This window comes from Actinosynnema sp. ALI-1.44 (genome assembly GCF_001984155.1).
In the GTDB taxonomy this organism is placed as follows: Bacteria; Actinomycetota; Actinomycetes; order Mycobacteriales; family Pseudonocardiaceae; genus Kibdelosporangium.
Map to the genome: position 1 here is coordinate 230,687 of NZ_MTQO01000051.1, position 230,686 is coordinate 461,372.

At 68.7% G+C, this 230,686-nt stretch carries 203 protein-coding genes, 1 tRNA gene and 4 pseudogenes (2 of these 208 cut by a window edge); 133 read left to right on the forward strand and 75 right to left on the reverse strand.

The genetic code is table 11. From position 1 onward, the window contains the following. From ALI144C_RS36200 to ALI144C_RS36210, 3 genes are all read right to left on the reverse strand, one after another. On the reverse strand, window positions 1-338 hold the beginning of the coding sequence (locus ALI144C_RS36200; protein ID WP_076991731.1) for a hypothetical protein. Its footprint begins 343 nt before the window's first position; 338 of the gene's 681 nt are visible here — the first part of the coding sequence; it begins with the start codon at window positions 336-338; the stop codon falls past the left edge of the window. 154 nt (window positions 339-492) lie between these two features. Further along, complete coding sequence (locus ALI144C_RS36205) at window positions 493-675, reverse strand: hypothetical protein (protein ID WP_237774489.1); 183 nt, start codon at window positions 673-675, stop codon at window positions 493-495. Between the two features lie 22 nt (window positions 676-697). Beyond that, entirely contained in the window at window positions 698-1,906 is a 1,209-nt protein-coding gene (locus ALI144C_RS36210; protein WP_076991732.1) for an alpha/beta hydrolase, read from the reverse strand. Window positions 1,907-1,999: 93 nt separating this feature from the next. On the opposite strand from ALI144C_RS36210, the gene ALI144C_RS36215 reads away from it, so the two are divergent. The 6 genes and pseudogenes from ALI144C_RS36215 to ALI144C_RS59230 all read left to right on the forward strand — a co-directional run bounded on the left by ALI144C_RS36215 (window position 2,000) and on the right by ALI144C_RS59230 (window position 6,077). Then, window positions 2,000-2,581 carry a TetR/AcrR family transcriptional regulator gene (locus tag ALI144C_RS36215; protein ID WP_076991733.1) on the forward strand — a complete coding sequence of 194 codons (582 nt, stop codon included), beginning with the start codon at window positions 2,000-2,002 and terminating at the stop codon, window positions 2,579-2,581. Window positions 2,582-2,655: 74 nt separating this feature from the next. Next, window positions 2,656-2,982 carry a PadR family transcriptional regulator gene (locus tag ALI144C_RS36220; RefSeq protein ID WP_076991734.1) on the forward strand — a complete coding sequence of 109 codons (327 nt, stop codon included), beginning with the start codon at window positions 2,656-2,658 and terminating at the stop codon, window positions 2,980-2,982. Beyond that, the gene (locus tag ALI144C_RS36225; protein WP_076991735.1) at window positions 2,979-3,335 is read left to right on the forward strand and encodes a DUF1048 domain-containing protein; all 357 of its coding nucleotides are present in this window, start codon (window positions 2,979-2,981) and stop codon (window positions 3,333-3,335) included. The genes ALI144C_RS36220 and ALI144C_RS36225 overlap by 4 nt, the downstream gene beginning before the upstream one ends. 1 nt (window position 3,336) lies before the next feature. After that, window positions 3,337-3,663: a DUF1048 domain-containing protein gene (locus tag ALI144C_RS36230; protein ID WP_076991736.1), complete on the forward strand. Its 327-nt coding sequence runs from the start codon at window positions 3,337-3,339 to the stop codon at window positions 3,661-3,663. 78 nt (window positions 3,664-3,741) lie between these two features. Beyond that, a complete protein-coding gene (locus tag ALI144C_RS36235) occupies window positions 3,742-4,341 on the forward strand; it encodes a hypothetical protein (RefSeq protein ID WP_076991737.1) in 600 nt (199 codons plus the stop codon). Between the two features lie 384 nt (window positions 4,342-4,725). Next, window positions 4,726-6,077 (forward strand): annotated as a pseudogene (locus tag ALI144C_RS59230) (CheR family methyltransferase). Window positions 6,078-6,197: 120 nt separating this feature from the next. Here ALI144C_RS59230 and ALI144C_RS36250 read toward each other — a convergent pair. The 3 genes and pseudogenes from ALI144C_RS36250 to ALI144C_RS36260 all read right to left on the reverse strand — a co-directional run. Beyond that, window positions 6,198-6,435, reverse strand: a pseudogene (locus ALI144C_RS36250) (transposase); the annotation flags it as partial. A 257-nt stretch (window positions 6,436-6,692) separates the two neighbouring features. Beyond that, entirely contained in the window at window positions 6,693-7,823 is a 1,131-nt protein-coding gene (locus ALI144C_RS36255; protein ID WP_168211435.1) for an HNH endonuclease signature motif containing protein, read from the reverse strand. A 573-nt stretch (window positions 7,824-8,396) separates the two neighbouring features. After that, a complete protein-coding gene (locus tag ALI144C_RS36260; RefSeq protein ID WP_083753690.1) occupies window positions 8,397-9,182 on the reverse strand; it encodes a hypothetical protein in 786 nt (261 codons plus the stop codon). Between the two features lie 332 nt (window positions 9,183-9,514). Between ALI144C_RS36260 and ALI144C_RS56890 the strand changes: the two genes are divergently transcribed. From ALI144C_RS56890 to ALI144C_RS36275, 3 genes are all read left to right on the forward strand, one after another. Next, window positions 9,515-10,159, forward strand: coding sequence for a transposase (locus ALI144C_RS56890; RefSeq protein WP_269086718.1), 645 nt, complete (start codon window positions 9,515-9,517; stop codon window positions 10,157-10,159). Beyond that, window positions 10,153-10,881, forward strand: a complete 729-nt coding sequence (locus ALI144C_RS36270; RefSeq protein WP_083753691.1) for an STAS domain-containing protein — start codon at window positions 10,153-10,155, stop codon at window positions 10,879-10,881. Before ALI144C_RS56890 ends, ALI144C_RS36270 begins: the two co-directional genes overlap by 7 nt. Before the next feature lie 483 nt (window positions 10,882-11,364). Beyond that, window positions 11,365-12,831, forward strand: a complete 1,467-nt coding sequence (locus ALI144C_RS36275; RefSeq protein WP_168211436.1) for a diguanylate cyclase domain-containing protein — start codon at window positions 11,365-11,367, stop codon at window positions 12,829-12,831. Window positions 12,832-12,837: 6 nt separating this feature from the next. On the opposite strand, the gene ALI144C_RS57995 is transcribed toward ALI144C_RS36275, so the two are convergent. The 4 genes from ALI144C_RS57995 to ALI144C_RS36295 all read right to left on the reverse strand — a co-directional run bounded on the left by ALI144C_RS57995 (window position 12,838) and on the right by ALI144C_RS36295 (window position 16,924). Further along, on the reverse strand, window positions 12,838-13,026 hold the full coding sequence (locus ALI144C_RS57995; protein ID WP_237774491.1) for an ANTAR domain-containing protein: 189 nt from the start codon (window positions 13,024-13,026) through the stop codon (window positions 12,838-12,840). Then, complete coding sequence (locus ALI144C_RS58000) at window positions 13,013-13,300, reverse strand: hypothetical protein (RefSeq protein WP_076991742.1); 288 nt, start codon at window positions 13,298-13,300, stop codon at window positions 13,013-13,015. The genes ALI144C_RS57995 and ALI144C_RS58000 overlap by 14 nt, the downstream gene beginning before the upstream one ends. Before the next feature lie 96 nt (window positions 13,301-13,396). Next, window positions 13,397-15,679, reverse strand: a complete 2,283-nt coding sequence (locus tag ALI144C_RS36290; RefSeq protein WP_076991743.1) for a molybdopterin-dependent oxidoreductase — start codon at window positions 15,677-15,679, stop codon at window positions 13,397-13,399. 21 nt (window positions 15,680-15,700) lie between these two features. Beyond that, a complete protein-coding gene (locus ALI144C_RS36295; RefSeq protein WP_076992040.1) occupies window positions 15,701-16,924 on the reverse strand; it encodes an amidohydrolase family protein in 1,224 nt (407 codons plus the stop codon). 102 nt (window positions 16,925-17,026) lie between these two features. Here ALI144C_RS36295 and ALI144C_RS36300 point away from each other — a divergent pair, with 102 nt between their 5' ends. Then, window positions 17,027-17,467, forward strand: a complete 441-nt coding sequence (locus tag ALI144C_RS36300; protein WP_237774492.1) for a MarR family winged helix-turn-helix transcriptional regulator — start codon at window positions 17,027-17,029, stop codon at window positions 17,465-17,467. Between the two features lie 100 nt (window positions 17,468-17,567). On the opposite strand, the gene ALI144C_RS36305 is transcribed toward ALI144C_RS36300, so the two are convergent. Both ALI144C_RS36305 and ALI144C_RS36310 read right to left on the reverse strand, forming a co-directional pair. Beyond that, entirely contained in the window at window positions 17,568-18,578 is a 1,011-nt protein-coding gene (locus ALI144C_RS36305) for a proline racemase family protein (RefSeq protein ID WP_237774493.1), read from the reverse strand. 9 nt (window positions 18,579-18,587) lie between these two features. Then, window positions 18,588-19,799, reverse strand: coding sequence for an MFS transporter (locus ALI144C_RS36310; RefSeq protein WP_076991746.1), 1,212 nt, complete (start codon window positions 19,797-19,799; stop codon window positions 18,588-18,590). Window positions 19,800-19,899: 100 nt separating this feature from the next. On the opposite strand from ALI144C_RS36310, the gene ALI144C_RS36315 reads away from it, so the two are divergent. From ALI144C_RS36315 to ALI144C_RS36330, 4 genes are all read left to right on the forward strand, one after another. Next, a complete protein-coding gene (locus tag ALI144C_RS36315; protein ID WP_076991747.1) occupies window positions 19,900-20,817 on the forward strand; it encodes a LysR family transcriptional regulator in 918 nt (305 codons plus the stop codon). Window positions 20,818-21,586: 769 nt separating this feature from the next. Continuing rightward, a complete protein-coding gene (locus ALI144C_RS36320) occupies window positions 21,587-21,916 on the forward strand; it encodes an acyl carrier protein (protein ID WP_076991748.1) in 330 nt (109 codons plus the stop codon). Beyond that, window positions 21,913-23,460: a long-chain-fatty-acid--CoA ligase gene (locus ALI144C_RS36325; RefSeq protein ID WP_076991749.1), complete on the forward strand. Its 1,548-nt coding sequence runs from the start codon at window positions 21,913-21,915 to the stop codon at window positions 23,458-23,460. Before ALI144C_RS36320 ends, ALI144C_RS36325 begins: the two co-directional genes overlap by 4 nt. 99 nt (window positions 23,461-23,559) lie before the next feature. Further along, window positions 23,560-24,351 carry an AfsR/SARP family transcriptional regulator gene (locus ALI144C_RS36330; protein WP_168211437.1) on the forward strand — a complete coding sequence of 264 codons (792 nt, stop codon included), beginning with the start codon at window positions 23,560-23,562 and terminating at the stop codon, window positions 24,349-24,351. A 122-nt stretch (window positions 24,352-24,473) separates the two neighbouring features. On the opposite strand, the gene ALI144C_RS36335 is transcribed toward ALI144C_RS36330, so the two are convergent. Genes ALI144C_RS36335 through ALI144C_RS36350 form a run of 4 tightly spaced genes read right to left on the reverse strand, consistent with a single transcriptional unit; the run spans window position 24,474 to window position 29,654 of the window. Further along, window positions 24,474-25,292 carry a thioesterase II family protein gene (locus tag ALI144C_RS36335; RefSeq protein ID WP_083753695.1) on the reverse strand — a complete coding sequence of 273 codons (819 nt, stop codon included), beginning with the start codon at window positions 25,290-25,292 and terminating at the stop codon, window positions 24,474-24,476. A 3-nt stretch (window positions 25,293-25,295) separates the two neighbouring features. Then, window positions 25,296-28,358 carry a type I polyketide synthase gene (locus ALI144C_RS36340; RefSeq protein ID WP_076991750.1) on the reverse strand — a complete coding sequence of 1,021 codons (3,063 nt, stop codon included), beginning with the start codon at window positions 28,356-28,358 and terminating at the stop codon, window positions 25,296-25,298. Between the two features lie 40 nt (window positions 28,359-28,398). After that, window positions 28,399-28,608 carry a CDGSH iron-sulfur domain-containing protein gene (locus ALI144C_RS36345; RefSeq protein WP_076991751.1) on the reverse strand — a complete coding sequence of 70 codons (210 nt, stop codon included), beginning with the start codon at window positions 28,606-28,608 and terminating at the stop codon, window positions 28,399-28,401. 32 nt (window positions 28,609-28,640) lie between these two features. Next, entirely contained in the window at window positions 28,641-29,654 is a 1,014-nt protein-coding gene (locus tag ALI144C_RS36350) for an iron-containing redox enzyme family protein (protein ID WP_076991752.1), read from the reverse strand. 241 nt (window positions 29,655-29,895) lie between these two features. Here ALI144C_RS36350 and ALI144C_RS36355 point away from each other — a divergent pair, with 241 nt between their 5' ends. From ALI144C_RS36355 to ALI144C_RS36385, 7 genes are all read left to right on the forward strand, one after another. Beyond that, entirely contained in the window at window positions 29,896-30,108 is a 213-nt protein-coding gene (locus ALI144C_RS36355) for an MbtH family protein (RefSeq protein ID WP_076991753.1), read from the forward strand. Next, window positions 30,105-30,476 carry a phosphopantetheine-binding protein gene (locus ALI144C_RS36360; RefSeq protein WP_076991754.1) on the forward strand — a complete coding sequence of 124 codons (372 nt, stop codon included), beginning with the start codon at window positions 30,105-30,107 and terminating at the stop codon, window positions 30,474-30,476. The genes ALI144C_RS36355 and ALI144C_RS36360 overlap by 4 nt, the downstream gene beginning before the upstream one ends. Then, entirely contained in the window at window positions 30,473-33,625 is a 3,153-nt protein-coding gene (locus tag ALI144C_RS36365; protein WP_076991755.1) for a non-ribosomal peptide synthetase, read from the forward strand. Before ALI144C_RS36360 ends, ALI144C_RS36365 begins: the two co-directional genes overlap by 4 nt. A gap of 17 nt (window positions 33,626-33,642) precedes the next feature. Beyond that, complete coding sequence (locus ALI144C_RS36370; protein ID WP_076991756.1) at window positions 33,643-36,828, forward strand: non-ribosomal peptide synthetase; 3,186 nt, start codon at window positions 33,643-33,645, stop codon at window positions 36,826-36,828. Window positions 36,829-36,837: 9 nt separating this feature from the next. Further along, window positions 36,838-40,689, forward strand: a complete 3,852-nt coding sequence (locus ALI144C_RS36375) for a non-ribosomal peptide synthetase (protein ID WP_076991757.1) — start codon at window positions 36,838-36,840, stop codon at window positions 40,687-40,689. Then, window positions 40,689-41,960 (forward strand): MFS transporter, encoded by a 1,272-nt coding sequence (locus ALI144C_RS36380; protein ID WP_076991758.1) that lies wholly within the window; start codon window positions 40,689-40,691, stop codon window positions 41,958-41,960. Before ALI144C_RS36375 ends, ALI144C_RS36380 begins: the two co-directional genes overlap by 1 nt. Window positions 41,961-42,111: 151 nt before the next feature. Further along, window positions 42,112-43,953, forward strand: a complete 1,842-nt coding sequence (locus tag ALI144C_RS36385; protein WP_076991759.1) for a sialidase family protein — start codon at window positions 42,112-42,114, stop codon at window positions 43,951-43,953. Window positions 43,954-44,018: 65 nt separating this feature from the next. Here the strand turns inward: ALI144C_RS36385 and ALI144C_RS36390 are convergent, their stop codons facing one another. Both ALI144C_RS36390 and ALI144C_RS36395 read right to left on the reverse strand, forming a co-directional pair. Further along, complete coding sequence (locus ALI144C_RS36390; RefSeq protein WP_076991760.1) at window positions 44,019-44,435, reverse strand: acyl carrier protein; 417 nt, start codon at window positions 44,433-44,435, stop codon at window positions 44,019-44,021. A gap of 11 nt (window positions 44,436-44,446) precedes the next feature. Then, complete coding sequence (locus tag ALI144C_RS36395) at window positions 44,447-45,442, reverse strand: bifunctional lysylphosphatidylglycerol flippase/synthetase MprF (RefSeq protein WP_076991761.1); 996 nt, start codon at window positions 45,440-45,442, stop codon at window positions 44,447-44,449. Window positions 45,443-45,604: 162 nt separating this feature from the next. Between ALI144C_RS36395 and ALI144C_RS55885 the strand changes: the two genes are divergently transcribed. The 5 genes from ALI144C_RS55885 (at window position 45,605) to ALI144C_RS36415 (ending at window position 50,033) form a co-directional block, all read left to right on the forward strand. Beyond that, window positions 45,605-45,692, forward strand: a tRNA-OTHER gene (locus ALI144C_RS55885). 61 nt (window positions 45,693-45,753) lie between these two features. Beyond that, window positions 45,754-46,935 (forward strand): hypothetical protein, encoded by a 1,182-nt coding sequence (locus tag ALI144C_RS36400; protein ID WP_143231079.1) that lies wholly within the window; start codon window positions 45,754-45,756, stop codon window positions 46,933-46,935. A gap of 40 nt (window positions 46,936-46,975) precedes the next feature. Then, window positions 46,976-47,860 carry a prenyltransferase/squalene oxidase repeat-containing protein gene (locus ALI144C_RS36405; protein ID WP_076991763.1) on the forward strand — a complete coding sequence of 295 codons (885 nt, stop codon included), beginning with the start codon at window positions 46,976-46,978 and terminating at the stop codon, window positions 47,858-47,860. Beyond that, complete coding sequence (locus ALI144C_RS36410) at window positions 47,857-48,630, forward strand: tryptophan synthase subunit alpha (protein ID WP_076991764.1); 774 nt, start codon at window positions 47,857-47,859, stop codon at window positions 48,628-48,630. The genes ALI144C_RS36405 and ALI144C_RS36410 overlap by 4 nt, the downstream gene beginning before the upstream one ends. An 11-nt stretch (window positions 48,631-48,641) precedes the next feature. After that, complete coding sequence (locus ALI144C_RS36415) at window positions 48,642-50,033, forward strand: pyridoxal phosphate-dependent decarboxylase family protein (protein WP_076991765.1); 1,392 nt, start codon at window positions 48,642-48,644, stop codon at window positions 50,031-50,033. A gap of 73 nt (window positions 50,034-50,106) precedes the next feature. On the opposite strand, the gene ALI144C_RS36420 is transcribed toward ALI144C_RS36415, so the two are convergent. Beyond that, complete coding sequence (locus ALI144C_RS36420; RefSeq protein ID WP_076991766.1) at window positions 50,107-51,216, reverse strand: FkbM family methyltransferase; 1,110 nt, start codon at window positions 51,214-51,216, stop codon at window positions 50,107-50,109. Window positions 51,217-51,464: 248 nt separating this feature from the next. Here ALI144C_RS36420 and ALI144C_RS36425 point away from each other — a divergent pair, with 248 nt between their 5' ends. From ALI144C_RS36425 to ALI144C_RS36450, 6 genes are all read left to right on the forward strand, one after another. Next, the gene (locus tag ALI144C_RS36425; protein ID WP_076991767.1) at window positions 51,465-52,076 is read left to right on the forward strand and encodes a DNA-3-methyladenine glycosylase I; all 612 of its coding nucleotides are present in this window, start codon (window positions 51,465-51,467) and stop codon (window positions 52,074-52,076) included. A 125-nt stretch (window positions 52,077-52,201) separates the two neighbouring features. Next, window positions 52,202-53,338, forward strand: coding sequence for an acyl-CoA dehydrogenase family protein (locus tag ALI144C_RS36430; protein WP_076991768.1), 1,137 nt, complete (start codon window positions 52,202-52,204; stop codon window positions 53,336-53,338). Between the two features lie 34 nt (window positions 53,339-53,372). Then, window positions 53,373-53,870 carry a hypothetical protein gene (locus tag ALI144C_RS36435; protein WP_076991769.1) on the forward strand — a complete coding sequence of 166 codons (498 nt, stop codon included), beginning with the start codon at window positions 53,373-53,375 and terminating at the stop codon, window positions 53,868-53,870. Continuing rightward, on the forward strand, window positions 53,867-54,445 hold the full coding sequence (locus ALI144C_RS36440) for a flavin reductase family protein (protein WP_083753696.1): 579 nt from the start codon (window positions 53,867-53,869) through the stop codon (window positions 54,443-54,445). Before ALI144C_RS36435 ends, ALI144C_RS36440 begins: the two co-directional genes overlap by 4 nt. 20 nt (window positions 54,446-54,465) lie before the next feature. After that, window positions 54,466-55,452: a VlmB-like protein gene (locus ALI144C_RS36445; protein ID WP_076991770.1), complete on the forward strand. Its 987-nt coding sequence runs from the start codon at window positions 54,466-54,468 to the stop codon at window positions 55,450-55,452. 292 nt (window positions 55,453-55,744) lie between these two features. Beyond that, window positions 55,745-56,584, forward strand: a complete 840-nt coding sequence (locus ALI144C_RS36450; protein WP_076991771.1) for a class I SAM-dependent methyltransferase — start codon at window positions 55,745-55,747, stop codon at window positions 56,582-56,584. 64 nt (window positions 56,585-56,648) lie between these two features. On the opposite strand, the gene ALI144C_RS36455 is transcribed toward ALI144C_RS36450, so the two are convergent. Then, window positions 56,649-57,323, reverse strand: coding sequence for a TetR/AcrR family transcriptional regulator (locus ALI144C_RS36455; RefSeq protein ID WP_076992044.1), 675 nt, complete (start codon window positions 57,321-57,323; stop codon window positions 56,649-56,651). 99 nt (window positions 57,324-57,422) lie between these two features. On the opposite strand from ALI144C_RS36455, the gene ALI144C_RS36460 reads away from it, so the two are divergent. Both ALI144C_RS36460 and ALI144C_RS36465 read left to right on the forward strand, forming a co-directional pair. Beyond that, window positions 57,423-58,994: a DHA2 family efflux MFS transporter permease subunit gene (locus tag ALI144C_RS36460; RefSeq protein WP_237774494.1), complete on the forward strand. Its 1,572-nt coding sequence runs from the start codon at window positions 57,423-57,425 to the stop codon at window positions 58,992-58,994. Between the two features lie 144 nt (window positions 58,995-59,138). Beyond that, window positions 59,139-60,662, forward strand: coding sequence for an FAD-binding oxidoreductase (locus ALI144C_RS36465; protein WP_076991772.1), 1,524 nt, complete (start codon window positions 59,139-59,141; stop codon window positions 60,660-60,662). A 57-nt stretch (window positions 60,663-60,719) separates the two neighbouring features. Here the strand turns inward: ALI144C_RS36465 and ALI144C_RS36470 are convergent, their stop codons facing one another. From ALI144C_RS36470 to ALI144C_RS36485, 4 genes are all read right to left on the reverse strand, one after another. Further along, window positions 60,720-61,925, reverse strand: a complete 1,206-nt coding sequence (locus tag ALI144C_RS36470; RefSeq protein ID WP_143231081.1) for a BREX system ATP-binding domain-containing protein — start codon at window positions 61,923-61,925, stop codon at window positions 60,720-60,722. Window positions 61,926-61,952: 27 nt separating this feature from the next. Further along, window positions 61,953-62,951 carry a BREX system ATP-binding domain-containing protein gene (locus ALI144C_RS36475; protein WP_076991774.1) on the reverse strand — a complete coding sequence of 333 codons (999 nt, stop codon included), beginning with the start codon at window positions 62,949-62,951 and terminating at the stop codon, window positions 61,953-61,955. Between the two features lie 16 nt (window positions 62,952-62,967). Further along, window positions 62,968-63,771, reverse strand: coding sequence for a hypothetical protein (locus tag ALI144C_RS36480; protein WP_143231082.1), 804 nt, complete (start codon window positions 63,769-63,771; stop codon window positions 62,968-62,970). A gap of 160 nt (window positions 63,772-63,931) precedes the next feature. Beyond that, window positions 63,932-65,071, reverse strand: coding sequence for a cytochrome P450 (locus ALI144C_RS36485; protein ID WP_076991776.1), 1,140 nt, complete (start codon window positions 65,069-65,071; stop codon window positions 63,932-63,934). 119 nt (window positions 65,072-65,190) lie between these two features. Between ALI144C_RS36485 and ALI144C_RS36490 the strand changes: the two genes are divergently transcribed. Together ALI144C_RS36490 and ALI144C_RS36495 are read left to right on the forward strand one after the other, a co-directional pair. Continuing rightward, window positions 65,191-66,093, forward strand: a complete 903-nt coding sequence (locus ALI144C_RS36490) for an ROK family protein (RefSeq protein WP_076991777.1) — start codon at window positions 65,191-65,193, stop codon at window positions 66,091-66,093. A gap of 15 nt (window positions 66,094-66,108) precedes the next feature. Next, entirely contained in the window at window positions 66,109-67,596 is a 1,488-nt protein-coding gene (locus tag ALI144C_RS36495) for an aldehyde dehydrogenase family protein (protein WP_083753700.1), read from the forward strand. A 43-nt stretch (window positions 67,597-67,639) separates the two neighbouring features. On the opposite strand, the gene ALI144C_RS36500 is transcribed toward ALI144C_RS36495, so the two are convergent. Further along, the gene (locus ALI144C_RS36500; protein WP_076991779.1) at window positions 67,640-69,025 is read right to left on the reverse strand and encodes an alkaline phosphatase family protein; all 1,386 of its coding nucleotides are present in this window, start codon (window positions 69,023-69,025) and stop codon (window positions 67,640-67,642) included. Window positions 69,026-69,215: 190 nt separating this feature from the next. Here ALI144C_RS36500 and ALI144C_RS36505 point away from each other — a divergent pair, with 190 nt between their 5' ends. From ALI144C_RS36505 to ALI144C_RS36535, 7 genes are read left to right on the forward strand one after another with little or no spacing between them, the layout of a single operon-like run. Beyond that, entirely contained in the window at window positions 69,216-70,763 is a 1,548-nt protein-coding gene (locus ALI144C_RS36505; protein ID WP_076991780.1) for an alkaline phosphatase family protein, read from the forward strand. A 32-nt stretch (window positions 70,764-70,795) separates the two neighbouring features. After that, a complete protein-coding gene (locus ALI144C_RS36510) occupies window positions 70,796-71,056 on the forward strand; it encodes an acyl carrier protein (RefSeq protein WP_168211438.1) in 261 nt (86 codons plus the stop codon). A 9-nt stretch (window positions 71,057-71,065) separates the two neighbouring features. After that, complete coding sequence (locus ALI144C_RS36515; protein ID WP_076991781.1) at window positions 71,066-72,406, forward strand: alkaline phosphatase family protein; 1,341 nt, start codon at window positions 71,066-71,068, stop codon at window positions 72,404-72,406. Between the two features lie 12 nt (window positions 72,407-72,418). Beyond that, window positions 72,419-73,786 (forward strand): alkaline phosphatase family protein, encoded by a 1,368-nt coding sequence (locus ALI144C_RS36520; RefSeq protein WP_076991782.1) that lies wholly within the window; start codon window positions 72,419-72,421, stop codon window positions 73,784-73,786. Continuing rightward, entirely contained in the window at window positions 73,783-75,612 is a 1,830-nt protein-coding gene (locus ALI144C_RS36525; RefSeq protein ID WP_076991783.1) for a B12-binding domain-containing radical SAM protein, read from the forward strand. The genes ALI144C_RS36520 and ALI144C_RS36525 overlap by 4 nt, the downstream gene beginning before the upstream one ends. Continuing rightward, window positions 75,606-76,673, forward strand: a complete 1,068-nt coding sequence (locus ALI144C_RS36530) for a DUF4346 domain-containing protein (RefSeq protein ID WP_076991784.1) — start codon at window positions 75,606-75,608, stop codon at window positions 76,671-76,673. The genes ALI144C_RS36525 and ALI144C_RS36530 overlap by 7 nt, the downstream gene beginning before the upstream one ends. Beyond that, window positions 76,670-77,107, forward strand: coding sequence for a type II 3-dehydroquinate dehydratase (locus ALI144C_RS36535; RefSeq protein ID WP_076991785.1), 438 nt, complete (start codon window positions 76,670-76,672; stop codon window positions 77,105-77,107). The genes ALI144C_RS36530 and ALI144C_RS36535 overlap by 4 nt, the downstream gene beginning before the upstream one ends. Window positions 77,108-77,190: 83 nt before the next feature. On the opposite strand, the gene ALI144C_RS36540 is transcribed toward ALI144C_RS36535, so the two are convergent. The 3 genes from ALI144C_RS36540 to ALI144C_RS36550 are packed head-to-tail and all read right to left on the reverse strand — an operon-like array spanning window position 77,191 to window position 79,326. Then, window positions 77,191-77,628 carry a hypothetical protein gene (locus ALI144C_RS36540; RefSeq protein WP_076991786.1) on the reverse strand — a complete coding sequence of 146 codons (438 nt, stop codon included), beginning with the start codon at window positions 77,626-77,628 and terminating at the stop codon, window positions 77,191-77,193. Further along, the gene (locus tag ALI144C_RS36545) at window positions 77,625-78,428 is read right to left on the reverse strand and encodes a phytanoyl-CoA dioxygenase family protein (protein WP_083753702.1); all 804 of its coding nucleotides are present in this window, start codon (window positions 78,426-78,428) and stop codon (window positions 77,625-77,627) included. The genes ALI144C_RS36540 and ALI144C_RS36545 overlap by 4 nt, the downstream gene beginning before the upstream one ends. A 34-nt stretch (window positions 78,429-78,462) precedes the next feature. Further along, a complete protein-coding gene (locus tag ALI144C_RS36550; protein WP_076991788.1) occupies window positions 78,463-79,326 on the reverse strand; it encodes an LLM class flavin-dependent oxidoreductase in 864 nt (287 codons plus the stop codon). 164 nt (window positions 79,327-79,490) lie between these two features. Between ALI144C_RS36550 and ALI144C_RS36555 the strand changes: the two genes are divergently transcribed. From ALI144C_RS36555 to ALI144C_RS36565, 3 genes are read left to right on the forward strand one after another with little or no spacing between them, the layout of a single operon-like run. Beyond that, on the forward strand, window positions 79,491-80,633 hold the full coding sequence (locus tag ALI144C_RS36555) for an aminotransferase class I/II-fold pyridoxal phosphate-dependent enzyme (RefSeq protein WP_330359634.1): 1,143 nt from the start codon (window positions 79,491-79,493) through the stop codon (window positions 80,631-80,633). Further along, complete coding sequence (locus ALI144C_RS36560; RefSeq protein ID WP_076991790.1) at window positions 80,630-81,571, forward strand: glycosyltransferase family 2 protein; 942 nt, start codon at window positions 80,630-80,632, stop codon at window positions 81,569-81,571. The genes ALI144C_RS36555 and ALI144C_RS36560 overlap by 4 nt, the downstream gene beginning before the upstream one ends. Then, on the forward strand, window positions 81,568-82,278 hold the full coding sequence (locus tag ALI144C_RS36565; RefSeq protein WP_076991791.1) for a PIG-L deacetylase family protein: 711 nt from the start codon (window positions 81,568-81,570) through the stop codon (window positions 82,276-82,278). The genes ALI144C_RS36560 and ALI144C_RS36565 overlap by 4 nt, the downstream gene beginning before the upstream one ends. A gap of 205 nt (window positions 82,279-82,483) precedes the next feature. Here the strand turns inward: ALI144C_RS36565 and ALI144C_RS36570 are convergent, their stop codons facing one another. Continuing rightward, window positions 82,484-83,380 (reverse strand): LLM class flavin-dependent oxidoreductase, encoded by an 897-nt coding sequence (locus tag ALI144C_RS36570; protein ID WP_076991792.1) that lies wholly within the window; start codon window positions 83,378-83,380, stop codon window positions 82,484-82,486. Window positions 83,381-83,645: 265 nt separating this feature from the next. Between ALI144C_RS36570 and ALI144C_RS36575 the strand changes: the two genes are divergently transcribed. From ALI144C_RS36575 to ALI144C_RS36620, 11 genes are all read left to right on the forward strand, one after another. Further along, a complete protein-coding gene (locus ALI144C_RS36575; protein ID WP_076991793.1) occupies window positions 83,646-84,743 on the forward strand; it encodes a radical SAM protein in 1,098 nt (365 codons plus the stop codon). Then, the gene (locus ALI144C_RS36580) at window positions 84,724-86,988 is read left to right on the forward strand and encodes an AMP-binding protein (RefSeq protein ID WP_076991794.1); all 2,265 of its coding nucleotides are present in this window, start codon (window positions 84,724-84,726) and stop codon (window positions 86,986-86,988) included. Before ALI144C_RS36575 ends, ALI144C_RS36580 begins: the two co-directional genes overlap by 20 nt. A 3-nt stretch (window positions 86,989-86,991) precedes the next feature. After that, window positions 86,992-87,765 carry an SDR family NAD(P)-dependent oxidoreductase gene (locus ALI144C_RS36585; protein WP_076991795.1) on the forward strand — a complete coding sequence of 258 codons (774 nt, stop codon included), beginning with the start codon at window positions 86,992-86,994 and terminating at the stop codon, window positions 87,763-87,765. Window positions 87,766-87,767: 2 nt separating this feature from the next. After that, window positions 87,768-88,880 (forward strand): Gfo/Idh/MocA family protein, encoded by a 1,113-nt coding sequence (locus ALI144C_RS36590; protein WP_076991796.1) that lies wholly within the window; start codon window positions 87,768-87,770, stop codon window positions 88,878-88,880. Window positions 88,881-88,886: 6 nt separating this feature from the next. Then, window positions 88,887-89,873, forward strand: coding sequence for a hypothetical protein (locus tag ALI144C_RS36595; RefSeq protein WP_076991797.1), 987 nt, complete (start codon window positions 88,887-88,889; stop codon window positions 89,871-89,873). A gap of 16 nt (window positions 89,874-89,889) precedes the next feature. After that, window positions 89,890-90,954 (forward strand): LLM class flavin-dependent oxidoreductase, encoded by a 1,065-nt coding sequence (locus ALI144C_RS36600; RefSeq protein ID WP_076991798.1) that lies wholly within the window; start codon window positions 89,890-89,892, stop codon window positions 90,952-90,954. A 2-nt stretch (window positions 90,955-90,956) separates the two neighbouring features. Beyond that, a complete protein-coding gene (locus ALI144C_RS55890; protein ID WP_168211439.1) occupies window positions 90,957-91,106 on the forward strand; it encodes a hypothetical protein in 150 nt (49 codons plus the stop codon). Continuing rightward, window positions 91,103-92,041, forward strand: a complete 939-nt coding sequence (locus tag ALI144C_RS36605; protein ID WP_076991799.1) for a transglutaminase domain-containing protein — start codon at window positions 91,103-91,105, stop codon at window positions 92,039-92,041. The genes ALI144C_RS55890 and ALI144C_RS36605 overlap by 4 nt, the downstream gene beginning before the upstream one ends. Window positions 92,042-92,048: 7 nt before the next feature. Further along, entirely contained in the window at window positions 92,049-92,726 is a 678-nt protein-coding gene (locus ALI144C_RS36610; protein ID WP_269086719.1) for an HAD-IA family hydrolase, read from the forward strand. A 184-nt stretch (window positions 92,727-92,910) separates the two neighbouring features. Further along, complete coding sequence (locus ALI144C_RS36615; protein ID WP_076991800.1) at window positions 92,911-93,747, forward strand: SAM-dependent methyltransferase; 837 nt, start codon at window positions 92,911-92,913, stop codon at window positions 93,745-93,747. Between the two features lie 23 nt (window positions 93,748-93,770). Continuing rightward, window positions 93,771-94,151 carry an MmcQ/YjbR family DNA-binding protein gene (locus ALI144C_RS36620; protein ID WP_076991801.1) on the forward strand — a complete coding sequence of 127 codons (381 nt, stop codon included), beginning with the start codon at window positions 93,771-93,773 and terminating at the stop codon, window positions 94,149-94,151. Between the two features lie 106 nt (window positions 94,152-94,257). Here the strand turns inward: ALI144C_RS36620 and ALI144C_RS36625 are convergent, their stop codons facing one another. Together ALI144C_RS36625 and ALI144C_RS36630 are read right to left on the reverse strand one after the other, a co-directional pair. Beyond that, window positions 94,258-95,274, reverse strand: a complete 1,017-nt coding sequence (locus ALI144C_RS36625) for a glutathione S-transferase family protein (protein ID WP_076991802.1) — start codon at window positions 95,272-95,274, stop codon at window positions 94,258-94,260. Then, window positions 95,271-96,677 carry an FAD-binding oxidoreductase gene (locus ALI144C_RS36630; RefSeq protein WP_076991803.1) on the reverse strand — a complete coding sequence of 469 codons (1,407 nt, stop codon included), beginning with the start codon at window positions 96,675-96,677 and terminating at the stop codon, window positions 95,271-95,273. The genes ALI144C_RS36625 and ALI144C_RS36630 overlap by 4 nt, the downstream gene beginning before the upstream one ends. Before the next feature lie 122 nt (window positions 96,678-96,799). Here ALI144C_RS36630 and ALI144C_RS36635 point away from each other — a divergent pair, with 122 nt between their 5' ends. The 3 genes from ALI144C_RS36635 to ALI144C_RS36645 all read left to right on the forward strand — a co-directional run bounded on the left by ALI144C_RS36635 (window position 96,800) and on the right by ALI144C_RS36645 (window position 99,306). Beyond that, entirely contained in the window at window positions 96,800-97,543 is a 744-nt protein-coding gene (locus ALI144C_RS36635; protein WP_076991804.1) for a siderophore-interacting protein, read from the forward strand. A gap of 147 nt (window positions 97,544-97,690) precedes the next feature. Beyond that, the gene (locus ALI144C_RS36640; RefSeq protein WP_076991805.1) at window positions 97,691-97,909 is read left to right on the forward strand and encodes a hypothetical protein; all 219 of its coding nucleotides are present in this window, start codon (window positions 97,691-97,693) and stop codon (window positions 97,907-97,909) included. Then, the gene (locus tag ALI144C_RS36645) at window positions 97,906-99,306 is read left to right on the forward strand and encodes a hypothetical protein (RefSeq protein WP_076991806.1); all 1,401 of its coding nucleotides are present in this window, start codon (window positions 97,906-97,908) and stop codon (window positions 99,304-99,306) included. The genes ALI144C_RS36640 and ALI144C_RS36645 overlap by 4 nt, the downstream gene beginning before the upstream one ends. A gap of 67 nt (window positions 99,307-99,373) precedes the next feature. On the opposite strand, the gene ALI144C_RS36650 is transcribed toward ALI144C_RS36645, so the two are convergent. Then, window positions 99,374-100,402: a methyltransferase gene (locus ALI144C_RS36650; RefSeq protein WP_076991807.1), complete on the reverse strand. Its 1,029-nt coding sequence runs from the start codon at window positions 100,400-100,402 to the stop codon at window positions 99,374-99,376. A 240-nt stretch (window positions 100,403-100,642) separates the two neighbouring features. Here ALI144C_RS36650 and ALI144C_RS36655 point away from each other — a divergent pair, with 240 nt between their 5' ends. Further along, window positions 100,643-101,344, forward strand: coding sequence for an HAD family hydrolase (locus ALI144C_RS36655; RefSeq protein WP_076991808.1), 702 nt, complete (start codon window positions 100,643-100,645; stop codon window positions 101,342-101,344). Between the two features lie 27 nt (window positions 101,345-101,371). Here the strand turns inward: ALI144C_RS36655 and ALI144C_RS36660 are convergent, their stop codons facing one another. From ALI144C_RS36660 to ALI144C_RS36670, 3 genes are all read right to left on the reverse strand, one after another. Continuing rightward, on the reverse strand, window positions 101,372-102,211 hold the full coding sequence (locus tag ALI144C_RS36660; protein WP_076991809.1) for an AfsR/SARP family transcriptional regulator: 840 nt from the start codon (window positions 102,209-102,211) through the stop codon (window positions 101,372-101,374). Between the two features lie 40 nt (window positions 102,212-102,251). Then, window positions 102,252-103,790, reverse strand: a complete 1,539-nt coding sequence (locus ALI144C_RS36665) for an FAD-binding oxidoreductase (protein WP_202819139.1) — start codon at window positions 103,788-103,790, stop codon at window positions 102,252-102,254. A 175-nt stretch (window positions 103,791-103,965) separates the two neighbouring features. Further along, window positions 103,966-105,027 carry a helix-turn-helix domain-containing protein gene (locus ALI144C_RS36670; RefSeq protein ID WP_168211441.1) on the reverse strand — a complete coding sequence of 354 codons (1,062 nt, stop codon included), beginning with the start codon at window positions 105,025-105,027 and terminating at the stop codon, window positions 103,966-103,968. Between the two features lie 268 nt (window positions 105,028-105,295). Here ALI144C_RS36670 and ALI144C_RS36675 point away from each other — a divergent pair, with 268 nt between their 5' ends. Genes ALI144C_RS36675 through ALI144C_RS36685 form a run of 3 tightly spaced genes read left to right on the forward strand, consistent with a single transcriptional unit; the run spans window position 105,296 to window position 108,508 of the window. Further along, window positions 105,296-106,858, forward strand: coding sequence for an FAD/NAD(P)-binding protein (locus ALI144C_RS36675; protein WP_076991812.1), 1,563 nt, complete (start codon window positions 105,296-105,298; stop codon window positions 106,856-106,858). 14 nt (window positions 106,859-106,872) lie between these two features. Further along, entirely contained in the window at window positions 106,873-107,688 is an 816-nt protein-coding gene (locus ALI144C_RS36680; RefSeq protein ID WP_076991813.1) for a class II aldolase/adducin family protein, read from the forward strand. Between the two features lie 28 nt (window positions 107,689-107,716). After that, complete coding sequence (locus tag ALI144C_RS36685) at window positions 107,717-108,508, forward strand: AfsR/SARP family transcriptional regulator (protein WP_202819140.1); 792 nt, start codon at window positions 107,717-107,719, stop codon at window positions 108,506-108,508. Here the strand turns inward: ALI144C_RS36685 and cysC are convergent. From cysC to ALI144C_RS55895, 3 genes are read right to left on the reverse strand one after another with little or no spacing between them, the layout of a single operon-like run. Continuing rightward, a complete protein-coding gene (gene cysC, locus ALI144C_RS36690) occupies window positions 108,489-110,330 on the reverse strand; it encodes an adenylyl-sulfate kinase (protein WP_076991814.1) in 1,842 nt (613 codons plus the stop codon). The two genes, ALI144C_RS36685 and cysC, sit on opposite strands and share 20 nt — an antisense overlap. Beyond that, window positions 110,330-111,262, reverse strand: a complete 933-nt coding sequence (gene cysD, locus ALI144C_RS36695; protein WP_076991815.1) for a sulfate adenylyltransferase subunit CysD — start codon at window positions 111,260-111,262, stop codon at window positions 110,330-110,332. Before cysD ends, cysC begins: the two co-directional genes overlap by 1 nt. Further along, a complete protein-coding gene (locus tag ALI144C_RS55895) occupies window positions 111,259-112,332 on the reverse strand; it encodes a DUF6081 family protein (RefSeq protein WP_168211442.1) in 1,074 nt (357 codons plus the stop codon). Before ALI144C_RS55895 ends, cysD begins: the two co-directional genes overlap by 4 nt. A 286-nt stretch (window positions 112,333-112,618) precedes the next feature. Here ALI144C_RS55895 and ALI144C_RS55900 point away from each other — a divergent pair, with 286 nt between their 5' ends. From ALI144C_RS55900 to ALI144C_RS36725, 5 genes are read left to right on the forward strand one after another with little or no spacing between them, the layout of a single operon-like run. After that, complete coding sequence (locus ALI144C_RS55900; RefSeq protein WP_168211443.1) at window positions 112,619-113,626, forward strand: LLM class flavin-dependent oxidoreductase; 1,008 nt, start codon at window positions 112,619-112,621, stop codon at window positions 113,624-113,626. A gap of 15 nt (window positions 113,627-113,641) precedes the next feature. Further along, entirely contained in the window at window positions 113,642-115,255 is a 1,614-nt protein-coding gene (locus ALI144C_RS36710; protein ID WP_076991817.1) for a serine hydrolase domain-containing protein, read from the forward strand. Beyond that, on the forward strand, window positions 115,252-116,433 hold the full coding sequence (locus ALI144C_RS36715) for a cytochrome P450 family protein (RefSeq protein ID WP_237774495.1): 1,182 nt from the start codon (window positions 115,252-115,254) through the stop codon (window positions 116,431-116,433). The genes ALI144C_RS36710 and ALI144C_RS36715 overlap by 4 nt, the downstream gene beginning before the upstream one ends. Before the next feature lie 17 nt (window positions 116,434-116,450). Further along, entirely contained in the window at window positions 116,451-117,470 is a 1,020-nt protein-coding gene (locus ALI144C_RS36720) for an aldo/keto reductase (protein ID WP_076992051.1), read from the forward strand. Between the two features lie 12 nt (window positions 117,471-117,482). Next, the gene (locus ALI144C_RS36725; protein ID WP_076991818.1) at window positions 117,483-118,379 is read left to right on the forward strand and encodes a hypothetical protein; all 897 of its coding nucleotides are present in this window, start codon (window positions 117,483-117,485) and stop codon (window positions 118,377-118,379) included. Window positions 118,380-118,384: 5 nt separating this feature from the next. Here the strand turns inward: ALI144C_RS36725 and ALI144C_RS36730 are convergent, their stop codons facing one another. Continuing rightward, on the reverse strand, window positions 118,385-118,810 hold the full coding sequence (locus tag ALI144C_RS36730) for a PPOX class F420-dependent oxidoreductase (RefSeq protein WP_143231083.1): 426 nt from the start codon (window positions 118,808-118,810) through the stop codon (window positions 118,385-118,387). Window positions 118,811-118,902: 92 nt separating this feature from the next. Between ALI144C_RS36730 and ALI144C_RS56895 the strand changes: the two genes are divergently transcribed. Both ALI144C_RS56895 and ALI144C_RS59235 read left to right on the forward strand, forming a co-directional pair. Next, window positions 118,903-119,169 carry a hypothetical protein gene (locus ALI144C_RS56895; protein ID WP_202819141.1) on the forward strand — a complete coding sequence of 89 codons (267 nt, stop codon included), beginning with the start codon at window positions 118,903-118,905 and terminating at the stop codon, window positions 119,167-119,169. After that, the gene (locus ALI144C_RS59235) at window positions 119,166-119,699 is read left to right on the forward strand and encodes an RNA-guided endonuclease TnpB family protein (RefSeq protein ID WP_441297590.1); all 534 of its coding nucleotides are present in this window, start codon (window positions 119,166-119,168) and stop codon (window positions 119,697-119,699) included. The genes ALI144C_RS56895 and ALI144C_RS59235 overlap by 4 nt, the downstream gene beginning before the upstream one ends. 91 nt (window positions 119,700-119,790) lie before the next feature. Here ALI144C_RS59235 and ALI144C_RS36745 read toward each other — a convergent pair whose 3' ends face one another. Continuing rightward, entirely contained in the window at window positions 119,791-121,179 is a 1,389-nt protein-coding gene (locus ALI144C_RS36745; RefSeq protein WP_076991821.1) for a cytochrome P450, read from the reverse strand. Window positions 121,180-121,200: 21 nt separating this feature from the next. Beyond that, entirely contained in the window at window positions 121,201-122,034 is an 834-nt protein-coding gene (locus ALI144C_RS36750) for an SAM-dependent methyltransferase (protein WP_076991822.1), read from the reverse strand. 165 nt (window positions 122,035-122,199) lie between these two features. Between ALI144C_RS36750 and ALI144C_RS36755 the strand changes: the two genes are divergently transcribed. The 3 genes from ALI144C_RS36755 (at window position 122,200) to ALI144C_RS36765 (ending at window position 126,614) form a co-directional block, all read left to right on the forward strand. Beyond that, window positions 122,200-123,843 carry a carbamoyltransferase family protein gene (locus ALI144C_RS36755; RefSeq protein WP_076992052.1) on the forward strand — a complete coding sequence of 548 codons (1,644 nt, stop codon included), beginning with the start codon at window positions 122,200-122,202 and terminating at the stop codon, window positions 123,841-123,843. Between the two features lie 9 nt (window positions 123,844-123,852). Beyond that, window positions 123,853-125,466 carry an FAD-dependent monooxygenase gene (locus ALI144C_RS36760; protein ID WP_076991823.1) on the forward strand — a complete coding sequence of 538 codons (1,614 nt, stop codon included), beginning with the start codon at window positions 123,853-123,855 and terminating at the stop codon, window positions 125,464-125,466. Between the two features lie 167 nt (window positions 125,467-125,633). Further along, window positions 125,634-126,614 carry a hypothetical protein gene (locus tag ALI144C_RS36765; RefSeq protein WP_143231084.1) on the forward strand — a complete coding sequence of 327 codons (981 nt, stop codon included), beginning with the start codon at window positions 125,634-125,636 and terminating at the stop codon, window positions 126,612-126,614. Window positions 126,615-126,746: 132 nt separating this feature from the next. Here ALI144C_RS36765 and ALI144C_RS36770 read toward each other — a convergent pair whose 3' ends face one another. The 4 genes from ALI144C_RS36770 to ALI144C_RS36785 are packed head-to-tail and all read right to left on the reverse strand — an operon-like array spanning window position 126,747 to window position 131,969. Further along, window positions 126,747-128,351: an ABC transporter substrate-binding protein gene (locus ALI144C_RS36770; RefSeq protein WP_076991825.1), complete on the reverse strand. Its 1,605-nt coding sequence runs from the start codon at window positions 128,349-128,351 to the stop codon at window positions 126,747-126,749. Then, window positions 128,348-130,156 (reverse strand): ABC transporter ATP-binding protein, encoded by a 1,809-nt coding sequence (locus ALI144C_RS36775; protein WP_076991826.1) that lies wholly within the window; start codon window positions 130,154-130,156, stop codon window positions 128,348-128,350. The genes ALI144C_RS36770 and ALI144C_RS36775 overlap by 4 nt, the downstream gene beginning before the upstream one ends. Beyond that, a complete protein-coding gene (locus ALI144C_RS36780) occupies window positions 130,153-130,995 on the reverse strand; it encodes an ABC transporter permease (RefSeq protein WP_076991827.1) in 843 nt (280 codons plus the stop codon). Before ALI144C_RS36780 ends, ALI144C_RS36775 begins: the two co-directional genes overlap by 4 nt. Continuing rightward, window positions 130,992-131,969 (reverse strand): ABC transporter permease, encoded by a 978-nt coding sequence (locus ALI144C_RS36785; protein ID WP_076991828.1) that lies wholly within the window; start codon window positions 131,967-131,969, stop codon window positions 130,992-130,994. Before ALI144C_RS36785 ends, ALI144C_RS36780 begins: the two co-directional genes overlap by 4 nt. Window positions 131,970-132,056: 87 nt before the next feature. Between ALI144C_RS36785 and ALI144C_RS36790 the strand changes: the two genes are divergently transcribed. The 6 genes from ALI144C_RS36790 to ALI144C_RS36815 all read left to right on the forward strand — a co-directional run bounded on the left by ALI144C_RS36790 (window position 132,057) and on the right by ALI144C_RS36815 (window position 138,530). Beyond that, the gene (locus ALI144C_RS36790) at window positions 132,057-132,551 is read left to right on the forward strand and encodes a GNAT family N-acetyltransferase (RefSeq protein WP_076991829.1); all 495 of its coding nucleotides are present in this window, start codon (window positions 132,057-132,059) and stop codon (window positions 132,549-132,551) included. A gap of 97 nt (window positions 132,552-132,648) precedes the next feature. After that, window positions 132,649-132,960: a hypothetical protein gene (locus ALI144C_RS55905; protein ID WP_076991830.1), complete on the forward strand. Its 312-nt coding sequence runs from the start codon at window positions 132,649-132,651 to the stop codon at window positions 132,958-132,960. Window positions 132,961-132,964: 4 nt separating this feature from the next. Next, window positions 132,965-133,897 carry an LLM class flavin-dependent oxidoreductase gene (locus tag ALI144C_RS36800; RefSeq protein ID WP_083753711.1) on the forward strand — a complete coding sequence of 311 codons (933 nt, stop codon included), beginning with the start codon at window positions 132,965-132,967 and terminating at the stop codon, window positions 133,895-133,897. After that, window positions 133,894-136,014: a N,N-dimethylformamidase beta subunit family domain-containing protein gene (locus ALI144C_RS36805; protein WP_076991832.1), complete on the forward strand. Its 2,121-nt coding sequence runs from the start codon at window positions 133,894-133,896 to the stop codon at window positions 136,012-136,014. Before ALI144C_RS36800 ends, ALI144C_RS36805 begins: the two co-directional genes overlap by 4 nt. Before the next feature lie 34 nt (window positions 136,015-136,048). Then, the gene (locus tag ALI144C_RS36810; protein ID WP_076991833.1) at window positions 136,049-137,335 is read left to right on the forward strand and encodes an aminotransferase class III-fold pyridoxal phosphate-dependent enzyme; all 1,287 of its coding nucleotides are present in this window, start codon (window positions 136,049-136,051) and stop codon (window positions 137,333-137,335) included. Further along, a complete protein-coding gene (locus ALI144C_RS36815; RefSeq protein WP_076991834.1) occupies window positions 137,328-138,530 on the forward strand; it encodes a hypothetical protein in 1,203 nt (400 codons plus the stop codon). The genes ALI144C_RS36810 and ALI144C_RS36815 overlap by 8 nt, the downstream gene beginning before the upstream one ends. Before the next feature lie 64 nt (window positions 138,531-138,594). On the opposite strand, the gene ALI144C_RS36820 is transcribed toward ALI144C_RS36815, so the two are convergent. Together ALI144C_RS36820 and ALI144C_RS36825 are read right to left on the reverse strand one after the other, a co-directional pair. Next, entirely contained in the window at window positions 138,595-139,362 is a 768-nt protein-coding gene (locus tag ALI144C_RS36820) for a S1 family peptidase (protein WP_083753712.1), read from the reverse strand. A 200-nt stretch (window positions 139,363-139,562) separates the two neighbouring features. Continuing rightward, window positions 139,563-141,095 (reverse strand): FAD-dependent monooxygenase, encoded by a 1,533-nt coding sequence (locus ALI144C_RS36825; protein WP_076991835.1) that lies wholly within the window; start codon window positions 141,093-141,095, stop codon window positions 139,563-139,565. Window positions 141,096-141,205: 110 nt separating this feature from the next. Here ALI144C_RS36825 and ALI144C_RS36830 point away from each other — a divergent pair, with 110 nt between their 5' ends. Beyond that, window positions 141,206-144,439 (forward strand): BTAD domain-containing putative transcriptional regulator, encoded by a 3,234-nt coding sequence (locus ALI144C_RS36830; RefSeq protein ID WP_076991836.1) that lies wholly within the window; start codon window positions 141,206-141,208, stop codon window positions 144,437-144,439. Window positions 144,440-144,543: 104 nt separating this feature from the next. On the opposite strand, the gene ALI144C_RS36835 is transcribed toward ALI144C_RS36830, so the two are convergent. Beyond that, window positions 144,544-145,020 (reverse strand): nitroreductase/quinone reductase family protein, encoded by a 477-nt coding sequence (locus ALI144C_RS36835; protein WP_076991837.1) that lies wholly within the window; start codon window positions 145,018-145,020, stop codon window positions 144,544-144,546. Further along, complete coding sequence (locus ALI144C_RS36840; RefSeq protein ID WP_076991838.1) at window positions 145,017-145,796, reverse strand: glucose 1-dehydrogenase; 780 nt, start codon at window positions 145,794-145,796, stop codon at window positions 145,017-145,019. Before ALI144C_RS36840 ends, ALI144C_RS36835 begins: the two co-directional genes overlap by 4 nt. 142 nt (window positions 145,797-145,938) lie before the next feature. Between ALI144C_RS36840 and ALI144C_RS36845 the strand changes: the two genes are divergently transcribed. The 3 genes from ALI144C_RS36845 to ALI144C_RS36855 all read left to right on the forward strand — a co-directional run bounded on the left by ALI144C_RS36845 (window position 145,939) and on the right by ALI144C_RS36855 (window position 149,718). Continuing rightward, window positions 145,939-146,583 carry a TetR/AcrR family transcriptional regulator gene (locus tag ALI144C_RS36845; protein WP_076991839.1) on the forward strand — a complete coding sequence of 215 codons (645 nt, stop codon included), beginning with the start codon at window positions 145,939-145,941 and terminating at the stop codon, window positions 146,581-146,583. A 340-nt stretch (window positions 146,584-146,923) separates the two neighbouring features. Next, entirely contained in the window at window positions 146,924-148,111 is a 1,188-nt protein-coding gene (locus ALI144C_RS36850) for a DUF6801 domain-containing protein (RefSeq protein WP_076991840.1), read from the forward strand. A 128-nt stretch (window positions 148,112-148,239) separates the two neighbouring features. Further along, the gene (locus ALI144C_RS36855) at window positions 148,240-149,718 is read left to right on the forward strand and encodes an alpha/beta hydrolase (protein WP_083753713.1); all 1,479 of its coding nucleotides are present in this window, start codon (window positions 148,240-148,242) and stop codon (window positions 149,716-149,718) included. Window positions 149,719-149,807: 89 nt separating this feature from the next. Here ALI144C_RS36855 and ALI144C_RS36860 read toward each other — a convergent pair whose 3' ends face one another. After that, window positions 149,808-150,260: a VOC family protein gene (locus tag ALI144C_RS36860; protein ID WP_076991841.1), complete on the reverse strand. Its 453-nt coding sequence runs from the start codon at window positions 150,258-150,260 to the stop codon at window positions 149,808-149,810. Between the two features lie 113 nt (window positions 150,261-150,373). On the opposite strand from ALI144C_RS36860, the gene ALI144C_RS36865 reads away from it, so the two are divergent. The 3 genes from ALI144C_RS36865 (at window position 150,374) to ALI144C_RS36875 (ending at window position 152,737) form a co-directional block, all read left to right on the forward strand. Beyond that, a complete protein-coding gene (locus tag ALI144C_RS36865; RefSeq protein WP_076991842.1) occupies window positions 150,374-151,366 on the forward strand; it encodes a helix-turn-helix transcriptional regulator in 993 nt (330 codons plus the stop codon). A gap of 48 nt (window positions 151,367-151,414) precedes the next feature. Continuing rightward, the gene (locus ALI144C_RS36870) at window positions 151,415-151,669 is read left to right on the forward strand and encodes a hypothetical protein (protein WP_076991843.1); all 255 of its coding nucleotides are present in this window, start codon (window positions 151,415-151,417) and stop codon (window positions 151,667-151,669) included. Window positions 151,670-151,810: 141 nt separating this feature from the next. Next, window positions 151,811-152,737, forward strand: coding sequence for an NADP-dependent oxidoreductase (locus ALI144C_RS36875; RefSeq protein WP_076991844.1), 927 nt, complete (start codon window positions 151,811-151,813; stop codon window positions 152,735-152,737). Here ALI144C_RS36875 and ALI144C_RS36880 read toward each other — a convergent pair. Together ALI144C_RS36880 and ALI144C_RS36885 are read right to left on the reverse strand one after the other, a co-directional pair. Then, a complete protein-coding gene (locus tag ALI144C_RS36880; RefSeq protein ID WP_330359635.1) occupies window positions 152,718-153,146 on the reverse strand; it encodes a MerR family transcriptional regulator in 429 nt (142 codons plus the stop codon). The genes ALI144C_RS36875 and ALI144C_RS36880 overlap by 20 nt on opposite strands. Further along, window positions 153,106-154,008: a three-helix bundle dimerization domain-containing protein gene (locus tag ALI144C_RS36885; RefSeq protein ID WP_076991846.1), complete on the reverse strand. Its 903-nt coding sequence runs from the start codon at window positions 154,006-154,008 to the stop codon at window positions 153,106-153,108. The genes ALI144C_RS36880 and ALI144C_RS36885 overlap by 41 nt, the downstream gene beginning before the upstream one ends. A 234-nt stretch (window positions 154,009-154,242) precedes the next feature. Between ALI144C_RS36885 and ALI144C_RS36890 the strand changes: the two genes are divergently transcribed. Genes ALI144C_RS36890 through ALI144C_RS36905 form a run of 4 tightly spaced genes read left to right on the forward strand, consistent with a single transcriptional unit; the run spans window position 154,243 to window position 157,676 of the window. Continuing rightward, window positions 154,243-154,890 carry an ABC transporter permease gene (locus ALI144C_RS36890; protein WP_076991847.1) on the forward strand — a complete coding sequence of 216 codons (648 nt, stop codon included), beginning with the start codon at window positions 154,243-154,245 and terminating at the stop codon, window positions 154,888-154,890. Beyond that, window positions 154,883-155,860 carry an ABC transporter ATP-binding protein gene (locus ALI144C_RS36895; protein ID WP_076991848.1) on the forward strand — a complete coding sequence of 326 codons (978 nt, stop codon included), beginning with the start codon at window positions 154,883-154,885 and terminating at the stop codon, window positions 155,858-155,860. Before ALI144C_RS36890 ends, ALI144C_RS36895 begins: the two co-directional genes overlap by 8 nt. Then, window positions 155,857-156,666, forward strand: coding sequence for an ABC transporter permease (locus tag ALI144C_RS36900; RefSeq protein WP_076991849.1), 810 nt, complete (start codon window positions 155,857-155,859; stop codon window positions 156,664-156,666). The genes ALI144C_RS36895 and ALI144C_RS36900 overlap by 4 nt, the downstream gene beginning before the upstream one ends. A 35-nt stretch (window positions 156,667-156,701) precedes the next feature. Then, window positions 156,702-157,676, forward strand: a complete 975-nt coding sequence (locus ALI144C_RS36905) for a glycine betaine ABC transporter substrate-binding protein (protein ID WP_076991850.1) — start codon at window positions 156,702-156,704, stop codon at window positions 157,674-157,676. A gap of 17 nt (window positions 157,677-157,693) precedes the next feature. Here ALI144C_RS36905 and ALI144C_RS36910 read toward each other — a convergent pair whose 3' ends face one another. Next, window positions 157,694-158,185, reverse strand: a complete 492-nt coding sequence (locus tag ALI144C_RS36910; RefSeq protein WP_076991851.1) for a DinB family protein — start codon at window positions 158,183-158,185, stop codon at window positions 157,694-157,696. Between the two features lie 695 nt (window positions 158,186-158,880). Between ALI144C_RS36910 and ALI144C_RS36915 the strand changes: the two genes are divergently transcribed. Then, entirely contained in the window at window positions 158,881-160,503 is a 1,623-nt protein-coding gene (locus ALI144C_RS36915) for a CocE/NonD family hydrolase (protein ID WP_076992055.1), read from the forward strand. Between the two features lie 99 nt (window positions 160,504-160,602). Here the strand turns inward: ALI144C_RS36915 and ALI144C_RS36920 are convergent, their stop codons facing one another. Next, window positions 160,603-162,081 carry an MFS transporter gene (locus tag ALI144C_RS36920; protein WP_193441253.1) on the reverse strand — a complete coding sequence of 493 codons (1,479 nt, stop codon included), beginning with the start codon at window positions 162,079-162,081 and terminating at the stop codon, window positions 160,603-160,605. A gap of 154 nt (window positions 162,082-162,235) precedes the next feature. Here ALI144C_RS36920 and ALI144C_RS58760 point away from each other — a divergent pair. Together ALI144C_RS58760 and ALI144C_RS36925 are read left to right on the forward strand one after the other, a co-directional pair. Next, window positions 162,236-162,322 (forward strand): annotated as a pseudogene (locus ALI144C_RS58760) (hypothetical protein); the annotation flags it as partial. A 94-nt stretch (window positions 162,323-162,416) separates the two neighbouring features. Next, window positions 162,417-163,139: a cation diffusion facilitator family transporter gene (locus ALI144C_RS36925; RefSeq protein WP_330359636.1), complete on the forward strand. Its 723-nt coding sequence runs from the start codon at window positions 162,417-162,419 to the stop codon at window positions 163,137-163,139. On the opposite strand, the gene ALI144C_RS36930 is transcribed toward ALI144C_RS36925, so the two are convergent. Next, window positions 163,118-164,431 (reverse strand): sodium:proton exchanger, encoded by a 1,314-nt coding sequence (locus tag ALI144C_RS36930; protein WP_237774496.1) that lies wholly within the window; start codon window positions 164,429-164,431, stop codon window positions 163,118-163,120. The two genes, ALI144C_RS36925 and ALI144C_RS36930, sit on opposite strands and share 22 nt — an antisense overlap. Window positions 164,432-164,564: 133 nt before the next feature. Here ALI144C_RS36930 and ALI144C_RS36935 point away from each other — a divergent pair, with 133 nt between their 5' ends. Beyond that, the gene (locus ALI144C_RS36935) at window positions 164,565-165,893 is read left to right on the forward strand and encodes an NAD(P)/FAD-dependent oxidoreductase (protein WP_076992057.1); all 1,329 of its coding nucleotides are present in this window, start codon (window positions 164,565-164,567) and stop codon (window positions 165,891-165,893) included. Here the strand turns inward: ALI144C_RS36935 and ALI144C_RS36940 are convergent. Next, window positions 165,890-166,765, reverse strand: coding sequence for a MerR family transcriptional regulator (locus ALI144C_RS36940; protein ID WP_076991853.1), 876 nt, complete (start codon window positions 166,763-166,765; stop codon window positions 165,890-165,892). The genes ALI144C_RS36935 and ALI144C_RS36940 overlap by 4 nt on opposite strands. 185 nt (window positions 166,766-166,950) lie before the next feature. Between ALI144C_RS36940 and ALI144C_RS36945 the strand changes: the two genes are divergently transcribed. Beyond that, on the forward strand, window positions 166,951-168,171 hold the full coding sequence (locus ALI144C_RS36945) for an STAS domain-containing protein (RefSeq protein ID WP_076991854.1): 1,221 nt from the start codon (window positions 166,951-166,953) through the stop codon (window positions 168,169-168,171). A gap of 187 nt (window positions 168,172-168,358) precedes the next feature. Beyond that, window positions 168,359-168,964, forward strand: a complete 606-nt coding sequence (locus ALI144C_RS36950; RefSeq protein ID WP_076991855.1) for a flavodoxin family protein — start codon at window positions 168,359-168,361, stop codon at window positions 168,962-168,964. A 21-nt stretch (window positions 168,965-168,985) separates the two neighbouring features. Here the strand turns inward: ALI144C_RS36950 and ALI144C_RS36955 are convergent, their stop codons facing one another. The 5 genes from ALI144C_RS36955 to ALI144C_RS36975 form a co-directional block, all read right to left on the reverse strand. Beyond that, window positions 168,986-170,221 carry a cation:proton antiporter gene (locus ALI144C_RS36955; RefSeq protein ID WP_237774497.1) on the reverse strand — a complete coding sequence of 412 codons (1,236 nt, stop codon included), beginning with the start codon at window positions 170,219-170,221 and terminating at the stop codon, window positions 168,986-168,988. Between the two features lie 36 nt (window positions 170,222-170,257). After that, window positions 170,258-172,618 (reverse strand): molybdopterin oxidoreductase family protein, encoded by a 2,361-nt coding sequence (locus tag ALI144C_RS36960; RefSeq protein WP_202819143.1) that lies wholly within the window; start codon window positions 172,616-172,618, stop codon window positions 170,258-170,260. Window positions 172,619-172,752: 134 nt separating this feature from the next. After that, the gene (locus tag ALI144C_RS36965) at window positions 172,753-173,808 is read right to left on the reverse strand and encodes an NAD-dependent epimerase/dehydratase family protein (protein ID WP_076991857.1); all 1,056 of its coding nucleotides are present in this window, start codon (window positions 173,806-173,808) and stop codon (window positions 172,753-172,755) included. Between the two features lie 163 nt (window positions 173,809-173,971). Next, window positions 173,972-174,448, reverse strand: a complete 477-nt coding sequence (locus ALI144C_RS36970) for a DUF4383 domain-containing protein (protein ID WP_076991858.1) — start codon at window positions 174,446-174,448, stop codon at window positions 173,972-173,974. 104 nt (window positions 174,449-174,552) lie between these two features. Then, window positions 174,553-176,655, reverse strand: a complete 2,103-nt coding sequence (locus tag ALI144C_RS36975; RefSeq protein WP_076991859.1) for a catalase — start codon at window positions 176,653-176,655, stop codon at window positions 174,553-174,555. Window positions 176,656-177,015: 360 nt separating this feature from the next. Here ALI144C_RS36975 and ALI144C_RS36980 point away from each other — a divergent pair, with 360 nt between their 5' ends. From ALI144C_RS36980 to ALI144C_RS36990, 3 genes are read left to right on the forward strand one after another with little or no spacing between them, the layout of a single operon-like run. Beyond that, entirely contained in the window at window positions 177,016-177,915 is a 900-nt protein-coding gene (locus tag ALI144C_RS36980) for an SDR family oxidoreductase (protein WP_076991860.1), read from the forward strand. 28 nt (window positions 177,916-177,943) lie between these two features. Beyond that, window positions 177,944-178,417, forward strand: coding sequence for an MSMEG_6728 family protein (locus ALI144C_RS36985; RefSeq protein ID WP_076991861.1), 474 nt, complete (start codon window positions 177,944-177,946; stop codon window positions 178,415-178,417). A 36-nt stretch (window positions 178,418-178,453) separates the two neighbouring features. Further along, a complete protein-coding gene (locus ALI144C_RS36990; RefSeq protein WP_076991862.1) occupies window positions 178,454-179,521 on the forward strand; it encodes a carboxylate-amine ligase in 1,068 nt (355 codons plus the stop codon). Between the two features lie 63 nt (window positions 179,522-179,584). On the opposite strand, the gene ALI144C_RS36995 is transcribed toward ALI144C_RS36990, so the two are convergent. Both ALI144C_RS36995 and ALI144C_RS37000 read right to left on the reverse strand, forming a co-directional pair. Continuing rightward, complete coding sequence (locus ALI144C_RS36995; RefSeq protein ID WP_083753715.1) at window positions 179,585-179,710, reverse strand: ATP-binding cassette domain-containing protein; 126 nt, start codon at window positions 179,708-179,710, stop codon at window positions 179,585-179,587. 102 nt (window positions 179,711-179,812) lie between these two features. Next, a complete protein-coding gene (locus tag ALI144C_RS37000; RefSeq protein WP_076991863.1) occupies window positions 179,813-180,574 on the reverse strand; it encodes a lanthionine synthetase LanC family protein in 762 nt (253 codons plus the stop codon). 91 nt (window positions 180,575-180,665) lie between these two features. On the opposite strand from ALI144C_RS37000, the pseudogene ALI144C_RS37005 reads away from it, so the two are divergent. Continuing rightward, a pseudogene (locus ALI144C_RS37005) lies at window positions 180,666-180,749 on the forward strand (flavodoxin-dependent (E)-4-hydroxy-3-methylbut-2-enyl-diphosphate synthase); the annotation flags it as partial. On the opposite strand, the gene ALI144C_RS55910 reads toward ALI144C_RS37005, so the two are convergent. Both ALI144C_RS55910 and ALI144C_RS37010 read right to left on the reverse strand, forming a co-directional pair. Continuing rightward, window positions 180,713-181,048 carry a terpene synthase family protein gene (locus tag ALI144C_RS55910; protein WP_168211425.1) on the reverse strand — a complete coding sequence of 112 codons (336 nt, stop codon included), beginning with the start codon at window positions 181,046-181,048 and terminating at the stop codon, window positions 180,713-180,715. The pseudogene ALI144C_RS37005 and the gene ALI144C_RS55910 overlap by 37 nt on opposite strands. Next, a complete protein-coding gene (locus ALI144C_RS37010; protein ID WP_076991864.1) occupies window positions 181,045-181,383 on the reverse strand; it encodes a hypothetical protein in 339 nt (112 codons plus the stop codon). Before ALI144C_RS37010 ends, ALI144C_RS55910 begins: the two co-directional genes overlap by 4 nt. A 432-nt stretch (window positions 181,384-181,815) precedes the next feature. Here ALI144C_RS37010 and ALI144C_RS37015 point away from each other — a divergent pair, with 432 nt between their 5' ends. The 4 genes from ALI144C_RS37015 (at window position 181,816) to ALI144C_RS37030 (ending at window position 189,990) form a co-directional block, all read left to right on the forward strand. Beyond that, on the forward strand, window positions 181,816-182,310 hold the full coding sequence (locus ALI144C_RS37015) for an FAD-dependent oxidoreductase (protein WP_076991865.1): 495 nt from the start codon (window positions 181,816-181,818) through the stop codon (window positions 182,308-182,310). A 157-nt stretch (window positions 182,311-182,467) separates the two neighbouring features. Further along, a complete protein-coding gene (locus ALI144C_RS37020; RefSeq protein ID WP_083753716.1) occupies window positions 182,468-188,641 on the forward strand; it encodes a type I polyketide synthase in 6,174 nt (2,057 codons plus the stop codon). Between the two features lie 77 nt (window positions 188,642-188,718). Then, window positions 188,719-189,666, forward strand: coding sequence for a trypsin-like serine peptidase (locus tag ALI144C_RS37025; protein ID WP_076991866.1), 948 nt, complete (start codon window positions 188,719-188,721; stop codon window positions 189,664-189,666). An 81-nt stretch (window positions 189,667-189,747) separates the two neighbouring features. Beyond that, complete coding sequence (locus ALI144C_RS37030; protein ID WP_076991867.1) at window positions 189,748-189,990, forward strand: three-helix bundle dimerization domain-containing protein; 243 nt, start codon at window positions 189,748-189,750, stop codon at window positions 189,988-189,990. A 414-nt stretch (window positions 189,991-190,404) separates the two neighbouring features. On the opposite strand, the gene ALI144C_RS37040 is transcribed toward ALI144C_RS37030, so the two are convergent. Both ALI144C_RS37040 and cmtR read right to left on the reverse strand, forming a co-directional pair. Beyond that, window positions 190,405-191,091 (reverse strand): cation transporter, encoded by a 687-nt coding sequence (locus tag ALI144C_RS37040; RefSeq protein WP_076991868.1) that lies wholly within the window; start codon window positions 191,089-191,091, stop codon window positions 190,405-190,407. After that, complete coding sequence (gene cmtR, locus ALI144C_RS37045) at window positions 191,088-191,438, reverse strand: Cd(II)/Pb(II)-sensing metalloregulatory transcriptional regulator CmtR (protein WP_076991869.1); 351 nt, start codon at window positions 191,436-191,438, stop codon at window positions 191,088-191,090. The genes ALI144C_RS37040 and cmtR overlap by 4 nt, the downstream gene beginning before the upstream one ends. A gap of 115 nt (window positions 191,439-191,553) precedes the next feature. On the opposite strand from cmtR, the gene ALI144C_RS54885 reads away from it, so the two are divergent. Continuing rightward, the gene (locus ALI144C_RS54885) at window positions 191,554-192,060 is read left to right on the forward strand and encodes a DUF402 domain-containing protein (protein ID WP_076991870.1); all 507 of its coding nucleotides are present in this window, start codon (window positions 191,554-191,556) and stop codon (window positions 192,058-192,060) included. Between the two features lie 80 nt (window positions 192,061-192,140). On the opposite strand, the gene ALI144C_RS37055 is transcribed toward ALI144C_RS54885, so the two are convergent. The 4 genes from ALI144C_RS37055 to ALI144C_RS37075 all read right to left on the reverse strand — a co-directional run bounded on the left by ALI144C_RS37055 (window position 192,141) and on the right by ALI144C_RS37075 (window position 199,119). Continuing rightward, on the reverse strand, window positions 192,141-192,890 hold the full coding sequence (locus ALI144C_RS37055; RefSeq protein ID WP_076991871.1) for an SDR family NAD(P)-dependent oxidoreductase: 750 nt from the start codon (window positions 192,888-192,890) through the stop codon (window positions 192,141-192,143). A 101-nt stretch (window positions 192,891-192,991) separates the two neighbouring features. Further along, window positions 192,992-195,715 carry a helix-turn-helix transcriptional regulator gene (locus ALI144C_RS37060; protein WP_076991872.1) on the reverse strand — a complete coding sequence of 908 codons (2,724 nt, stop codon included), beginning with the start codon at window positions 195,713-195,715 and terminating at the stop codon, window positions 192,992-192,994. 351 nt (window positions 195,716-196,066) lie between these two features. Continuing rightward, window positions 196,067-198,250 (reverse strand): AfsR/SARP family transcriptional regulator, encoded by a 2,184-nt coding sequence (locus ALI144C_RS37065; protein ID WP_076991873.1) that lies wholly within the window; start codon window positions 198,248-198,250, stop codon window positions 196,067-196,069. Between the two features lie 200 nt (window positions 198,251-198,450). Continuing rightward, entirely contained in the window at window positions 198,451-199,119 is a 669-nt protein-coding gene (locus ALI144C_RS37075; protein WP_237774498.1) for a TetR/AcrR family transcriptional regulator, read from the reverse strand. 91 nt (window positions 199,120-199,210) lie between these two features. On the opposite strand from ALI144C_RS37075, the gene ALI144C_RS37080 reads away from it, so the two are divergent. The 10 genes from ALI144C_RS37080 to ALI144C_RS37110 all read left to right on the forward strand — a co-directional run bounded on the left by ALI144C_RS37080 (window position 199,211) and on the right by ALI144C_RS37110 (window position 205,753). Continuing rightward, window positions 199,211-199,684: an SRPBCC family protein gene (locus ALI144C_RS37080; protein ID WP_202819144.1), complete on the forward strand. Its 474-nt coding sequence runs from the start codon at window positions 199,211-199,213 to the stop codon at window positions 199,682-199,684. Between the two features lie 29 nt (window positions 199,685-199,713). Continuing rightward, window positions 199,714-200,391, forward strand: coding sequence for an FAD-dependent oxidoreductase (locus ALI144C_RS37085; RefSeq protein ID WP_076991877.1), 678 nt, complete (start codon window positions 199,714-199,716; stop codon window positions 200,389-200,391). A 99-nt stretch (window positions 200,392-200,490) separates the two neighbouring features. Further along, window positions 200,491-200,616, forward strand: a complete 126-nt coding sequence (locus ALI144C_RS58525) for a hypothetical protein (protein ID WP_269086720.1) — start codon at window positions 200,491-200,493, stop codon at window positions 200,614-200,616. 16 nt (window positions 200,617-200,632) lie between these two features. Next, window positions 200,633-200,857, forward strand: coding sequence for a hypothetical protein (locus ALI144C_RS37090; protein WP_076991878.1), 225 nt, complete (start codon window positions 200,633-200,635; stop codon window positions 200,855-200,857). Beyond that, window positions 200,854-201,021: a hypothetical protein gene (locus tag ALI144C_RS55915; RefSeq protein WP_168211444.1), complete on the forward strand. Its 168-nt coding sequence runs from the start codon at window positions 200,854-200,856 to the stop codon at window positions 201,019-201,021. The genes ALI144C_RS37090 and ALI144C_RS55915 overlap by 4 nt, the downstream gene beginning before the upstream one ends. A 769-nt stretch (window positions 201,022-201,790) precedes the next feature. Beyond that, window positions 201,791-202,999, forward strand: coding sequence for an MFS transporter (locus tag ALI144C_RS37095; protein ID WP_076991879.1), 1,209 nt, complete (start codon window positions 201,791-201,793; stop codon window positions 202,997-202,999). 92 nt (window positions 203,000-203,091) lie between these two features. Beyond that, window positions 203,092-203,361, forward strand: coding sequence for a hypothetical protein (locus ALI144C_RS59240; RefSeq protein ID WP_441297591.1), 270 nt, complete (start codon window positions 203,092-203,094; stop codon window positions 203,359-203,361). A gap of 306 nt (window positions 203,362-203,667) precedes the next feature. Then, window positions 203,668-204,429, forward strand: coding sequence for a LuxR C-terminal-related transcriptional regulator (locus tag ALI144C_RS37105; RefSeq protein WP_083753720.1), 762 nt, complete (start codon window positions 203,668-203,670; stop codon window positions 204,427-204,429). 696 nt (window positions 204,430-205,125) lie between these two features. After that, window positions 205,126-205,281, forward strand: coding sequence for a hypothetical protein (locus tag ALI144C_RS55920; protein WP_168211446.1), 156 nt, complete (start codon window positions 205,126-205,128; stop codon window positions 205,279-205,281). A gap of 118 nt (window positions 205,282-205,399) precedes the next feature. After that, on the forward strand, window positions 205,400-205,753 hold the full coding sequence (locus ALI144C_RS37110) for a hypothetical protein (RefSeq protein WP_143231087.1): 354 nt from the start codon (window positions 205,400-205,402) through the stop codon (window positions 205,751-205,753). Between the two features lie 435 nt (window positions 205,754-206,188). On the opposite strand, the gene ALI144C_RS54895 is transcribed toward ALI144C_RS37110, so the two are convergent. Beyond that, window positions 206,189-206,440, reverse strand: a complete 252-nt coding sequence (locus ALI144C_RS54895; RefSeq protein WP_143231088.1) for a hypothetical protein — start codon at window positions 206,438-206,440, stop codon at window positions 206,189-206,191. Between ALI144C_RS54895 and ALI144C_RS37115 the strand changes: the two genes are divergently transcribed. From ALI144C_RS37115 to ALI144C_RS37190, 16 genes are all read left to right on the forward strand, one after another. After that, window positions 206,426-207,682 (forward strand): ATP-grasp domain-containing protein, encoded by a 1,257-nt coding sequence (locus tag ALI144C_RS37115; protein WP_076991883.1) that lies wholly within the window; start codon window positions 206,426-206,428, stop codon window positions 207,680-207,682. The two genes, ALI144C_RS54895 and ALI144C_RS37115, sit on opposite strands and share 15 nt — an antisense overlap. A gap of 111 nt (window positions 207,683-207,793) precedes the next feature. Beyond that, window positions 207,794-209,452 (forward strand): DUF885 family protein, encoded by a 1,659-nt coding sequence (locus ALI144C_RS37120; protein WP_076991884.1) that lies wholly within the window; start codon window positions 207,794-207,796, stop codon window positions 209,450-209,452. A 313-nt stretch (window positions 209,453-209,765) separates the two neighbouring features. After that, window positions 209,766-210,524 carry a thioesterase domain-containing protein gene (locus ALI144C_RS37125; protein WP_269086721.1) on the forward strand — a complete coding sequence of 253 codons (759 nt, stop codon included), beginning with the start codon at window positions 209,766-209,768 and terminating at the stop codon, window positions 210,522-210,524. Beyond that, window positions 210,502-211,614 (forward strand): acyl-CoA dehydrogenase family protein, encoded by a 1,113-nt coding sequence (locus tag ALI144C_RS37130; protein WP_076991886.1) that lies wholly within the window; start codon window positions 210,502-210,504, stop codon window positions 211,612-211,614. Before ALI144C_RS37125 ends, ALI144C_RS37130 begins: the two co-directional genes overlap by 23 nt. Further along, window positions 211,611-212,450 carry an acyl-CoA dehydrogenase family protein gene (locus tag ALI144C_RS37135; protein ID WP_076991887.1) on the forward strand — a complete coding sequence of 280 codons (840 nt, stop codon included), beginning with the start codon at window positions 211,611-211,613 and terminating at the stop codon, window positions 212,448-212,450. Before ALI144C_RS37130 ends, ALI144C_RS37135 begins: the two co-directional genes overlap by 4 nt. Further along, window positions 212,447-214,243: a non-ribosomal peptide synthetase gene (locus ALI144C_RS37140; RefSeq protein WP_076991888.1), complete on the forward strand. Its 1,797-nt coding sequence runs from the start codon at window positions 212,447-212,449 to the stop codon at window positions 214,241-214,243. Before ALI144C_RS37135 ends, ALI144C_RS37140 begins: the two co-directional genes overlap by 4 nt. Before the next feature lie 100 nt (window positions 214,244-214,343). After that, window positions 214,344-215,855, forward strand: coding sequence for an NAD(P)/FAD-dependent oxidoreductase (locus tag ALI144C_RS37145; protein ID WP_076991889.1), 1,512 nt, complete (start codon window positions 214,344-214,346; stop codon window positions 215,853-215,855). Next, entirely contained in the window at window positions 215,852-216,136 is a 285-nt protein-coding gene (locus ALI144C_RS37150) for a phosphopantetheine-binding protein (protein WP_083753723.1), read from the forward strand. Before ALI144C_RS37145 ends, ALI144C_RS37150 begins: the two co-directional genes overlap by 4 nt. A gap of 76 nt (window positions 216,137-216,212) precedes the next feature. Continuing rightward, window positions 216,213-220,064, forward strand: coding sequence for a non-ribosomal peptide synthetase (locus tag ALI144C_RS37155; protein WP_076991890.1), 3,852 nt, complete (start codon window positions 216,213-216,215; stop codon window positions 220,062-220,064). Between the two features lie 34 nt (window positions 220,065-220,098). After that, on the forward strand, window positions 220,099-220,314 hold the full coding sequence (locus ALI144C_RS37160; RefSeq protein ID WP_076991891.1) for an MbtH family protein: 216 nt from the start codon (window positions 220,099-220,101) through the stop codon (window positions 220,312-220,314). 6 nt (window positions 220,315-220,320) lie between these two features. Continuing rightward, complete coding sequence (locus ALI144C_RS37165; protein ID WP_076991892.1) at window positions 220,321-221,856, forward strand: amino acid adenylation domain-containing protein; 1,536 nt, start codon at window positions 220,321-220,323, stop codon at window positions 221,854-221,856. 147 nt (window positions 221,857-222,003) lie between these two features. Next, window positions 222,004-222,705, forward strand: coding sequence for a guanitoxin biosynthesis heme-dependent pre-guanitoxin N-hydroxylase GntA (gntA, locus tag ALI144C_RS37170; RefSeq protein WP_076991893.1), 702 nt, complete (start codon window positions 222,004-222,006; stop codon window positions 222,703-222,705). Continuing rightward, entirely contained in the window at window positions 222,702-223,463 is a 762-nt protein-coding gene (locus tag ALI144C_RS37175) for an SDR family NAD(P)-dependent oxidoreductase (protein ID WP_076991894.1), read from the forward strand. The genes gntA and ALI144C_RS37175 overlap by 4 nt, the downstream gene beginning before the upstream one ends. Further along, window positions 223,460-224,494, forward strand: coding sequence for a hypothetical protein (locus ALI144C_RS37180; protein ID WP_076991895.1), 1,035 nt, complete (start codon window positions 223,460-223,462; stop codon window positions 224,492-224,494). Before ALI144C_RS37175 ends, ALI144C_RS37180 begins: the two co-directional genes overlap by 4 nt. 9 nt (window positions 224,495-224,503) lie before the next feature. Further along, the gene (locus tag ALI144C_RS37185) at window positions 224,504-225,304 is read left to right on the forward strand and encodes a GNAT family N-acetyltransferase (protein ID WP_143231090.1); all 801 of its coding nucleotides are present in this window, start codon (window positions 224,504-224,506) and stop codon (window positions 225,302-225,304) included. Then, window positions 225,301-226,116 carry an MOSC domain-containing protein gene (locus ALI144C_RS37190; protein ID WP_143231091.1) on the forward strand — a complete coding sequence of 272 codons (816 nt, stop codon included), beginning with the start codon at window positions 225,301-225,303 and terminating at the stop codon, window positions 226,114-226,116. The genes ALI144C_RS37185 and ALI144C_RS37190 overlap by 4 nt, the downstream gene beginning before the upstream one ends. A 200-nt stretch (window positions 226,117-226,316) precedes the next feature. Here the strand turns inward: ALI144C_RS37190 and ALI144C_RS37195 are convergent, their stop codons facing one another. The 3 genes from ALI144C_RS37195 to ALI144C_RS37205 all read right to left on the reverse strand — a co-directional run bounded on the left by ALI144C_RS37195 (window position 226,317) and on the right by ALI144C_RS37205 (window position 229,965). Further along, window positions 226,317-227,111: a MerR family transcriptional regulator gene (locus ALI144C_RS37195; protein WP_076991898.1), complete on the reverse strand. Its 795-nt coding sequence runs from the start codon at window positions 227,109-227,111 to the stop codon at window positions 226,317-226,319. A 77-nt stretch (window positions 227,112-227,188) separates the two neighbouring features. Next, the gene (locus ALI144C_RS37200) at window positions 227,189-228,295 is read right to left on the reverse strand and encodes a serine hydrolase domain-containing protein (protein WP_076991899.1); all 1,107 of its coding nucleotides are present in this window, start codon (window positions 228,293-228,295) and stop codon (window positions 227,189-227,191) included. Window positions 228,296-228,360: 65 nt separating this feature from the next. Continuing rightward, window positions 228,361-229,965 (reverse strand): amidohydrolase, encoded by a 1,605-nt coding sequence (locus ALI144C_RS37205; protein ID WP_076992061.1) that lies wholly within the window; start codon window positions 229,963-229,965, stop codon window positions 228,361-228,363. A 228-nt stretch (window positions 229,966-230,193) separates the two neighbouring features. On the opposite strand from ALI144C_RS37205, the gene ALI144C_RS37210 reads away from it, so the two are divergent. After that, window positions 230,194-230,686, forward strand: partial view of an amidohydrolase family protein gene (locus tag ALI144C_RS37210; RefSeq protein WP_076991900.1) — the beginning only. Its footprint extends 983 nt past the window's final position; only the first 493 of its 1,476 coding nucleotides appear in the window; it begins with the start codon at window positions 230,194-230,196; its stop codon lies off the right edge, out of view.

The window sequence follows — 230,686 nt, forward strand, 5'->3', positions numbered from 1 at the left end:
TCCCACCCCGCCCAACTCGGCCCGAACTGCTGCACGACGTCGTCCCACGGCGAACCAGCCGCCTGTTCCCTGATGACCGCGTACGCGGACGGCAGCTCCGGCAGATCCTGCACGAGGTCGTTGACGAGTTCGATCCTGCCGTGTTCGGCCGCGTACTCCAGGAACGCCTCGGCCGCCGCGCCGAAAGCACCGCCCGCGGTCGATCTGAGCTGATCGGAGAACGCGTCCCAGTCGTCGTCGGATGCCGAGTGGGCGTCGTTGACCAGATCGAACCATTCGCCCGCCTGGCCGGGATCGATGTCGACGACCGCGATGGCGTTGCGGGTTTCGGCATCCACGAAAGCCTCCCTTGTCGATGGTCGGTCTTCCGACCATAGGGCCCGATCTTGGTTGCGGGGGCAGGAGATCGTGCAATCCTTCGCGCACATCGCGGTCGTCGGTAGGGGACGGGGGTGCCGGGCGGGTGGCCCGGCGCTCCCTTCCGGTCAGGATCTACTGGGTGATGCCGGTCTGCTGGCGGATCCAGCTCAGGTGCTGGGCGACCCCGGTGTAGAGGGTCGTGGTGCCGCATTCAGCGCCGTTGTCACCCGGCCGGAACGTGTTGCCGACCAGCGTCCAGTTGCCGCGCGAACCGACGACCGGGCCGAAATGTCTGAACGCGACAGACCGGGACAAGCCGCGCACAGACCCTATGCGCTCAGCCGAGCACCTCGTCCAGCCAGTCGTAGATCCTGCACCCGGCGAGCACGATGACACCGGCCTGGCAGTGCTCGTCGGAGCCGTCGGCCGACGTGAACTCGACGAACCGCTTGGGGCAGTTGAGGTGTTCGTAGAGTTCCTCGGGCTGGCCGGTGAAGAACCCGTCGTGCTCGGCCGCGCAGACCAGAGTCGGGCACTCGATCTTCTCGGCCACGCCGCCCAACAGGTTGTAGTCGCAGAAGGTGGCCAGGAACTCGCGCGAGGTGGACGCGCCCATCACCCACTGGCCGTGGCTGGTCAGCCACCGCACGCTCGGGTGCTGCTCGACGGCGGCGGCCAGCGCGGCGTCCACCTCCGGCGCCGACTCCGCACGGAGCGCCGCCAAGGCCTGTTCGCGGTCGCCGAACTCGGTGATGAAGTTCCGTGCGCTGTCGTAGACCCCGTCGAAGGTGATCAGTGCCTTGATCCTCGGGTCGAACGCGGCCGCCCTCGGCGCGAGCATGCCGCTGAGGCTGATGCCGTACAGCGCGATCCGCTCGGAGTCCACTTCGGGCAGTGCGCGGGCGAAGTCGACGACCGGGGTGACGACCGCCTCCCAGTCCGGCCGGAACGTCAGGCCCTGCCGGTGGATCGCCTCGCCCTGACCCGGCCCGTCGAAGGTGAGCACGTTGTAGCCGCGTTCGAGGGCCGCGGCGCCGCCCATGAAGTAGGTTTCCTCGGCCGTGCCGTCGAAACCGTTGTTGATGATGACGGTCGGGCGGGCCACGCCGGAGTTGTCGGCCTGGTAGAAGTAGCCGGCGAGGGTGGTGTCCTGGTAGGGGATCCGCACCGGCTCGGCCGGCGTGTCGAACAGTTCGAGCGCGTGGTGCCAGCAGTCGACGGCCCGGTCGTACGCGGTGGTGATCCTGGGGTCGGCCGGGTTGCCGTGCAGGAAGAACTCGGCCGACCGGTAGTAGTTGGACGCCCGCAGCAGGCCTTTGCGAGCGCTGACCCGGTGACCGCCCGCCAGGCTGCGCTCGGCCTCGCCCGCGACCCGGTCGGCGGTGGTCAGCCAGGCGCGGTACCAGCTGTCGTAGTCGCCCGCGGTGATCGCGGCGGCCGTCTCGACGACCTCGCCGAAGTCGGCGCCACCGTAGGCGATGTGCGAGAAGGAACGCAGGGTCTCGAACCAGAACGTCTCGTCCTTCTCGAAGAACAGCCTCCGCATGCTCTCTCCCCTTTATCGCGACACTTGTTGCTTTAAGGGCACGCTACTGCGAGTCACGCTCTAATGCAACAGATGTCGCTGTAAGCTCACACTGTGATCGAACGACGACCAGGCGGACGCAACGCCCGGGTGCGCGAAGCGGCGCTGGCCGCGGCGGCGGACCTGGCTCGGGAGCGCGGGATCGGTGAGGTCACCCTCTCCGACATCGCCGAACGCTCCGGGGTGAACCGGGCCACGCTGTACCGGCGCTGGGGAACCCTGGACGCCCTGATGGCCGACATGACCATGAACTCGATCTCCACCGGGGCGCCGCTCGCCGACACCGGCTCGCTGCGGGGTGACCTGTACGCGTGGGCGGTCAAGGCGTCCCACGACATCCCGTCGGAGAACGGCGCGATGCTGCTGCGGTCGATGGTGATGACCTTGCCGGTGAGTGACGAGGTCCGAGCGCTGCGCGAGCACCACCTGGAGCACCGTCGTGGCGAGTTGGGCGCTGTGCTGGCGCGGGCGCGTGAGCGCGGTGAGCCCACACCCACTGTGGACGAACTGTACGAGATCGTGCTCGCCCCGTTGTACCTGCGCGTGTTGATGGATTTTCGGCCGCTCACCGAGGACTACGCGAAGTCCCTTGTGGACAGAGCGCTGGCGCTCGGGCGGGTGCGCCCGGCCTGCTGACATTCCGACTACTCGGTGGTACTGTATAGTGGTACTCGGTGCCACCGAGTACCGGAACGGCGAAGAGGACCGGGATGGACGACCTGACGGAGATGTTGAAGGGCACGCTGGAGGGCTGTGTGCTCCAGATCATCGGCAGCGAGGAGACCTACGGGTACGCCATCACGCGTCGGCTGAACGAACTCGGCTTCGTCGACGTCATCGAGGGAACGGTGTACACGATCCTGTTGCGACTGGAGAAGAACGGGCTCGTCCAGGTCACGAAACGACCGTCCGGGTTGGGTCCGCCGCGCAAGTTCTACACCCTCAACGACGCGGGGCGTGAACAACTCGCGACGTTCTGGGCGAAATGGGCGTACGTCTCATCTCGGATCGACAAGCTCAAGGAGGGCGGGGAATGAGCTTCTGGGAAACCATCACGGGGAGCGATCTCACCAGGGAGTGGAAGGCGTTCGAAGCCAGGGCCGCGGCGTTGCCCGCCGACTACCGGGCGGCGTGGGAGAAGGTGGCGTTCCACCTCCTGCCCTACGGGGACTTCACCGGCCGCAACCTGATGCCGATTCTCGACGGTGTCCTCGGGCTGCTCGAGGAAACGGCGGCCGAGGGGCAGAGCGTGCACGAGGTGCTGGGGGACGACATCGCCGGTTTCTGCGCGGCACTGGCTGGCGGCGAAGGAGCCAGGACCTTCCGCGACCGCTGGCGTGCGCAGCTGAACAGGAACGTCGCGCGGAAACTGGGCCAACTGGGAGGGTGACGTGGGTATCCAGGACATCATCGAAGGCAAGAGGCAGTGGCGTGCGCACATGGCCAGGGTCAAGGCGCTGCCACGGGACTACCAGATCGTCTACAAGGAGATGCAGAAGTACTTCTTCAAGGTCGGGCCGGTCGAACTGACCGAAGGGTCGCTGCTCTCGGGGATCGTCGACTTCTTCGAGGAGGGCGTGGCGGCGGGCAAGGGTGTCCTCGAGTTGACCGGCACCGACGTCGCGGCGTTCTGCGACGACCTGATCAAGGACTCGCGCACCTACGCGGACATCTATCAGGAATCTCTCAGCGGCAAGCCCGGCGCCGCCGGGAAGTAGCACTCGAAGTGGCCAACCGGCCATAGATGGCCGGTGCATGACCTGGTGTGCACCCGACCGCGACGCCAGGATCTGCTCATGTTCTGTCGCACCGTGCTGGTCCTCGGCACTGCGCTGGTCCTGTCGGCGTGCACTCAGGTGACGGAAGGCACTGCCACGGCCGACGGCCCCGACGAGTTGCCCGATCCCGCCTGCCCGGGCAAAACGGCCTCCAGCGTGCTGCATTCCTCCGAGCAGGCGTTGCGGGCGTTGTTGCCCACTGAGGCCCGGCAATCCGGCCTCGACCGCCCCGACATCTCGGTCAAGAGCCGGGAGCAGATGATCGATCTGGAACACGGCAACGAGGAAACCCGTGCCGTTTTCGCCAAGGCGGAGTTCGGGATGCAGGCCCAGGTCGTGTTCCGCGGTGATGACGCGACCGCGGGCCGCGCCGAGGATCCCTTCGAGACCTACACCGTCCAGTGGTTCGGATCGGCCACGGGCGCCTGCGACTTCCTCGTCCGTGAGCGGCGGTCGGCCAAACCGGGGGAGATCGGACCCGGTGTCCCCGAGATCCCCGGCTCGTACCGCTACGAGACCTACTACTACGCCAGCAAGGGCCGGTTCCTCGTCTGGGTCAACTCCCGCGGCACCGAGACCGCGGCCATGCTCACACTCCTGTACGACCGGCTGCCCTGACTCCCGCGCTCGTCGACTTGCGGAGCACTCCGGGATTTCCATGAGAGTGCGCGTTCATTCGGGCAGCGCGGGTACTTCCGGGAGATCGGGTTGTGACCGCGCGAGGAGATGAGGTGGTCGCTGTGTCGCCGCAGCACCGCGACATGGTCGTGGTAGGCGCTTCGGCGGGGGGTGTGGAGGCGCTGAAAGCGCTGGTCTCGAGCCTGCCACCGGCGGTCGCACGATCGAGGAGACGAACAAGGCCGCTGACGTACTGCGTGAACGGCTGACCGCCCTGCCGAACCCCCAGGTCGACACCGAGCAGTGAGCCATCGCGCGGTGATTCCCCGCATCCGTCACTGTGCGGAGCGGTGGTCGTCGGTAGACCGGTGACCAGGGAATAATCTGTGTCTCCGTGGATGTGTTCCGCCCGACGCCAACGGTCAGTTCGAAGCCGTGTTCGACTACGTGAAGGAAACTCGCGGTTTCGACTTCACCGGCTACAAGCGCAGGAGCCTGGCCCGCCGCGTGCTGCGGCGGATGTCGCAGGTCGGCAGGACTTCGGCGAGTACATCGACCTGCTGCAGGCGAACGCGGACGAATTCGGTGCGCTGTTCAACACCATCCTGATCAACGTCACCAGCTTCTTCCGCGATCGCGAGGCATGGGACTACCTGCGCGGTGAGGTCATGCCCGCGCTGCTGGCCGAGCGTGGCCCGGAGGACCAGATCCGGGTGTGGAGCGCGGGCTGCGCCTCCGGCCAGGAGGCCTACAGCCTGGCGATGATGCTCGCCGACGCACTCGGACCCGAGCTGTTCCGCCAGCGGGTCAAGATCTACGCCACGGACGTCGACGAGGAGGCGTTGACCGGCGCGGCAAGCCTCCTACGCCCAGAACGACCTGGCGAACCTCACCGACGAGCAGATCGAGCAGTACTTCGAGCTGCACGGCAGCAGGTACATCTTCCGCAAGGACCTGCGTCGCTCGGTCATCTTCGGGCGCAACGACCTGGTGCAGGACGCGCCGATCTCCCGCATCGACCTGCTGGTGTGCCGCAACACGCTGATCTTCGACCCGCTCGACCTCAAACGCCGCGTGTTCCGCAAGACCCCCGGAACGCCCATCGGCCTCGGGCACCTCGTGTCCCAGGCGTTCGTGCACGACCGCCACAACGACATCGGCGGCCTCGGTGAACTGCGGGAGCACGCGTTCTCCGCGAGCCCGGTCGCGCAGGTGGTGGTGACCGGCGACGACACCGTGGCACTGATCAACCAGCAGGCGGAGATGATTTTCGGCCTGTCCTCGCGGGACATCGGCCGCCCCCTGCTGTGTCCGCATCACCGAACGGCGCCTGCGCAGCGACCCGCCGACCGCCGACGACATCAACGACACCTTGCGCGACCGCAGCGCGGAGTTGGACGAGGTAAACGACTTCCTCGAGTCGATCCTGACGTCGGTCCGTGCTGGTGTGGAACCGCGGCGCGGAGGACCTGCGGGGCCTGCGTCGCGACGAGGCGGTGGGGGAGCACCTGCTCAACCTCGACATCGGCCTGCCGGTGGGCGAGCTGCGGTCCTCGGTCCGGTCGGCCATGGCCGACCCGGCTTTCGAGGAGGCCCTCATGTTGGACGCGGTGAACCGCAAGGGGCGAAAGACCGTCATCCGCGTGGTGGTGGGCGCTCTGCGTGGCCCGATCGAGGCAACCGGTGGCGCGATCCTCGTGATGGAATCGGCGGACATACCCGACCAGAGCTCCTAGAGTTCCTAACAGAAGGTTTTGACGTGCCGGTAGCAGATCACGCATGTGGACAGACCGAGGAACACCTCGTGGATGTCAGCGCAGCGTTCCCATCGGATGCGCAGGCGCCGCATGCCGTGATACTGGCGGGATTGCCCCGACCAGCGGGAGGAGTTGTGTGACGTCATTGACGTTGCCACCGGTCAGGCTGACCGTCAGCGGGATGCCGCCGCCTTCGGTGATCACGTGGTGCTTGGAGCCTGTCCGGGCGCGATCGACTGGACTCGGCCCGCTTTGGGCCACGGCGCGCCGCCCGCGACCAGTCCAGCCTCCCGGCCTCGTTCCACTCCGCCAGCCGCCGCCAGCAGGACCCGAACCCGAACAACGATCATGAGCCTTCAGGCACCACAAGTGATCAACTTGTTAGGAACTCCATACCACCACACAACGGGCTGGTACGTAACCAACACAGTGCACCCAGCGCCGGAAACCGAACCCCTGGCTGGAAACCGCGCTCCAACGCAACCAACAGCGCAAAGCAATCAGACATTATCCGTTAAAACCAGCCCCGGCGACAAGCAGGCCATAAGTAGGCAGACCGTAACTCAACCGTGGCCACCGCTGGAAAGCAGGCATCTAAAACGGCGGAACGTCATACCCAACGGGCGTGGTAAGCACAGTCCTTCGCCCGGGAGTGGTGAACGCCAGCACCCCGGGCATCACCTGATCCATCCGCCAGGTAGTGCGCTGCCGCATCAAATTGTGGCGCTTGCACAACATCGCGACGTTCCCCACCCCGGTCACGCCACCCTCGGCGTAGGGGACTGAATGATCCACTTCGCACCGCTGTGCCACCACCGCGCACCCAGGCTGCCGACACACCCGGTCGCGCGCCTGGACGAACCGCGTCAACCCGGGTGAGGCGAACCGTCGCCGAGACACTTCCAGTACCTGCCCGGTGGGGTCGGTGATCATCCGTCGCCAGGTGGCGTTCTGGGCCAGTTCTCGCGCGTACTCGGCGGTGATGGGCCCGATCCCGCTGATTTCTCCGGGTTGCTGGTTCAATCCCATCAACGTGGTCATCGGCACTACCACGTTCACACTCACCGACGGCCGGTCGACCTGTTTGCCGCTGATCAGGTCCATGAACACATCAGCCCGCGCCGTCGCGAGGTTCCGGCCTGCGCCTGTGGCGTGTCCGGCGAGCAGGTTGATGTGCTGGTACGCCAACTCGGCCTCGTGTGGCTGCAGGTGGACGGTGAGACTTGAGGTCCCGTCGGCCCGGTGCCATCGGGTGACATCCCGCTGCGTCTTCACCGCCAACCGGCGCTGTTCGGCGCACTGTGGGTCCGCGCGGATGACTTCCCGCCGCAGGACGTGTTTGAACCGGGTCAGGTTCTCTTGCTTCCCGCCCGCCAACACCCGTTTCTCCACGTGTGCGGCCTGGTCGTCGTCCAATTCGGCGGTGTACTCGCGCACGGCTTTGGCTCGCATGACGTCGATCTCGCCGGTGGTCAGCGCCGACACCGTCCCCGGCAGACGGGTCACCAACTCCTGGGCCTCGTGCAAATGTTTGGCGGTGGTGTTCGGGCTGACCGCCAGTTCCAACGCGATCTCTTCCGCCGCGCCGTCTCCGATCGTGATTCCGCTGCGCCGCGGTGGGGTCAGTTCCGCGAACCGGGCATACGCCTGCACGATTTCGCCGTCGATCTGGTTACGACGCCGGTGACGATCCACCACATAGTCAAGAACCTCATCCCGTGTCATCTCGGTGAGCGGGATGTGTGGTGGTTGACCTACCGGACGGAATGGAACAGCGAGCTGTTCGAGCATAAGTCCAGTCTATCGGAAACAGTGCTATTTGACCAGCGTGGGCCACGGTTGAGTTACGGTCTGCCTACTTGTGGCCTGCTTGTCGCCGGGGCTGAGTTTAACGGATAATGTCTGATCGCGTCAGCGTCGTTGGTTGCGTTGGAGTGCGGTTTCCAGCCGGGGGTTCGGTTTCCGGCGCTGGGTGCATTGTGTTGGTTACGTACCAGCCCGTTGTGTGTTGATTCAGAGTCCCTGACAGAAGATTGTGACGGCGTTCCCATCGGATGTGCGATCGCGCGCTGCGCAACCCATCTGATCACGCCGGGCCCTGGAGTCATGGGCACGGTCGGCGTAAAGCGCGTCGGGACGGCGGTAAGGGCGCCCCCGCATGCGAACTGTCGAACACCGTCGGCGACCAGTCCAGCCTCCCGCGTTCAGCCCAGCCACAAGCGTCTCGTGCAACCGCTGCCACACCCCGGCCGCCCGGCCGGGGTTACGCGACCAAAGTGATCAACTTGTCAGGAACTCTTAGGGCGCGTCGTGGCGCCTGTCCGTAGGCGGCGAACACCGCACGACCGCCCAGACGACCTTGCCGCCGTCAAGGTCCGGCGTGCACCCCCAGGTGTACGCGATCCCCGCGACGATGCGCAGCCCGTTGCCCATCCAATCGCCTCCGAGACGTTCGCGCACAGCGGCCTTGCGCGGGCTGCCGTCTCGTACGGCGACGGTCAGCATGCGGTCGCGCAACTCCAGTCGGAGCCGGCAACCGGTGCCCGCATGGTCTGTGACGTTGTCGACTAGTTCGTTGGCCACGGCCATGGCCTCCATCCGGTAGTCGGACAGGTGCCATTCCCGGCAGACCTGGTCGGTGAACGCACGGGCGACCCGGGAGTCCGTGGCACCGGCGTCGAGTTCGAGAACGGCACGCCGGCGCGGTGGTGGACTGCCGACCGCGGCCAGTGCCGCGGCCACTGTCGGGTAGCGCGGGGTGTAGCGGACGATGGCTCCCGCCAACAGCGGCTGCTGGTGCGGGCGACCGCCTGCGAGCAGGATCGGCACCCCTGGCCACTCGCTGACCCGCATCCACACCGATGAGAAGACGGTCAGCACGCTCTCCTGGGCGATGTCCAGTTCGTCGAGGTCGACGACGAGGGCATCGGGCTCCTCGACGGCGAGTTTGACGAGCGCGTCGCGCAGCGTCCGGTAGGTGGTGCTGTCGAGGACGCCGAGCGGTCGCACGACGCAACTCCCGATCTGCGACGAGGTCAGGACTTCGATCGGCGACCGGCTGTCGTGCTGCGGTCGGTCGGCCATGACCCCTCCAGAACAGGAACCTGCTACAGGTACCAGGCTAGCCCCAAGGCCGTGAAGTTAGGGCTGGAGGACAGTGCGCAAGCCGTCTGAAACGGGCAACGGAGTTCCTGCTAGAACGGTGTCGACCAAGATCACCAATCAGCAAGAACTCCGTTGGACACCAAGTCTGTCATCACCCGCATGATCACTGTGGCCCGCCTGCTGCGCAGCCTGCGACCGGGCATGTTCCTGCTGGCCGACCGCAACTTCGCCGCCCACAACCTCCTCAGCCAGATCGCCGCGACCGGAACCGAACTGCTGGTACGCCTGAAAACAGCCGCACCACACCGGTATTGGCCCGCTACCCGGACGGCTCCTGCCTGTCCACACTCGGCACTCTGCGGGTGCGCGGCATCGACTGCGAGATCACCATCACCACCACCGCCGGACGCCGCCACACCGGTGTCTACCGGCTGGCCACCACCCTGCTCGACCACCACCGCTACCCCGCGACCGAGCTGATCCGGCTCTATCACCAGCGATGGGAGATCGAAACCGCCTACCTGGAACTGAAATCCAGCATCCTGGGCGGGCGAGTTCTGCGCGCCCGCACCCCCGTCGGCATCGAACAGGAGATCTACGCACTGTTCGTGACCTACCAACTGCTGCGCACCGCGATGACCGAGGCCACCGCCACCCACCCGGACCTCGAGTCAGCATCGACCTCCTCGCCCTGCCAGACCCTTGACAATCACCACAACCGTCCAAACTTCACGGCCTTGAGGCTAGCCCTGCGGACGAATCCGGCCGGTGGTCAGGCGCGATGTTTGTCGCGGATGTGCTGGGGAACGCGACAAGGACAACAGTACATGTCCATGCGGCTGCAGTCCTGGGCCTCAACGTCAAGTCCGGCCGATGGCGTGAGCTGGGGGTTGACAGAATGTGGGTTGAACACCAGTTGCGATGTCATGTCGAAGGACGCGACCAGTGCGTGGTGATCCGACCGGAAGGCGTCCTCGGCCACTCCACGTACCGCCTTCTCCGGGACACCATGCTCAAATGCGCCGTCGAAGGCCCTCAGGCGTTGATCGTGGATCTCAGCGCTGTCGTGATCGCGGAGGGTAGCGCCTTGAGCGTGTTCACCACGGTCTGGTTACGAATCAGCGACTGGCCGGCGACCCCGATCCTGGTGGCCACCGGTCCCGCGCATGGCGAACTTCTCCGGCGCGCGGCCATTCGACGATATGTCGGCGTGTTCGAGAGCGTGCATGAGGCGTTGGCCAACCTGGATCGGCCACTGCCGCGCAAACGTGCGTCCCGCACCTTTCCGCATCACCTGGCCGGTCCCCGCGCCGCCCGGCAGTTCGTACGCCGGATTTGCGCGGACTGGGCGCTGCCGGTCGACGTGACGCAGGACGCCGTGCACGTCGCCTCAGAACTCCTGCAGAACACCGTCGACCACACGTCTTCGGAAGCGCGGCTGCGGCTGGACCTGCGGCGAAACCTGCTCACTGTCGCGGTCGGCGATGACAGCCCGGAGCCCGCCGTGCTCGTCGATCCCGGAAGTGATGTCGTCAATGCCGCCAGAGGGATGCGGCTGGTCACGCAGTTGGTGAAGACGTGGGGTTGTGTGCCTGATCAGGTGGCAGGCCGGAAAACCGTGTGGGCGGTTCTCGGGACGTCCCGAAGTGCCAGCCCACGACTGAAATCAGTCGACTGACGCGTGTCTGCGGCACGGTAGGCTGGCCGGATCGCTCGTAACCGGTTAACGAGAGTTCGTTTGCACACCGAACGCGGCTTCGAGCCGTCCCAGCTGCGGCGGGCCCGGCTCGGTCATGTTCTGGCGGAAGCGGCAGCCTGGTTGGACTGGCATATCCGGACAGTGGTTCCGGACGCGCTGGAGGACCTGCACCGCGCTGCGACGCGGAACCAGAAAAACCATTCATGATTTGTTGTTGTCCAGTTTTCATCCTGTCGTGCTTCGGTGAGGGATAAACCCGTTGCGACATGAACGATCGAGTCACCCGTTGGATGGCCCGCGGATGGCCATCGAAGAGGCTCGGCGGATGTAGCATGGAGTCTCCGCTTTCATCACCAATCCGGGAGATGACAGTTCCGTGCGACCGCGACGCAGTTTTGTCGGTAAACTGATTTTTCCCTTTCGGGCATTCCGCGGATGAGTCGACGCGAGCACGACCGGAACGTGCGAACCGCTGTGGCGACCGAAGCCGCACTCGGTGACGTGCAGCGCCAGCTCGGGGAAGTCTCGGCGGAACTGGAGCACGTGCTCGACGGGTGCGTCTCGGCGGTCGTACTGGTCGACCGGGACGGGCGGTTCCTGCGTGTGAACGAGGTGTTCCGGGCCGTCCTCGGCTACGAGCGGGGCGAGCTCGCTGATCGCACCCTGTTCGACGTGGTCCTCCCGGCCGACGCCGGGTTGTTCCGTTCCCTGGTCGCCGGCAGCACCCGGCGTCTCGAACGGCCACAACAACTCGTCGGCAAGGACGGCGAGATCGTCTGGACGCGGATGACGTTGACGCGGGCACAGCCGGACGCGTACGTGGTCGTGTTCGAAGACCGCAGCGAACTGCGGTTGCTGCAGGACCGCATGGCGCACATGGCATTGCACGACATGCTGACCGGGTTGCCCAACAGGCAGTACTTCACCTCCACCCTGGAGACCGAGTTGCACCGCGGCGTCACGGTCTGCCATCTCGACCTGGACGGTTTCACCGCGCTCACGGGACGACTGGGCAGGCGGACCGGTGACGCGGTGCTGATGCACGTGGCACAACGGCTGCGGGCCGCGGTGGCCGCCGAGCACACCATGGTGGCCCGGTTCGGTGCCGACGACTTCGCCGTGCTGATGCCGCTCACGCAGCCGGAGATGATCGTGCGGCACCTGCGGGACGCACTGCGGCCGCCGATCGAGGTCTCCGGTCACGAAGTCGTGGTGACCGCCGCCATCGGCGTGGTCAGTACCACCGGTGCGAGTCCCGCGGCTGTGCTCGACGCGGCCGAGTTGGCGTTGACACGTGCCCGTGGCCTGGGCCCGGGCCGGTGGTGGCTGTTCGGCCCGGACGACCGGGAACACGCCACTGCCGAGGTACTGCGGGCCGGGCGGACGGCCGTGGCGTACCGGCCGTTGCACGAGCTGCGGGGCAGGCAACCAGTCGGCTACGACGCGGTGCTCGCGTCCGCCGAGTCCTCGGAGTGGGACCGGGTCCAGGATGTGGAGAACTGGCTGTTGCGCGAGGTCTGCGCGGCCGGTCCCGACCTGCCGGTGCACGTCGCCGTGCCTGCCCCCGACCCCGTGGAGATCGAGCGGATCACGACGGGGACAAGCAGGCGCCTCGATCGGCTGTACCTGAGCGTGCCCGCGGGCGACTGGCTGATGTCGTTGGCCGACATCGGCGTGGGTATCGAGATCCGTGACTTCGGTCTTGCGGACATCGCGTTCCTGGAGGCGTTGCCGATCAGTGCGGTCCGGCTCGACCGCCGTCTGCGTCAGCCGGGCTTGCTGACGTGCAGAGCGCTGCCGCACGTCCTGGACGTCGTGCGGTCGGCGGGGGCGTCGGTCATCGTGGACGGCTTGGCGACGTGGCACGACGCGGAGCGGTGGCAGGAACTCGGCGCGGACATCGTCGCGGTCGGTCGACCTGGCCGGTAGCCCGGCTCACTCGGCCAGTGTGGCGTCGAGGTCACGGGAGGCGCGGCGCACCAGGCCGAAGGCCTCGTCGGCGGGGATGCCCCGGCGGCGCGTCAGGATCTCCTGGGCCCGGCCGGTCACGTCGCGCCTGTCGATCGCCTTGGCCAACTCGGCATGGCGGAGGACCGGTGCTGTTGCGGCCTCAGTCAACGACATCGTCGAACTCCGACGCGAGCGTGGCACGGTCGGCAGCCGCCTGCGCGCGGTGCTCGGCCGCACGTCGCCGGTGTTCGGAGACATCGCCGATCCGCATGTCGGCTGCCAGGTCGTGCCGCTCGGCGGCGCGTTCATGGGCATCGATCGCCCGCAGGTAACCCTGTTTCGCGCTCCTGCGAGCGTCTTCGGCGTGGCGCTGCGCCGCCGTCAGCGCTTCGGCCGCGGTTTCGATGTTCGCCTGGGTGGAGCTGTGCAGGTTCTCGCGTGCGTTCATCGGTCACACTCTTGTGCCGCGGTGGGTGCGGTCAGCGGCGCCCGAGCTGATCACCGCCGAGGCCCGTATGTCCATGTGGACGATGTGGTCGACGCGTCAACGGTCCACCGGTGGGTGGTGCACGCCGGACGGCGGCAACGGACCGGCGAACGCCTCGATGGCAACCAGCGCGTGCTGCCCGGTACAGGCCTGGGACAGCTGTGAGCTGGGGCGGTCGGTGGTCAGGACGTTGGGGTTGCCGCCCCGGCAGAACGACGGGTCCCGCGGGTCTGGGTCGTACCAGGCTCCCGTGGACAGCTGCAGCACACCGCGCCGCACGTCCTCGCTGAGCACGAGCCCGGCCAGGCAGCTCCCGTGCTCGTTGTGCAGCCGCACGATCGAGCCCGCGGTCAGACCGGCGGCCTCGGCGTCGGCGGGGTGCATCCGGACCGGTTCACGGCCGTCGATCTTGGTGCTCGCGCTGTGCGCGCCGATGTCGAGTTGGCTGTGCAGGCGGGCTTTCGGCTGGTTGGCGACGAGGTGGAACGGGAAGTCCGCGGCGCGCGGGCTGCCGAGCCACTCGTCCGGCTCGCGCCACATCGGGTGCCCCTGGCAGTCCTGATACCCGAACCCGGCGATGGTCTCCGAGTGGATCTCGATCCTGCCGCTCGGTGTGCGCAGGGGATGGGCGTCCGGATCGGCCCGGAAGTCCGCCAGCGACACCTGCTTGGCGTCGAGCACCGGCAGTTCGATGCCGTCGCCGGTCATGAACGAGTCGAACCCGGGGTAGTCGTGGCCGAGTTCTGTCGTTCGGTCCTGCCATTCCTGGTAGAGGTGGCGCAGCCATTCGCCGCTGGTGCGGCCCTCGGTGAACTCCTTCGCCACGTCGAGCCGCCCGGCCAGTTCGGTGAACGTGTCGTAGTCGTCGCGGGCGCTGCCGTGTGGCGCGGTCAGCGCGGGCATCGGCAGGAACCGGGTATCTCCTTGCCCTGCCCCGAAATCGTCGCGTTCAATGGACATTGTGGACGGAATGACGATGTCGGCGTGCCGCGTCGTCGCGCTCCAGAACGGATCGTGCACCACGACGGTGTCCGTCCGGTCGAACGCCTCCCGCAGCCGGGCCAGGTCCTGGTGGTGGTGGAACGGGTTGCCGCCCGCCCAGTACACGAGTTTGATGTCCGGGTAGCGGCGGCGCTCGCCGTTGAAGTCGTACTCCGCGCCGGGGTTCAGCAGCATGTCCGCGATCCGGGCGACCGGGATGAACTGCTCGCTGCCGTTGACGCCCTGGGGCAGTACGGGCACGGAATGGGATCGCATAGGGCGCCCGACGCCCCCGACGGAGCCGTAACCGAACCCGAAGCCCCCGCCGGGCAGGCCGAACTGCCCGAGCATGGCGGCGAGCACGATGCCCAGCCACATCGGCTGCTCGCCGTGCTGGATGCGCTGCATCGACCAGCTCACCGTGACCAGCGTCCGCGACGCGGCCATCTGCCTGGCCAGTTCCCGCAACCGCGTGGCGGGCAGGCCGGTGATCGGCTCGGCCCACTCGGGCGTCTTCGGCACACCGTCGGTGACACCACGCAGGTAGTCGGCGAAACGGTCGAAGCCGACGGTGTACCGGTCGAGGAACTCCTTGTCGGCCAACCCTTCCTGGTCGAGCACGAAGGCGAGGGCGAGTTGCGCCGCGGCGTCGGTGCCCGGCCGGGGCGCCAGCCATTCGGCCTGAGCCTCGGCGGGCGTGTCGTCGCGCAGCGGACTGACTGAGACGAACCGGCAGCCGTTCGCCCTCGCGGCGGACACCCACGACCGGGTGTTGTGCCGCGTCACCCCGCCGGGGGAGGTCACGCTGTTCTTCGGCGAGATGCCGCCGAACGCGACGATCAGTTCGGTCTGGTCGGCCAGCACCTCATGCGACGTGCTCCGGTCCATCAACCAGATCGCGTCGCCGATCACGTGCGGCAGGAAGGTATGCGCGGTGCCCAGCGAGTAAGAACCGACATGCCGGACATATCCGCCCAATGTGTTGAGAAACCGGTGCAACTGGCTCTGCGCGTGGTGGAAGCGACCCGCGCTGGCCCAACCGTATGAGCTGCCGTACACCGCGTCCGGGCCGTGATCCCGGTACACCCGGCGGAGTTCCTCCGCGAGCAGGTCCAGCACGGTCTCCCAGGACACCGGCACGTAGGTGTCGCGCCCCCGGCCAGGTGTGCCCGGCCCGTGCTCAAGCCAGCCGCGGCGGACGTGCGGCTGGCTGATGCGTGCCGAGTGGTGCTGGGCGGAGGCGACGTTGTCGATCAACGGCGTCGGATCGGGATCACCTGGCCACGGTCGGACTGAAGTGAGTGACTCACCGTCGGTGCTTGCCACGAACGCGCCCCAGTGGGTCAAGTGAGCGATCATGGTTTCCAGTAAACCCGCTCGTCACCGTCCTTGCCAACGAGTTCGGGTGCCCCGGCGCCAGATCACGCGGGTGTTGAGGGTGTCACCGATGTTCGTGGTCGGATCACCGTCGACCAGCAGCAAGTCGGCGCGGAGTCCTTCCGCGACACGCCCTCGGTCGCTCAGGCCGAAGCGGCGCGCGGTGGTCGCCGTCGCGGCGCGCAAGGCTTGTTGCGGGGTAAGGCCCGCGGTGACGAGGTACTGCAGTTCGTGGTGGAGGCTGGCGCCGTGTGCCACGCCGCCGAAGAAGGTTTCCGCCATGGAGGAGTCGGTGCCGGCGAGGATGTCCACTCCGGCGTCGGCCAGTGCCCGCACGGTGTCGTGGACGTCTTCGAGCTTTCCCTGTGGATAACGGTTGTAGCTGGATCGAAGCGTTTCGTCCCATTTCGCGTCGAGCCTGCCCGCCACTCGTGGGTCGTCGGCGAGTTCACCCCCGCCGATGCCCATCATGGACGCGTTCAGGCAGACGCAGGGCACGACGAACATCCCCGCCCCGGCGATCAGGTCGACGATCTCCTTGGTGTGCGGCCGATCCATGAACACGTGGGCCAACCCGTCGACACCGGCGTCGACGGCCATCCTGGTGGCGTCCAGCGTCAGGGCGTGCGCGACGGTCAGAGCACCGTACTTCCGGGCTTCGGCGACGCCCGCGTCGAGGGTCGCCTGGTCGAGCATGGGCAGTCCGGGATGCCCCTCGACGCTGCCGTCGTCGATCATGAACTTGATGTAGTCCGAGCCGCCCGCGAGCAACTGCGGGACGAACGCGGCCGCCTGGTGCGGCGTGGTGGCGAAGGGCAGCACCGGCGGGACGGTCGGCTGCTGCCACGGTGGGCGGAATCCGTCCGGGATCAGCTCGCTCGGGTGCCCGCCCGGCGGCGTGATGCCGAACCCGGCCGAGCGGACGTCGGCCACGCTGTCGTCGGCGGAGATGTGCCCGCGGTTCGCCCGGGTGTTCGTTCCCTGCATCTCCAGTTCGGTGGTCACGCCGAACCGGAGGGCCAGCGCCAGCGAACCGGGGGCGGAGTGCACGTGCGCGTCGATGAGTCCGGGCAGCAGGGTCGCTCCCCGGCCGTCGACGACGTCGGCGCCCGCGGGTGGTTCGCCACCGACCTGGCGAATCCGACCGCCGTCGATGACGACGGTGCGCACTCCGATGGCCTTCTCGCCGTCGAAGACCTGGGCGCCGGTGATTGCGGTGACGGCCACGGTGGCCACCTCGTTTCGGGTCCGATCCAGATTTACATACCTGAAGCTATATAGTTAGCGTCGAGTATGCAAATACATTGTTCGATGGACTACGATCCCGGCGTGAGCAGTCCGCGTTCGTCCGACGATGCCCTGCTGGACCAGATCGGCCCGGCGCTGTCGCGGCTGCGCCGACGCGCCCCGGCGTCGCGCACGGACGTGTACCGCAACGTGGTGCTGAACGTGATCGCCGACTCGGCGGACGAGATGACGGTCGGCGGACTCGCCGCGGAGATGGGCGTCGCGCAACCGGTGGCCAGCCGCACAGTGGCCGCCTGCATCGCCGACGGCCTGCTGCGCCGCGCCGCCTCCCAGGCAGATGGCCGCCGGACCGTGCTGGAGCTCACCGAGCGCGGTGAAACCGCGCGCAGCCGTTTCGCCGCCGCTCAGCGCGAGACGTTCGAAGACATCACGGCGCACTGGGCACCCGAGGAACGAATCCGGTTCGCGGAGCTGCTCATCCGCTACAGCGCCGACGCGAGCGCGTGGGCCCGGCGCCGCTGACGTCCCACTTTGGACTGCCTACAGCGAATCGAGACGCGCTTTGCACGCCGTCGACCAGATCGGCCGGTTCGTCCGCGACGAGACGATGTCCGCCACGCGGTCAGCGGAGCACGAATCCGGTGCCCAACTCGTCCGCGGGGTCGATCTCGAAGCGGTGCTCCCCGGTCCGGTACGCGGTCGCTGTGACCTCAGGCACCACGGCGGGACGGCCGCCGACGGTGAGCTCGTCGACGATCCTGGCGTGGAAGCGGGTGCCGACGATCGAATCGTGGACCAGCGTCTGGCCGATCGCGAGCTGACCGCCCGCCGCGAGCACCGCGACCCGTGAGCAGGTGCCGGAGCCGCAAGGGGAGCGGTCGACCTGGCCGTCGGCGAAGACGGTGACGTTGCGCTGATGCGGGTTGCCTGCCTCGTCGGTGCCGAGGTCCTCGAACAGGATGGTCCCGTAGACACCGTTGAGCCGGTCGTCGACGGGGTGGCGGGCGTGGTCGGTCTCGTTCAGCGCCCACTTCACCTCACGGCCGATCGCGATCAGTTCGGCGTAGTCGGCGGGGCTGACGGTCAAACCGACGGCCGCGGCGTTCAGGTGCGCGTAGATCGCGCCCCCGTAGCCGATGTCGACGGTGACGTTCCCGCGTGAGGTGGTGACGGTGACGTGTTCACTGAGCAGGTAGCTGGGGACGTTGACGAAGTCGACGGCGGTGATCCGCTCGCCGGTGGCGTGCACGCGCATGCTGACACGGCCGGACGGGACGTCCACGACGACGGCGGTGGTTCCCGACGGATCGCGGGAGACGCGGCCGGTCTGCACCGCCCAGACCGCGAGCGCGATCGAGCCGTGGCCACACGCGGTGGAGAAGCCGTCCTTGTGCCAGAACAGCACGCCGAAGTCCGCACCCGCGTCGTCGGGTGGGGTGACGAACCCGCCGTACATGTCCGCGTGGCCCCGGGGTTCGAAGCACAACAGCTTGCGCAGGGTGTCCACTTCGGGGTCGCTGATGGCGAACATGCGGCGCTCGGCGACGGTGGCTCCTGCGATGACCACCGGAGGGTCGGGTACGACGCGGAACGGCTCACCGCCGGTGTGGTAATCAACAGTGCGGACGTCCACGATGGCAGCCTATTGCTTGATCGGACCCCGGCCCAGCACTCCGGCCGCGAGTGCGGCCAGTGCCAGCGCGGCAGCGGTCCACAGCAACGTGGTCGCACCGGCGGCCTCGTACACGGTGCCGCCGAGGAACGCGCCCAGTGCGATGGCCGCGGTGAAAACTCCGACATACAGCCCAGTGACGTGTTCTTCACGTCCCCTCGCGGACTGTGTCATCCACAGTTGACCGCCCACGGACAGTCCGCCATAGGCCAGTCCCCAGAGCACGACGCCTGCGACAGTTGCCACACCTGAGGTGTCGAACGACGCCAGGACCACGATCGAGACGGCGACACCGAGGGCGAGCGTGAGGACGGTGGCGCGGGAACGCCGTGCGGCCAGCGCACCGGCCGCGAAGTTGCCCACGAGGCCGGTCATCCCGTAGGCGAGCAGGATCGCCGCGATCGCCGCTGCGCCGAACCCGGGGCCGACCTCCAGCACGGGCCGGATGTAGGTGTAAGCCGCGAAGTGCGCTGTCACCAGGAACACGACCACCACCAGGCCGCTGGCGACCGCGGGTGTGCGCAACAGCGAACGGCCCCCGGCGGCCCGTTCGGCTCCCGGGGTGGTGGACTTTGGTTTGGGCAGCCGGGGAAGCAGGAGACGCAGCGCTGCTCCGAGGAGTACGGCGGAGACAGCGAACGTGGCGAAGGCGATGCGCCATCCGAACGCGTCGCCGATGATCGTGCCCACCGGCACGCCGACAACCGAGGCCGCCGCGACGCCGCTGACCGCGAACGAGACCGAGAGGGCCGCGTGTCGTGGTGCGACGAGGCGTGGCGCGATGACCGACGCCAACGACCAGACGACGCCCATCGCGACGCCGAGCACGACGCGCGACACGACCAGCAGCGTGAAACCCGGGGAGACAACAGTGAGGACGTTGCCCACGGCCAGCAGCACCATCGCCACGGCGACGACTGCCCGCCGATCGAGGGCGCCGAGCACGCGAGGGACGACCGGAGCCGTGACCGCGGTCACCAGGCCGGTGACGGAGAGGCTGTAACCGGCCATTCCCGGCGTGATGCCGAGCCCTTCCGCCATCGGGGTCAACACCCCGACCGGCAGCATTTCCGAGGTGACGACGACGAACGTGCTCAGCACCACCACCGCGACGGACAGCCATTGCCGAACCGTGGTGTCGTGCTGTTCTGATTCGATGCGGATCGAGGCGGACGTGCTCATGCGGCTCATTCGAGCAAGGTCCATCTCGTGGAACAACAGCGATTCGCTGCACCATCGATCAGCTAGGCTCATCGATGGTGGCCGCGGCGGGGAGTGAGTGATGAGCCAGCTTCCCGTCCAGGGGATCGAGTGCCTGCTCGTGCTGTCGGAGGAGCTGCATTTCGGCCGGACCGCCGCCCGTCTCGGATACTCGCAGAGCAGGGTGAGTCAGCTCATCGCGCGCCTGGAACGCCGCGTCGGGACCAGGCTGGTGGAGCGGACCAGCAGGCGAGTGGCGTTGACCAGGTTCGGTGCGGAGTTCCTCGCAGAACTGCGGCCCGCCTACGCACACCTGGTCGGTGTGGTCGCGCAGGCGAGCGAACGGGCCAAGCGCGGCTCGTTGCGTGAGGTGCGGATCGGCTTCCAAGGCAGCGTGTACGAGGAGGTCACCGTCGCGCTCCGCCGGTTCCGGGCGTGTCACGACGTGTCGGTGCTGGTCACCGAGATCCCGCTGGGTTCGCCGTTCTCGGTGATCCTGGACGACGCGGTCGACTGCGCGGTCGTGCAGCTGCCCGCCCGGGACGAGCGGCTGACGGTCGGCTTCCGGTTCCCGCCGCAGGACCAGTTCCTCGCGGTCGGCACGACCCACCCGTTCGCCCGCCGAGGCCAGGTCGACGTCGAGGACCTGGTGGTCGTGGACCTTGTCACCCCGGCCGGTGACGCACCCGGTTACTGGGTCGACGCCCAGGTGCCGCGGTCGACGCCGTCCGGCACCGCGCTGCGAATCACGACCGGCGTCACCACGATGGAGGAGGGCATGGCGCTGGTCGCGAACAGCGACCACGGGATGCTGGTGTGCCGCCCGTTCGTCGAGCGGAGCAACCGCCGCGACGTGCACTACATCCCGGTGCGTGGCCTGGACGGCACCTCGCAGCTGGGCCTGGTCTGGCGCGCTGACCGCACCACTCCCCAGTTGCGGTCGCTGGCTCGGCTCCTGCACGAGGAGTTCGCCGCCGCGATTGCCGCGTCGACCACCTGACAAGGCAGGATGAGCGGCTGAGCCGGCTTTGTGCGGCCATCCCCGGATTCACCGCGCGGATGCTGCCAGGTGGACCCGGCGAAGTCATGCGTGGAAACCACGCAGATTCCGGATCTCCGTACGTGGGGGCGCCGCGAATGCACTCGTCGCCGGCGTCGTGGAATGGAGATCGGCCCCGGACGTCCGCGGAAATTCGCGCCACCACCGTTAACAGGCAGTGGCACCCGCCGGGTCTGTAGTCCGAACAGGTCAGGAGAAACCGCTGGGTGTCGCAACGATCAGAGGTGCGTTCGGTGTACCCGGCTGCGGCCGGGACGATCGTGTGAACGCGTGCACACCGTTCTCGGTCGACAATGGGACGTAGTGTTTCGTGCGATCGGCGGATCGGTGTCTACGGAAGGTGATTCTCCTGACACCCCGGGTGTCAGTTCACGTGTGATCTGGCAATCGCGTTCCGTGACGGGCGGTTTTCGGATCGCGGGAAATTAGGCGCCTGGCACTCATGCCGGGAATCCGACTGTCGCCCACGCTGAAGCTGTCACCGCATCGGATGAAAGCGAGATCATGAAGAACGCGGCAGGTGAGCAGGGGTGGAGGTGTTACTCGGGATGACGGTTGTGTCACTAACGGTAGTCTTCACGTGTGGGTAAAAGGTGGCCCGTGACCTCAAGGTCGTGTCAGTTCGACGTCAGCCGTCGAGGGTAGATTTCACAGCAGATTAAAGGTGGGATATTACCAAATCCATGCGCCGGGAGAAAATGGTCGGGACATGATGGCGATCGAACGGCTGTGTGAGCTTCCGCCCGCTGAACGGCGTGCCGGACTGGAAGACCTCGTCGTCGCGGAATTCAAGACGACTCTGATGATGGCGGATGACGAAGACCTCCCGTTTGACATGAGCTATTTCGAGCTCGGTTTCACCTCGCTGGGAATCACCGAGGTCAAGGAACGACTCGAAACGCAGCTCGGTCGTAGCGTGAGTACGAACGTGTTGTTCAACAGTCCGACTATGGAACGTCTCATAGCCTATTTGGCCGACGAAGTACTGGCCGACATCTTCGGCTCCATGCCAGTGGACGAAAGGGACACGAGCCCGTGAACGACCCGAATTCGCAGACGCTCACCGCTCGGTGTGCCGAGCATGCCCGGCGGCGCCCTGATCAGCCCGCCGTCATCTGCGAGGGGCGTGAGGTGACCTACGCGGAGTTCCACCGCCGCAGCAACCAGACCGCGCACGCGCTGCTCGCCGAGGGGGTGCGCCGGGGAGCGCGCATCGCCTACCTCGGGCGTGAGTCCGAGTTCTACTTCGAGATCGCACTCGGCTGTGCCAAGAGCGGGACTGTGCTCGTGCCGATCAACTGGCGGTTGACCTCCCGCGAAGTGGACCACGTGCTGCGGGACTCGAACGCCGAGGTGTTGTTCGTCGAACGCGATTTCCGGTCTACTGTGGACCGGCTGCGGCCGGACCTGCCCTCGCTGGCCACGGTGATCGAGATGGACACGCCCGACTCGCTCGCGGACGGTTTCCTGCGCTGGCGGGCCGGTCACCCCGAAACGGACCTCGATCCCGGCACCGGACGCGACGACGCGTTCGTGCAGATGTACACCAGCGGGACGACCGGTCTGCCCAAGGGCGTAGTCCTCGCCCACCGCTCCTACTTCACCTTCGTCGAGCACATGACCGAGGCGGGGCTCGACTGGATCGACTACCACCCGGCGGACCGGTCCCTGAGTTGCTTCTCCGGCTTGCACTCGGCGGGCATGGGCTGGTTCATGTACGGCTTCGGGGTCGGGTGCACGCACGTGGTCATGCGGATGTTCGTCCCCGAAGAGGCGGTGCGGTGCATCCGCGACCACCAGGTCACGATCATGTTCGCCGCACCGGCGATGCTGCGGATGTTGCTTGCTGAGCGCGCCGCCACGCGGCAGGCGTTCACGTCACTGCGCAAGGTGACCTACGGGGGCTCGGTGATCGCGCCGTCTCTGCTGCTCCAGTGCATGGAGAGCTTCGACTGCGAGCTCGCGCAGATGTACGCGGCAGCCGAGTCAGGCGCCGGGGTCACATGCCTCGCCCCCGCGGAACACAGGCCGGGCAACCCGAGGCTGAATTCGGTCGGGTTGCCGTGCCCGGGCAACGAGGTGCGGATCGTGGGCCGCGACGGGGAGGTCCTGCCCGCAGGCCAGGTCGGCCAGATCTGGGCGAGGAATCCCGCCACCTTCATCGAGTACTGGCGGCAGCCGGAGGCGACGAGGAACGCGCTCGTCGACGGCTGGCTGATCATGCCCGACGCGGGCTACCTGGACGAGGACGGCTACCTCTACGTGCTGGACCGCGTGGACGACGCCATCATCGTCGCCGGTCAGAACATCTATCCGGCGGAGGTGGAGAAGGCGCTGTCCGAGCACCCGGCGATCGCCGACGCCGCGGTGGTCGGCGTGCCCGACCAGCGGTGGGGCCAGGCGGTCAAGGCTGTGGTGGTGCTCCACGGGGATCAGCAGGCGACCGTGCGCGACCTCATGGTGTTCCTGCGGGGCAGGGTCGCCGATTTCAAGATTCCCACCCGGTTCGAGTTCGTGGACACGTTGCCGCGCAACCCGACCGGCAAGGTTTTGCGCCGGTTGCTGCGGGCGGAAGCGCGCTGACCGGGTTCCGGCCGGCCGCACCGCACGGTGGTGCGGCCGACCCGGTTGTCACTGCATGGGGGAACGCACAGCGGAAAAATCACGGGGAGGGGAACTATCGTGGTGATCAAATTTCTCGTACTCGGTCCACTCGAATGCCAGTCGGCCAACCGGCCGCTGAACGTGTCCGGAACCCTGCAGCGCTCACTGCTCGCGACACTGCTTGCCGCCGAAGGGGTACCGGTCGCGGTGGACGCGCTGGTCTCGGAGTTGTGGGGCGACGAGCCCCCGCCGCACTGGGAGAACGCCTTGCAGGCGCACATCAGCAGGTTGCGCAGGCGGATAGACGCCGCGTCCGACGACCGGTCCACCCGGCTCATCGTCGAGCACTCCGGCTACTGCCTGCGCACAGGCGAGGACGCCGTCGACGCGAAGGTGTTCATGCGTGCGTTCGACTACGCCCGATTCCTCGGCACCTCCGATCCGAGATCGGCGGCGGACTCGTTGCGCGACGCGCTGTCGTTGTGGCGTGGCAAGGCTTTCGGCCTGGTGCTCCAGGGATCGCTGTGCCGCATCGTGGCGCAACGCTACGAAACCGCCCGCGTGGTGGCCCTGGAAACGCTGTTCGACCTGGAGCTGCGCAGCGGGCGGCACACCGACATCATCCCGACGTTGTCCGAACTGGTCGAGGCGCTGTCCTTGAACGAGCGCTTCTGCGAGCAACTGATGATCGCGCTGTACCGGTCCGGGCAGCAGGCGCGTGCCCTGAGTGCCTACACCCAGATGCGCGCCCGGCTCCACGAGGAGCTCGGTGTGGAGCCGACCGTGACATTGCGCAACCTCTTCAACGCGATCCTCAACCACCATGAGGCACTTCGCCTCGGCGCCGACCACGCCGTGCTACGTAGCTAGTCCGCCTCCCCGGGATTTCACGTGTGGTCGCGTCCCGGCGCAAGTGCCGGTAACGATGTGGATTGTGGCTGAGTAACGTCACGTTCCCCTGAGGTAGCTGTTGATCGAGCGCGGACCTTCGCTCAAAGACCTTCGTCTTCGACGATTCGTGTCAGACGCCGGGTGAAGTCCGACAGGACAGCCGCGGCGTGCTCGCTGACGTAGAAGTGCCCGCCCGGATACACGTGGTGCCCCAGGTACTGGCGGCTGCGCTCGGCCCAGACGGCCATGGCGTCCGGGTCGACCAGCAACGGATCCGAGTCGCCCGCGTAGCTCACCAGCGGGCAGTCCACGACAGCCTCGTCGTCCTCGTACTGCACGGCGATCCGGAAGTCCGCGATCACCGGTGGCAGCACCAGGTCCAGCATGTCCGGATCGGTCCACAGCTCGTCGGGGAAGGCGCCGAGGCCCTTGAACATCCCGCCGAACTCGTCCATCGACAGCTTCTCGTGGCCTGCGGGCGCGGTGAAGAAACCCCTCGGCGCCCAACTGGACATGCCCAGCAGTGCCGGAGCCTGCTCGCCTTCGGCCGCCAGCCGGACGGCCAGCCGGTAAGCCATCATCGCGCCGGTGCAGTGCCCGAACATCGCGAACGGGCGTTCGTCGTCCACAGTGGCCAGTACCGCCTGGTACAGGTCGTCGAGCAGTTCGTCCCAGTCGACGGGCAGCGGTTCGGCGCGTCGGCCCTGGCGTCCCGGCAGAGTCAGCGCCTGCGCGCCGACCTCCGCCGGGAGCAGGCGTTTCCAGGTGCGGTACGCGGCCGCCCCGCTCCCGGCGTGCGGCATCAGCAGCAGGCGGATCGGGGTTTCCTCCGGCAGCCGCGCGGGACTGAACCAGTGGGCAGGCGGCGCGCTCACCGGGGCGACCACTGGGACAACTGCCGGGCTCTCGGTCGTGCTCATCGCTCATCCCACCTTCTCGAGGCACCCGTCGAGGAACTCGGCGAGCGCGAGCGGAGTCGGGTTGTTGAAGATCTCCGGTGTGGCGAAGGAGATCGACAGCGCCGCGCAGAGCTCCTTGCGGAGCTGGACCGCGAGCAGCGAGTCCATGCCGAGGTCGGTGAAGTCGGCATCCGCCGCGACGGCGGAGAGGTCGTCGAACTCCAGCACCGCCGCGGCCTTTTCCCGGACCAGCGTGGTGATCGCGCTCTGGCGTTCGCCACCGTCCGGTGTGGTCAGCACCGCGGTCTCGACCACACCGTTTCCGGTGCTCCGGTCCGGTGCCGCCGCGTCGGCCTGAGTTGTCTGCCCCGGCCTGCCGATGCTCGCCCCGTTGGCCGGACCGGCAGGCAGCCGGTACGAGCCGCGGTCGAACGCGTACGTCGGCAGCTCCACCCGCCGTCGGCCGCGTCCCCGGTGAAAGGCTTGCCACGAGATCGGCTGACCGGCCGCGTAGGCCTTGGCGACCGCGTCGACGACGGCGTCGCCGTCCTGATCGGACGGCCGGACGCTGGCCAGCCAGACGTGCTTTCCCGGTGGGACGCAGCGTTTGCCCAGCGGAGTCAGCGTCGACGACGGGCCGATCTCGATGAAGAGGTGCTTGCCCCGCTTGTCCAACGCCCGCATGGCGGCCACGAAGTTCACCGGCTCGACGATGTGGCGTACCCAGTAGTCGACGGAGAAGTCGCTCTTCTTCGCCACCTGGCCGGACACGGTCGACACAAGCGTGATCGCGGGCTCGGTGAACTGGATGCCGTCGAGGGCTTCCCGCAGTTCGGCGGTCGCCTCGGCCATCAAGGGGGAGTGGAATGCCTGCGACACCGGCAGGAGCGTGAAGGCCATGTCCCTGGCGGTGAGTTCGGCCGTGATCGCGGTGATGGAGTCACGACCGCCGGAGATGACGGTCTGCTGCGGTGCGTTGACGGCGGCGATGGCGACATCCGGACATCCGGCCAGCAGCGGGACGACGTCGTCCACTCCGGCCCCGACGGACACCATGCAGCCGGGGGCGCGGACCGAATCGATCATCCTGGCCCGTGCCGCGATCAGCTTGGCGGCGTCCGCGAGGCTGACCAGCCCGGCCACCGCACCTGCCACGATCTCGCCCATGCTGTGACCCGCGACCACGGTCGGCCGGACTCCCCACGACATCCACAGGCGGGCCAGCGCGTACTCGAAGGCGAACCGGACAGGCTGCTCGTACCGGACCATGCCCAGCGCCTCGGTGTCCTCCGGCCCGCCCGTGCCGAGCACCATGCTCTTGACCGGGCGCCCGACGAGCGGCGTCAGGACTTCGTCACAGGCGTCCAGTTCCTCGGCGAACACCGGGTGCCGCCGGTGGAGTCCCGCGCCGATGCCGGGGCGCAGCGCGACACCCATGCCCGAGAAGAGGAATCCGACCTTGCGGTTGGCGTACTTGGGCAGCCGGTCGTTCTCGACGACGGCCAGCATGTCATCGAGCCGGGCGGCGAGGTCCTCCCGGTTGGTCACCGCGGCGGACACCCGATGACGGAAATGGGACCGGCCGACATTGGTGGTGTGGCACAGATCGGCGACGCCGATGTCGGGCCGGTCGGCCGATGCTTGCTGGTAGCGCCGGATCTGCGCGCCGAGTGCCGGGACCGACTTGGCCGACAGGGTCAGCACGTGCCCCTCTTGGACGGCTTCCGGTGCCGGGAGTACCGGCTTCGGCGCCTCTTCCAGAACGACGGACGCGATCGTTCCGGTGAACCCGAACGAGTTCACCAGCCCACGGCGGACGTCGGCGGTCCACGGCTCCTGCTCGGTGGGCACCCGAACCGGCCAGGTGTCCCAGGCGATGCGGCTCGACGGCTTGTCCATGTTCAGGTGCGGGAACAAGGTGCCGTGACGCATCTGCAGCACGGTCTTGATCACGCCACCGATCCCGGCAGCGGCCTCCATGTGCCCGATGTTGGTCTTGAGCGAGGCGACGAGGAGCGGGTCCTTCTTGCTGTGCGACGGCCCGAACACCTCGGCGATCGACGCCATCTCGATGGGGTCGCCGAGTGGCGTGCCCGTGCCGTGCGCCTCCACGTACTGGATGTCGCCTGGTTCGAGCATCGCGTTGGCCAGCGCGGCGCGCATGAGTGCTTCCTGCGCGATGCCGTTGGGGGCGGTGAACCCGGCGCTTTCGCCGTCCTGCCTGACCGCGGTGCCGCGGACCAGTGCAAGGACGGTGTCGCCTGCGCGCTCGGCGTCGCTGAGCCGTTTCAGCACGACCACGGCACAGCCTTCGGCTCGCCCGTAGCCGTCGGCGGACTCGTCGAAGGTCTTGCAGCGTCCGTCTGGTGCCAGTGCCTGCATGTCGGTGAGCATCATGCTGCTGTAGGGGTGGTGGATGATGCTGACGCCGCCGCACAACGCCAGCTCGCATTCCTGGTTGCGCAAAGCGTTGACCGCGAGGTGCAGCGCGACGAGTGACGACGAGCATGCGGTGTCCACCGACATACACGGTCCGCGGGTGCCCAGGAAGTACGAGACCCGCCCCGATACCGCCGCGTTCAGCAACCCGCCTGCGAGGTAGCCGTCCATGTCCTGGACGTCGAGCCCGCCGATCTCCCACGCGTAGTCCATACCGCTCGCGCCGAAGTAGACTCCGGCGTTGCCACGCCGCAGCCCAGCGGGATCGATGTTCGCGTTCTCCAGTGCCTCCCACGAGGTTTCCAGGGCCAGCCGCTGCTGCGGGTCGATGCAGCGCGCTTCTTTGGGGGAGATGTTGAAGAACGACGTGTCGAACTGGTCGATTCCCGTCAGGAAGCCCCCGCTGGCCGCGGTGCCGCCGCCGAACTCCGCCGCGTTGCTCCGGTCGGCGGGGACGGGTCCGATCGCGGACCTGCTCGAGTCGAGGTATTCGGCGAAGGCGTCCATGGTCGCGCTGCCACCGGGCATGCGGAGGCCGATGCCCACAATCGCGATGGGCTCGTGCTTTTCGGCCGTCAGCTGCGCTATCCGCGACGAGTACTCGCGGATGACCGCGCGTGCCTCGTTGAGTTCGGCCTCGATCGTCATGAGGTGTGGTTCCTTCGGGTCATGGGAGCGCGGGCTCGGCTCAGAGTGCGCTGCGGGCGGCGCCGCGCAGCGCGTGGTTGCCGTCGCAGAACGGTTTGAGGGCGGACAGGCCGCACCGGCAGAGCGCGATGGTCTCCCGCCCGGGGTCGATGTCGTTGCGCTCGCTGTTCTGAAGCTTGTAGGTGCCACGCACGATGACCGGTCCGTTCTCGTAGACGGTGATCTCGACAGGTGGCTGGTCGTCCGACATGAACTGCTCCTGCTCTCTCGAACCGTGCTTGCTCAGACGGGGGCGAGTTCGCGCAACGACGTGGCCCCCGCTGCCCACGGGTCGACGACCGACCTGGCGAACAGGGCACGGACGCTGAGCGTGGCCAGTGCGCCGATGACGACGCGATCCCACTCGGCCGGGTAGTCGGCCACGAACGCGCCGCACATGTCGTGGGCGGCCAGTTGCTCGTGCACGGCGTCGGCGAGGATGTGCTCGTCGTAGAACCAGCGCGACTTCTTCGACCCGCCAAGCCGGGCGAGGCCTTCGCTGAAGTGGCGGTTGATCAGCGACGAGCCGATCTCGGTCGCCGCGAGGTTGCCGAGGATCCCGCCGCGCCAGCGGCGGTGCAGACCGAAGAACGACCTGAGGTTGTGCAGGACGAGCGCGGCGGCCGGGATCTGCTCGATGTACACCCCGTACTCCGGGTCGAGGTCCAGTTCGGACATCAGGATCGCGTACAGCTCGGCGTGCAGGCGGCCGGGCATCCCGCCGCCGTACTCGTCGGCCTGGATCTCGATCAACGCGGCCTTGGCGCGGCCGTTGACCCGCGGGATGCCCCACGTGTGGGCGTCGCCTTCGTGCAACGCGTCGATCGACCGGGTGATCACCAGTTCCTTGAACTGCTCGATGGTCGCTTCCTGTTGCATGAACTTCAGGAACGCGGCCGGGGAGGTGGCGCCGCAGCGCTCCATCAGGAACGCGGGCACCTTGTCCGGAGTCAGGTCCGCGGGCACCTGCACCTCGGCGAGGAGATCCCGCTCGAACACGGCCTCCAGTGCGCCGCGCACGGCCAGCAGCGTCGGCTGCCACTCCCACCGCTCGTCGACGCCGTCGAAGCCTTCGTAGGTGAGCCCGTAGCAGACCCACAGGCTGATTTGGACGTCCTCATCGGACCGGGCGTCGGCAGTGGCCTGCGGGAGCGCGTCGAGGAGGTCGGTGAGGGGGGACGGCACTGGTCCGGGTTCGCCGGACAGCCAGGCGAACAGCGCGGTGCTGATGGGTCCTCGGGGCCCGGGGAGCCGCATGGCGTTCTCCGATCTGATGGGTCGGCGCAGAGGGTGTGGCGCGGATCGGTGATTCGCGAACGACCTCACGTGCCGCGTCACGTTCGGCCTCGATCGTCACGAACGCCACTATGCCAACCGTTCTTGACACGCGGCTGGCCGAACGCTGACCTCCAGCGCCGGTCAGGCCGAGGTCAGCGGTCGATCAGAACGCTCTGCGAGTCTTCCGGGAAGACGCCGACCCATCGTTTGGAGTCCAGCCGTGGTCGATCCCTTTGAGATTGAGGACGCGAGTTACCTGGTCCTGGTCAACCGACTCGGTCAGCATTCGCTCTGGCCGGAAGTCATCGACGTGCCGTCCGGCTGGCAGGTGGTGTACGGCGGCGCCGAACGGCAGGCGTGCCTCGACTACGTGGCGGAGAACTGGACCGACATCACGCCGGGAAACCTTTCCGCTCAGGCGACCGCGCCATGACCGGCACCCTCGCCGCGACGGAGGCGACGCTGTGCCGGATCCTCGCCGAGGTGCTGGAACTGGACCTGGTCCACCCCCAGGACAGTTTCTTCGAGGTGGGTGGCGACAGCGTGCTCGCGCTGCAGGTCGTTGCCCGCGCCCGCGAGGCCGGTCTCGTCTTCGGCGTGCGTGATCTGTTCGACCACCAGACCGCGGCGACACTGGCCATGGTGGCAGGCGAACTTCCCGCGCCGGTCGGCGGTTTCGCGGACGCCGGGGAAGAACCGCTGGTGACGTTCGAGGACGGCGACTTCGGTGACTTCGGCGAGTTCGAGGAAGCCGGTGCCTCCGCCAGTGGCGCCGAAGCCGACTGGGAGACCAGCAAGTGAGCCACGCCAGCATCGAGTGCGTCCTGCCGCTGACCCCTTTGCAGGAGGGGCAACTGTTCCACGCCGACTTCGGCGAAGCAGGCCCGAGTCTGTTCACCATGTCCCTGTCGGCCCTGCTGACCGGGCCACTGGACGTGGCCGCGCTGCGAGCCGCGTGTGCGCGGATGCAAGCCAGGCACCAGTGCATGCGGGCCTGCTTCCGGCAGGACCGGGCGAACCGCACTGCTCAGGTCGTCCTGCGTGACGTGCCACTGCTCTGGCGGCAGGTCGACCTGTCCGGCAGTCCGGAGCCCGAGCGCACGGTCCGGCTCGAGCAGTTGACCGAGGAGACCCGGTCGGCCCGCTTCGACGTCACCAAGCCCCCGCTCACCCGGTTCATGCTGGTGCGGCTCGCACCGGACCGGCATCGCTTCATCCTCTGCACCCATCACGCGGTGCTGGACGGGTGGTCCTCCTGGCTGCTTCTCGGCGAGTTGGCGCAACTCTACGAACGCGGCGGTGACGACACCGGCATGCCGTCACCGCCGCCCCTGGAGGGCTACTACCGGTGGCTGGCCAGACAGGACCGTGCCGCGGCCAAGGACGCGTGGCGAGCCGCACTCGCCGGCCTGCCGGGCCCGACCCTGCTGGCGCCGCCCGATCCCGACCGGTGGCTGGTCCCCAGCGAGATCCTGGCCGCCGAGGTGCCCGCCGAACTGGTCACGAAGGTGCGCGGCTTCGCCCGTGGCCGTGGCCTGACGATGAACAGCGTCTTCCAGACGGCGATGGGTCTGGCTCTCGGCACGGCCACCGGTCAGAGCGACGTGGTGTTCGGAGGCACGGTCACCGGTCGGTCCCCGGAGGTGCCTGGCATCGAGAACATGGCGGGGATGTTCCTCAACACGTTGCCCGTCCGAATCCGCAGGACCCTGTCGCGCCCGGAAACGGTCGCCGCCATGATGGCACGCGTCCAGGCCGAGCAGTCGCGGCTGATCCCGCACCACCACCTCGGCCTTGTCGATGTCCGGCAGGCAGCGGGACACCAGGAGCTGTTCGACGCTCACCTGGTGTACCAGAACTTCCCCGGGGCGGGCACGACGAACGGTTTCCCGATGTCCGACGTGGAGGCCGACGTCAAGACCAACTACACCCTGAACGTCGCCGTGCGGTCGACGGGCGACGCGATCGGCATGGACATCGAGTACCGGCCGGACCTGTTCGACCGGGAGAACGCGAAGTCGCTGGCGCAGGGCATGATCGCCGTGCTGGAAGCGGTGGCGGCCGATCCGGGCGTGCCGGTGAGCCAGCTCCAGCTGCTGGCGCCCGGCGAGCGGCAGGCGTTGCTGGCGCTGGGTGTGGGTGAATCTGTTGATCTGGTACCGGAGTTGGTGCCGGAGTTGTTCGCGGCGCGGGTGGCGGTGGATTCGGATGTGACGGCGTTGGTGTGTGGTGGTGTGAAGATGTCGTTCGGAGAGTTGAGCTGTCGGGTGAACCGGGTGGCTCGGTGGTTGGTCGCGGCTGGGGTGGGTCCGGGGGATCCGGTGGCTGTGTTGTTGCCGCGGTCGGTGGATTCGGTGGTGGCGTTGCTGGGTGTGGTCGCCGCCGGGGCGATGTACGTGCCGGTCGACGTGTCGTATCCGGTGGATCGGGTGCGGTTCATGCTGGCGGACGCGACCCCGCGCGTGGTGATCACGACGGCCGAGTTGGCCGGGCAGGGGTCGGCTGTCGCGTTGCTGCTGCTGGGTTCGGCGCAGGCGGAGGCCGAGTTGGCGGGTCTGGCGGACGGTCCGATCGGCGTGGGGGAGCGGCGGATGCCGGTTCCGTCGGACGCGGCGTACATGATCTACACCTCTGGGTCGACGGGGCGGCCGAAGGGCGTGGTGGTCACCCATCAGGGCCTGGCGAATCTGGCCGCGTTCGAACAGCGCGAGGTGATGGAACCCGCGGCGCGGCGAGCAGGGCGGCGGCTGCGGGCGAGTCTGGTGGCGGCGCTGTCGTTCGACGCGTCCTGGGACATGGTGTTGTGGCTGCTCGCCGGTCATGAGTTGCATGTGCTGGACGACGATGTCCGCCGTGACGCGCAGGCGTTGGTCGGCTACGTGCGCGAGCACGGAGTAGATGTCCTCGAGGTCACCCCCTCGTACGCCGAGCAGCTCATAGCGGAGGGGTTGCTCGAGCAGAGTGGGCCGTCGGTGCTGATCCTGGGCGGTGAGGCAGTGTGGCCCGGGTTGTGGGACCGGGTCGGCCGGGCCGAGGGTGTGACGGGCTGGAACTTCTACGGCCCCACCGAATGCACAGTGGACTCAGTGGTCGCCCGGGTGACGGGCGACCTGCCCGTCATCGGTCGCCCGGTGCCGGGCACCCGCGCGTACGTGCTGGACGAACTGCTTCGTCCCGTCCCGGTGGGGGTGCCGGGTGCGTTGTACGTGGCCGGGGCGCAGGTCGGCCGTGGATATTGGGGCCGTGCGGATCTGACCGCGGAACGGTTCGTGGCGGATCCCTTCGGTGCCCCTGGTGAGAGGATGTACCGCACCGGGGACGTGGTGCGGTGGACCCGTGAGGGTGTGCTGGATTTCCTTGGCCGGGCGGATGATCAGGTCAAGGTGCGGGGCTTCCGGATCGAGCCGGGCGAGGTGGCCGCGGTGCTTGCGGAGAGCCCGCTGGTCAAGACCGCGGCCGTGGTGGCCGAAGCGGACATCTTGGTCGCCTACGTGATCCCCGAGGACAGCCCGCCTGACCCAGGCGAGTTACGCCGCCACGCCATGACCAGACTCCCCGAACACATGATCCCGTCGGCGTTCGTGGTGATGGACGCGCTTCCGTTGACCCCCAACGGCAAACTCGACCACACGGCGCTCCCCGACCCCCACGACTCGCGAGCCCCGGCAGGACGGCCGCCGCGCGATCACCGGGAGGAAGTGCTGTGCGGGTTGTTCGCGGATCTGCTCGGCCGCGAGCCGATCGGGATCGACGACGACTTCTTCGCGCTCGGCGGCCACTCCCTGCTGGCAACCCGGCTGGTGAACCGGATACGGGGTCAACTGGGCATCGAACTGTCCGTCAGAACGGTGTTTCAGGCACCGACCGTCGCCGATCTCAGCGCGCAGATCGACGGCGCCCGCTCCGCCCGTCCCGCGCTGCGCAAGATGCGCCGGCCAGCCACGACCTGAACCGAAAGTAGGACGCGATGATCCCGTTGTCGTTCGCGCAGCGGCGGCTGTGGTTCCTGAACAAACTGGAAGGTCCCAACACGACGTACAACATGGCGGGTGCGTTGCGGCTGCGGGGGCCGCTGGACCGGCAGGCGATGGCCGACGCCGTCAACGACGTCATCCAACGACACGAGTCACTGCGAACGGTCTTCCCGGTCAGCGCTGGGGAACCGTACCAACAGGTGTTGGACGTCGGGGACGCCCGCCTGGATCTGGAGATCGCCGAAACCGGTGATGTGACGGCGGCTCTGCGCCGGGCGGCGAACCGTGTCTTCGACCTGACCGCGACGTCCCCGCCGCCGATCCACATGACCTTGTTCGTCGTCGGCCCGGACGAGCACGTGCTGATGATCGTGGGACACCACATCGTCGGGGACGGCTGGTCGACGGCTCCGCTGCTGCGCGACATCGGACGCGCCTACCAGGCGCGGTCCCAAGGCCGGGTCCCGGACTGGGAGCCGCTGCCCGTGCAGTACGTGGACTACACGTTGTGGCAGGCCGAACTCTTGGGGCGGGCCGACGACCCGGGCAGCGTGCTCGCGGGGCAACTGTCCTTCTGGGCAAAGGAACTGGCAGGCGCCCCGGAGTGCCTGGCACTGCCCACCGACCGGCCCCGGCCGTCGTCGGCCACCTATCGCGGCGACGTCGTGCCGTTCACGGTGGACGCGGATCTGCACGCCCGTCTTGCCGAGGTGGCCAGGGCGAACGGCGCGACGTTGTTCATGGTGCTGCACGCCGCGCTGGCGGTGTTGTTGAGCAGGTGGGGCGCGGGGGAGGACATCCCGGTCGGGTCGCCGCTGGCCGGGCGGACCGATGAGGCACTGGACGACCTGGTCGGCTTCTTCATCAACACAGTGGTCCTGCGCACCGACCTCACCGGTGACCCGACCTTCCGCGAACTGCTCGGCCGGGTGCGCGAGCGCGCGCTGGCCGTGCTGGAGAACCAGGACGTGCCGTTCGAGCTGGTGGTCGAACACCTCAACCCGGAGCGGTCACCGGCACGCAATCCGCTGTTCCAGACCATGCTGACACTGCAGAACGCGCCGCGCGCCGTGGACGTGGTTCCCGGTCTGTCCGCGGAGATGGAGGCGGTACGCACGTCGACCGCCAAGGTCGACCTCTCCTTCACGCTGAGCGAGTGCTTCGGTCCCGACGGCAGCCCGGCCGGACTGACGAGCGACATCGAATACGCGCTCGACCTGTTCGACCGGGAGAGTGTGGAGGCGTTGGCGGCGGGGTTGGTGCGGGTGTTGGAGGGGGTGGTGGCGGCGCCGGACGTGCCGGTGAGCCAGGTGGACGTCCTGGCGCCCGGCGAGCGGCAGGCGTTGCTGGCGCTGGGTGTGGGTGAATCTGTTGATCTGGTACCGGAGTTGGTGCCGGAGTTGTTCGCGGCGCGGGCGACGGCAGAGCCGGACTCGACGGCGTTGGTGTGTGGCGATGCGGTGATGTCGTTCGGAGAGTTGAGCTGTCGGGTGAACCGGGTGGCTCGGTGGTTGGTCGCGGCTGGGGTGGGTCCGGGGGATCCGGTGGCTGTGTTGTTGCCGCGGTCGGTGGATTCGGTGGTGGCGTTGCTGGGTGTGGTCGCCGCCGGGGCGGTGTACGTGCCGGTCGACGTGTCGTATCCGGCGAAGCGGGTGCGGTACATGCTGGCGGACTCGGCACCGCGGGTCGTCATCACGACAGCCGAGCTGGCCGAGACTGCGCCGGACGTGCCGTTGCTGCTGCTGGGTTCGGCGCAGGCGGAGACCGAACTGGCGAGACTGGCGGACGCGCCGATCGACGCGGCGGAGCGCATCCGTGTGCTGGAACCGGGCGATGCGGCATACCTGATCTACACGTCCGGAAGCACCGGCCGACCCAAGGGCGTGGCCGTCACCCATCGGGGCCTGGCGAACCTGGCCGCCTTCGAACACCGCGAAGTGACCGGGCCCCCATCACGACGAGCGGGGCGGCGGCTGCGGGTGGGCCTGGTGGCGGCGCTGTCGTTCGACGGCTCCTGGGACATGGTGTTGTCTCTGCTCTCGGGCCACGAACTGCACGTGCTGGAGGACGAGGTGCGCCGCGACATGCAGGCGCTCGTCGGCTACGTGCGTGAACGCGAGGTGGACCTGTTGGAGGTCACTCCCTCGTACGCCGAGCAGCTCATCGCCCAAGGACTGCTCGGGCCGGGCGGGCCGTCGACGCTGATCCTGGGTGGCGAGGCCGTGGGGCCAGGGCTGTGGGAGCGGATCCGCCGGGACGAGCGCGTGACCGCGTGGAACTTCTACGGCCCGACAGAGTGCACAGTGGACTCGGTGGTCGCCAGGGTGAGTGGTGATCGGCCGGTGATCGGCCGTCCGGTGCCGGGCACCCGCGCGTACGTGCTGGACGAACGGCTGCGGCCGGTCCCGATGGGGGTGCCGGGAGCGTTGTTCCTCGGTGGGACACAAGTGGCTCAGGGGTATTGGCGTCGTCCTTGCCTTACCGCCGAGCGGTTCGTGGCCGACCCCTTCGGGACCGAGGGGGAGCGGATGTACCGCACCGGTGACGTGGCGCGGTGGACGCGCGACGGCGTGCTTGAGTTCCTCGGCAGGGCCGACGACCAGGTGAAGGTCCGCGGGTTCCGGATCGAGCCCGGCGAGATCGCCGCCGTGCTGGCGGAAAGCCCGCTGGTCGGCCAGGCCGCGGTCGTGGTGGCCGACGACGACAGGCTGGTGGCCTACCTGGTGCGGGCCGGTGGCACGCCCGACATCGGTGAGCTGCGCCGCCACGCCATGACCAAACTCCCCGACTACATGATCCCGTCGGCGTTCGTGGTGCTGGACGCGCTTCCGTTGAGTCCCAACGGCAAACTCGACCGCAGCGCACTGCCTGACCCGTCGGGTTCGCACACTCCGGCAGGCCGGGGACCACGCACCAGCAAGGAAGAGACGCTGTGTCGCCTGTTCGCGCAGCTGCTCGGCCGCGAGCCGATCGGGATCGACGACAACTTCTTCGCGCTCGGCGGGCATTCGATGCTGGTCACCAGGCTGGTCAACGAGATACGGAGCGAACTCGGCGCCGAGATCTCCGTCAGGACAGTGTTCCAAGCGCCGACCGTCGCTGATCTCAGCGCCGAGCTCGCCACCGCCCGGTCCGCCCGTCCCGCGCTACGTCTGATGACCGATGCGGCGATGACCTGAGGAGACACGATGATTCCGTTGTCGTTCGCGCAACGGCGGTTATGGTTCCTGAACAGACTGGAAGGCCCCAACCCGACCTACAACATCCCAGGAGCGCTGCGCCTGCTGGGGCCGCTGGACCGGCAGGCGATGGCCGGCGCACTGGCCGATGTCGTCCACCGGCATGCGTCCCTACGAACGGTGTTCCCTGACATCGAGGGAGAGCCTTACCAGCGCGTACTGACTCCCGAGGAAGCCGGTGTGGATCTGGAGATCGCCGAATGCGATCCCGGCGGTTTGGCCGCGGCGGTGCAGCGGGCCGCGAACCGTGTCTTCGACCTGGCAGGCTCCCAGCCCCTCATCCGCGTCACGCTGTTCGCCGTCGGCCCGGACGAGCACGTGCTGATGATCGTGATGCACCACATCGTGGGGGACGGCTGGTCGACGGCTCCGCTGCTGCGTGACATCGGCTTCGCCTACGAGGCGCGATCCCAGGGTAGGCAACCGAAGTGGGAACCGCTCCCGGTTCGGTACGTCGACTACACCTTGTGGCAGGCCGAACTGCTGGGCGAGGCAGGCGACCCCGGCAGCGTGCTGGCGGGCCAGCTGGCCTTCTGGGCCAAGGAGCTGGCGGGCGCACCACAGTGCCTGCCGCTGCCCACCGACCGGCCCCGACCCCTGTTCGCCACCCACCGCGGTGATGCCGTTTCGTTCACTGTGGACGCTGGGCTGCACGCGCGCCTCATCGAGCTGGCCCGCGCGAACGGCGCGACGCTGTTCATGGTGCTGCACGCCGGATTGGCCGTGCTGCTGAGCAGGTGGGGCGCGGGCGAGGACATAGCGGTCGGGTCGCCGCTGTCCGGACGCATCGACAAGGCTTTGGACAACTTGGTGGGCTTCTTCGTCAACACGGTCGTCGTGCGCACCGACCTCACCGGGAATCCGAGCTTCGCCGAACTGCTCGGCCGGACGCGCGAGACGGTGCTGACGGTGCTGGAGAACCAGGACGCGCCGTTCGAGCTGGTGGTCGAACACCTCAACCCGGAGCGGTCGCCGGGACGCAACCCGCTCTTCCAAGTCATGCTGAACTTCCTGCGGATGCCGGTGGTGACGGACCTGGTGCCCGGCCTGCGCGCCGAGACGGTCAGCGCGCGCACGTCGACCGCCAAGGTCGACCTGACTTTCACCTTGGGCGAGTGCTTCGGTCTCGACGGCCGTCCTGCCGGGCTGACCGGCATCCTCACGTACGCACTCGATCTGTTCGACCGGGAAAGCGTGGAGGCGTTGGCGGCGGGCTTGGTGCGGGTGTTGGAGGAGGTGGTGGCGGCGCCGGACCTGCCGGTGGGCAGGGTGGATGTTCTGGCGCCTGGTCAGCGGCGGGCATTGCTGGAGCTTGGCGTGGGCGAAGCTGTCGACGTGGTACCGGAATTGGTGCCGGAGTTGTTCGCGGCGCGGGCGGCTGCGGATCCGGACTCGACCGCGTTGGTGTGTGGTGGCGTGACGATGTCGTTCGGAGAGCTGAGCTGCCGGGTGAACCAGGTGGCGCGGTGGTTGGTCGCGGCTGGGGTGGGTCCGGGAGATCCGGTGGCCGTGATGCTGCCCCGGTCGGTGGATTCGGTGGCGGCGATGCTGGGGGTGTTGGCCGCAGGCGCGATGTACGTCCCGATTGATCTGTCGTATCCGGCCGATCGGGTGCGGTACATGCTGGCGGACGCGGCTGCGCACGTGGTGATCACCACCGCCGAGTTGGCAGGTCTGCCGGACGGTCCGACCGGCGTTGAAGAACGTCGGGAGACGGCCCCGTCGGACCCGGCGTACATGATCTACACCTCTGGGTCGACGGGGCGGCCGAAGGGCGTGGTGGTCACCCATCAGGGCCTGGCCAACCTGGTGGCCTTCGAACACCGCGAGATGGTCGAACCCGCCGGGCAGCGGCTGCGCGTGGGTCTGGTGACCGCGCTGTCGTTCGACGCGTCCTGGAACATCGTCCTGTGGCTGCTGGCCGGTCACGAGTTGCACGTGCTGGACGACGACGTCCGCCGCGACGCGCACGCGCTCGTGGAGTACATCGGCGAGCACCGGGTGGACGTGGTGGAGGTCAGTCCCTCCTACGCCGAGCAGTTGGTGGCAGACGGGCTGTTCGCGGGAGAACACCGGCCGTCGACGCTGATCCTGGGCGGTGAGGCGGTCGGCGCCGGGTTGTGGGACCGGGTCAGCCGCGCTGAGGGCGTGACGGGCTGGAACTTGTACGGCCCCACCGAATGCACGGTCGTTTCCGCGGCTGCCCAGATCGAAGGTGACCGACCGGTGATCGGGCGACCTGTGCCGGGGAGCCGGGTGTACGTGCTGGACGAGTGGCTGTGCCCGGTCCCGGTGGGCGTGCCTGGTGCGTTGTACGTAGCCGGTGCGCAGGTCAGCCGAGGGTACTGGGGCCGGGCGGATCTGACCGCGGAACGGTTCGTGGCGGACCCCTTCGGCGCCCCAGGCGAGAGGATGTACCGCACCGGGGACCTGGTGCGGTGGACGCGCGAAGGTGTGCTGGATTTCCTTGGCCGGGCGGACGATCAGGTGAAGGTTCGGGGGTTCCGGATCGAGCCGGGCGAGGTGGCCGCGGTGCTCGCGGAGAGCCCACTGGTCAGGACCGCGGCCGTGGTGTCCAAAGCGGGCGCACTGGTCGCTTATCTGGTCCCCGAGGACGGTACGCTCGATGAAGGCGAGGTGCGCCGTCATGCCATGACCAGGCTCCCGGACTACATGATCCCGTCGGCGTTCGTGGTGTTGGACGCGCTTCCGTTGAGTCCCAACGGCAAACTCGACCACACCGCACTGCCCGACCCCGAGCGCGCCGCACCGGGCCGCGCCGCCCGTACGGCCCGCGAGGAAGGGCTCTGCTGCCTGTTCGCCGAGGTTCTCGGTCTGGACTCGGTGGGCGCCGACGACAACTTCTTCGCGCTCGGCGGCCACTCGCTGCTGGCCACCAAGCTCGTCAGCCGGATCCGCGCGACCTTGGGGACGGACCTGTCAGTCCGGATGTTCCTGCAGGCACCGACCGTCACCGGGGTCATCGAATCGCTCACGGCAGACCCCGCGGCGCAGGCACGAATCGACGCGGTGCTGCCGATCCGGACGTCGGGCGATCAGGTGCCGCTGTTCTGCGTACACCCGGTGTCCGGTGTGGCCTGGTGCTATGCCGGTCTGCAGCGGCACCTGCCCCCCGACGTGCCCATCTACGGCCTTCAGGTGGACACGTCCGACGAGTCGGCGTGGCCGCGTGACCTCGCGGAGCTCACCGCGAGCTACGCCGACCGGATCCGCGCGATTCAGCCGACCGGCCCGTACCGCCTCCTCGGCTGGTCGCTGGGCGGGACCATCGCACACGCCGTCGCCGGTCGGTTGCAGCGCGAGGGTGAGCGCGTGGAGTTCCTGGCCCTGCTCGATTCCTATCCCACCAACCAGCAACTCCAGGACATGGATCCCGCCGCCGTGATCGACGCGACCGAGCTGGCGATTCTTCTCACCATGGCCCAGGATCTCGGCCTTGAGGTCGAAACCGCGGACGATCCGCGGTCGAGGCGGCGGATGAGACGGGCCGTGGCCGACGGCTTCGGCCTGCCCGAGCAGACCATGGCCGACCTGCCGCGTGCCACCGCGAACCTCATCCGCATCGTCCAGGGCGGCGAACACCCTGTTTTCCACGGGGATGTCGTCTTCGTCCGTGCGGCGCACAACAGCTCCGGCACAGGTGACCCGGCGCGACTCTGGGAGCCGTACGTCAGCGGGACCATCGACCGCCAAACTGTCGGCTGTGGACACTTCGAGATGATGAAACCGGGTCCGGCGGCGGACATCGGATCCCTGCTCTCAGCAAGAATCGGGGCCTGATGACTACGGAAACCGCCGCGACCGGCGGCAAGCTGCGCAGCAGGGACTTCCGGCTCCTGTGGGCAGGAGAGTCCATCAGCAAGACAGGCGCCGCTGTCACGACCTTCGCGCTGCCCGTGGTGGCGGTGCAAACCCTGGGCGCCAGCACTTTCATGGTGGCTGTGCTCAACGCCATGAGCTGGCTGCCGTGGGTGCTGATCGGGTTGCAGGCGGGAGCGTGGGCCGATCGCCGCACCCAGCGGACGCTGATGATCGGCTGCCAGCTCGTTTCGGCGGTCCTGATCGTGAGCGTCCCGGTGCTGGCCGGGTTCGACGCCCTGACCATGTGGTACGTCCTCGTGATCGCGTTCGCGGCCGGGTGCTCGACCGTCATCTTCACCGCGTCGTACAACGTCTATCTGCCTTTCCTGGTCGAGAAGGACGAGCTGGTCGCGGCCAACTCGCGCCTGATGGGCAGCGAACAGGCGGCCAACATCGCGGGCCCGGGGATAGGCGGACTGATCACCCAGGTCTCCTCTGCCGTCGTCGGGCTGGTCGTCGACGCGCTCAGCTTCCTGCTCAGCGCTTTCTGCCTGTGGTCCATCCGGGCGCGGGAACCGTCCGCTCGGCCGGACGGCCGCGTGGACGAACCGCGAACCACGTTCCGGGCCGACATCCGGGCGGCGATGCGTTTCGTGGTGCGGGATCCTTATCTGGGTGTCATCACCGCGAACAGCGCCTGCACCAACCTGCTCGTCAGCGGTATCCAGGCGCTGGTCGTGGTGTTCCTGATCCGGAGCGAAGGGCTCAGCCCCTGGGCGGTCGGCGCCACCACGATCGTGATCAGCGTCGGCGGACTGCTCGGTGCCATCATCGCGGGCAAGGTCAGCCGCAGGCTGGGTACCGCCCGGACCCTGCTGCTGCTCCCGGTGACCGACTGTTTCCTGCTGCTCTTCCCGCTCGCAGGCCCTGGGGTTCTGTTGATGATCGCACTCGCCGGAACCCTGGTGTGGGCGACCGGCGTTGTCGTACGAAACGTGACCGCGGGCGCGTTCCGGCAGGCCTACTGCCCACCCGGGATGCGCGGCCGTGTGGCCATGACGATGCGGTTCATCACCTTCGGCGTCTGGCCGCTGGGCAGCCTCCTTGGCGGCGTGCTCGGCACGGTCTTCGACCTCCGGACGGCGCTGTTCATCCTCACCGCCGCCAACATCGTCGTCGACGTCCTGTTGTTCATCGGTCCGATGAAGTACAGCAGAGATCTCCCCACCGAGGCCGCGGCATCCCGGTAGGAAAGTGGCAGCCAGTCAGGTCAGCTCCATGTCAGCGTCGGCTGCGATGATGATGAAAGTTCCGAATTGCAATTGATAAATGCCACCGCATCGACGGGAGGGCATTACCCGTGATCGTCGTGAAATGGTTCAGAGAACGCAAGGTGGGGCAATGAGCGTGCGCGGAATTCGAAGGTGGGCGGCACTGGCCGCGGTCGGTGGCATGGTGGTGGTCCAGGCGGTGGGGTCGTCGACGTCCTACGCCACGGACGAGGTGGCGCGGGGGTGGGCGACGAGCGCCGTGATGAACACAGCGTCCTCGGCCACACCGTTCCAGCAGAACCTGCAGGCCTGGCCGACCATGGCGGTCGACCCGGTCAACACGAACGTCATCGCGGCGACCGCGAACGATCTGGTGGACATGCAGCAGTGCTCGAAGCAGGCCGCCACCACCGGAGCGGGCTGCGGCCTGCCGGCAGCCGACCCCCAGCTGGGCGGGGCGACCAACCGCGGTGTGGGTTTCAGCGGGGTGTATTTCTCGTTCGACCGCGGCAACCGCTGGACTCAGCCCACCTATCAGGGGTTGACCGCGGCCGGGTGTGACCCGAACGCGGAACCGTGCACGGCCAAACCGGGGCCGATTCACACAGTCCCCAACTACTACGAGAACGGGTTGCGGACCCGCGGTGGCTCCTCCGTGGCTTTCGGCCCGGCATTCCGGAACGGCAAGCCCTCCTGGGAGAACGGCTCGCGCCTGTATCTGTCCTCGGTCTCCGGGAACCTGACGAACACGGCGATCGAGCCGGGCCGTCTCGACTCGAGCAGGGCCGTGACGGTCTCGAGTATCGACAACCCGACGCCCGCCAGGGTGGCCGACCAGACGAACTGGTCGAAGCCGGCCATCGTGCCGGAGCGCACACCTGCCGTGTCGAACCCGACCGCGGACGTCGTCTGGGCCGACAACGCCAGCAGCAGCCGCTACTTCGGCAACGTCTACACGTGCTACAACGACTTCCTGTGGCCGTTGGTCCCGGGAAGCGTCGGGCCCCTCCAGCCCACGGTCGGTGTGTCCAGCGACGGCGGTCAGACGTGGAAGACCCACAACATCGCCCCGCCGGTCAACTCGCCCAGCGAAGGCCATCGTCTGTTCTGCACGATCCGCACGGACAGCCGCGGCGTGGTGTACGCGTTCTTCAACCATTTCTCGGGTGTGTTCCCCTCGTTCGAACCAGAGGGCGCGCAATCCATCATGAAGTCCTTCGACGGCGGCGCCACGTGGACGGAGCCGGTCGATTTCATCCGGATCAACACCGGCTGCTACTACGCGGACAGGGTCAGTGATCGCTGCACCGGGGAAGGACCGGGCGGGTCCGCGCACGAACCCCAGCCCACCGTGAGCATCGCCAACGGTGCCCCCACCGGCGCCGACGCCACGGACGAGATCGTGTTCGCCTGGAGCGACGGCCGGTACGGCAAGGACAACCAGGTGGCCCTCCTGTCCTATTCGAGGGACCGCGGCAAGAGCTGGTCCAAACCTGCGAAGGTGTCACGGCCGGGTGAGCGGGTGTTGTACACATCGGTCGCCATCGCGCCCGACGCTTCCCGCGTGTACGTGACGTACAACGCCTTCAGCACGCCGTTCAGAACAACCACGGCACAGCCACGGATGTTGCACGGGGTCCTGCGGTCGGCGGCGATCGGCTGGGGCGGTGCGCCGGTCGGCTGGACCACGAACCACGTGGGCCGCAGCGGTGACGCGCGGGGCACCAGCCTCGGCGTCTGGAACTTCTCCGAGTTCCTCGGCTTCGGCGTCTCGGCCATCGCCACTCGCCGCTACGGGGCCGGAGCCTGGACCGACGTGTCCCGAACGGCGAACTGCCCGGCCATCGACACGTGGCGGCAGGCATCCATGGACGCCGACAAGGTGCTCACCCCGGCGCCCTGGCCGTTAGCCGACTGTCCCGCCAACTTCGGCAACTCCGACATCGTGAGCGCGACAACCGCTCGCTGGTAGCTGCTCGCCGATGAGAACCACCGTCCGTTCGACCCGAACGGACGGTGGTTCTCTGGTTTCGGCGGTCAGTGGGGACGGTTCGGCGAGGCAACGGCCAGCTGGTGGATGAGATCGGCCAGGGCTTGCAGCGTGGGACAACTCGCGGCTTGCACAGTGCCGGCCATGGCGGACAGGCCGTGCCGCTCGAGTGCCGTCGCGACGAGTTCGTCGTAGGAAAGCGAATCGACGCCGAGGTCGGTCGTGAGATCGGCCTCGGCGGTGATCTTGTCCATCGGGATCTCGGCGACATCCGCGCAGATCCGCCGCAGTTGCTCGACAAGGTCCTGGGAAGCGGGCACAGGTGTGTCGGTCGTCAGGAGTTGTTCCAGTCTCCTCAGTGCCTCGTCGGCCGCTCGTCCTGTCTCCAGGTCGTCGGGCGCGGCCGCGCACGCGCCGAGCATCTCGACGACTTCCTGCCCGGCCACGGCGATCTCGTCCGGCATCTTGTTCCTCCTTAGACGGCGTTGCAGGACCGGAAGACGTGCACCAGCGCCGGGATGCTGGCACCGTGCTGGAAAGCGATGTACTCGGGCAGAACGACGTCCTGCTTCCACTTGTCCTTGTAGGCGAACTGGGTCTGCGCCGGGTAGATGTGCCCGCCGTTGGCCCAGAGTTCGTGCATGAGCCAGCCGAAGGCGCGGCTGTGACCGGGCAGCTCGTGTTCGGTCGACAGGCCGGAGAAGGGCGTGTATCCGAAGTGGAGCCACGGCACTTCCTCCGAACGGAACTTCTCGATGGCCGCCTTGTTGATGGCTTCCATGACGCCGGGAGGCGAATCCGGTTGGCGGCGGCTGAGGTCGTGCATCCACCCTGGCCGCGACCCGTAGACCGGTGAGTACGAGATGTAGCCCGTCAGCTGGTCGCCGTGTGTGCCGACGAAAAGCCGGCGCAGGTGTTGGTACCGCCCGCCCAACTGGCCGACGAGGAACTCCAGCGGCCTGGGACTGCCCTTGGCGCCCAGCCATCCCGCGTCCAGGTCCTTGATCGCGGTGTGCCAGCTGTCGAGCGGAACCTCGCTGACCGTCATCCCACTTCGGATCGCCCGGGTGATCTTGTTGCGCAGCTGCATGAACGCCGTTCCGCGCAGGCTGAACGTGTCCAGCTTGAGCGCGTAGGACCCGCCTATCTGGTTGACGGTGAAGCCCGCGTCCAGGTACTCGGGTGCGTCGGCTCCCTGCAGCTGGATGGTCACGATCTCCTTGTCCTGCGCGGCGGCCATGTCGAGAAAGGCGCGCAGCAGGCGGGGCCGTGCCTCCTTGGGCGCGAACGGGCCGCCGAACTGCACCAGGTACCGGCCGGTGGGCCGGTACACGATCACGCCGGGCGTGTCCGGCAGGTACAGGTAGCTGTTGCCCTCGTTCACCGCGAGGAACGAGCTGGGATTGTCCGCGTCCGGGTACCGCTGGATGGCGTCCAGGGCGATGTCCGATTCGGTAAGCGTTTCGATCATCCTGTTGCCCCATTCTTGGCATAGCCATTCTCACGTCTGTTATTGCATGTGATGACGCGGATTTCAAGGCCAGGAACGGTCAGGTACGAGTCAGCCATAGATCAGAGTCGTCTGCCATGATGGTTTCAGCACAGCGAAGGACAACACAAAACCGAACACCATGGAGAGGTTCCCACAGCGGCCTAATGGGGTCCGGCGTCAGCCGGTCAGGCACCTGGTGCCTACGCAGGTTCGAATCCTGCCCTCTCCGCTACGACAAACCGACAAAGCTGCGCTGGCAGCCGTTGTACCGAGGAGTCGTACCCGATCTCATGACCACGAACTTATCGGCTACCTTACACGCCCCCGATCAAGTGTCCCTTGTTCCGGCGGGCAGGAAAGCCGGCGATCCGATACCGGTTTCCGCCGTCGGCGAATGGCTGGCGGCTCTGTTGCGGGATCTGCCCAAGCCGAGCGAACACCGGCTCGCCGCGGAGTACACCCGGGCGATCACCGACTTCTGCCTGGAGAGGTGGCGGGTCGCCAGTTCGGCCGTAGCGCCGTCCGTCGAGGAAGCCGGTGCGGAGTTCCGCAGCGCCATGATCAGCGCAGGCGACCTCTCCAACCGCCAGGTGGACCAGCTGTGCGACCGGACGTTCGGCACCCAGAACGACCTGCCTGCCTGGCTGTGCGACACCACCGAGCGGTTCCTCGCCCTCATCAGGCCGTGGACCCCTGTCTGGTACGGCTTCACGAACTGGGCGTTGCGGTGGTGCAGGCAGAACTCGATCGAGACCCTGGTCTTCCTCGCTCGCGACGCGTTGCCGTTCTTCGTCGCGGCGACCGCCATGGAACAAGGGCGGCACCTGCACCTGGCACACGTGTCGAGGGCTATTCGGGCGAACGCGCTGACATTGAGCTCGGTTCTCCGGCAGCCGTCCATCGCGCTCATCGACTCCGGCTGCTACGGGACGTGCATCAACGACCTGCGGCAGCGCAGGCAGATCACTTTCGGCGACCACGAGCCCGACGGCCTCGCCACCCTGCTCTACTACAGCCGGAATCCCCAGCTTTTCGGTTATCTGAACTACGCCATGTGTCAGGACATGCTCTCCAGCCCGGAGACCATGGACAACGCCGGCGAGTTCGTCATCTACGCGGGTGATCTGCTGGAGGCTTTGCCCAAGCCGTACCAGTACACCGCCAACGATCCGACCGCGGTGATGCCGAGCGACCTCGTCAGCTTCACCATATCCATAGCCGCGCTGAGCGAGATAAGCAGCATTGCGCGGGCGAGCACGTTCCTCGAACCGGAGCGGCTGACCGACGCCCGCGAGCAGATACAGCCGCTGTACCGGAACTACCAACTCGCTGCGCACCGCGACGAACTCCGGAACGGTCTCCTCTTCGACGGCCCGGCGCCCAAGAGCCTGCCGGTTCCCGGCGCCCTCTCCGGCATCGACTTCCTGGAGATCGCGCCGCAGAGCCACATATTCGGCACGGTCAGCGGCTGATTCCCGTGCCACCGCGACCACGAGAGGAGCTGTTTCCGCGATGCCATTTCCGGCCAGTTCTCCGACGCTGCTCCCGGCAAGCGCAACGCTGCGCTTCCTGAAATCCCGCCACCAGGGACCGGGCCGGTACCTGGAAGCCCGCGAGGACGAGCCGACTCTGGAGGCACTCCGGTGGGCGGCCGAGATCACCGCGATCCTGTCCGGCGAGCCGGTCACTCCGGCCCCGTTCATCGACGACTGCCGCCGGCCGGGCGGTACGTTCGCCATGACGGCCGCCGACCCGGAGCCGTCGCGTGCCGCGAGTTACTACGCGGTGCGCGCGCTCACGCTTTCGGGCAGGCGCAACGACATTCCTGGTGACCTCGCGGCCTGGTTCGTCAGCGAGCTCGCCGAGCCTGGCCTGCCTGCCACCTCCGACATCGACGAGTTGTTCTACGTCCTGCGCGCACTCGAGCAACTGGGTGCGCTCGACCAGTTCACGCCTGCGGTGTCCGCGTCACTCGTCCAGTTCATCCGGGACTGCAGGAACAGCGACGGCGGCTACGCGGGCATGCCAGGCCCGCCCTCGGACACCGAGCACACCTACTGTGCTGTCTGCAGCTTGGCGCTCCTGGGGCAGCCCCTCAGCGCCACCGAGAGCCGTGCCACCGCCGAATGGCTCCGAGCGCGGTTCGACACGCCATCCGGGCTCGCGACACTCACCACGGCCGACGACACCCCGTCACTCGCCTGCTCCTACTGGGGTTTCCGGGCGGGCGAGGTGCTGAACTCCACGGTGTGGACAGATCGTCTCGGGTCGGCGGTGCACGGATTCGGCCAGCCCGAAGGCGGCTACGGGGCACGGTCGTACGCCACGTTGTGGGAGTCGTACTGCGCGCTCCGTGTCGTGTCGACGTTGCCCACGATGGGTCGGGGCGACCGATGACGCTGTCGCGACTGTCGGATGTCATCACCGGCAACACGAGACGGGGAGACCTCGCGGTCGGGATGTATCTCGTGCCCGGTTTCCCGTCGTGGAGCGCGAGCCTGGAAGCGCTCGAACTGTGTGTGCGCCACGATGTGGACTTCATCGAGTTCCCGGCGATCACGGATCCACAGTGGTCAGCCAGGACCGGCCAGCTGATCGCCAGGGCACTGCGGGACGCCGAGCCCGGCTCCGAGACCCAACGGCTCCACTGGCTGTTGCGCGCCCCCGTGCGGGTGGCCATCGTCTACGGCTCCGCGTGGCCCTCGCCCGATGTCTGGACGGCGCCACCCGAACTGCGTGCCGGAGTCTCCGGCTACCTGTTCGAGACCGATCCGCCGGACGTCACGGACTACGCCCTGGCCGCCGCCGAGGACCGCGCGGTCGTCATCCCGGCGGTGGGCGCCACCGCCGCCGACCTGTCCGACGGCGACCGGCACGTCATCTCCCAAGGCGGCGGTTTCGTCTACACGTCCATGGGGTCGAAGACCGGAGCCAGGGATGCCTCCCTCACCGACCTCCAGCGCAAGCGGTCACAGATCCAGGCGATCCGCCCGGATCTGCCGGTCTGTGCCGCCTTCGGCATCAACGAGGCCGCCGACGTCGAGGAACTGCGCGGCAGCGGCGGCTGCGACGGGGTCATCATCGGCACCGCGGCCGTGGCCAAGCTGGAAGAGGGAACGTCGGTGTTCGCCGGGTGGCTCAAGGGGATCATGGCGGCGGCGAAGTGAACGGGCCATCCATGCACACCCTGGACCACAGGCTGGCCCGGCGAGTCTTCGACGAGTGCCTGCGGCAGTTGAGCCTCGACGAGGTTCCGCTGAAGACCGGGGGTGACCGGGAGCGGCTCGTGGAGAAGCTGGCCGGGCTCATCAAACCGGGCGGCAACGACCCCGAGGCGGTCCTGTCGGTGTTCCTCCGGGACATCGCGCCTGCCATCATCGCGTGCGACACCCCGCGTTTCATGGCTTTCGTGTCGTGTGTGCCGTCGAAGACGTCGATTCTCATCGACGTCCTGGTTTCCTGTTTCGCGTTGCACGGCATCTCCTGGCTCGAGGCCGCGGGGCCGGTCGCCGCGGAGAACCAGGCGCTGCGAGTCCTGGCCGACGCCGCCGGGCTGCCCGCGAGCGCGGGTGGTTGTTTCGTGTCCGGCGGATCGAGCGGCAACCTGTCGGCGCTTCTGGTCGCGCGCGACACCGGCCTGAGCCGTCGCGGTGGGCATGGCACGCGGCCGAAGGTGGCGGTCACGGCGGACACCCATAGCTCGGTGGGCAAGGCGTTGCACCTCCTGGGCATGGAACCGTTGCTGGTGCCGACGCCTGACCACCGGATGACGGCACAGGCGTTGCGGCAGACCCTGGCCCGCGAGCGGCACAGCAACGACGTCGTGGCCGTGGTCGCCACCGCGGGCACCACGAACGCCGGCCTGCTCGACGATCTGGCCGGGATAGCGGGCGTCGCCCGGCAGGAGGGGCTGTGGATGCACGTCGACGCGGCCTACGGCGGCGCAGGCATCTTCGCTCCGTCGGTGCGCGAACTCTTCAACGGCGTCGAACAAGCCGACTCCCTGGTCATCGATCCGCACAAATGGCTCTTCTCGCCGTTCGACTGCGCGGCACTGCTCTACCGCGATCCGCCGACAGCACAAGCGGTGCACACGCAGCGAGCGTCCTATCTGGACGCCATCCACGACGACGACGGCGACGTGTGGAACCCGAGCGACTACGCGTACCACCTGACTCGCCGGTCCCGTGGCCTGCCCTTGTGGTTCGGGCTGGCGGTCCACGGGACCGACGGGTACCGGGACGGCATCGAGAACACGCTCACCATGGCCCGCTACGCGGCGGACCGCATCAACGCGACCGAGGGCCTGACGTTGGTCTGCGAGCCGGAGCTCTCGGTGGTCCTGTTCCGGCGGGACCAGTGGGGTTGCGACGACTACGACAGCTGGTCGGACAGGCTGCTGGCTGAGCAGATCGCGTTCGTGCTGCCGACCACGTGGCAGGGCGAGCCGGTGGCCCGGCTCTGTTTCGTGCACCCGGACACGACCAAGCAGTTGGTCGACGAAGTGATCGCCACGATCGACCCGGCACAGGACGCCGACCACGTCCGACGACACGAACACGCACACTGACAACGAAACACTGTGGCGAAACACTGTGGCCGGCGCCCGATCTGGGCGCCGGCCACAGTGCTGTGTGCGGACCTTATTCCTTGACCGGCTGCGGCAGCGCGTCGACGACGATCACCTGGTCGGGCACCCGGTCCTCGGGCAGGCGGGCGGAAAGCCAGTCGGCCACGTCCTCGGCCTTGATCTCCTGCGCGTTGCCCGCGGCGGCCACCACTGTCCGCGGGTCGTTCTCGTACCCCGGCCGGATGGCGTAGACGGCATAACGGCCGGTGTCGCGCAGCATCTCCTCGATCTCCACCTTGACGTGGAATCCTTCGTCCTCGAGCCGCTGGGTGACCTGCGCGACCCTGCCTTCGGTCGGCGAGTCCGCCTCGTCGTGGACTTCCATGCTGATCTGCTGGATCAGCGGCCAGTGGTGGTCGGCGATTCCCTTGAGCACGTCGTATTCGGCGCGTTGGACGTCGATCTTGAGCAGGTCGATGCCGCTCACCCCGGCCTCGTCGATCACGTCGGAGATCCTGCGGAGCCTGCACTGGCACTCGACGAACTCGAAGTCCTTCGCCGCCAGCGCCTCGACCTCGGCCAGGTGTTCGGCGCGGTCCGGCGGCCCGGTCCTGCGCTCGTTCGCGACGTACAGGTTGATCAGGTCGACCTCGTTGTCCCAGTTGATGTAGTCGTGCCGGGTCGACATGATCGAGATGTTCGGGTAGTAGTAGAACGTCACGTCCTGGTCGCGATCGGACAGTCCGATGTTGAACGGCCGCACGACGAGGCCGCGCTCGTCGACGTTGCGCACGAGCTTGGCGAACACCTCGGGAACCGGTTCGAACGCGTACACCTGGGCCGACGGGCAGCGCGCACCGACGAAGAGGCTGAACATCCCGATGTTCGCGCCGACGTCGAACACGACGGCGTCCTGCCGGAGCACGATTCCACCGCGCAGGTAGACCTCGTCGACGAAGATCTCGTCGTGCAGGAATCGCGTCTCGGCCATGTTCATGACCGCCAGTTCGGCGAGTACTCCGGTGTCGGCGGTGACGGAATGCGTGCCCCACGGCAGCACCCGTGCCACCAACCGGCCGTCGTCATCGCGGAGAACCTGAGCTCGCGCTATGCCGGGATAACAACGCAGCGCCTCCTCGATTTCGGTCTCGATCTGGAGTGGCGGCCTGTTCTGGATGGTCATAGGCGTTCCTCACGTCGTGCCTTGCCGCGGTATTGGACGTATGTCGTCTCCATCTTGTCAGGCCCGTTCGACCGCCTGCTGACATTTCGCTGACCGGCCGGATGTGTGAAAGTTCCGTGAATGTGCATACCCGCCCGGACAATTGCATCCGGCCGGGATGCCTGTCAGCATATAGGGAACGAAACCGGCGAAAGGACGTAAATGTCCAGAGCCGTGCCGTACCGCTTCGTGGCACCGGGGGTGCGCTGATGGACGACGCGATCCTGATCGGTGCGGACGGAGTCCGCCGGTGCGCCTGGAGCTTCTCGACGCCCGAACACCAGTCCTATCACGACAGGGAGTGGGGGCGACCGGTCGGCTGCGACGAGCTGGTCTTCGAGAAGCTGTGCATCGAGGGGTTCCGCAGCGGCTCGTCCTGGCTGTCGATCATGCGCAGGCGGGAGGAGTTCCGCAGGGCCTTCGCCGGCTTCGACCCCTCGGCGGTGGCTCGGTTCACCCACACCGACGTCACGCGGCTGCTCGCGGATTCGACGATCGCGCGGCACCGGGGCAGGATTCTGGCCACCATCGGCAACGCCAGGGCAGCTGCGCGCCTCTGGGAGCAGGGCGTGTCACTGGCGGGTCTGCTGTGGAGCTTCGAGGCACCGGCGTGCGCCCCACCCACGACCGCACTGCCGGTGTCCACACCGGGGTCGGAGGCCCTCGCCCGTGAACTGCGCAGGCGTGGTTTCCGTTTCGTCGGGCCGACGACCGCGTATGCCGCGATGCAGTCGCTCGGCGTCGTGAACGACCACGTCGACGGCTGTCGCTTCTGGGTGGTCTGCGAAGACGAACGGCGCGCGTTCACCAGGCCGCTCTGAGCGCGGATCCGCCATCCGTTCGGAGTCAGCCCGGTGTCAGAGGCGGCTGCGATTATGGTCGGAGAACAATGCGATTCTCCGCATCGCCCCGAACTATCGAACCCGAAACAGATGGGAAACTGTTTATGCGCTCCCTTGATGAGGCGCGTAATGTGTGCGAGCGCTACCACCCGGGCATGTGCGCCACGCTCGCGGACATTCCGTTGGCCGAACGCGAGGCGCCAGGCGGGCCGGTTCTCGACATATTCCGCAAGTTCGGCGGACCCGGGTTGATGGTCCCGGCCGAATACGGCGGTAGGGGAGTGGGCGCGCTCGACGCGGCACGCGTCGTGCGGGCGATGGCGTCCTACTCGCCGTCGCTGGGTGCCGCGACCACCATGCACCACTACACGGTGGCGACACTGTTCGCGCTCGCCCAACGCGCCGGGCGGCTGACCGCCGCACAGTTGGAGCTCCTGGCCGATATCGCACCGAGCAACCTCCTCGTGGCGTCGGGCTGGGCCGAAGGCAGTCCAGGGGCCAACATCGTCGTCCCGGCGGCGACCGCCCGTCCCGTGGACGGCGGCTACCTGGTCAACGGCGGGAAGAAACCGTGCAGCCTCTCCCGGTCGATGGACGTGCTCACGGCCAGTGCCGCGGTGCCGGTCGACGGGACCCACACGCTCGCGTTGCTGCTCATCCCGGCGAGCTCGCCGGGTGTCACCGTGGAGAAGTTCTGGCTCAGCAACGTGCTGGCAGGGGCGGAAAGCGACGAGGTCAGGCTCACCGACGTGTTCGTGCCCGCCGACCTGGTGATCCGGACCGAGCCCGACGCCCCCGACCGGCTCGACGACCTGCAGACGATCGGGTTCGCCTGGTTCGAGATGCTGGCGACCTCGGTGTACGTGGGCACCACGAGCGCACTGGTCGAGCAGGCGCTGGCCAAGGGCCGGGGGAGCGTGACCGACCGGGCGCAGGCCGCGATCCAGCTCGAGTCCGCGGTGGCACTGGTCGAGAACGCCGCGCGGGCGATCGGCGACGGGCTCTCGGGCGACGCCGCCGTCTCGGCGGTCCTGGTGGCCAGGTACGCGGCTCAGCAGGCGCTCAGGCAGGCCGCGGACATGGCGGCGGAACTCCTCGGCGGGATCGCGTTCATCCGATCGCCCGATATCGCCTACCTCGTCGCCGCTGTCCGCGCGTTGGCCTACCACCCACCGTCGCGCACCTCGATGGCGGAGGCGCTGGTCGACTACCTCACCGGTCTGCCGCTGCGGCTGACCTGACCGAACAAACCCACTCGCCACAGAGGATTCCGCCATGGACATGAAGAATCCGTTCGAGAGCCCGACCACGTTCCGGCTCCACCGGGCCGAGTACCTGGTCGGCTGGATCGTCTGCACAGCGCTGATCATTCTGCACTGGAACGAGATCCGGCTGCTCCCGGCGATCATCCTGTTCGCCTACATCGACCTGATCGGGTACATCCCCGGTGCGATCGCGTTCCGGCGCAGCCCGGACGGCCGGATCTCGAAGAACTACTACATCGCCTACAACGTCATGCACAGCATGATCACGCAGGGCGCGGTCATCGCGATCTGGGGATTCACGATCGGCTGGGAGTGGGCGCTGATCGTGATCCCGTGGCACCTCTTCGCCGACCGCGGGGTGTACGGCAACTTCCTCAAGCCGTTCCGCCTGCCGTTCGAGCCGCACCCGGCGCCCGGCTACCAGCGGCTGATGGACGAACTGTCCGCCGCAACCCCCGCGACGACCGGTGATCGGACCCCGGAAGCCGCCCGGGTGTCCGGCACATGACCACGCACATGACTGCGCCGATGACCGCGGACGATCTCAATGTGATGCTGCGCCAGGCGGTTCGCCGACTCACGACCGGTGTCGCGGTGGTGACCGTCTGGCACGGCGACGTCGTGCACGGCACCACGGTCTCGTCGGTCGCCGCGGTGTCGCGGGAGCCGCTGCTGCTTGGCGTGTGCCTGCGCGAGAAGTCGGGCATCACCCAGGTCATGGCGGAGGCGGGGCGTTTCGCGGTGAACGTGCTGTCCGCACGGCAATCGGCGCTCGCCGGTTGGTTCGCGGATCCCGGACGGCCGCACGGGCTGGCCCAGTTCGACCCCGTCGACTGGGAACCCGACGCGTTCAGCGGAGCGCCGTGGATCGCCGGTTCGCTGGCGTCGCTCGGCTGTCATCTCACCGCGACTGTCCCAGCCGGTGACCACAAGTTGCTGCTGGGCAAGGTCGTCACCGCCCGCGACGGGGAAGGCGGCCCGCTGCTGCACTTCGCCGGACGGCTGCACGACGGAACGCTCCGCGCACTGCCCAAGCAAAACCCTTCGCTGCCCGGCCATGTCGCCGCGCTGGGCCGGTCATAGGAAGAACAGGAAGGTTCGGCATGACGCATTCGATTCCACGGGAAGCCGATTTCGACTTGGCACCGTCCATGCTCGACGGCGCGATGACCCTCAACATGACCACGCGCGACTGCGATCTCGTGTACTGGCTGACCGCCGTCGCCCAGGGCACCCTCAAAGGACGGGCCGTCACCGGCCACGCGGAAACGGCGCCCACACCCGAGTTCATGCGCGAACCAGGCCCGTTGCGCGAGGCACTGATCCTCGAACTGGGGTGGCGTTCGGTCGCCGAGGAGCGGGCGGTTCGGACGCTGTCGTACTTCGTGGCCGACGCGCCGGGAATCCCGGAGATGGAGTTCTTCGCGACGCAGGTGCTGGACGAGGCAAGGCACTCGCAGATCTTCCGCGACCACCTCGTCGAACTCGGCGTGCCCGCGGACCAGCTGCTTGAGACCATCGCGGAGATGTCAGCCGAGTACACCGCCGAGGTGCTCACCCCCATCGAGGAGTTCGTGGTCCGCACCATTCGCGACGAAGGCGACTTCGTCGGTGCCGTCGCGGCCTTCACGATCGTGGTGGAAGGAGTGCTGGCGCCCGCCGCGGAGCTCAGCGAACGCAAGTGGGACCGGCTCGACCCGGCCGCGGGCGAGATCGCCCGTGGCGCGGGGATCGACGAGATCCGGCATCTGACGGTCGGCAGTTCGATCGTGCGCGAGCACCTCATCCGGCACCCGGAGTACCGGTCGCGGGTGCTGGACATCGTGACGGAGGGCCGCAAGCTCTGGGACGAGGTGCCTGTCCTGAAGTACGTGCTGCGCCGCGAGAACCTCTTCCAGGAAGGCATGCAGGACCACGTCGACCTGCTCGACGGCTACGAGGTGTTCCCCGGCCGCGAGTTGTTGGACACCTCCCCGATGGAACGCTACGACATCGCGGAACGGTGGACCGACGAGATGTCCGAGGCTCGACTGCGCTACATGGACCTGGAGGAGGCGACGGCGATCCTCGCGACCAACAGCCGTTCCTGACGCCCGGTCGATCGTGCCGACGAAGGCGGGAACCGCGCCTTCGTCGGCATCGTGTTCACACAGCAGACCTGTCGTGCTGACGTGCAACGCCGCGGAACCGGCCGCGATGTGGGAGCTCGCCGCGGCGCAGCAGCCGATGCCGACCTGGACCGGGGTTCTCACCGCGCGGCGGTCTCGACGTACCCGCCACCTCAACAGGTGACAGCGGCTCGACGGAAGAGTGGAACTCAGCCTCGATGCTGGCGTGGTCGCGGCCCGTCCAGCGACGATGAGCGGCGGACAAGGGAGAACCATGCTCATCGAGGACGGCAGCGAAGCACTTCCGGACCAGCCCACAGTGGACGACATCTACGGCTACGCGTTCCGCGCGGGTGAAGAGGCGGGCGGACGCCCGGGTGTGGCCAGGCTGATCTACGAGTTCTCCACCGGTGCACTGGTCAGTGAGGACGTGACGCGGTACTTCGCCGATCAGGAGTACTGGTGGCCGGGTGACGTCCTGGCCTGCGGGCAAGCCGCAGGGCGGGTGCTTGTCGTCGGTTGTGGCGTGGGGCGGCACGCCACAGCCGTCGCGCAGGCCGGTCACGACGTCGTCGGGCTCGACCCCTCGTCCCAGGCCGTCGCCGTGGCCCGCCGCCGCGGTGTGGACGCACGGATCGGCGGGATACCCGACCTGCCAGATGGATTGGGCACCTTCGACACGTTCTTGTTCGCCGGTGGTGGATTGTTCCTGCTGAGTGGACCGAACGGGCAGAAGGCGCTTCGTGCGCTCGCCGAGGTCGCCAACCGCGGAGCGCGGATCGTCGGCACCAACGTCATCCCGTTCGTCGATGAGACCGGCACGTCCACACGAGACTCCTCGCGACAGGCCGGTCCCGTGCGCCACCGCATGCGCGTCAAGCACGGCTCGCGTCTCACAGCTTGGAGCCGGTGGGAACCGATCGACCGGCCGACCATGGCGCAGCTGGAGATCTCGGCCAGGGACACCGGCTGGAGCATTGAGGAAACCCACCGAACGGTGTCGCCGTTCGCGCCCGAGCTCGAACACACGACCAACTCGGCCGGGATCGGCGATGACGTGATGGAAACCGGGTCGGTCGCCGTGGTCATGGTCAGGATGCGGCTCGTCGGCTGACAGGCGTGGGCTGACGAAGGCGCGCGTCGCCCGTTCCAGCCGGGGTGCCGGGAACGAACAGTGATCAGTCCTTGGGCAGGCATGCCCGGATGGCCAGGACGAGGGTGTCGACGATGTGGTCGAAGAACTCGTCCGGTGTCGGCTTCACCGTCTCCCGCACAGCCTCGGTCAGGTGCGGGACGCGTACGTCCGGCTGGTCGGCCAGCCACTGCTCGGGGACCGGCGACCCGTCCGCGTCCCGGTAGTCGACCAGCAGCGCGAAGCCGAACAGCTTCAGACCCAGTTCGGCGTGCGTCCGCAGTGCGTCGAGCGGGCTCAACCCGATGCCCCGCAACAGTCCGAGGAAGGCGTCCGGGTTGCGCAGCCGGGCCGGGTGGATCCCGCGTGGACGGACGTCCTCGTCCAGCGAGACCAGCAGGGCACGGGGAAACCGCCGGTACAGCGACCGCATCTGCGCGCAGTACGCGCGCACGCTGTCCTCCCAGTGGTCCACGTCCAACTCGGGCGACTGCCAGTACGACATCAACAGCTGGGTGGCGAGTTCCACCACTTGTGTGCGGTCGTCGACGTAGTTGTACAGCGCCCGGACCGTGACGCCCAGGTCCGCGGCCAGCCTGCGCATGGTGACGGCGGGGAACCCCTCGGCGCCTGCCAGGTGCAGCGCTCGTTCGGCGATCAGGTCGCGGGTCAGCGTCGGGCGGCCCTTGCGGGTCGCCGGGCGGCGCCTGGTGGTGGTCATCGGTGTCAGCCTAGCGGTCTTGAACTTCACACACTGTTGACTTTAACGGCGGGCTGCGCCAACCTGCGTGGGGTAATCCTCGTCCTGCCTGGGAGTGTCGTGGCTCAGAAGTCGGAAGCGTCCGCGGAGGTGCCGTTCACCGGCCAAGCACGCGCCATCCTCGCGTTGGTCATCGCAGGTTCGCTGCTGGTGGTCATCGACATCGTGATCGTCGCCGTCGGGCTGCCCGGCATCCAGGCCGAACTCGGCGGCTCGCTGTCGAGCACCCAATGGGTGATCGTCGCCTACACGGTGACCATGGGTGCCGTCACCCAAGTGGTCGGCAGCCTGTCGGACCGGCTCGGCAGGCGACGGGTGTACCTGACCGGCATCGTGCTGTTCACCTTGTCCTCCCTGGCTTGCGGTCTCGCGCCCACGGTGGTGTTCCTCGACATGGCGCGCGGCCTGCAGGGCATCGGTGGCGCGATCCTGATGGCCAACAGCCTGCCGCTGATCTCGCACGCGTTCGAGGGGCAGCGCCGCAACATGGCGATCGCGACATGGTCGACGGCGGCGACGGCCGCGGGCCTGGTGGCGCCGGTGGCCGGGGGCGTCCTGGTCGACGTGCTCGACTGGCGGGCCATGTTCCTGGTCAACGTCCCGATCGGGATCGTCGCGTTCGTCATGGCGGCGTCCCGGCTGCCGTCCCCGCCGCGGCCGGACGGGCCACGTCCGCCGATCGACTGGCTGGGCACCGTGCTGCTGATCCTGTCGCTCGGCGTCGGCAACTTCGCACTGCTGCGCGGCGAGGACCAGGGCTGGGGTTCGGCGCGCACCGTCGTCCAGTTCGGACTCGCCGTGGTGCTGTTCATCGCCTTCTCGGTCGTCCAGTCGCGGGTCACGGCGCCGACGCTGGACCTGTCGCTGTTCAGGGTGCCCGCGTTCACCGGTGCCGCGCTGGCGATCTTCATGTCCCGCGTGCTCACCATCGGTGGAACTGTCTACTTCGTCCAGTACTTCCACGGTTCACTGCACCTGACGCCGACCGAGAGCGGACTGATGCTCGTGCCCGGCGCGATCGCCCAGATGGGCGCGGGCATGCTCGCGGGGAAGCTGCAGGCCCGGCTCGCGCCGGGCCCGATCATCGCGACCGGGTACACGATCAAGGCGATCGCGGCCGCGTGGCTCGGCTTCGCCTTCAGTCCGACGGTGAGCCCGTGGTTGCTGGCGGTGCCGTTGCTGATCTGGGGCCTCGGCGGCGGCATCGCCGGTGCTCCGGTCATGTCGGTGGCGATGAACGTGGTGGACAAGCAACGAGCGGGAATGGTGGGCGGGACCGTCACAAGCCTCGCGTCGATCGGTGGCGGCGTGGGCACGGCCGTGCTCGGTGTGCTCTACAAGGCGCAGACGGGATCCGTCGTCGCCGTCGACCCGGCCATCACGGGGCCCGCTCGTGACGCGATGGTCGACGCCGCCGCCAAGGGCGATGTCCAGGCCGTGCTCGACCTGGCCCCGGCGGACACCAAAGCGGCCGTGCAGTCCGTGCTCGACCGGGCGATCGCGGAAGGTGGCTCGGCGGTCTTGTTGTCCTCGGCGGCAATGGCGGTCGCCACGACTCTGGTCGTGCTTGTGCTGATCAACACCCGCAACGTGCCCGGCCCGAACCGCGATCCGAATCCGGAATCCGGATGACGTGCGGGCAGGAAACGCCCACGTTCCACTGGATTCTTATCAGGCAGCGGTGGCCCGTTGTTAGCGTTTCACCGCGAGCGGCTCAGTGCTCGCTGATCCATGTGCGCTGAGCGGATGCTGTTGCCTGAATGGAGGACTGTCGTTGTGATTACCAGGCGGACTCTGCTGCGGACTGGCGCTTCGGCGGCGATTGTGACTGCGGGTGCGGGCACCACCGGTGTGGTCGCCACGGCCGCGATGGGACGTTCGCGCAGTGACTGGGAACGGCTGCGGCAGGCGATCCAGGGTGACGTGGTGCTTGCCGGTGACGTCGGCTACGACCGTGCCAGGGAGTCGGGTTTCTCCCAGTTCGACGGCATCCGGCCGCAGGCTGTCGTGTATTGCGAGACGGCGCAGGATGTTTCCGCCGTCGTGCGGTTCGGGCGGGACCACGACCTGCCGACTTCGGTGCGCAGTGGCGGGCACAGTTTCGGCGGCTATTCCACGAGCAGCGGGTTGATCCTGGACGTCTCCCGGCTCAACCAGATCTCGTTCGGCACCCAGACGGTCACGGTCGGCCCGGGGACCCAGCAGGTCGACGCGCTGGCCACGATGGCACCTCGCGGGATCTCGCTGGTCGGTGGACTGTGCCCCACTGTGTGCGCGGGCGGGTTCGTGCAGGGTGGTGGCATCGGGTGGGGGACGCGCAAGTTCGGGATGGCCGCCGACCACCTGGTCGCCGCCGACGTGGTGCTCGCGGACGGCAGGCTCGTGCGGGCGTCCGAGCGGCAGCACCCCGACCTGTTCTGGGCGCTGCGCGGTGGTGGCGGCGGGAACTTCGGTGTGGTCACGAACTACCAGGTGCGCCCGGTGCGAACGTCGAGCATGGTGAACTACAACCTCTCGTGGTCGTGGGCGAACGCCGCCGCCGTGATCGGGGCGTGGCAGAACTGGGTGATCGGCGGCGACCGGAACCTCGGCGCCGAGATGGCGTTGATCTGGCCCGACGCGGGCACGGGAGAACCCCAGCTCATCGTGTACGGCGGGTATTTCGGCGCGAAGGACGCGCTGGAACGGCTGCTCGGCTCGCTCGTGTCGGCCGTCGGCGTCGCACCGGCCACGAAGGACGTCAAGGAACTGTCCTACAAGGACGCCATGATGACCTGGTACGGCTGCGGCAGCTACACCGTCGACGAGTGCCACCGGATCGGCTACCTGCCCGACGCCAAGGTCCCGCGGCAGGTGTTCTTCCTCGACCGCAACCGGTACACCTCCCGCGCCGTCCCCGCCAACGGCGTGAACGACCTGCTGTCGGCGTTCACCGACCGGCCGAAGGCCGGTCAGTTCCGTGTGCTGGCGCTGTTCGCGGCCGGTGGTGCCGCCAATGACGTGTCCCGTGGCGCCACCGCTTTCGTGCACCGCACCTCCGAGATCTTCGTCCACTACGCCGCCGCGCTGAACGATCCCGCCGCGACCGAGGCGGACAAGTCGGCGATGCACGACTGGATCGCGAGCGCGTTCGCGGTGGCGGACCGGTACTCCAACGGCGAGAGCTACCAGAACTTCATCGACCCGCGGTTGCAGGACTGGAAGTCCGCCTACTACGGCGAGAACTACCGCCGGCTGGCAGCGGTGAAACACACCTACGACCCGGACCGGTTCTTCCGCTTCGCCCAGGCGATCCGCTGAACCGCGCCCCCGCCGGGGAAGCCCCACCCGGCGGGGGCGCGGTTGTCCCGCGACCGCTCAGCTGCCGAGCCAGTCCGTCTCGGCGGCGAGCGAGGTGGTGTGCGACCGCGGCCGGTAGGACGAGTCCAGCCAGATCAGGTCCCACTCGTTGATCCAGGCGCGCACGTACTGCCGCATGCGGTTGGAGCCGGAGCGGGGCAGGCCGGGGACGTCCGGCGGGTTCCAGTCGAACGCCGCCGCGTGCAGAGCCTTGATGCGTGTGTACGCCCGGTCCAGTTCGTCGTCGTCGGGCGGGGCCAGCAGCAGCATCCTGTCCTGGATGGCCGACATGCCCAGGTGCGCCTGCTTGGCCAGGTGCGCGGCTTCCGGTTTGCCCCGCGCGTTCAGCCGGGCGGGCAGGTGGTGGATCTCCTTCTTGCCGTGCAGGACGGCTGTGGGGAAGTCGTCGGTCAGGGCGAACACCGCGCCGATCGGCACACCCGTCTCCGGCTGGGTCGCGTCGCACCACCTGGCGACCTCGGCGTACGCCTTGGCCCGGCCGATCAGCGAGTACCTCGCGATCAGTTCCACCTCGTCGAACAGCACGATCCAGCCGCGGTAGCCCGCCGCGGTGATCAACCTGGCCACGAACCGCATCCGCTGCCTGGCGAGCTCGACGGGGGAGACGCGGCTGATGGTGAACGGCTCGCCGATCAGCTTCAGCTGCCGCCGCAGTTCCACGATGGACAGCGTGCTGCCCGACCAGAAGCGCACGATGGCGTCGACGAACTCGTCCCCCGAGTGCTTGAGCTTGGCGAACAGCAGCAGGGTCGCGGCGAACCTCGGGTCGAGACCGGACGACTGGCTGCCCGTCGAGACCACGAGCCGGGCGAACTGGGGGCTGTTCGGGTCGAGCGCGGCCGCGATGGCCTCGATCGCGGGCCCAGGGACGTCCGGCACGGTCGCGGAGTCCAACGCGGTCCACGCCACCTTGATCGGGTCGAAGAGCGGTGTCTCCTTGCTGACCACGACGTGGCTGACCACGAAACCGGAGCTGCCCGCCAGCAGACCGAGGTGCCGCAGCAGGTGGCTCTTGCCGGAGCCGAAGCCACCGCCGAGCAGCAGACCACCCGTGGTGCCCCCGGCGACGCGCCCGAGCAGACCGGTGAAGGTGTCCTCGATGTCGATCTGCGCGCTGCCCAGCGCGTGCACCGCGCTGAGGCTCGGCACTCCGGCTCGCAGCGCCTCGATGGCCTGCCGTTCCGGGGTGAATGTCTTACGCATGGCCTGCACCTCCTGCTCCAGATCCGGCTACCGTGAGATCCGGACCAGCGACCCGAGCGGGTTGGCCCGGTTCTGGTCGTAGACGTCGTCAGCCACGCGGAGGTAGAGCGCGTGGTACACGGGCAGGCCCCGCTGGACGTCCACGGACATCTGCCGCGGCATGCTGACCACCAGCAAAGTGGCGAACATGTCCTCGATCCCGTCGATGAACTGCCGCAGGATCTCGAAGGTGTCCAGTGCGGTGGCCTTGGTGTAGTAGAAGCCGCGGCGCAGCGCCGCCGGGGGGCGCCGGACGACCGCGATCCTCGTCAGGTCCAGTTCGACGACCATGCCGGTCATCCCGGCGAGCTGGACCCAGCTGGTCATCGAGTTGAACATGTACCGGGCGTGGTGGCGGCCGATGCGGCCGGAGAGGCCGACCGCGCGCAACTGGGCCACCGGCACGCTGTGGCCGTGCAGCCAGCGCACGACCACGTCGCGCTCCGAAGCCTCGTAGCCGGTCCAGTTCAGCAGGCTGTGGCAGAGCCGGAGGATGGCCGTGTCGAACTGGCGCATCAGGGTGGGCTCGTCGAGCACCCGTTGTTCGAGGCTGCGCCGCACGGTCCGGTACAGCTCGCCCGGGTGCACGCCGTTGGCGTCGGCGACCTGGCGGACCTGGACCGCCTCGGTCAGGGGCACCGATTCGCCCGCCGGGATGTGCAGCTCCTCGTAGGTGCGGTGCAGGAACCGCGCGGCCAGCCCCACCCAGTCGATCTGCCTGCAGGCGGCGAAGAACAGTTCGTCGATCAGTTGCATCCGGGTCTGGCCCGCGTCCAACCGGATGTGCAGGTAGCCGCTGTCGGTGGCGAGGTCGCCGAGCGCGCCGGAGAAGTACGACGCCGTGTCGTCGGTGTCGGTGACCACGAGCTTGACCGAGGACCCGCCCGCCGCGACGTAGGAGTACAGGTAGGCGTCCTGCAGGTGCTTGAGGTACTTGTTCGCCTCGAGGTCCGGCGCTCCGGCGGGCACTGTGGGATTGGTGGCCATTGGATTCACTCCCCGGTTACGGATGCGTACCGTTGTGCGGTTCGACGAACGACACGCCCCAGTACTTGCGTGGCCTGCCGTCGGCGCCGACCACGCAGAGAACCCCGGAACTGCGAATTCCGGTGCTGCCGCACCAGCGCAACTGCCGTGTGCTCTGCAACGTCGTGACGGTGCCGCTGGCGTCGAGGTGGTAAAGGTCCCGCGCGAAATCCTGCAGTGTGTATTCCTTGTCCTGACCGGGCAGCAGTGTGAGTACCTGCCAGATATCGACGAGCCGGGTCACCGCGTCGGTGCGGCCCGCGTTTTTCGTCACGATGAGGTCATAGGACTGGCGAACGCTGTTGAGGAAACGTTCGGGTTGGTATCGCGGCTCTTTCCGCCGGTGCGCGGCAATCGTCTCGACGAGTGTCCGCGGATTCAGTCTGCGGTCGCGTTGACCGTCGATCTCGACGGCGACCTGCCTCGGCAGGATCCGGATCACCGACGGCGAGCAGAGCAGGCTGCCGTCCTCCTCGACGAACGGCAGGTCGGCAGCCTCGAGCGCGGCGCGCAACTCGGCGAGGTAGGCCCCGGACGCGAGGTACGCCGCTGGGTCGAACGGGAGTTTGTCGCGCAGTTCGGTCAGGGTCCGGTCGAGCTTCACCCCGAGTTCGGCGAGCTCGTCCAGACTTTGTGCGAGCTTTCCGAGCTCACCCTCTTTGGCCAATCCGTGCAGCCGGTTAAGCTCGCGGATGACGGCGCGCCCGGTTTCGTTTCCGCGTTCCGCGGCCGCCGCCATGCCGTCCAATATGGCGGTGAGGGGTGGGTACGTTGCCGACATGTCGACTCCCCGCTGGGCGCCTGGTACGTAGCTGACTTTTCGAAGCTAGCAGCAGCCGCTGTCGGCAACAATCGAGCGGCAACGCGGGAGGTGTCCGGCTCGAGTCAGTATTTGGATTTCGAGCCCGATTCGAGAATTCGAGGTGAAATGTAGAAGTGCGTCACCAGGTGACCGGCAGGTCGACGATCCCGAGCGGGAGCAGGTCGTCGGTGTGCCGCACCTCGCTCGCCGGGATCGCGAGCCGCAGCCGGGGCAGCGCGGTGGTGAGTTCGGTCAGCACGATCCCGAACAGGGCACGCACCAGGTGGTCGCCGGGGCAGCGGTGGGTGCCGCGGCCCAGCGAGACGTGGGTGTTCGGTTCGCGGTCGGGGTCGAACACCTCCGGCCGGTCGAACACCTCCGGGTCGTGCGACGCGGCGGCGATGACCGGCATCACCACCGTGCCCGGTTCGAGCAGGACTCCCGACAGCCAGACGGGTTCGCGGGCCACCCGCAGCAGCCCGTCGTTGCCGGACGGGTAGTAGCGGAGCAGTTCGTCGACCACCCGGCCGACCCGCTCCGGCCGGGTGGCGAGCGACGGCAGCACACCGTCCGCGCCGGGGGCGGCCAGCAGCGCGAACACGTGCCGCGCCAACGCGTTGCGGTTGCCGACGTAACCGGAGATGAGAAGTCCGAAAAGGACGGTTGCGGCGTCGTCGTCGGACAGTTCGAGCAGACTCGTGGCGATGTCGTCGGCCGGTTCGGCCCGCCTCCGGGTGACGAGGTCCTCGACGGCCTTGCGCAGTGTGGACCTCGCCTCGGCCGATCCGCTGGCCAGCATCTCGTCGATGTTCGTCGCGACATCGGCCGCCGCTGCCACACCGAGTCCGACCAGCGCGCAGATGCTGCGGGACGCGACCGGGGCCGCGAACCCCCGGACCAGGTCGGCGGGCCGGTCCCCGGCGGCGAACGCGGTCACCTGCTCGTGCACCAGCGACCGCAGCGACGGCAGCCACCGCTCGACCCGGTCGGCGGCGAGCGCGCGGTCCAACGGATCGCGCAGCACGGCGTGGTCGGGCGGGTCGAGGTCGAGCAGGCCGGTGCGCTGGTTGCGGCCGAAGCCCGTGCCCGGCAGGTCGGCGGCCAGCGCCCGGCTGAACCGCTCGTCGGTCAGCACGGCCGCCACGTCGGAGTACCGCACGGCCAGTCGAATCTCCATTCCGTCGGGCAGCGAGACGACAGGCAGCCCGATCTTTCCCATCGTGTCGTACTCCACCGGCAAGGTCCCCATCGGACCGGCCGGGAACGGAAAATCACGCATCGGAACTCTTTCGTCGATGAATGTGACAACCGGGCTGAAGTATTTCATTCGCGGATCGCTGATCGCCAGGTTCGCCCGCTTAAACTGGGCGGAGCGGGTGACGGGAGGAGCGGGCCTCGATGGAATTTATAGGAATCGACATAGGCGCGACGAAGACGGCGTTCCGATATCTGTCCGCGAATGGTGCGGAACGCGACACCGTCGTGCGCTGGTCGGCGGGCCAGGACGACATCGAGGTGCTCCGCGGCGGGCTGCGTGAGGCTGTCGGCGGGCGGCGGCCGTTGGCGGCGGGAGTCGCGGTGCCCGCGTCGCTCGACGCGGCGGGCCGGGTGGTGGCCTGGCCGAACCGGCCGCACTGGCGAGGCGTCGACCTGCGCGCCGTGCTCCGCGCGGACCTCACTGGCGCGTCTGTGTGCTTCGGTGACGACGGGGACCTGGCCACGCTGGCCGAGGCGCGGCAGGCGGGCGGCCGGGATCTGCTGTACGTCGGCGTCGGCACCGGGGTGGGCGGTGGCCTGTTCCTCGCCGGTGACCTGTTGCGCAGCCCGCACGGCCCAGTCGCCGAGATCGGGCACGTCGTGGTCGTCCCGAACGGGCCACTGTGCCAGTGCGGACGGCAGGGCTGCTTGCAGGCTGTCGCGTCGGGACCGGCCATGCTGCGCTGGGCCGAACACATCGAGCCCACCGTGACCGACGCGCGGATGTTGCGAGCCGAGGTGCACGCCGGGGTGCCGTGGGCGCAGCGCGCCGTGCACCGGTCCGCTCACGCCCTGGCCACGGCCGTGGTCACGGTCGCGGAGTTGGTGCGTCCCGAACTGGTGCGGCTGGGTGGCGGGTTCATGGCCGCGCTGCCGGAACTCGCGACCGCGACCGCGAGCGCGGTTCGCGCCCTGGGCAGGCCCGGGTTTTCCGCGCCGGTCGTCGAACCGGCCGCGTACGGCGGGATGTCGTCGCTCGCCGGTGCGGTGCTGGTGGCCCGCCACCCCGAACTGACCCAGCGGTACGAGTCACTGGCCGGCTGAGAGAGGAATCCAGCGATGCCCTATCCCATGTACATCGCCGGCGAGCAGGTGGACGCGGCGGATGGTTCGGCGTTCACCTCCTATGACCCCGCCACCGGGAAGCCCTTCTGCACGGTGGCGAAAGCGACCGGCGCCGACGTGGAACGGGCGGTGACCGCGGCCAGGCGGGCGTTCGACGAGGGCCCGTGGCCGACGATGTCCGGCCACGAGCGGGCCGACGTGCTCGACCGGGTCGCCGCGCGGCTCGGCGCGGAGACCCGGCTGGCCGAACTGGAGGTGCGCGACAGCGGCGCCACCGTTCGCAAGGCCGAACAGGTCGACGTTCCGGGCGCGCGGGCGGCGTTCGAGTGGAGCGCGTGGTGGGCACGCCGGATCGCCGACACCGAACCCGGCGGTGCTCCCGCGCCGGGGCAGTACCTGCGGTGGCACCCGGTCGGCGTGGTGGCGACGTTCGTGCCGTGGAACTTCCCGCTGTTGCTCGCGGCGTGGCGGATCGCGCCCGCCATCGCGGCCGGGAACACGTGCGTGGTCAAGCCCGCGTCGTTCACCAGTGTCACGGCGTGCGAACTCGTCCGGATCCTGCACGAGGAAGGCGTACCGCCAGGCGTGGTCAACCTGGTACTCGGCCCTGGCGCGGTCGTCGGTGACGCGCTGACCAGGGACCCAAGGGTGGACATGTCCTCGTTCACGGGCTCCGACGCGGTCGGTGCGCAGGTGATGGCGGCGGCCTCGCGCACGGGCCACCGGCTCCAGTTGCACCTCGGCGGGAAGTCGGCGAACGTCGTGCTCTCGGACGCGGACATGGACCGCGCGGTGTCCGGCAGCCTCTGGGGCGGGTTCCTGCACAACGGACAGATCTGCATGGCGGGCTCACGGGTGCTGGTCCACCGCAGCCGCCACGCCGAGTTCCTCGAGTTGTTCCGTGAACGCGCGGGCAAGCTGGTGCTCGGCGACCCGATGGACCCGGCGACCGACCTCGGCCCGCTCGTCTCCCGCCAGCAGGTGCGGACCGTGGCGCGCTACGTGGCGCTCGGCCAGGAGCAGGGGGCGAGCCTGTTGTTCGGCGGTGCGCGGCCGGACGCCACCGAACTACCGCCACACCTGGACGCGAAGGCGTACTTCCGGCCGACCGCGCTCACCGGCGTGAGCGCCGCCAACGCGGTGTTCCAGGAGGAGATCTTCGGGCCCGTGGTCGCGGTGTGCCCGTTCGACGACGACGACCACGCCGTCGCGCTGGCCAACGACTCGCGGTTCCACCTGGCCGGCGCGGTCTGGTCCGCCGACGCCGAGCGGGCGTGGCGGGTGGCCGACCGGCTGCGGGCCGACCGCGTCTGGGTCAACGACTACCGGATGGTGGACGTGTCACGCCCGGACCCGGCGAAGGACGCGGCCATCAGCGACCGCATCCGCAACGACCTCGACGACTACCGCACAGCACGCCGGATCGAGGTGTCGCCGCCCGAGACCGGCTCACCGCACCAGGTGCTGGGTCTTCGGACCTAGCGGCGGGCGGGGCGCCGGTGGGCACCCCGCCGACCTCCGCGAGTCAGGTCAGGACCTTGCCCCGGTGCGCGGCGCTGCTCGGCAGGCCGAGCAGGTCGTGCAACGTAGGAGCCATGTCGTAGAGCGACACGTTCGCACGCGGCCCGGGATCCAGCCCGGCATTGGCCACCAGCACCACACCCTGTTCGGCGTGGTTGGCGTGGTCCGGTCCGGTGTCGTTGTCGACGGCGAACAGTCCCTCGCCGAGCCCGATCGTCGCCATCGCACGCCACCGCAGGTCGTCGAAGTAGATGATGAGATCCGGCGCGATGCCGTTCACCACGGGGTACACCTCCGACGGCCGCAACCCGCGGTTGTTCATCGGCACCCCGCCCGGTTTGGTCAGCTTGGCGAGCATGGCGACGATGTCGTCGAGCACGCTGTCGTACTTCGACGCGGGCACCACGCCGGTCGGTTCCCGTCCGCTGACGTTGAGGAACAGCCTGCCGTAGTAGCCGCCTTCGGCCCAGGCGGTGGTCTGCGACCAGTCGACGTCCGCCTGGGTGATGGGCGTGGGCCCGGTCGGCTTGGTGCGCAGCGTCAGCAGCCCCTGCTCGATGAGCCACTCGTTGACGCAGAACCCGCCTTCCATCGGCTGTCCGCCGTGGTCGGACACGACGACGATGGCCGCGTCCGGCGGGACGCGCTCGAGGAACCCGGCGAGGTGCCGGTCCAGCGCCCGGTAGTAGTCGCGGAAAGCGTGCTCGTACGGGTTGCCCGGCTCGTGCCGCGGGTGCGCCGGGTCGCAGTACTTCCAGAAACCGTGGTGCAGCCGGTCGGGGCCCATGTCGACGAACGAGAAGAAGTCCCAGTCGTGGCCGGTCATCAGGCTGCCCGCCACGGCGAACCGCTGCTCGGTCATGTCGAACACCCGCTGGAGCACCCGCGCGTGGTCGTTGGACCGGAAGTCCTCGACGTCCAGGATGTAGCCGCCGGTCAGCCGTTCGATGTCGTCACGCAGACCGGTGGGGTGGGTGTAGTCGGAGTCGGTCGACGGCGACATGAAGCAACCGACCATGCAGCCGTTGATGGGCGTCGGCGGATACGTGCCCGGCACACCCAGCGCCACACTGGGGCGCCCGGCCTGGGTCAGCGTGTCCCAGATCCGGGGCACGCGGATGCTGCGCGAACTGGCGAAGGCCAGCGGGCCGTAGTCGTGGCGCGCGCGGTCGCGGAAGCCGTACACGCCAAGGTCGCCGGGGGTCTGACCGGACATCATGCACGACCACGCCGGCATGGTGATGGGCGGAACCACGCTGGTCATCGGTCCCCACGCCGCCTTCGCGCGCAGGCTCGTCAGCGTCGGCATGTCGTCGGCGAACCGGTCGAACAACAGCTCAGGCGTCCCGCAGTCGAGCCCGATGAGGACAACTCGTCGTCGGTCAGGCATGCGATTTCCTTCCTATTTACCTCCGGCTACGGTATGGGTTGATTTATTCGCGGTGCAACGCCATCGGAATCTAAAGGCTCGCTCAGGTCGTGCGCGTGCCGATTGACCCGGCCGAGTGCGGCATCCCACAATTGTCTGAAATGAATCATGGTCGTTCTGTGACCCTATTATCGAGACGTTGGAGAAACGTATGGCGAGCGCGCGTCCGTCGCCACGAGCTCTGATCATCGGCATCGACGGTGGTGATTTCGCCGCCGTCGACCCGCTGGTCGAGCGCGGCTTGCTGCCGAACATCGCCGGGCTGCTGCGCCGCTCGGCCTCCGCTGACACCCGGTGCACGTGGCCCGCGCACACCGCGCCGGGCTGGAGCACGTTCGTCAGCGCCAGCAACCCCGGTGGCCACGGCATCTACCAGTTCTTCGACACCCAGGACCGCAACTACGGCGCGACCACCACCACGGCCGACCGCCTGGGCCGCTCGTCGGTGTGGGACTGGCTCGCGGCACAGGGCTACACGCTCGGGCTGGTCAACATCCCGATGTCGCACCCGCCCGCGGACCTGCCCGGCTACCAGGTCTCGTGGCCGCTGGAGCACACCACCCGCTACTGCCGTCCGCGCACGCTGCTGGCCGAACTGGCCCGCAACAACGCTCATTTCCAGACCGACCTGGCCACCATGTTCAGCGGGGACCTGGCGTACTTCGACCAGGCGCAGGCCAACCTCGCCGCACGCGCCCGGTCGATGAGCTACCTGATGCGGACCCACCCGACCGATGTCGCCATGGTGGTGTTCACTGAGGTCGACCGGGTCGGCCACCACTACTGGCACTACTTCGCCCAGGACCACCCCCGGCACGTGACGCCACCGAAGGACTCCGGCTGGGACGAGGCCTTGCGGCACACCTATCAGGCTGTCGACGCGGCGGTCGGCGAGTTGCTCTCGCTCGTCGACGAGGACACGACCGTCGTGCTGGTGTCCGACCACGGGCTGGGAATGGGCCGCCACGCGCTGTCGGTGCACCGGTTGCTGGAAGAAGCCGGGCTGCTGCACGCCTTGCCGCACAACGAAACCGCCGCGACCGCCAGCTGGTTCTCCGGCGCGGGCCGCACGGTGGACTTCACCAGGACCCGGGTCTACCAGCCGGTGCCCGGCAGCTACGGGTTGAACCTCAACCTGTGGGGCCGCCAGCGCGACGGCATCGTCGCCGACGGCGAGCGGGAGCGGCTGAGCCGGGAGGTGGCCGACCTGCTGCTCGCGGTCGAACTGCCCGGCGGGGGCAAGGTGGTGCGGGACGTGCTCCCGCGCGAACTGGCCTACCCGGGGCCGCACACCGAGTCCGCGCCCGACCTGCTCGTGATACCCGCGGACGAGAGCGTGCTGCTGGTCGGTGATCTCGACGCGGACGTGTGGAAGCCGAGCTGGCAAACCGGTCTGCACCGGCACGCGGGGCTGTGGGCCCAGGCGTCCCCGCGCACCCGGCCCGGCAGGCTGGCCACGCCGGTGGATCTCACCGCGGCGATCCCCACCCTGCTCGCGGACCTCGGCGCGCGCTGGCCCGCGTCGGTGCACGGCACGCCGGTCACCGCCGCCCTCGATTCCGAAGTGGACATCAAGGACCCCGACCCGTCGCTCGACGGTGGTGCGGCATGGCTCCCGGTCCGGTCGGTCGACTCGTCCGGGACGTCCACAGAGGACGAATACACCTCCGACCGGCTCAGGGAAATGGGCTACATCTGATCGGGTTGTCACTCAACGAAAGGAGATCCGCCGTGGCGGACATCAAGGGGCGGCTGCGTCAGGTTCTCGTCGAGTCGCTCGACCTGCGGCGTGAACCGGACACCATCCCGGACACCAACCTCGTCGCCGAACTCGGGCTGGACTCCATCAACACCATCGAGTTCCTGATCTGGGTGGAGAGCGAGTTCGGCATCGAGATCGCCGACGAGGACCTGTCGGTCGACCTCATCGACGACCTGTCCCGGCTGGCGGCGTACGTGGAGCAACGCAGCCAGCAGACCGTGGCGAACTGAGTCGACGGCATGGCAAGCAAATCGCGAGTCATCGCCATCATCACCGAGGGCGCGACACCGCAGTTGCTCGACCGTTGGACGGCCGAAGGACGGCTGCCCAACTTCGCGCGGCTGCTCACCGAAGGCACCAGGGGGGACCTGGTCGCCGACGGCGTGCCCTACGAGCCGCCGGGGCTGGTCAGCCTCCTGACCGGCCAGCCACCCGGCGAGCACGGCGTCTTCTCCTACTGGTCGTGCCACACCCCGGAGTACCGGCCGAGGGTGGAGAACGGCGAGAGCAGCAGGCACCCGCTGCTGTGGCGGCTGCCGGACCTGAAAGGCGTGCGGTTCGCCTCGGTCGGGCTGTTCGGAACGCACCCGCCCGCACCGATGGACGGCTGGGTCGTCAGCTACCCGATGCAGCTGACCCTGCGCGCGTGCTACCCGCCCGGCCTGCACCGGGAGTTGGCGGGCCACGGCATCGCGCCGACCCACGACACCGCGATCTGGTGGCACGGTCAGGCCAAGGAGAGCTTCGTGCCGGACGTGCTGGAGGCCGACCGCAGGCGGGGCGCCGCCGCGTTGCTGCTGTACGGCAAAGGCGCGGACGTGGTGCTGGTGAACCTGACCTCGATCGACCGCCTGTCGCACATCTACTGGCAGGAGCTCGAACTCGGGCCGGAGCACACGGCCGACTCGGCCGTGTTCGCCGCGTACCAGACGGCGGACCGGGTCATCGGTGACGCGCTGGACCGGGCCGACGAACAGACCACGGTACTGGCCTTCTCCGAGATCGGGTTCGGCCCGTTGCGCTCCTACTGCGCGGTCAACGACGACCTCGCGGACGCGGGCCTGCTCGTCAGGAACACCGACGGCGCCGGGAACACCACAGTGGACTGGTCGGCGACCACCGCGTTCGAGGCTGTGCAGGGCACGCACGGGGTCAACATCAACCTGCGTGGCCGTTACCAGCAGGGGACGGTGGCGCCGCAGGACTACCACAAGGTGCGTGCCGACGTCGCCGAACAGCTGGCTGCCGTGATCAACCCGCGCACCGGCAGGCCGATGTTCGCCGCGGTCAGCCCGAGCGAGGAGATCTACCAGGGGGCCGCGGTGACCGAGGCACCCGACCTGATCCTCGAACCGGCCGACTGGCGCTACCTGCCGCTCGGCGACCAGACCTGGGCCAAGAAGGTGCACCGGACCTGGCAGAGCGCCTGGCACAGGCGCGAGTCCTACTGGGCGCTGGCAGGCCCGGCCACGGCACGCGCGAACGCGGTCGCCGCGCCGGTGGACATCACCGCGACGCTCGTGCACCTGCTGGGGCGGGACGTTCCGGCAACGCTGCCAGGAAAACCGCTCACCGCGTGAAAGGTGTCCACGATGACTGACCGAGCGCTGGTGATCGGGCTCGACGGGATGCCGAGGAGCCTGCTGCACCGGCTCATCGACGGCGGCACACTGCCCCGCCTGGCCGAGGTGGTGGCCGACTCCGGCTGCGCCGAGCTGATCGCACCCGTGCCGGAGATCAGCTCCACCTCGTGGGCGACGTTCCTGACCGGGGTCAACCCGGGCAAGCACGGCGTCTACGGATTCGTGGACCTGGTGCCCGGCGGCTACGGCACCTACTTCTCGAACGTGACGCACCTGTCCGCCACACCGCTGTGGCGGCACGCGGCCGACGCGGGGCTGGAAACGGTGTGCCTCAACGTTCCCGGCACGTACCCGGCACCGGACGTGCACGGCACCCTGGTGTCCGGTTTCGTCGCACCGGTGATCGAGCGCGCGGTCCGTCCACAGTGGCTGGTCGACCCGCTGCGCGCGCTGGACTACGAGCTCGACGTGGAGGTCGGCGACGTCCGGGGCGACCCGAGCGGTTTCGTCGCGCGGGTGCGCCGGTGCCTGACCGCGCGCACCGAGGCGTTCAAGTACCTGCTCGGCACACGGCCGTGGGACCTGGCGGTCGCGGTGTTCACCGAGACCGACCGGTTGCAGCACTTCCTGTGGCGTGCGGTCGACGACCCGGCCGACCCGCTGCACGGCGAAATACTGGAGTTCTACCGACAGGTGGACACCGCGGTCGGCACGGTCATGGACCTCGCGCCGGACGTGCGGCCGATCCTGGTGAGCGACCACGGGTTCGGCCCGGCCCACTGCCAGTTCTACGTCAACGCCTGGCTGCGCGAGCGCGGCTGGCTGGCACCGCTCGGCCAGACCGCCAACCTGTCCGATGTGGACTCATCGAGCCGGGTATTCGCGCTCGACCCGGCCCGGTTCTACGTCAACCGCAAGGGCCGGTTCCCGCGCGGGGCGCTGTCGGACTCCGCCGCGGACGACCTGGCCGTCGAGGTGGCGGACGGACTGCGTGCGCTGCGCTGGGCGGGCACGCAGGTCGGCGCCGACGTCGACGGCCCGCTGGTGTTCGACGAGGTGCTCCCCGGTGAGCAGGTCTACCACGGCGTGCGGGCGCACGACGGCCCGGACGTCGTCGCGGTGCCTGCCAGGGGAGTGCAGGCACGCGGTGGGTTCCAGGTCGGTGAACTCGTCGTGCCCGACGTGCTCACCGGAACGCACACCAGGTCCGACGCCGTGCTGTCGGTGCCCGGGGGAACCAGCACGTTCCTCGCCGACATGACCGACGTCGCACCGACGGCACTGGCCGAGGTCGGTGTGTTCCCCGACGGCCTCGACGGACGCGACATCGCGCGGGCCCGTGTCCAACCGCACCCCGTCCCGGGAGGAACATCGTGACCACAACGCTGCCCATCGAATCCGTCCGCAAGAAGCCGGGGCACTTCGAGATCGAGCTGGATCCGCGCGTCACCGACCCCGGCCGGACCAAGGTGAGCTTCCTGATCCTGCTCGACGGCGACCTGGTGATGTCACCGGAGCACCTCGGTGTCGCCTACATGGCGGCGACGCTGCGCTCGGTCGGGTTCGTCGCGGAGATCCGTGAGGTCGTGCACGGCGAGGAAGAAGCGGCTGTCGCCAGCCTCGCCGCCTTCGCCCCCGACATCGTGTGCTTCACCCTGACCAGCCTGAACGTGCGCAGTTGTCTCGTGGTGAGCGAGCTGGTGCGGGCCACCCTGCCGGACGCGCTGATCGCCTGCGGCGGCCCGGCGGGCACCTTCGCGGGCCGTGACGTGCTCGTCAACAACCCGAACGTGGACCTGGTCGCGGTGGGCGAGGGGGAGCCGACCATCCTGGACATCACCCAGCGCGTCGCGCTCGGCGAGCCGCTGGACGACTGCCCGGGGATCTGCTACCGCGCCAAGGACGGCGAGCTGAAGCAGAACCCGGCCCGGCCGGTGATCCACGACCTGGAGGTGCTGCCGTTCCCGGCCCGCGACCAACTCGAGCAGCACGGCAACAAGCTCGAGTACGTGCGGGTGAGCACGTCGCGCGGATGCGTGGCGATGTGCACGTTCTGCTCGGCGCCGCACCTGAAGAACCGGGCGCAGGCCGGAAAGCCGTGGCGCGGGCGCAGCCCGGGGATCATCGTGGACGAGGTCGAGTACCTGGTGCGCAAGTACGGGTTCCGCACGTACGACTTCATCGACTCGACCTTCGAGGACCCGGACGGCGGCCGGGTGGGCAAGAAGCGCGTCAGGGAGATCGCGCAGGGCATCCTCGACCGCGGCCTGGACATCTACTACAACGTCTGCATGCGGGCGGAGAACTGGAAGGACACCGCCGAGGACAACGACCTGATGGACCTGCTGGTCCGGTCCGGCCTGGAGAAGGTCAACGTCGGCATCGAGTCCGGTGTGGAGGACGAGCTGCGGCTGTGGGACAAGCGGGCCACCGTCGAGGACAACCGGGTCATCATCAAGATGTTGCGGGACCACGGTATCTACCTGGCGATGGGGTTCATCCCGTTCCACCCGTACGCGACGGTCGAGACCCTGGTGGAGAACGCCAGGTTCCTGCGCGACAACTCCGGGCACAACCTGCGCAGGATGACCGAGCGCCTGGAGATCTACCCGGGCACGCGGATCATCCAGAAGATGGAGGGCGACGGGCTGCTCTACGAGGACTACGCGACCACGCTCGACCACTACGGCTACCGGTTCAAGGACGACCGGGTGGAGTTGCTGGCCAAGCACTACGCCGCGTTGTACAACAACGACGACTACCACCGGCACGGCGTGATCACCGAACAGTCGGCGGTGTTCGAGTTCGAGACGTTCAACGTGGTGGTCCAGACCTTCATCTCCCGGATCTACCGGCGCTTCCACACCGTGCCGGGGGCCAACGAGATCCTCACGGCGTTCAAGGACTGGCTGCACGAACTGCGGCAGCGGATGGGCCAGTACAACTACGAGTTCTTCATGTCCAACCTGGACGACGTGCTCAACGACCGGTTGGACGTCGAACGGCACCGGCTGCAGGTCATCGACGTGGAGAAGCACTTCCGCGAGCGGATCCGGATGATCAAGAGCGAGCAGCTGCGGGTGGGCAAGGCGTTGCACCGGCTCGGCTGTTCGGTGACCGAGATCAGCTCGACCCTGCCCCAGCCCGGCGCCGGTGGTCTGCCGAGGGTCTACACCGGGGAAGGCATCGGCGCGTCATGGTGATCCCGGCCGACCGCCGAGCGCGGCCGCCGCGGGTGGTCGGCGTGTGCACGCTGACCACCCGCGAACTCGCCGGTCAACTGCACGACGCGCCCGGTGTGGCCGTCGCGGGGCCGTTGATGACGGCGAACCTGGGCATCGAGGAACTGGTCCGGTCGGTGCTGCGGCACGGCGGGATCGGCGTGCTCGTCGTGTGCGGCCGGGATTCGGTGCTGTTCCGGCAGGGCCAGAGCCTGGTCGCGCTGATCAGGAACGGGATCAGCGCCGCGGACGGCCGGATCATCGGCGCCACCGGCCACCGGCCGTTCCTCACCGGCCTCCGGTCGTCCGATGTGGACGAGTTCCGGGCCGGGGTGCGGCTGGTGGACCGGCGTGAAGTGCTCGACCACGACCGGCTCCGCGCCGAGATCGCCCAGCAGGCGCGGCAAGCTGGTGGTGGCGCGGCCCGCACGCCGGGAACGGCGCTCGTTTCCGGCACTGCGCACCGGTTCTCCCCACTGCGGCCGGTCGGCAGGCGGACCCCCATCGCCACCGCGGGCGAGGGGTTCTTCGTGGTCTCTGCCGACGTCCGGGCCCGCGAGGTCGTGGTGCGGCACTACCACGACGACTTCAGCGCCGGTCACGAGATGCGGGGCAGGCGCACCGAGTCCATGGTGCTCGGCCTGATCCGGGAAGGCCTCGTCGGTGACCCGGCGCACGCCGCCTACCTGGGGGCGGAACTGGCCAAGGCGGAGACCGCCATCCGCCTCGGACTCGACTACGTGCAGGACATCCCGTTGCGGCGCGCGGCGCACGCGGCGGGAGGAGAGGAAACCATGCCGGCCACGCGATCGTTCGCCGACTTCGTGACGTACCTCGCCGATCTGCTGGACGCGGGCCACGCGCTGACCGCGGACAAGCCCATCGGCGAACAGGTGGCCGTGGACTCGGCCAGGATGATCGAGCTCGCCATCGCCCTGGAGCAGGAGTGCGGCGTCGACCTGCCCGACGACCTCGACCTGCGCGGGGCGACACCGATGCAGCTGTTCGGCGCCGCAGCGCCCTTCCGGGAGGCCGCGTCGTGAGCCGAACCGAACTGCTCCTGCTCAACGGGCCCAACCTGGGCATACTCGGCAAACGCGAGGTGGAGGTCTACGGCACGGCCACGCTCGCCGACATCGAAGGCGAGGTCGCCGACGAGGTGGCCCAGCACGGGTGGGTGGTGCGCGCGGTGCAGCGGGACTGCGAGGGCGCGCTCATCGAGGCGGTGCACAGCGCACACGACACGGTGGGCGCGATCGTCAACCCCGGCGCGTTGATGATCGCCGGGTGGAGCCTGCGTGACGCGATGGCCGCGTACCCGCGCCCGTTCATCGAGGTGCACCTGTCGAACGTGTGGGCACGGGAACCGTTCCGGCACAAATCAGTGCTCGCCCCGCTCGCTCGCGGCATCATCGTCGGCCTCGGCCCGGTGGGCTACCGGCTCGCCGCCCGCGCGCTGGCGGCCAGCGTGCTATAGCCGCGCGCACTTTTTTGGCACCAATGTGGCCTTCGTTGCGTTTTTGGCAACGAAGGCCACATTGGTGGCAACAATGCGCGCTGCTAGAGCGGCCAGACTTGCAGTTCTTCCTTGACCGCGAGCGCGATGTCATGGGGTGACTGGTCCCGCGTGAGCACGCGCAGGGTGAACCCCGCCGTGCTCGCGGTTCGCCACGACACCTGGTCGTCGGCCGACTCGGCGTCGGTGAACAGCACGATCGGGCAGTCCAGTCCGGCGAACCCGGTGTCCGGCGGCGGGCAGCGCCACAGCACGAGCCTGCTCGGCCCGTGGCCGGTCGCGGACAGCCGACCGGCCAGGTCGTACGCGGTGTGCCCCAAGTGCCCGGCGCCGAACAGCGCGTACGGTGTCCGCCCCGCCAGTTCGGTGATTTCGGCGTGCACCGGATGCCACGACACCTCGGGCGCCAGGAGCTCGCGCCAAGGATGGCTTTCCGCGTCAGGGTCGGTCAGGCAGGCCAGCAGCATCGCGGGCCCGGTCACGGCAGCCCGTCCAGCATGCCGAGCGACAGGTAGTTCTCCCAGCCGAGCAGCCGCCGCATCGTCGGAGTCGCCCGGTCGAGCACCTCCGGCTCGAGCCCGGCGAAGAAGTTCTGCTGCTGGCGGACGTACCCGCGGCAGTAGTAGTTGAGGATGCCCCTGCGGTATTCCGACCGGGTGGTGTTGTGCCCGGTCTGGTGCCACAGCCGTCCGTCGAACACCATCACCGAACCGGCGGGACCGCACACCGGGATCGTCTCGGTGTCGCCCTCACCGGCGGCGTAGTCGGGCTGCCTGTTGAACAGGTGGCTGCCCGGCACGATCCGGGTCGCGCCGTTGTCCGGGGTGAAGTCGTCCAGCATCCACATGCTGTTGGCGACCAGCGCGTAGGGCGGCCACGGCGGCCGGGCGAACGTCTGGTCGGCGTGCAGGTTCATCGACGGACCGCTGGGGCCCGCGACGTTCGCGTGGGTGCTGGAGAGCATGAAGTTGTATCCCAGCACGTGTTCCATCACGCCGCAGACGGTTTCGTTCGCGACGATCCGCTCGAACTCGATGCCTTTGTTAAGCAGGCTGAAGACCCGCTGGTTGTCCCCGTCGTAAATGAACGCCGTGCCGTTCTCGCGTTCGCTGGACATGACCGTGGACAGTCGGTTTCTTAGCTTGCGAAACTCGTCATCGGATATCGGGCAGGTGAGCAGGCAGTAACCGTGCCTGGTCAGATCAGAAACAGCCCGCGTGATGTCGTCTGTGAGTTTCACGACCATGGCTTCGACGGTAACCGGTCGAGTTATGAAAACCATGGAGTCCCGGTCTGGCGGGCTACAGTCCCGCGCGCTACATGACCACGTCGGCGAGCCGGTGCACCTGGGCCACGTCCGCGACCGTCGGGTGGAACACCACTTCGTCGACGCCGCAGTCGGCGTAGGTGCGCAACGCCTGGCGGATCATCGCCGCGGTGCGCGGTGTGGCCTGGACGAAGTCCTCGGCCGCCGCGCCGAGCACCGCGAAGTAGTCACGCATGAACGCCGCCGCGGCGTCCTGCGCGTCGTCGCCCATGACGAATCGGAGCAGCATCACGATGCGAGGAGCGCCCGAGCGACCGGCCTCCTGCCATGCGGTGCGGACCTGCTCGGTGGCGAGGGCGGTTCGCTGGGCGGACAGTCCCGGCGCGGTCCACCCGTCCGCCCACCGCGCCGCTCGCTTCGCCGCTGCCGTTGTGAGACCGCCGATGAGGATCGGGATCCGGCTCCCACGCGCAGGTGACGGCGCCACCGCGCGATCCGCACCGGGCGGTGCCTTGCCCGACCACAGGTCGAACAGGGCGCGCAGATCGTTGTCGAACTGGGCGACACGGCCGTCGAAGGACCGACCGGCCGCGGCGAAGTCGTCCGCGCGCACCCCGGGGGCGAGTCCGACGGTCAGCCTGCCGTCGCTGAGCTGGTCCACGCTCGCGGTCTGCTTGGCCAGTTCCGTGGCGCTGCGCAGCGGCGCGATGAGGACGTTCGTCAGCAGCCTTATGCGGTGCGTGACGCTCGCGGCCGCCGCGAGCGCGATGAGCGGGTCGTATCCCGGATAAACGAGCCGTTCGGTGGCGCCGAGCCCGGCGAAACCGCGTTCCTCGGCGGCTCCCGCCCACTCGACGAGGGCTTTGCCGGTAGCTCCCGGAATCATGTTCGGCAACGCGACAGAGATATCCATGGTCGAAGGATTCTGGCGCGGGGAGTTTCGTGTCAACACTTTCTCCGAGCCGCGCGTGCGATTCTTTCACGTGCGCTCTCGACACGGTCCGCATATCCGAATGAGACTGGGGACGCCAGGCGGACGGCACAACCTGAATCGAGGCGGGTATGGGTACGGAGTCGATGCAGTTTCCGGCGTGGCCGCAGTTCGACGACGCTGAGCGCGTCGGGCTGTCCCGGGCTCTCGAGCAGGGCCAGTGGTGGCGGATCGGCGGCGACGAGGTGAAGTCCTTCGAGCGCGAGTTCGCCCGGCACCACGGCGCCAACTACGCGCTCGCCGTCACGAGCGGTACCCATGCGCTGCAACTCGGTGCCGACGTACTCGGGCTCCAGCCCGGTGACGAGGTGCTGGTGCCCGCGTTCACGTTCCTGTCCTCGGCGGTGGCCGTGCAGGCCATCGGTGGCGTGCCGGTCCCGGTCGACGTCGACCCGGACACCTACTGCATCCGGCCGGAGGCGGCGGCCGAGGCGCTGACGTCACGGACAAGGCTGGTGATGCCGGTGCACATGGCCGGGCAGATCGCCGACATGGAGGCGTTGGACAAGCTCGCCGCCGACGCGGGCGTGTTGATCCTTCAGGATGCGGCACACGCGCATGGCGCGCGCTGGCGCGGAAAACGAGTCGGCGAGCTGGGTTCCGTCGCCGCGTTCAGCTTCCAGAACGGCAAGTTGATGACGGCGGGGGAGGGCGGTGCCCTGCTGTTCGACGACGAGGACCACTACCAGCGTGCCTTCTTGCGGCACAGTGTCGGGCGGCCCGCGGACGACCGGTACTACCTGCACCGCACCACGGGGTCGAACCTGCGGCTCGGCGAGTTCGCCGCCGCGGTGCTGCGCGCCCAACTCGGCCGCCTGGAGAACCAGGTGACGATCCGGGAGAGCCGGTGGTCCGTGCTGCGGCCACTGCTCGCCGCCATCCCCGGCGTGCGGCCGCAGGCCAGTGACGACCGGTGCGACCGCAACCCGCACTACATGGCGATGTTCCGTGTGCCCGGGCTGACCGAGCAGAAACGCAACCTGCTGGTCGATCGCTTGGTGGCGCTGGGGATACCGGCGTTCGTCGCGTTCCGTGCCATCTACCGGACCGACGGATTCTGGGACGCGCCCGCGCCCGCGCTGTCGGTGGACGAACTCGCCGAGCGTTGCCCCAACGCGGACGCCATCAGCGGCGACTGCGTCTGGCTGCACCACCGGGTGCTGCTCGCCGACGAGGAACAGATGCACGGTGTCGCGGCGGCAGTCGCGAGAGAGATCGCGGCGCTGTGACCGCGCCGATCGTCGCCGGGCGCCCCACGATCAGCGTCATCGTCCCCACCAGGAACAAGGCGCCCCGGTTGCGGCTGACGCTCGCTTGTCTTGCCCAGCAACGCCTTCCGGACCCAGCACGGATGGAAGTGGTGCTGGTCGACGACGGCGCACCGGACAACACAGCGGGCAACACGGGGGACGACACGGCGGACGTCATCGCGGAGTTCGCTCGCGGTCTGGTGCCGCTGCGGGTGGTGAGCGGCCCGCGCGCGGGGCGGGCGGCGGCTCGCAACACCGGTGCCGAGCACAGCTGGGCGGACTACCTCGTTTTCCTCGACGACGACATCCTGATCGGGCCGGACTTCGTGGCCGCGCACCTGGCCGCCGCCCGGCCACACCAGTTCGTGCACGGGCCGCTGCGCGAACTGGCCACCGCGGAACGCCTGGTGACCGACCTCGCCAACGCGTCCCCAGCCGAGGTGACGGCCCGCCGGGACGAATTGGTGGCGGGCACCGTGAAACGGCACAGGCTGTTCGCCAACGCGCTCGAACGGGCCGTCGAGGCCATGGCCACCGGTCAGGTGCCCGATGTCGCGCCGTGGCTCGGTTCCGTGGGCGCGAACGTCGGCATGCACCGCGCCGCGTGGCGGGCCGTCGGCGGCTTCGACGAGGGGTTCGGCACGACGTGGGGCTGCGAGGACCTCGAGCTCGGGCTTCGTCTGTACCGCTCGGGTGTGCGCCGGGCATTCGACACGCGGGCATCCGGCATCCACCTCACCCACCGGCGGCCGGACCGGTGGCACCAGCACGACGTCAACCTCGACCGGTTCCGCCGCATCCACCCGATCGCCGCCGTCCTGCACCTGCACCGGCTGCTCGGGCCGGACGGTGACGTGCACCGCTACGTCGCCGCGGTGACCGAGACGCAGAGCGCTGACCTGGACGTGTCGGCGTGAAGCACATCGTGCTGTCGCCGCATCCCGACGACGCCGTGTGGTCGGTCGGGGGCAGGATCCGGTGGTGGGTGTCCCGGGGTGAGGCGACCACCGTGGTCACCGTGTTCGACGGCCCCGGCGAGGTGGACACCGACCAGTGGCGGCGAGTCGCCGAACCCGCCACCCGCCGCAGCGAGGACATCGCCGCGATCGCCTGCGTCGGCGCGCGGCGGGTGTCGCTGGGCCTGGCGGACGCGGCGGTGCGCGCCGACCGCGGTGTGCACAGGTACAGCAATCCGATGCGGCTCTTCGGCCGGATACACGACAAAGACGCCGACCTACCAGAGGTTGTGGCCGACGCGGTGGCTGGATTGCTTGCACCACATGCCGTTGTGCACGTGCCACTCGCGGCCGGGCGGCACGTGGATCACCGGCTGGTGCGGCAGGCCGCGGGACTGCTCGCGGAGCGGGGCGTGCCGATCCGGTTCTACGAGGACATCCCGTACCGGCTGCGGCCCGCCGACCACACGGGACTGCGCCCCGGCCACGAACCGGTCGACCTGGCGGGGTGGCTGAGCGCCGCGGAGCAGTACCACAGCCAAGTGGCCGTGCTGTTCGGTTCCGTCGCCGCGATGCGGGACGCGCTGAGCACACGGGCCCTCGAATACGCACAGGGAACACCGTGGCCGCACGCGGGCCGCTACTGGACCAGCACGGAGTCCGCATGAGAACGGGAGCGAGTCCGCGGCGTCGCAGACTCGCTCCCGTGCACCGATGCACTAGTGCCGTCGACCGGAATGGTTCCCCGGTTCCGCTCGTGTGGGGTGCAACCAATGTGGCCTTCGTTGCCAAAAACGCAACCAATGTGGCATTCGTTGCGTTTCATGCAGGTGCATGGGATGCGCCTCGGGTGGACATATCCGGTCACGACCGCTAGCTCTGGAAGTCGAAAACGGGGTCCCGGGTCGCGCCGACGCGCTCCAAGGCGTCGGCCAGCAACTGGATCTGGTCGGACGAGGACGTGCACGGCAGCAGCACGAGCTCGCCGATGCCCGCCTCCGCGCAGCGAACCAGATGCGACCGCAGTTCGTCGTCGTTGGTCACGGCGTGGGCGGCCGCGAGGTCGAGGAGGTCGTCACCGCCGTAGTAGGTCCGGACGTAGGCGTCCCGGTTCTCCTTGGCGTTCTCCCCGAGGGAGAAGTAGCGGATGGTGGCGAACAGGGGCGTGCCGGACCGGCCGAGCTTCTCCCACTCCGCGCGCACCCCGGCGATCCCCTTGGCCATCAGGTCGTAGTCGAACGACGGTGCCATCCAGCCGTCGGCCACCCGCGCCGCACGCCGGAAAGCTTTGGGCACCAACCCACCGAGCAGCATCGTCGGACGCCCGTCCGGCATCTTGGGCAGCGGCCCGGACAGCGACGACACCTCGCCGTCCCAGACCCGGCGCGCGTCGTCGAGCGTCTTGTCCAGTGTCTTGCCCCGGTCGGCGAACGGCACCCCGCTGACCTCGTAGTCGTCCGGCCAGGCACCGAGGCCGAGTCCGGCGGTGAGTCTGCCGCCCGACAGCAGGTCCACTGTGGCCAGTTGTTTGGCCATCAGCGTCGAGTTGTTGCGCCAGCCGACGTTCAGCACCGCGGTCGTCAACCGCACCCGTTCGGTCGCCGCGGCCGCGGCGCCCAGTGCGACCAATGGGTCGAGGACGTCGTACACCAGACGGTCGATGGCGCCGAGCGAGTAGAAACCAAGACGTTCGCTCTCGGCGGCCCAGTGTGCTATCTCTTCCGCCGCACGTCCCGGTACCGCGACTGGCAGGCCGATTCCGATTTTCACATGGACTCCACTCATTGATCACTGATGGTGCAGCGTTCGATAAGCGTAGCAAGATAGCGCACTTGTCCGGTCGGTTGTTCCAGTGGTACGTGAGGCTCTATTGGTAGCCTGGTCACAGTGGCAAAGGGCTGTCGGCAGACCACTCTGGTGCCGACGCCGTCGACGGACTTGCGCGAGAAATTAGATGCGGGGAATACGGTCGTCACTGAGCTGTCGGTGTGGTCGGTATTGCTCCGGTCCGGGCCGAGGCTAGGAAGAGGGAAAAATGACCGAGATGCTGCTGGGAAATGACCTTGTCATCAACGAGGATTCGTGCAATCTCAGTTGTAACTACTGCCTCACCGGACAGAGCAACCTGAAGGAAGGGCACCGGCTCAAACTCATCTTCGACCCCCCGAAGCGGGACACGTACTCGCCGGGAACCGAGCTGGAGGAGCGGGTGAACGCGGTGTCCGACCGGCTGCGCGCCCGGTTCCGGATGCCGCTGCTGAAAGTGACCGGCGGTGAGATCTTCCTGGTTCGCGGCATCATGGACTTCTTGCGCAGGGAAGCGCCGAACTACGAAGTGCTCGTCGTGCAGACCAACGGCGTGCTGGTCACGGAGGAGCACCTCGAGCAGCTTCGTTCGTTCGGCAACGTGGTGCTCCAGGTTTCGCTGGACAGCCACCTCTTCTCCGGCAACAGCTACCGGGTGCAGAAGCAGGCGCTGCACGACAAGGTCATCCGGGCGATAACCGGGATCCTGAACTCCGGAATTCCGAGCGAGATCTACACCGTGCTCAACGACAAGAGCGTCACCGAGCTTTCCGAATTCGCCGCGTGGCTGACCACGTTCGAGAACCCGCCGGTGATGTTCCCGTTCCCGGTGCGCGGCCCCGACGCCGAACAGTTCGCGGTCAAACCCGACCAGATTCACCACATCGAGCGGTTCGTCGACCGGTACGACGAGTTCCGCGGCGTGCTGCCGCCGCGCCCCTACTTCGACCGGCTGCTGAGCTTCTACCGCGAGGGCAAGCGCACCTTCCGGTGTCACCTGCCCCGGCTGGTCGTGTCCACCTTCAGCGACGGCGTCGTCACCCCGTGCCCGAACATCTGGTTCAGCGACATGGGCAAGGTGCTCGACCAGGACTGGCAGGCGGTGCTCGACAAGGTCGGCGAAACCGGGCTGTACAAGGCACTGCTGGCCGAGCGGCCCCGGCTTTCGGCCTGTCACGGCTGCTTCACCCCGTGGGACACGCTCTCGATGTACTTCGACGACGAGATCACGCTCGACGAGTTGTGCGCGGCGCCGACGTACTCACCCGAACCGATCCGGCGGATGCTCGAAGCCGCCAAACAGGACTATGTCCGCGGCGCGGCCTGACCAGGCGCCAGCGGCGATCCCCGTGTACTCGCCGGACTCGCTGCGTGCCCGGCTGCGGCGGTTGCCCGGTGACACGCGTGTCACCGGCGAACGAACCGCCGCCCGTCTGGGCGCGGAGGTCGACGAACTCGCCGCCGGACTGGACGTGCCGTACGGCGAGCCGATCGGGTACCGGGTGCCCAACGGCGACGAGTGGGTCGTGGGGTTCCTCGGCCTGCTGCACGCCGGTGCGACACCGCTGCTGGTCGGTCAGGACGCACCGGCCAAAGAGGTCGAGCGGCTGTTCGCGGCGGCGGGTGCGCGGCGGGAACTCGTTCTCGACGGCGGGTTCCGGCTGGTCGGCGACCAGCCCGGCGACCCGGGTGGCCACGGCGTGCTGCTGGCGACCTCGGGCACCACCGGGTCGCCCAAGCTCGTGCTGCGCGACGAGCGGTCCCTGCTCACCGAAGGCGAGCGGTACCAGGCCAAAGCAGGACTCGACGGCACCGACCGGTTGGTGCTGCCGTTGCCGCTCACCCACGCCTACGCGTTGGGGTGGCTGGCAGCGGCTTTGGTGAGCGGTACCCAGGTCATCGTGCTGGCGCCGACCGCGTTGCTGGCTGTCTCGGCGGAACTCGCCGACGGCGCGACCATTCTGGCGTTGGTGCCGACGATGGCACGGCTGCTGGCACTGCGCGCCCGCCGCAGGCCGGTCGACGCGCCCAAGCTGCGGCTGGCGATGGTCGGCGCGGGTCCGGTCGACGAACGGCTCGATGAGGACTTCCGCACCGCTTTCGGGATCTCGACCGGGCGCAACTACGGCTCGACCGAGCTAGGCTCGGTGTTCGCTGGCCTGGCCGACCTGCCGCCGTTGTGCGTCGGCACACCCATGCCGGGCGTGCGGTACCGGATCGTGGAGGACGACGCGCCCTGCTCACCGGGGCGAGTGGGCAGCCTGGAGATCGCCGCCGGGCAGACCTGGCATCCGACCGGCGATCTGGCGGTGGCCGACGAGCAGGACCGGGTACGTGTGCTCGGCCGGGTGCACGGCGCGGTCCGCAAAGGCGGTCGCTGGGTGGCTCCGGCCGAGGTCGAATCCGTGCTGCGGGAACACCCCCACGTCGACGACGCGCAAGCGCGGGCGCGCCGTGGCCGCTTCGCCGACGAGGACTCGATTGTCGCCGACGTGGTGGTGAACGGCGTGGTCGGCGAGGCGGAGCTGCTCGCCTTCGCCAAGGAACGGCTGTCGGCCTACAAGGTGCCCGAACGCATCTACGTACGCCGGGAGTTCGAGCGCACAGCCACCGGGAAAGTGGTGGTGGGCAACGCACGCCGGTACCGACTGGGCGACGCGGCCGCGGTCATCGACGCGATGCGGGCATACCGCCGCTCGGAGCTGGTGTTCGCGCTCACCGAACTCGGTGTCCTTGACCTGTTGCGTGACGACGGCGCCGAGGCCGACCGCGTGGCCGACGAACTCTCGTTGTCCGCCGAGGCGGTGCGGGGCTTGCTCGACATCGCGGTCGACCTCGGCGTGGTGACCACCGACAGCGGGCCGGGCACGGTCCCCGCCGGGTTCGGCGAACTGCTCGGCCTGGAAGCCGAACTGTCCCGGACGTGGCTCACGCGCAAGGCCATCGTCGACACGGTCACCGCGGGCGTCACCAAGCGCCCGTTCGACACCGCGGACCTCGGTACGACGCTGCCGGACGTCTACCGCGCGGCCATGCACGGCCCGCACACCAAGGCACGCACCCGGCTCGGTGTGCGGATGCTGGGCGCACACGCGCGTGGCCGGGTACTCGAGGTGACGGCCGGGCCCGGCCGGTACCTCGCCGAGATCGCCGCGACGGGAGCCGACGTCACCGGCTGCCACCTGACGCGGGTCGGCAGGCTCGCCGGACCGCCGCATCCGTCACTGTCCGAACCGGACAACCCGGTGACGGTCGGCGACGACCCGCCCGCCTGTGCGTTCGACGCCTGCGTCGTCACCAACGCCGTGCACGGTCCCGGTCCGGCAGCAGACCCGGCGTGGCTGCTGGACCGGTTGGTCCCGGGTGGGGTGCTGCTGGTCGACGACCTGTTCCTGCCCGGCGGCGGGCCGGGCACCGAGCTCGCACTGGACTGGCTGACCCACGGCGGCACGGCCTGGCCACGGGTGGAGCAGTGGCTGGACGCCCTCGCCGCGGCAGGGGGCTCGGTCGTCCGGACCGTGCGCCTCACACCACCGGAATGCTGCCTGATTCTCGCGAAAGAGGAACCGTAGGACATGGACACAACGACGTTTCTCGGCGAGCGGTACGGGCTCGCCGGCCGGATCGCCATCGTCACGGGTGCTTCCGGGAACATCGGCTCGGCGTGCGCCGTCGATCTCGCCAGGGCCGGTGCGACCGTGGTCGCCCACTACCACTCGAACGAACCCGCTGCCCGCAAGGTCGCCGACCAGATCACCGCGGAAGGCGGGACCTGCCTCGTCGTACAGGAGGATCTGAGCAACCCGGTCGGACCGGAGCGGTTGGTCGACCGGGTACTGCTCGAGTACGGCAGGGTCGACGTATGCGTCGCGGTCGCCGGGGTGCGAACCCGCAAACCCGCCGTCGCCACCACCGCCGCGGACGTCTCGGACCTGATGGCGACGAACTTCCACAGCGCGGTCACGCTCGCCAAGGCGTGCCTGCGGCCGATGATGCGCAACCGGTTCGGCCGGATCGTCGTGTTCGGTTCGACGGCAGGCGTCAACGGGCTCGGTGGGCACAGCGTGTACGCGGGCACGAAAGCAGCGCTGCACGCGTGGGTGTCGTCGGCCGCGGGCGAGGTCGCGGGGCGGGACATCACCGTCAACGCGGTGGCGCCCGGCGCGATCCGGGCGGACGACCTGGATTTCCACAGCGCCAGCGAGGTGGAGCTGGTGCTGAAGTTCATCGGCGCGGGCCGGATGGGGGAGCCGGATGAAGTGGCCTCGGTGGTGTCGTTCCTGTGCACCCCGGCCGCCAGCTACGTCAACGGTGCATGCGTGCAAGTCCATGGAGGAGCGAGGTTCTAGCGATGACTACGTCGGCGCCGATCCGGATCGCCATGATCGGCTTGGGATGGGTGTTCACCGAGGTGTGGGCGCCGCTGTTGGCCAACCCCGGGTTCCGGGTGGTCGCGGTGTTCGACCCGGACGACGGCGCGCTGGCGCGGGCGTGCGACGCGTTCCCGGCTGCTCGCGCGCTGTCCGCGGTGGAGCAGTTGGATCCGGCCGAGGTGGACCTCGCTGTCGTGGCGACGCCCAACCACCTGCACGCGCCGGTGGGAGCGTCGCTGCTGCGCCGGGGCATCGCGGTGTTCATCGAGAAACCGGTTTGCCTGACCGTGGCCGAGGGCGCGTTGCTGGTCGAAGCCGAGCGGGAAGGCGGTGCCCGGGTGCTCGCGGGTACCGCCGCGTGGCACCGCGCCGACGTCAAGGCGCTGCGCGCCCAGGTGGACCGGCTCGGTCCACTTCGGACGATCGAGCTGTCGTGGGTGCGGGCCAGGGGTGTACCCGGTTCCGTCGGCTGGTCCACCAAAGGGGCGAGTGCGGGCGGTGGCGCGCTGTTCGACCTCGGCTGGCACCTCATCACGATCGGGCTGCGCATGATCGGGTGGCCCGCGGTGTGGGACGTCGTCGGCTCGGTGTCCTCGGATTTCCTCGGCCGGAAGGGATTCGGCGCGAGCTGGCACGTCGGTGGCGAGCGGCGGGCCGAGCCCGGTGCCGGCCAGGTGGAAGACCCGGTGGAGGACACCGTGCGGGCCAGTTGGCGCACCCGCACCGGGGTGTTCTTCGTCCTGACCACCGCGTGGGCGTCGCACATCGCACTCGACCGCACCAGGATCGCCGTGGAGGGAGCGGACGGCCGAGCCGAGCTGGACTGCACGTTCGGGTTCAGCCCGCAGCGCTCGGGCGCGTCGTCGCTGCGGGTGCTGACCTCCGGACGGATCGAGGACGTCGAGCTGCCGGACGAACCGGTCGGCACCGAGTACCGCACGCAGTTCGGGCTGCTGCCCACGTTGCTGGCCGACCCGAACCAGCCCGGTGCCGCCACCGGCGAGTCGGTCCGCATCGTCGACCTGATCGAGCGGATCTACCACTCGGCAGGCGTCGCCCTGACCCGTGCACCGGGCTTACGGGCGGGGTGAGATGTGATGCGCCTGCGCCACCGCGTCGTCGGGCTGGGGCACACAGCGCCCGCGGCCGGGTCGGTCACCACACCGGAACGGGTGCGCCGGATGCGCGAGCTCACCGCGGCCGCCGCGCGCGGAGAATCGCTCCTGCTGTGCGCCGAACCCCGCGAACCGGTCGCCGGAGCCATGCGTGCCACGGCGGACTTGGCCACTCTGGGCGCGTTCGTCTTCGCGTACGCCACAGGAAGGCCGGTGCCCACTGTCCTGGCGGTGAGCGACTCCCACGCCGAGCCCGGCACGTTCGCCGGTGACCGCCTCGTGCACCACGAAGGACCCATCGGGCGGGCCCACCGGTGGCTCGCGGGCATGGCGTGGGCGCCCCGCCTGGACACCGCCGAGTCGGCCTTCCTGACCAGGCTGATCAAAGCGTGGGGATTCGCGATGGCGTACGGTGGCGAACCGGCCGAGGTGGCCAGGATGCTGACGGCCGACCAGTTCTCCGCGTTGCCGTTGCCGGGCACTGTGTCGCCGTTGGTCCGGCAGACCACCGACGGCAGCCGGTACAGCCTGGTCAGCCCCGGTGTGTTCGTCGGTGACGGCACGGGTCGACCAGCGGGCGAGCAGGCGGGCGACCTGGTCAACACCGTGGTGCTGCGACTGCGCCGCGGGCTGCCTGCCGACGAGCTGGCACGGCTGTGCGCCCGGTTCGACCCCGACCGCGTGCCGGGCAAGCTGGTCGTGCTGGTGCCGCCGCTGCCCGACCGGCGCCTGGCCGCGTACGTCACCGCGGCAGGCGGACAGCACATGCCCACCTGGGTACTGGGCCCCGGTTCGGGGCCGGGCAGCGGGGCGCGGCTGCGCCGGATGCACGAGGTGCTCGCCGGCCTCGGTGCGCACCTCGGTGGCGTCTGGCTCGACGGCCGAGGCCGCAGGCTCGAGCAGATCGTGCGCCTGGCCACCGTGATCAGTTCCCAGCACTCGGTACCGATCCTTGACCGCACAGCTTGAACGGAGCGACAGGACCATGAAGTTCGGCTACTTCTCCCATGTATGGGGCCGGCCGGGAATCACCCCGGCGCAGCGCTACGAGGAGCTGTGGCGGGAGATCGCGCTCGCCGACGAGGTCGGCTTCGACTACGCGTTCTCCGTCGAGCACCACTTCTCCCCGAGTGAGAGCTGGATGCCGTCACCGGCCATGTTCTGCGCGGGCGCGGCACAGCACACCCGGAGCATTCGCATCGGCCCTATGGGTTACGTGCCCGCGCTGCACAACCCGATCTCGATCGTGGAGGAGATCGCCGCGCTGGACCACGTGCTCGACGGGCGGCTGGAGGTCGGCATCGCCTCCGGCGTCGCACCGAGCTACTTCGGCCCGTACGGGGTGAAGTTCGAGGAGCGCAAGGAACGGATGGCCGAGTGCGTCGACCTGCTGCGCGCGGCGTACCAGACCGAGAACGACTCGTTCGACTTCACCGGACCGTTCCACGAGTACTCCGACGTGTCGATGTCGTTCCGGCCGCTGCAACGGCCGTACCCGCCGTTGTGGATACCGACCGGCGACCGCAAGACGTTGCGCTGGCTGGCCGAGATCGGCGCGCACACCTCGTCGACGATGATCGTTCCGCGCAAGGCGCTCGGTGTCGTGTACCGGCACTACGTCGACTGGTGGCGGCAGGCGGGCCACGAGGGCGCGCCGAACATCGGCTACTGGACGCTGGTGCACGTCGGCGACAGCGACGAGGAAGCGATCACCCGCGCCGCGCCGCACCTGATCCACACGCTGACCAAGACCCTGCTCTACGGGCGAGGCGTGACCAGGCAGAGCTCGGACAACACCAGCGGCCTGAGTACGGCGGACATCCTGGCCAACGCGGGCGACATCGACTTCCTGCTGGACCACAACCTGATCTTCGTCGGTTCACCGGAGACGGTCGCGGCGCGGATCCGGCAGGCGGCGGGCGAAGGCATGTTCAACACCCTGCTGGCCGAGTTCAACTTCGGTTTCCTCAGCGAGGCCGAGCAGCGCGAGTCCGTCCGGCTGTTCGCCGACGAGGTCGTCCCGGTCCTGCGGGACTACCAACCCTACTGAGCATGCGGCAGATGGAGGACGCCATGTCATCGGCACCCCAGCACGACGAGTCCACCGCCGAACGGGACGACGAGTCCAACGAGTCCGTCTACGACGAGGCGGAGGCGAAGTTGGTCGCCGAACGGCTGCAGGCATTGGGCTACATCGAATGACCGGCAACGCGACCGCGGCACCCGACCGCTCCGCGGTGGACCTGGACCGGCTCGACCGGCTGCTGCGACTGGTCGGCGAGGTCCCGGCGCACATGCGCCGCTTCACCGTGCCCCCACGACTGGCCCGGATCAGGCACGGCATCCGGCCGGACTTGGCCGAAGTGCTCGTCGAAGCGGGTCTGCCACACGTCGGCAGGGGAGCTGACCGGCTGTTCGACGACTACGACGTCGGCAACCTGGCGCTGCACCTCGGGCTGGTCTCGGTGCGCCGGATGACCATGCGTTCGTGGGCGAACAGTTTGAACGACAACAGTTCCCGGCCGCGAACCGTGGTGCGGATCGGTGTGCGGCCGCAATGCCCTCTGCGGCCGCACACCGGACCGTGCCAGTACCAGCTGTTGCGCGAAGGCGGCTGGCGTGAACAGGTCAGCGCCGACCGGGACACCCGTTCCCCGGTGGCGCAGTACCACGTCACACTCTCCGGTGAGTGGCCGCACCTGCCGCCCGCCGTGCGCGAACTGGCCGACGAGGTCGCGGACCTGGAGTTCTTCCTGCTGCCGGAGGCGATCCGCTGGGACCGGGAGTTCATGACCCGCACCCGGATGGCCGACTGCGGCACCGCGGCCGACTGGCTGGTGCACGAGGGCCGCCGCCGCGGCCTGCCTGTGCGGTTCGCGTTCGGGTTGCTCGTGGTCAAGCCGTACCCGACGCCGCACTGCTGGGCGGAGTTCCTCGTCGACGGTGTCTGGGTGCCCTTCGACCCCTTGCTGCTCAAGGCCATGACCACATGGGCGGGACTCGACAAGGAGCGCTGGCACCGGTACGCGTCCATCGGGCCGATCCTGTACCGCCTCTGCGGGCACTTCACCAAAATCGCCTCGCACAACGATGTCTGGCCCTCGCTGTCGTTGTCGACCGACTACATCGGTGGGTGAGAACATCGTGAGTTCCCGGACTTCCAGCGTTTCCGACCTGGCCACCGTGGTGTTCGACATGGACGGGGTGCTGGTGGACAGCATCGACGTCATGCGGCAGGCGTTCGAGATCGCCTACGCCGAGGTGGTCGGCGGTACGACACCGCTGTTCGACGAGTACCGCAAGCACCTGGGCCGGTACTTCCCCGACATCATGCGGATCATGGGGCTGCCCGGCGAGATGCAGGCGCCGTACATGCGGGAGAGCGCCCGGCTGGCCGACCAGGTCCTGGTCTACCCCGGGATCCCGGCGATGCTGGACCAGCTGCGCGAGATGGGCGTGGCCACCGCGGTCGCCACCGGCAAGAGCGGCGAGCGGGCCAGGTCGTTGCTCGACCGGCTCGGGCTGCTCGACCGGTTCGACATCGTGGTCGGCAGCGACGAGGTGGCCCGGCCGAAACCCGCGCCGGACATCGTCGAACGCGCGCTCGACGTGCTGGGCGCCACCGCGGTGAGCGCCGCGATGGTCGGTGACGCGATCACCGACATGCGCAGCGCCCAAGCGGCCGGTGTGCTCGCCGTCGCCGCCGTCTGGGGCGAGGGCGACGAAGCCGAACTGCTCGGCGTGAACCCCGATGTCGTTCTGCGTTTCCCGGCCGAGGTGCCGATGCTGGTCCGCTCGCACGCCACACGAGGTATCGCCTGAACACCGTTATCCCTCAAGGAGGACCCATGACACCTGTTGTGTCAGCCCCACGATCGAGCGCAGGCTACGCGGCACCCAACCGCACCTCAGGGGAACGTGGCGCAAGCCAGCCACAAGTACGCCCTGAACTGTACATGCCAGCCCAAGGTGACCAAGCGCAGAATTCCGGGGAGGCGGGACAGCAATGACCCAAGTCAGCGTCCCCGTGCCGGTGCCCGAGGAAGTCGGTCGGCACTACGACGAGTACGCAGCGCTGTGTGACGTGACCGTCGGCGCGAACCTCCACTTCGGGTACTGGGACACGCCGGACAGCACGGCCACGTTCGAGCAGGCCGCGGACCGGCTCACCGAGGTGTTGATCGACCGGCTGCCCGTCGGGCCGGGACAGCACGTGCTCGATCTCGGCTGCGGTCATGGCGGACCCGCCATCGCCGTGGCGACCCGGACCGGCGCCCGCGTCACCGGCGTGTCCATCAGCAGGGAACAGGTAAGCCGAGCCACTGCCCGCGCGGAGGCGGCCGGGGTGGCCGACCGCGTCCAGTTCCACTGGGCGGACGCCACGAAGTTGCCGTTCGAGGCGCAGTCCTTCGACGCGGTGCTGGCGTTCGAGTCGATCATCCACATGCCCGACCGGGGGGACGTGCTCAGGCAGGTCCGCGAGGTGCTGCGGCCGGGCGGCCGGGTGGTGCTGACCGACTTCTACGAGCGGGCCCCGATCCCGCGGGAGAAGCTGCCCGCGGTCCAGCGCTACCTGCGGGACTTCCTGTGCACGATCGTCCAGCCGGGCGACTACGTCCCGATGTTGGCCGACGCGGGTCTGCGGTTCCTCGAACTGCGCGACATCAGCGCGGAGACCGTCCGGCAGACCCTCGTGCACATGTCGGCGAAACTCGGCGGTGCGCGGCAGGCGGAGTTGCACCGCGAATACGGTCGGGACCTGGTGGAGAAGTGGAACTCGGCCGACATGATCGACGTCGACGAGTTCGGGCACATCATCGTCGTGGCGGAACGCTGGAAGTGAACGGTGAATGGTAATCTGGCGCCGTGACACCCGAAGAACTCAACGACCTCGCGATGACATTTCCCGGAACGACCGAGGAACCGGCCTTCGGCCCGGAAACCAATGTGTACAAGGTGGCGGGCAAGGTTTTCGCGATCATGCAGCCGTCCTTGGATGTGCCGCAGGTGACGCTGAAGTGCGAGCCCGGTACGGCGTTGGAGTTGCGGGCGCGGTTCTCCGGTATCTCCGAGGGGTATCACGTGAACAAGAAGCACTGGATCACGGTGCTGATGGACGGTTCGGTGCCGTCCGACGAGATGGGTGACATCGTTGCCCACGCTTATCGGCGGGCGGCGCTTTCCTTGACCAAGTCCGTGCAGGGTGACCTGGCCAAACGCGGTATGCCCACAGACGTCTTCGAATAGCGGGTGGAAAGCGCCAAGGGCGTGCTCGTTTGAGCACGCCCTTGGCGGTCTGTCAGATATTTCCGGGTGTGACGCGGATTCGGCTCTTCGCCACCAGTGTCCTGGATCAGCTGGGGAAGCGCACTATTTCGTTTGCCTGTGGTTGGCCGGGCGGCGTGCCGTCACCGAATGGGCGTCCGGCCAACTGGTCACGGTGGTGTTCGGTCAGCCAGCCGGTTGGGTCCGGGCCAATCGCGACGATTCCGCTCGGGTTGACCGGTTTCAGCACGTGGTAGTAGTGCGTGCGGATGTGCCCGAATTCCGTGGTGTCGCCGAAACCGGGAGTCTGGAACAGGTCGCGTGCGTACGCCCACAACGCCGGGTATTCGATCAGCTTGCGGCGGTTGCACTTGAACAGACCGTGGTACACGGCGTCGAAGCGGACCAGTGTCGGGAACAGCCGGATGTCGGCCTCGGTGATCGTGTCGCCGACCAGGAACCGCCGGGTCGCCAGCCGGTCCTCCAGGCTGTCGAGCCGGGCGAACAGCTTGGCCACTGTGCGGTCGTAGCGGTCCTGGTCCGGCGCGAACCCGGCCAGGTACACGGCCTGGTTCAGGTCCCGGTAGACGTCCTCGGCCAGTGCGTCGATCTCGTCGCGGTGAGCGGCCGGGTACAAGTCGGGGGCACCGGGCCGGGCCAGTGCGCCCCACTGCGTGGCGAGGTCGATGGTGAGTTGGTTGAAGTCGTTGCTCACCAGGTGCCCGGTTTCCGTGTCGACCAGGACCGGCACGCTCACCCCGCCTGCGTAGCCGGGTTCCGTGGCCAGGTACAGGTCTCGGACCGCGTGCACGCCGAGCACCGGGTCCACGTCGCCGGGCGAGCCGGTGGCCTCGGTGAACACCCAGTGGTTGTCGCCGTCGATGACTTCCTGGACCGGGTCGGTGATGCCCAGCGAGATGACCTCGTCGAGACCCATCAGCCTGCGCACGACCGCCGACCGGTGCGCCCACGGGCAGGCCCGGTTGATGACGAGCCGGTAGCGGCCTGCCCGCACCGGCCACCCGGACCGGCCGTCGGCGGTGACTCGTCCGGTGAACCGCGACGGCGCCCGTTTCAGCTCGGTGGTGGCGGTCGGTGTGCTCATCGGACCCTCCTGCGCGGTGGGATGTTGTGGTTGAACCGGAACATGTTGTCCGGGTCGACCGCCAGCTTGATGCCGACCAGTCGCTTGTACGCCTCTTCGGTGAACGCCTGGCGCACGTCGTCGGGGTCGGTGTGGGCCACCCCGGCCATGAAGTTCAGCGTCCGGTAACCGCTGTTCCACGGTGCCATCACGTCCACCAGACGGGCGTGCGCGGAGAGCACGTCCGCTTCCGACCCGGGGTTGAGCACCGACGCCGCGTACAACTGGAACGGCGCGTCCCGGTGTGCGACCGCGTTGGGGGTCTCGGGTGGGCGCGCCAACGCGCCGCCGAGGTGGCGGATCTCGATGATGACCCGGCCGTCCGACTCGGGACCGGACAGGGCCAGCAGCGCTTCGACGGTGTCCGGTGCGAGCTCACTGAGCTGGAAGGTGTTGATGTAGAACGATCCTGGCGTCGGCGGGTCGTTGTGGATGCTGTTGACCTCGTCGTACGGCAACGAGCGCACGGTGTCCAGCAGCGGCTCGGCCACCTGGCGCAACGGTTCGATGAGCCGCGCGCCTTCCTCGGGCGAGCCCAGGTAGCTCAGCCGCACATGGGTGACGTGGCGACCGCGCAACGCCTCCGGCACCTCGGGCACGTCCGGGAGCGGGACCATGCAGAACGAGGAGCTCAGTTCGTCCGGCACGTCGGCCACCCACCGGCGGTAGGTGTGCAGCACGTCGGGAGCCACGGAGCCGTCGAAGAACAGCGCGCCCCCGTAGAGCCGCTCGACCGGCAGCAGGTCCACCTCGAGTGCGGTCACCACCCCGAAATTGCCCTTGCCGCCCCGCAACGCCCAGAACAGGTCCGTGTTCTGGGTCGGGTCGGCGCGTCGCAACACGCCGTCCGGTGTGACCACGTCGATCCAGCGGACGTGGTCGGCGGCGTAGCCGTACCGGCGGGAGAGCACGCCGATGCCGCCGCCGAGGACGTACGAGACCGCCCCGACGAACGACGCCGACCCGTTCAGCGGTGCCAGACCGTGTTTGGCCGCCGCGCCGATGACGTCCTGCCAGCGCACTCCCGCGCTGATCGTGGCTGTCTGGCGCAAGGCGTCGACGTGGAAGTCGACCATCCGCCGGGTCGTGATCATGAGCGCGTTGTCCGCTGCCACGGACACCCCGTGGCCGGTGTTCTGGACAGCCACACCCAACCCGCGGTCGCGCGCGTAACCGACCGCGGCCACCACATCGGCCGCGCTGGTCGCGCCGACGACCACTGCGGGGCGGTGCACCACCGACTGGTCGAAGCCGTCGACTTCCTCGGCGTACCCCTGTTGGCCAGGGAGGAAGATCGGCCCGTTGATCGCGCGCGTCAGTTTCTCAAGGGAGTTCGCCGAGTCCCGTGGTGACTTCTTCGACATCGATTCGCCGATTCTCTGCTGTGGGTGACATTCATCGGTATTGGGACCAGCCTAATCGGCGCTGTTGAAGGATGTCTGGAACGAATCGGACATGCCGGTGACGCGTCCCGTAGGCTGACGCGATGAGCCTTCGGTCCGATAACCCGTACGGGCGGCCACGACGGTACGAAAGCCGGCAGCTCGACGTGCGAGTCGACGACCGGGTGGCGGTTACCCCGAGAATGTGGGAACTGCGGCTGCGCGGTCCGGCGCTCGGAATGGTGCGTGCCGCCAAGGCGGGCGCGCACGTCCGGGTCGAAGTGCCGGTCGCGAACTCGGCGCCGGTATCGCGGACCTATTCGGTGTGGGCGCAGGACGCCGCGACGGCATCGCTCGTCCTGCGGGTGGTCGACCACGTCCCAGGTGGACCGGGCAGCCGGTGGGCGGCCAGTGCCAGCATAGGCCAACGGCTGCGAATAAGCTTGCCGCACAATAAGATCTCGCTGGAGCCCACCGCGCCGTACCACGTGTTCGTCGGGGAGGAAACCGGTGCGGTGCCGTTGCTGGCCATGGTGGCGGCGCTGCCGCGGGCCGCGCCCGTGTTCGGCGCGTTGGAGACCGTCGACGCGGAGTCGGAACTGGCCGTTCCGAGTGGGCGCGCGGTCGAATGGGTGCATCGCGGCGCTGCGTCCGCGGTGAATTCGCCGGTGTTGTTGCGCGCTGTTCGACAGCTCGAACTGCCCGACCGGCCCGGGGTCGCGTACGTCGCGGGAGAATCGGCCACGTGCCGCGCCGTCGCCAGGTATCTGGTGAACGAGCGCGGATGGCCCCGTGCCGCGGTGCGCAGGCAGACACACTGGACCTCGGGACAATACGGATTGTTGTAATGGTCCGGTGCTGAGTTTGCGCATTCACGAAAGCGTTCGACGCATCTTCTGACGGGTAAATTCGTGGTTATGACAGCAACCGCGATTCGATGGCGGGCCGTTCGTCGCGCCGTCATTTCACCGTTCACAGAAGAGGACGTCGAGAAAGTGGGAGAACGCATCCGTTCGGCCGGGACCTCCTCGGACGAGGTGCGGGCGGGCCTGGCCGCGCACCTCGTCGGCGGGCCGTGGGTCGACGGCCTGCCGCGCTACATCTGGTACTCGACCGGCGAGACGGTCGTGGAGTTCCGGCTGGCCGACCCCGCGCAGGCCCGATACGTGCGGTACGAACTGCACCCCAGCGAGTGGCCGGAGGGAATCCGATGAGGACACTTCCCGAGTTCGCGCTGTCCTGGACGTGGGGCGCGGCGCCGCCGGACCAGTGCGCGGAGTTCACCGCGACCTGGGCGTCGCTGCGCATCTCGGTGGGGGAGCAGGTGCTGAGCCTCGCCGTGGACCCGGACACCTCCGCTAGCCGCACCCACATCGAGGTGCCGCTGTACTCGCTCGCCGAATGGGTCGCGTTCAACTGGTGGTCGCTGACGGCGGACCTGCGACCGGGGACCCAGATCTCCCAGTTGCGGTTCGCGTACCGCAACGGCGTCGGTGACCAGCGCGGGCCGTGGTGGGTGCGGTCCCGGCGGCACGTGCTGCGCGCGGCCGGGGACGGTTTCTGGTGGCCGGACGTGCTGTTCTACTCCGAGGGCCGGGAGACCCGCGTGGTCTGGATGCCCGACAACGAGACGCCACCGCGTTCGCCTTACCGGTTCGTTGGGCGGGGGAACCCGACCGTGTCGACTGCCGCGTTCCACCGCACCCTGGCCGAGTTCGTGGACGCTGTGGTGGCGAGACTGGACGAGCAGGGTGTCACCGACACCCCGCTGCACACCGAGTGGGCAGCCGTGCGGGGCGCAGGCGACGCGGAAACCGCGCTCTTCCAGAAGGTCGCGGCTCTCGGCCTGGACCCGTACACCGAGTCGGAACGCCACGAGGCCGACATCACGGCAGCTGTCCAAGACCTGCCGTCGCACCTGGTCTTCGACTTCTTCAACGGAGTCGGCGCGAACCGGGTCCGCGACCAGGTGGGCTGGCTCGACCGGGTGCGTGAGCAGACCGGTACCGGTTCGGCCCCGCTCGGCCCGGTCCTGGAAGAGTTGCGTGCCGCCTGCGCCGACCTCGCCGAGCGGTTCTACGACGACAGCAGCACCGAGAACCCGTGGCAGATCGGGTTCCTCACCGCACGGCGGGTGCGGGAGACGCTCGGGGTGCCGGACACGGAGCCGTTCGACTTCGGCTCGTTGTTCAGCCACCGCGTCGAGCCCGTGCCCTATCTTGACCGAGGGCTGGTCGCATACGGCAGTCGTACCGGTGTGGACGGTCCGGTGTTGGTGTCGACCCGCCCCTACTCCGAGCCGGCCTTGCGGTTCCTGCTGGGTCGTGCGCTGTGGCACCTCGTGTGCGACCGGGAGGACACCTTCGTCATCGTCGCCGCGCACACGCATCGCCAGGCGGTAGCCCGTGGCTTCTCCCTGGAGTTGCTGGCGCCTGCCGCGGGGATCGCCGAGTTCCTCGCCGACCCGGAGCACCTGGTGACGAGCGAGGACGTCGACCACATGGCCGACCACTTCGGGTGTGGGACCCTCGTGGTCGAGCACCAGTTGGACAACCGGGTGCTCGCGTTCGACTTCCCGTGGTCCGGGCCCCGGTCGGAACAGGCTGCGTGATCGGTGTTGGTGATCGGTGTTGCCGGGCGGCGCCACGCGGGTGCCGCCCGGCCGTGTGCCGCTGCGGTTACTCGCGGACAGCCTCGATGACGCGCAGTGGCCCGTCACCGATCGGGATCGAGCGTGTCACCCGCAGTCCGGCTCGCGACATCAGCTCGCGGTACTCCCGCTCCGCGCGCTCCTGCCCGCCGCACAGCACCAACAGCAGCAGGTCGCGGAACAGCCACTCCTGCTTGGCGTCGTCCTCGAGCGTCGACTCGATGACGAGCAGGCGGGAGTCGGGTCGCATGGCCCGCCTGATGGTGACGAGGATGCGCACGATGTCGTCGGCTTCCCAGTCGTGCAACGCCCGCTTGATGAGGTACACGTCGGCGCCCGGCGGCACGCTCTGGAAGAAGTCGCCTGGCACCAGTTCGTAGCGGTCGTCGACGCCCTGGCCGGACAACAGGTCCGCGGCGAGTGACAGCACGCTGGGCCGGTCCAGCAGCTTGCCTCGGATGTCCGGGTTGGCGCGCAGCACAGCACGCAACAGACTGCCCTTGCCGCCTGCCACGTCCACCAGTTCACGCACGCCCGAGAAGTCGTAGGCGTGCGCGATGGCGTCGGACTCCTCCTCCGACACCGAACTCATCGCCGAGTTGAAGCGGCGCTGGGCATCCGGGTTGGTCCGGGTCAGCTCCCAGAAGCCGGAACCGTTGGCGCGGTCGAACGAGGCAGTGCCGGTCTGCACCGTGAACAGCAGCTCGCCCCAGGCGGCCCAGTGCCACGGAGCCGCCTGGAACAGCGCGTCCGTTGCTTCGGCGCAGCCGGGGTTGGTGCACAGCACGGCGGACAGCGCCGACTGGGCGTAGGTGTTCCCGTCGGCGAGTCGTTCGAACACCCCGAACGACGTCAGCGTGCGCAGCAGCCTGCCGAGCGTCGGGGCGTGCGTCTTGGTTCGCGCGGCCAGGTCCGCCACCGTTCTCGGGCCGTCCACGAGCAGGTCCGGAATGCCGAGCTCGGCGGCCACGTGCACCGCCCTCGCCCGCCACGCGCCTTGCAGCAATTCCACCATCTCGGCACGCACGTCGCGCTCGGGCGCACGTGCGGCATTCATTTCCGTGGTCATTCTACTCCCAATACTGTTGGGTATGCGAGTGTCCGTTTCGATATCCCGAGTCGCCCGATGTGGCTCTGACCAGGATGGACGTGCCCATTTTCAGTGTGGCCCACGGCGGGCGCCGACGTTGAAGAATGGGTCGAGCCGGGCACTTTTCCCGACGTGGACCACTTACTCGTCGATATCGGGCTGGGTATCGTGAGAATGCACGGCATACCCGTTCTTGGAAGGAGCGGCATGGTGCTGCGGCGTGTGGATCCCATTCCGCTGGAGAAGGTGCGTGCGGTCGTCTTCGACCTAGACGGCGTGCTCGTCGACAGCCTCGCGGCGGCGGTGCGGGCGTTCGAGGCCGCCTACGCCGAGGTGGTCGGCCCCGGCGACGCCCCGAGCGACGAGTTCGTCCGCCACGCCGGCCGGTACTTCCCGGACGTCCTGCACGCCATGGGCCTGCCGTCGGCCATGGCGGAGCCGTACGTCCGGGAGAGCTACCGGCTGGCCGACACGGTACGGGCCCACGACGGGGTGCCGCACCTGCTGAACGTGTTGCGCGGGATGGGAATCCGGATCGCGGTGGCCACCGGTCGCAGCCGCGAGCGGGCGGTGTGGCTGCTGGACCGGCTGAACCTGCTGCCTCAGATCGACGTCGTCGTCGGCAGCGACGAGGTCCGGTCGCCCAAGCCCGCGCCGGACATCGTCATCGAAGCCCTCATCCGCCTCGACGTGCCCGCGGACGCGGCGATCATGGTCGGCGGCGCGGTCGCCGACGTGCGCAGCGCCCAGGCCGCCGGTGTGGTCGCGGCAGCCGCTGTCTGGGGCGAAAGCGCGACCGCGGACCTCCTGGCCGCGCGCCCCGACCTGGTGCTGCGCCGCCCCTCGGATGTGCACCTGCTGTGCGGTGTCGACCACCGCACAGCCCGGATCATCTCCTTGACCGGCTGAGGCGCCCGGTCACGGTCACATTCCCCATCACGATGCGAGGTCCGCGGCCAGGTCGAGCGACAGCGACGACGTCGGTGCGTTCGACGGGAGCTCGAGCCTCGGGTGGCCGCGCAGGATGTCCGTGCACAGCTTGTGCAGTCGTACCGACGGGCCAAGGCCCAGTTCCTTGGACAGCGTGGTCCGGTAGTGGCGGAACACGTCGAGCGCGTCGGCACGCCTGCCGGAGCGGTGCAGTGCGAGCATCAGCTGGACGGTGAAGACCTCGTTGGTGGGGTGCTGGCAGTGCAGTGCGCTCAGCTCGCTGACCAGTTCGTGGTGCAGGCCGAGGCGCATCTCCGTGCGGATGCGCTGCCCGAGCACGTCGAGACGGCTGGACTCGAGGTCCCGTGTGGTCGGGAACAGCAACGGGCCCGTGACCACATCCGGCAGGACCGGGCCGCGGTTCCACAGACTGAGCGCGTCCCGGAACAGGGCGGCGGCTGCCTCGTTCTCGCCCCGCATCAACTTGGCCCGGCCCGCACGGGCACGGCTGTTGAACGTGTCCAGGTCGAATTCCCCCGAGAGGACGTTGAGGCGGTAGGCGTGGTCGAGCGTGACCAGCCGGTGCTCGGCGGCACGCGGGGGACGCCCCGTTCCGCCGTCGTCGCAGATGACCCGGCGCAGCTGCATGATGTACGTGTAGACCGACGCGTTCGCTGTCGGTGTGGGGTTGTCGTCCCACAGTTCCGTGACGAACTGGTCGATGGACACGGTGTGCCCGTGGGTGAGCAGCAGCAGTGCGATCATCTGGCGTTGTTTCGGTGCGGATGGCGTCAGGTCCACCCCCTCATGGCTGACCGTCAACGGCCCGAGGACGCCGAATTGCATGATTCCTCCCCAGGGAGTTCGCTGCGCACAGCCGAACGGCTCAGCCGTACCGGCCGGGCGCGATCACGGTGCGCGGGTCCAGGACGTCCTTCAGGTGGCGGATGAACCGCCGTGCCGCGGGATCCGGGCTGAGGTGGTCGATCGCGTCGGCGTGGTCGACGTCGAGCCGGTACGGCAGGAAGCCCGCCTCGCCGAACATGCCGTACATCCGGTCGAGGGTTTCGTGCGCGTGCGCCGCAGACTCGTCGTCCGGCGAGAACCGCATCGTGACAACGAAGTCGACGACATCGGCGTCCAGCATGTTCATCGTGGCACCGCAGCGGATGCCGCTCGTCTCGTGGACCCGGTCCAGCAGTTCGGTGGCCTGCGCGATGGCCTCGCCGGTGAACGGCACGAGCGGGAGGAAGAACAGGAATCCGCCCCCGGCGGAGTCCACGTCGTCGGCAGGTACGCGCATCTTGGCCTGGAACAGCGCGTCCTCGTCGTCCGGCTGGCCCGCGTAGCCCAGTTCCACCAGCGTGGCCACCTCACGCACATCCGGGTCGGGATCAGCGCGGTCGGTATGCGTGACCTGAGTGAACACACCCGACGCGACGGCCTCGTCGATGAGCACCTTGGTGAGCGCCTCGGCCGATGCCATCGTGCCTGCCACGCACACGTGCACCAGGAACTCGTCTTCGGTGCCGTGGTACGCCTTCGCCGCGGCCGGGTCGTACACCTTGGGAACGCCGTGTGTGAGGCCCTGGCTTACCCAGTGCCGCACCAGGTCCACGGCCTCTCGCAGGTGGCTGCGCGTGAAGTTCAGGCGGACCACCAGCAGCGCTTCCGGCGCCGGTGGCAGGCGGATCGCGGCGGCGGTGACCACGCCGAGGTTCGACTGGAGGAACAGCGGCAGGGCGGACGGGCCGAGTCCGTGCGGGTAGAGCGGCGTACGGCCGCTGTCGCTCGGCCACCAGCCGACCCGCATCATCTCGCCGCTCGGCAGCACGACCTCCAGCCCCGCCAGGTCCTCCACCCGTTGCCGGAGCAGGCCGACGCCCCTGTCGAGCGCGTTGCCCACCACACTGGTGTGCATCGACGACGCGGTCAGGTTGAGCTTGCGTGCCGTGCCTGCCAGGCGTTTGGCCAGTTCCCCCTGGGTCACGCCGGGTTCGACCACCGCCCACCCCGCGGTCGTGTCGATCGCGCGGACGCGGTCCATACCGCTCAGGTCCAGGATCACCGCGCCGTTGTCGGCGGGTTCCCGTGAGCCGAGGCCCCAGTTGTGGCCGGTGCTCATCGGCTGCAACGCGACCGGATCGGCGGACCCGGCCACGATCGCCACGACCCGGCGCACCTCGTCCGCGGTGCGCGGCCGGATGACGCCCGCGACGTCTCGCTGGTCGTACAGACCGACGTTCGGCCCGAGCCGCATGGTCGCCGCACCGGTGTGCGACCCGACCGGCGTGACGACCCGGTCGGCGCCGAGGGCGGCGGCGACGGCGTCGAGCACCGCGTCAGGGCGAGAGTGATGGGCTTTTCCGTTCGTCGACGGACTTCCGGGCTTGACCGTGTGCAGCACGTTCAATGCGTTCGACACCTCGATGCTCTCCTTAGTCGACCCCGGTCGGACGAGCCGCACGGGAGTGGGAGATCGGTTCCACCAATCGCGGTGATCTCACCGTAGGCTGGAGAGGCGAAGGGTTCTGGTCGATCCGCGCACACGAAGTCCCCAATTGGCGCACGGGCCGCCGCCGGACGGGCCCAGCCGGGTGCTACCCGAGGATTCCGTTCGCGTAGAAGGAGCTCGCGGTCATGGTCGCGCGGGCACCCGGTCTCGATCGTGGGGGAATGTCCACACCTTGTTGGCGAAGTTTGCGGAATTCGCGGGGTGTCATGCCATAGCGCTGCCGGAACAGACGACTGACCTGTGAAGGCTCCTGCAGACCCCAGCGTTCGCCGATGGCGGCCACGGTCAGGTGGTCGGTGCGCGGGTTGTTGAGATCGGCGAGAATGCCCGTGAGGCGCTCATCCCTGATCCATTTCGCCGGGCTCGTGCGCTGCGCCGCGAAGATCACCTGGAGATAACGCAGTGATATGTTGTGTTTCTTCGCCAGGACGGCCGGGCTCAGCGCGGGATCGGCGATGTGCCGTTTGGCATACGAGAGCACCCGCAGCAGGAGCATCTGCCGCGCGGCGACCGTGTCGTCCTCTTCGTCATGCAGCCGGTCGGTGAACAGCGTCGTGACGAGGCCGCCGAGGACCATGCCGAGCGGTTCGGCGGCCGCGTCGGGTAAGTCCCGCAGTTGCTGCCCGAGCGTGCCGAGCGACTGGCTGACAAGCGCACCGACACCGTTGCTGCTCGGCCACGGCCTGCTGGTCAGCTTGCGCGTGATGTCCGGGGTGAGCCCGAGCGACCGGTGCGGGAACCGCAGCGCCACCATCTGGAACCGTTGGGGCATTTCCAACGTGTACGAGCGGGAGCTGTCGAAGGTGACCACCTCGCCGGGGGCGACCGTCGTCGTTCCCCCGTCCTGGCTGAGCTCGGCCTCACCGGACAGCGGCACGGTCACGTACACGTGCCCGTCGGTGTCGGACGCCCGTCGATTGGACAGGTAGACCGAATGCGCGTCGGCGGAGATCAGCGACACGCGGAAGTGGCCGATGGCGCTGGTCAGAATGGTGCCTTCGGCGAACGTGTCGCGATCAACGACGACGTCGAGATTCAGACCGCAGGTGCGCCGGACCTGGTCCCGCCATTGATCGATACGCTGCCCGGTGGTCCCGGAGCCGGTATTATGGCTCCGCACATCATGCCGCTCGGAGGGGCTCCCCATCATCGTATGATGTTCTCGTCGTACGACATGCGCAACCATTCCGCGTCAGTTGGCGACTTATAGGATCCACAGCGGACAGTTCCGGCGGCGCCCGCGTGCCGCCGAGCCGCCCGGCGCGCTTTCGAGCGCCATGCACGAATCCGCAATTGCCCAAGCGCGTACTCACGAGTTGGTCCAATCGTGGTGACCTAGCCTGCGTTTGCAGCGGACATCAAGACACTCGGGGTTTCGATCTTCTTTCCGCGAAGATTACTGAGGGGAAGTCCCAATGAACTCGTCGTTACGGATCGGAGTTGTGGGCGGAGGCGCGTCGGCCGTGTGCCTGCTCGCCGCGCTGGCTCGAGCCGGAGACCTGAGCAACGGAAGGCTTGTGGTGTACGAGCCCTCGGCGCGGCCGTGGCGTGGCCGACCATACCAGCCCGACATGGACACGGTGCGCGTGAACGCCCCGCCGCAGGACATGTCGGTGTGCGCGGACCAGCCGGGCCACTTCCAGGACTGGTTGCTGTCCAACGATTTGCTGGCGTCGTCCGGTGGCCCCTACTGGGATGGGCGCGCCGGCACGGCCTTCGTGCCCAGGACGTACTACGGCGCATACCTGGAGCAGTCCGCGTGGACGGCGTGGACAACACTGTTGCGGCGCGGATGGCGCGTGGAGCTCGTCCGCGACCGTGTTGAGCGTGTCATCCCAGGGCAGGATGACCTGACGCTGGTCACCGCTGGTGGTTCGCGCACGCGGGTCGACCACGTGGTGCTCGGTGTCGGCGGCGGTGCGCCGGCCGACCTGTACTCACTGTCCGACTCGGATCGCTTCGTCGCCGACCCCTATCCGCTCGTGCGAACCGTGAGCGGCATCGACCCGGACGCCACAGTCGGGGTCATCGGCAGTGGCCTGACGGCGGTCGACGTCGTGCGCTCGCTGACCAGCGCCGGGCACCGGGGACGGATCAGCCTGCTGTCGCGGCGTGGCGTGCTGCCCAGCGTGCGCCAGCGGCCCATCCACCACCAGCCGCGGTACTTCACACCCACCCGGTTGCGTGCGCTCGCGGCAGGTGGCGCGAACGTCACCCTCGCGCAGCTCGGCTCCATCATGACCGAGGAACTGCGTGCGGCCGGTGAGAACCCGGCCGCGCTGTGGGCCGAGCTCGCCGCCGTCGAGCACGAGGCTCCGACGGACCGCCTGCGCAGGCAGTTGGCCGCGGTCGGCTCGCCGCGGATGAGCCTGCGCATCCTCCAGCAGCTAGTGCCCGAGGCCGGGCCGGACGTGTGGCCGTTGCTGTCCGACGCCGAACAGGACCACCTGCTGGCCAGGCACCATCGCACCGTGATGAGCATCTGCTGCCCGATGTCACCGGCCAACGCCGAGTTCCTGCTCAGAACGGTGCACTGTGGACAACTCCGGGTCGTGCGCGGCCTGCGCGCGGTGTGCGCCGACCGGGGCGGCCGGTTCACCATCCACACCGGACAGCACAGGGAAACGGCGGACGTCGTGATCAACGCGGTGAACCCGCGGCTGCGCGGTTTCTCCGCCCAGGCGCGGCCCTTGGTCGAATCACTGGTGGCGGCGGGCCTCGCCGAACGGCACCCGCGTGGTGGCCTGCGGGTCCAGCGGGCGACCAGCGCACTGACCACCGGCGGCCAGGCCCGGCGCGGTATCTACGCACTCGGTGACACGGCATCGGGTTCGCTGTTCTTCACGTTCGGCATCCAGTCCCTGGTGGACAGAGCGGCCGACGTCGTCGGCGCGATCCGGTCCGAGCACATCGCGAGCGCGACGAACACGCGCGCCGCGCACGGTTCGTTCACAGACCTCATGCCTCGAATCGCTTGAGAAGGGCAACTCCCATGACGACAACCTTTCCGGGCGCGTTACGCCCCGCGTACCTCGCCGACACCCACACCGGGTTACCCATCCCCGGCCGGCCGCGGTTCGACACGTTCGCCGACGAACGGCGCCACCGCAGGCAAAGGCTCTGCGCGGCACTGCGCCTGTTCGGCAAGTGCGGCTACGACGAAGGCGTATCCGGCCACATCTCGGTGCGTGACCCGGAGCACGCCGACCGGTTCTGGGTGAACCCGTTCGGGGTGTCCTTCAACCGGGTCAAGGTGCGCGACCTCATCTGCGTCGACCAGAACGGTGTCGTGGTCGAAGGCACGCGCCGAGTCAACCCGAGCGCGTTCGTGATCCACTCCGAGATCCACCGGCTGAACCCGAACGCGGAGGCGGCGGCCCACGGCCACACCACGCACGTGCGCGCGTTGGGTTCGCTGCACCGGCTGCTCGACCCGCTCGACCAGGAATCCGCCGCGTTCTACCTCGACCAGGTGCTCTACACCGATTACCACGGTCCGTCGATCTCGCTGGAGCAGGGCACGGACATCGCCGAGCGGCTCGGTGACAGCAAGGCGATCCTGTTGGCCCACCACGGGTTGATCACAGCCGGTGGGTCGATCGAGGAGGCCGTGCACTGGTTCTTCAGCTACGACAGCTGCGCCATGGTGCAACTGCTCGCGATGGCCGCCGGACGACCGCGCGCCTTGAGCCACGAGCAGGCCATGGCGGCCAAGGACGGGTTCGGCGACGCACTGCTCGGCTGGTTCAGCTTCCAGTTGGCCTACGAGGAAATCACCGCGGAGCAGCCCGATCTGCTCGAGGAGTAGGCGGCACGCCCATGAGGGGAGAACAGCCATGATGCCGATGAAGATGGGTGTGCTCGGCCCGCTGCTGATGGATCGGGGTGGGCGCAACCGGGTGCCGAACGCACGCAAGCCGCGGCGACTGCTGGCGTTGCTGATGATCAACGCCGGCTACCCGGTGCGGGCGAGCGACTGCGTGACCGAGTTGTGGGACACCTCTCCGCCCAAGAGCGCCGCGTCCACACTGCAGACCTACGTCCTGCACCTGCGCCGCATGCTCGGCGAGGCCGCGAGCGGCGACGACGACAACACCCTGCGCACCGCGAACCTCGGCTACCAGCTCGCGGTGAACCCGCTGGACGTCGACTGCTTCCTGTTCGAGGACATGGCCCGGCACGGCGCCGCCCTCGCCAACGCCAACGAGTACGAGGGCGCGTCGGAGATGTTCACCAAGGCGCTCGACCTGTGGCGCGGCCCGGTCATGGCCGACGTGCGGCCCGGCCCGGTCAGCCTGTCGTACGTCGTCGAACTCGAGGAGAGCCGCAAGTACGTGCTGGAACGGCGGATCGAGGCCGACCTCAAGCTGCACAAGCACAAGGCCCTGCTCGACGAACTGGAGACGCTCGTCAGGACCTACCCGACGAACGAGAACCTGCGCGCCCAGTTCATGGTGGCGTTGTACCGGTCCGGCCACCGCGCCGAAGCGCTGTCGGTGTTCCGCAACCTGCGTCGCACGCTCGAGGACAACTTCGGGTTCGAGCCGGATCCCCGGATCAAACGGCTGTACGGCGCCATCTGGGCCGAACACCCGGCTCTGCACCTGCCTACCGCTGCCGCGCGGTGACCTCGTCGACCACGCGCAGGACCGCCTCGGCCATCGCGTCCGGGTCACCGTGGTCGGGGCGCAGCACCAGTTCCGGCCGTGACGGCGGTTCGTACGGGTCGTCGATCCCGGTGAACCCGGTGATCTCACCGGCCATGGCGCGTTGGTACAACCCCTTCGGGTCACGGGCGGCGCACAGTTCGATCGGCGTGTCCACGAACACCTCGACGAACGGCAGCCCGGCTGCCTCGTGCGCGGCCCGGACCCGGTCCCTGTCCGCCCGGTACGGGCTGATCAGCGACGCCACCGCGACCGCGCCGAAGTCGGCGAACAACTTGGCCACCTCGCCGACCCTGCGCACGTTCTCCTCCCGGTCCCGCTGGGCGAAGCCGAGGTCGGCGTTGAGCCCGTGCCGGAGGTTGTCGCCGTCGAGCAGGTACGCCGGTCGGTCGGCGCGTGCCAGCAACCGTTCGAGCGCGGCCGCGATCGTGGACTTGCCGGACGCGGACAGGCCGGTGAACCACACCGTCACCCCCTGCGACGGCCTGTCCCCGCTGGTGACCCCTGGGGGATGCCAGACGACCGGGGACGCGGACAGGCTGGGGCCGATCAGCATCCCCGCCGCGACGGTGTCGTTGGTCGCCTCGTCGACGAGGACGAAGCTGCCCGTCGCCCGGTTGGACCGGTACGGGTCGAACAGCAACGGCTGCCGGGTGCGCAGTGACACCCGGCCGATCTGGTTGAGCGACAAGGTGTTCACACTCTTGTCGCGGTGCAGGGTGGTCACGTCCATGTGGTAGTCGACGGCACGGACCGTGGCCGCCGTCGCCCGCGTGGTGTGCAGCAGGAGATACCGGCGGTCCGGAGCGAGCTCACCCCGGTCGGACAGCCAGCACACCAGTGCGTCCACGTCCTGCGCCACTTGAGGCCGGTTGTTGGGACGGCACAGCAGGTCGCCCCGCCCGACGGGCAGTTCGTCGGCCAGCCGTACGGTGACCGCCTGTGGCGCGGCCGCCTCGGCCAGTTCGGCCCCGCCTGGGCCACACACCTCGGTGACCACTGTGGACGTTCCGGCAGGCAGCACCACCACCTCGTCGCCGGGCTTGAACACGCCACCCGCGATTGTCCCGGCATAGCGGCGAACGCCGTCCTGGCCGCGGATGACGTACTGCACCGGCAACCGCGCGTCGATGAGGTTGCGGTCGGAGGTGGTGTGCACGTCTTCCAGGCGCCGCAACAACGACGTGCCCTCGTACCACGGCATGCTCGTGGTGCGGTGTACGACGTTGTCGCCGGTCAGCGCGGACATCGGGACGAAGGACAGGTCCGGCACGTCCAGCTTCGCGGTGAACCGCCGGAACTCCTCGCAGATCTCCGCGAACCGCTCCCGCGACCACCCGACCGCGTCCATCTTGTTGACGCACAGCACGACGTGCTTGATCCCGAGCAGGCTCGCGATCAGCGCGTGCCTGCGGGTCTGCTCGCTGACGCCGTTGCGGGCGTCCACCAGCAGCAGGGCCAGGTCCGCGGTGGACGCGCCGGTGACCATGTTGCGGGTGTACTGGATGTGCCCCGGGCAGTCGGCCAGGATGAACGTGCGCTCCGGCGAGCTGAAGTACCGGTAGGCGACGTCGATGGTGATGCCCTGGGCCCGTTCGGCCCGCAGGCCGTCGGTGACCAGCGCGAGGTCCGGGACGACCTCGCCGGAATCCGTACCGGCCCGTTCGATGGCGGCCAGTTGGTCGTCGAACAGGGCCTTGGAGTCGAACAGCAGCCGCCCGATGAGCGTCGACTTCCCGTCGTCGACGCTGCCCGCGGTGACCACGCGCAGTACCCCGGTCATCAGAAGTACCCCTCTTTCTTGCGGTCTTCCATCCCCGCCTCGGAGATCCGGTCGTCCGCCCTGGTGGCGCCGCGCTCGGACACCCGGCTGGCGGCGAGTTCGGCGATCACCTCGTCGACGGTGGTGGCAGTCGAGTGGACGCAGCCCGTGCAGGTGGCGTCGCCGACCGTGCGGAACCGCACCTGCGCCTCGAACCGGTCATGGCCGGGCGCGACCGACAGGTGCTGGGTGTCGGCGAGCAGCATCCCGTCCCGCTCGAACACCATGCGGCGGTGCGCGAAGTACAGGGTCGGCAGCGGGATCCGTTCTGCGGCGATGTAGCGCCAGACGTCCAACTCGGTCCAGTTGGACAGCGGGAAGACCCGGATGTGCTCACCGGGGCGGTGCCGCCCGTTAAAGAGGTTCCACAGCTCCGGCCGTTGCGCGGACGGGTCCCACTGGCCGAACTCGTCCCGGAAGCTGAACACCCGCTCCTTGGCGCGGGCCTTCTCCTCGTCCCGGCGGGCCCCGCCGAACACCGCGTCGAACGCCCCCTCGGTGATGGCACGCAACAGAGCGGTGGTCTGCAGCCGGTTGCGGCTGGTGCCCGGCCCGGTGGGTTCGCGCACCCGCCCGGCGTCGATGTCGTCCTGCACCCGGCTGACCAGCAGCCGCAGGCCCAGTTCGCGCACGGTCGCGTCCCGATACCGGATCACCTCGGTGAAGTTGTGGCCCGTGTCCACGTGCAGCACCGGGAACGGCAACGCGGCCGGGGCGAACGCCTTCACCGCGAGGCGCAGCATCACCGCGGAGTCCTTGCCGCCGGAGAACAGCAGCACCGGCCGGTCGAACGTGGCGGCCACCTCGCGGATGACGTGGACGGACTCGGCCTCCAGCGTGGCGAGGTCGGACAGGTCGTACCTCGCGGCGTCCAGCCGCGCGGCCGCGGTCACGGGTTCGTCCCGCGCGGCCGGCTGGACACGACGAGGCTGCGCATCGTGAAACTCGCGCCCTGGCCGAACAGGCGGTGTTCGGGCAGGCTCCGCTCGTCGTGGAAGACCTGCTGCACCGGGTGGCCCGACACCGGGTCGAAGTACAGCGACGAGTCGTTGGCCAGCCGTACCAGCCCCGACCCCGGTATGCCCGGCTGCGCTCCGTCGAGCACGGAGAACATGCCCATGCCACAGTTCAGTTGCCGCGGCTCGACGAGATTCTCGACGCCGCCGTAGTCAATCATCATGTGCTTCCTGTCGATTCGGTGGCCGATGCGGTGCACCCGGTAGACCTCGCGCTTGTCGACGTACCAGCGGACCGTGCCCGAGGACCGGTCGTACCCGATGCGCAGGTCGTGTTCCTGGCCCGGTGCGGTCCGGCCGACGGGGATCGCGAACGAGAAACCGGCGTAGTCGCCGAGTGCGGCACGCAGGTACGGACCGCGTTCGTAGAAGGCGTAGATGCGGTTGTTGGTGAGGAAGAAGTCGAACACCATCCCGGTTTCCGGGTCGACGGCGTTCATCGCCACCGAGGCCAGGCGCAGGTCGGTGCCGGGGTCTCGGACCAGTCCACCGAACGGGTGCGCTTCGGTGCCGTAGGTCCGCGCGGCCATGCGCGTCTCGCAGCTCAGTTCCCTGCCACGAACGGCGTCGAAACCCGCGAAGCCGGACGACGCGACGTGCGTGGTGGTCGCGAACCACTTTACGTGGTCCAGGCCGCCGGTCAGCGGATCCTGCGGCATCGTCACCGTGAACGCCGGTGCTCCGGTTCGTGCGTTGACGCCCCTCGCGTCGACCCGCAGGCCATGCCGGGAGGTCGTGACGACCCCGTCGTCCGGTGTGAGGGTGCCGAACGAGGGAATCGCCCATCGGGCATTCTCACCGGAGGCGTTGAAGCCTTGCTGGAAGTCATCCCAGACAATTCGATACGCGGGCGATGTGGTGGCTACCGCGGCGCTCGGCGCGGACAGCGGAACGGCACTTGCGGCGAGAAGCGCGACAAGTAATCGGGCGCGCGGACTACGGCTCATCGGAAACCTCGTTTATTCTGGTGGGTTGGTACATCCCGGCCAGGTTGCCAAACGAGTCCTCATGGTCCGGTGGAGTCACCGTGCGTGCAGCACCGGTCATCGGAGCGGCAAGTTGCCTGGTCAGGGCCTGAATCGGGGTTTTCGCGCCGGACGCGCAGAATGCCGTTTCGCGCGATACTCGAACGTGGGGCCTTGCGTGCCGGTGAGATCGCCGCAGATCCTGGGGCGCGGCAGGAAACGTGTGTGGAAACCCAACTCGTCGGAGCGGGGAACGAGGCGAACGAGGATGCGAAAACTGCGTTGGGACCTTGTGCTGCCACAGGGGACGAATCTTGAGTTGGCCGGAACCGGCGGCAGCGAAGCGTGGCAGACAGTGCTCCGCGCGGCGATCGAGGCCGAACGGCTCGGCTTCGACACGGTGTGGGCGCGGGACCGGACGGAGACCTCGCCGCGGCGGGAACCCGGGCCCGTCTTCGACTCGTGGACCGCGCTCGCCGCGATCAGCCAGCACACCGACCGGATCCGGTTGGGGCACCTCGGCATCAGCGCGCCCGTGGGGGACGCCGCGGTGCTGGCCAAACGCGCGGCCTGCCTGGACGTGATGTCCGGGGGCAGGATGACGCTGGGGCTCGACGCGGACGGCGGCACAGCCGAACTCGAGGCGCACGGCGTGCCGGTGCCCACGCCGGCCGACCGCCGTGCCGGTCTGGTGGAGACAGTGGCCGCGGTGCGTCGCTTGTGGACCGAGCGGAGTCTGTCGTTCGGCGGCGAGCACGTCCGGCTCAACCGAGCCTTCAGCTTCCCCAAGCCGGTCACCGGGCGGCCAGGGGTGCACGTCGTCGACAACGACCCGGGAACGCCGTTGTCGTGGCTGGATCCGGCCGAGATCGACGGTGTCGTCTGGCGCGGCGGACCGAGCCAGGTGGCCGAGGGCACGCGACAGCTGGCGCAGCGCTGCGTCGACGCGGGGGTGGATCCCGGCGGGATCGAACGCACCGTCATGCTCGAGTGCCGGATCTTCGACACCACCGTGGACCGCGACCGGTGGCTGGCCATGCCGCACGTCGTCATCTTCTGGAGCGAGCACCCCGACCTGTACATGGGCCGCAACCTGGTCGGGACGCCGGACGCCGTGCGGGGCCAGGTGCAGCGTTACGTCGACGCCGGTGCCACCCGGTTCGTCGTCTGGTTCCGCGACTACCCGGAGCTGGGCAGCGTCCGCAAGCTGATGACCGAAGTCGTGCCGGACGTGTCCGGCCCTCGCGAGCCCGCCGCACCGGCTCTCGCGGCCTGAGTCCGGGGGAGAACCATGTCCAGCGCGCTCACCGATCCGCCCCGCGTCCAGCCGACCACCCTGTTCCTCAGCGAGGGCTGGCTCGATCTGGCGTCCGCGGCGTTCGCCCCGATCCCGGTCGACGAGGACACGGCGACTCGTTTCGGCCTTGCCATCACGGATGCCCCCGCGGGCGTCGTCGACACCATGGTGCTGGTCGTCGACATGCGGACCGGTGGTATCCGCTTCGACCGCCTCGCCGCGCCCGAGTCGGGCAACCCGACGCTGCGGCTCACACGCGAGGCCGCGGCTCGGCTGCTGCTCGGGTCGGCCGCCGACCGGGTGGGGGTCTTCGAAACCGGCCACAACCGGGTCAGCGGCAACTTGACCGAAGTGTTCTTCCTCGACCAGGTGCTGCAACACGACACCGGCGGTGTGCTGGCCAAGTTGCGAGCCCTGACCAAGGGACTGCCCGACGGGTTCGGCGCGCCCAGTTGGCCGCCGCCCGCGGCCGTCACCCCCGACGCGGACGACGCCGCCGCCGTGGCCGCCGCGACCGAGTCGTTGCCCCGGACGATGGCCCGGTTGCGCGCCGAGCTGGCAGTCTCCACCCCAGGCGCCCAGCTCTACGTCTCGCGGCACGGCACACCCGTCGCCAACGTGGGGATGGGCACCGCCCGGCCCGGGGTGCCGTTCTCCCGCCGGTCCCCGACGTTGTGGTACTGCTGCGCCAAACCGTTCGCGTCGGTCGCTGTCGGGTGGCTGTGGGAACGCGGGCTGCTGGACCCGTACTCGCCGGTGTCCGCGTACCTGCCCGACTACACCGGTGAAGGCAAGCAGACGCTCACCCTCGCGCAGCTGCTGACCCACACCGGTCCCGTGCCCACCGGGCGCGATCCGTTGCACGGCAGCCTGTTCGGGCCCGACGAGCAGCGCCGCACGCTGGTGCGGGCCATGCGCGTGCCGCGGCAGAGCGGGCCGCCGCGGGTGAACTACAGCCAGTGGTGGGCCTGGGTGCTGCTGGCCGAGGTCATCGAGGCGGTGGACGGCAGGGACTACGACCGGTTCGTCACCGAGACGATCCTGCGCCCGTGCGGCATCGCGGACACCACCTACGTCCGGTTGACGGACACCGACTTCGACCGCGTCGGCGGGACGCTGCCGGTGCTGTACGTCAACGCGTCCGGCCGTCCCGCGCAGCCGACCTACTGGTTCTCCAGCCGGGCGGCCACCACCTGCGCGCTGCCCGGCGTCAACACCAGGGGCCCGATGGCCGACCTCGGCCGGTTCCTGGAGACGCTGCTGGCGGGCGGCACCGCGCCGGGCGGGCGCATCCTCGCTCCGCCCACGGTCGCGGCGCTGGTGGCACGGCACCGCAACGGTGTCGCCGACCGGTTCGGCAACGCGGACTGGGGACTCGGCTTCCGGCTCGAATGCAGGCACCTGAACCCGGACCTGACCAGCTTCAGCCGTTACGCCTCACCGAGGTCGTACGGCCACGAGGGCCTGTGGACCGCGGCGGCGTTCGCCGACCCGGACGCCGGGCTCGTGGTCGCCGTGCACCTCAACGGGAAAACCCGGCACGAGCAGCACCGCGAGCGGATCCTCGCCATCGGCGACGCGGTGTACGAGGACCTGGGGCTGGCGTGAGCGGCCCGATCGTGGATCTCGGACCCGCGTCGTCCGGGCCCGCCTTCCACCCGACCGTGGACTGGCTGCGTACGCGGCGGCCGGTGTGCCAGGGTGTGCTGCCCGACGGCTCGGTGGTCTGGCTCGTCACCCGGTACGAGGACGTCCGGGCCGCGCTGGCCGACCCCCGGCTGTCGCTGAGCAAACGGCATGCCAAGGGCTGGAAGGGGTTCGGCCTGCCGCCGGAGCTGGACGCCAACCTGCTCAACATGGACGCGCCGGACCACACCCGGATCCGGCGCCTGGTCGCCCCGGCGTTCCGGCCCCACGCGATCGAGCGGTTGCGCCCGCGGGTGGAGCGGATCACCGAGGAGCTCGTGGCCGCACTGCGCCCGCTGCGCGAAACCGAACTGGTCGGCTCGTTCATCGAACCGCTGACGCTCAGGTCGGTGTGCGAGTTGCTGGGCGTCCCGCTCGACGACCAGATGGACCTGCGGCGCTGGAACACCGAAATGCTGTCCGAGACCGAGGGCGCGCCAGAGGCCAGGGACAACATCGTGCGCCTGATGCGCCGACTGATCCGGCGCAGGCGCACCGAACCGGGCGACGACCTCATCTCGCGGCTGGTGGTCGCGAGGGACCAGGACGGCGTGCTCAGCGAGGACGAGCTGACCTCGCTGATATTCCTCGTGATGGTCGCGGGGTACATGAGCTCGGCCAACTTCATCGGCCTTGCCGTGCTGTCGCTGTGCGGCGACTCGGCGCAACTCGCGGCCCTGCGTTCCGGCGCGGCGCCCATCGGCCCGGCGGTGTCGGAGTTGCTGCGCTACGACACCCCGGAAGCCGTCGCACCCCGGCGGTTTCCCGTGGTCGACATGGACATCGGCGGAGTGCGCATCCGGGCGGGGGAGCCGGTCGTCCTCGTGATCAGTTCGGCCAACCGCGACCCGCGACGGTTTCCCGACGCACAACGACTGGTGTTGGACCGCGCGGCCACGAACCTGAGTTTCGGGCACGGCCCGCACTACTGCCTCGGTGCCGCGTTGGCCCGGCTCCAGGCGGAGACCGGTATCGCGGCGCTGGTTCGATCCCTGCCGGGCCTGCGGCTCGCCCAGCCGGACGCGGAGCTGGTGTGGCTGCCCAGTTTCCGGTTCCGCGGCCTCTGCGAACTGCCCGTCACATGGGACACCGTCGCTTGACACACAGGAGGATGGTCGTGAAGCGCAAGATCCTGGGCGGAACGGGTATCTCGGTCAGCGAGTACGCGCTGGGCGCGATGATGTTCAGCTCGTGGGGCGATCCCGATCCGGTGAACGGTGTGCGGGTCATCCACCAGGCACTGGACGCGGGCATCAACTTCGTGGACACCGCGGACATCTACGGCGACGGGGAGTCCGAGCGGATCGTGGGGCAGGCCCTGCGCGGCAGGCGGGACGACGTCGTGGTCGCCACCAAGTTCCACGGGTCGATGGGGCCGGATCCCAACCACGGCGGCAACTCCCGGCGCTGGATCACGCGTGCGGTGGAGGACAGCCTGCGCCGGTTGGCGATGGACCACATCGATCTGTACCAGGTGCACCGGCCGGATCCGAACACCGACATCGACGAGACCTTGTCGGCGTGTTCGGACCTGGTCCGATCCGGGAAGGTCCGCGCGATCGGCACATCGGCGTTCGCGGCGGAAGAGATCGTGGAGGCGCAGTGGGTCGCGCAGCAGCGCGGCCACGTCCGGTTCCGCAGCGAGCAACCCGCGTACTCCATCCTCGCCCGCAGCATCGAGGCCGACGTGCTCCCGACCGCGCGCCGCTACGGCATGGGCGTGCTCACCTGGGGTCCGCTCGGCGCGGGATGGCTGTCCGACAAGGAGATCCGTCCGGGTGTCGGCCGGGCCAGGCTGGAGGCGGACCGGTTCGACACGAGCACCCCGGCGATCGCGGCCAAGCAGGTGGCGGTCGGTGAGCTCAAGAAGGTCGCGGCGGACGCGGGTCTGCCGCTGGCCCACCTGGCGGTCGCGTTCGTGCTGACGCACCCCGCGGTCACGTCGGTGCTCATCGGGCCGCGCACGCCGGAGCAGTTGGCCGACCTGCTCGCGGGCGCGGGTACCGTGCTCGACGAGGACACGCTCGACCGGATCGACGAGATCGTGCCACCGGGGACGGACCTGTTCCCGATGGATCGCCGTTTCGTCCCTGCGGCGCTGGCCGACAAGAAGGCGCGGCGGCGGCAGGGCGGATGAGGAGGGGACCGGATGGACGGGTGGCTTGACCGGGCCGAGTGGTTCGTGTGGCTGACGGGGCGGATTCTGGAACAGCACCGGTTCGCCTACCACTTCCTCGGCGGCAGCGCGGAGGCGGTCGAGGCCGCGCTGTTCGCCTTCGCCTGTCCGGCAGGCGGGTTCGGCTACGCGCTGGAGCCCGACCTGCGAGGTCCCGCGCCCGAGCCGCTCAGTACCGCGCTGGCGTTGCGGTTGCTCGAAGAGGTCGGCCGGTGCGGCGAGCGCGACACCACCGCGCTGCTCGCCCACCTGGAGCGGACGAGCACGCCGGACGGCGGCCTACCGGCCCGCAACCCCCAGCCAGGCAACTACCCGGCCGCCGCGGCCGTGCCCCCGATCGCCGACCCACCCGGTTCGCTGCAGTCGACCGGACCCGTCGTCGGGGTGCTGCGGGCAAGCGGCGTGCGGCATCCGTGGCTGGACAAGGCGACCGAGTTCTGCTGGACGGCCATCGATTCGGTGGAGCCCACGGACCCGTACGTCATCGAGGCGGCCGTGGCGTTCCTCGACCGAGCCGAGGACCGGGACCGGGCTCGTGCGGCTGCGAACCGACTGGGCGACCAGGTCAGGGGAAGGCGGCTCGCGGTGCTCGATCCGGCCGACGCGGACGCGTACCCGCTGCCGGCCGGATTCCCGCCCGGGTTGCACTTCTACCCGTACGACTTCGCCCACACACCGGATTCCCTGGCCGCGGAGTGGTTCACCGGGGAGGAGATGGACCGTTCGCTGGACCACCTGCGGTCCCGGCAGCTCGCGGACGGCGGCTGGGCGATGCGCTTCCCGGAGTGGGCGCCGGGGACCGCGTTGGAGTGGCGACCGATCCTGACCATCGAAGCGCTGCTGACGCTGCGTGCGTACGGTCGCCTGTAGACCCGTCACTCGAGGATGTCGTAGATCCGTTCCGGCTTGAGGCGCACGATCACGAGGTCGTGGTCCTTCGCGTTCTCCGGGGAGTACTCGGCGTACGGCATCCCCGTGTACTTGTAGGACAGTCGATCCATGATCGTGTCGTGACCGTCGTGGGTGAAGGTGACGGTACCCGAGATCGACGCGTAGCCGTACGGCGCGCCTGCCGGGTGCACGAGCAGGGTCATCCGCGGGTCACGCAGCAGGTGCTTCTCCTTGTGGCTGCCGTGCAGGATCGCGAACCGCACCTCGTCGCCGTCACGCTCCAACCAGACCACCGACAGGTGCGGGCTGCCGTCGGCCTTGATCGTGGCGACGATCCCGAAGGTCGCGGAATCCAGTCTCTTCCTCAGCGGCTCGGACATGGTCACCGGCATGGCCGATGCTCCTTTCATCTGCGCTCCTGTCGGTGGAAACCTGGCCGGTCACGGTGGGGAGGAAGCCGATGCCTTGACCCGGCGCCGGTCGTGTGAACTGGTGTTCCAGAATGCGGAATGTGAAGGTGGTGGTGCAGGTCAAGCTGCTGCCGACGCCCGCGCAGGCGGCGGCGTTGGCGGCGACTCTGCGCGGGTGCAACATGGCCGCTGATCGTGTGTCGGTGGTGGCGTTCGAGCGGAAGGTGTTCTCCCGCAACGACCTGCACAAGCTGGTGTATCCGGAGTTGCGGGCGGCGAGCCGGACGCGTTCGAACCTGTTGACTGGATCGGTGTCGATCGGGGCATCGTCAACCACGCCACCACCTGCGACGGCGTGAATTTCTCGGGTCGTCGGTTGTCGCGGTATCGACGGTGGCACGCGCGTAGACGCCGGGAGTTGCAGGCGAAACGGACGAAGTCCGCGATCCGGCGGCTGAAACGGCGTGCCCGACGCGAGGCCCGGCATGCGCGGCATGTGAACCACACGATCGGGAAGGAGGTAGTGGCCGTCGCGCAACGCACCGGTCGCGGGATCGCCCTGGAAGAACTGGGCGGTATCCGGGATCGGGTACGGCTTCGTCGCGACCAGCGGGCCACCCACGCCTCCTGGCCGTTTCACCATCTCGGTGACGTTCTCGCGTACAAGGCCCGCAAGGCCGGGGTGCCGGTGGTGACAGTGGACGCGCATTACACCTCTCAAACGTGTCCCCGGTGCGGGCATGTGGCCCGTACCCATCGCCCCACTCGGGAGCAGTTCTTGTGTCGTCAGTGTGGCCTCGCTGGACCCGCTGACGTTGTCGCCGCCGTGAACGTTCGTAACCGGGCACGGCGAGCGTGGGTGTTGGTCAACGCACCCGCGCCCGCGTAGACCGTGGGTGGATGCGTCCCGCACGCCACACCCAGTGGCGCACGGAGAACGCGATCCGGCTTGAACGGCGCCGAGCCCCAAGCTCGGTCCTTCAGGGCCGAGAAGTTGACGTCACGGACTCATGAACACGGCGCGGCTCGGTCACCACCGGCAGCGGACCCATGGCCACCAGTGCCCTCGGTTCCGGCCGGACCCGCGTACCGGGCACCGCCCGCAGCCGCCAGCGCGCGGCGATCTCGGCGAGCGCCAGCGTGGTCTCCATGATCGCGAAGTTGTCGCCGATGCACTTGCGGCTGCCGGACCCGAACGGGATCATCGCGCCGGACGGGATCTGCTTGGCCCGCTCGGGCAGCCAGCGGTCGGGATCGAAGGTGTCCGGGTCGGTGAACAGCCTCGGATCGCGTTGCAGCGCGTAGGAACTGTAGATCAGGATGGTTCCCGCGGGCAGCGGTTGACCACCGAGTTCGGTGTCCTGGCTGACGATCCTGGTCATCATCCAGCCCGGCGGGTACAGGCGGAGGACCTCGGTGATGACGCGGGTGGTGTACTCCAGTGACGGCAGGTCCTCGTACTCGAGCGGCCGGCCGCCGACCAGCCGGTCGGCTTCTTCGTGCAGCCGCCGCTCGCATTCGGGGTTGTCGTTGAGCAGGTGCACCGCCCAGCACAGGGCGGTCGCGGTCGTTTCCGTTGCCGCGGCGAGGAAGTTCATCACCATGTCGTGCACTTCGACGTCCGACAGCGCGTCGCCGGTCTCGGTGTCGCGGGCCGCCAGCAGCTCGGACATCAGATTGTCGCCGTCGGCCCCGTCGCGCCTCGTCTCGGCGATGATCCGGTTCACCAGACCGTCCAGCCGGGCCCGTGCCGCCTCGAACCGGCGGTTGCCGGGCGTGGGCAGCTTGCTCAACCAGGCGAACGGCTGGACCACGCGCTGGTACATGCCCTCCATCACGACCGGCAGGTCGGTCAGCACCGACCGCATCTCGTCGCTGCCGATGGTGGTGGACAGCAAAACCTTCGCGCCGACCCTGGCGGTGACCGAGTGCAAGGCGTCGTTGAGCTCGACCACTTCACCCGGTCGCCAGGTGTCCATCTCCGCGTCGAGCTCGTCGCGCATCACCGAGCTGTAGGAAGCGATCCGGTTGAGCCGGAACGAAGGCTGCGCCAACCTGCGCAGCCGCTTGTGGTCCCGGTACGGGCAGTTGCCGAGTGTGTTGCCCATCAACAACTTCGTCTTCTCGTAGAACGGGCCGCCCCAGTCGAAGGTGCGGGGATCACGCAGCAGCTTGGTGACCAGCTCCCTGTCGCACACCATGTACGCGGGCTGGCGGCCGAGTCCGATCCGGACCAGATCGCCGTGCCGGTACAGCCCGGTCAGGAACTCCAGCGGGGTCCGGCGCAGCGGAACCATGTGCCCGAGCACCGGCAGCGCACCGGGCGCCGATGACACGGTCCACGACCGCGAAGTGTCGACGTCCTTCACTGTTTCGCCTCCAGGGATCGATCAGGCGGGCTTGCGTGCGACCACGACGACGTAGCCGAGTTCGGGGCAGGCACCGAACCGCTCGAGCGTGTCGACGAGCTCGTGGTACTCCCGCTCGCCGAGCTTGATGGTGTGGGTGTGCCAGGCTTTGCGCATGTTCTCCGCGGCGACCCGCCACGACGGCTGGACCGCTTCGGTGATGTCGGCGACCTCCACCACCTCGAGCCCGGCGGCACGCACAAGCGACTCGTACTCCGCACGCGGCACGATCGGCGCGGTCTCGAAGGTCGTGGAGGCGGTCGCGAACAAGGCGGCTGTCGCCGGGTCGGTGATCGGCTGGCGGAGCATGAAATCGGTGACCACGACCCGCCCGCCCGGCCGCAGCACCCGCCCGATCTCGGCGTACGCGTTCGTCCGATCGGGAACATGGCAGACCGACTCGATCGCGAACGCCGCGTCGAACGTCGCGTCATCGAACGGCATGTCCCGCATGTCGGCCACGGAGAAGGAGACGGTGCCCGCCAGTCCCCGCTTGTCGGCCAACTGCTGCGCGACCTGTACCTGGTACTCGCTGACCGTGACACCGCTGACCCGGACGCGGTGCTCGATCGCCACCTGGGTACTCGCGTTTCCGTTGCCCGAACCGACATCCAGCACGTGGTGCCCTGGCTTGAGCTCGCACCGCTTGACCACGACGTCGGTGAGCCGGTCCCCGGCCTCGGTCACGGTCTGCGGCACGTCCGGGCCTGCCCAGTAGCCGCCGTGCAGGTGGCCGCCGTGCGTTTCCGTCATCAGGTCGGTCATCCACTCGTACAGTTCGCGGACACCGTCGGACGAGTGCGTGTCGGTGCTCATCGTTCCCCTTCCCGATGGGTTTCGATGAAACGCTAGTGCCCCCGGCTTGAACCTCGCTCCAGCCGATCCGGCTCGACTCGTTGTATAGCACCGGGGTTTACCCTTCGAGGCAAGCGTTTCCCCGTCGATGTGGGCCTTCCCGAGGATCTGCTGGAGGAGAAGAACGTGAATTCAGTACTCGGTCTTGGCGGATCCGGCCACGACTGGTCGTCGTGCGCCACCGACGGTCGCCGCATGGTCGCCGTGGACGAGGAGCGGCTGATCCGCAGCAAGTACGGCCTCGGGGCCGATCTGCTCGCCGGTGTCAGCCGACAGGTGGTGTTGGACCAGATCGGCGTTCCGGCGGACAAAGTGGAGCACGTGGTGGCCTGTGAACTGGTACCACGCACGTTCTACTACTCCTTCCGAAACCGTGTGGTCGTGATCAACCACCACCTCGCCCACGCCTACAGCGCGTTCGGCGCGTCCGGGTTCACCCGGGCGGCCGTGCTGGTGACGGACAACTCCGGCAGCCTGGTGCTCGGGTCGAAGACGGGCAACGGCCCGCGCGAGGTCGAGACCATCAGTGGTTTCGTCGCCGACGACACCGGAATTCGCCTGGTGCACCGGGTCAGCGGCCAGCACATCGTGGACGCCGACTCGGAGAGCGCGTTCTACCAGCCGGGGGAGACCGACAACTCGCTCGGCGCCTTCTACCGCGCCGCGAGCATCGCCGCGGGACTCGCCTACACCGGGCCGAAAACGCGGTTCCCGGTCAGCGAGGACGGCAAGACCATGGGCCTGGCCCCGTACGGGGACAACCGTTTCCTCGACGAGGTGTCCGAACTGGTCGACCTCCAGCCGGACGGCGAAGTGCGGATCTCGGTGGGCAAGGCGGCGCACGTGTTCCAGCGGATGGTGTCGTCCGGTTCGTTCGAGGACAAGGCCGCGCTCGCCTTCGCGGCACAGGACGTCCTGGAACGCGCGCTCGTCCACTGTGCTCAGGCGCTGCACGAGCGCACCGGGTTGACCGACCTGTGCATCGCGGGTGGCGTCGGGCTCAACAGCGTGGCCAACTACCGGATACTGAAGGAAACCCCGTTCGAGCGGATCTTCGTCGTTCCCGCTGCCGGGGACAACGGCATCAGCCTCGGGTGCGCCTACTACGGGCTGCACCAGCTGGCAGGCGTCCCGATGGCCGAGTTGCCCACGCTGAACGACGCCTACCTCGGACCGGAGTACCCGGAATGGCAGGTGGACGAGGCGATCGAACGCACCGGCTTCACCGTCCGGCGCCCCGACGACCTGCCCGCCGAGGTGGCCGCGTTGCTGGCGCGGCGCAAGATCGTCGGCTGGTTCGACGGCCGGTCCGAGTTCGGTCCACGCGCGCTCGGGCACAGGAGCATCCTCACCGCGCCGTTCCCGGGCGAGATGCGGGATCACCTCAACAACAACGTGAAGTTCCGCGAGTGGTTCCGGCCCTACGCCCCGATGATCCCCGAGGAGCGCTACCAGGAGTACTTCGACCTGGCGCAGCCTTCGCCGTACATGCTGATCGTCGCCGATGTGACCAGGCCGGACGCCATCCCGGCGGCCACCCATGTGGACGGTACGGCACGCCTGCAGACCGTGGCGAAGTCGGCGAACCCGAAGATCCACGCGCTGTTGGGCGAGTTCGAGGCGCTGACCGGTGTGCCGGTCGTGCTCAACACCTCGTTCAACGTGGCAGGCCAGCCGATCGTGGAGACACCGCGGGACGCGGTCGACGCGTTCGGGGCCATGCCGCTGGACCACCTGGTGCTCGGGGACCGACTGCTCAGCCGCGCCTGAAGGCACCCGATGCGCACCGATGTGCCGGTCCTCATCGTCGGCGGCGGGCCGGTCGGTCTGTCCGCGGCGCTTTTCCTGGCCCGCCAGGGAGTTCGGTCGTTGCTGGTGGAGCGCCGCGGCACCACCTCGCCGATGCCACGGGCCACCCACGTCACCCGGCGCAGCATGGAACTGTTCCGGGAAGCCGGACTGGAACCGGAGATCGCGGCTGCGGGCTACGCGGTGGTCCCGGCGCAGGACCCTAGGGCGGTGTCCGATCCCGAACGGACACTGCCCAGGGTGGTGTTCGGCGTCGAGTCGATCGCGGATCTGCACCGGCGGGCGGAGATCCTGGAAACCGGAGTGGAGGAGTTGGCCGTGCCGGGGCCCAGCCCGCCCTACTGGTGCGGGCAGGACCGGCTGGAGCCCATTCTGCGCCGTGCCGCGGTACGCGCGGGCGCCGACGTCCGGTTCGAGCACGAACTCGTCGACCTGGACATCCGGGACGCGGAGGTCACGGCGCGGATCCACGGCAGGAAGACCGGGCGAACGCAGACGTGTCACCCGCGTTACGTGATCGCGGCCGACGGCGCGTCCGGCCGGACCGCCGAGGCGGCGGAGATCCCGTTCGGCGGACTAGGAACGATAGCCAGCCGGGTGTCGATCCTGTTCCGCGCGGACCTGACTGGGCTGATCGGTGCGCGCCGGTTCTTCATGGCGATGATCGAGAACGAGAAGTTCTCCGGGGCGGTCATGTCGCTCAACGAGAAGCACCGGTGGGCGGCCGCGGTCGACCAGTCGCTGGCGGGGGACACCAGCCCGGATCGGTGTGTCGCACTGGTGCGGTCGGCGATCGGTGACCCCGCGGTGGACGTGACGATGGACGGCGTCTTCCGCTGGGAAGCCAGGCACCGCATGGCCATGGCCTACCGGGCGGGACCGCTGTTCGTGATGGGCGACGCGGCGCACGTGCACCCGCCATCCGGTGGGTTCGGCTCCAACGTCGGCTTCCAGGACGCGCACAACCTGGCCTGGAAGATGGCGGCGGTGGTGAAAGGCTGGGCAGGGCAGTCACTCCTGGACACCTACGACACCGAACGCAGGCCGGTGGCGACGGCGACGGCGGAACAGACACTGCTCCTGGACGGCGTGCCGTCGGAACGGCTGGGCGGCGCGACCTCCCGCGACCAGCGGATCGTGATCATGGGCTACCGCTACGCCTCCCAGGCCGTGCTGGGTGCGGTGCCGGACGTACCGTTCCCGGAGACGTTCGGACTGCACGGCGTACCGGGCACTCGTGTCCCGCACGTCCACATCGGTGGATCGTCCACCATGGACGCGCTGGGTGCGGGCTTCGTGTTGTTCTCCCCGGATCCAAGGTGGCTGGAGACGGCGGCGAAGGTGGAGCTCGAGCTCGCGGTACCAGTGGAGGCACGCCACGTCGCGCCAACCGCGGCCACGGCCTTCGCCGAGGCATGCGGCACGGGAAGCCACGGCGCCATCCTGGTCCGTCCGGACGGCTTCGTCGCCTGGCGCCGTGTGGCCCGGAAGTCACAGACCGAACGCGACCGGTACCTCTGCCTGACTGCGGTGCTGAAACGCTTCGCTGCCATCAACGAGCGCGACTCGGCACCCACACAGTGACCAAGGAGCCAGGTATGACGTCCCGATGCCGGAGATCGCCGCAATGCCGATCGGGCCGGTCAGACCAAATCACTGCGGCGGATGGCCGCTGAACACCCTGCCCAGGCTGTGGCGGGCGCGATGGCGGGCTAGATTCACATCACATCCGAGATGTGGGGGAATCACCGTTGAAGCGTCACATGTTCGCCACAGCCGTGCTCACGGTCAGTCTGGGGCTCGGCACTGTCGTGTCCGGACCGCAGGCCGTTGCGGCACCGGCAACGGCACCTTGCCAGTACGTCGCAGCCGATCTGCCACTGCCCGCCGGGGCCTATTCAGCGACCTTGGTCGCGGGAACCGCCGACAGCAGGTTGCTGCTCGGGGAGCTGTCGGGATGGACGGTCAGCGGCGTGATCTGGCAGGACGGCACCATCCTGCGATCGATGCCCGGAGTACCGGACAGCCGCGTGTACCCCACAGGAATCAACAACGACGCCGTGGTCGTCGGCCACGTGCAGAAGAACAACACCAACGTCCACGCCGCGTTCCGGCTCACGGGCGAGAACACCTACACGTACCTCACCACGCCCGCGGGCCACGGTTCGTGGGCCAGGGCCGTCAACGACGCCGGTGACATCGCCGGGGAGATCTATTCCCCGTCCGGCGGCTTCCCCACGCCCGTGGTGTGGGAAGCCGGAAAGCCCGGCTACACGACGATTCCCGGTCAGAGCCTGGCGATCGCGATCAGCCCGGACCGGAAGGTCCTCACCCGTGAGGGGCTGGTGTACGACCTCAACACCGGAACGAGCCTCCAGCTGCCCCTCGGCTCGTCGTACTCCATGCTCGACGGCAACCGCATCTTCGGCGCCGGGTACAGCAACGGGTACGAGATCACCGAGTGGACCGCGCTGGGCCAGCAAGTGGGTGTCTACGCCGGTGGTCGTACGCCGAAGGGCGTGAACAAGCAGAACACGGTGTTCGCCGGTTTCGGGCAGGAGATCGATCCGGTGGCGGGGCTGTGGACCAACGGCGGGTGGGCCGCTGTCCAGGCGGACAAGCTGCCGCAGGTGTCATGGGAGTACGCCGACATCACCGACGACGGCGTGCTGCTCGGCAACTACCGGACGAGCTCCGGCCTGCACGCCGCCAGCTGGGTCTGCGCTCCATGACAAACAGCCAGGACCAGCGCTGTGACCTGACACCGGATCCCGCCCGCCGGGTTCCCTGCGTAAACGCAACCAATGCCGCCTTGGTTGCGCCTGGCGCACCGAAGGCCACATTGGTTGCACCCAACGCGGGCACTAGCCGGTGAGGTAGACCTGCTCGAACCGGGCGTTGCCGAATGTCCGGCCGGCGAAGTCGAACTTCGGCCAGCCCGCTGTCCTGGTGCTGTGCGCGTTCTCGACGTTGGCGAAGAACGGGATGATCCAGCCGCCGCGGTCGTACTGGATCCGGTACATCCGCTGCGTCAGCTCGGCCTGCTTGGCCTGGTCGACGGTGGCCTGGGCCTGCTCGTAGAGCGACCGGAGCTCGCCAAGGTCCTGTCCGCCCATGTGTGTCAGCGTGGTCGTGTCGCTGAGGTCCGTCAGCGCCGACAGCGTCAGGTAGCTGCCCTGCGGCGGCCATTTGTCCACGGAGAACGGCCAGTTGTGGAAGTTCGGGCCGAACAGCGTCGCCGTGTCCACCTGCTTGACGTTGACGGTGATCCCGATCTCGGCGGCGTTCTTGGCCAGTACCGTGCACATGGCCACCGCTTCGGTGGACACCGGGCCGGTGACCAGTTCGACCGTGAGACCTTCCCGCCCCGCCTGCTTGAGCAGCTCCCGGGCTTGAGCGACGTCCCGCTTGCGGGTCAGGGCCGCGGGATAGCCCGGGGCGAACGGTTCGGGCAGGTCGTGCGCCACCACGCCGTGGCCTGACAGGCACGCGGTGAGCGCCTGGTCGCGGTCGATGGCCAGGCGCAGTGCCTGCCGTACCCGCACGTCGTCGAACGGGGGCTTGCGCATGTCCATGTAGATGCCGGTCCACGCACCGGTCTTGGACTCCAGCAGCTTCAGGCCGGGCTTCTGCTCGATCGTCGGGATCTGCGCGTACGGCACCTGGTTGATCGCGTCCACCTGGCCGGTCACCAACGCGTTGATCCGCGCCGAGTCGTCGTTGATCACGTTCACCACCAGCTCGTCCAGGTACGGCTTGGGGCCGAGGTCCGCCGGTGCGGGCGTGTCGCTCGGCTGGGACTCGCCGGTGGCGTCCCAGTAGTTGCCGAACCGCTCGCACACCCACTGCCGGTTCGGCGAGAAGCTCTTGTACCTGAACGGACCGGTGCCGACCGGGGTGCGCGGGTCGAATCCGACCGGAATGATCTTGAACGGGCTGGCCAGCGCGGTCTGGAAGGTCGCGGCCGGTCGGATCAGCTTCATCCGGAGCGTGCGCTGGTCGAGTTTGGTGATGGCGTTGAGATCGACGAACGGCTTGAACTTCCCGACGGTCACCGCGCCGGGTAAGGAGAAGGTCCGCTGGAAGGTGAACAGGACGTCGTCCGCGTCGAGCGTCTTGCCGTTGTGGAACTCGATGCCCTGCCTGACCCGGATGGTCCACTCGTCACCGGTCGCGTTGGACTCGATCACCTCCGCCATCCGCACCTGGTACTGCATCTCGTTGCTGTAGTCGGCGAGCTGGTCGTAGAGCACGCGTGCCATGAAGCTGACCGGGGCGCTGTTGAGCAGCATCGGATCCACGGTGTCCGATCCCTTGGCGCCACCGGTCGCGACGGTCAGCCTGCCGCCGCGTCGCGGTGCGCCGCCTGCTTGGGCGGGGCCGCCGCCACAGGCCGCGAGCAGGCTGAGCGCGGCGGCGGAGCCGAGGAATCCACGTCGGCTCAGTCCCGGCGTCGGTTGCGTGGTCATGAGTGGTCCTCCCGGGACGGTACTGGGGCAGACGCGGCCCGGAATTCCGGTGTCGCCGCGATGAGCTTCTGGGTGAACGGATCGCGGGGCCGGTCGAGGACGTCATCGACCCGACCTGTCTCGACGAGCCGCCCTTCGCGCATGGCGATGACACGGTCCGCCACGGTACGAACGAGCGCGAGGTTGTGTGTGACGAACAGCAACGCCAGGCCTTCTTCGTCCTGGAGCCTGCGCAGCAGCCGCACGATCGACGCCTGAACCGAGACGTCCAACGCGGACGTGATCTCGTCGCAGATCAGCACCTCGGGACGGCACACCAGTGCCCGTGCGATCGCGACACGTTGCCGTTCGCCGCCGGACAGCTGGTTCGGATACGACGACGCCATGCTCGGCGCGAGCGACACGCGCTCCAGCGTTTCGCTGATCGCCGCCGTCGCCTTGGCTGTCGGCATGGAGAACAGCACCTTCAACGGTTCACGCAGGGTCTCACCGATCGTGCGTCGCGGGTTGAGCGAGTTGTACGGGCTCTGGAAGATGTACTGCACCGCGCGGCGCATCGCCAACGGCCGGTCCCTGGCCCTGATCGCCATCTCGTTGTCCCGGAATAAGATCCCGCCACTGTGCTTGTGGTGCAGGCCGATGATGCTGCGCGCCAGGGTAGTCTTGCCGCATCCTGATTCACCGACCAGCGCGAGACACTCCCGGCTCGCCAGGTCCAGCGACACGTCGTGCAGGATCTGCTTCTTGCCGTGGAACGCGTCCAAACGCGACACGCGAAGCAAGACGTCGTCGCCGATGTCCTCGCGCGGTGCGGCCGTGCGCGCGGTGGCACGGGCAGGACCGGCGGCGAGAGGTTCGGCGCGGATACAGCGAACGCTGTGCCCATCGCCGACCTCGATCGGTTCCAGAACCGCCGTCGCACACTCCGGCACAGCCTCGGAACACCTAGGGTGGAACGCACAACCGGTGGGACGGCGACCGGGCGACGGCGTATCACCGGGAATCGCGACCAGTTCCCGGCGCTGGGACACCACCGGCACCGCGGCCAGCAACGCGCGGGTGTACGGATGCACTGGCTTGTCGAAGATCTGCGTGATCGCGCCGGACTCCACGACCCGGCCCGCGTACATGACCAGGATCCGGTCGGCCAGGTCCGCCACGACCGCCATGTCATGCGTGACGTACAGCGCCGCGACCTGGTGCGCCGCGCACAACTCGCGGATCGTGCGCAGCACCAGGGCTTGTGTGGTGACGTCGAGTCCGGTGGTCGGCTCGTCGAGCACGATCACGCGCGGGCGCAACACGAACGCCAGCGCCAACGTGATTCGTTGCTGTTGGCCGCCGGACAGCTGATGCGGGAAACGGTCAAGGAACGCGTCGTCGGAGTCCAGGCCGACCTCGCGCAGGGTTGTCCTGATCCGCTCGTCCCGCTGCCCGGCGGGGACCTCCCGTTGGTGAAACTCGAACAGTTCATGCAGTTGCGTGCCCAGCCGCAGTGCGGGGTTGAGCGCCATCGACGGATCCTGCGGCACGTACGCGACCGTGCTGCCGCGTAACGACGTCAGCTCGTCCGGGCCGAGGCCCACGATGTCCTGCCCGTCGATCAGCACGCAACCGCCGACGATCCGCGCCCCGCGCCGGGCGTCACCGAGCAACGCCAGCCCCACCGTCGTCTTCCCCGAGCCGGACTCGCCGACCAGGCCGAGCACCTCGCCCGCGCGGATGGTGAAGTCGACGCAGTCGACCACGTCCACGCCCCGCCCGTCCAGGTCGATGCGCAGCCCGCTGACCGTCACCGCCGTCATGAATGTCCCTCCTGCGGGGAGACGCGGGCGACTGTGCGCGCGAATCCCTCGGTGATCAGGTTGGTGCCGAACGTGAACAGCGCGACACACAGCACGGGCACCACTACGCCCCACGGTTGCAGTGCCAGGCCCTGGTAGTTCTCCTTGATCATCAGACCCCAGTCGGCCGCGGGCGGCTGCAGGCCGACGCCGAGGAAGCTCATCGCCGTCACGACTCCGATGGACCAGGTCAGCCGCAGTCCGAACTCGACCATCAACGGCGTCATCACGTTCGGCAGGATCTCCCGCCGTACGATTCGCAACCGCGGTGCGCCGAGCGTCTCCGCCGATTCGACGAACTCGCGTGACACCACCTCGCGAGCCGCGCCATACGCGACTCTGGCGACCTGCGGCAACCACGCGATCGCAACGATCAACGGCATCAACGCGGTGTCCGCGCCCGCCATGGCCATCAGCAGCAGGATGAGCACGAGCGGAGGGAACGCGCGCAGCACGTCCATGGCGCGCATCAGCAGTTCGTCCATGACGCCACCGCTGTAGGCAGCGGTCATCCCGATCACGGCACCGGCCGTGACGCCGACGAGTGTGCCGACGAACGAGATCCACACGATGCTCTGACCGCCCGCGAGCACGCGGGACAGCACATCTTCGCCGAGGTAGTCGGTACCGAGCAACGCGGTCGCGCTGGACGGCGCGTAGGGGGCGCCGACGATGTCGCTGTGCGCGTGGGGCGCGATGAGCGGGCCGACGACGATGACCAGCAGGATCAGCCCGGTCAGCACCAGTCCGATGCGCATGCGCGGTTCACGGAGGCTGCGGCGCAGCAGTGTGGTGTTCATCGGCCTGCCGTTCGCAGGCGGGGCGTGACATACACGGTCAGCACGTCTCCGATGAGGTTGAAGACCACGTAACAGGCGGCGAAGATCAGGCAGATCAGCTGGATCACCGGCACGTCGCGGTTGTTCACCGCGTCGACCAGCGCGCTGCCGAGGCCGGGGTAGTTGAAGACCTGCTCGATGACCACGATGCCGCCGGTCAGGTAGGCCAGGGCGAGTGAGGTGCCCTGGATCGCCGGGACGAGGGCGTTGCGCAGCACATGTCGCCGCAGCACCACACGTTCCGGGACGCCTTTGAGCCGTGCTGTGCGGACGTATTCCGACTCGTACACGTCGATCACCGAGCCACGCACGAGCCGCGCCAGGTACGGCAGAACTCCGAGCACAAGTGCCACGACCGGGAGTACGAGCTGCTCGGCGTTGCTCAGCGGACTCTGACCAGGAGCGAGCAGCACGGTCCCAGGCAGTACGGGGAACACCGAGGTGGAGAACAGGATCACCAGCAGCAGCGCGATGATGAACTCGGGCAACGCGGTGAGACCGAGCGTGACCACGAGCACCACCCGGTCGACTGGCCGATCGCGCCTGCGACCGGCCCACGCGCCGACGAAGACTGACAACGGCACCACGATGGCCGCCGCGACCAGCACGAGCACCGCCGAGTTGACCGCCCGGTCGCCGATCAGCGTGCTGACTTGTTCCTGGGTGACCAGTGATCGGCCGGGGTCACCGCTGAGCACGCCACCCAGCCACGCGAAGTACTGGTCGAGGATCGGCCGGTCGAGGCCGAGTTCGGTGCGCAGCGCGGCGACTCGCTCCGGTGTCGCGTCGTGACCGAGCACCGCGCGGGCGGGATCGCCGGGCAGTACCTGCGTCGCGAGGAACACCAGGACTGACACGAGCAGCACCACGACCACACCGAGCAGGAGGCGCCGCGACAGCCACAGCCGCCGGGCTACGGAGGAACTTCCGTCCACGTGATCACCTCGTTGTGACTGGTACTGAGGGAGGATGCTCTGCGGTGTTGTGACTGTCAACACCTTGCGCTCGGATAACCTGGTGGTGTGGAGATCGTGATCGGCCGGGCCCTGCCCGGTGACGTGCCCGCGATCCTGCGGATCCGCCGGGCCGCGGAGGACTGGCTCGCGGCGGCCGGGATCCGGCAGTGGCAGCCGGGCTGGCTGACAGCCGAGCGGCTGGACGCGGAGATCGGCCGTGGTGAATGGCAGGTCGCACGAGGCGATGCCGGTGTGTGCGGCGCGCTGCGGCTGCTGTGGTCCGACGAGGCGGTGTGGCAGGCCGACAACGCGTTCGCCGGCTACGTGCACGGTCTGGTGATCGACCGGCGGCATACCGGGCTGGGTTCGCGAATGCTCGACTGGGCGGGGGAGCGGGCCGTCGAAGCAGGTGCTTCGTTGCTGCGGCTGGATTGCGTATCGCACAACACGCGATTGCGTCAGTACTACCTGGATCAGGGATTCCGCGAGTTCGGTGAGCGGGCGGCGTACGGCGGCTGGACCATGGCGCTGTTCGAGAAGCGGCTCGGCACTGTGTGTTGACAACGACAACACCGCGCTCGCATACTCGGAGCCGTTCCAAGGGGACAGTGCCGTTCCCTGGCGACATTCCGCTGGCGTTGACGAACGGAGTGCGACGGTGCAGAAGGTCTACTGCCTGTACAAGTTGAAGCCCGGCGTGACGGCCGAGAAGTACATCGAGTGGTCGAAGACCGTCGACCAGGCGATCACCCGGCAGCAGCCCTGTGTGCACCAGTTCCGCGTGTACCGCTTCGAAGGGCGTCGCGGTGGCGAGGCCCCGTGGGACGTGATCGAGGACATCGACGTCGAATCGTGGGAGGCGTGGGAGAAGTGCCTGACCACGCCCGAAATGGCCGACGTGGTCAAGGGTTTCCGCGAGATGGCCGACCGCGACTCGGCGGTGACCGTGTTCGGCAGCGAGATCGTCTAGGTCGGTGGCCGGTACGGCTGTGACGAGCGCGCCCCGGCTCTCGGTCGGGGCACCGAACGACCCGGCCCTGCTCGTGCCGTTCGCCCGGCGCGCCGAGAAGCTCGGTTTCACCGGAATCTGGACGCAGGACACGCTGAGCACCGCGAACATCTCGCTCGACGGCCTGCATGTGCTGTCCCACCTCGCGGCCGTCACCGACCGGATACGCCTGGGCATCGGTGTGCTGTACTCCGGACGGCGCAATCCGGCCGTGCAGGCTCGCGAACTGGCCACCATCGACCAGCTCTCCGGCGGGCGGTTGACCGTCGGGCTCGGCATCGGCAACGAGTACCACCGTGAATCCCTTGCCGCACTGGGCATCCAGACCGACAGGCCGGTCCGCAGGCTGGTCGACGGGATCGGCGTGATGCGGGCGCTGTGGACCGGATCGGACTACGACGGCGAGCTGTACTCCTTCACCGGCATCCGGTCGCAACCGCCGCCGGTGCAACGGCCCGGACCGCCCATCTGGATCGGTGCCCGCGCGGAATCGGCGCTGCGCCGGGCAGTGCGGATCGCCGACGGCTGGACCGGCGCCGCTCCTGTTGCCACGCAGGACTTCCTCGACCAGCTCGCGATAGTGCACCGGGCCATCGCCGACCAGGGCCGGGATCCGGCCACCTTCACCGTCTCCAAGAGCGTCTACGTCGCCGTGGAGGACACGGTGCGCGAGGCCCGGCAGCGCCTGGTTCCCGCGTTCGACCGGGCCTTCGGCGCGAATCCGGTGTACGACGCGGCGGGAATGGCCGACCGCGTCGCGGTCTTCGGCCCGCCGGAGCACTGTGCGCAGCGGCTGCGTGAACTGTTCGACGCGGGCGTGCACGAGCTGATCCTGTACCCGATGTACGACCGGATGGCCCAGCTCGAAGCGTTCGGCAGCCTGGTTGGACGCCCATGAACGCCACGCTGCTCGGCTACGTCGATCCGCTGAGTGTCCGGGCGGGCGGCGAGATCCGGCTGATGGTGAGCGCCACCAGCGGCTACGAGGTCGAGCTGCTGCGTCTCGTGCACGGCACCGACGATCCGCGCGGACCGGGCGTCCGCGAGGAGCGCGTCGACATCCCGATCGATCCTCAACCCGCTCGGATACAGCCGTGGCCCGCTGGTTCCTACCTGTCCGCGCCCGCGCATCCAGCGCTGGACGTCGACACCTTCACCGTGACCGCGTGGATCATGCCGACGATGACCGCGGGAGGGCGGCCGCGTGCCATCGTCTCCCGCCGGGCGAATGGTGGTTGGGCGAACGGCGGCTGGGCGCTTGGCCTGACCGGGGACGACCGGCTCGCGGCGTGGGCCGGTCCGTCCGACGAACCGCTGGTCACCACCGACACCCCGATCCCTTGTGATCGCTGGACGTTCGTCACCGCCGCCTTCAGCCCCCAGGGCGTGGCGCTGGAACAGGTCCCGGTCCCTGAGTGGCCGGTTGGCTCGTGGCGTGCGACAGCGTCGTATGACGGGCCGGTCGATGTGGCGGCGTCAGGTATTCCCGTGCAGGTCGCGGCGTGGCAGGGGACGGCGTGCTTCAACGGCCGGATCGACCGCCCGGCCATCGCCACCCCCGCTGGTGTCCTGGCCCGCTGGCGTCCAGTTCACGGTAGCGAAGGCGTGACCGACGACGGTCCGCACGGCCTCACAGCCGTTGCCGTCAACACGCCTGCCCGTGGCGTGCCCGGTGCGAACTGGACCGGCCGGGAGATCGACTTCCGGCTCGCCCCCGACGAGTACGGCGCGATCCACTACCACGACGACGACATGACCGACGCCCAGTGGGAACCGCAGGTCACCGTGCGCCTTCCGGACGACCTGCGCAGCGGCGTCTACGCATTTCGGTTGCGAGCCGGGCACGACGAGCTGAGCATCCCGTTCTACGTCCGTCCCGCGAAGCCCACCGCGCGGGTCGCGGTCCTGATCCCGACCTTCACCTACCTCGCCTACGCCAACTCCCACGGCACGCTGGAGAAAGCAGGCCCGGACGGACTGGACTACGCCACGACCGTCCAGCACCAATGGGCCGCCGCGCACAAGGTGTGCAGCCTCTACGACCTGCACCGCGACGGCAGCGGCTGCTACTACGCGTCCCGCCTGCGTCCGCTCACCACGATCACGCCGACCTACGCCGGACCGTTCGGGCTGTGGAACCTCAGCGCGGACCTGTGCCTGATCGACTGGCTCGAACACGAGGGCATCGCCTACGACATCGTCTGCGACGACGACCTGCACAGCGAGGGCGTCGCCGCGCTGGCCGACTACTCGGTGGTCCTCACCGGCTCACACCCGGAGTACTACACCGCGCCGATGCTGGACGGGCACGAGGCGTACCTGGCAGGCGGCGGTCGGCTGATGTACCTGGGCGGCAACGGTTACTACTGGGTGACCGGCGTCTCGCCGGAGCAGCCGCACGTCATCGAGATCCGCCGTGGCCACACCGGGACGAGAGGCTGGGAGGTGCCGCCGGGCGAGACGCACCTGAGCACCACCGGCGAGGCGGGCGGACTGTGGCGGCATCGTGGCCGTGCGCCGCAGCGGCACGTCGGCGTCGGGTTCACCGCACAGGGTGGACGCGGCCGGGGGCGTCCATACCACCAGGTTCCGCTCACGGACGGACGCGGCGCGTTCGCTCTGTCCGAAGTGGACGACCTGATCGACGCGGACGGACTGGTCAGCCATGCGGCGGCTGGAATGGAGGTCGACCGGGCCGATCCGTCGCTCGGGACACCACCGCATACCGTCGTACTGGCCACCGCGTCGGGCTTCAGCGACCACTTCCAGCTCGCCGTCGAAGAGGTGCTCACGTCGAACTCGCGGCAGGGTGGCACCGTCGAACCACGTGTCCGCGCGGACCTGGTGTTCCTCGAGTGTCCCCACGGAGGTGGCGTGTTCAGCACCGGCTCGATCGCCTGGTGCACCACGCTCGGCGTCGACGGTTACGACAACCCGGTGGCACGCGTGACCGGCAACGTGCTGCGCCGCTTCCTCGATCCCACCCCTCTGGTGAACAGTGCTGGCCCAAGGTGACCAAGCGTCGAAATTTCGGGGAGGCGGAACAGCCATGACGGGGATCGATCCGGGGCGCCTTGACGTGATGCTGGCGCGTGAACGCGCCGCGTGGACCGCGGCCAGGCCCAAAGCCGTCGCACTCCGCGAACGAGCTCGCCGCTCCCAGTTGCACGGCACCCCGCAGCACTGGATCCACCAGTTCCCACCGCCCGTGCCACTCGTCGTCGACCGGGCGGCGGGTGCGCGGCTGTACGACACCGATGGGCACGAGTACGCCGACTTCGGCTTGGCTGGTACGGCCGCGTTGTGGGGCCACAACCATCCGGCGGTGGTCGCGGCTGTGCGCGAGCAGGTCGACCGCGGCAGCGTCACGCTATGGTCGAGCGAGGACCACGTGTGGGTGACCGAGGAGCTGCACCGCCGTTTCGGTTTGCCGTTCTGGCAGTTCGCCGTGTCCGCGACCGACGCCAACCGGTTCGCGTTGACGCTGGCCCGCGCGGCCACCGGACGGCGGCGGGTCGTGGTGTTCAACCACGCCTACCACGGCTCGGTGGACGAGTCCCTCGCCGATTCCGTCGGCGTGGAGTTCAACGACGTCGACGCGCTTGACCAAGCGCTCGCGGCACGGGACGTCGCCGCCGTCCTCGCCGAACCGGTGATGACCAACGGCGGAGCCGTGATCCACCCGCGACCCGGTTTCCACGCCGCGCTGCGTGACCTCACCCGGCGAACCGGCACACTGCTGATCCTCGACGAGACGCAGACCATCCCGGCCGGTCCCGGCGGCTGCACCGGCGAACTGGGTCTGGAGCCTGACCTGATCACCATGGGCAAGTGCCTCGCGGGCGGCATCCCCGCAGGGGTGTACGGGATGACCGACGAGGTGGCGGCAGCGGCCACCCGGTACACCGAGTCGGGAGACGGTGGCCTCGGCAGCACGATGGCAAGCGGACCGCTGGCCGTGCGAGCGATGCGTGCGGTACTCGGTGACGTGATGACTGATGCGACGTACGCACACATGAAACGCCTGGCCGTACGCTACGCGAACGACGTCACGACAGTGATCGCCAAGCATGATCTGCCATGGCATGTCGGCAGGCTCGGTGGGCGTGTCTCGTATGCCTTCATGCCGGAACCACCACACAGTGCCAGTCAAATGTACCCGCCGGTCGGAGTGTCTGTGCGCGAGGCGTTGTGGCTGTACTTGGCCAACCGCGGCATCGTGCTCAACGGTATGAGCGGCGCGGCTTTGATGTCACCGATGACTGTCGAGTCCGATGTGGAACGACACGGGGTGTTGTTCGCCGAGGCGATCAGCGAACTGTGTGACCATGGATGAGGTCACGGACGCGCGGATCCAGCAGTTCCGCGCCGACATCAACCAGTCCAGGGTGCCTGGTGCCTTCGAACCGGGCCGGTGGTCCGTGGCTCCCGCGAACCGGGACGTCGCGATGCCCGCCCGGATCCGGTTGCGTGACACCACGATGCGCTCGGTCGCTCCCCGGGCGAGGGGTGAGTTCACCAGGCTGTTGGCTGGCAGTGGAGTGCCGGAGATCGTGACCACCGATCCGGCCGACCTGGAGGTGATCAAGGAAGAACAGCCGGGGTGCCTGGTATGGCGTCCGTTCGTCTCCACTGTGGACGGAGTGGACCGTGCGTTGGCTGACGGATACGACGGCGTGCAGGTGTCGGTGCCGGGATTCGGTCCGGCGTCGGGGATCTACGGCCCACCGATCCCCGCTTCGCGCTCGGAGGTGGTGGACCGGGCGGCCGCTGTCGTGGCACACGCGTCACGGCTGCGAGTCACCGCCGCATTGACGATGGTGTCGTACTTGACCGCTGATGTCCTTGTCGAAACGGTGTCCGCGCTGGCCGACGCGGGCGCGGACGAGATCGCCTTGTTCGACGGGCCAGGTGCGGTCGGCCCCGAGGCGTTCGGCCACCTGGTCTCGGCGGTCAAAGCGGTCGCGCCCGATCTCGACGTCGGTGTCCACCCGCACAACACCTTCGGGCTCGCGGTCGCGTGTGCCGTCGCAGCGGCGCGGGCGGGAGCGGTCGTGGTGGAATCGTCGGTGAACGGATACTGCGGCGGCCCGGGTAACGCCGACCTCGCCGCAACCGCAGCGGCGTTCGAGGCACTGTACGGTGTGGACACCGGTGTCCGGCTGCACACGTTGACCGGCCTCTCGCGTGCCGGTGCGGAGCTGACCGATCAGCCGCTGCCCTTCAGCCAACCGATCACCGGTCGCGACGCGTTCTGCTGGGGCGGGGCTGACTGGGTGATCCTCGAGTCCGAAGTGGATCCGTTGTTGCACAACTGCGTCGAGCCCGGCCTGGTCGGCAACGAGCGCCGTGTCCCGTTGACCGCGCAAAGCGGCCCACGGACCGTCGCCGCCACACTGCGACGCCTGGGCATCGAGCTCGACCCGGCGGTACTCCCGGCCATTGTGGACCGATGCCACGCGGAACTGCGCGCTCGGGGGCGTTCGCTGACCGACGACGAGATCCGCGCGATCGTCGCTGGCGCGCTCTGACCAGGCTGGTTTCTCCGCAGCGGGGTGGGGAGGCCGTGTGGCCGCCCCACCCCGGATTCGTGGACTAGACCGGCAGGCCGGTGACGTCCCGGACCCAGCCGCGGTGCACGGCGACATCGGTGTAGACGCCGTAACCGTCGTAGGAGTCGAACGTGAAGTTCGGGATCCAGCTGAAGGCACCGATCAACAGCCAGCTGTCACCGCTGCGGACCAGTGCGGGGCCACCGGAGTCGCCCTTGTGCGCCCCTGACTTGCTCTGCGGGTTGCCGGTGCAGACCTCGAGTGCCGGATCCACCCGGCCGCCACCGGTGTTGCAGTCCTCCGCCTTGTGCACCGTGGTGTCGATTTCCTGCAGTACCGGGGGAGCGGTGCACCATGCCGACGGGCTGGTGCAGCCCCAGCCGATGAGCCGGGCCGGGTCGTCGACGCCCGGACGTTCGGTTGCCAGCTTCACCGGCTGCCCGCCGATCGGCGTGGTGAGCCGGAGCACCGCGATGTCGTGCTTGTTCGGTGCTGTCGGGTACTCCGGGTGAACGATGATCTGTTCGACCGTGCTCAGGGCGCCGCCCTCGGTCGACGACAGGCTGCCGACCCGCACCTGCACGTCGCCGGGCTGGTCGTTCACCACGCAGTGGGCCGCGGTGAGCACCCAGGACTTGTCGATCAGCGAACCGCCGCAGAAGTGCTCGCCATCTCTGGTTTGCACGGACGTCATGAACGAGTACGCCGTCGTCGCGTCCTGCCCGCCGATGATGGCCTGTGCGGGCGCGGTGAGCCCGACGCTGACGCCTGCAGCGAGCAGTGCGGTGACGATCATACGCGATAGCCGCATGTGTTGTGTTCCTCATCGAGTGGGGACGTGAGCGTCCCTTACGATAACGATCTTGGTGTGTCAAAGTCACTGTGTTGTCAGGATTCTCTCGTGCGGGTCGTGCTTGATCGCGCGATTTCCTCTGTTCGGAGGGACTTTCGGGCACAGTCGCAGGACAGGCGGCAGTACTTGTGGTAAACAACGGTGAACTGGAGGGCTGCTTAGCTTTCCGAGTCGCCGTACCACAACTTGACGGCTCGCTCGAACGTTTTTCCGTCGAATTCGCGTTCACCGGCCCAGACGACGATGCCGTCCGGCCGCACGACCACGGCATCCAGTCCGAGGTCGTCCTTTGCCACGCCCGCCACGTAGCGCAGCCGGTTTTCCCGACCCGTCACCGACTCGCGCAAACGCTGGTCAGTGCTGAAGTCGAGCACGACCCCGCGGCCGTCCCGCATCTCCTCGCCGAGGCGGGTTCCGTCCGTCAGCTGGAAGTCCGGGGCGGTGTGGCCGATCAGCGGATGCTCGCCGCCGAGGTCGTAGCGGAGCGATGCACCGGAGACCTTCCCGTACACGTAAGTCGTGCCGTCCCGGGTTTCTAGGAGATCCCGGATCACGGACTGCACCGCCTGACCATGCTTGTCCGGTCGCATGGCTGCGGCCTGGGCGCGAGTCCAGTCGAGCACCCAGGCACCGATCGGATGCCGTTCACGGATGTAGGTGTCGAGCAACGTGTCCGGCGCCTGCCCACGCACGACTGCCGCGAGCTTCCAGCCCAGGTTCATGGCGTCGCCGATGCCGGTGTTGAGTCCCTGCCCGCCCAACGGGGAGTGGATGTGCGCGGCGTCGCCTGCGAGCAGCACACGGCCGCGCCGGTACGTCGTGGTCTGCATCGCCCGGTCGGTGAAGGTCGAGACGAGGTGGACATCGGTCAGCGTGACGTCGGTGCCGGACACCCGGCGCAGCACGGATTGCAGGTGCTCGAGGCTCGGCCGCTGCGTGCGGTCGAAAGCGCCGCCGTCGAAGTCCATCATGGCGACGTGTCCCTCAGTGGGCATCTGGATGTACATGCCGGTCGGCGTCAGGGTGAACCCGGGGCTCAGCTTCTCGGGATCGGCGATGCCGACGAGCATGGTGTAGCCGGTGAACTGCGGCTCGGTGCCGACGAAGTCGAAGCCCGCCAGCGCGCGCACGGCACTGCGTCCGCCGTCGCAGCCGACGGCCCAGCGCGCCGCGTACTCCTGCTCGCCGTCACGCACGATCACGCCGTCTTCGTCCTGCTCGACGGCGGAGACCGTGACGCCGCGCCGGATCTCCACGCCGAGCTCGGCAGCCCGCTCGGACAGCACCGACTCGACCGCGGCGAGGCTGGTCATCACGCCATGAAGCGCCGGGCTGGGCAGCCGGTACGGCAGCGCGCCGACGTCGACCTCGGCTGGATCGAGCACTATGCCTGCGAAGTGGCCGACGAACCGCGGCCGCACCGAATCGCCCTCATCCGGCTCCTCATCCGGCCCCTCATTTGGGTCGTCGTGGACGCCCGACGCCGCCCGCAGCGCGGACAGCATGCCGCGGCGGTGGAACGCCTCGACCGACGCGGCCGACAGGCCCCGCATCCCGAGTGGCATCGACCGCCACTGGGATCCGGGCTCCGGCTCCCGTTCGAGCACCAGGACCGAGCAGCCCGCGAGACCGAGCTCGCAGGCCAGGAACAGACCGACCGGGCCCGCCCCCGCAATCACCGCGTCATACATGAGAAATCCCTCGTCAGTAGCGTGTTCTCGTTCGACACGGCAACACTGACGCGGGCCGCTCACACGGGGCACATACGCCGCTCATCCGGGGCTCGCGCGAAGATCGTGGGATGGATGAGAGTTCTCGGCTGCGGGTCACGCTGCTTGGCGCGTTTCAGGTGTCGCGCGGTGACGTGGCTCTGGCCGTGCCCGGCGCCCGGTTGCAGGGGTTGACCGTGCGGCTGGCGCTGGCAGGCGGGCGTGCGACCGAGCAGGGCGTCCTGGTCGACGCGGTCTGGGCCGGGGACCCGCCTGCCGACTCCACGCACGCCCTGCACGCTCTGATCTCACGGCTGCGCCGGGCCCTCGGTTCGGCAGGCGACGTCACGCCGCTCGCAGGCGGTTACCGGCTGGCGGTGGACGCCGCCGACGTGGACGCGCTGCGGTTCGAGCAACTCGCCGCCGCAGGCCGGGACCGCCTGCGGGCAGGCGACCCGAGCGCCGCGGCGGCCGTACTCGGCGAGGCCGTGGCACTGTGGGGCCACTACCTCGGCGTCGAGCCCACGGCCGTCAACGCTGTCGCACCGGCCGTCGCGACCCGGCTGGCCCACGCCTCGATCGAGGCCGCCACGGACCTCGCCGACGCCGAGCTGGCCCTGGGGCGCGCCGACGCGGCCAATACCCGCCTGACCGCCCTGTTGGCAGACCACCCCGTCCACGAACGGGCCGCCGGGTTGCTCATGGACGCGCTCGCAGCTCAGGGGCGCCAAGCCGAGGCCCTGGCCCGGTACGAACAAGTGCGGGAAACCCTGGCCGACGTCCTGGGCACCGATCCGGGGGCCGCGCTGCGTGAGCGCCACCTGCGCCTGCTGCGCGGCGAGCCCGCCGTCGTGGCAGCCAAACCCGTCACGCGGACCAATTTGCCCGCGCCGTTGACCAGCTTCGTCGGCCGTGACGACGACCTGGCCCGGATCGACACGCTGCTGGCCGCCGGGCGGCTGGTCGCCGTGCTCGGTCCAGGTGGTGCGGGCAAGACCCGCCTCGCCTTGGAAGCCGCGCGCCGCCATCAGCATGAGTACCGCGACGGCTGCTGGTGGATCGACCTCTCATCGGTCACCGAGCCGACCAAGGTCGGCACGGCACTGCTGGCCGCGATCGGACTGCGTGGCACGGGGTTGTTCGAGGCACCGGCCAAGCTGATCGACGACCTCGACGTGCTGGCGGACCAGCTGACCGGTCAGGAAAGCCTGCTGGTGGTGGACAACTGCGAGCACCTGGTCGACGCCGTGGCCCACTTGCTCTCGGCGTTGCTGGCACGCTGCGCGGGCCTGCGAGTGCTGGCCACCAGCAGAGAGCCGCTCGCCATCGACGGCGAGGCGCTGGTCCCGCTCGGCCCGCTCACCCTGCCCGAGCCGGACGCGGACGTCGAGCAGGCCCGCCGCACCGCGTCGGTCCGACTGTTCACCGAGCGGGCGGCGGCCGTGCGGCCCGGGTTCGACGTCGACAAGCGCAACCTCGGCGAAGTGGTGCGGATCGTCCGCAGCCTCGACGGCATGCCGCTGGCGCTGGAACTGGCCGCGGCCCGCCTGCGCACGCTCTCGCTGGCCGACCTGGCCACCGGGCTGTCCGACCGGTTCCGCCTGCTCACGACAGGCAGCCGCACTGCCTTCCCCCGGCACCGCACCCTGCGGGCGGTGATCGCGTGGAGCTGGGATGTGCTCGGCGAGGACGCGCGCACGGTCGCGGAGCGGATCTCGGTCCTGCCCGGCGGCGTCACGCTCGCCTCGGCCAGCGCGGTCTGCGCCGGTACGAAGGTACCGGCCGGTGAGGTCCGCGAGCTCCTGGGGGACCTCGTCGACCGGTCGTTGCTCCAGCTCGTACCGACAGTGCGCACCAAGGACGGCGGCCGTTATCGGATGCTCGAGACCATCCGGGAGTACGGCCTGGAAAGCCTGGCCGAGCAGGGTGTTCTGACCGCCGTGAGGGACCTGGGTGCTCGTCACTTCGCGGACCTGGTCGCCCACTACGACTCGCTGCTGCGCGGCCCCGAGCAGCTTGACCCGCTCCACGTGCTGAGCGTCGAGTACGACAACGTGCTGGCCGCCCTGCGCCACCTCTGCGACATCGGGGACGCGGACGGCGCGCTCGGGCTCGCGGTGGATCTGACCTGGTACTGGTACATGCTCGGCCGCTATCCCGACGCGTCCTACTGGCTTGGCCAGGCGGTCGCGTTGCCGGCCAGGGAGCCGAGTGTGGACCGTGACATCGCGGAGGGGATGCTGCTGCTCGCCGCATACGGCGACCGGGGCGGACCGGTCGACGACTCGGCCAAGGAGCTCACCGACAGGCTGCTGAGGCATCCGGAGCTGCCGGGCTGCGGCGTGCTGACCGTGGCCCGGCTGGCCGCACGGGCAGGGATCGAGGCGTTGCCGGTCATCGAGCGGCTGGTCGACGGCCCGGACAGGTGGCTGGCCGGGCTGGCCCGGATGGTCCGGGCCGAGCAAGCCGAGAATGCCGGTCACCTGGCCAAGGTCGGCGACGACGTGGCCGTGGCACTGGACTGCTTCACCCAGGCTGGCGACAGGTGGAGCCTGGCCACCGCGCTGCCGCTGCGGGCGCTGCTCCGCCAGTACGACGGCGATCTCGACGGCGCACTGGCCGACCTGACCGAGGCCAAGCGGCTGGCGGGGGAGTTCGGGTCGCTGAGCCACAGCGACGAGACCTTCATCGACCTGCGCCTGATCGACCTGCACGTGCGGCTCGGCCAGACCGAGCAGGCGGTGGCCGTGATCGCCGCGACCCGCGAGCGCGCGCCGCGCTCGACTCTGCCGGACATGGTGGTGCTGCTCGACGCCCGGGAAGCCAGCCTCCGGCTGCGGACCGGTGAACTGGACCGCGCGCGTGAGCTCGTCGAGGCGGCCGAGGCCGGGCTGTCCGGCCAGCTGCCGTTCGGCAACGACCACGGGCAGGCCCTGGTCAGTGCCGTGCGGGCCGGACTCTGTCTGGAACTCGGTGACGGCCCCGCCGCCGAGGCTGCGCTCGACCAGGCGTACGCGGCCGCGGTCAGCAGCAAGGACTTGCCGATCGTGGCAGTGGTCGCGGTGACCGTGGCCGGCCTCGCCGCGTTCCATGGACGTTTCCTCGACGCAGCCGTCGTGCTCGGCGCAGCGGCCCGCCTACGCGGCGCCCACGACCGCACCGATCTCCAAGTCCGCACGCTGAGCAGCCGCTGCCGGACCGCGCTCGGCGACGAAAGCTTCGGCGAGGCGTACGAGAGTGGCTGGCAACTCGCCGCGCCGACGGCCCTGATCCGTACCGATCCGGCACGGCTGCGCCGTAAGGCCCGCGGATCTGTTCGTCGGTGACCGTCGCGCTCATGGTGGTTCCCCAGGTCTCGATACGCTCGGCCAGCGAGACGATGATTCCCTCGGGTCCGCCGGGAGTAGGTCACCTGTCGAGGGATCCGCGATCACGGCCGATGGTCGAAGCTGATGCGCATCAGCCGGCTGTCAGCCCAGTCTTCGAGCCGAGTCGGCCGGATGGTGCCGGGGTCGTGGGGCTGATTGAGATCCGCCACGATCTGCGCCAGCACGGCCTGGCGTTCGGCTGGGTCGGTGACAGGCGTGGCCCGTGCGGGCAGATCCGCACGGATCCCGTTCTTGAGGTGGAAGGTGAAGTGGGGATTGGCGAGAAGGTTCGCATGCCAGTCGGTAGCGGCACCGCCGGCGCCGCTACACAGGTAGGTGGTGCCCGCGGCTCGGTAGAAGAAGATCTCGATGCGGCGTGCTCGGCCGGTGCGGCGCCCCAGCGTCGTGATGTCGATGATCCGTTCCCTGGTGCCCGCGGCGGGGGTGATCTCGATGGCTCGTCGGATGTGGTTGGGCAGGTGGGACAAAGACGCGTCCCGTGCGGAGTCGTTCGCCCCGGTCGTGTCTGGAGTGCTCATGCTGTCTCGGTCTGAAGGGCGGGGCCGAGGAGGAGTCCACCGTCGATGACGTACTCCGACCCCGTGATGAACGACGCCTCCGATGACGTGAGGAACAGCAGAAGACGGCTGACGTCGGTCGGCTCCCCGAGCCGGGGGATGGCGAACGGCTCGGGTGAGTAGAAGTCGGCGATTGCCGCGGTGGCGCCTGCTGCTGGTTCGTGGATGAAGGAGGTCGCGATCACGCCGGGGTGGATGGTGTTCACCCGGATGCGGTCGCGGCCGAGCTCGAGTGCTGCCGTTTGGGTGAGGCCTCGCACGGCCCACTTGCTGGCGACGTACGGCGCGTAGTGAGCCGTGCCGCCCAGGCCCATGGTCGAGGCGATGTTGACGATGGCTCCCCCTGCCGCGCGGCGCAGAGCGGGGGCTGCGACCTTGATGCCGAGGAAGGTCCCTGTGAGGTTGATGTCGAGGATGCGCGACCACGTGGCCTGCTCCGTGTTTTCGATTGTCGCTGGCGGGTTCTGCACGCCCGCGTTGTTGACGAGCACGTTCAGGGCGCCGAAGGCGCTCTCCGTGGCTAGCACAGCGGCGGACCACGAGCTCTCGTCGGTAACGTCAAGGCGGGCGAAGCGAGCGCGGGTCCCGAGTTCGTCGGCGAGAGCGGCGCCGCGTTCGGCGTCGATGTCGCCGATCACCACGTTCGCGCCCTCCGCGTGAAAGGCGCGTACGTGGCTCGTTCCCTGGCCACCGGTCCCACCGGTCACGAGCACGGTCTGGTTGTCGAAGCGGGGCATCAAATGTTCCTTCAGTACGCGGGGGAATGACCGGGATCACCAGTGATGCACGACGGCCAATGGTGAGCCGGTCGACTCACCATCCACGACACTAGGTCGGCGACAATGGTGAGTCAAGCCACTCACCTCGTATGCTCGGTCCATGAGCAGGGTCGTGACGACGTATCACCAGCGCGTCGCCCAGGAGAAGCGCGCGCTGATCGTGACAGCCGCGACCGCACTGTTTCTCGAGTTGGGCTACGACCGGACGTCGCTGGCGCGGATCGCAGAGCGCTCGGGCGTTTCGCGGGCCACCTTGTTCAAGCAGTTTCCGAGCAAAGCTGCCCTGTTCGACGCCATCGTGACCGAGTCCTGGTCGACCGCAGAGGAGGAGGACCCTCCACCAGCAGGCAACGTCGTCGACGGGCTCAGCATCATCGGTCGCCGTTACGCCGAACTGCTGGGCCGTGCCCAGATGACCGACCTGTTCAGGATCGTCATCGCCGAGCTGCCGCGGTTTCCTGAGCTGGCCCATGCGCAGTTCTCGCACGGGAAGATGCCCTACTTCGAGTCCGTACGCAGCTACCTCCTGGCTGAGCACGAGGCGGGAACGGTGCGGGTCGAGGACGTCGACCTCGCAGCCACCCAGTTCCTGGGCATGATCTCCAACTACGTCTTCTGGCCGACACTCCTGGTGCCGGGCTGGGAGGTGAGCGCCGAACGCGTCACCCAGGTAGTCGACGAGGCCGTCCGCACCATCGCCGCCCGGTACGCCGCGACCGGATCAGGGGCGTCCACCAACGCCTGAGTCCCGCGCGGGCGTGTCAGCTGAAGACGGCGATCTGACCGTCTTCGGCCTCCGGGAAACCGCCTGGGCGTCACGAATCAACTCGCCGCCCACATTCCGGTTGCGGATAACCCAATTAACAAGTATCAGCCCCGTTTTTGACACGCCGCTGATAAATTCCTGTGTCGATCATGCTGAACCGATTCGACGAAGTAGCCTCTTGAATCAAATTCTACTCCGAAGTAGGATACTTGCGGGCAGCCCTTTCGCGTCACCTTTCTGCTTCGCTGATACGCGATCCTGACGATCGTATTCGGAATTATGATTCCTGATGTAGCGCTCAGAGACAAGGAGGTTTCGCATGTCAGACCGCTCACGTTTCTCCGGGCGAAGAATCGGTGCGATCGCCGCGGCTGCCCTGGTCGCGGCCAGCATGACGGTCACCGCTGGCTCGGCCGTCGCCGCGGGCCCGGCGGTTCTCGGGGAAATATCCAAGAACCTTACCTACAGATGCACGTTCCCGTTGGTCGGCCCGCAGGACGTAACGGGAGCGGTCCGCATCACTTTGCCGGACGCCGGGCAGGCGGGCGTGCGCATCGTTCCCAGCGACCTGTCGATCGACGTCGAACTGAGTGCGAACATCGTCGGGGCCCTGCGTGCTTTCCAGACCCATCACGCCGAGGGCACCGCGGTCGCGGACGTGGACACCGCATACGACGGCAAGCAGCTCACGCTCGGCCTGCCGGGCTTGAAGATCCCCAGGAAGGACATTCCGCCCAGCGGCACGCTGAAGCTGGCGATCACAGGCGCGATGCCGGACTTCGTCGTGTACGAGGCCGGGTCGCTGAGTCTCGCGGCGGGCACCCAGTTCAACGCGAAGGTGGACACCCGCAAGGCGGACAACACGCCAACCGCGCTCGGTGTCCTCAACGTGCCGTGCGTTGTCAAGGCGACGACGCCGCCGCAGGACGTGCTCTTCGCCAACATTCCGATCTCCGGCTCGGTCGCCGAGACGGCCGCGCGTCCAGTGGCTACGCCGTTGGGTGACATCAGCAAGACGCTGACCTACTCCTGCCAGTTCCCGGATCCGGTTGGCCCGCAGGACGTCACCGGCACGCTCACCGGCACCATCCCCGACTCGGGCAAAGTGGGGCAGCGGTTGCAGATCACGAACCTGAAGATCGGGGCCGCGCTCAACGACACGATCACGAACGAGTTGCGGTCACGCCAGATGGCCTCCGTCGGGGGCAGTGGCAGGGCGGACGTCGACGCCGATTTCGAGGGAACCCGGCTGACGATCGGCATCCCGGGCACGGTCGCGCCGATCGCGGTGCCCGCCACCGGGCCGATGACCGGCACGATCACACCGGACACGCCCAGCCTCGTCTTCCGCCAGCCCGGCACGGTCAACGTCGCTGCGGGACAAGGGCTCAACGGCCGGATCGACGGTTTCAAGGCCGATGGCTCCAGCGCGGGCCAGTTGCCGCTGACCTGCACCGTGGCGCCAGGTCAGGACCCGCACGTCGCCTCGGTGCCGATCACCGCGTGACCCGGGGCTCCGACCTCCTCCGAATCGTCGCGCACGCGGTTCGCCTGCCCCGGCCGAACGGACCTTTCGGGGCCGGGCAGGGGACTGGTAGACGTTGACGTCACCGTCTTGGGTGCGGAGGTTTCGGCATGACCCTGCGACGCCGGCTCGTCGTGATCGCGGTGGCACTTGCGCTGGTGCCGGGTTTCTCACCGGCAGCCGCAGAGGAGGCGGTGCCTCCGAAGCTGACGTGGACCCGGTGCGGCAGCACGCCGGAAAGCCGCCTGGAGTGCGCGTCGTTGCGGGTGCCGCTGGACTACCGGCACCCCCGCGGCCGGGCGATCGAGCTGGCGATCTCCCGGCTGCCCGCGGCGGATCCCGCCCGGCGCAAGGGAATCCTGCTGACCAACCCGGGCGGCCCCGGCGGGTCCGGGCTGGGGCTGCCCGAGCAGGTGCCGCAGTTGCTGGCCAGCCAGCCGGAGGCGCTCGCCCGGTACGACGTGATCGGTATGGATCCCCGGTTCATCGGCAAGTCCACACCTGTCACTTGTGGACTCGACGGGAACGAGCTCGCGCTCCCGAACTGGCCGGGGCCGGGTGGTTTCGCCGCGACGGTGACCAGGGCGCGTAACGTCGTACGGAAATGCACGGACCGCGCCGCGTGGGCGATGCCGTACGCGACCACGGCGAACACCGCCCGCGACATGGACATGATCCGTGCCGTGCTCGGTGAGCCGAAATTGTCGTTCCTCGGCTACTCGTACGGCTCCGAGCTCGGCCGGGCGTATGTCGCACTGTTCCCGCGCCGAGTGGACCGGTTCGTCCTGGACAGCAACACCAACCCGCTGTGGACCGCCCGCGAGGCGGATCTTCGGTTCCCGCCCCATTTCGAGCGGATGTACGGCCTGTTCGCGGCCTTCGCGGCGCGGGACGACGCCCAGTACGGCCTCGGTACCGACGCGCGCACCGCCAGGGCCAGGGTGGACGGCCTGATCGCCGAAGCCGGGATCGCCCCGATCCCGTCCGGTGACGACGACCCGTACACCGCACTGGACATCCGTTCGATCGTGATGCGGTTGCTGTACGCGGAGAACCGGTTCCACTGGCTGGGGCGGTTCGTGGCCACCCTGCGGGCCCGGCAGCCGCTGCCCGCCGACATCGCGTTCCTGGGCAACCTGCGCCGTTTCACGGCCCCGCCAGGAGTGCCGAAGGACAACTTCATCGCGGCGCACCTGCTGATCAAGTGCGGCGACGAGGCGTATCCCCGTGACATCGAGCAGTACCGGCGGGACTTCGAGGAAGGCAGCGCGCGGTACCCGTTCCTCGGCCCGGCCATGTCGGGCATCTCACCGTGCGCGTTCTGGCCGGTCCGCCCGCGTGAGCCGATCCCGTCGGTGGCGGGCAGCAGGGTCGGGGTGCTGCTGATCAACTCGACGGGTGACCCCGCGACCCCGTACGACGGCGCGCTGGCCACCCGGCGGTTGATGCCGCGGTCGCGGCTGGTCACCGTCCCGGTCAGTCACCACGCCGTGCTCGGCGAGTTCCCGAACGCGTGCGTCGAGCGGACCGCCGGTGCGTACCTGGTCAGCGGTGACCTGCCGGACCGGGACGTGTGGTGCGAGCCCTGAGTCATCAGTGAGGCATGACTCGGGAGAAGCCGTGGCCGTCGATCCGGCCGTCGATCCGGTCGTCGTGCGGAGTGCCGGATCAGGGCAGGTCAGGCCGTGACGTCGACGATCCAGGTGACGCCGAAGCGGTCGGCCAGCATCCCGAAGGCGGGCGCCCACTGGGCCGGACCGAACGCCTCGATCACGGTCGCGCCCTTGGCGAGGCCCTCCCACACCGGCGCGACCTCGTCGACGCTCTCGCCGCGCACGGAGAGGAAGAACGGCTCCCTGGTGATCGTGGTGCCGTTCTCGCGGCGCGTGGTGGGCACGCCCTCGGCCACCGGCTTGTGCTCGCCGGGCACGTCGTAGGCCATCACCCGGAAGCCGTTGTCGGCGACGACCTGGCCGAACACCACGTCGGCGGCACCAGGCGCCTCGGCGGGCATCCCGAAGTCGCCGTAGGTGGCGATGGTGAGCTGCCCGCCGAACACCGACTGGTAGAACTCCAGCGCCTCGCGGGCCTGGCCGTGGAAGTTCAAGTGGGCAACAGTGTTGAGCGACATAGCGTGCTGATCCTTCGCAAGCGGTTCTGGTGGCCGGAGGTCTCCGGCGACCAGAACGACACTGCCACCAGTACCGGTCAGGGAACGTCCTCTACTTGTGTCAGGCTGAAGACATGCCCATCGCCTCGTCGACGACGACCTCGAACCGCCTGCTGTCACTGCTGTCGATGCTGCAGGCTCGCCGCGACTGGCCCGGCGGCGCGCTGGCCGAACGTCTGGGCGTCAGCGAGCGGACGGTACGCCGCGACGTCGACCGGCTGCGCGAACTCGGCTACCCCATCCGAGCCGTCAAAGGACCCGACGGCGGCTATCGGCTCGAAGCGGGCAGTCAGATGCCGCCGCTGCTGTTCGACGAGGACCAAGCGGTCGCGCTCGCGGTGGCGCTGCGGATCGCGGTGGGGACGGGCGCGGGCATCGAGGAGGCGGCGGCGCGGGCGTTGGCCACCGTGCGCCAGGTCCTGCCGTCGCGGTTGCGGCAACGCGTCGACGTGCTCGAGATCAGCGCGGCGGGGCGCGGTGCCGATCCTCAGGTCGACACCGACGTCCTGCTCACGTTGAGCACCGCGATCCGTGCGCGGGAGGAATTGCGGTTCGACTACCGGTCGCCGGGGCGTCCTGAACACACCGAGCCGCGCCCAATCCGCCGGGTGCAGCCACATCACCTCGTGGCTCGGGCTGGCCGCTGGTACCTGGTCGGCTGGGATCCCGAACGCGAGGACTGGCGGATCCACCGAGCCGACCGGATGACACCTCGTGTCCCCCATGGACCCCGGTTCGCTCGTCGCGAGCTGCCGGGCGGCGACGTGACCGCCTTCCTTTCGGCCCGGTTCAAGGGTTCCGACAACAGCACGGACGAATGGCCCTGCCGCGGCGAGGTGATCCTGGACCTGCCCGCTGCGGAGGTCGCCCCGTTCGCGGGCGACGGGGTCGTCGAGGAAGTCGGCGCCACCCGGACCAGGCTGACGACGGGGGCCTGGTCCTGGGCTGCTCTCGCCGCGGCGCTGGCCCGCTTCGACACCGAGATCGAGGTGATCGCCCCGCCGGACCTGCGTGCTGCGTTCGCCGAACTCTCCCGCCACGCCGACCGCGCCGCGGGAACCGGATGACCAATCGGGGCCTGCGCGACTCCGAACTCCCGTACTGTGAGCCCGACCATGGACACGCCGGACAGCACCAGTCGCCCAAGCGCCCTGCGGACAGCGTTGCGGCGACTCGTGCTCGGCGCGTTTGTCTGCACCGCCATGGTGATCGTGGTGCTCGTCGGCGTGGCTGTGTTCAGCGCCACCGGACTGTCCACCGATCCGCACGGCTACGGGATGTTCGCAGGAATTCTGTTCGCGGCGGTCCTGTCACCGGTAGCGCTGGCGCTGTGGCTGCTGTACCGATCGATGCGGCGACGGGGCGGGTGACTCAGCACACCGCCTGGCCGCGCGACTTCGTGGCGGTGTCGTCCGGGTCACATCGACTGGAACCTGACATCAGTGTCATCGAATAGCGTCGCGGCGTCCTCGGCCGACCGTCGGGTGAGGACGGTGCAGGAGGTATTCACGATGAGCACAGCCTTGGGGTACCGGAGTTTCGGTGCGGCCGACGTCCAGGAGTTCGTGGAACGGCCGGAGCCGTCGCCCGGTCCAGCCGAGGTTCTCGTCCGCGTCGCGGCCGCGGGTGTGAACCCGCTCGATCACCTGCTGCGGTCCGGACACGTCCGTGACTTGAACGGCCACCTGCCCTTTCCTCAGGTCTTGGGGATGGAAGCGGCCGGAACGGTTCTGGCGGTCGGTGCCGACGTGGCCGGACTGGCTGTCGGCGACCGGGTCGCCGGGTTCGCGTTGACAGGAGCGGGCACGTACGCGGAAACGACCCTGCTACTCGGCGAGTCCACCGCCCGCATTCCCGACGCGTTGCCGTGGACCTGGGCGGCGACCATCCCCGTCGCGGGTACCACCGCGTTGGACGTACTCGACCAGCTCGCCCTGCCCGCTGGGGCCTCGTTGCTGGTGAACGGGATCGGCGGGGGAGTCGGCATCGCGCTGGCCCAGCTCGCGCGTGATCGGGATCTGGTCGTGGTGGGCACGGGCAGTACGGCCAAACGGGATCTCGCGACGGCGACCGGTGCGAGCTTCGTCGACTACACCGCGGGTGACGTTGTGCAACGGCTCCGCGTGCACGCCCCGGACAGGTTCGATGCCGTGGTCGACACAGTCGGCGGTCAGTCCCTGCGCGACATCGCCCCACTGGCGGCGAAGCCGGACATGCTTGTCTCCGTTGGGGATCCGTCGGTGGCCGAGCTCGGAGGCGTGCCGGTCCACCGCCGCCTCGACAGGGCAAGCCTAGAACGCGTCGCCGAGCTGATGGTCACCGGCCGACTCGATCCGCACATCACACAGACCTACCCGCTCGCGCGGGCACAGGAGGCACTGGCAGTCGTCGAGTCCCGTGCTGCCACGGGCAAACTCGTCATCGACATGAGTCTCTGACGTCAGCGGCGCGATCACCCCGGCGCACGGCGAGCCTGTGCCGGGTGTTCGTCTCGATCAGCTCGTCGAGCGCGTCTCTGGCCTCGACGAGCCGGGTGATGTCGGCCGTCAGCCGGTCGCGCTCCCCGACCATCGTGGTGAAAGCCGCTTCGGAGACGCCGTCGTCGTCACTGTCCACACAAGGCAGCAGCCGGGCGATCACCTTGCTGCTCAGGCCCGCGTCGAACAACTGCCGGACGATCGCGATCCGCGCCACCTCGTCCACACTGTAGAGGCGCTGGCCTCCGTCGGATCGCGTGCTGTGCACCAGGCCCTGTTGCTCGTAGTACCGCAGTGAGCGGGCGCTGACTCCCGTTCGCCGGGCCAGTTCACCGATCCGCATGGTCGAGGCGGGAGACGTCGTGGTCATGAAGCTGCCAGGTGTCGCACCCCGACGAGCTTAGCTCGCACCGCCGTGCCGGACGTGGTCGACGGTTGGCCAGCAGCCGGTGGACGCGCCGGACGGCGGCCCGGCGTTCGTTGCCGTTGACCGCGAGAGCGCGGACCACCGGGTCGTCGAGGCCACGCCGTTGACGGATCTCGGCGAGCCGGGCGTCCAGCGTCGTCGGCTGACCGTCGGGACCGGTCATCATGTCGCTGTACCACAGCGCGTCCCTGAGGTGGCCGGGAACGTCGTCGAACTCCGCGAGCTCGTCGCCCAGCCCGACCTGCTCGGCGACCGCCGCCGCACCGGAGTGGTGCGCCACCAGGCCACAGACCTGCCGGGAGACACCGACCCGGCGCAGATACCGCGCGCCGTCGAGCGAGTGCAACCCCGTGTCGATCAGCTCCGGTGCGTAACCGATGTCGTGCAACCACGCCGCGGAGACAAGGATGCCGAGGTCCTCGGGCATCAGGATGCGCGCCACCTGCTCGGCCCGGCGTGCCACACCGCGGGTGTGCTCCCACCGCTGGGGCAGCGCCTGGGCGAGCAGCCGCCTCGCGGTGTTGTGCGCCCAGTTCGACGGGCACGTTGCCGACATGGCAGGCGAGTCGATGGCGAAGTCACGCGCGAACCCGCGCACCGCGCGTTCCACGAGCAAGGGGACGAAGTCTTGCACCGGGGCCGTGGCCAACCGTGCGTGCGCCCGCTCGACCCACTCGTGCAGCAGGCTTGGTGGCACACCGGCGTGTTCCCGGACCAGTTGGCTCTCCAAGCGCCTGATCTGTTTGTCCGTCCGACCCGGCACTACCACCTGATCCGGCGTTACCACCGACACGGTCGTCAGCACGTCATCCCACCTCTCCCACGACGGTCACCGTATGTCTTTTCGCCGCTGTTGCTCAGGGCCACAAGACCTGTCTAGGTGGAATCGCGGTATGTCCCCGGCCGCCCGCCGGTTGCTCGACGACGTCGACGACCAAGTCCGCCACTTCACCGTCGTCGAGTGCGAAGATCACGAACAGGCTCCGTGATTGGTACTGTGGGCACGCCTGATGCGCCCGCCGAGTCGAGGAGTGCTCGCTTGAGCCTGGCAGAGTACGTCAGCGACAACCTGGTCGAGATCTACAACGACGCGGTCCGGCACGCCAACCTGACTCTCGTCGCGATGCTGATCGCCGTGCTGATCGGGGTGGCCGTCGGTGTGCTCACCTATCGACGAGTCGCCTTGGCGGCGCTGGTGACCACGACCACGGCGTCGTTCCTGACGATCCCCTCGATCGCGTTGCTCGGCATCCTCATCGCCCTCGTCGGTCTCGGGACGACGAACGTCCTGATCGCGCTCGTGGCGTACGCGCTGCTGCCGATCATCCGCAACACGATCGTCGGGCTGCGCGGCGTCGACAGGGCTGTTGTCGAAGCGGGGCAGGGGATGGGTATGGGCAGGTCCCGGTTGTTGTGGCGCGTGCGTCTGCCGTTGGCGTGGCCGGTCATCCTGTCCGGGGTGCGGGTGTCGACGCAGATGACGATCGGCATCGCGGCCATCGGCGCCTACGTGAAGGGACCGGGCCTGGGCAACCAGATCTTCGACGGTCTCGGCCGCTTCGGTGCGGCGAACTCGTTGAACCAGGTGCTGGTCGGGACGCTCGGCATCGTTGTGCTCGCGTTGCTGTTCGACCTGGCGTTCGGGCTGGTCGGCAGGCTGACGACATCGAGGGGGATCCGTGGCTGAGACGATCGAGCTCGAGGACGTCAGCAAGCTCTACGCAGGTCAGCCGAGCCCGGCGGTGGACGGGGTCACGATGCGGATCCCGGCGGGCGAGATCGTGGTGCTCGTCGGCCCGTCCGGCTGCGGCAAGAGCACGACGATGAAGATGATCAACAGGCTGATCGAGCCCACCTCGGGTCGGATCACCATCGGCGGCACCGACATCCTCACCCTCGACGTGGACGAGCACCGCCGCAACATCGGGTACGTCATCCAGCACATCGGCCTGTTCCCGCACATGCGCGTGACCGACAACATCGCCACCGTGCCGCGGATGCTGGGCTGGGATCGCAAGCGCATCACCGCGCGGGTGGGTGAGCTGCTCGAACTCGTCGGTCTACCGGCCGACTACGCCCGCCGCTACCCGCGCGAGCTGTCCGGCGGCCAGCAGCAGCGGGTGGGTGTGGCGCGTGCGCTGGCCGCGGATCCGCCTGTGATGCTGATGGACGAGCCGTTCGGCGCCACCGACCCGATCACCCGCGAGCGGTTGCAGAACGAGTTCCTGCGCCTGCAACGCGAACTGCGCAAGACGATCGTGTTCGTCACGCACGACTTCGACGAGGCGCTCAAGCTCGGTGACCGGATCGCGGTGTTGCGCCCGAGGTCGGTCATCGCCCAGTACGACACCCCAGAGGCGATTCTCGCCGCGCCTGCCGACGAGTACGTCGAAAGCTTCATCGGTGCGGGCGGGCACCTCAAGCAGCTCGCGTTGATGCGGGTGCGCGACGCCGACCTCGCCCCGGCGCCCAGCGACGCGGGCCAGTTGCCCACCATCCCGGCGGACGCGACATTGCGCGACGCGCTGAACATCATGCTTGGCCAGAGCAGCGACACCGTGCTGGTCACCGAGGACGGGCGTGCTCTCGGCGTCCTGGACCTCGCGCACCTGAAGGCTGTGCTCCGCCCGGTTACCCAGACGGACGGCCAGGCATGACCGCCGTCGATCCGAACCGGGACCCTGGCGACTTCGACGCGGGCGCGGCACCGGGCACCGCACCGCCGGTCGCCGGGCGGACGCGCGCGGGCCTGCGCGGACTGGTGATCCGGCCGATCCTGATCGCGGTCGCCATGGTCACGCTTTACCTTGTCGTGCGGGGACTTCCGGCCGACTCCATCGAGGCGCGCTACCTCAACGCCGACGAACTCACCCGTGAGTTGCTCGAGCACGTACGGCTGTCGATCATCTCGACCGTCTGCACGATCGTCATCGCCGTCCCGATCGGTGTTCTGATCACGCGCCCCGGGGCTCGCTGGATCAAGCCCGTGGGACTGGGGCTGGGCAACCTCGGCCAGTCGGTCCCGTCCATCGGACTGGTCGTGCTCCTGGCGCTGTGGATGGGGACCGGAGTCACGACCGTGGTGGTGGCGCTCGTCGTCTACGCGGTACTGCCCGTGCTGCGCAACACGATCGTCGGGCTGGAGGGCGTGGACCGGACGATCATCGAATCGGCACGGGGTATGGGGATGTCGAAGCTGGCCGTGCTCGCCCGGATCGAGCTGCCGCTGGCCGTCCCGGTGATCCTCGCCGGGATCCGCACCGCACTGGTGCTCACCTTCGCCAGCGCGACGCTCGCGACCTTCGTCGGCGGGGGCGGCCTCGGCGGCGGGCTCGTCGCGGGCATCGGGCTTGACCGGCCGGTCCTGAGCGTCACCTACGGGATCATCGTTGCCGCTCTGGCCCTCTTCGCCGACTGGCTGGGGCTCGTCGCGGAGGAGGTACTGCGGCCGAGGGGAATTTGATAACCGGTTCGACCGACACCAGGAGGACGAGTCACATGCACATCACTCGACGCCCGTTGGCGGCGGCGCTCGCGCTCGTCATGGCGGCCACCGTCGCCACCGGGTGCACGATCGAGACGGCGCCGGACAAGACGGCGGTCGGCGCGGGGTCGATCAAGAAGATCGACGCACTGGCGGGCGCCAAGATCAGGGTCAGCTCGAAGGAGTTCGACGAACAGCTGCTGCTCGGCCAGATCGCCATCGTCGCGTTGCGGGCGGCGGGCGCGGATCCGGAGGACAAGACCAACATCACCGGTTCCGCCAACGTCCGGCAGGCGTTGACCAGCGGCGCCGTCGACCTCTACTGGGAGTACACCGGAACCGCCTGGGTCACCTATCTCAAGAACACCAAGCCGATCCCGGACGCCCAGGCACAGTACGACGCGGTGAAGCAGGGCGATGCGGCGAACGAGATCGTCTGGTGGGCGCGCTCGCCCGCGAACGACACCTACGCGATCGCGGTCAACCAGGAAGCGCTGACGAAGTACGGCACGAAGACCCTGTCGGACTACGCGGCGCTGGCCAAGCGGGATCCCGCGGCCGCGTCCACCTGCATCGGACCGGAGTTCAAGAGCCGCGACGACGGGTTTCCCGGGCTGCAGAAGGCCTACGACTTCACCCTGCCGGACGCGCAGATCCACCTGCTCAACGACGCGGTGATCTACCCGACGGCAGGCAAGGGCGGCACGTGCAACTTCGGTGAGGTCGCCACGACCGACGGCCGGGTCCCGGCGCAGAACCTGACTCCACTGGAGGACGACAAGAAGTTCTTCCCCGTCTACAACCCGGCCATCACGATCCGCTCATCGGTGGCCAAGCAGTACCCGCAGCTGGAGCAGGTCTTCGACTCGATCGCGGGGAAACTCGACACCAAGGTGCTCACCGGGCTGAACAAGAAGGTCAGCGTCGAAGGGGTCAAACCCGCGGCCGTCGCCACCGAGTGGTTGAAGTCCGAGGGCTTCATTTCCTGACAGGGCAGTCGACCGCGTCACGGCTTGGCTTGGTGGTCGATCTGCTCGCGGAGGATGTCGCCGTGACCCGCGTGCCGCGCGAACTCCTCGATCATGGCGAGCAGGGTCCACCGCATGCTGACTGTTCCCTCGCGGGGATTGTCCTTGGTGTCGTCGAGGTCGAAGCGGGCGGCGATCTCGCGTGATCGTTGGCTCGCGCGCTCGAACTCCGCGATCACGTCAGCCAGGCTTTCGTCGTCGGTGACGGTGAAGGTGCCCTCGTCGCGCGCGGAGTACCCGTCGCATTCGGACTCGTCCAGATCCGCCCAGAACCGTTGGAACCAGATCCGTTCGGCCGCCGCGGCGTGCTTGATCAACGAGATGGGTGTCGTCAGCGACGGGACGAGCCTGCGGCGGGCGTCGGCTTCGGACAGGTCACGCACGGTCGCGATCAGGGCTTCACGGTTGCGATCGAGCATGTTCTCGATGATCGCTCGTTCGTTGCCGTCGGTGATCCTGGTGGTGGTCACGAGTTCTGCTCCATTTGATCATTCTGGACGGTGACCGGGACACGAGCAACCGGCGGGCCCCGTGGACGATCCGTGTCCCACCGGGAGTGAGAACGCGGTCAACCGTCCCTGCTCAGCGGATTCCACGTCCTCCGCCGCCACCACCGCAGCCGCTGCTGCCTGGTGAGCACCGTGGCGGGTTGCCGTCGATGACGTCCACTTGCCGGTCGACGAAGGCGGCCGTGGCCTGAGGGCCGAGCACGGCGACGTCCAGCGTGCACGCCTCCACCCAGAAGGGTTTCAGAACACCGGCCCTGCGGCAGGTGCCGCGGACGCGTTCAGCGTGGCCTGGTGGCCGGAGAGCGACCGGACAGGGTCACGCGTGCAGCGCGAAGTCGCCGGATACGAGCTCACCGTGCGCGACCTGCGTCCGGCGACGACCTACCGTTTCTGCTGGGCCTGCTGCGGGAGACCACAGGGGCGTGGTCGGTGCCGATCCTGGTCATAGTTGGCGTCTGCCTGCTCCGGATCTGCCTGTCGCTCGCTGCGGGACGACCACGGTTCGCGCAGTGCAAGCCATCCGCGAACCGCTACGCGCTGAGGTGATCGGCCCCGCTCGCGCCCTGGGCGCAGTCGATGAACAATCTCCCTGACGGACTGCGACGTGGCGTGGCCACGGGCGGCAGGTGATCATCCGCGTGAAAGGCGGCTCAGGCGTGCTCGACCGGCTGCTCGACAGGGTCCTGGGGCTTCCCCCGGCCGAAGGTCCCGCCCCCTCGGTGACCAAGGCGATCCCCGTCTCGATGTCCGACGGTGTCCGGCTGCTGGCCGATCGCTACGCCGTCCCCGGGGACACGCCGCGCCCGGTGGTGCTGATCCGCACGCCGTACGGCCGCAAGGGCCTGATGGGCAGGATCTTCGGGGAGACGTTCGCGCGGCACGGGTTGCAGACGGTCCTGCAGAGCACGCGCGGTACCTTCGGTTCCGGTGGCGAGTTCCGGCCGTTCCACCTGGAGAGGGAAGACGGCCTCGACACCGTCGCCTGGCTGCGCGCGCAGCCGTGGTGTGACGGCCGGGTCGCGACGGCGGGTGCGAGCTACCTCGGGCACACGCAGTGGTCGGTCGCGCCGTATCTCGACGAGCCGCTCGAGGCGCTGTGTCTCGCGATCACCGCGTCGGAGTTCGTCTCGACGTTCTATCCGGGCGGGATCCTCGCGGTCGACAACATGGTCTCGTGGTCGGCGCTGATCGGACGTCAGGAAGGCCGGTTCGCGGGGGTGCCGAACCCGTGGCAGACGAAGAAGACCCGCGCGGCCATGGCGCACCTGCCGGTGTCCGGCGCGGACGTCGCCGCGATCGGCAAGCAGGTGCGGTTCCTGCAGGACGTTTCCGCACACGCCGAGCCCGGTGACGACTTCTGGGCGCCGTCGGATCACAGCGCGCGGGTGGCCGGGCTGACGACGCCGGTGTCGATGGTGACCGGCTGGTACGACCTGTTCATCTCCGCCCAACTGCGCGACTTCAAGGAACTGGCCGCCGCCGGGCGTGCGCCGCGGATCACCATCGGCCCATGGGCGCACGGCGAGCCCGCCAGTCTCAGGATCCTGGTGCGCGACCAGATCGGCTTCCTGTCCGCCCATCTGCTCGGCGACACCGCGCAGCTGCGCCAGGCTCCCGTGCGCCTGTACCTCCAGGGCGCCGGGCGCTGGCTGGACTTCGACAGCTGGCCGCCGAAGTCCGTATCCACGCCGTACTTCCTGCGCCCCGGTGGGCTTTCCCCTGCCGGGCCGGTGGAGTCGAAGCCGGGCACGTTCACCTTCGACCCGGCTGATCCGACGCCGACCGTCGGCGGCCCGCTCCTTTCCGGCGTGCGGAAACAGCGCGACAACAAGCTCGTCGAGCAACGCAGGGACGTCCTGCTCTTCACCGGTGACCCGCTGGTCGACGACCTCGACGTCATCGGAGAGGTCTCCGCGCTCGTGCACGTCCGGACCGACCTCGGCCACGGCGACGTGTTCGTCCGCCTGTGCGATGTGGACCGGCACGGGGTCTCCCGCAACGTCACCGACGGCATCCTCCGCCTGCGACCGGGAATCCCGGAGTCCGACGAGGACGGTGTGGTCGCGGCCGAGGTCCGGCTCGACCCCACCGCCTACCGGTTCCGGCGCGGGCACCGGCTGCGGGTGCAGGTGGCGGGTGGAGCGTTCCCCCGCTTCGCCCGCAACCATGGCACCGACGAGCCGACGTTCACCGCGGTGGACGGGAAACCCGTGCGGTTCGAGGTCTTCCACGACCCCGCGCGGTCGTCCAGGATCACCCTTCCGGTGTTCGGCGGCTGACCGGTCCGGGGAGTTCGCCGGTGATGCGAGCGAGCCACGATCCCGGTGCGCGCCGTGCTCGAAGACATCCTTCAGCAGCGAACGGCCCGACGGTGAACCTCATGTCCCGCTACGGCTGGACACGTCTCCTTGCGCCGACAGGGGAGTGGCCACGTCCTCCAGTGAGCGCCGTGCGGCTTCCACACCCAGCACGAGTTCGGCGACACCGCCGACGATCATCACACCCGCGCCGATGACGTAGCCGATCGCGACGTTGCCGGGACTGCCGCTTTCGACCAGGGCACCGAACAGCAGCGGTCCGATGATGCCGCCGAGGCCGGTGCCGACGGCGTAGAACAGGGCGATGCACATCGCGCGGATCTCCATCGGGAAGATCTCCGACACCGTCAGGTATGCCGCGCTCGCCCCGGATGAGGCGAAGAAGAAGATGACCGCCCACGCGATCGCCAGCGTCCACGCGGACAGCGCACCGGCCGAGAACAGCCACGCGGTGCCGAGCAACAGCACACCGGAGCCCAGATAGCTGACGCTGATCATCGTGCGGCGTCCGATGCTGTCGAACAGGCGACCGAGCACGAGCGGCCCGATCAGACTGCCCAACGCCAAGGGGATCAGGTACAGGCCGGACTGCGCGCTGGGGACACCGAAGAACGTGGCGAGCACCAGCGCGAAGGTGAAGTACACGGCGTTGTACAGGAATGCCTGTCCGACGAAGAGCGCCAGGCCGAGCAGCGTGCGCCGGGGATAGGTGCGCAGCACGGTCCTGGCGATCTCGCCGAATCCGGTGCTGTGCCGCTGGCGCACTTTCAGCGTGTCGTGGACGGGGTCCAGCGGGCGCCCGGTGTCCTGTTCGATCTTGCGTTCGATCGAGCCGACGAGTTCCTCGGCGGCTTCGTTGTGGCCGTGGGTGTAGAGCCAGCGCGGACTCTCCGGGAGGTTGCGGCGGACGAGCAGGATGACCAGCCCCAGTACCGCGCCGAGCCCGAACGCGATGCGCCACCCGACATCGGCGGAGAACACCGCTGGGTCGAGCAACACCAACGTGAGCGCGGCGCCGACGGCGGCACCGCCCCAGTACGAACCGTTGACCGCCAACGACACCGTCGCCCGCAGCCGGGCGGGCACGAGTTCGTCGATGGCCGAGTTGATCGCGGCGTACTCGCCGCCGATCCCGGCGCCGGTCAGGAACCGCATCGCGACGAAGAACCAGACGTCGAACGAGAACGCGGTGGCGGTCGTCGCCGCCAGGTAGAGCCCGAGCGTGAGGAGGAACAGCTTCTTGCGGCCCAGCCGGTCGGTGAGATAACCGAACACCAGCGAGCCGACCACCGCGCCCGCGACGTACATCGACGCGGCCAGACCGACCTGGGCGTCAGTCAGGGCCAGGCCGCTGTCGGGCTCGGTGAGCCGCTCGGCCAACGCCCCGACGATGGTGACTTCGAGTCCGTCGAGAATCCACACCGTGCCGAGTCCGGCCAGCACCAGCCAGTGCCACCGGGCCCACGGCAGCCGGTCCATCCTGGCCGGGACGTCCGTGGTGACGGTGTCCTGCGATCGACCGGCCGAAGTCTGTGTCATGTCCCCGAATTGCCACACCCCCGTCGGCTGAAACGTCTTACTGGTTGCGGCGCGCGCCGCGCGGGTACCCGTTGGGGTGGGCAAGGACGACCGCAGCCTGATCACCGTTCTGGTCGCGTTGGCGGCGAACCTGGGCGTCGGCATCGCGAAGCTCGTGGCCGGGCTGCTGTCCGGCTCCGGCGCCCTGTTGTCCGAGGCCGCGCACTCGGTCGGTGACGTGTCGACCCAGGTCCTGCTGCTGGCCGCGGTCCGCCGGTCGCAGCGGCCCGCGGATCGGCGCTACCCCTTCGGGTACGGCAAGGAACGCTACTTCCTTCTGGTCGCTGCTCGCCGCGATGGGGATTCTCGCCTCCGGCGCGGCGTTCTCGACGTACGAAGGCATCCACACGATCACCGCCGGTGGCGGGCAGGTCGAGTACGCGTGGGTGAACTACCTCGTGCTCGGGATTGCCCTGCTGATGGAAGGCACTTCGCTGTTGCAGGCGACGCGGCAGGTCAGGCAGGACGCGACAGACCACCGGCGATCGGTCCGGCAACAACTGGCGGCCAGCGACGACCCGACGCCACGCGCGGTGTTCACCGAGGACAGCGCGGCCGTGATCGGCGTTCTGCTCGCCGCCGCGGGTGTCGCGCTGCACCAGGTGACCGGATCGGCTGTGTGGGACGGGATCGCGTCCGTCCTGATCGGACTGCTGCTGGCGTGCGTCGCCGTGCTGCTCGCCCGGACGAGCAAGCGCCTGCTGCTGGGCAGGCAGGCCGACACGCGGATGATCCGGGCGATCGAGCAACGCCTCGAACAGCAGCCGGAGATCGACGACGTCGTGGACCTGTTGACCATGATGACCGGGACCGATCGCGTGCTGCTCTGCGCGCGGGTCGATTTCGTGGACACCTACACGGCAGGGGACATCGAGCATGCCTGTGTCCGGATCGACGACGACCTGCGGGCCGAGTTCGGGGACCTTGACGAGATCTTCATCCAACCGGTTCCCCGGACCGACCAGGACCTGCGCGACCGGGTGTTGCGTCGGTACGGTCAGGTGTTGGCGGACGAGTGACTCAGACCGCTGAGCCTGTCGAACGGCGTCACGAGGCCGTCCTTGACCGTCCGGCCGGTATCCCGGTAACGCAGCGTCAGCCGGACAAGCGCGAGCACGATGTAGAGCGCGGACAACCCGACGATGACCCACCGGTTCGCGTCGCCCGACAGCACCAGGCTGGCCGTGAACTGCACGGCGAAGAGTCCGAACAGGACACCCGCTGCCAGGCCGGTGAGCACGCGGTCGAGCAGGATGCTGACGGCGAACAACGACTGGGCGGCGGTGAGCAGCAACTCCAGCCGCTGGTGTCCGTCGATCGGCAGCCCGCTGACCGTGCCCGAGGACACCGCGAACACCACCGGGATCGTGCCGACCAGCAGTGTCCACTGGTTGACCTTGCTGGACAGCAACGTCGCCAGGGACTGCGAGGCCGCGAGGCGCGCGGCGTACAGGCAGGCCACGATCAGCTCGGGGGACTCACTGGCCAGCGGCGCCACCCACTGGACCAGGAGGAACTTGTCGACGCCGAGCTGCTCGCCGGTGCTCACCAGGCTTTCGGCGAAGTGTTCCGCGCTGGCCAGGATGATCAGACCCGCGACGGCGAACATGCCGATGACGAAACCCCGCCGGGCCCTGGTGGCCTTGCGGCCGACCCAGTCCGCGACGCCGATCAGGTTCGGCTCCTCGGGAGGCGCCTGGGCCAGGCGCCACCCGTACGCGGCGAAGATCCCCACGAACACGACGGCGTCGACGAGCGTCAGGGAACTGCGGAGCGGCAACGTCAGGGAGTACAGCGTGGCGATACCCAGGAACGCCAGCTCCACCGAGATCGCGGGCTGGAACTCCACCCGTCCGGGCCTCGGAGTGCGCGACTTCGCTCGCGCGGCGGCGATACCGGCCACCAGAACCACCAGCGGCCAGCCGAAGCCGACGAGAATCCGGTTCGCCCCGGTCATGTTCGCCAACGCCAGCGAACACGGATTGTCGCCACCGGCGGGACAGTGCCCCTGGTTGGCGAACACCTGGCCCGCGTCGTAGGTGAAAACCAGGTCGACGGCGTACTCCGGCAACACCGCGACGATCGCCAGCAACGCGATGGCCAGTCCCGCTGAGATGTCCACTTGCGCCGCCTCGGCGGCCCAGGACAACAGGAACGCCGCGCCCACGATGGCCGCGCCGAACACCAACGCGGCCAGCGCCGGGGGCAACTCGGGATGGGGCAACGCCAGGTAGTCGGCGATCCCGAGGTAGGTACCGGCCAGCGCGGCACCGACGGCAAGAGGAAGTTGGACGGGAGTGTTCCCGAGCACCCGGTACCCCTTCACCCGACGACAACCGGTCTGTGGGGGAGTGCCCGCAACCGGCACCGCGAAACCGTGTACGCGGAGCTCACAGCGGGTAGGCCTCTGCGGACCGGCTCCACAAGGTATCGAGGTGGGTTCATTGACAAGCACAGGCCGTCGTCCCCGGATCGTCGTGGTCGGCACCGGATTCGCGGGCTACCACTGTCTGCGCACACTGGAACGACGCCTCCCCGCCGACGCGGCCGACCTGGTCGCGGTGAATCCCACCGACTACATGCTGTACGTCCCGCTGCTGCCGGAGGTCGCGGGTGGCACGCTCGACCCCCGTCGAGTGGCGGTCCCGCTGCGTAGCAAGCTGTCCCGGACCCGTCTCGTGCAGGGCCACGCGACCGCTGTGGACACGGACGCCCGCACCTGCACGGTGGTTGACGTCGAAGGTCACTCGCACGTGCTGGAGTGGGACTACCTCGTGCTCACCGTGGGTAGCGTGACGCGGCTGTTGTCCATCCCCGGGGTGGCCGAGCACGCGATCGGATTCAAGTCGGTGGCCGAAGGCATCTTTGTCCGTGACCACGTGTTGCGGCAACTCGAACTCGCCGAGCAGACCGACGATCCCGCCGAACGGGCCGCTCGCGCCACGTTCGTGGTGGTCGGCGCCGGGTACACGGGCACCGAGCTGGTCGCACAGGGCCACCAGCTCACCAGGGAGGCGCTGCGCGACCGCAGGACGCTGACCGAGCGGGACGTCCGCTGGATCCTGGTGGACATCGCGCCGCGCGTCCTGCCGGGCTTGAACAAGCGGTTGTCCGGGCCGGCCGAACGCGTGCTCCGCGACCGTGGCGTCGACGTACGACTGGGAACCAGCGTCGCGGAGATCACCGAGACCTGTGTCCGCTTGGAAGACGGCAGCGAGATCCCCAGCCGGACCGTGGTGTGGTGCGTCGGTGTCCGCCCCGACCCGCTTGTCGAGGCACTGGACCTGCCGGACCGGAAAGGCAGGCTCGCCGTCACCGGTCACCTGCGCGTGCCTGGACCGCCAGGGGTGTACGCCGCCGGTGACGTGGCTGCCGTTTCCGATGCGTTCCATCCGGGCGAGCTGTGCCCGATGACCGCTCAGCACGCTCAACGCCAGGGCCGGGTCGCGGCGCTCAACATCGCGGCGGCACTGGGCCACGGGAAGCCGCGGCTGTATCGGCACCGGGACCTCGGGTTCGTGGTCGATCTCGCCGCGGGGCAAGCGGTGGCTGACCCGTTGCACGTGCCGCTGCGCGGCTGGCCTGCCAAGGTGATCACCCGCGGCTATCACCTGTTGGCGTTGCCTGCCAACCGGCTGCGCGTGGCCGTGGAATGGGCAGTGGACCTGGTGGCACGGCGTCAGGTCGTGCAGTTCGGCTTCGTACCGCCGCAGCGAGCCACCATCGCCGACGCCGACAAGGCCCCAGAGCCGACTCCAGCAGGACGTGGCTAGGCCGTCCGCGGCTCGTCGACAGCGGCTTTGACGAAGCCAAGTGCGGCGTCAAGGTCGTCGACGACACGCGCGGGGACGTCCGAGCCGTCCTGCCACCCCGGCCCGGCCAGGATCAGCGGCACCTGACGATCGTGCAACCGACGTGCCAGGTCGTGCGAGGCGTTCTCGCGCCGCAGGGCCCACAACACGGCCGTCGCGGGCCGCAGCCGGCGTTCCGCCGCCAGAGCGGCGTCAATGGGCACCGTGTCACCCAGGAACGCCGTGGGAACGGATCGTTCGTGCAGAGCAGCGGCCAACACCCGCAACGGGAGCGCATGGCGTTCCTGCGGGCAACAGAGCAGCAGCGCGGGGCGCCGATCCGCAGGAGCCGCGTGTGTGTGCATGACGCGGTCGAGCGCGGTCGCGATCGACTCCGCGAGCGTCCATTCCACGTCGCGGCACTGCGCGTCGTGCACTGACCGAGCACCGACAGCGCGGACGACAGGGCGAAGCACGTCGTGCCATGTACCGCACACGCCTCGCGACTGGAAGAACGCGTCGAGCAGGTCGGCCATGATGTCCGTCCGGAGCGACTCGGCCGCGTGGTTCAGGCTGTCGACCAGGTCGGAACCGGCGGTGTCGCCAGCCTGAACCACGCGGCCGACGGCCAGGTCAGCGGCCTCCCGGGGTTTGGTGCCCGCCGCGATGAGCCGTTGCATGATCCGCAGGCGTTCGACGTCTCCGGCGGTGTAGCGCCGGTGACGACCGGGTTCCCGGTCCGACGCGCCGATGCCGTACCGCGCGTCCCAGGTGCGTAGGGTCGTCGGTGAAATGCCGAGCCGGCGAGCCACCCAGCCGGTCGGCCACGATGCTTGGGTGGACCGATGCCTCATCGCTAGCCTGCCCCTCACCGTCGTGGCGACACCCCCGGGTAGCCCTTTACGAGGCAGATGAACGTCCGACGGCACGTGCGTCGATTCCGAGTCGTTTCATCGTGCGGACGCACCTGTTGTCGGTTACGTTGAGAGCGCGGGTCCAGCAGCGTGGCTCCTACGGCACACGATGCTGAGGAGTCGACATGATCCGCGGAGGCCAGTCCATGATCGGCATATCGCACCCGAGGTCACACCTCCGGATCACCGCCGAGATGCGCTCCGGCGGTGTGCTGGTGGTGCGGGTGCGTGGGGAGGTCGACGCGGACAGCAGCCGGACCTTCGACCACTACCTGCGTACCCGGCTGCCCAGCGAAGCGCACCACGTCGTGGTCGACACCAGCGACATCACGTTGCTGAGCGCACGGGGCATCCGGACGTTGATCGAGCACACGGATCGGCTGGCACGACAAGGCCACCACCTGGTGATCGTGCAATCGACTCCGCATGTGCGACGTGTGGTCGAAGCGACGCACGCGGCCGCCAACCTCCACCTGCACGACAGCCTGCCGCTGGCGCTCGAAGCTTGCGCGGATTCCGGGAAACAGTACGACCGTCTCCCGGAGACGCCTCGAAACACCGACGAATCCGCCGACGAAGTGACCGCCTTGCGGCAGAAACTCCAAGGGCTCCTGGTCGCGTCGCGAACCAAGCTGGTCGTGGCGAGAGCCATGGGTGTCGTGCAAGAGCGTTATCGCCTGGACCCCGAGATGGCCTGCGAGGTCGTGCGGCTCAGCGCGGAACACCACCACCTCCGTATGTACACGTTGGCAACCGCGCTGCTCCACACCGCGCCGCCGGACGGACCGACTTGGTTCCCCGGGCGGACTCGTAGACCGGCGCCATCGCTGTCCTTCACCGAACTGCGGCGCAACCGTCGAGGTGACCGCAGTGCGGTCGTGGGCACGCTGCTCAAGGCAGCCACCGAGTACATGCGACCAGAAGCAGCAGCCGTGTACCTGGTAGAGCAGCCGGCGAACGTCCTGCGCCTGGAACTGTCGTCGAACATGTCGACCTCGCTGGTGAACCACCTTGCCGGTGCGGACGATCCCACACCTACCCACAACACAACGGCACAAGTCGTCGTGACCGACATCGCCGCGGAGTCCCACTCGCCTGCACGGCACGCGTTGCTCAGCGCAGGCATTCGGGCGATGCACAGCATGCCGTTGCTGACGGGCGACAACCACTGTGTCGGCGTAGTGAACACCTATCACACTGATGTCGGCCACGTGCCCACCCGCCTGCAATGCGCCCGGTTGGATTACGCCGCGACGGAAGTCGCGACATGGCTCGACTGGCACAGCAACACAGTGGTTCGTGACGCGTTGGAACGCGTCCACACCAGCGCGACAGCATTACGCTGACACGTCAGGGTCATCCGTGGTGTGTGCCAGCCCGCCCGCCGCCGTGCGCAGCGACCAATGTGGACGGTAAAGGACCGCGTGCGCTGGGTATCCGGCAGTCACGGACGACGAGAAGATTCGCCCGTGCGTTTTCGGGTACGCGGTCGAAGGTGACAACCGATGATCCAGCACGGACCAGGAGGTCTTCATGGCACTGCGAGCTGTCGCGTTCGTCTGCAGTCTCAAGCCGTCCCCGGCGTCGTCCAGCAGTGAACTGATCGCCCGTCAGCTGCTCGACGAGCTGTCCGCGTACGACGTGGGCGGCGAGATCGTCCGCGTGGTCGACCACGACGTCCGGCCGGGGGTCGAGAACGACATGGGCAACGGCGACGCATGGCCACGCCTGCGGCAGAAGATCCTGGACGCGGACATCTTCATCCTGTCCACCCCGACGTGGGTCGGCCACATGTCCAGCGTCGCGCAGCGCGTGCTCGAACGGCTCGACGCCGCGTTGTCGGACACCGACGACGCCGACCGGCCGATTCTGTTCGACAAGGTCGCGCTGGCCGCGGTGGTCGGCAACGAGGACGGCGCGCACAAGATCGTCGCCGACCTGTTCCAGGCCCTCAACGACACCGGGTTCACCATCCCGGCGCAGGGCTGTACCTACTGGAACGGCGAGGCCATGCAGGGCGGCGACTACAACGACCTCGACGACACACCGGACGCGGTCAAGTCGGCCAACTCCATGGCTGTCCGCAACGCCGCACACCTCGCCCAACTCCTGCGGAGCAACGCATATCCAGCGAAGTAGCCCTGCCAGGCAGGGGCACGTTCACGGGGTACGGCCCCTGCTTCTGTCCAGGAACCGCATGGACGGCGAGGCCGTGATTCCATGCAGGACGATGGATCCGATCACCACGATGGCCACGATCCGCCAGAGCGCGCGCGGATCGCCGAACTCCCCGGCCTGCAGCGCGTAGGTGAGGTAGAACAGCGAGCCCACGCCCCGGACACCGAAGAACGAGATCACGGCTCGTTCCCGTGGCCCGGTTCGGCGACCGGTCAAGGCGATCAGCCCGGCGAGCGGTCGGACGACCAGCAGGACCGCTGCGGCAACGAGGATCTCCTGCCAGGTGACACCGGCGAGCAGGCCGGTCGCGGCGGCGCCACCGAGCAGGAAGATGACCACCACGGTCAGCATCCGCTCGGTCTGCTCGATGTACTGGTGCAGCACACGGTGGTAGCCGTGGGACCGTTCCGCCGCGCGAATGGTGCAGCCGCACACGAAAACGGCGACGAAGCCGTACCCTTCGGCGAGTTCGGTCAAGCCGAAGGTCAGGAACGTCGCGGCGAGTGCGACGAACCCCTCGGCGTGCTCGGCGAGCCGGAACTTCGTCGACGGCGCGGAGAAGAACAACTTCCCGAGCAGCCACCCGATCAGCAGTCCGCACACGACGCCGACAGCCAGCCGCCACAGCACGTCGACGGCCAACCAGGTCCACACCCAATCCGCCTGAGCGGCAGTCAAAGCAATAGCGGCGTAGACGAACGGGAACGCCAAACCGTCGTTCAGCCCCGCCTCGGCGGTCAGGGCGTGCCGGGTCTCGTCGTCGTCGTTCTCGTCGTCGTCCTCGCTGTCGGCGGGCTCCGCGACCTGGACCTCCGTCGCCAGAACGGGATCAGTCGGCGCGAGCACAGCCGCGAGCAGGACGGCGGCCGCGAGGCCCAACCCGAGCACCGCCCAACCGAGCACACCCACCGCGATCATCGACACGGGCATCGCGATGGCCAGCAATCGCCACGTCGTCGCCCACCGGCGCAGACCGACCGGCCGGTTGAGGGCGAGCCCGGCACCCATCAGCGAGATGATCACGCACAGTTCGGTGAGGTGCTGCGTCACCGACGCGTACCGGACCGGATCCGGGTCGGGCAGCGACGCGATGGTGCCGAACGACACCGCCCCGACAGCGAGGAACACCATCGGCATGGAGAACGGCGCCTTGCCCAGCAGCCGGGGCAACAGCGCCGCCGCCAACATGGCCGCGCCCGCGGCAGCGTAGATCAGCAACGTCGAACCGGCCCTACTCGCGAGCGTTCCGCGCGGTCACGACTCATCGACATCAGCGTGGGAGCCGCCCTCGGTAGCGGGAACACCGGGGGAGGTCGGCGCCGATGCCGTGGTGGTCGGGGCGGAGGATGGTCCGTCGCACGGGGCCAGTCGGCGAACGGCCGCCGCGCCGGTTTTGAACAGGGGCTGCTTGGACGCGGGATCCCACTCGGTCGGTGTGAGCTCGTTGGCGGCGCGCTGCCCGTCGCGCCCGCTCGGATCGCCGGTGTCCCAGTAGCCGTAGTGGAACGGCAGGAAAACCACACCTTCGCGGATCCGGCAGACGCGAGCCCGTGCGTGCACAGTCGCGCGGGGACTGCGGATCTCGGTGAGGTCGCCTTCGGCGATCCCGAGCTGGTCGGCGTCCTTCTCGGAGATCTCGGCCCACACTTCCGGGGCCGCCTTGACCAGTTGCGGGACACGTCCGGTCTTGGTGCGGGTGTGGAAGTGGTAGAGCGTGCGGCCGGTGATCAGCATGAACGGGTACTCGTCGGTCGCTGCCTCACGCGCGGGCAGGTACTCGGCCGCCTTGATCATGGCCTTGCCGTGGGGGTTCATCGCCCGGTACCGGTCGGCGTCGACGGGGTCGCCAGTGGTCAGGTCGCGGCCGTAGCTTTCGCAGTAGTCCGGTTGTGCGGGGAAGTGCCCGTCGACGTACAACCGTTCGGTGCCGTCAGGGTGCTGCGCGTCGCACGGCCATTGAATCCCGCCGACCGTGCGGAGCTGGTCGTAGCTCAAGCCCGAGTAGTCGCATGGTCGTCCTTCCGACGCTGCTTTCCATGCGTCGAAGGCCGATTCGGGGTCGTTCCACGGTGGGAACGGGTTGCCGTCCTTGTCGCGGAAGCCCATGCGACGGGCGTAGTCGATGAAGATGTCCAAGTCGGGCCGCGCGCCCCCGGGCGGGGCCACCGCCTTGTCGGACAGGTGCACCGTGCGGTCGGCGTTGGTGAACGTCCCGGTCTTCTCGCCCCACATGGCCGCGGGCAGCACCACGTCCGCGAGTTCGGCCGTCTCGGTCATGAAGCAGTCCTGCACGACGAGGAAAAGCCGTTCCTGGCCGAGGATGGAGCGTACGCGGCGCAGTTCGGGCAACGACACCGCCGGATTCGTCGCGGACACCCACAGCATCCGGATCTTCCCGTTCTCGGCGAGACGCAGCATTTCCATCGCGTGGGTGGGCGGTCCGTCGTGCGGGATCCAGCCCGGGGCGAGGTTCCACAGCCGTGCGAGGTCGGCGACATGCGTTTCGTTGGCCCAGTTGCGGAATCCGGTGAGATCTCCGTCGGCGCCGCACTCGCGGGTGTTCTGAGCGGTCGGCTGGCCGTTCATCTGCAGCACACCGGCACCCGGCCGCCCGATCATGCCCCGGATCAGGTTCAGGTTGTTCACCTGTACCGCCGCCGCGGTGGCCTGATGCGACTGGTAGAAGCCCTGCAGAACAGTGCACAGCAGACGGTCTGCCTGCCCCAGCAGCGTCGCGGCTTCGCGGATCTCACCGGCGGATATCCCGCAGACGGGCGCGACACGGTCCGGTGGGTAACCGGCGACCTGCCGGACGAGCTCGTCGAAACCGATGGTGTACCGGTGGACGTAGTCGTGATCGACCCGGCCATGCTCGATCACCTCGTGCAGGAGGCTGTTCATCAGCGCCACGTTCGTGCCGGGCAGCGGTGCGAGGTGGACCGCGGACGCTCGGGCGACCGGCGTGTCACGGGGGTCGACGCAGAGCAACGCCGGGGGATTCGGCCCGGCCAGCCGATCGAGGATCCGGTCCCACAGCACCGCTTGCGTCTCCGCGACGTTGTGCCCGAACAGGGCGATGACGTCGGCGTGGTCCACGTCGGTGTACGAAGCGGGCTGACCGTCGCAGCCGAAGGACTCCTTGAGCGCCTCCGCCGCTGTCGCGGTGCACAAACGCGTGTTGCCGTCGAGGTGACTGGTCCCGATCGCGCCGTGCGCGATCGCCGCGAGGGTGTAGTACTCCTCGGCGAAGAGTTGACCGCTGGTGTAGAAGCCCAGCGCGCCGGGGCCCTGGTCGTCCAGCAGGGCCTTGCTGTGATCGACGATGCGCCCCATCGCGTCGTCCCACGTGGCCTCGACCAGTACGCCGTCCTGGCGTACCCGGGGAACGGTCAGGCGATCGGGGGAGTGGTTGGCTTGCCAGGCGAACAGGTCCTTCGGGTCCAGCCTGCCGTGGTTGACGCGATCGTCGGCCCGGCCCCGCACCCCCACGACGCGGCCGTCGCGCACAGCGAGGTCCATCCCGTCGCCGTTGGAGTGCAGCACTGCGGCCGTACGCACCCAAGCGTCCACTTCGCCGGGGTGCACACCGTCCGCGAAGTGACTGTCGACGCGCACCGGCCAGCGTTCTCCACGAGCGTAGGGAGTCCTTGTGCCCCACGGCTGCCCGATACCGTCCCTGGCCGTCACTTGGTTCCTCTCGCTGATCGTTCTTTCGGGGCGTCCCTACCCGGTGGAGCGGAGGTGAAACATCAGGGCTTCTCGCCGACGCCTGTCCTGATCTCGGCCAGCCTGCCGCCGTCCAGCCGGGGAGCCAGAGGAGCGGTCGGCGAACCCGCGCCCTGGCGAAGCCCTTGCATGAACTCGTCGACCGCGTCCTTCGCGCTGTGGCGGGGTGTCCAGCCCAACTCGCTGCGGGCGCGACTCGTGTCCATCACCGGCACGCGCAGCACAGTGTCGAACAGGCCAGGGCTGGCGGGGACGATGTGCAGCCGCCATGCCGTGGCCAGCGCGACGCGCACGGGCCATGCGGGGATCCGGAGCACCTGCGCACGGAGGTACTCCGCGAGCAGTCGCGCGTCCACCACAGGATCGGCCGCGAGGTTGAACGGACCGCGTACGTCCCCGACAGCGGCCAGCCGATATGCCTCAGCAGCGTCCTGTGTGTGCAACGCCTGGAAGACCAGCCCGGGAAGATCGGGGACGACAGCGATCAAGCTCGGCCGGACCAGCCGGTGGGGCAGGAACGGACCGGCGAACAACCGGCGCTGCTGGCTGGCGGCACCGCGCTGGAACAGGAACGCGGGACGCATCCGCACGACCCTGATCGAAGGGTGGCTGGTCTCGAAAGCGTCGAGCACCCTCTCCAAATAGGCTTTCTCCCTCGGGTACGCGGCGCCGGGCCACCCGTGCGTCGGCCAACTCTCGTCGACCGGGCGATCCTTCGGCCCCGGCGAATAGGCGCCGACCGAGGACGCGTGGACCAGCGCGGGGACACCGGCGTCGGCGACGGCCCGGAACACCCGGATGCTGCCCTCGACGTTGTTCGCCCAGGTGACTTCGGGTCGGTGCGTCGGCTGGAACAGCCACGCCAAGTGGATGACCACATCCGCGCCGCGCAGGATCCCGTTCAGGTCGTCCGTCCGGACGTCCGCCGACGCCCAGGTGAGTTTCGGCAGAGTCCAGTCCGGTATGCGACGGGCGACCCCGACCACCGACATTACGCCGGGATCCTCGGTCAGTTTCCGTATCACGCTGGTGCCGACGTTTCCGGTGGCGCCTATGACGACAACGCGTTCGACTGTCATGCGCACCGCGTACCCGGTACGACGCCAATTCCACCGAATCGCGGCGGAATCCCTCGAACACGCATCGTTATCCGCAACGGGGTGTAACCACGCGACGCGCAGGGAATGTCCGCCATAGGCGACCGGTTGGTTGAACAGTCAGCCGACTGGTCGTCGCACATGCTCATCCGGGTGACGGACGCGAGGCAGTTGGAGCGGAGGCCGTGCGGACCGGTCGATGTGGGTGTGCGGCCTTGGCCGCCGTGATGGCCAACACCGCGAGAACGACGGCTGCGATCGCGTGCAGCCACACATCGGCCTGGTTGATGGCCAACGGGTCCGTGCCGGTTCGCACCGAGAGCGACACGATGTCGTAGATCAGGACCGCGGCGAAAGCGCCCGCCATCGTCCACACGAGCATCCTCGTCCGGGTGACGACAGTCCCTGCCACGATCGTGAGCGCTCCGAACAGGAGGTGGATGAAGTTCAGCACGGTGTTGACGCTGAACAGACCCCACAGCAGGTCGGCTTCGTTCCCACCACGCAGGTTCCCCCCGACCGTCGTCTCGTCGCTGATCGACGCGAACCCCGCGATGGCGAGGACGACGAAAAACAGGCCGACCGCCGTGACGGCCCACCGTGCAGCTACGCGCGTAGACATGAGAACTCCCTTCTTCCTCCGATGGATACCCTGACTGGCGCCACTCACACCGTCGGCCTGCTCCCAGTTGGGTTCCGGACATCGGTCGCGCGTCGGTCGGGGGCCTAGCCGGCGGGTGGGACAGCCGACGCCATGACCAGTTCGGCGCGATCCCATGCGCGGTGCAGCCCCAGCGCGGTGACCAAGGACGCGGTGAAGTCGTCGTCCACCTTCTTGCCGAGCACCACGCCAGGGGCGTCGAGAACGATTCCGGCGGCCCGCAGGATGTCCTGTCCAGTGCCCCAGGCGCCGATGGCCTTGCAGTGCCGGAACGCCTCCTGCAACAGCAGCACGAGTTTGACGTCGTTGGTCGGTGCCGTGGCACCGGCGACCACGACGGCGTCGAACTCGATCGAACGGGCGGTCAACAGCGTCCGTTCAACGATCTGCTGGGTACGGCCACGGCCGAGGAGACCACCGACAGGAGCGATGACCTGCACGACCGCCCCGAGCTGCGTCGCCTCGGCGCGGAGCGCGGTGATTCCGGCCATGTCCGCGTCCGCACTGGCGACCACGCCGATCTTGCGGCCCGCGATGGGGCCGGGGCTCGTGATCACCTGGGACAGCGCGGGCGACGGCGTGACGTCGTTGGCCGGTTCACCCTCCGGTGCGGGCAGACCCAGCCCGGCCGCGACCTGTTCGCACAGGTCCGCGTCCACCATGGACAGGACGAGCAGTTCGCGCTCCTTGATCGCCTGCTCGTAGCACTTGCCCAGCTCGAACGTGAACGCCTCGACCAGGTGGACCCGTTCGACCGGGCTGAGGCTGCGGTAGAACATCGTGGCCTGGGAGAAGTGGTCGTCGAACGAGACGGGATTGGCCCGCACCGCGGGGCCCTCGATCGGCCGGGGAACCTGCACGTAGCCGTGGTCCTCGGCGGGCGCGGGCCGGGGAAGGCAGGCGTCGATGCTGTTGGGGCGGTACGGAGCCGTGCCCGGGTGCACGGCGTGCTGGTGCATGCCGTCGCGGAACATGTCGTTGACCGGGCACCGCGGCCGGTTGATCGGCAACTGGGCGAAGTTCGGGCCGCCCAGCCTGGTCAGCTGGGTGTCGAGGTAGGAGAACAGCCGCGCCTGCATCAGCGGATCGTTGGTGACCTCGATTCCGGGCACGAGGTGGCCGGTGTGGAAGGCGACCTGTTCGGTCTCGGCGAAGTAGTTGGTCGGGTTGCGGTTCAGCGTGAGTTTGCCGATCAGCCGTACCGGCGCCACCTCCTCCGGCACGATCTTGGTCGGGTCGAGCAGGTCGATGCCGTCGAAGCTGTCGCTGCCGTCGTCCGGCAGGACCTGGATGCCCAGCTCGTACTCGGGGAAGGCACCCGCGTCGATGCTGTCGGCCAGGTCTCGGCGGTGGAAGTCCGGATCGACTCCCGCGGCGATCTGGGCCTCCTCCCACACCAGCGAGTGGATACCGGCGACCGGCTTCCAGTGGAACTTCACCAGGCTGGTCTCCCCGGAGTCGGCGACGAGGCGGAAGGCGTGCACCCCGAAGCCCTCCATCGTCCGGTACGACCGCGGGATCCCCCTGTCGCTCATGGCCCACATCACGTGGTGGGTGGCCTCGGTGTGCAGGGAGACGAAGTCCCAGAACGTGTCGTGCGCGGACTGGGCCTGCGGGATCTCCCGATCCGGGTGCGGCTTGCCCGCGTGGATGATGTCGGGGAACTTGATCCCGTCCTGGATGAAGAACACCGGGATGTTGTTGCCGACCAGGTCGAACGTGCCTTCCTCGGTGTGGAACTTCACCGCGAAGCCCCGCGTGTCACGAACCGTGTCGGCCGAACCACGCGAGCCCAGCACTGTGGAGAAGCGGACGAAGACCTGGGTCTGCCGCCCCTTCTCCGCGAGGAAGTGCGCTTTGGTCACGTCCTTGGCGGTGCCGTAGGACTCGAACACGCCGTGTGCGGCGGCTCCGCGAGCGTGCACCACCCGTTCGGGGATGCGCTCGTGGTCGAAGTGCGTGATCTTCTCCCGGAGGTGGAAGTCCTCCAGCAGGGTGGGCCCGCGTTGCCCGGCCTTCAACGAGTGGTCGGTGTCCGGCAGGCGCAACCCTTGGGCCGTGGTCAGGAACTCGCCTTCCTGACGCAACGCGTTCTCGGGCACGACCTCGGTCTGCGGCTCAGTGCTGGGCGTGGAACCGTTGCGAGCGGACTTGCGACGCGATGCCATGATCAGTCCTTGGTAGACGAACGGAATGCTTGCGTGAACACCGGGCACGCCTTGGCCCGATGCCTTGTGCTGTATCCGGGTGAATGCCCGGTGAAACCACCGGCAAACCCGAAGTGATCCGCCTGTTGTCCCAGTACACCATGGTGTCGTGGTCGCGGAAGCCGACCTCCTCGGGTGGTGCCCTCACGTGGTGACCGGGGTAGCGTTTGCGGTCGCCACCGACCCGCCGTACTGTGAGGCAGGTCGGATATGTGGGCCAGTGCGGTTGAACACGCAGCCGAGAACCGAACTTTGCCGTTGCTGCGCACTTGTGGTCAGGGCCGGTCCGTCAGCAACTCACCCCGGGAGCGTGGAACCGAGATGACCAAGGACCAGTACGCGCAGCAGGACCCGAGGTCGCAGTACTTCCGGCCAGACAGTCAGCAGGCGCAGGAACAAGGCCACCCGGGCACGGGGGAGCGGATGGGGCCGCGCCCGGATCACGGTGAGGAGTCCTACCGGGGCAGTGGCCGACTGGTGGACCGCAAGGCCGTCATCACGGGTGGCGACTCGGGGATCGGCCGGGCGGTCGCGCTGGCCTTCGCCAGGGAGGGCGCGGACGTTCTGCTGTCCTATTTGGAGGAAGAGCGGGACGACGCCGACCAGACCGCGGAACTGGTGCGCGAGGCGGGCAGGCAGGCGGTGCTGGTACCGGGTGACATCCGCGCGGAGGAGCAATGCCATCGGGTCGTCGAGCGGGCGGTCGCCGAATTCGGCCGGATCGACGTGCTGGTGAACAACGCCGCGTACCAGATGTCGCAGGACGGCGGCCTGCTCGAGATCAGCACCGAGCAGTTCGACCGGGTGATGAGGACGAACCTGTACGCCTTGTTCTGGATGTGCAAGGCGGCGGTGCCGCACATGCGACCGGGCGCGACGATCATCAACACCTCCTCGATCCAGGCGTTCCAGCCCTCGGCGCACCTGCTGGACTACGCCACCACCAAGGCGGGGATCGTGAACTTCACCAAGGGCCTCTCAGCCGACCTGATCGGCAAGGGCATCCGGGTCAACTCGGTCGCTCCCGGTCCGGTGTGGACACCCCTGATCCCGGCGACCATGCCTGCGGACAAAGTGGACTCGTTCGGCGCTCAGTCACCGCTCGGCCGAGCGGCGCAGCCTGCGGAACTGGCACCGGCCTACGTGTACTTCGCCTCGCAGGAATCCAGCTACGTCACCGGCGAGGTGCTGGGGGTCACCGGCGGGCAACCGATCACGTGACAGTGCGGGTGGTCGGGTAGAACTGGCGATGCAGACCTTCCTTCCGTTCGCCGACTTCCGTGCCACTGCGGCTGTGCTCGACGCACGGAGGTTGGGCAAACAACGTGTCGAGACCATCCAGGTGCTTCGGGCGCTCACGGTTGTGGGCTACGGGTGGCGGCACCACCCAGCGGCGTCCATGTGGGCGGGCTACGAGGAGGCGCTCACCAGGTACGGACTGGACATCTGCGCGCAGTGGTGCGCGGCCGGTCGCCAGGACACCTGCGCCGCCACACTGCTGAACGATCTCCGGCACACCGTCGGCCTGGTCGACGTCCGCGGTCAGGAGGCCCTTGGCGCCGCCGACGAACTGCCGCCGTGGCTGGGGAACCCCGCGTTCCACGCCAGTCACCAGTCCGCGTTGGTCCGCAAGGATCCCGTGCACTACCGCCCGCATTTCCCTGGTATACCCGATGACCTGCCGTACGTGTGGCCACCGTCGGATCGCCCGCGCCGGATCTGAGGGTGTGCCACTGCCGAACCGGGGTATCGTCCCTCTGTGACGTGTGGTGTCGAAGAAGAGTTCCTGCTGGTGGACGTGGGTTCACGCAAGACAGTGAGCCGGGCGGACACCGTCATCAAACGCGTCGACCGAACGCGGTTGCCCACTGGTGCCCATGTGCACCACGAGTTGCTCAACAGCCAGGTGGAGTTCGCGACCGGCGTGTGCATGTCGGCGGCCGAGGTCCGTCGTCAGCTCGTCGCCGGACGTGCTGTGCTGGCCGCGGCGGCGCGGGAGGAGGGCCTGGCCCTGGTCTCCGCCGGGACGGCGGTGCTCTCCGGCCCGGATGTCGCTGTCACCGAAGGCGAACGGTACCACCGGATCACGGCGACCTACGCGCGGGTCATGCGCGACTACCAGGTCTCCGGCTGCCACGTACACATCGGACTGTCCGATCGGGACACAGCGGTCGCTGTGATCAACCACCTGGCGTTCTGGTTGCCGTCGTTGTTGGCCCTGTCGGCGAACTCGCCGTTCGATCACGGCCGGGACACCGGCTACGCCAGTTGGCGCACAGTTCAGCAGTCGCTCCTGCCCGGCAACGGCCTCACGCCGTGGTTCTCCTCCGCGGCCGACTACGACACCGCGCTGGCCCAGCTCGTGGACTGCGGCGTGCTTGTGGACGAGTCCATGAACTTCTGGCTCGCCCGCCCGTCACCGCGATACCCGACTGTGGAGGTCCGCGTGGCTGACGCGGTCGCCACAGCGGACGAGGCCGTGCTCCAAACCTTGCTCACCGACGGCCTTGTCCAACACGCGCTGACGGAACTGGCGTCGGGCAAAGAAGCGCCACCGTTGCCGGAGCACCTTCGGGCGGCGGCAGTGTGGACAGCGTCCCGGTACGGCATGGAAGGGCCCGCGATCGACCTGCGGTCCGGTCGGCAAGTGCCGGCGCGGTACCTGCTGACCGAGCTGATCGACCTCGTGCGGCCGTACGTCGAGGTTCGTGACCTGGTGCGCGGGGTGTTGGTTCGCGGGACGGGCGTGCAACGCCAGCGCCGCGCGGGTGGTCCCGCCGCTGCCGTCGATGAGCTCATCGCCTTGGCCACTATGGAGGAGATGTGACGGGACAGGCGTAAGTCCCTTCTTGCGCGAGGCGAGCTGCGACCTGTGTGGTAGTTGAAGGTGTCACGCGGTCACGTCGCCGCGATCGGCGGGCAGTTCTCCTGCCAGCACAAGCAGCAGTGTCGACTTCCCCGTGCCGTTCTCGCCGATGATCCCGAACAACTCACCGGGGCGCAGTTCGAACTCCACCCGCTGAGCACAGTGCGGTTGCGGAACGCCTTGTGCAGCTTCACCACCCGCAACGGACGCGGTTCACCGTGCACGATCACCTCCCGGACCATGCCGTGGCGTTCAGGACAAAGCCAAGCAGCGCAACCAGTCCCGGTTCGCGCCGTTGACGGTCAACAAGGCGGCGAGCACACCGCACGCGCCTGTCAACAGGCTCATGTCGGACTCGGCCAGCCGCCGCAGGTCGTCGAGATCGCTCCACAACCACTCGGCCAGCCGGTCGCGCAGCACTGCCGCCTGCGGAACCGCGGCGTGCCGGGCGAAGGCGTCGGCGACGAGCATTACCCCTGCGGCTCCGTGACAGACGCTGAAGGGGTGGACGTCGAGGTGGAAGCCTGGGTCGAAACCGTCGCACAACGTCCGGAAGGCGGCCACCGCGGTGTCGCACAACGCCTGTCCCGCGCTCAGACCCGCTCGTGCCATGGCCTGACCGGCTGTCCACAGTGCCCAACTGACACCGGGATTGCCGTAACACCAGGCCTGCCGGGGCGGGCAGTCGGTGCCGGTGTCGCATCGCGGCCACGTGGCGATGCCCTTGCGGTCGGTCACCACACCCGCCACACCGTGTGCCAGCCCGGTGACAATGCCTCCTTGTGTCCATGACGCCAGCGGATGCCCTTCGTGTGCGCCGATCCGCAACTTGTCTGGCTGGGAACCGAGGTCGGCGAGGTGCGCCACGAGCGCGGCGGTGTGCTGGTGGCGTCCTGGCGGGCCACCGACCGAATGCGCGAGCAACAGTCCGGCTGGGCCGCTGATCAGGTCGTAGTCGACGAACCCGACCGCTCGGCGCCGCCATCCCCGGACAGCGCCGAGAGACGCGACCACTCGGTCGGCCGCGGGGGTGACGGCCGGTTGGGCGCCGGTCAGCAGCCGGAGTCCGGCCGGGACCCCCGCCGTCCCACCGAAAAGCCCGGCGCCGGTCGTGATGGTGCACGCGTACCGGCAACTGGCGCAGCAGTGCGACTACCCGCTGCACCTCGGTGTGACCGAGGCCGGTCCGCGTACGCATGCGGGCGAATCCCTCTCGGTCGCGGGCACTTCCTTGCCGTGGGCGATTTCCAGGAGCGCGATGGTAGGCGGCCCGCCCGCGCTGCCCAGTCGCATGGCGAGGTACTCGTCCACAGCGGGCATCCGGTCTCGGGCCCGGTTGCCGATCTGCCATGCCACGCAGTACAGCCAATGCCGGTGCGCGTCGATGAAGCGCTGCACCTGGGTGGGCGTGGCGCAGGCCCGCATCCGCGTCATGATGTCGTGCAGGGCCTTGGTGAATGGTTCCGCCGGGGGAGTGGACGCCGTCATCGACCGGTGCAACTCGCCGCGATGGCCACGAACTTCGCGGGATCCGCGCTGAGCGGTCCACTGTCACAACAGGCGTCGTCGAAGAGGAAGCCCCAGTAGACCCACAGCACCGCGACCAGTAGGCCGTCGACCGGAGCCGATGGCGAGAACCTCCCGTAGAACTCGGCACTGTTGGTCGCGATCGCCCGCATCCGGTCTCGCTCTGTCCGGCACAGTCCGGTCTGGTCGATCCATTCGATGGCCTGGCGCCGCACCTCGTCCACCGCCGGGTGAATGGCAGGCGGGATGGGGCAGTAGAACGGCGGTGCGCCGAAATCCAGATCTGTGGTCGTCATGGTGTCTCCCGTGAATCGGAACGAGTGACTTCACCCTAAGTGGACAGATCAGTCGCACGCATCGTGTTGCTCCAAAAGGAGAAAGTGCTGTGCGCCGATGCCGATGACCTGAGCGCCCGGTCACGGCCGGGCTCGCTCGGACAGGTGAGGCGGGTACCTCGTTCCGGGTGCGTCGGCGGCGTTCGCGACGCTCGCGGATTCCGATCCGGACACCATCACGCAAGGTGATGTTTGGATTCTGAATAGGACGACTCGGCTGCCCCGTGGAATTAACCCGGTTGCCGGGCCTGTGTGCCGTCCTGCTTCGTTGTTACGTTCGAGCGGTTCGCCGAATGTGCGGCGGCGCCGCCCGGATCACGGGCGGACTCGACACCAAGACCCCGGAGGGCGTCTCACCCTGCCCGGAAATCGCATCGAAGGAACGGTGATCGGATGACAACGGGCCGGTTCGGCGGACAGCTATGGGACGTGGTGGTCGTGGGTGCCGGTCCGGCCGGGGCCACCGCGGCCCGGGTGGCGGCGGAGGCCGGGTGTGACGTGTTGTTGCTGGAACGCGCCGCCGTGCCGCGGTACAAGACCTGTGGCGGCGGACTGATCGGGTGCTCGCAGGCGTTCCTGCCCGCCGGACTGGGGACCGCTGCCCGGCTCGTTCGGCTGGGTCTTCCCCAAGGACGGCGTCTGCACGGCTGGTGTGGTCGCTGCCCGCGGACAAGGCGACGCTACCAGGGCGTACATGCGGGAGTTCCTGAAGCGCCATGGCTTTGCGAATCGCACGCCGCTGCACGACACGGGCGACAACATCCGCGCGCGGGCGGTCGGGACCTACACCCAGGTGTTGCGCTCCGATCTCGACACCGAGATGCGTGCGTCTCGCAGGATCATGGACGTCTTCACCAAAACGTCCCGGCGTGGTCCACACCGCGCTGACCGCCTGCCCGCCGGTGTGGCGCAGGGTCGACTCGTATCTCGGCGGTGACCCCACGATCCCCGCGCTGCTCGGCAACCCGGTCGCGCGCGTGGCGCTCAACGCGGTCGGACTCTTCATCTATGTCTACTCAGGACTAAATCGGAAAGGAACCACAGCATGGACGAGGATTCGGCTACCGGCAGACAGACTCCGGTCGCGATCATCGGAACGGCGTGCCGGGCTCCCGGCGGAGTGACCTCGGCGCAGGAGCTTTGGCAACTGCTTCTGGACCGGCGTGATGTCGTGCGCGGCAGCGACCCCGGCAGGCGGTGGTCCGACCGCGAGCGGGTGGTTCCCGCCGATCTGGCGAACGCGGCTGCCCTGCGCAGCGGTTCCTTCCTCGACGACATCGACCTGTTCGATCCGGGCTTCTTCGGCGTGCCCGCTCGTGAGGCGGCGAGTGTCGACCCGCAACACCGGTTGTTGCTGGAGACCATGTGGGAGACACTGGAAGACGCGGGGGTGCCGCCGCGTTCGCTGGCGGGGTCGCGGACCGGCGTGTTCATCGGCATCTCGGGGGCCGACTACGCCAGGCGGTTCAAGCTGGCGGACTTCGACGTCCACCACGGCATCTCGGCGGTCGCGTCGGGCGCGCCGGGCCGGATCTCCTACATCCTCGACGTCAACGGGCCGTCGTTGGCGGTGGACGGCGCCTGCGCCTCGTCGCTGATGGCTGTGCACCTCGCATGTCGTTCCCTCCACAATGGAGAGTCTGATCTCGCGCTAGCGGGCGGTGTCACCGTGCAGCTGGAATGGGGTGGCCTCATCGGTTTCGCCAGGGCGGGGGCGTTGTCCACGCGTGGGCGGTGCGCGGCCTTCGACGAGAGCGCGGACGGTTTCGTGCGCGGGGAGGGCTGCGGGATGGTGGCGTTGAAGCGGTTGACCGACGCCCAGCGCGACGGTGACCACGTGTTGGCGGTGATCACCGGGACGGCCATCAACCACGCGGGACGGGTGCAGGGCATCACCCAACCATCTCGCGGTGCGCAGCACGCCGTCATCATGGCGGCCATGCGCGCGGCAGGAGTCACGCCCCACGATGTCGGGTATGTGGAGGCGCACGGCAGCGGTACCCCAGTGGGGGATCCGATCGAGTTCGCCGCGTTAACCGACGCGTACGGCAAATCCGGTGGTCCGTGCGTGCTGGGCTCGCTCAAGACCAACATCGGCCACCCGGAGAGCGCGGCCGGTGTGCTCGGGCTGATCAAGGCCGCGCTGGCGGTCCAGCGGGGCACCATCCCGGCGAATCTGCACTTCACCCGGTGGAATCCCGTGATCGACACCGACGGGACCCGGTTCGTCGTACCCACCGCCACCATGCCGTGGGACAACTCCGGCCGCCCCCGTCGCGCAGGTGTGTCCGCGTTCGGTGTCACAGGGGCGAACGCCCACGCCATCGTCGAACAGGCGCCGCAGACGCTGGCACCATCCCGGCGCCCATGGGCTTTCAGCGATCAGGCGATGGTGTTCCCGGTGTCGGCCGCGTCCACTGGCGGACTGGCTGCCACGGCGCGCCGCCTGGCCAGTCACGTGGAGGCCACACGTGACCCCGCGGCCGATGTGGCGCGCACCCTTGCCGCGCACCGCAGTCATCTGTCCACACGAGCCTGTGTCGTGGCATCCGGCCGTGCAGAACTGGTGAGCGCTCTGCGCTCGGTGGCCGACCGGCAGGACCACCCGGACGTCGTCACCGGACCGACAACCGGTCCCGGCATGCCGGTGTGGGTGTTCTCCGGGCACGGCTCGCAATGGCCCGGCATGGCGCGCGACCTCCTCGACCAGGAACCCGCGTTCACCCGCATGATCGACCGGCTCGATGCCGTCGCGTCGGACGCGGGCGTGCCCGTGCGGCGACTGCTGGCGTCCGGCGAGAACCTGGAGCGGATGGACGTGGTCCAGCCGGTGATCTTCGCGGTGCAGACGGCGCTCGCGCGGATGTGGCGGGACTGGGGCCTGCGTCCGGCCGCGGTGGTGGGTCATTCGATGGGGGAGGCCGCGGCCGCCGTCGCGGCGGGCATGCTGACACCCGAGGACGGCATGCGGATCACGCTGGCCCGTTCATCGCTGCTGCAACGGGTCGCGGGCGGCTGCATGGCGGTCGTCGCGCTCCCGGTCGAGCAGGTCGACGCCGAGATCGCCGACGTCGACGGCGTGTCCGTCGCCGTGGTGACAGCACCGGCGTCCACGGTCGTCGCTGGTGACGGCCCGGTTGTGGCGGACCTACTGCGCCGCTGGCAGGACCGCGGCGTGTTCTGCAAGCAGATCGCCGTGGTGGTCGCCGCGCACTCGCCCCAGGTCGACCCGATCCTGACCGAGATCGCCGACCGGACGTCGTGGCTGAAGGGGACACCGGCGACGACGCCGTTCTACTCCACCGCGGGGGATCCGCGCGAGACCGTGACCTTCGACAACAAGTACTGGGCTCGGAACCTGCGCGCGCCGGTGCGCTTCGACCGGGCGTGCCGGGCGCTGATCGAGGACGGGCACCGCGTCTTCCTGGAGCTGTCGCCGCACCCGTTGCTGACTCAGGCCGTGGAGGAGACCGCGTCGGCGATGGGAGTGCCGGTGGTGACCACAGGCTCGCTGACCCGCGACCAGAACGGGCGTGCGGCGGTGTGCCGGGCGGCCGCCGCGCTGCACGTGGTCGGCGCGCCGGTGGATCTCGTCGCCGTCAACGGCGGTGGAACACGGGTGGTGTTGCCGCCCACGGCGTTCGACCGGTCCAGCTACTGGCAAGAGCCCGGGTACGGGCCACGGGACGCGACGGCGCACATGTGGCTGGGCGAGTGCTCGGCCGTGCCGGATGCCGACGCCGAGGACGGCACGCGGCACGTATGGCCCGCTGATCTGGGCACCGACCGTGTCGAATGGCTGGCGCAGCACACCATGCGTGGCATCCCGTTGGTGCCCGGCGCCGCACATGTCGAGTTGATCGTGGCCGCCTCCGCAGCGGTCCTGGGCTGTGCGCTGGACGAGATCCGCCTGACCGACGTGCGGTTCGAGCGGATGTTGCCGCTGGCCGCCGCCGTGCCCGTCCAGGTCTCGGCCACGCGGAGCGGTGGTCGGCTGGCGGTCGAGGTCATCCAGCACACCGGCAGCGGATGGGACCGAGCGGCGGCAGCGACGGCCGCCCGGTTCGAAGGACCGGTCGACCTCAACCCGGCACTACACCCACCTGAGAACGTCGCGGCGCCTGACGAGTTGTACGCGTCGTTCCGCCGGATCGGACTGGACACCGGCCCGGCCTTCCACTCGATCACCGCCACCACCGACGACGGGATCACCCGGGTCGAGGTGCCCGCCGACGCGGCGATCCGGACCAGCGCACCCCACGTGCACCCGGTGATGTTCGACGGGTGGGTGTTGTCCGTCGCGGCCTGCCTGGTCCGTGACGATGCCCTCGATGACAGCGATGAGCCGTGGTTGCCCACCGGGATCGGCAAGGTGGTGCTGCCCGCCGAGCCCGGCCGCGTCGCGTGGGTTCGCTCCGAAGCGAGACGCGAGGGGGCCGCCGTAACCGGGAGCGCCGCCCTCTACGACGAGGCCGGGCAATGGGTCGGCGCGCTCTACGACGTCACCCTTATCCGCAACACCCGGACCATGAACACCAATACGCGACTCGACCACCGGTTGTTCGAGATCTCCTTGCGCCAGCTTCCCTTGCCGGAACAGCCGACCACAGGCACAACCGGCGAATGGGTCGTGGTCAGGGAACCAGGCGACGATGACGGTGTCGCCGAGCGCGTGGCGGCGGCGCTGTCCAAGGCTGGCACGCGAGTCACGGTCCACACTGATCTCTCGGCTGTTCCGGCGTGCGCAGGCGCGGTCGTGTGGTGCGCGACGGGAGACCTGGACGACTTGGACCGGGTCACCAAGGTGACCACGCTACTCCGTGCCGCGGGACAACCGTCCCGGACGTGGTTGCTCAGCCAGAACGCGAGGCCAGTGCTCGACGGCGATAGGACCAACCCGGGAGTGTGCGCGCTGCGCGGGCTGCTGCGCGTGGCCGCCATCGAACAACCCGAGTCGGCGATGACCTGGGTCGACAGCGGCGGTGGCACAGCCGGGGACGTGGCCGATATCGTCGCGGAGCTGACCGCAGGCACTGCCGAGACGGAGGTGGCCTGGCGGGCGGGGCAGCGCTACGTGGCCAGGATGACCCGGGCGCCACTGGCGAGCAGGCCGCCGCGGTCGGCCCGCGAGATCGACGTGGTCGTCGGCGAGGACGAGTTCGTCCTGCGGCCCCACCCGGACGGCGGCCTGGACCAACTGCACCTGGTCGCGACCGATCAGCCGCCGCCCGTGCCGGGACCCGGCCAGGTGCTGGTGCGCCCGGAAGCGTGCACGGTGCACTTCCGCGAGATCCTGATCGCGCTGGGCATCTACCCGACCGACGACGGGACACCGCCCGCGCTCGGCTCGGACGCCGCAGGCGTGGTCGTGGCGGTCGGTGACGGCGTCGACGACCTGCGACCTGGTGACAGGGTCACCACCGTGATCACCGACGGTAGCGGGTCGATGGCCGCGCACTGCCTGGTCCGAGCCGATCTGACCGCACGCGTTCCCGACGGCTTCGCCGCGGTGGACATCGTCCCCTCAGTGCTGACGTACATCACTGCGTGGCATTCGCTGCACGACCTCGCACGGCTGCGGGCGGGCGAGACTGTGCTGGTGCACTCTGCGGCCGGGGGCACCGGACTCGCCGCGATCGAGGTCGCCCGGCTGCTCGGGGCCGAGGTCATCGGCACCGCCGGGACCGAGGCCAAGCGCAGGCACCTGCGCGAGCACGGTGTGCGGCACGTGTTCGACTCCCGCAGCCTGGATTTCGCCGAACAGGTGTCGGCGGCCACCGGCGGACGCGGTGTCGACGTCGTGCTCAACTCGCTGACCGGACCGGCCATGCGAGCGTCGCTGGATCTGCTCGCCCCGGCTGGACGCTTCATCGAGATCGGCAAACGCGACCTGTACGACGGCGCACGCATGGACCTCGGGAAGTTCCGGCACGGCAACACCTACACCGCCCTGGACTTGGTGCTCACCGCGAACGAGCAACCAGCGGTGTTCCGAGCGGCGATGCGACGAGTGCTGGCTGAGATCGCGGACGGCAGGCTGCCCTTGTTGCCCAGCGTGGTGGTTCCGGTGACCGATGCGTCGGAGGCGTTCAAGCAGTTGGCTTCCGGCGACCTCATCGGCCGTGTGACCCTCACTTTCCCACCGGTCGGACAGCGGATCCGCGTGCACGCACCCACTCCGGGGCAGGTGGTACGCGAAGGAGCCGCCTACATCGTCACCGGCGGCACGCGGGGGTTGGGCCTCGAAGCAGCGCGGTGGCTGGCCGAATCCGGTGCAGGTCGCGTCGTTCTCGGAGGCCGCAGTGAACTCACGCCTGACGCCGCCGATGTGCTCGACGCTGTCGCGGCAACCGGGTGCGCGGTGGAGGTTGTGCGGGGTGACGTGACTGACCCGGACACGGCCCGGCGCTTGGTCTCGGCGGCAGGCGCGAACCTGCGGGGCATCCTGCACACCGCCGTGGTGCTCGACGACGCACCGCTGAACGCCATGAGCCCGGACAAGCTGGCCCGTGCGTGGCACCCGAAGGTCACCGGCCTGCTGAACCTCCACCACGCCGTGCAAGACATCCCACTGGACTGGCTTGTCGTCTTCTCCTCCATGTCGGCCATGCTGGGCAACGCCGGACAGGCCAACTACGCCGCAGCCGGTTCGTGGGTGGACGCCTTCGCGCGATGGCGTCACGACCAGGGACTGGCCACCCTGTCGGTGGACTGGGGCGCCTGGGGAGAAGCGGGCCGTGCGACGGACTTCGCCGCGCGCGGGTTCGACACGATCGCGACGGCCGACGGGTTCGCCGCGCTGACCGCGCTGCTGCGCCACCAACGGGTGAATGTCGGCGTGTTCGACTACCAACCCGAGTTGCTGTTCCGGGCCTTCCCGCATGCGCTGGACCACCCGCTGCTGGCGGACCTGCGTACCGGTGAGGCCGTCGACCGCGCAGCGACATCGACGCTCGAGTTGCGTCTCGAACAACCAGGACCGGCACGGGCCAGCATGGTGCGGGACGCGGTGGTACACAGCCTCGCGGCGCTGCTCGGTGCCCAGCCCTCAACCGTCGCGGCACACGCGAAGTTCACCGACCTCGGACTGGACTCGCTGCTCGCCGTCGCGCTCACCAGGAAGCTGCACGTCGACCTCGGCATCGCGGTCACTCCGGCGGACGTCTGGGCGCACCCGTCACCGGCCGAACTGGCCAAGCACATCGATTCGTCGCTGTGACTTGTCGAGTTTGGACTCGACAACCCCGGGTAGTCGATGAGTGTCCCTGTGCGACAACGGATGCAGAGGAGTTCACCATGTGGCGGTCACGATCGTGGCGATGGCTGGCCGGTGCGGCGGCAGGCGTCGTGTCGCTGACTCTCGCGGTCGTTCCCGTGCACGCGGGTCCCGTTGGTGGCCCTGTCGCGACGACGCACCAGGCGGCGGACACCCCGGAATCCGCCGCCGCGGTGACGGAGTACTGGACTCCAGGGCGAATGCGTGACGCCGTGCCGATGGAGATGAACCTCCCGGCCGGGCAGCAGCTGCCGACGGCGTGGCTGACACCGCAGGCGGCGCAGGCGGGTGACCAGCACGGTGGCCCGTGGACGGCCGGGGGAGAGGTCGTCAAGACGGTGGGGCGAGTGTTCTTCACCTTCGAGGGCAAGCAGGCCTCGTGCAGTGGTGCGGCGGTGACGAGCGCGAACAAGAGCGTGGTGGTCACCGCCGGGCACTGTGTGCGGATGAAGGGGAACTGGCACCCGGACTGGGTGTTCGTTCCCGGCTACGTCGACGGCAACGCTCCGCACGGCAAGTGGCCCGCGAAGCAGTTGCAGGCCACGCCGCAGTGGACAGCGAAAGAGGAACTCAACTTCGACATGGGCGTCGCCGTGGTCAACCAGGTGGACGGCAAGAATCTCACCGACGTGGTCGGCGCGCAGGAGATCGCGTTCAACGAGCCGCGCAACCAGCGGATGCATTCGTTCGGCTACCCGGCGAAACCGCCCTACGACGGCGCCAAACTCATCTACTGCAGCGGGGGGACGTTCACCGACATCCTGTTGACCCGCGACCACGGAATGCGGTGCAACCAGACCGGCGGGGCGAGCGGCGGTCCTTGGTTCCTCAGGTTCGACGAGGCCACCGGCAAGGGTGTGGTGAACTCCGTGAACAGCTTCAAGTACGGCATCATCAGCTTCTTGATGTTCGGGACGTACTTCGGCAACGAGGCCAAGGCGGTGTACGAAGCCGCGCAGAAGGTCTGACCCGTCGGCGCGGTGGAATCGTTTCGCCGGGCTGGGCAGCGGGCAACCCATTGTCGGATGGATCGACCAAAAGGAGGAGTTGTGGCCGCGACTCTCGACGGGCACCTGGTCCGCGATCCGCACGACCTGCACGCCAAGGTCGAAGCGCAACTCGACGTGGCCGCGGCCGAGGTCATGCGTCGATGCGCGAACGAGGTGGACTATCAGGTGGTTCGCCAGGCTGTTTCCGCCGCGTACGGCAGGCTGGCCGGTGAGGCCAGATTCCAGAGCTTCCTGCCGATCCTCGCTGCCAGGGCCGCGCACCGGGACCTCTGCGCGGAGTGAGTGCGTGCACCGAGCCGCGGTTGCCGGTGGCACGCAACAACGTTCGGGACAGGCGAACTGGCGACACGGCGGTCACCGGCCGGTACCCACACGAAGCTGACCCCGTCCCGGTCAGCACTGCGGTGAAGTCGGGTGCGTCAGGATCAGACCAGTCCGCAGGCCAGCAACCGCCCCCAAGTCCGGTCCACCGCACCGATCTGTTCGTTCGCCGCGGCCGGAGCGCCAGGGCTGCCGGATGACGGCGGTCGCGGTGACGCCGGGTCTGGGTGAGCCGTTCGCGGACTGTCCTATGCCGTCCGAGCGAGTGAATGGTGCGCCACCAGGTTCGCCAACCGCGCCGGTGCGCTGGTGTCGCGCAGAAAGCGTGCCCCGTCCAACGGGTGGAACCCGGTGTCGGCGATGGTCGGCGGCAGATCAGCAGCAGTGGTGACCACGCCAGGCCGCGCGGCCTTCCTTCGCGGCGACACCGGCGATGACGAGGGCGACGATCGGGTCGGCCCATGACCAGCCGAACAGCGAGTTGACCAGCAGGCCGACCAGCAGCACGCCGGACAAGTAAGTGCACAGCAAGGTCTGCTTGGAATCGGCGACGGCGCTGGCCGAGCCGAGCTCGCGTCCGGCGTGCCGTTGCGCGGCCGACAAGAACGGCATGACCACCAGCGATACGGCCGCGAGCACGATGCCAACCGTGGAGTGGTCCGCGTCCTCGGCGCCGAGTAGGGAACGCACGGATTCGACGGTGACGTAGGCGGCGAGCGCGAAGAACGACACCGCGATCACCTTCAACGCGGTCCGTTCGCGCCTCTCGGGATCGGTGCCGGAGAACTGCCAAGCCACTGCGGTCGCTGAGGCGACCTCGATGACGGAGTCCAGGCCGAAGCCGATGAGTGCGGTGGAGGAGGCGATGGACCCGGCGGTGATGGCGACGATCGCTTCGATGACGTTGTAGGTGATGGTCGCGGCGACCAGCAACCGCACCCGGCGGTTGAGCGTCAGGCGTCGCTGCGGGTCCAGCGCCGTGAGTGGGGCGCGGCAGCCGTCCACCGGTGTGGCAGCAGCGGCGGTCAGGGGAAGGTTGATCCGTCCTGGCTCCGTGCTCATCGTGACGTCTCCGCTGGTGCCTGCTCGCGGTGGTCGTTGCGGCAGGGCTCGGCGGTGTCGACGGCGAGCACGACTTTGACCAGCTCGCGTAGTGCTCGTGCGAGGTGGGCGTCGGCCAGGGTGTAGTGGACCTGGCGGCCTGCGTAGGTGGCCACGACCAGGCCGCAGCCGCGCAGGCAGGACAGGTGGTTGGACACGTTGGAGCGGGTCAGCTCCAGGTGGTCGGCGAGTTGTGCCGGGTAGCAGATCCCGTCCAGCAGCGCGACGAGGATGCGGCAGCGGGTGGGGTCGGCCAGTGCTTTGCCCAGCCGGGCCAGGGCGTCTTCCCGGACTTCACACTTCAGCACGCGTCGAACAGTACAGCGTTCACTGTACTAAGTCACGCCGCTGGTTCATGGGGTTTCGCGCCGTCCGCCGCTACGATCCAGTGCTGTGGTTGGCAGGCAGGCTCTTCATCCGCCCGTGAGCCCGGAGCGGATCACCGTGCTGAGCCGTGACGTGCCGCATCCGGGTGTCAGGGCCGGCCGGGTCGCCGCCTTCGAGTACGACATTCCCGAAGGCCGCTACGTCCGGCCGGGCGCTGGGCGCAGGCAGCGCGCTTTCCTGCTGCTCGACGAGTCGGCCCAGCTCTGCCAGCCGGTGATGTTCAAGCCGGAGCGAGCGGGCTGGTGGTACGTCGACCTGGTGGACATCCGCGAACAGGAGGACACCGTCCACGTGGTCGACCACTACGTGGACTTCATCGTCGGCCCGCCGGGACTTCCTTACCGGATACTGGATCTGCACGAGCTGGGTGAGGCGTTGACCTCCGGGGAGCTGACACCCCACCAGGTCGCGCACGTCCTGGCCGCCATTCAGACGTTCGCCGACCGGCACCTGCAGGGCAAGGGCCACCACGGGCCCCAGTGGCCGGACTTCCCGCCGGCCGCGCTCGGGCCGGTGCGTGACATCGCGATCCCCAGGCCTTGACCCAGTGGCGCGGGCGACTTCCCCGGAAGGTGCACCGGGACGCAGTTCCAGCGTCCGCGGTCACGCGACCTGGCAGGGCGTCAGCCGTAGCACGCGCCGACGGAGATGTTGACCTGAGTCGACGTGATGCTGCGGCCCATGTCCGACGCGACGAACACGGCGACGTTGCCCACGTCGGCCATTGTCGCTGCGCGCTTGAACGGCGACGCGCCGATGATGCCCTGCCTGGCCCCTTCCCACTCGGGGCTGTCCGGGAAGGTGTCGACGATGCCCCCGGTCAGCAGCGTCACGGTGCGGATGCCGTGCGGCGCCAACTCCGCTGCCCACTGCCTGCGCAGCGACTCGACGGCGTCCATGCCGATCTGCACGTTGCCCATGCTGGGGCTGGTGTTGGCGTGGTCCGACCCGCCGAAGAACAGCAGCACTCCGGACTGCTGCTTCACCATGTGCCGGGCCGCGGCCTTCGTCGTGATCAGCTGCGTGGTCAGCGCCTTGCCGATGGCCGCGACGAAGTCGGACGTCGAGATGTCGGCCAGCGGCTGGAAGATCGCCTCCTGGGTGATCAGGTTGATCGAGATGTCCACACTGCCGGTCTTCTCCGCGACGGCGTCGATGTGGTCGTTCACAGCCGACGCGTCCAGCGCGTCGACCACGGCTGTCTCGGCCTGGCCGCCCGCGGCGCGGATGCTGTCCGCGACCGTGTCGAGCTTCGCCGGCGTCCGACCGGCGAGGAACACCCGTGCGCCCTCGGCGGCGAAGGCACCTGCCATGGCGCCACCGATCGAGCCGCCGCCACCGTAGACCACCGCGGTCCTGTTCTCCAGCATCATCAGCTTCTCCTTTCGTTGCCGGAAAAGCTACGACCTGGTCACACCGGTTCACATCGGTCACGTGACTGGTGTGCGACCGCGTCGCCGGACTGGCGACCAAGTCATCCGAGACCGAGCTGCGCCAGTTCGATCCTTCGGGTGACGCCCAGTTTCGGGTAGGCGCGATACAGGTGATGTCCGATGGTGCGTGGGCTGAGGAACAGCTGTGCGCCGATCTCCTTGTTGCTCAGCCCGGTCGCCGCCAGTCGAACGACTTGCACTTCCTGCGGCGTCAGCCTCCTCAGCGGGTCATCGGCCATCGGCTCGAGCGTCGGGCGCTCGCCGAGCGCGGTGAGTTCGCTCGTCGCGCGCGCTTCCCAGGTCGACGCGCCCAGCCGCTGGAACCTGGTTCGCGCGGCGTCCAGTTCCGCCCGTGCTTCGCTTCGGCGGCGTCTGCGGCGCAACCATTCGCCGTACAGCAACTGCGTCTTGGCCTGGTCGAACGGGCCGCCATGCGCGCTGTGCAGGTCGAGCGCCGCCCGGTAGTGCTCCTCGGAGTCCTCGAGCATCGCCTGGCAGCGCCGCAGCAGCGCGGTCGCGACCGGACTGGCCACGTGCACGGCCCACCGTTCGAACGCCTCGAACTGCTCGGCACACTGGGCGGGGTCGCCGTTCCGGATCGCTGCCTCCACGAGGTCCGGGACCGCGCGGATGAGGAAGTCGTACTTGGCCGGGCCCACACACACGGTGTACAGCGCGTCGAACGCGTCGCGGTACCGTCCCGCGGCGAGGTCGAGCAGCCCCAGACCCCAGGACGTCAGCGCGGTGCCGACGGCGTGCCGTCCTTCGAGGACCGGAAGCACCTCGGCGGCCAGCGCACGGCATCGCGGTTCGTCACCTGTCGCCGCGGCAAGCCACACGGACGTCGCCCGCAGCACCGCGACTTCCAACTCCATCCCGAACTCGGTGCTGAGCGCCACTGCCTCGGCCAGGCAGGCCTCCGCGGTGCGGAAGTGACCACGCAGCGCGTGGGCCAACGCGATGATCTCCTGCGCGTACGGAATCCACGTCAACGCGCCGCTGGCTCGCACATCGGCCAGCAACGTCTCCATCACCGCGATGGTCGTCGTTTCCTCGGCCAGCATCAGCCCGCTGAACCCGGCCACGATCCGGTGGACGAACTCCGCGTCACCCGCCCGACTGGCATCGAGCACGGCGCGAAGCGGAGCGGCGGCGTTCTCCGGCCTGCCAGCGAGCAGGTCACCCCAGCTGACCTGTGCCTCGGCGGACGCACGCAGCCGGGACTCCGGCCGCAGCCGCAACTCGCCCATCAGCCGCCCGCCCTCGGCGACGAGGTGCAGCGCGCCCGCGTCCCGGCTGGCGCAGATCATCTCGGTCAACATGACGACCGCACGGGCGGGGTCGCTGGCCATGACCAACCGCGCGGCCTCGGACGCGAGGGTGGCATCGGCTTCGGGAGAGGTTCGCTCGTATTCGATCTGACCGCGCAACAACGTCGCCTCCGCGAGGACGCCGGGCTCGGTGGTCAGCGCTGTCACCTCGACAGCCAGGCGCGCCGCGCGGTCGGGTTTGCCCGCGTCGTAGGCGGCGAGCGCGGCCTTGGCGATGCGACGGGCCTTGAGCTCGGGATCCACGCTCAACCGGCCCGCACGGTCGTACGCGGCGGACACTGCCATGGCCCCGCCGCGGCGTTCTGCCCGTTGTGCGGTCCGTTCGAGCTCGGCGGCCACCGCCTCGTCCGGCTCGGTGGTGGCCGCCGCGAGGTGCCAGGCCCGGCGGTCGAGGACGTCCGGGGCAGTGAGTGTTTCGGCGAACGCCCGGTGGACCGCGATCCGCTGGTGGTGGGTGGCGCACTGGTAGGCGGCGGCACGCACCAGCGGATGCCGGAACGCCAACTCCCCGTCGGTCACGCTGATCAGCCCCGCCCGCTCGGCCGCGTCCAGGTCGGACGTGCCGGCACCGACCGCACGGCCGACGCGTAGCACCGTGTCCATCCCGGCGAAGCGGTCGGCCGCGGCGACCAAGAGGATCGACTGGGACGGCTCGGGCAGGCCGACGATCTGGTCGCGGAACTTCTCCTGCACTCGTCGGGTGACCGGCAACGGGCCGACTTGGTGCGCGAGCTCCGCACGACCTTCCCGTTGCGCCACCAGACGAGCCGCGCCGAGTTCGAGCAACGCGAGCGGGTTCCCGTCGGCCTCCTCCAGGACCCGTGCCCGCGTCGGTGCTGTCAACCCGGGACTCCTGTGGTCGAGCAACTCGGATGCCGAGTCGGACGACAAGCCCGGCAGTCTCAACTCGTCCACGCCGGGGGTGTGAAACGGCACTGCCGTGTCACGGACCGCGAACAGCATCGCGACCCGGTCCGCGTGGAACCGCCGGGTGGCGAAGAGCAACGCGTCCGACGACCCGCGGTCCAGCCACTGTGCGTCATCGACCATGCACAACAACGGCTTCTCCACCGCCAGTTCGGCGAGCAACGTCAGTACCGCCGCGCCGATCAGGAACGGATTGGTCGCCGTATCGCCGCACAACCCGAACGCGCCGCGCAACGCGGCTGCCTGTGGGCCGGGCAGCAGGTCGAGTCGAGCAAGATACGGGTACAGCAGCAAATGCAGAGCGCCGAACGCCAACTCGGCCTCGGACTCGATACCGACGCCGCGCACCACACGCATGCCATGAGCCGAAGCCACAGCATGGTCAAGAAGCGCGGACTTGCCTATCCCCGCCTCGCCTCGGACGACCAACGCCGCGCTGTGACCGGAAGACGCCTGCTCCAGCAATCGCTCGACGTGGCCGCGTTCCTCAACCCGGCCGACCAACATGGACCAAGCCTAGCCGTTCGAGGATCATGGAGTTCGTCGTTCACCAGCCGGGCAGTGCCGTCACACGAACCGGTAAGTGACTGTCCTGACAGCCAGGAAGCTGGTGGCTGCGGGATTCGCGGTGCCTGTGGCCACCCGCGCGCCTCCACATTGCTGGTGAGCGACGCCGCCATGTCGCACCAGACCCGGAACAGCGCGTCCGGGTCGAGTGCGATGTCCGCTGTGCCAACGGTTTCTGTCTCGACCGCCGCGTAGGTGTAGCCGACCGGAGCGATACGACACCTGCACTCGCGCTGCTTCAGTGTCCTATGTGGAAGATTCGGCCCCCTGGTCCGCGAGGTGCCGTGGCCATCAGGGCGCCGCGTGACCGGCGCCGGTGATCGCCGTGCCGAGACTGGCCAGCGCCACCATCTCACCCGACTGGAACGCCGTTTCGAAGATCTCCGTGCTCTCGTGCCACGCCACCCGGTGGTCCAGGAACGTGGCCATGGCCAGCACGATCCGCCACGCGTGACCGCCCCAGCCGTGCGTGGCGGCACACCGGACGACCGCCTGCAACACGTCGAACTCCCGCTCGAACCAGGCAATCGCCTCGTGCTGGTCGGCGGGCCGGGGCGGCGCGACCCTCGGCGCGAACGGGGAGACGACATCGCGATGCCGTCCCGGTCGCAGCACCGAATCAGCACTGACCGCGGCGTGCAGGTACCAGTCCAGGACACGGTGGAGGGCGGCGCGCCTGGCCTTCGCGCTTTCGTTTCGACGGGCCTCCTCGGCCGCGTACAGTCGAATGAGGTCGTGCAGCTCGTACCGGTCCGGCCGCGGCTGCTCCACCAGGTGCTCGTCGACCAGTTGATCAAGCACCTGCCTCGCCTCCGCCACTCCGAGGTCCGCCACGGCCGCGGCGGCGTCGACGCACATCGAACCCGCCGGGTGCACTCCGAGCCTGCGGAACATCGCGGCGGACGTCGGCCCGAGGTTCCGGTAGGACCGCGAAAGCGCCGCGTACAACTCCTTGCCCACACCGGAACCGAAGGCGTCAGGCCCGTTCATCTCATCGGTGAGGATCTGGGCCACTGCGCCGAGCGAGCTCGCGCGCTGGGCGTGTTCGGCCACGATGACCAACGCCAGCGGCACGCCGCCGCACAACTCCGCCAGCCGCTTCGCGGCCAGCGGCTCGGCCGCGACCCGGGCGGAGCCGAGCGCGGCCCCGAGCAGGTCGACGGCATCGTCGGTGCACAGCCGTGGCAGGCTGAGTCGTTCCGCGCCATCCCGGATGGACAGTTCCCGCAACTGGTTGCGGCTGGTGACGATCACCAGACTGCTGTCGCTGGGGCACAACGCGCGTACCTGACGGGCGTCGCGAGCGTCGTCCAGCAGGACAAGGCTTCTGCGGCCCGCGAGAGTGCTGCGCAGCAGCGCCGTTCGCTCGTCGAGATCCGCCGGTATGCGCTCGGTGGGCACTCCGAGCGAGCGCAGCACCGCCCCGATGGCGGCGGACGGCCGGAGCTGGTCGTCTCCTGAATGGCCGCGCAGGTTCAGGTAGATCTGAGCGTCGGGGTACCGGTCCACCATCCGATGGGCCCAGTGCACGGCGAGTGTCGTCTTGCCGATGCCAGGCGCGCCGTCGATCGCCACGATGACCGTCGGCTGTTCGCCGCCGTCGCGGGAGTTGTGCACGCTGTCGACCATGCGCTCCAACTGCGCGAGGACGTCGGTCCTGCCGACGAACTTGACGTTGTCAGGGGGAAGCTGATGTGGCGCGAGGGTGGTCCGGTGATCCGGTTCTTCGACATCCGCGTCCGAGAGGTCACGCAGGACACGCTGGTGCACAGCCTGCAACTTCTCGCCGGGCTCGATGCCCAGTTCCTCCCGCAGAGTCGCACGAACATGCTGGTAGGCGGCCAAGGCGTCGGCGCGGCGGCCAGACCGCCGCAACGCTTCGATCAGCCGGGACCAGAGCGATTCACGCAGGGGGTAGGCGGACGTCAACTCCGACAACTGGGCGATCAGCTCGCGGAACGCGCCCTTGGCGATCTCCAGGTCGATGCGCCGTTCGGTCGCCGCGAACCACTCCTCGGTGAGCAGGGGAACGATGCCGTGGTCCAGCCAGTCGGACGCCACCCCGGTGAAGGGCCGCCCCCGCCACAGGCCGAGTGCCTGCCGCAGCAGGTCGAGCTCCGCGTCGGCGGTGGGCGCGTCCTGGGCCTGGCGCAGAAGACGGCGGAACCGGTACAGATCCACCCCGTCCTCGTCCACGGTCAACTGGTAGCCACCACCCGGGTAGGTCACGATGGCCGACTTGCCCAGGACACCCCGCAGGCGCGTCACGTAGGTCGAGAGGGTCGCCCGCACGTTCGCGGGCGGCCGGTCACCCCAGAGGTGCGTGGCCAGGGTGTCGTTCGCCACCGGGCGCCCGGCCGACAACAGCAGTGCGGACAGCAACGCGCGTTGGTGTCCCGGTGGCACCGCGACGTCGCGGTGATCCACGGAGACCTCCCATGAGCCGAGTACGTTGACGTGGACCTGCGGAGTCACGATGGCGGGACCTGGGCGAGGGCCGTGCTTGCGATCATGGTCGCCAGCCTGGGACGGCGATCTTGAGGAATCATTGAATCGAGCATGTGGGCGCCGTCGGCAGCGCACTTCTGCTTGGCGGCGCCCGGTGGGTTCTGGTCGCCCCGCACACCAGGGACGACGCGCGGCTCCGGGAGGTAGCCGATCATGCTGAGCGGCCGTCAGTCGCTGCCCGTGCGTTTCGCTGAACGTCGCCGGGGCCGAGGAGGGGGCCCGGAGTTGGCCGCCGGGGCGGTGGGTTCGATTCCGAGGGCGAGGTGGAGTTGGCGTGTCCACCAGTGGACCTGCGTGGCGGAGTCGTCGGCCGCGGCGCCGGTGATGCCGGCGCTACGGCGGAAGTCGCTTCCGTAGAGGGCGTCCGTCGCCATCGCTTGGTGGAGGGCCGCGACGGCGAGGCGCGTGTCGTCGAGCGAGCTCCCGGGCGGGCGGAGCCGGTGCAGGGCGTCGACGACCGGATCGAGCATGCCTGCGCCCGGGTCGCGCCAGCCCGCCGTGTGCAGCGCTACCGCGAGCTCGCCGTACCCGCGCCGGTACAGGGATTCGAGAGACTCGACGAGTTCGAGGAGATCGGCGCCGCGGTCCAGCCACGCTGCCAGGACATCCTCGAGCGCGGCCCGGAGCCGTCGTCCACCGTGTCGGAGGAGTTCGGCGAGCAGCTTCTCGCGATTGCCGAAGTGGTGCGTGACACCGGCGTCGGTCATGCCGACCCGCGTGGCCACCGCGCGCACCTGTACGGCGGCGACGCCGCCTTCGGCGAGCAGTGCGGCCGCGGCGTCCATGATCAACCGGCGAGCCTCTTCCGGGGGCCTTCGCGTGCGTGAGGCGGTCACGGCGGGCATCTTACCTTGACACGCCAAGATCATCATTGTACCTTGGCGGCCCAAGGTAGATTGGGACGGGACTGTGGGAGGGTGCGTCATCGTGTCTGTAGGGAAACTCGACCTCGCACAGGCTCCCGCCGCGTATGCGTGCATGATCGTCCGTAGGCCCGCGGCGGAGGCGTTCCAGGCGTTCGCGGATCCGGCCGTCACCGCACGTTTCTGGTACAGCAGGAGCAGCGGCCCAATGGTCGCGGGAGCCGACCTGCGCTGGGAGTGGGAGACGTATGGCGCGTCCGTCGAGGTTCGGGTCAAGGAGGTGCGGGAAGGCCGCCTGATCCGGTTCGAGTGGCGGAGCTACGAACAGCCGACCACGGTCGAGCTGCGGTTCACCCCGCACGCGGAGGATGCCACGTTCGTCGAGGTCAGCGAGTCCGGTTTCCAGGGCTCAGTGGACGACACCGTCCGTTGGATCAACGACACCGTCGGCGGCTTCAGTACCGCCTTGTGCGCGATGAAGGCCCTGCTCGAGCACGGCGTTGAGCTCAACGCCGTCGCTGACCACCACCCCGCCTGAGGATCAGCGAGGATCGAAGGACCCCACCTATGACGACCTCACCCCGCATCGTCATCGTCGGCGGGGGACCAGCCGGCTTGATGTGCGCGCGTGTCCTGCAGAGGCAAGGCATCCGGCCGGTGGTCTACGACGCGGGCACCACCGTGCGGGGCCAGGCCGGGACTGGCCGGGATCGCCACCGCAGCGCCCTGGCCGAGTTCATTCCCGCCGATGGCGACCAGATCGACCGCGGCCAGCTGCGGATCCTGCTCCACCAGCCGCTGAAGCCCGGTACAGTCCACTGGGGACACGAACTCGTCCACGTCGCCCCACTCGGCGGAGGGGTGCACCGACTGGAGTTCGCCAACGGCGTCAGCGCGGAAGCCGATCTCGTCATCGGTGCCGACGGTGCGTGGTCAACGGTCCGCCCCCTGCTCACCGACGCGGTGCAGCGCGGCTTCTGGACCCCACCCGCCCCGCTGACCTGGGACCACGTCCCCGGTGCCACCCTGATCGGCGACGCCGCCCACCTGACGGGACCCTTCAGTGGCCACGGCATGAGTCGCGCGATGCTCGACGGCGCGGAACTCGCGCACGCCATCACCGAGGAGGACAATCTCGACGACGCGGTCGCGCGCTACGAGGCAGCGATGTTCCCGCGATCCGGGGAACTCGCCGTGAGGACGTGTACCCCATCCCAGCGCCGATCTTCGCGTGCTCCCCGGTGAGACCGCAGACCAGGGCTGTTCGTGCCAGCGCCGTGTTCGTCTCGTGTGAGCAACCCCCCCGGTACGCCAGGGCGTGGCTGGAGCGGTGGGGGTTGCGTCGTGTTCGATAAGGACAGAGGTTTCCTGGTCAGCCCGTTCAACACCCGTGCCGGGTTCGACTGGCCGGATCCGATGGAGATCGTCGACAGCACGTTGCGCAAGACCTGTTCACCGCGGGTACATTGACTACAATGGACGGTTTGTGCGGATCGCCGAGCAACTCGCGCTCGAACTCCTGCGCACCATCGGCGCTCGGGACTTCGGGTTCAGCCCGCTCGCGCCGGGTGTCGTGCCCGCGCCGGACGGCCACGCCCGCGCACGTCAGCTCGACGAGATGGCCGATTTGTTCGACGTGGCAAGGAGTCTCGGCGTCGGCGTGACGATCACGTCGCCACAACGGGTCTTCGCGACTTCGACGAACTCGTGACTGTGACGAACCGCGCGATCGGACTCGGGGCGGTGCGGCTGGACCTGATGGACTCGCTGAGCAGCCTCGGCCCGGAGGCCATGACGGTGTTCCTCCGGCAGTTGCGGGCGCGGTGGTCCGCGCGGAGCTCGGCAAGATCGTGCACCTCCGCCTCCGGCGCATGATCGCGTCGCTGACCGGGTGGTGCATTCCGTCCATTGTGGAGATTGAGCGATGCCTGTGCCCGTCGGCGTGACCCGCGTGAGCGGGCCATGGAGGGTACGCGTGTCGGTGGCGGCGGGCTCGCTGACGACAAAGATCTGCAGCTATGCGCATGTGACATTGCGCCCCGGGTGAGCTCGTAGCAGAAATGACCGGTGGAGCGCCAGGGGTGCGCCACTGGATGGGATGTCAACGGTGCTATGGGCAGCGATAACACGAGTGGTACCACCGACGGCCACCGCCGATCGGCCCGATAACGTTGACATCAGTGATCACTCTGTCGATGACGATCTCGTCGCCGGTCGGATGATCAAATTCGGTATCGGAACCTCGCGTGGCACCGCCTTCAGTATGATGGGACGAGTCGACAGTGGTATGTCGCTACTGTCGGCATTTCTCGTCGATCGAAGTCACTCGTCTGGAGCAATCCTTGATCACCGGGTATTGGCTCTACACATCGCCGTGCCACAATCGCGCAGACCGCCAACTACGAGGATTGACCCGAGTCGGTATGCGTGGCAACATCCTGCAAGGCCAATACCGGGGGGAACACCGTGCGGAAGTATCGATCATCGCGCCTGAATGATTCTGCCTGCCTCTGGCGTGCAATGCTTGCGACAGAGAGACCCGCGCCGGTCCACATTCGACGGTCGCCGATCGTGGTGACCAGCGCGGTCGTGAGCAACAATGGTTGTTGAGGAGCACCCGTCGGTCATCCAGACGCTTCGGGGGATGTCGCGACCCGTCTGGCTCCTGCTGATCGGCACCCTGATCAACCGGTTGGGCAGCTTCCTCCAGGTCTACCTGGTGTTGTACCTGACCGCCCGCGGATTCTCGACCGGCAGTGCCGGACTTGCCTTGGGAGCCTTCGGTTTGGGCTCCGTGATCGGTGTCATCGTCGGTGGCTCGGTGACCGACCGGCTCGGCTACCGCCGCACGATCGTCAGCTCCATGCTGGTCGCGGGCGTACTCACAGTCGCACTGGCACACTTGACGAACATCGCGCTGGTGGTCGTCGTCGCCGGCGCCATCGGCCTCACCTCGCAGGCGTACCGCCCGGCCGCGTCGGCGCTGCTCATCGACCTGACTCCACCGGCGCAGCACATCATGGTGTTCGCCGCTTACCGGCTCGCCTACAACGTGGGCACAGTGGCCGGTCCATTGCTGGGCGCGCTGCTGATCACCTACTCATACCAAACGATGTTTTACGGCAATGCGATCGCCCTCGTGGCATTCGGATTGCTCGCGTTCAGCCTGCCGCACTACGCGAATGCCCCGAGGTCGGCGCACGCCGACGACGACGAGCAGGCGGACACGTCGGAACCGCTGAGCCCCGGCGGCAGGCCACCGTCCTATTGGGCCGTGCTGACCGACACTCGTTTCCTCGTGTTCAACATCTCGATGCTCCTCATCGGGTTGGTGTACATCCAGAGCATTTCGACGCTGTCCCTGCACGTGACGGCATCGGGGCACTCGCCGGCTTTCTACGCGGTGCTGCTGTCGGTGAACGCATTCGTGATCACCATCTTCGAGCTGCCGCTCACCAGGTTCGTCCAGCGGATGTCCGACCGGGCGACCATCGCACTCGGCAACGCACTCGTCGGCGCCGGAATGGCGATGTACCTGGTCGGCCCCTCCGCGGTGGTGCTCGTGGTCGCGACGCTCGTGTGGACCGTGGGCGAGATGGTCGGAACGCCCACCATGTCGGCGTATCCGGGCCGGATAGCGCCGCCGGGACTACGTGGACGCTATATAGCGTTGTCGGAGTTCGCGACCCAGGTCGGCTACGGGGCCGGCCCGGCCCTGGGCGTCGCCCTGTGGGCCGTGTGGCCGACCGGGGTCTGGTGGATATGCGGGGTGCTGACCGTGGTCTCGGTCTTCGGCTCCATGGTCTCGATGCCCGAGACGCGCGGCCGGGCCCGGCGGCCACGCGACGGTTAGGACGCGTTTCATCGGCGCCCTGGCCGGGAGTGTGGTGAACCGAGCTGAAGAACAGGGGTGTTGGGGATGTGTTGACGGTGGCGTGTGACGGGGTGATCGGGTGGCCAGACGCGATCATCACCGTTTGGCCGAAGACCACCACGCAGATGTGCGGCGTTCAGTTGCCGCGCAACGGTTTCCGGTATGCTGGACGGCAGCGCGGCGACCCGATCGCCCAGGCCGCCGCCCGGATGCGGGACAACGCCTGGGCGCGAGTTCGTGCCGTTGTTGGCGTTTGTCGCGGCGGTCCGGCGAGTGATCTGCTTGATCAACGCCATCGAAAGCGCGCACGCCCGGGTCCGCCGGGCAGGCGAAGCCCATAGGCCCGCGTTGAACGCCGGGCGCGAATAACCGCAGCTCAACCGGAGTCGCACCGCTTGTTCGACAGTTCTGTCAGGTCAGCGTGTGGCCACTCCAATTGGCCCGATGCCAATTGGAGTGGCCGGGATCTTTCCGACCGGGTCGGGATTCGGCGCGTATCCCGCCAGGTGGTGAGTCGGCAATAATGAAAACGTGAAGACCACCTAGTCAATGGCCGCGGATACGTGCCGGGTACGGCTCCGCACCAGGCCTGGAGAAGCGGCTCGATTGTGGTACACGAATACGGTGGACTGGGGAGGGGCTGTCCGATGAGTCGCACGGTGGACGGCCCGGGGGCAGGGCAGGGGCTCAGGGTCGTTGTGGTGTCCCCGGTACGGATCTACCGCCAGGGGCTGGCGCACCTGCTCGACATCGAGGACGGGTTCGAACTGGTCGGCAGTGCGTCCGGAGTGGACACAGCGGTGGCGTTGCTCAGGCAGCCGAAGGTGGATGTCGTGCTGCTCGACATGACAGGCGACATGGCAGGCAGCCACGGTCTGGAGACGCTGCACAGGCTGGCCGGGCTCAGCGACGTTCCCTGTGTGGTGATGGGGATTCCGGAGCGGACGGCGGATGTGGTGTCCTACGCCGAGGCGGGGATAGCTGGCTACGTCACCAATGAGAACTCCTTCACCGATCTGCTGGACACGCTGCGCTCGGCGAGCCGGGGTGAGTTCGCGTGCAAGGGGAGTGTCGCCGCCGGGCTCGTGGAACGGCTGTCGGTACTGGCCAGGGAACGCCGGGCCGTGCCCCTGCCGCAGCTCACCGCACGCGAGCAGGAGATCGCGGTATTGCTGGAATCCGGCCTGTCCAACAAGCAGATCGCAGGCCTGCTGCACGTCCAGCTCACGACGGTGAAGAACCACGTGCACAACATCCTGGAGAAGCTCGGCGTCCGGGGACGTGCCGAAGCGGCCGACATGGTCCGCAGGCACCGGCTGGCCGAGGCGAGATCCGGATCGTTGAAGGGATCCAATACGGATCCGCGGGATTCATGCCCGTCGCAGCGGGTGTCGGCAGAATCGCCTTGACTGATACCCGGTTGGGCGGAGGCCGAGGTGTTCGTACAAGCCACAGGAAGCACACCAGGACAGGCACGCGGTGGCACGTCATTGCCCGCCGCGCCGGCGGCGCGAGTGGGCGCTCAGCCGGTGTGCGGGCACACGCGAGGCGGGCACTTCGGCCGGTCGTTCCCAGTTGCCGCACGAGATCATCCGCACGTCGCAGCGGTAGCGGCCGGGAATTGCGTCCGATTATGATGTCCTGCAACGAATGCGGGCCAGATCGTTGTCGCGGGGGCGGCTGCGGTGCCGGGTGTGCCCGGCAGTGGACTGGTGTCGTTGCGTGACCCAACCTTTTCGTGCCGGACTTCTTCGGCTTCACCGACTTCGCTGAAAAGCGAGTTCGTGCCGCCGGTGGCGAGGCTGGCCGCGGCCACGGCGCGGTGCGTCAGGATCCAGTGGATCAGCAGACGGGCCAAGGGATTGCGTGCGCGTCTCCTCGTCCACCGGTCGGCGACGATCGCCTGCTGACGTGAAGCCGCGGACCGGGCAGCCGGTGTTCGTCCTGTCGCGAGCGGGAGCGGGGCGGCGATGCGGGTCGCCGCGAACGTCAGGGTAAGCTTCCGTCCGGCGCGCGGGGTGAGTTGTTCGGTTGGCCCGTTTCCCTTCCCAGCAAGCAAGTCCTGACTTGGCCACGCCAGGTCCGCGCGGAGCTGCGAGGGCGTCGTGTCCGACCAGCTCGGCGCTCGGTTCTTCTTCGAACACGTCGACGCGATCAACGCCCCTGCCTGCGGCCGATCACCAGGCGGCGTCGGTCCAGGCGTCACCGTCGTCGACGACCAAGCACGCGTGAACCACCCTGCCCTGTTCGCGCTGCCCTGAGCGGGGACCACGCGGGATCCAGATCCAGATCCCGTCTGGACCCAATATTGATCCCGGGGATTCATGCCGTCGGTCCGGAACATCACCAGACTGGCCTTACCTGAGGCGGTGCACGCCGATGAGCCCGATTCGAGTCCTTGTCGCCGACATGGCGGTCCTTGACCGCGACATCGTGGAGCGACTCGCAGGAGAGTGGCCGGACATGACGATCGTGAGCGAGGACGCCGATCTCGCCGACGTCGACGTGTTGCTGGTGCCCGAAGCGGACTCGCTGGCCGGATACCTGAGTCTGATGTGGGCACACCGGCAACTCGGCGTCGTGATGGTGGATCCGGCAGGCGGACTCGTCTGGGTCTGCCGGGTCGCCGTGCCGACGTGGGACGCGGGCACCACTTGGGAGCAGCACCTGGCCGAGGCCATCCGGTCGGCAGCCGATCCGGCGCGGATGGACAAAGCCAGCCTGGAGAAGTGAACCACGTCGCGAAGGGTGTAGTTGGGGGATGGGGAGCAGTGCGAAGCTCGCGAGCCCGCATGCCGGCTCGACCCGGCATTTCACCGATGTATCTCGGATGTCGCGGCAGGACGATGACAGGACTCAGGCGAGCGTGCGCGGAGCCGGTCGCCTGCCCGTCGGCTGTCGAAAACACCGTGATTCTGTCCAGTTATTTGGAAACTTGACGAATACCAACGCGAGGATGGTTGCGGAAGGGCAACGGTCCGGACTAGGGTCGTAATTGATGCAGACAGTTCGCATTCAGATGGGAGGGGGTCCTGTTGAAGCGATCGTCTGATCGTGGGGAAAGCTTTGATCATGAGAACAGGACGAGGAGAATGGTCTCGTACGAGGCCGTTCGGACATAGTTCCCACTGCGGTGGTCAGGTCGGCTGACGCAGCTCACGTGACCTGTCATGCGCTTTTCGCAGTGCCCGCCGCGGTGATCGCCGCGCGCGGGGCATGCCTTTCGGTCATTACCGCCAATGGGCGGCATTGGTCGATGTCTTCCCGGGCATGTCGAAACGGTGGTGACACCGCGATATGATTGTTGTTGTCGGCATATTTCGTATTCACCGCCTCGGTGAAAATGTCCTGAAATAGCCGCCATGCGTTAACGCTCGTCAGGCCAGAGATGGAGAGGATCCCCCGATGACCGGCATCCACGTCGCCTTCCTCGAGACCAACAGGACAGGCAGCGGTTACGAGGTGATGCGTGTCGCCAAGCAGCGTGGCTGGCGGGTCACCCTCGTCGCCAAGGACTTCGACTTCTACCTGCAGCCCGGCCAGCAGCCGATTCCGATGGACGTGTTCGACGAGGTCGTCAAGGTCGACACCGACGACCCGGAGGCGGTGGCGGAGATCCTGTCCCAGCGGCCCGACCGGCCGGACGCGTTGATCTCGGCGAGCGAGTTCCACATGCTGGGTACCGCGCGGACTGGGCGGTTGATGAAGCTGCGGGGCCAGGATCCCGAGGCTGTCCGGGCGTGCCGGGACAAGTCGCTGGGGCGGCAACTCGCCGCGAGCGCGGGGGTGCCGATCCCGAAGTTCGTGCTGGCGGCCACCCCGGAGGAAGCGGCCGCCGCCGATGTCGGATTCCCTTGCGTGGTCAAGCCTCTGGACGACTCGGGTAGCTACGGCGTGCGGCTCTGCGCGAACTCCCAGGAGGTCGCCGACCACGCCAAGGCCCTGCTCGAGTGGACCCACAACGAGGTCGGGCAGGCCAAGCTCCCCGGCGTCCTGGTCGAGGAGTTCATGCACGGCCGGGAGATCAGCGTCGAGGTGATCGTCGCCGACTCGAAGGTCAACATCATCGCGATCACCGACAAGGTGCTGCTCCCGCCGCCCATCTTCTACGAGATCGGCCACACCGTTCCGGCGAGCCTCGACCCCGAGGTGGAACGCGCCTGCCGCGAGGCCGCCGTGCAGGCGCTCGCCGCCATCGGCTACGACTTCGGTGCGGCGCACGTGGAACTCATGCTGACCGACGACGGGCCCAAGCTGGTCGAGATCAACTGCCGCCTCGCCGGTGACCAGATCACGCGGCTGGTCAAACTGGCGACCGGATACGACATGCACGCGGCCCTGCTCGACATCTACCTGGGCACGGACCCTGGTGCGCCGCCATCGTCGCAGGGCGGCGCGGCCATCGTGTTCGTGCCGAGTCCCGGTGGCCGGATTCTCAAGCTCGACGGGGTCGAAGCCGCCCGCTCGATGCCCCACGTCGTGGACGTGGCGACGTTCGTCGAACCCGGTGCTGTGCTCCCAGTAGAGGCCGCGGGCTATGACCGCCTCGGTTATGTGGTCACTGTCGCCCCGGACGGACCGACCGCCGCGTCGTCCGCTCAGGCCGCGCTCGGCGCCATCCAGGTGGACGCCGAAGCCGTTGCGGAATCCGATCTTCGGTGACCGGGATCGGGGACGACGAGATGTCACGGGAGCAGTTCGTCGATGCGAACGGGAATTTCGCCAGGAGGCGTGGTTTATGAACATCGCCTGGGGGCACGGAGGGGGTGACGCATGACCGAGACAGCCAAGACTCACGCGGAACTGGCAGCGGAATTCCGGGACTGGCGCACCCTGACCCAGCCCGATGACGGCGACGACGTCCCGCGCGTGGACCGGCCGCACGGCTGGGTCGCCGACTGGTCGGCGGACGCCGTCGCCGCTCGGCGCGCGGCGTTGGCGGACTTCACCAAACGGCACGAGGCCATCGACTTGTCGGGCGAGCCGGTCGACGTCCAGGTCGACGGGCGCCTGCTGGGATCCGCCCTGGCGCGGGTGCACTGGGAACTGGACTTGTTGCGCCGCTGGCAGCGCAACCCGGGTTTCTACGTCGAGCAAGCGCTCCTGCACGTCTTCAACCTGCTGCTGATGGCACCGCCTTTCAGCCGGGAGCGGGTCGCCGACATCGTCAGGAACCTCCGGCACGCCCCCGTGATCCTCGATCAGGGGCGGGAAAACCTGGCCGGGCACGCCGCTGCCCCGTTCGCCGAGCTGACGCTGCAAGGGCTCAGCACGGCCGGGGCGGATGTCGAACGCGCCATGGCCGCGCTGGCAACCGTTCTCACGGCGGAGGGCTTCGCCGAGCCGGACACGGCCGAGTTGCTTGCCGCGGCAGGGGAAGCCGCCCGCGGTCTGGACGCGTTCCGCGACTGGCTCGGCTCGCAGACGTGCGACGGTGACGCCGTGGTCGGGCCGGAGGCGATGCGGTTCTTCCTGCACCGCGTGGCCCTGTTGCCCTACTCGGCCGACCAGTTGCGTGACCTGGCGCGCGAGGAGTTCAACCGCGCCATCGCGGCCGAGGCGATCCTCCAGCGACGTGTCCGCCATGGCGAACGCGTCCCGCCCAAGGATCTCCCCGAGATCATCGAGCGGCTCCGCGACGACGAACTCGCAGTGCGCCGTTTCTACGCCGACCAAGACCTGCTCAGGTTGCCGGACGACCTGCGCCACTACACCTTCGCGGCCATGCCGCCCTACCTCGCGCCCTTGAGCTGGCTCGGCGTCACGCACGACATCGGCTCCATCGTGCGCCCCACCGAGGACGCGGTCTGCTACATGAAGCCGCCCTCGGACGGCATGTCCTACTTCGCGCGGGCCAAGGCGCGGGATCCTCGCATCGGTCTCACCCACGAGGCCGTCCACGCCCTCCAGGCAGCTCTGTCGTGGCGGCACCCCAACCCGGTGCGCCGCCACTTCTACGACTCCATTCCGAACGAGGGCATAGCGTTCTACAACGAGGAACTGATGCTGCAGGCCGGTTTCCTCGACGACATGCCGGACAGTGCCGTGTTCATCGCGAACTCCATGCGGCTGCGGGCGTTGCGGGTCGAAGTGGACATCCGGCTCGCCGTCGGCACGCTCACCATCGACGAGGCCGCGGATCACCTCGCCGAGATCGTGCCGATGGACCGCCCCACGGCCTGGCAGGAGGCTGCCTTCTTCGCGGGCACGCCGGGCCAGGGCCTGAGCTACCAGGCGGGCAAGGCGCAGGTGCTCGCCCTGCTCGCCGCGTGCGCGCGGCAGTCCGTCCACTTCGACCTGCGCGAGTTCCACGAGCGCCTCTGGCTGGACGGCAACGTCCCGCTTGCCTTGCTCCGCTGGGAACTCCTCGGTCTCGACGACCACATCAGTCAGGCCGACCGGCTGGCAGGCGTCGAACCGGCACCGGGCTGATCCGGAAGGCGGGCGTGGGTCCGCTCGCCTTGACCAGGGGGAACGAAGTCATGACAACAGCTCCAGCACGGCAACACCGACACAAGCGCGTGGGGTCGATCTAGCTACTCGACGCGGCCACGGTTGCCCGCGCCGCCCTCGATCGTCTTCTGCCGGCCTGGTACCGGGGTGCCCGCGCTGGTTTCACGCGGAGTTCCGGCCCACCCCCGCCCTGTCTCGGGTGGGATCGCCGGTTGCCTTGCACGGCATGCGGTTCCATCCGCGCGGGCGCACATCGCCGCCGGTCATTCGCGGCACCGACTGGGGAGTTCTGATGTCCGAATCGGACAGCGTAGAAGTGGTTGAGGGCTCGTCCCGAGAGCGTTGCCGGGTCAGCTTGACGGCGGTGCCCGCGGGAGCCGCGGTGGTGCACCTGGTCCATCCGGCAGGTGGATCGGTGGCATGTTACCGCGGGCTGGCAGGCGATCTGTCACCCGAGGTGGCGACGGCGGCGTTCCTGCCGGTCGCATTGGACGGCGGTGTGCTGGACACCGACGTCGAGTCGATGGCCGAGCGCTACCTGGCGGAGGTGCCGCCGGGTCCGCTGCTGCTGGGCGGGTGGTCGTTCGGCGGGCTCGTCGCCTTCGAGATGGCGAGGAGATTGGCGGCGGCCGGACGCGCGACCGGGCCGTTGCTGATGATCGACACGCCGCTGCCGGGGATCGGGGCGGTCGACGACGCGACGATCCGCGTCGAGTTCGAGGCCGAGCTGAGCAGGATGGCCGGCGCGGACGGCATCACCGCCGAGGAGCGCGCGACCCGGTTCGAGGTGTTCCGCACCCACTGCCTGGCGCAGGTCGCCTACCAGCCGCCGAGCCAGGTGACCAACGACCTCGTGTTCATATCCCGCAAGGACAACCAGGACGCGCCGCGCTGGCAGGAGCACACGACAGGACGCCTGCGCCTGCGCCGGTTCCCCGCTGACCACTACGAGCTGATGAGGGCGCCGCACGTGGGTGCCATAACCCGATTCGTGAAGACAACGCTGACCACCTCCTGGAAGACGTCTCATGAACCCAACGCTGACTCCTGAGCTGCAACTGTTCCGGCAAGAGCTACGCGACTTGCTGGCCAGGCCCGAGGTCGCGGCGGAACTGGCCGCCATCGCCGATGTGCCACCGGAGGAGTGCTTCCCCGAGACGGTGTACCAACTGCTCGGTGCGCACCAGATGCTGGCTCCGGCCTGGCCCCGGCGGTACGGCGGGCGGGACGCGACCGCGGCGCACGCCGCGATAGTGCAGGAGGAGTTGTCCGGGCACGGGATACCGGACATGCCCTTCATCAACACGATCACGAACGCCGGGGCGCTGCTGCTCTTCGTGGCCAGCGCCGAGCAGAAAGCCCGCTTCCTGCCTCCGCTCGCCGCCGGACTCGGCACGATGGTGGTGCTGTACAGCGAGGCCGAGGCGGGGTCGGATCTGGCGTCGCTGCGGACCCGGGCCGAGCGCGTCGACGGCGGCTGGCGGCTGTACGGCTCCAAGTGGTACGCCGTCCAGGTTCGCCGGGCGGGCTACGCCGTGGTCGCGGCCAGGACTTCCGATCGGGGCCGGGCCGAGGCGGGCATCACCTTGTTCCTCGTGGCACTGGACAACCCGGCCGTCAAGGCGAGCCTGGTCGAGTCGCTCTACCCCGATCCGTTCTACGAGGTGCTTCTGGACGGGGTGCACGTCCCCGACTGCGACGTGCTCGGGCCGGTCGACGGCGGCTGGTTCGTGCTGGCCGCGGGCCTGGCGATCGAGCGGACCGGCGTCGACTACAACGCCAAGGCCAACAGCTGGCTGAAGACCGTGGCCAAGCAGGTCGAGGCCCGCGACGACGCCGTCCTGCGCGACCGCCTCGTCAGCCTGCAGACCCAAGCCGCCGCGGGACGCGTGCTGGCGTGGCGGCTCGTCGAGCGCCAGCAGGAAGGCGACCTGAACGCCGAGGAGGCGGCGATGGCCAAGTGGTTCAACAGCGAGCTGTGCGTCAAGGTGGCGCAGCTGGCACTGGACGTCGGCGGCCCGGCGGACGCCACATCGGTGGCGATGCTGCGGGAGGCGCCCGGACTGACCCTGTCCGCGGGCGGCTCGGAAATCATGCTGGAGATCATCGGGTCCAGCCTGGGCCTCGGAGGGACGTCATGAGCGCCGAGCTGGACATGGAAGCCGCACGGGACTCGGCGTCCGCCTACCTGGCCGCCTTCCACAGCGGTACCGTCGCCGACCCGTACGCGGCCATCGAACACGCCATCGCCGCTGAATTCCTTGCCGGGCATGACATCGACGAGGTCATGCGGGCCAGGGCGGCGTCGCCTGTCGCGTTGCTGATACCCGGGCACGGCCAGGCCATCGCCGTGGGATCGGCAGGGTGGCTGCTGGCGGTGGGCTCCCCGCTTGTCCTCTACGCCGCGGACGACATCACCCGCCAGCCCTTGCGCTCGCTGAGCGAGGAGGAGCTGTACGCGGCCGACGCGGGCCCGGCGACCGGGCTCGTGGTGTGCGACAAGCCGGACTGCACCGCGTGTGCGCTGACCCAGGCGCGGCTGCACAGCCGGGCCGGGGCCTATCTCTGCGGCCTGGCACAGGGCGCCGTCAACGCCGCCGTCCGGCGCGTGCAGGAGCGGGTGCAGTTCGGCAGGCCGATCGGGAACAACCAGGCGGTCGCCTTCCAGCTGTCCGCGCTGACCGCCCGGCTGACGGCCTTGCACGCCCTCGGCGAGCACGTCGCCACCCGGATCGAGGCCGGTCGAACCGAAGCCGAAACCGTTGCGCCGGCAGACGCCTCGCGGCTGCTGGCGGCCTGCTCGGAGCTCGCGGTCGAGGCGACGACCACCGCACTGCACCTGCACGGGGCGTTCGGGCTGCGGTCCGACCAGGACGCACAGCGGTTCTACCGCAAGGCATGCGCATTCTCCGTTCGCCACGGAACACCCGCCCGGCTGCGACTGGCGGGCTCAACCCGAAGGGAAGGATCCCGATGACCAGCACCGGCCGCACGGACGGTCCCCCCGGCCCGGCGGCAGTTGGCCTGCACCACCTGGTCGAAGAGCAGGCGGCGGCGACGCCCGACGCGATCGCCGTGACCGGGCCCGACGCCACCTGGACCTATGCCGAGCTGGACGAGCAGGCGACCCGGATCGCGGTGGGACTGCGCGAGCGCGGGGCCGGCCGCGGCCAGCTGATCGGGATGGCGATCGAGCGCTCGTCCGCCGCCGTGGCCGCCATCCTCGGCATCCTGAAGACGGGCGCGGGCTACGTGCCGCTCGATCCGGAGTTCCCGGCCAACCGGCTGAGCTTCATGATCGAGGACTGCGCACCTCTCGTGGTCGTGCACGCCGGGGCCGACTTGCCATCCGTGCCCGGCACCGCGATGGTGGAGTTCGACGACGTCCTCGGCGCCCCGGGCGCACAGCTGGAGACCGTGGCCATCTCGCCGGAGCAGACGGCCTACATCATCTACACCTCCGGGTCGACCGGCCAGCCGAAGGGCGTCGAGATCCCGCACCGCGGCATCGTCGACCGCGTCCTGTGGGAACGCACCACCTACCCGTCGGGCCCCGAGGACGCCGTGATCCTGCATCACGCGCTGAGCTTCGACGTCTCGCTGTGGGAGATCTTCATCCCGCTGACCACGGGCGGGCGGCTCGTCGTCGCCGACCCGTTGTACGGACAGGATCCCCGGTACCTGACCGACCTGGTCCGTTCGGAGAACGTCACGTGCCTCGCGGTCGTGCCCGCGCTGCTGCAGGCGCTGCTGGACGAGGAGCCCGGGCTGGGCGACTGCCCGTCGCTGCGCGAGGTGTTCTCCGGGGGAGAGGTGCTGTCCCCCGCTCTGGCCCGCAGGTTCCTCTCGACGGCGAAAGCCGGTCTGCACAACCAGTACGGTCCGACCGAGTACTCGATCGACACGACCTACTGGGACTGCGGTCCGCTGGACACCGACGCCGCGATCCCGATCGGTTACCCGAGGACCAACTCCCTGCTCTACATCCTCGACCCCGAGGGAAAGCCGGTGGACGACGGCGAAGCGGGCGAGCTCCACATCGCCGGTCCGGGCCTCGCCACCGGTTACCTCAACCGGCCGGAGCTGACCAGGGAACGCTTCATCGACAACCCGTTCGACGGCGGCCGCATGTACCGGACGGGCGACATCGTTCGCCGCCGCGAGGACGGCGCACTGGACTTCGTCGGCCGGGCCGACGACCAGGTCAAGGTCCGCGGGTTCCGGATCGAGCTCGGGGAGATCGAGCGGGCGATCGAGTCCATTCAGGACGTCGAGTGGGCGGTGCTGACCACCGTGGGCAGCGGGGAGGACATGGCGCTCGCGGCCTTCGTGGTCCCCGGCACGGTCAACGGCCAGCAGGTCCGGGCCCAGCTGGCGGAAACGCTGCCGGAGTACATGATTCCCACGCACGTGGTCGCGCTTGACCGGTTCCCCCTCGGGCCGACCGGCAAGGTGGACAAGTCCGCACTGGTCCTGCCCGCGCAGCCGGTCCGGCAGGCCAAGGAGGTTCCGCGCGACTCGGAGGAGGAACTCGTCGCGGGCACCTTCACCGAGATCCTCGGCCTGCCGGAGGTATCGGCGGACGACGACTTCTTCGAGCTCGGCGGCAACTCCCTGCAGGCGTTGCGGCTGCTCAACATCCTGCGCAAGAAGACCTCACCCGATCTGCCGATCGCGGTGCTGTTCGAGACACCGACCGTGGCGGGCATCGCGGCAGCACTGCGCGATGTCGACCAGGTCCCAGATCCATCGGCGGTCGCGGGGCAGTGAAGGCAGCAGGCCCACGACCGCCGAAAGCGATGGGCCGACCTGCTCCTGGTGCTAGTGGTCGCAACCACCAGCTGAATCTCAACGGAACAACGGAGGATCGATGCAACGGCCAATCTCTGCAAACACCGAAAAGCCGACGCAGGCTGACGTCGTCATCGTCGGCAACGGCGCACTCGGTCTGTTCCTCGCCGAGGAGCTGATGGAGCGCCAGGCCGGCTCTGTCGTCGTGGTCGGCCCGAACGACCGGGACGCCGGTGCCAGCAAGGCCGCGGGCGCCATGCTCGGCACGTTCGGTGAGGTGACTGCGGACTCCCTGCGGACCCCCGCCTCGCGGACGAGGTTCGAGATCGGCCTCCGCGCGCACGAGCGCTGGCCGGACGTGATCAACCGCCTCGAGCCGTACTCCTCCAGCGGGTTCCCGCTGCAGACGGCCACCGAGTCGCACGTCGTCCTCAACGCCATCGGCGCGGAACTGGACACGATCAACTTCGAGCACATGATCAAGGCGCTCGACGAGTACGACAAGCCGTGGTCGGAGATCGACCCGAAGGACATCCCCGGCTTCAAGCCGAGGACCGACACCAGGGCGCTGCGCGCCATCCACGTGCCGGGCGAGGGAGCCGTGGACGCCCGTGGCGTGCTGGCCGCCCTCGAGGTGCGCCTGGACGAGATGGGCGCCACCCGGATCAACCAGACCGTGCGCAAGCTGATCAAGGACGGCGAGGCGGTGACCGGCGTCGAGCTCGACGACGGCCACATCATCGAGGCGGGGGCCGTGGTCGTCGCGACCGGCGCGCGCAGCGAGGCCCTGGTGCGCACCGTGGCAGAGGACCTCGAGCTCGTCCCCATGATCGCGGGCCTCGGCTTCGCGATGCTCGCGCAGCGCACGAGCGGTGAGCCGTTCCAAAGCGTGGTGCGGACCCCGAACCGTGGCTTCGCCTGTGGTCTGCACGTCGTGCCCGCCGGTCCGGGATGCGAGTACCTCGGCGCGACCAACCGCCTGGTCGACGAGGTTTCCAGCGTCACATGGGTCGGCGACGCGCGTTACCTCGCCCAGTACGCGATGCAGCAGCTGGACGAGCAGATCGCGCAGCACGAGGTCGTGGGGTGGCTCAGCGGCAACCGACCGGTGACCTTCGACGGCTTCCCGATGATCGGTTGGCTGCCCCTGCCCGGCCTCTACCTGATGACCGGCACGTACCGCGACGGCTTCCACTGCGCGCCACTGCTGGCCCAGCACGTCGCGAACGAGCTGCAGGGCCAGCCGGGAGTCATCGACTCGATGTTCAACCCGGTGCGCCGTCCGATCGAGATCAGGACGGTCGAGGAGTCCATCGAGGAGTACGTGATCCACAGCCTCGCCGCGTGGTTCGAGACCGGTGCGGAAGCCGCGCCGCAGATGACGACCACGCACCTGGCGGCCTACTACCGGGCCAGGGCAAGGGAAGCGTTCGACCAGCTCGGCACCGAGTACGCGTTCGGCCCCGACGTGCTCTGGTCCGCCGAGGGCAGCCTCGTCGGCGGGCGCCGGATCGCCCGGTACCTCAACCGCCTGCGTGGCAGCGCATCCACCTTGACCCCGGTGGGCAGCGGCATTGGAGACGCACGATGAGCAACCAGCAGGAGTCCCTCCTGGACGTCGTCACGAGACTCACCGAGAAGCAGCTCAACCTGGGCGACCGCAAGCTGAGCCCGTCCGACGACCTGTGGAACCTGGGCATGACCTCGCTCACCTGCATGGGTCTGATGCTGGAGATCGAGGACACGTGCGGCATCGAGTTGCCCGCCGACCGGCTCAGCCACGAAACCTTCAGTTCCGTGAACGGCATCGTCGCCGCTCTTGAGTCCGCCCAGGAGGGCGTCCGCGTGGACGAGACGGTCGCGCGGGCCTGACCGCCACCTCCATCGTCGGCGTCCGCACCCGTTTCGCGGCGTACTCATCGCACCCTCGAGAGGAGTCAGCCTCGTCATGCCTCGACGAGAGCAGCGACCGGCAAATCCGTTCCCGCTGATCCGTGAGCCCACGGCGGGCCGTTATCCGCTCGCCGCGGGACAGGAGCGGCTCTGGTGGGCTCACCAGTTGGATTCCGCGATCAGCCAGTACCACATCCTGGAGGGCTGGCAGTTTCCCAAGGGCCTCGAGCCCGCGGCACTCGGCGAGGCCATCGCCGGGCTGGTCCGCAGGCACGAGATCCTGCGGAGCAGGTTCGCCCCGCAACCGGACGGGACGGTTGTCCTGGAAGTCCTCGACGAGGTCAGCATCCCCGTCACCTGGGCAGGCCGGGAATGGCGCGCGGCGCTCGACGCCGCCGCCACCCGGCCGTTCGACCTCGCGCAGCCGCCGCTGTTCCGGCTGATCGCCGCGGAACTCGACGAGGGCCCGGGGCTGTGCATGGTCATGCACCACATCCTCACGGACCGCTGGTCCATGGACGTGCTGTCGCGTGACCTGACCGAGTTGTACGCGGCCGCGCTGGAGGAGCGGCCCGCGCAGCTTCCCCAGCTGCCGGTCCAGTACGGCGACTACGCCGTCTGGCAGCGGCAGTTCCTGACCGACGAGCGGCTCGCGTCGCTCCTCGAGTGGTGGCGTGGCGCCTTGTCGGGCCACGACCGGCCGGACCTGCCACTGGACCGGCCGCGGCCGGCCACGGCCGACGGGGCGGGCGGTACCGTCGTCGCCCACCTGTCCGAGGAGACCACGTCCGCGCTGACGGGCCTGGCCTGGCGGGCCCGCGCCACCCCGTTCATCGTGGTGATGGCCGCACTGGCGGCGACGCTGAGCGCCTACACCGGCTCGGACGACATCGTCATCGGCGCCATCGTCTCCGACCGCCCGCACCCCGACCTGCAGGACCTCGTCGGGTTCTTCATCAACACCGTCCCGGTCCGGATCCAGCTGTCCGAGCCGGGCCTGACCTTCCGCGATCTCATCGTGCGCACCCGCGACGCGTGGATGGCCGCGGACGCCCACCAGGACGCGCCCTTCGAACAGATCGTGGGCGCGGTCCGAGGTGGGTCGCAGACGCAGCGCAACCCGGTGTTCGACGTGGTGCTCAACCACGCGGGCGACCGGGTCAGCCTGACCGAGTCACCTGGCGCGCCGGTGCTGTGGCGTCCCGACGTGCCGACCACTGCCCGGTTCGATCTCTCCCTCACCACGCTGCCGGTCGACGGTGGCATCGAGGTCACCTTCCTCTACCGGCTCGACCTGTTCGACCGGGCGCCGGTCGAGGCGATCACAGCGCGGTACGTCCGGCTGGTCGAGCAGGCGGTGGCCGACCCCGAGCGACCACTGCGCGACTTCACCCTCGTCTCGGCGTCGGAACTGGACGTCCTGCACGCCCGCAACGACCCGAGTCCCGCCCCGCAAGCCACCATCGTGGAGCTCTTCCAGGCCCAGGCGGCTTCCCGGCCGCAGGCTCCGGCGGTGGTCGGCGCCCGCGGCGAGCTCACGTACGGGCAACTGAACGAGCGGGCCAACCAGTTGGCCCGGCACCTGATCACCCGCGGTGTGGGACCGGAGCGGATCGTCGGGGTGTGCCTCGAGCACAGTGTCGAGCGGTACGTGGTCCTGCTCGCCATCGCCAAGTGCGGGGCGGCCTACCTCCCGCTGGACCCCGGCTTTCCCGCCGACCGGCTGCGGTTCCTGCTCGGCGACGCCGACGTGGTCCTGACGGTGGTCAGTCCGTCGTTGCGCACCGCGATCCCGGAGCACACCGGTCCGGTGCTCGAGGTCGGTCCCGACGTGCCCGACCTGACGGGCACCGAGACCGGAGACCTCCCGCTGGCGGCGGGGCCCGACAACCTGGCATACCTGATCTCCACGTCGGGTTCCACCGGAACGCCCAAGTCGGTCGCGATCTCCCACCGCGCGCTCAGCCGGCTTGTCGCGGGCGCTCCGAGTTACCTCGATGTCGGCCCCGGCGCGACGCTCCTCCAGGCAGGGCCGTTGACCTTCGACGTGGCCGTGCTCGAGTGGGCCCCGCTGGCGCACGGCGGTCGCGTGGCGGTGACGGACACCGGGACGCTGCAGGAGAATCTGGACACCGTCGTACACGACTACGGGGTGACGACACTGAAACTGGTGTCCCCGCAGCTCGACCTCCTCGTCGAGCGGGGCATCGGGTCGCTGGCCGGGTTGCGCCAGCTCGTCGTCGGCGGTGACGTCGTCAACCCGAAGAGCTTCGCCACGGCCATCGACCTGCTTCCCGGCTGCCGGGTGACGGCTTCGTACGGGCCCACGGAGAGCACGGTGTTCTCCACGGTGTTCGAAGGCCGCCCCACCACCGGCCGGGTGCCCATCGGGCATCCCATCCCGTACACGCGGGTCTACGTCCTCGACCCGAACCTGGACCACTGCCCGGTCGGGATGCGGGGCGAGATCCACCTGGCGGGCGACGGCCTGGCGCGCGGCTACCACGGGCGTCCTGGGCTGACCGCGGACATGTTCGTTCCCGATCCCTACGGGCCACCGGGATCGCGCATGTACCGCACCGGAGACGCGGGCCGGTATCTGGCCGACGGCGCGGTCGACATCCTCGGCCGCACCGACCGCCAGGTGAAGATCCGCGGCTTCCGGATCGAGACGAGCGAGATCGAGCACGCGCTGCTGCGCAGCCCCGGCATCACCTCGGCGATCGTGCTTCGGGCCGAACTGGCGACAGGGCCGTGCCTCGCGGCGTACGTCGTGGCGTCCGGCCCGGTCGACCGGGCCGGGCTGCGCCGGGAGCTCGGCCGGTCCCTGCCGCCGTACATGGTTCCCGACCACATCGTCGAGGTGCCGCGGATCCCGTTGACCACCAACAACAAGGTGGACCGGGCCGCGCTCGCGGCGATTGCGCTGGGACCGTCCGAGCCCGCTGACGCACCGCCCCCGGAGACCGGCATCGAGGCTCGCGTCGCGGAGGCCTGGTCGACCGTGCTCGGCCGCCCCGTGCCCGCTGGGGGAGACTTCTTCGAGCACGGCGGCCATTCCCTGCTGGTGCCCCGCGCGACCGCGGCGATCCGGCAGCTGCTCGGACGTGAGGTCCCCCTCCGGCTGATGATGGACTGCCGGACGCCTGCGTCGTACGCGCAGGCGTTGTTGAGCGAGAGCCAGCCCGACCTCGGCGCCGAGTCCCGTGAGCACCGCATGGAACGGCGGAGCTGGCACAACAGGACCCTCGGCGGGGACCGGCGGGTGGATCTGTTCGTCACCGCGGCGGATCAGGACACCCCTGTCACCCGAGCGCTGGTTGTGCTCGACGGCTCGGAGTTCGTTGACGTCATGCGGTTCCCGGCAATACTGGACAGGCTTGCCCTCGCCGGGCGCATCCCGCCGACCGCGGCGATTTTCCTGAGTCCCGCGGACTGGTCGGCCCGCCGGGCGGAACTGCTCGACGACGCGTACACCGACGTACTCGCCGACGATCTGGTGCCGTACCTGCGCGACTGGCTGGGCGAGCGATGGCGTGTGGAGCAGGTCACCGCGCTCGGCGCGAGCCTGGGAGCCGTCGCCGCCATCCGCGCCGCACTGCGCCGCGCGGACTGTTTCGACGGCGCGGTCGGCATCTCGGGCCCTCTCACCGACCACGAGCTGACTCCTCACCCGAACGGTGGTGCGGCCCGTCCTGCCCGGCTCTTCCTGGGCGCGGGCCGGGAAGAGGCGGACATCGAGCTCGACGACGGGCTCAGTCTGCTTGAGGCGACGAAGAAGGTCGCCGCGGACCTGAGCGGACAGGGTCACGTCGTACGCGACGAGTACGGCGACGGCGGCCACACCTATGCCGCCTGGGAGGCGATGCTTCCCGAGGCCGTCGCATGGGCGCTCGATGAGCACTGACGACACGACGAGCAGGGAGAGGGCAGGACACCGAATGTTCGACGACAGGCAGCGCGAGTTCCGCGTCGTGGTCAACCACGAGGAGCAGTACTCAATCTGGCCGTCCGACCGCGATCTTCCGGCCGGCTGGCGTGCCTCGGGCCATGTCGGGTCCAAAGAGGACTGCCTCGGCCACATCGACGAGGTCTGGACCGACATGCGGCCGCTGAGCCTGCGCCGGGCCACGGCGGAAAACGCGACGAGGAGCTGACTGGCCATGGACGATTCCCGCCAGAACGGAGCGCACGCGTCCGCGGCCCGGACGGTCTGTGAGATGTTCGACCACCAGGTCCGCATCCGCCCGGACGCCACGGCCGTGCGGACCGCCGAGCGCTCGTGGACCTACGCCGAGTTCGGCCGCGAGACGGCCCGGCTGGCACATCGGCTCACCAAGCTCGGCGCCGGTCCGGGCAAGATCGTCGGGATGCCGATTCCCCGCAGTGCGGCCGCTTTGATCGGTCTCGTCGCCGTGATGCGGTCCGGCGCGGCATGTCTGCCGTTGGCCCCCGACGACCCGCCCGCCCGCAACGGGGAGGTGCTGCACGACGTGGGGTGCGAGCTGACGCTGGCTCTCTCCCATGACGCGTGGCTGCCGGGCGTGCAGCTGTTCGACGACCCCAGCCTCCATGGCGAGCCCGAGACGAGCGATGGTCTGCCGGTGCCGGACCCGCAGGACCTGGCCTACGCGATCACGACGTCGGGTTCGACCGGCCGTCCGAAGGTGGTCGGCGTTCCGCACCAGGGGATCGTCAACCTCATCCTGGCCAGCCGGGACGACCTCGACCTGATCCGCACCGACGACGTCGTCCTGTGGACGTGTCAGGCCACTGTGGACATCACGATGCAGGACTGCCTGATGGCCCTGTGCTGCGGGGGTGCCGTCGGGATCCCCGAGCCGGGCGAACTGCCCGCGACCCGGATCGTGCACGAGGCCCGCACGCTCGGCGCCACGGTGCTGGACATCCCGGCAGCCATGGTCGGGCCGTACGGCCGGTCGCTGCTGCCGCGCCTGGCCAACGCCGGGGTCCGGCTCGTCGCGGCAGGCAGTTCGCAGCTGGACGGCCGAGGCCTCGCGGAAGCCGCGGGCGACATGGTCGTGTGGAACTGCTACGGCCCCACCGAAGCGTCGGTCGCCACCACGTGGTACCGGTGCCTCCCCTCGACCCCGCAACGGGCGCCGATCGGCAAGGCGATCCGCAACGTGCGCACCTACGTCCTCGACGAGGAGCTGCGCCAGGTGCCGGTCGGCGAGGTCGGGCAGTTGTACCTGGCCGGTGCCGCACTCGCCAGGGGGTACCTCGGCCTGCCTGCTCGGACGGCCTCGGCGTTCCTGCCCGATCCGTACTCCGCCACCCCGGGCGAGCGGATGTACGCGACCGGGGACCGGGTCGTCCTGCAGCCGGACGGGGACCTGGTCTTCCACGGCCGGTTCGACGACCAGGTGAAGATCAACGGTTTCCGGGTGGAGACCGGCGAGGTGGAGCACGCCCTGCTCCAGTGCCCCGGTGTCGTCGACGCCGTGATGCTGGTGCGCGAGGACGCTCCGGGCGGGACCGCCGTCGTCGCCTTCCTGACCGGGACGCGGTCGGCTGACGAGGAACTGGTGCGCCTGCTGCGGGAAAGGCTGCCCAGCCACATGGTCCCGCGGTTCTACATCTGGCTGGACGAGCTGCCCCTCAACCGGCCGGGAAAGGTCGACCGGGCCGCGCTCGCCAAGGTCCCGGTCGCCGATCTGGTTTATCGGGGCGGATGACCACGGGCGACCCCGGCCGGAGGAGCCGGGCGTCCGGCCATGCCCATGACCCGAAATCCGGAAATCCCCACCAGCGCGAGCACTGGGACCACGTCGACCAGACCATTGCGCGCGACCGCATCAGACGGACCAGGAAGTGATAACACCATGACAACCGGGGGAAGCAAGCCCGAGGAGATGGTCGCGGCACTGGGAGCGAAGCTCCAGGGCGACACGTTCTCCTGCGTGGCCGCGAAGACGGCATGGATGCGCGGGAGCGTTGTGCACCGCCACTTCGGACCGATGGGCGAGCCCGCGACGACAGACGAACTGTCGGCGGCGGTCACGGATTTCGCAGTGCGCCGTGACGACATCCACGAACTGCTCGCGACGTTCGTCGCCACCTTCGAAGGCCCGTTCGGCCTCGACGAGACCGAGTTCGAGACGCTCGTGTGGCAGCAGCTGCAGGGTCTGCACGACCGGGACGTCCGCCGCTTCGCCTGGGCGGACTTCGCCGATTCCGACCCGACGTCCGACCGCTTCGCGTTCAGCATCGCCGAACAGGCCTTCTTCGTGGTCGGGTTGCACGCGAACTCGTCGCGGATCACCCGCCAGTTCAGCCACCCCACGCTCGTGTTCAACTCGCACGTGCAGTTCGAGCGGCTGCGCGAGCGCGGGATCTACGGCCGTATCCGCACCGAGGTGCGGGCACGGGAGATGGCGCTGCAGGGATCGATCAACCCCAATCTCTCGGACTTCGGCGAGCGCTCGGAAGCCATGCAGTACTCCGGCCGCGCGACCTCGCCGGACTGGAAATGCCCGTTCCGGCCGCACACCGACGGCCTCGACCAGAAGGAGGACGCGCGATGACGGACGGCTGGGTCGTGGTCACGGGAGCGTCCTCCGGCATCGGCCAGGCCGTCGCCAAGCGGTTCCTGGACAACGGCCACCGGGTGGCGCTGCTCGCTCGCCGGGCCGAGCGTTTCGCCGGCCTGGCGAACGACTTCGGCACCGACCGGGTGCGCACACTGGCCGTGGACGTGCGGGACCGGTCGGCCGTCGAGAGCGCCTTCGACGCCTTGGACGAGATCGGCGTACTGGTCAACAACGCCGGGTTGTCCCTTGGCCTCGGGCCCCTCGACGAGGGGGATCCCGACGCTTGGCGAACGATGCTCGACACGAACGTCGCGGGCCTGCTCACCTGTACGCACGCCGTGCTGCCCAGGATGCGCAAGGCCGAGGCCGGCCACGTGATCAACATCGGGTCGCTGGCCGCCGAGTACGCGTTCTACGGAGGCAATGTCTACGCGGCGACGAAGGCCTTCGTCCACCACCTGTCGGCGAACCTGCGTGCGGACATCCAGGGCTCGGGCATCCGGGTGACCTGCGTCGCGCCGGGGATGGTGCGCTCGGAGTTCGCCCTCGTGCGGTTCGGGGGCGACCAGGACAAGGCGGACGCCCTGTACAAGGGCATCAACCCGTTGACTCCTGGTGACGTCGCGGACGCCGTCCTGTGGGCGTACGGCACGCCGGCGCACGTCAACGTGAACTACGTCGAGCTGATGTCGGTCGATCAGCCCTTCGGGCTGGCCCTTAGCCGTGGCACACAAGAGAGGAACACGCAATGAGCGCGGTCAGTTCGTACAACGACTTCGGCAAGCTCCAGGAGATCGTCGTCGGAAGCGCCGAGGGGTTCAACTTCCCGTCGATCGACAGTTCCATGAAGCACTTCTTCTCCCCGCCGCCGGGCTCCGAGTCGGAGGCGATTTCGGTCAACACCCTGGCCAGGATCGTGGAGGAGACCGAGGAGGACCTGCAGGCACTCACCGACACCCTGGAGAAGTCAGGGGTGCGCGTGCGGCGGCCGGAGCAGGTCGACCACAGCAGGCCGATCAACGTCCTGGACTGGAAGAGCACCGCCAACCATGCCCTGATGCCACGGGACTGCCTGCTGGTCGTCGGTGACACGATCATCGAGGCGCCCATGGCCGTGCGGGCCAGGTATGCCGAGACCTTCCCGTTCCGCAAGCTGCTGCGCGAGTACTTCGACGGCGGGGCCCGCTGGCTGGCGGCGCCCAAACCCCAGCTGCCCGAAGAGACCTACCAGTACGACGAGGCCGGCAACCCGGTGCTCGGCGAGCTCGAGCCGCTGTTCGACGCGGCCAACATCATCCGGTGCGGCCGCGACTTGTTCTACAACGTGAGCAACACCGGTAACCGCTTCGGGGCTGCCTGGCTGGCCCGGGTCCTGGGATCCGACTACCGCGTGCACGAGATGTCGATCTGCGACGACCACGTCGGTACGACGATTCATGTGCTCAAGCCCGGTGTGCTGCTGGCGAACGCGGGCAGGCTGAACCCGGACCTCATCCCGGAACCGTTGCGCGGCTGGAAGACCCTGTGGTTCGACGACCCGCAGGACGACGGTTTCGGCTTCGAGTGGCCGCGCGCCTCCACCTGGATCGGCATGAACATCCTGTCCGTGGACGAGGAGACGGTCATCGTGCCGAAGGCGCAGGACGGGCTTGCGAAGCTGCTGGACTCGGCGGGCTTCACCGTGATTCCGGTGCCGTACCGCCACGGTCGCACCTTCGGCGGCGGATTCCACTGCTGCAGCGCCGACGTGCGCCGTGCGGGCGAACTTACGTCTTATCTCTGAGGGGACACAGTGTCTGATGAGAGTGAACGCCCCCGGTTCGACGCCATCATGAGCCAGGGCGGGGACGAGATCATCGACGCGACGTTCCGCGGCGCCCAGAGCGGCGACGTCCTTGCGATGTACGAGCTGTCCAAGCCGTTCGTGGCGACGGGTGGCCTGATCGCGCGTGACCTCGAGCTGTTCGACACCGACGTCGAGGACTTCTACGTCGTGGAGATCGACGAGGTCGTGGTGGCGTGCGCCGGGATCCGCCGCTTCACCGACCTCGCCGAGATCTTCAACGTGGCGGTCGACGGGCGCTGGCAGAGCCTCGGCATCGGCCGGTTCCTGCTGACCAGCATGCTGATCGTGCTGGAGTCGGAGGGATTCGCCGACGCGGTCGTCTTCACCAAGACGACCAGGGACTGGTTCGCCCGGTACGGGTTCCTGCCGATGGACCCCGCGTCGCTGCCCGCCGAACGGCTGACGATGCTGGACCCCGAGCGGAAGTCGATACCCATGGTGCGGCCGACCGTGCAGGCCTCGGACAGCATCGACGCGCTGGCGTCGATCACCGAACTGCGGGTGCGGTTCGAGCGGTCGGGGGTGGAAGCGGTGTGGGACAACGGGTGCGACTCGCTGCTGATGTTCGCCGAGAAGAACGACATCGACACGGCCTCGCTGTGCCGCGGCGGGATGTGCGGCACGTGCAGCAGCGCGTTGAAACAGGGCACCGTCAGCTATGACGTGCGGCCGGATGTCGACCCGGGCGATGGCAGCATCCTGCTGTGCATCTCGCGGCCGGCCGCGAACGTGGTGCTCGACCTGTGAGCCCGCCTGCAGTAGCGGAGTTGTGGCGTTACCCGGTGAAGTCGATGGGCGGCGAGCGGGTCACCGAGCTCGTGCTCGACCACGGGGTGGTGGGAGATCGCGCGTTCGCTGTCGTCGCGGTCGCCACCGGCCGGGTACTGACGGCCAAGCGCGTGCCCCAACTGCTCGACGCCTCGGCGCGCTGGCTCGGCTCGGCGGTGGAGATCACCTTGCCTGGCGGGCCGACCGTCCACAGTGACGACCGGGACGCGGACGCCGCCATCAGCCGGTGGCTGGGCCAGGCGGTGCGGCTGGACCGGCCCGCCGGTCGCGCGGTCGCGGTGGAGGAGTACCAGGGCGACCCGGACGGGTCCGGCGAACTGGACACCTTCGACCTGCCGGCGTGGGGGTTCGTCGACGAGGCACCGGTGCACCTGCTGAGCAGGGACTCGCTCCAGCAGGCGCAGCGGTGGTACCCCGGCGGTGACTGGGACCTGCGCCGGTTCCGGCCCAACATCGTGCTCACGTCGGCCACCCCTGATCTCGATCGGGCCACCACCCTGTCCGCCAGGTCCGGCGAAGGCACCGTGGGCGACGAACTGCAGATCGGCCGGGTCATCGTCGAGGTGACAAGCCTCTGCAAACGGTGCGTCATGGTGACGCAGCCGCAGCGCGGCCTGCCCAAGGACCGCGAGGTGCTGCGCTCGATCATCAGCCGGGCCGGTGCCGAGTTCGGGACGTACGCCGAGGTGCGCCGCCCTGGCGCGGTGCGCTGCGGCGACCCCGTGACCGTGCTGGTCGCGGTTCAAGCCAACAAGGAGAGGACACACTGACAACGACGACGGACTCGCTGGCCCTGTCGGATCGGCATGCCGTCGGTGGGGGCGTGGGTCTTGCCGTTTGATGGCCCAGGTGAAGGTTCCTTCCTGGCCCGGTCAGCTTGACCGCAGGCGCGGCGGTCAGGTCGACGGGTGCCAGGGTCGAACTGGTCTTCAGCTGGGCCACGGCGGCGTTCGCACGGCACAACGCGCCGTCACTGGTCCGGGATGGGTATGCCCGCGGAGCGCAGTCTCGCCTCGACGAGCGCGTTGAGCCGTGTCCAGGCCGCCGATGTGTGATCCTCGCGGTGGTGGTTGATCAGCCCGTACAGCGCTGTGGCGTCGGGCGTGGGGGGCTGGAAGCCAGCCGGTACCGCCAGCAGTTCGCGGTTGGCCAGCAGGTTGTCGGCCAGCGCGGACGCCAGTTCGTCGATCCGGGGGTCGTCCGGGTCCCAGGACCGCGCGTCCCAGCCGCGTCGGGTCAGGTCGACGAACTGGGCGTCGCCGAGCCGGTGGTCGAGTTGGGTCAGGAAGATGTCGAGGAACTCCGGTGCCAGCGCCCTGGCCAGCACCATGGCTTCCCGCTGGCCGGCCACGTAGTCGGGACTGAAGCCGAGGTCGGTGAGCCGGTCCAGGGTGGCGAGGGCGCGCTCGGTCAGCAGGAGCCGGTCGCCGTCGGCGAGCCGTCGTAGTGTGTCGCGCCGGGCGATCAGGTCGTCGATCCGTTCGGTGAGGCGTTGTTCGACATCGGTGAGGGTGGCCGCGAACTGCTCGGCGTCGGCGTCGAGCAGCGGCCCGACCTCGGCCAGCGGTACCCCGGCGGCGGCCAGGGTCCGGGCCTGGATCAGCCGCAGCAGTTCGGCCGATCCGTACCGCCGGTAGCCGGAGGTGTCGCGTCGCGGTTCGTCGAGCAGCCCGTGTCGGTGGTAGTGCCGCACGGTCTTCACCGTGACCCCGGCGAAGGCCGCCGCCTGACCGATCGTGACGCCGCCGGTCGTCTTCCCTGTCATCCGCCCAGTCATCCGCCCTGTCATCTGCGAGGTCAACCCGCCTGCCCTTGTCGTCGAGGCCGTTCTGCCTGCTCGGTCTAGTCCGCGGCCTGTTCGCAGAACACCGCCTTGAGGAGCTTGTCCAATGCCCTCGGGTACTCCTTCGCCAGGTCGGTTCCGGCGTCCCCGCCGGTCATCGCGGCCGTCAGGGTCTTGCTGCCGTCGGGTGTGCTGTACATCAACGCCCCGTAGCCGATGGTGCTGCCGTTGTGGCGCAGGACGGTGACGCCGTCGCCCAGGTCCTCCACGAACAGCCCGAGACCGTAGTTCATCTTGGGGTGCGGCGTGCGCATCTCGGTCAGCAGCGGCGCGGGCAGGAGCTTGCCGCCGATCAGCGCGGAGAAGAAGGTGCGGAGGTCCTGGGTGGTCGAGATCATGTCACCGCCGCCGAACAGCAGGGAGGGATTCTGCCGGGTGACGTCGACAGTCTTCCACTGGCCGTCGTCCTGGTAGTGGTAGTAGCCGTGGGCGTGCGGCCCGGGAATCTCCGGCCGGGCGCCCGGCACCACAGTGCCCGACAACCCCAGCGGCCGCAGGATCCGCCGCTGCGTCTCCTCGGCGTACGAGCGGCCGGTGATCTGCTCGATCAGCAGTGCGGCGATCGTGTAGTTGGTGCTGGAGTAGTTCCAGTCCGCCCCCGGTGCGAACAGCGCGGGCTTGGACAGCGCGAACCGCACCAACTCCTCCGGCTGGTAGGTGTGGAACCGGTTGTCCACCCATTCCTGGCCCGTCGAGGGCAACCCCGGCATGGCGGTTCCGCCGTAGTGTTCGCCGGTGTGGTTGAACACCCCGCTGGTGTGCTGCAGCAGCATTCGCACCGTGATCCGCTGGTCCAGACCGAACTGCGGCAGGTAACCGGCCACCGGGAGGTCAAGCCCGGCTTTGCCCTCGGCGACCAGTTGCAGCAGCACGGTCGCGACGAAGGTCTTGGTGTTGCTGCCGATCCGGAACCGCCCGTCCGCCGGAGGCGGTGCGGTCTCGCCCAGTGCCCGCACCCCGGCGCTGCCGACCCACTCGCCCCGCTGATCCCGCACGCGCACCTGCATCCCGGCGAACCCGGCATCGATGAACGTCTGGAGGGAGTCCTGCAGGAGCCTGTCGGCCGACGGAGCGAGCCGAGCCGTGGAAGTGATGTTGTTCGTCATGCGGCCAGGTTCCAGCCTGACCCAGGGGCAAGGTCAAGGCGGCCTAGCGGTGACGAACGCAACCACTAGCGTGCGAACACGCGCTGACCCGCGAACCACGTTTCCACGACCTGTGTCCCGGCGACGTCGGAGACCTGGAACGGGTCACGGTCGAGCACGATGAAATCGGCTGACCGGCCCGGTACCAGCGCACCCGTGACGTCGTCGAGACCGCACGCCTTGGCACCGCCCAGCGTGAACACCTCGATCGCCTCGGCGAGGGTGATCGCCTGCTCCGGCCAGAGGGCGCCGGGCCGCCTGCCGAACGGATCCCGCCGCGTGACCAGGCCCGCGATTCCTTCCCACGCGTTCGGCGATTCGCTGACCGGCCAGTCCGAGCCGCCCGCGAGCAGCGCGCCGCTGTCGAGCAGCGCCCGGTTTGGCTGCATCCGCCCGCCGCGCTCGGCGGGCAGCACGGTGGCGATCGCCTCCGGGATCACACCGGGCATCCACAGGAACGGCGAGATGTCGGCGGCGACACCGAGCGCGGCGAACCGCGCCAGGTCGTCCGGGTGCACGAACTGGCCGTGCGCCACCTGGTACCGCGTGTTCGTGTGGCCTTCCGCCCGGATCGTGCCGACGGCGTCGAGCAGCAGCCGCACGGACGCGTCGCCCGTGCAGTGCACCTTCGCCGACAGGCCCGCGTTGGCCGCGGTGCGCAGCCACCCGGTCAGTTCCTCGGCGGTCATGGTCGTCGTGCCGTGGAAACAGTCGCCGTGGACGTCGTCCGGCAGGTACGGCTCCAGGAACGCGGCCGTTCGAGTCGGCGGGACGCCGTCGAGGAAGATCTTGACGAAGTCCGGCCGGTGGTGCTCGGTGCGGTACTGCCCGGCCACCTCAATCAGCGGCAGGCCGATGGTGTCGTAGCCGAACAAGGGGTCGTTGATCAGCAGCGACGACACGACCCACGCCGCGAGTTCACCCGCGTCGTCCAACGACTTCAGCGCGCCGAGGATGTCGGTGGACACGGCCGCGTCCTGGAACGCGGTGACGCCGTGGGCGTGCAGGGTCTCGATCGCGTGTTGCGAGGCACGCCGGTGCTGGTCCGCGGTGAGCCGCCCGGCGATCCGCTCGACCACGACGCCCGCCGTTTCCAGCAGCAGCCCGCTGGGCTCACCGTGGTCACGCACGATCACGCCACCGGGCGGATCCGGTGTCGCGGCGGTGATCCCGGCCAGTTCCAGCGCCCGGCTGCTGACCCACCGGTTGTGCCTGCTGTCGTCGGCGAGGCTCACCGGACGGCCACCCGCGGCGGCGTCGAGCGCCCGTCGGGCCGACGATGCCGACAGCGTTTCGACCAAGGTGGAGGCCCACGCCCCGCCGACCACCCATTCGTCCGGGCCGAGGTCACGGGCCCGCGCGCGGACGGCGTCGAGGATGTCCTCGAGGCCGGCGTCCACGCCGAAGGTGAGTTCGAACAGTTCCGCGCGTCCGGCCAGAGCGTGGTGGTTGTGCACGTCGACCAGGCCGGGCATGACGAACGCGCCGCCGAGGTCGATCACCTCGGTGTCCGGTCCGCGGTCGGTGTCGTCGGCGATCCGCCCGCCGGTCACGGCGAAATCGGACACCCACGGCCGCGTGGCGTCCATCGTGTACACGGTGGCGTTGGTGATGATCAGGTCAGCGGTCACGCGGTCAGTCTCAGCCACCGCGGACGGGCACCGGCAGCCGTTGCACAGTCCTGGACAAGAACTGTGCACTCTGAGAGCAGTCGCAAGTGCCGCCGACCGCGGTGACGGCGTGGCGAGTTCGTACAGGTGGATGGATCCGGTTACCCGGATTCGTCGTCCGCTACGAACGGGCGGCCCGTGAAACCTCCTAGGGTCGCCGGTGAACGAGGTGATCCTAGGAGGCGAAGCATGCGGACACTCTTGCGTGGCGGGCGTGTCGTCGACCCGGCGACGGGGTTCGACGGTACGGCCGACGTGCTGGTATCCGGCGGGGTGGTCACCGCCGTCGGGCCTGGTCTGCCCGCGCAGCCGGGCGACACGGAGATCGACGTCTCCGGCCTGGTCGTCGGTCCCGGTTTCATCGACCTGCACAGTCACGTGCACACCATCGCGGGCCAGCGGCTGCAGGCGATGGACGGTGTCACGACCGCGCTCGACCTCGAAGCCGGGCTGATGCCGATCGAGCGGGCCTACGCCGAGGCCGCCGCGGCGGGAAGGCCGCTGCACTACGGTTTCTCCGCGTCGTGGGGGTCGGCCAGGGCTCAGGTGCTCGCCGGGATCGAGCCCGACGCCAACATCGACAGCGGTCTCGCGGTGCTCGGCAACCCGGCATGGCAACGCACCTCGTCGCAGGCCGAACTGACGGCCTGGCTGTCCCTTGTGGAGGCTGAGCTCGCCGCGG

Bases quoted from the DNA above. Each gene is read 5' to 3' on its own strand.
- ALI144C_RS36865 (WP_076991842.1), top strand. From the start codon at position 150,374: ATGCCCATCGCCTCGTCGACGACGACCTCGAACCGCCTGCTGTCACTG.
- ALI144C_RS36425 (WP_076991767.1), top strand. From the start codon at position 51,465: ATGGACGACGCGATCCTGATCGGTGCGGACGGAGTCCGCCGGTGCGCC.
- ALI144C_RS36805 (WP_076991832.1), top strand. From the start codon at position 133,894: ATGAACGCCACGCTGCTCGGCTACGTCGATCCGCTGAGTGTCCGGGCG.
- ALI144C_RS36335 (WP_083753695.1), bottom strand. From the start codon at position 25,292: ATGAGCACGACCGAGAGCCCGGCAGTTGTCCCAGTGGTCGCCCCGGTG.
- ALI144C_RS36500 (WP_076991779.1), bottom strand. From the start codon at position 69,025: ATGCCTGACCGACGACGAGTTGTCCTCATCGGGCTCGACTGCGGGACG.
- ALI144C_RS36580 (WP_076991794.1), top strand. From the start codon at position 84,724: ATGTCCGCGGCGCGGCCTGACCAGGCGCCAGCGGCGATCCCCGTGTAC.
- ALI144C_RS37040 (WP_076991868.1), bottom strand. From the start codon at position 191,091: ATGAGCACGGAGCCAGGACGGATCAACCTTCCCCTGACCGCCGCTGCT.
- ALI144C_RS36360 (WP_076991754.1), top strand. From the start codon at position 30,105: ATGACCGGCACCCTCGCCGCGACGGAGGCGACGCTGTGCCGGATCCTC.
- ALI144C_RS36760 (WP_076991823.1), top strand. From the start codon at position 123,853: ATGCGCACCGATGTGCCGGTCCTCATCGTCGGCGGCGGGCCGGTCGGT.
- ALI144C_RS37095 (WP_076991879.1), top strand. From the start codon at position 201,791: ATGTCGCGACCCGTCTGGCTCCTGCTGATCGGCACCCTGATCAACCGG.
- ALI144C_RS36985 (WP_076991861.1), top strand. From the start codon at position 177,944: ATGCAGACCTTCCTTCCGTTCGCCGACTTCCGTGCCACTGCGGCTGTG.
- ALI144C_RS36660 (WP_076991809.1), bottom strand. From the start codon at position 102,211: ATGCAATTCGGCGTCCTCGGGCCGTTGACGGTCAGCCATGAGGGGGTG.
- ALI144C_RS58000 (WP_076991742.1), bottom strand. From the start codon at position 13,300: ATGAACGCACGCGAGAACCTGCACAGCTCCACCCAGGCGAACATCGAA.
- ALI144C_RS36655 (WP_076991808.1), top strand. From the start codon at position 100,643: ATGGTGCTGCGGCGTGTGGATCCCATTCCGCTGGAGAAGGTGCGTGCG.
- ALI144C_RS36575 (WP_076991793.1), top strand. From the start codon at position 83,646: ATGACCGAGATGCTGCTGGGAAATGACCTTGTCATCAACGAGGATTCG.
- ALI144C_RS36375 (WP_076991757.1), top strand. From the start codon at position 36,838: ATGATTCCGTTGTCGTTCGCGCAACGGCGGTTATGGTTCCTGAACAGA.
- ALI144C_RS36675 (WP_076991812.1), top strand. From the start codon at position 105,296: ATGAACTCGTCGTTACGGATCGGAGTTGTGGGCGGAGGCGCGTCGGCC.
- ALI144C_RS37180 (WP_076991895.1), top strand. From the start codon at position 223,460: ATGAGCGCGGTCAGTTCGTACAACGACTTCGGCAAGCTCCAGGAGATC.
- ALI144C_RS36370 (WP_076991756.1), top strand. From the start codon at position 33,643: ATGATCCCGTTGTCGTTCGCGCAGCGGCGGCTGTGGTTCCTGAACAAA.
- ALI144C_RS36815 (WP_076991834.1), top strand. From the start codon at position 137,328: ATGGATGAGGTCACGGACGCGCGGATCCAGCAGTTCCGCGCCGACATC.
- ALI144C_RS37165 (WP_076991892.1), top strand. From the start codon at position 220,321: ATGGACGATTCCCGCCAGAACGGAGCGCACGCGTCCGCGGCCCGGACG.
- ALI144C_RS36555 (WP_330359634.1), top strand. From the start codon at position 79,491: ATGCAGTTTCCGGCGTGGCCGCAGTTCGACGACGCTGAGCGCGTCGGG.
- ALI144C_RS36615 (WP_076991800.1), top strand. From the start codon at position 92,911: ATGACCCAAGTCAGCGTCCCCGTGCCGGTGCCCGAGGAAGTCGGTCGG.
- ALI144C_RS36750 (WP_076991822.1), bottom strand. From the start codon at position 122,034: ATGAGCACCGACACGCACTCGTCCGACGGTGTCCGCGAACTGTACGAG.
- ALI144C_RS37055 (WP_076991871.1), bottom strand. From the start codon at position 192,890: ATGATGCTGGAGAACAGGACCGCGGTGGTCTACGGTGGCGGCGGCTCG.
- ALI144C_RS36495 (WP_083753700.1), top strand. From the start codon at position 66,109: ATGCCCTATCCCATGTACATCGCCGGCGAGCAGGTGGACGCGGCGGAT.
- ALI144C_RS36875 (WP_076991844.1), top strand. From the start codon at position 151,811: ATGAGCACAGCCTTGGGGTACCGGAGTTTCGGTGCGGCCGACGTCCAG.
- ALI144C_RS36850 (WP_076991840.1), top strand. From the start codon at position 146,924: ATGTCAGACCGCTCACGTTTCTCCGGGCGAAGAATCGGTGCGATCGCC.
- ALI144C_RS36950 (WP_076991855.1), top strand. From the start codon at position 168,359: ATGGCACTGCGAGCTGTCGCGTTCGTCTGCAGTCTCAAGCCGTCCCCG.
- ALI144C_RS36880 (WP_330359635.1), bottom strand. From the start codon at position 153,146: ATGACCACGACGTCTCCCGCCTCGACCATGCGGATCGGTGAACTGGCC.
- ALI144C_RS55910 (WP_168211425.1), bottom strand. From the start codon at position 181,048: ATGACGGCGTCCACTCCCCCGGCGGAACCATTCACCAAGGCCCTGCAC.
- ALI144C_RS36450 (WP_076991771.1), top strand. From the start codon at position 55,745: ATGCTCATCGAGGACGGCAGCGAAGCACTTCCGGACCAGCCCACAGTG.
- ALI144C_RS36940 (WP_076991853.1), bottom strand. From the start codon at position 166,765: ATGAGGCATCGGTCCACCCAAGCATCGTGGCCGACCGGCTGGGTGGCT.
- ALI144C_RS36395 (WP_076991761.1), bottom strand. From the start codon at position 45,442: ATGATCGAAACGCTTACCGAATCGGACATCGCCCTGGACGCCATCCAG.
- ALI144C_RS37140 (WP_076991888.1), top strand. From the start codon at position 212,447: ATGACCAGCACCGGCCGCACGGACGGTCCCCCCGGCCCGGCGGCAGTT.
- ALI144C_RS36480 (WP_143231082.1), bottom strand. From the start codon at position 63,771: ATGTCGGCAACGTACCCACCCCTCACCGCCATATTGGACGGCATGGCG.
- ALI144C_RS37195 (WP_076991898.1), bottom strand. From the start codon at position 227,111: ATGACAGGGAAGACGACCGGCGGCGTCACGATCGGTCAGGCGGCGGCC.
- ALI144C_RS36605 (WP_076991799.1), top strand. From the start codon at position 91,103: ATGACCGGCAACGCGACCGCGGCACCCGACCGCTCCGCGGTGGACCTG.
- ALI144C_RS36350 (WP_076991752.1), bottom strand. From the start codon at position 29,654: ATGCGGCTCCCCGGGCCCCGAGGACCCATCAGCACCGCGCTGTTCGCC.
- ALI144C_RS36380 (WP_076991758.1), top strand. From the start codon at position 40,689: ATGACTACGGAAACCGCCGCGACCGGCGGCAAGCTGCGCAGCAGGGAC.
- ALI144C_RS36905 (WP_076991850.1), top strand. From the start codon at position 156,702: ATGCACATCACTCGACGCCCGTTGGCGGCGGCGCTCGCGCTCGTCATG.
- ALI144C_RS36925 (WP_330359636.1), top strand. From the start codon at position 162,417: ATGGGGATTCTCGCCTCCGGCGCGGCGTTCTCGACGTACGAAGGCATC.
- ALI144C_RS36770 (WP_076991825.1), bottom strand. From the start codon at position 128,351: ATGACCACGCAACCGACGCCGGGACTGAGCCGACGTGGATTCCTCGGC.
- ALI144C_RS36830 (WP_076991836.1), top strand. From the start codon at position 141,206: ATGGATGAGAGTTCTCGGCTGCGGGTCACGCTGCTTGGCGCGTTTCAG.
- ALI144C_RS36670 (WP_168211441.1), bottom strand. From the start codon at position 105,027: ATGGGGAGCCCCTCCGAGCGGCATGATGTGCGGAGCCATAATACCGGC.
- ALI144C_RS37115 (WP_076991883.1), top strand. From the start codon at position 206,426: ATGACCGGCATCCACGTCGCCTTCCTCGAGACCAACAGGACAGGCAGC.
- ALI144C_RS36685 (WP_202819140.1), top strand. From the start codon at position 107,717: ATGATGCCGATGAAGATGGGTGTGCTCGGCCCGCTGCTGATGGATCGG.
- ALI144C_RS36845 (WP_076991839.1), top strand. From the start codon at position 145,939: ATGAGCAGGGTCGTGACGACGTATCACCAGCGCGTCGCCCAGGAGAAG.
- ALI144C_RS36970 (WP_076991858.1), bottom strand. From the start codon at position 174,448: ATGTCTACGCGCGTAGCTGCACGGTGGGCCGTCACGGCGGTCGGCCTG.
- ALI144C_RS37150 (WP_083753723.1), top strand. From the start codon at position 215,852: ATGAGCAACCAGCAGGAGTCCCTCCTGGACGTCGTCACGAGACTCACC.
- ALI144C_RS36980 (WP_076991860.1), top strand. From the start codon at position 177,016: ATGACCAAGGACCAGTACGCGCAGCAGGACCCGAGGTCGCAGTACTTC.
- ALI144C_RS36810 (WP_076991833.1), top strand. From the start codon at position 136,049: ATGACGGGGATCGATCCGGGGCGCCTTGACGTGATGCTGGCGCGTGAA.
- ALI144C_RS36400 (WP_143231079.1), top strand. From the start codon at position 45,754: ATGACCACGAACTTATCGGCTACCTTACACGCCCCCGATCAAGTGTCC.
- ALI144C_RS36530 (WP_076991784.1), top strand. From the start codon at position 75,606: ATGGTGATCCCGGCCGACCGCCGAGCGCGGCCGCCGCGGGTGGTCGGC.
- ALI144C_RS56895 (WP_202819141.1), top strand. From the start codon at position 118,903: ATGCGGAATGTGAAGGTGGTGGTGCAGGTCAAGCTGCTGCCGACGCCC.
- ALI144C_RS36470 (WP_143231081.1), bottom strand. From the start codon at position 61,925: ATGCGTAAGACATTCACCCCGGAACGGCAGGCCATCGAGGCGCTGCGA.
- ALI144C_RS36340 (WP_076991750.1), bottom strand. From the start codon at position 28,358: ATGACGATCGAGGCCGAACTCAACGAGGCACGCGCGGTCATCCGCGAG.
- ALI144C_RS36545 (WP_083753702.1), bottom strand. From the start codon at position 78,428: ATGGTTTTCATAACTCGACCGGTTACCGTCGAAGCCATGGTCGTGAAA.
- ALI144C_RS36860 (WP_076991841.1), bottom strand. From the start codon at position 150,260: ATGTCGCTCAACACTGTTGCCCACTTGAACTTCCACGGCCAGGCCCGC.
- ALI144C_RS36475 (WP_076991774.1), bottom strand. From the start codon at position 62,951: ATGGCCACCAATCCCACAGTGCCCGCCGGAGCGCCGGACCTCGAGGCG.
- ALI144C_RS57995 (WP_237774491.1), bottom strand. From the start codon at position 13,026: ATGTCGTTGACTGAGGCCGCAACAGCACCGGTCCTCCGCCATGCCGAG.
- ALI144C_RS36645 (WP_076991806.1), top strand. From the start codon at position 97,906: ATGAGGACACTTCCCGAGTTCGCGCTGTCCTGGACGTGGGGCGCGGCG.
- ALI144C_RS37175 (WP_076991894.1), top strand. From the start codon at position 222,702: ATGACGGACGGCTGGGTCGTGGTCACGGGAGCGTCCTCCGGCATCGGC.
- ALI144C_RS55890 (WP_168211439.1), top strand. From the start codon at position 90,957: ATGCGGCAGATGGAGGACGCCATGTCATCGGCACCCCAGCACGACGAG.
- ALI144C_RS36840 (WP_076991838.1), bottom strand. From the start codon at position 145,796: ATGCCCCGCTTCGACAACCAGACCGTGCTCGTGACCGGTGGGACCGGT.
- ALI144C_RS36855 (WP_083753713.1), top strand. From the start codon at position 148,240: ATGACCCTGCGACGCCGGCTCGTCGTGATCGCGGTGGCACTTGCGCTG.
- ALI144C_RS36505 (WP_076991780.1), top strand. From the start codon at position 69,216: ATGGCGAGCGCGCGTCCGTCGCCACGAGCTCTGATCATCGGCATCGAC.
- ALI144C_RS36590 (WP_076991796.1), top strand. From the start codon at position 87,768: ATGACTACGTCGGCGCCGATCCGGATCGCCATGATCGGCTTGGGATGG.
- ALI144C_RS36290 (WP_076991743.1), bottom strand. From the start codon at position 15,679: ATGATCGCTCACTTGACCCACTGGGGCGCGTTCGTGGCAAGCACCGAC.
- ALI144C_RS37010 (WP_076991864.1), bottom strand. From the start codon at position 181,383: ATGACGACCACAGATCTGGATTTCGGCGCACCGCCGTTCTACTGCCCC.
- ALI144C_RS36945 (WP_076991854.1), top strand. From the start codon at position 166,951: ATGATCCGCGGAGGCCAGTCCATGATCGGCATATCGCACCCGAGGTCA.
- ALI144C_RS37105 (WP_083753720.1), top strand. From the start codon at position 203,668: ATGAGTCGCACGGTGGACGGCCCGGGGGCAGGGCAGGGGCTCAGGGTC.
- ALI144C_RS37145 (WP_076991889.1), top strand. From the start codon at position 214,344: ATGCAACGGCCAATCTCTGCAAACACCGAAAAGCCGACGCAGGCTGAC.
- ALI144C_RS36780 (WP_076991827.1), bottom strand. From the start codon at position 130,995: ATGAACACCACACTGCTGCGCCGCAGCCTCCGTGAACCGCGCATGCGC.
- ALI144C_RS36965 (WP_076991857.1), bottom strand. From the start codon at position 173,808: ATGACAGTCGAACGCGTTGTCGTCATAGGCGCCACCGGAAACGTCGGC.
- ALI144C_RS37125 (WP_269086721.1), top strand. From the start codon at position 209,766: ATGTCCGAATCGGACAGCGTAGAAGTGGTTGAGGGCTCGTCCCGAGAG.
- ALI144C_RS36440 (WP_083753696.1), top strand. From the start codon at position 53,867: ATGACCACGCACATGACTGCGCCGATGACCGCGGACGATCTCAATGTG.
- ALI144C_RS36310 (WP_076991746.1), bottom strand. From the start codon at position 19,799: ATGAGCACGTCCGCCTCGATCCGCATCGAATCAGAACAGCACGACACC.
- ALI144C_RS36870 (WP_076991843.1), top strand. From the start codon at position 151,415: ATGGACACGCCGGACAGCACCAGTCGCCCAAGCGCCCTGCGGACAGCG.
- ALI144C_RS36630 (WP_076991803.1), bottom strand. From the start codon at position 96,677: ATGTCGAAGAAGTCACCACGGGACTCGGCGAACTCCCTTGAGAAACTG.
- ALI144C_RS36550 (WP_076991788.1), bottom strand. From the start codon at position 79,326: ATGGATATCTCTGTCGCGTTGCCGAACATGATTCCGGGAGCTACCGGC.
- gntA (WP_076991893.1), top strand. From the start codon at position 222,004: ATGACAACCGGGGGAAGCAAGCCCGAGGAGATGGTCGCGGCACTGGGA.
- ALI144C_RS36235 (WP_076991737.1), top strand. From the start codon at position 3,742: ATGTTCTGTCGCACCGTGCTGGTCCTCGGCACTGCGCTGGTCCTGTCG.
- ALI144C_RS36415 (WP_076991765.1), top strand. From the start codon at position 48,642: ATGCACACCCTGGACCACAGGCTGGCCCGGCGAGTCTTCGACGAGTGC.
- ALI144C_RS36680 (WP_076991813.1), top strand. From the start codon at position 106,873: ATGACGACAACCTTTCCGGGCGCGTTACGCCCCGCGTACCTCGCCGAC.
- ALI144C_RS36625 (WP_076991802.1), bottom strand. From the start codon at position 95,274: ATGAGCACACCGACCGCCACCACCGAGCTGAAACGGGCGCCGTCGCGG.
- ALI144C_RS36820 (WP_083753712.1), bottom strand. From the start codon at position 139,362: ATGCGGCTATCGCGTATGATCGTCACCGCACTGCTCGCTGCAGGCGTC.
- ALI144C_RS36920 (WP_193441253.1), bottom strand. From the start codon at position 162,081: ATGACACAGACTTCGGCCGGTCGATCGCAGGACACCGTCACCACGGAC.
- ALI144C_RS36455 (WP_076992044.1), bottom strand. From the start codon at position 57,323: ATGACCACCACCAGGCGCCGCCCGGCGACCCGCAAGGGCCGCCCGACG.
- ALI144C_RS36430 (WP_076991768.1), top strand. From the start codon at position 52,202: ATGCGCTCCCTTGATGAGGCGCGTAATGTGTGCGAGCGCTACCACCCG.
- ALI144C_RS36220 (WP_076991734.1), top strand. From the start codon at position 2,656: ATGGACGACCTGACGGAGATGTTGAAGGGCACGCTGGAGGGCTGTGTG.
- ALI144C_RS55895 (WP_168211442.1), bottom strand. From the start codon at position 112,332: ATGAGCCGTAGTCCGCGCGCCCGATTACTTGTCGCGCTTCTCGCCGCA.
- ALI144C_RS37155 (WP_076991890.1), top strand. From the start codon at position 216,213: ATGCCTCGACGAGAGCAGCGACCGGCAAATCCGTTCCCGCTGATCCGT.
- ALI144C_RS37200 (WP_076991899.1), bottom strand. From the start codon at position 228,295: ATGACGAACAACATCACTTCCACGGCTCGGCTCGCTCCGTCGGCCGAC.
- ALI144C_RS36210 (WP_076991732.1), bottom strand. From the start codon at position 1,906: ATGCGGAGGCTGTTCTTCGAGAAGGACGAGACGTTCTGGTTCGAGACC.
- cysC (WP_076991814.1), bottom strand. From the start codon at position 110,330: ATGACCGGGGTACTGCGCGTGGTCACCGCGGGCAGCGTCGACGACGGG.
- ALI144C_RS36385 (WP_076991759.1), top strand. From the start codon at position 42,112: ATGAGCGTGCGCGGAATTCGAAGGTGGGCGGCACTGGCCGCGGTCGGT.
- ALI144C_RS36775 (WP_076991826.1), bottom strand. From the start codon at position 130,156: ATGACGGCGGTGACGGTCAGCGGGCTGCGCATCGACCTGGACGGGCGG.
- ALI144C_RS36420 (WP_076991766.1), bottom strand. From the start codon at position 51,216: ATGACCATCCAGAACAGGCCGCCACTCCAGATCGAGACCGAAATCGAG.
- ALI144C_RS55900 (WP_168211443.1), top strand. From the start codon at position 112,619: ATGCGAAAACTGCGTTGGGACCTTGTGCTGCCACAGGGGACGAATCTT.
- ALI144C_RS36345 (WP_076991751.1), bottom strand. From the start codon at position 28,608: ATGTCGGACGACCAGCCACCTGTCGAGATCACCGTCTACGAGAACGGA.
- ALI144C_RS37160 (WP_076991891.1), top strand. From the start codon at position 220,099: ATGTTCGACGACAGGCAGCGCGAGTTCCGCGTCGTGGTCAACCACGAG.
- ALI144C_RS36975 (WP_076991859.1), bottom strand. From the start codon at position 176,655: ATGGCATCGCGTCGCAAGTCCGCTCGCAACGGTTCCACGCCCAGCACT.
- ALI144C_RS36320 (WP_076991748.1), top strand. From the start codon at position 21,587: ATGATGGCGATCGAACGGCTGTGTGAGCTTCCGCCCGCTGAACGGCGT.
- ALI144C_RS36225 (WP_076991735.1), top strand. From the start codon at position 2,979: ATGAGCTTCTGGGAAACCATCACGGGGAGCGATCTCACCAGGGAGTGG.
- ALI144C_RS36635 (WP_076991804.1), top strand. From the start codon at position 96,800: ATGAGCCTTCGGTCCGATAACCCGTACGGGCGGCCACGACGGTACGAA.
- ALI144C_RS37060 (WP_076991872.1), bottom strand. From the start codon at position 195,715: ATGTTGGTCGGCCGGGTTGAGGAACGCGGCCACGTCGAGCGATTGCTG.
- ALI144C_RS37020 (WP_083753716.1), top strand. From the start codon at position 182,468: ATGGACGAGGATTCGGCTACCGGCAGACAGACTCCGGTCGCGATCATC.
- ALI144C_RS37085 (WP_076991877.1), top strand. From the start codon at position 199,714: ATGACGACCTCACCCCGCATCGTCATCGTCGGCGGGGGACCAGCCGGC.
- ALI144C_RS36255 (WP_168211435.1), bottom strand. From the start codon at position 7,823: ATGACACGGGATGAGGTTCTTGACTATGTGGTGGATCGTCACCGGCGT.
- ALI144C_RS36900 (WP_076991849.1), top strand. From the start codon at position 155,857: ATGACCGCCGTCGATCCGAACCGGGACCCTGGCGACTTCGACGCGGGC.
- ALI144C_RS37025 (WP_076991866.1), top strand. From the start codon at position 188,719: ATGTGGCGGTCACGATCGTGGCGATGGCTGGCCGGTGCGGCGGCAGGC.
- ALI144C_RS36650 (WP_076991807.1), bottom strand. From the start codon at position 100,402: ATGAATGCCGCACGTGCGCCCGAGCGCGACGTGCGTGCCGAGATGGTG.
- ALI144C_RS36520 (WP_076991782.1), top strand. From the start codon at position 72,419: ATGACTGACCGAGCGCTGGTGATCGGGCTCGACGGGATGCCGAGGAGC.
- ALI144C_RS36390 (WP_076991760.1), bottom strand. From the start codon at position 44,435: ATGCCGGACGAGATCGCCGTGGCCGGGCAGGAAGTCGTCGAGATGCTC.
- ALI144C_RS36835 (WP_076991837.1), bottom strand. From the start codon at position 145,020: ATGAGCACTCCAGACACGACCGGGGCGAACGACTCCGCACGGGACGCG.
- ALI144C_RS36485 (WP_076991776.1), bottom strand. From the start codon at position 65,071: ATGCGTGATTTTCCGTTCCCGGCCGGTCCGATGGGGACCTTGCCGGTG.
- ALI144C_RS37135 (WP_076991887.1), top strand. From the start codon at position 211,611: ATGAGCGCCGAGCTGGACATGGAAGCCGCACGGGACTCGGCGTCCGCC.
- ALI144C_RS36435 (WP_076991769.1), top strand. From the start codon at position 53,373: ATGGACATGAAGAATCCGTTCGAGAGCCCGACCACGTTCCGGCTCCAC.
- ALI144C_RS36825 (WP_076991835.1), bottom strand. From the start codon at position 141,095: ATGTATGACGCGGTGATTGCGGGGGCGGGCCCGGTCGGTCTGTTCCTG.
- ALI144C_RS36730 (WP_143231083.1), bottom strand. From the start codon at position 118,810: ATGAAAGGAGCATCGGCCATGCCGGTGACCATGTCCGAGCCGCTGAGG.
- ALI144C_RS37110 (WP_143231087.1), top strand. From the start codon at position 205,400: ATGAGCCCGATTCGAGTCCTTGTCGCCGACATGGCGGTCCTTGACCGC.
- ALI144C_RS36725 (WP_076991818.1), top strand. From the start codon at position 117,483: ATGGACGGGTGGCTTGACCGGGCCGAGTGGTTCGTGTGGCTGACGGGG.
- ALI144C_RS37120 (WP_076991884.1), top strand. From the start codon at position 207,794: ATGACCGAGACAGCCAAGACTCACGCGGAACTGGCAGCGGAATTCCGG.
- ALI144C_RS36595 (WP_076991797.1), top strand. From the start codon at position 88,887: ATGCGCCTGCGCCACCGCGTCGTCGGGCTGGGGCACACAGCGCCCGCG.
- ALI144C_RS36585 (WP_076991795.1), top strand. From the start codon at position 86,992: ATGGACACAACGACGTTTCTCGGCGAGCGGTACGGGCTCGCCGGCCGG.
- ALI144C_RS36600 (WP_076991798.1), top strand. From the start codon at position 89,890: ATGAAGTTCGGCTACTTCTCCCATGTATGGGGCCGGCCGGGAATCACC.
- ALI144C_RS36445 (WP_076991770.1), top strand. From the start codon at position 54,466: ATGACGCATTCGATTCCACGGGAAGCCGATTTCGACTTGGCACCGTCC.
- ALI144C_RS36490 (WP_076991777.1), top strand. From the start codon at position 65,191: ATGGAATTTATAGGAATCGACATAGGCGCGACGAAGACGGCGTTCCGA.
- ALI144C_RS36405 (WP_076991763.1), top strand. From the start codon at position 46,976: ATGCCATTTCCGGCCAGTTCTCCGACGCTGCTCCCGGCAAGCGCAACG.
- ALI144C_RS36315 (WP_076991747.1), top strand. From the start codon at position 19,900: ATGAGCCAGCTTCCCGTCCAGGGGATCGAGTGCCTGCTCGTGCTGTCG.
- ALI144C_RS36260 (WP_083753690.1), bottom strand. From the start codon at position 9,182: ATGGCCGACCGACCGCAGCACGACAGCCGGTCGCCGATCGAAGTCCTG.
- ALI144C_RS37015 (WP_076991865.1), top strand. From the start codon at position 181,816: ATGACAACGGGCCGGTTCGGCGGACAGCTATGGGACGTGGTGGTCGTG.
- ALI144C_RS36710 (WP_076991817.1), top strand. From the start codon at position 113,642: ATGTCCAGCGCGCTCACCGATCCGCCCCGCGTCCAGCCGACCACCCTG.
- ALI144C_RS37130 (WP_076991886.1), top strand. From the start codon at position 210,502: ATGAACCCAACGCTGACTCCTGAGCTGCAACTGTTCCGGCAAGAGCTA.
- ALI144C_RS36515 (WP_076991781.1), top strand. From the start codon at position 71,066: ATGGCAAGCAAATCGCGAGTCATCGCCATCATCACCGAGGGCGCGACA.
- ALI144C_RS36410 (WP_076991764.1), top strand. From the start codon at position 47,857: ATGACGCTGTCGCGACTGTCGGATGTCATCACCGGCAACACGAGACGG.